Source organism: Streptomyces djakartensis, from assembly GCF_014651075.1.
Classification (GTDB): Bacteria; Actinomycetota; Actinomycetes; order Streptomycetales; family Streptomycetaceae; genus Streptomyces; species Streptomyces djakartensis.
The window spans coordinates 1-228,878 of record NZ_BMWE01000012.1; the positions used below are offsets into that span (position 1 = coordinate 1).

The 228,878-nt window shown below is 72.1% G+C and carries 209 protein-coding genes, 1 rRNA gene, 3 pseudogenes and 2 riboswitches (1 of these 215 running past the window's edge); of the genes and pseudogenes, 110 read left to right on the forward strand and 103 right to left on the reverse strand.

The window, feature by feature from the left end:
- The first annotated feature begins 10 nt into the window (after positions 1-10).
- From rrf to IE212_RS21145, 11 genes are all read left to right on the forward strand, one after another.
- Positions 11-127, forward strand: a 5S ribosomal RNA gene (gene rrf, locus IE212_RS21095).
- A 108-nt stretch (positions 128-235) separates the two neighbouring features.
- On the forward strand, positions 236-844 hold the full coding sequence (gene clsA / locus IE212_RS21100; RefSeq protein ID WP_190199446.1) for a cardiolipin synthase ClsA: 609 nt from the start codon (positions 236-238) through the stop codon (positions 842-844).
- Between the two features lie 116 nt (positions 845-960).
- Positions 961-3,456, forward strand: coding sequence for a mannose-1-phosphate guanyltransferase (locus tag IE212_RS21105; protein ID WP_190199447.1), 2,496 nt, complete (start codon positions 961-963; stop codon positions 3,454-3,456).
- 98 nt (positions 3,457-3,554) lie between these two features.
- The gene (locus IE212_RS21110) at positions 3,555-4,469 is read left to right on the forward strand and encodes a DUF881 domain-containing protein (protein WP_190199448.1); all 915 of its coding nucleotides are present in this window, start codon (positions 3,555-3,557) and stop codon (positions 4,467-4,469) included.
- A complete protein-coding gene (locus tag IE212_RS21115; protein WP_003988855.1) occupies positions 4,466-4,798 on the forward strand; it encodes a small basic family protein in 333 nt (110 codons plus the stop codon). The genes IE212_RS21110 and IE212_RS21115 overlap by 4 nt, the downstream gene beginning before the upstream one ends.
- Before the next feature lie 5 nt (positions 4,799-4,803).
- The gene (locus tag IE212_RS21120; protein WP_190199449.1) at positions 4,804-5,739 is read left to right on the forward strand and encodes a DUF881 domain-containing protein; all 936 of its coding nucleotides are present in this window, start codon (positions 4,804-4,806) and stop codon (positions 5,737-5,739) included.
- 61 nt (positions 5,740-5,800) lie between these two features.
- Positions 5,801-6,748 carry a zinc-ribbon and FHA domain-containing protein gene (locus tag IE212_RS21125; RefSeq protein ID WP_190199677.1) on the forward strand — a complete coding sequence of 316 codons (948 nt, stop codon included), beginning with the start codon at positions 5,801-5,803 and terminating at the stop codon, positions 6,746-6,748.
- A gap of 50 nt (positions 6,749-6,798) precedes the next feature.
- A complete protein-coding gene (gene ftsR / locus IE212_RS21130) occupies positions 6,799-7,536 on the forward strand; it encodes a transcriptional regulator FtsR (RefSeq protein ID WP_190199450.1) in 738 nt (245 codons plus the stop codon).
- An 84-nt stretch (positions 7,537-7,620) separates the two neighbouring features.
- Positions 7,621-8,094 carry a bifunctional nuclease family protein gene (locus tag IE212_RS21135; protein ID WP_003988851.1) on the forward strand — a complete coding sequence of 158 codons (474 nt, stop codon included), beginning with the start codon at positions 7,621-7,623 and terminating at the stop codon, positions 8,092-8,094.
- Positions 8,095-8,407: 313 nt separating this feature from the next.
- Positions 8,408-9,091, forward strand: a complete 684-nt coding sequence (locus IE212_RS21140; protein ID WP_190199451.1) for a MerR family transcriptional regulator — start codon at positions 8,408-8,410, stop codon at positions 9,089-9,091.
- Positions 9,092-9,211: 120 nt separating this feature from the next.
- Positions 9,212-10,633, forward strand: coding sequence for a DNA polymerase IV (locus IE212_RS21145; protein ID WP_190199452.1), 1,422 nt, complete (start codon positions 9,212-9,214; stop codon positions 10,631-10,633).
- A gap of 36 nt (positions 10,634-10,669) precedes the next feature.
- On the opposite strand, the gene IE212_RS21150 is transcribed toward IE212_RS21145, so the two are convergent.
- Positions 10,670-11,044 carry a PRC-barrel domain-containing protein gene (locus IE212_RS21150; RefSeq protein WP_190199453.1) on the reverse strand — a complete coding sequence of 125 codons (375 nt, stop codon included), beginning with the start codon at positions 11,042-11,044 and terminating at the stop codon, positions 10,670-10,672.
- 112 nt (positions 11,045-11,156) lie between these two features.
- Positions 11,157-11,252, forward strand: a riboswitch (glycine riboswitch).
- Positions 11,253-11,429: 177 nt separating this feature from the next.
- On the opposite strand from IE212_RS21150, the gene gcvP reads away from it, so the two are divergent.
- Positions 11,430-14,315 (forward strand): aminomethyl-transferring glycine dehydrogenase, encoded by a 2,886-nt coding sequence (gcvP, locus tag IE212_RS21155; protein WP_190199454.1) that lies wholly within the window; start codon positions 11,430-11,432, stop codon positions 14,313-14,315.
- 186 nt (positions 14,316-14,501) lie between these two features.
- On the opposite strand, the gene IE212_RS21160 is transcribed toward gcvP, so the two are convergent.
- The 5 genes from IE212_RS21160 to IE212_RS21180 all read right to left on the reverse strand — a co-directional run bounded on the left by IE212_RS21160 (position 14,502) and on the right by IE212_RS21180 (position 20,118).
- Positions 14,502-15,587, reverse strand: a complete 1,086-nt coding sequence (locus tag IE212_RS21160) for an ABC transporter ATP-binding protein (protein ID WP_190199455.1) — start codon at positions 15,585-15,587, stop codon at positions 14,502-14,504.
- Between the two features lie 245 nt (positions 15,588-15,832).
- Complete coding sequence (gene modB, locus IE212_RS21165; RefSeq protein ID WP_373301415.1) at positions 15,833-16,669, reverse strand: molybdate ABC transporter permease subunit; 837 nt, start codon at positions 16,667-16,669, stop codon at positions 15,833-15,835.
- Positions 16,666-17,481 (reverse strand): molybdate ABC transporter substrate-binding protein, encoded by an 816-nt coding sequence (modA, locus tag IE212_RS21170; protein ID WP_190199456.1) that lies wholly within the window; start codon positions 17,479-17,481, stop codon positions 16,666-16,668. Before modA ends, modB begins: the two co-directional genes overlap by 4 nt.
- Before the next feature lie 159 nt (positions 17,482-17,640).
- Positions 17,641-18,036, reverse strand: coding sequence for a TOBE domain-containing protein (locus IE212_RS21175; protein ID WP_190199457.1), 396 nt, complete (start codon positions 18,034-18,036; stop codon positions 17,641-17,643).
- Between the two features lie 102 nt (positions 18,037-18,138).
- Positions 18,139-20,118: an APC family permease gene (locus tag IE212_RS21180; protein WP_190199458.1), complete on the reverse strand. Its 1,980-nt coding sequence runs from the start codon at positions 20,116-20,118 to the stop codon at positions 18,139-18,141.
- Positions 20,119-20,566: 448 nt separating this feature from the next.
- Between IE212_RS21180 and IE212_RS21185 the strand changes: the two genes are divergently transcribed.
- From IE212_RS21185 to IE212_RS21200, 4 genes are all read left to right on the forward strand, one after another.
- Positions 20,567-21,859 (forward strand): extracellular solute-binding protein, encoded by a 1,293-nt coding sequence (locus tag IE212_RS21185; protein WP_190199459.1) that lies wholly within the window; start codon positions 20,567-20,569, stop codon positions 21,857-21,859.
- A gap of 6 nt (positions 21,860-21,865) precedes the next feature.
- Complete coding sequence (locus IE212_RS21190; protein ID WP_190199460.1) at positions 21,866-22,864, forward strand: carbohydrate ABC transporter permease; 999 nt, start codon at positions 21,866-21,868, stop codon at positions 22,862-22,864.
- Between the two features lie 71 nt (positions 22,865-22,935).
- A complete protein-coding gene (locus IE212_RS21195) occupies positions 22,936-23,700 on the forward strand; it encodes a carbohydrate ABC transporter permease (RefSeq protein WP_373301421.1) in 765 nt (254 codons plus the stop codon).
- A 56-nt stretch (positions 23,701-23,756) separates the two neighbouring features.
- The gene (locus tag IE212_RS21200; RefSeq protein ID WP_190199462.1) at positions 23,757-24,821 is read left to right on the forward strand and encodes an endo-1,4-beta-xylanase; all 1,065 of its coding nucleotides are present in this window, start codon (positions 23,757-23,759) and stop codon (positions 24,819-24,821) included.
- Between the two features lie 376 nt (positions 24,822-25,197).
- Here IE212_RS21200 and IE212_RS21205 read toward each other — a convergent pair whose 3' ends face one another.
- The 3 genes from IE212_RS21205 to IE212_RS21215 all read right to left on the reverse strand — a co-directional run bounded on the left by IE212_RS21205 (position 25,198) and on the right by IE212_RS21215 (position 27,633).
- Entirely contained in the window at positions 25,198-26,232 is a 1,035-nt protein-coding gene (locus tag IE212_RS21205; protein WP_190199463.1) for a LacI family DNA-binding transcriptional regulator, read from the reverse strand.
- A gap of 208 nt (positions 26,233-26,440) precedes the next feature.
- Complete coding sequence (locus IE212_RS21210; RefSeq protein WP_190199464.1) at positions 26,441-26,647, reverse strand: DUF5999 family protein; 207 nt, start codon at positions 26,645-26,647, stop codon at positions 26,441-26,443.
- 401 nt (positions 26,648-27,048) lie between these two features.
- A complete protein-coding gene (locus tag IE212_RS21215) occupies positions 27,049-27,633 on the reverse strand; it encodes a hypothetical protein (protein WP_190199465.1) in 585 nt (194 codons plus the stop codon).
- Between the two features lie 554 nt (positions 27,634-28,187).
- On the opposite strand from IE212_RS21215, the gene IE212_RS21220 reads away from it, so the two are divergent.
- Both IE212_RS21220 and IE212_RS21225 read left to right on the forward strand, forming a co-directional pair.
- Positions 28,188-29,705 (forward strand): glutamate-cysteine ligase family protein, encoded by a 1,518-nt coding sequence (locus IE212_RS21220; protein ID WP_190199466.1) that lies wholly within the window; start codon positions 28,188-28,190, stop codon positions 29,703-29,705.
- A gap of 64 nt (positions 29,706-29,769) precedes the next feature.
- The gene (locus IE212_RS21225) at positions 29,770-30,570 is read left to right on the forward strand and encodes a CPBP family intramembrane glutamic endopeptidase (RefSeq protein WP_190199467.1); all 801 of its coding nucleotides are present in this window, start codon (positions 29,770-29,772) and stop codon (positions 30,568-30,570) included.
- 52 nt (positions 30,571-30,622) lie between these two features.
- On the opposite strand, the gene IE212_RS21230 is transcribed toward IE212_RS21225, so the two are convergent.
- Positions 30,623-31,441: a PhzF family phenazine biosynthesis protein gene (locus tag IE212_RS21230; RefSeq protein ID WP_190199468.1), complete on the reverse strand. Its 819-nt coding sequence runs from the start codon at positions 31,439-31,441 to the stop codon at positions 30,623-30,625.
- Positions 31,442-31,573: 132 nt separating this feature from the next.
- On the opposite strand from IE212_RS21230, the gene IE212_RS21235 reads away from it, so the two are divergent.
- Both IE212_RS21235 and IE212_RS21240 read left to right on the forward strand, forming a co-directional pair.
- The gene (locus tag IE212_RS21235) at positions 31,574-32,200 is read left to right on the forward strand and encodes a PadR family transcriptional regulator (RefSeq protein ID WP_190199469.1); all 627 of its coding nucleotides are present in this window, start codon (positions 31,574-31,576) and stop codon (positions 32,198-32,200) included.
- Between the two features lie 43 nt (positions 32,201-32,243).
- Positions 32,244-32,876: pseudogene (locus IE212_RS21240) on the forward strand (EamA family transporter); the annotation flags it as partial.
- A 25-nt stretch (positions 32,877-32,901) separates the two neighbouring features.
- Here the strand turns inward: IE212_RS21240 and IE212_RS21245 are convergent.
- A complete protein-coding gene (locus tag IE212_RS21245; RefSeq protein ID WP_190199470.1) occupies positions 32,902-33,585 on the reverse strand; it encodes a pyridoxamine 5'-phosphate oxidase family protein in 684 nt (227 codons plus the stop codon).
- Between the two features lie 35 nt (positions 33,586-33,620).
- Here IE212_RS21245 and IE212_RS21250 point away from each other — a divergent pair, with 35 nt between their 5' ends.
- Positions 33,621-34,952, forward strand: a complete 1,332-nt coding sequence (locus tag IE212_RS21250) for an aminotransferase class I/II-fold pyridoxal phosphate-dependent enzyme (RefSeq protein WP_190199471.1) — start codon at positions 33,621-33,623, stop codon at positions 34,950-34,952.
- 342 nt (positions 34,953-35,294) lie between these two features.
- Here the strand turns inward: IE212_RS21250 and IE212_RS21255 are convergent, their stop codons facing one another.
- The gene (locus IE212_RS21255) at positions 35,295-36,230 is read right to left on the reverse strand and encodes a DMT family transporter (protein WP_190199472.1); all 936 of its coding nucleotides are present in this window, start codon (positions 36,228-36,230) and stop codon (positions 35,295-35,297) included.
- A gap of 75 nt (positions 36,231-36,305) precedes the next feature.
- On the opposite strand from IE212_RS21255, the gene IE212_RS21260 reads away from it, so the two are divergent.
- Positions 36,306-37,208 (forward strand): LysR family transcriptional regulator, encoded by a 903-nt coding sequence (locus IE212_RS21260; protein ID WP_190199473.1) that lies wholly within the window; start codon positions 36,306-36,308, stop codon positions 37,206-37,208.
- Between the two features lie 12 nt (positions 37,209-37,220).
- Here IE212_RS21260 and IE212_RS21265 read toward each other — a convergent pair whose 3' ends face one another.
- The gene (locus IE212_RS21265; RefSeq protein WP_190199474.1) at positions 37,221-37,691 is read right to left on the reverse strand and encodes a pyridoxamine 5'-phosphate oxidase family protein; all 471 of its coding nucleotides are present in this window, start codon (positions 37,689-37,691) and stop codon (positions 37,221-37,223) included.
- A gap of 138 nt (positions 37,692-37,829) precedes the next feature.
- Here IE212_RS21265 and IE212_RS21270 point away from each other — a divergent pair, with 138 nt between their 5' ends.
- Positions 37,830-38,483 carry a cysteine hydrolase family protein gene (locus IE212_RS21270; RefSeq protein WP_190199475.1) on the forward strand — a complete coding sequence of 218 codons (654 nt, stop codon included), beginning with the start codon at positions 37,830-37,832 and terminating at the stop codon, positions 38,481-38,483.
- Here the strand turns inward: IE212_RS21270 and IE212_RS21275 are convergent.
- The gene (locus IE212_RS21275; RefSeq protein ID WP_190199476.1) at positions 38,470-38,958 is read right to left on the reverse strand and encodes a Rieske (2Fe-2S) protein; all 489 of its coding nucleotides are present in this window, start codon (positions 38,956-38,958) and stop codon (positions 38,470-38,472) included. The two genes, IE212_RS21270 and IE212_RS21275, sit on opposite strands and share 14 nt — an antisense overlap.
- Before the next feature lie 203 nt (positions 38,959-39,161).
- Between IE212_RS21275 and IE212_RS21280 the strand changes: the two genes are divergently transcribed.
- The 7 genes from IE212_RS21280 to IE212_RS21310 all read left to right on the forward strand — a co-directional run bounded on the left by IE212_RS21280 (position 39,162) and on the right by IE212_RS21310 (position 45,263).
- On the forward strand, positions 39,162-39,917 hold the full coding sequence (locus IE212_RS21280) for a HipA family kinase (protein WP_190199477.1): 756 nt from the start codon (positions 39,162-39,164) through the stop codon (positions 39,915-39,917).
- On the forward strand, positions 39,914-40,327 hold the full coding sequence (locus IE212_RS21285) for a DUF3037 domain-containing protein (RefSeq protein ID WP_190199478.1): 414 nt from the start codon (positions 39,914-39,916) through the stop codon (positions 40,325-40,327). The genes IE212_RS21280 and IE212_RS21285 overlap by 4 nt, the downstream gene beginning before the upstream one ends.
- A 204-nt stretch (positions 40,328-40,531) precedes the next feature.
- Positions 40,532-41,293: a 3-oxoacyl-ACP reductase FabG gene (gene fabG, locus IE212_RS21290; RefSeq protein WP_190199479.1), complete on the forward strand. Its 762-nt coding sequence runs from the start codon at positions 40,532-40,534 to the stop codon at positions 41,291-41,293.
- 10 nt (positions 41,294-41,303) lie between these two features.
- A complete protein-coding gene (locus IE212_RS21295) occupies positions 41,304-42,062 on the forward strand; it encodes an SDR family oxidoreductase (RefSeq protein WP_190199480.1) in 759 nt (252 codons plus the stop codon).
- A 209-nt stretch (positions 42,063-42,271) separates the two neighbouring features.
- Positions 42,272-43,852, forward strand: coding sequence for an ABC transporter substrate-binding protein (locus IE212_RS21300; protein WP_190199481.1), 1,581 nt, complete (start codon positions 42,272-42,274; stop codon positions 43,850-43,852).
- 90 nt (positions 43,853-43,942) lie between these two features.
- The gene (locus IE212_RS21305) at positions 43,943-44,626 is read left to right on the forward strand and encodes a uracil-DNA glycosylase (RefSeq protein WP_190199482.1); all 684 of its coding nucleotides are present in this window, start codon (positions 43,943-43,945) and stop codon (positions 44,624-44,626) included.
- A 124-nt stretch (positions 44,627-44,750) separates the two neighbouring features.
- Positions 44,751-45,263: a hypothetical protein gene (locus tag IE212_RS21310; RefSeq protein WP_190199483.1), complete on the forward strand. Its 513-nt coding sequence runs from the start codon at positions 44,751-44,753 to the stop codon at positions 45,261-45,263.
- 9 nt (positions 45,264-45,272) lie between these two features.
- Here the strand turns inward: IE212_RS21310 and IE212_RS21315 are convergent, their stop codons facing one another.
- Positions 45,273-45,773: a hypothetical protein gene (locus IE212_RS21315; protein ID WP_190199484.1), complete on the reverse strand. Its 501-nt coding sequence runs from the start codon at positions 45,771-45,773 to the stop codon at positions 45,273-45,275.
- Between the two features lie 115 nt (positions 45,774-45,888).
- Positions 45,889-46,401, reverse strand: coding sequence for a DinB family protein (locus tag IE212_RS21320; RefSeq protein ID WP_190199485.1), 513 nt, complete (start codon positions 46,399-46,401; stop codon positions 45,889-45,891).
- 302 nt (positions 46,402-46,703) lie between these two features.
- Between IE212_RS21320 and IE212_RS21325 the strand changes: the two genes are divergently transcribed.
- Positions 46,704-47,609 carry a Gfo/Idh/MocA family protein gene (locus tag IE212_RS21325; RefSeq protein WP_190199486.1) on the forward strand — a complete coding sequence of 302 codons (906 nt, stop codon included), beginning with the start codon at positions 46,704-46,706 and terminating at the stop codon, positions 47,607-47,609.
- On the opposite strand, the gene lnt is transcribed toward IE212_RS21325, so the two are convergent.
- The 4 genes from lnt to IE212_RS21345 all read right to left on the reverse strand — a co-directional run bounded on the left by lnt (position 47,533) and on the right by IE212_RS21345 (position 51,036).
- Positions 47,533-49,098 carry an apolipoprotein N-acyltransferase gene (gene lnt, locus IE212_RS21330; RefSeq protein WP_190199487.1) on the reverse strand — a complete coding sequence of 522 codons (1,566 nt, stop codon included), beginning with the start codon at positions 49,096-49,098 and terminating at the stop codon, positions 47,533-47,535. The genes IE212_RS21325 and lnt overlap by 77 nt on opposite strands.
- A 150-nt stretch (positions 49,099-49,248) precedes the next feature.
- Complete coding sequence (locus IE212_RS21335) at positions 49,249-49,428, reverse strand: hypothetical protein (RefSeq protein WP_190199488.1); 180 nt, start codon at positions 49,426-49,428, stop codon at positions 49,249-49,251.
- 96 nt (positions 49,429-49,524) lie between these two features.
- Entirely contained in the window at positions 49,525-50,400 is an 876-nt protein-coding gene (locus IE212_RS21340; protein WP_190199489.1) for an undecaprenyl-diphosphate phosphatase, read from the reverse strand.
- 165 nt (positions 50,401-50,565) lie between these two features.
- Positions 50,566-51,036: a winged helix-turn-helix transcriptional regulator gene (locus tag IE212_RS21345; protein WP_190199490.1), complete on the reverse strand. Its 471-nt coding sequence runs from the start codon at positions 51,034-51,036 to the stop codon at positions 50,566-50,568.
- Between the two features lie 93 nt (positions 51,037-51,129).
- Between IE212_RS21345 and IE212_RS21350 the strand changes: the two genes are divergently transcribed.
- Positions 51,130-52,299, forward strand: coding sequence for a thiolase family protein (locus IE212_RS21350; protein WP_190199491.1), 1,170 nt, complete (start codon positions 51,130-51,132; stop codon positions 52,297-52,299).
- A 16-nt stretch (positions 52,300-52,315) separates the two neighbouring features.
- Here IE212_RS21350 and IE212_RS21355 read toward each other — a convergent pair whose 3' ends face one another.
- Positions 52,316-53,107, reverse strand: a complete 792-nt coding sequence (locus IE212_RS21355) for a TVP38/TMEM64 family protein (RefSeq protein WP_190199492.1) — start codon at positions 53,105-53,107, stop codon at positions 52,316-52,318.
- 330 nt (positions 53,108-53,437) lie between these two features.
- Between IE212_RS21355 and tuf the strand changes: the two genes are divergently transcribed.
- On the forward strand, positions 53,438-54,607 hold the full coding sequence (gene tuf, locus IE212_RS21360; protein WP_190199493.1) for an elongation factor Tu: 1,170 nt from the start codon (positions 53,438-53,440) through the stop codon (positions 54,605-54,607).
- A gap of 89 nt (positions 54,608-54,696) precedes the next feature.
- A complete protein-coding gene (locus IE212_RS21365; RefSeq protein WP_190199494.1) occupies positions 54,697-55,542 on the forward strand; it encodes a spermidine synthase in 846 nt (281 codons plus the stop codon).
- Here the strand turns inward: IE212_RS21365 and IE212_RS21370 are convergent.
- On the reverse strand, positions 55,504-56,844 hold the full coding sequence (locus IE212_RS21370; RefSeq protein ID WP_229864495.1) for an MFS transporter: 1,341 nt from the start codon (positions 56,842-56,844) through the stop codon (positions 55,504-55,506). The two genes, IE212_RS21365 and IE212_RS21370, sit on opposite strands and share 39 nt — an antisense overlap.
- A 161-nt stretch (positions 56,845-57,005) precedes the next feature.
- Here IE212_RS21370 and IE212_RS21375 point away from each other — a divergent pair, with 161 nt between their 5' ends.
- From IE212_RS21375 to IE212_RS21385, 3 genes are all read left to right on the forward strand, one after another.
- Positions 57,006-57,443, forward strand: coding sequence for a DUF4442 domain-containing protein (locus tag IE212_RS21375; RefSeq protein ID WP_190199679.1), 438 nt, complete (start codon positions 57,006-57,008; stop codon positions 57,441-57,443).
- A gap of 184 nt (positions 57,444-57,627) precedes the next feature.
- The gene (locus IE212_RS21380) at positions 57,628-60,015 is read left to right on the forward strand and encodes a phosphoketolase family protein (protein WP_190199496.1); all 2,388 of its coding nucleotides are present in this window, start codon (positions 57,628-57,630) and stop codon (positions 60,013-60,015) included.
- Between the two features lie 71 nt (positions 60,016-60,086).
- A complete protein-coding gene (locus IE212_RS21385; RefSeq protein ID WP_190199497.1) occupies positions 60,087-60,710 on the forward strand; it encodes a DedA family protein in 624 nt (207 codons plus the stop codon).
- A gap of 154 nt (positions 60,711-60,864) precedes the next feature.
- Here IE212_RS21385 and IE212_RS21390 read toward each other — a convergent pair whose 3' ends face one another.
- A complete protein-coding gene (locus tag IE212_RS21390; RefSeq protein ID WP_190199680.1) occupies positions 60,865-61,392 on the reverse strand; it encodes a gamma carbonic anhydrase family protein in 528 nt (175 codons plus the stop codon).
- Positions 61,393-61,503: 111 nt separating this feature from the next.
- On the opposite strand from IE212_RS21390, the gene IE212_RS21395 reads away from it, so the two are divergent.
- On the forward strand, positions 61,504-62,301 hold the full coding sequence (locus IE212_RS21395) for an acyltransferase (protein WP_190199498.1): 798 nt from the start codon (positions 61,504-61,506) through the stop codon (positions 62,299-62,301).
- Positions 62,302-62,315: 14 nt separating this feature from the next.
- Here the strand turns inward: IE212_RS21395 and IE212_RS21400 are convergent, their stop codons facing one another.
- Positions 62,316-63,173: a DMT family transporter gene (locus IE212_RS21400; protein ID WP_190199499.1), complete on the reverse strand. Its 858-nt coding sequence runs from the start codon at positions 63,171-63,173 to the stop codon at positions 62,316-62,318.
- 97 nt (positions 63,174-63,270) lie between these two features.
- Between IE212_RS21400 and IE212_RS21405 the strand changes: the two genes are divergently transcribed.
- Positions 63,271-63,843 carry a helix-turn-helix domain-containing protein gene (locus tag IE212_RS21405; protein WP_190199500.1) on the forward strand — a complete coding sequence of 191 codons (573 nt, stop codon included), beginning with the start codon at positions 63,271-63,273 and terminating at the stop codon, positions 63,841-63,843.
- A 113-nt stretch (positions 63,844-63,956) separates the two neighbouring features.
- Here IE212_RS21405 and IE212_RS21410 read toward each other — a convergent pair whose 3' ends face one another.
- Complete coding sequence (locus IE212_RS21410; protein ID WP_229864497.1) at positions 63,957-65,447, reverse strand: FAD-binding oxidoreductase; 1,491 nt, start codon at positions 65,445-65,447, stop codon at positions 63,957-63,959.
- Between the two features lie 377 nt (positions 65,448-65,824).
- Between IE212_RS21410 and IE212_RS21415 the strand changes: the two genes are divergently transcribed.
- Positions 65,825-66,682: a nuclease gene (locus tag IE212_RS21415; protein WP_190199501.1), complete on the forward strand. Its 858-nt coding sequence runs from the start codon at positions 65,825-65,827 to the stop codon at positions 66,680-66,682.
- 63 nt (positions 66,683-66,745) lie between these two features.
- Here the strand turns inward: IE212_RS21415 and IE212_RS21420 are convergent, their stop codons facing one another.
- The 3 genes from IE212_RS21420 to IE212_RS21430 all read right to left on the reverse strand — a co-directional run bounded on the left by IE212_RS21420 (position 66,746) and on the right by IE212_RS21430 (position 69,499).
- A complete protein-coding gene (locus IE212_RS21420; RefSeq protein WP_190199502.1) occupies positions 66,746-67,732 on the reverse strand; it encodes a tyrosinase family protein in 987 nt (328 codons plus the stop codon).
- Between the two features lies 1 nt (position 67,733).
- Positions 67,734-68,150 (reverse strand): hypothetical protein, encoded by a 417-nt coding sequence (locus IE212_RS21425; protein WP_190199503.1) that lies wholly within the window; start codon positions 68,148-68,150, stop codon positions 67,734-67,736.
- A gap of 245 nt (positions 68,151-68,395) precedes the next feature.
- Positions 68,396-69,499 carry a cation diffusion facilitator family transporter gene (locus IE212_RS21430; RefSeq protein ID WP_373301416.1) on the reverse strand — a complete coding sequence of 368 codons (1,104 nt, stop codon included), beginning with the start codon at positions 69,497-69,499 and terminating at the stop codon, positions 68,396-68,398.
- Between the two features lie 60 nt (positions 69,500-69,559).
- On the opposite strand from IE212_RS21430, the gene IE212_RS21435 reads away from it, so the two are divergent.
- The gene (locus tag IE212_RS21435; protein ID WP_190199505.1) at positions 69,560-69,919 is read left to right on the forward strand and encodes an ArsR/SmtB family transcription factor; all 360 of its coding nucleotides are present in this window, start codon (positions 69,560-69,562) and stop codon (positions 69,917-69,919) included.
- 33 nt (positions 69,920-69,952) lie between these two features.
- Here IE212_RS21435 and IE212_RS21440 read toward each other — a convergent pair.
- Positions 69,953-70,265, reverse strand: a pseudogene (locus tag IE212_RS21440) (4-hydroxybenzoate 3-monooxygenase); the annotation flags it as partial.
- Between the two features lie 90 nt (positions 70,266-70,355).
- Entirely contained in the window at positions 70,356-70,766 is a 411-nt protein-coding gene (locus tag IE212_RS21445) for a CoA-binding protein (protein WP_190199506.1), read from the reverse strand.
- 83 nt (positions 70,767-70,849) lie between these two features.
- Positions 70,850-71,039: riboswitch (cobalamin riboswitch) on the forward strand.
- A gap of 141 nt (positions 71,040-71,180) precedes the next feature.
- Between IE212_RS21445 and IE212_RS35435 the strand changes: the two are divergent.
- The 10 genes and pseudogenes from IE212_RS35435 (at position 71,181) to IE212_RS21495 (ending at position 80,923) form a co-directional block, all read left to right on the forward strand.
- Positions 71,181-71,992: pseudogene (locus tag IE212_RS35435) on the forward strand (ABC transporter ATP-binding protein).
- Positions 71,993-72,095: 103 nt separating this feature from the next.
- Positions 72,096-72,860: a hypothetical protein gene (locus tag IE212_RS21455; RefSeq protein WP_190199507.1), complete on the forward strand. Its 765-nt coding sequence runs from the start codon at positions 72,096-72,098 to the stop codon at positions 72,858-72,860.
- A complete protein-coding gene (locus IE212_RS21460) occupies positions 72,857-73,399 on the forward strand; it encodes a SixA phosphatase family protein (protein ID WP_190199508.1) in 543 nt (180 codons plus the stop codon). Before IE212_RS21455 ends, IE212_RS21460 begins: the two co-directional genes overlap by 4 nt.
- 119 nt (positions 73,400-73,518) lie before the next feature.
- Complete coding sequence (locus IE212_RS21465) at positions 73,519-73,803, forward strand: hypothetical protein (protein WP_190199509.1); 285 nt, start codon at positions 73,519-73,521, stop codon at positions 73,801-73,803.
- 61 nt (positions 73,804-73,864) lie between these two features.
- A complete protein-coding gene (locus IE212_RS21470; protein WP_190199510.1) occupies positions 73,865-74,491 on the forward strand; it encodes a YigZ family protein in 627 nt (208 codons plus the stop codon).
- 350 nt (positions 74,492-74,841) lie between these two features.
- A complete protein-coding gene (locus tag IE212_RS21475; RefSeq protein ID WP_190199690.1) occupies positions 74,842-75,009 on the forward strand; it encodes a hypothetical protein in 168 nt (55 codons plus the stop codon).
- Positions 75,010-75,194: 185 nt separating this feature from the next.
- Positions 75,195-76,358, forward strand: a complete 1,164-nt coding sequence (locus tag IE212_RS21480) for an exonuclease SbcCD subunit D (protein ID WP_190199511.1) — start codon at positions 75,195-75,197, stop codon at positions 76,356-76,358.
- A complete protein-coding gene (locus IE212_RS21485) occupies positions 76,355-79,369 on the forward strand; it encodes an AAA family ATPase (RefSeq protein ID WP_190199512.1) in 3,015 nt (1,004 codons plus the stop codon). Before IE212_RS21480 ends, IE212_RS21485 begins: the two co-directional genes overlap by 4 nt.
- 44 nt (positions 79,370-79,413) lie before the next feature.
- Positions 79,414-79,932 (forward strand): immunity 21 family protein, encoded by a 519-nt coding sequence (locus tag IE212_RS21490; RefSeq protein ID WP_190199513.1) that lies wholly within the window; start codon positions 79,414-79,416, stop codon positions 79,930-79,932.
- A 145-nt stretch (positions 79,933-80,077) separates the two neighbouring features.
- A complete protein-coding gene (locus IE212_RS21495) occupies positions 80,078-80,923 on the forward strand; it encodes an SDR family oxidoreductase (protein WP_190199514.1) in 846 nt (281 codons plus the stop codon).
- 6 nt (positions 80,924-80,929) lie between these two features.
- Here the strand turns inward: IE212_RS21495 and IE212_RS21500 are convergent, their stop codons facing one another.
- Both IE212_RS21500 and IE212_RS21505 read right to left on the reverse strand, forming a co-directional pair.
- Entirely contained in the window at positions 80,930-82,621 is a 1,692-nt protein-coding gene (locus tag IE212_RS21500) for a DUF885 domain-containing protein (protein WP_190199515.1), read from the reverse strand.
- Between the two features lie 31 nt (positions 82,622-82,652).
- Complete coding sequence (locus IE212_RS21505) at positions 82,653-83,144, reverse strand: Lrp/AsnC family transcriptional regulator (protein ID WP_190199516.1); 492 nt, start codon at positions 83,142-83,144, stop codon at positions 82,653-82,655.
- A 59-nt stretch (positions 83,145-83,203) separates the two neighbouring features.
- On the opposite strand from IE212_RS21505, the gene IE212_RS21510 reads away from it, so the two are divergent.
- A complete protein-coding gene (locus tag IE212_RS21510) occupies positions 83,204-84,427 on the forward strand; it encodes a trans-sulfuration enzyme family protein (protein ID WP_190199517.1) in 1,224 nt (407 codons plus the stop codon).
- Between the two features lie 9 nt (positions 84,428-84,436).
- On the opposite strand, the gene IE212_RS21515 is transcribed toward IE212_RS21510, so the two are convergent.
- The 4 genes from IE212_RS21515 to IE212_RS21530 all read right to left on the reverse strand — a co-directional run bounded on the left by IE212_RS21515 (position 84,437) and on the right by IE212_RS21530 (position 89,121).
- Positions 84,437-85,693, reverse strand: coding sequence for a GNAT family N-acetyltransferase (locus IE212_RS21515; RefSeq protein WP_190199518.1), 1,257 nt, complete (start codon positions 85,691-85,693; stop codon positions 84,437-84,439).
- Between the two features lie 122 nt (positions 85,694-85,815).
- On the reverse strand, positions 85,816-87,378 hold the full coding sequence (locus IE212_RS21520) for an alkaline phosphatase D family protein (protein WP_190199519.1): 1,563 nt from the start codon (positions 87,376-87,378) through the stop codon (positions 85,816-85,818).
- Positions 87,379-87,529: 151 nt separating this feature from the next.
- The gene (locus IE212_RS21525) at positions 87,530-88,360 is read right to left on the reverse strand and encodes an alpha/beta fold hydrolase (RefSeq protein ID WP_190199520.1); all 831 of its coding nucleotides are present in this window, start codon (positions 88,358-88,360) and stop codon (positions 87,530-87,532) included.
- A gap of 107 nt (positions 88,361-88,467) precedes the next feature.
- The gene (locus tag IE212_RS21530) at positions 88,468-89,121 is read right to left on the reverse strand and encodes an NADPH-dependent F420 reductase (protein ID WP_190199521.1); all 654 of its coding nucleotides are present in this window, start codon (positions 89,119-89,121) and stop codon (positions 88,468-88,470) included.
- Positions 89,122-89,232: 111 nt separating this feature from the next.
- Between IE212_RS21530 and sigJ the strand changes: the two genes are divergently transcribed.
- Positions 89,233-90,120 (forward strand): RNA polymerase sigma factor SigJ, encoded by an 888-nt coding sequence (sigJ, locus tag IE212_RS21535; RefSeq protein WP_190199522.1) that lies wholly within the window; start codon positions 89,233-89,235, stop codon positions 90,118-90,120.
- A gap of 167 nt (positions 90,121-90,287) precedes the next feature.
- Entirely contained in the window at positions 90,288-91,049 is a 762-nt protein-coding gene (locus IE212_RS21540) for a GntR family transcriptional regulator (protein WP_190199523.1), read from the forward strand.
- Positions 91,050-91,160: 111 nt separating this feature from the next.
- Here IE212_RS21540 and IE212_RS21545 read toward each other — a convergent pair whose 3' ends face one another.
- The 3 genes from IE212_RS21545 to IE212_RS21555 all read right to left on the reverse strand — a co-directional run bounded on the left by IE212_RS21545 (position 91,161) and on the right by IE212_RS21555 (position 94,255).
- Positions 91,161-92,318 carry an ROK family protein gene (locus IE212_RS21545; RefSeq protein ID WP_190199524.1) on the reverse strand — a complete coding sequence of 386 codons (1,158 nt, stop codon included), beginning with the start codon at positions 92,316-92,318 and terminating at the stop codon, positions 91,161-91,163.
- A gap of 87 nt (positions 92,319-92,405) precedes the next feature.
- Positions 92,406-93,068 carry a response regulator transcription factor gene (locus IE212_RS21550; protein ID WP_190199525.1) on the reverse strand — a complete coding sequence of 221 codons (663 nt, stop codon included), beginning with the start codon at positions 93,066-93,068 and terminating at the stop codon, positions 92,406-92,408.
- Between the two features lie 14 nt (positions 93,069-93,082).
- Positions 93,083-94,255: a sensor histidine kinase gene (locus IE212_RS21555; RefSeq protein ID WP_190199526.1), complete on the reverse strand. Its 1,173-nt coding sequence runs from the start codon at positions 94,253-94,255 to the stop codon at positions 93,083-93,085.
- A 108-nt stretch (positions 94,256-94,363) separates the two neighbouring features.
- Between IE212_RS21555 and IE212_RS21560 the strand changes: the two genes are divergently transcribed.
- The 3 genes from IE212_RS21560 to IE212_RS21570 are packed head-to-tail and all read left to right on the forward strand — an operon-like array spanning position 94,364 to position 96,503.
- On the forward strand, positions 94,364-95,284 hold the full coding sequence (locus tag IE212_RS21560) for an ABC transporter ATP-binding protein (protein WP_190199527.1): 921 nt from the start codon (positions 94,364-94,366) through the stop codon (positions 95,282-95,284).
- Between the two features lie 2 nt (positions 95,285-95,286).
- Positions 95,287-96,015, forward strand: coding sequence for an ABC transporter permease (locus IE212_RS21565; RefSeq protein ID WP_190199528.1), 729 nt, complete (start codon positions 95,287-95,289; stop codon positions 96,013-96,015).
- Positions 96,016-96,071: 56 nt separating this feature from the next.
- On the forward strand, positions 96,072-96,503 hold the full coding sequence (locus tag IE212_RS21570) for a hypothetical protein (RefSeq protein WP_190199529.1): 432 nt from the start codon (positions 96,072-96,074) through the stop codon (positions 96,501-96,503).
- Between the two features lie 4 nt (positions 96,504-96,507).
- Here the strand turns inward: IE212_RS21570 and mug are convergent, their stop codons facing one another.
- The 8 genes from mug to IE212_RS21610 all read right to left on the reverse strand — a co-directional run bounded on the left by mug (position 96,508) and on the right by IE212_RS21610 (position 106,072).
- On the reverse strand, positions 96,508-97,053 hold the full coding sequence (mug, locus tag IE212_RS21575) for a G/U mismatch-specific DNA glycosylase (protein WP_190199530.1): 546 nt from the start codon (positions 97,051-97,053) through the stop codon (positions 96,508-96,510).
- Positions 97,054-97,076: 23 nt separating this feature from the next.
- The gene (gene purB / locus IE212_RS21580; RefSeq protein WP_190199531.1) at positions 97,077-98,519 is read right to left on the reverse strand and encodes an adenylosuccinate lyase; all 1,443 of its coding nucleotides are present in this window, start codon (positions 98,517-98,519) and stop codon (positions 97,077-97,079) included.
- A 147-nt stretch (positions 98,520-98,666) separates the two neighbouring features.
- Entirely contained in the window at positions 98,667-99,446 is a 780-nt protein-coding gene (locus tag IE212_RS21585; protein WP_190199532.1) for an SGNH/GDSL hydrolase family protein, read from the reverse strand.
- An 88-nt stretch (positions 99,447-99,534) separates the two neighbouring features.
- Positions 99,535-100,548 carry a hemolysin family protein gene (locus IE212_RS21590; protein ID WP_190199533.1) on the reverse strand — a complete coding sequence of 338 codons (1,014 nt, stop codon included), beginning with the start codon at positions 100,546-100,548 and terminating at the stop codon, positions 99,535-99,537.
- Complete coding sequence (locus IE212_RS21595; RefSeq protein WP_190199534.1) at positions 100,545-101,903, reverse strand: hemolysin family protein; 1,359 nt, start codon at positions 101,901-101,903, stop codon at positions 100,545-100,547. Before IE212_RS21595 ends, IE212_RS21590 begins: the two co-directional genes overlap by 4 nt.
- Positions 101,904-102,126: 223 nt before the next feature.
- Positions 102,127-102,552, reverse strand: coding sequence for a GNAT family N-acetyltransferase (locus IE212_RS21600; RefSeq protein ID WP_190199535.1), 426 nt, complete (start codon positions 102,550-102,552; stop codon positions 102,127-102,129).
- A gap of 123 nt (positions 102,553-102,675) precedes the next feature.
- Positions 102,676-105,243 carry an ABC transporter permease gene (locus IE212_RS21605; RefSeq protein WP_190199536.1) on the reverse strand — a complete coding sequence of 856 codons (2,568 nt, stop codon included), beginning with the start codon at positions 105,241-105,243 and terminating at the stop codon, positions 102,676-102,678.
- Positions 105,244-105,247: 4 nt separating this feature from the next.
- Positions 105,248-106,072 carry an ABC transporter ATP-binding protein gene (locus IE212_RS21610; RefSeq protein WP_190199537.1) on the reverse strand — a complete coding sequence of 275 codons (825 nt, stop codon included), beginning with the start codon at positions 106,070-106,072 and terminating at the stop codon, positions 105,248-105,250.
- A gap of 137 nt (positions 106,073-106,209) precedes the next feature.
- Between IE212_RS21610 and IE212_RS21615 the strand changes: the two genes are divergently transcribed.
- Together IE212_RS21615 and IE212_RS21620 are read left to right on the forward strand one after the other, a co-directional pair.
- Entirely contained in the window at positions 106,210-106,449 is a 240-nt protein-coding gene (locus tag IE212_RS21615; protein WP_020270799.1) for a hypothetical protein, read from the forward strand.
- A 4-nt stretch (positions 106,450-106,453) separates the two neighbouring features.
- Positions 106,454-106,828, forward strand: coding sequence for a fic family toxin-antitoxin system, toxin component (locus tag IE212_RS21620; RefSeq protein ID WP_190199538.1), 375 nt, complete (start codon positions 106,454-106,456; stop codon positions 106,826-106,828).
- Here IE212_RS21620 and IE212_RS21625 read toward each other — a convergent pair whose 3' ends face one another.
- The 5 genes from IE212_RS21625 to bioB form a co-directional block, all read right to left on the reverse strand.
- Positions 106,829-107,515: a class I SAM-dependent methyltransferase gene (locus IE212_RS21625; protein ID WP_190199539.1), complete on the reverse strand. Its 687-nt coding sequence runs from the start codon at positions 107,513-107,515 to the stop codon at positions 106,829-106,831. It abuts the gene before it with no gap.
- 167 nt (positions 107,516-107,682) lie between these two features.
- Positions 107,683-108,576 (reverse strand): class A beta-lactamase, encoded by an 894-nt coding sequence (gene bla, locus IE212_RS21630; RefSeq protein WP_190199540.1) that lies wholly within the window; start codon positions 108,574-108,576, stop codon positions 107,683-107,685.
- 92 nt (positions 108,577-108,668) lie between these two features.
- On the reverse strand, positions 108,669-109,394 hold the full coding sequence (gene bioD, locus IE212_RS21635; protein WP_190199541.1) for a dethiobiotin synthase: 726 nt from the start codon (positions 109,392-109,394) through the stop codon (positions 108,669-108,671).
- A 1-nt stretch (position 109,395) separates the two neighbouring features.
- Positions 109,396-110,676: an adenosylmethionine--8-amino-7-oxononanoate transaminase gene (locus tag IE212_RS21640; protein ID WP_190199542.1), complete on the reverse strand. Its 1,281-nt coding sequence runs from the start codon at positions 110,674-110,676 to the stop codon at positions 109,396-109,398.
- Positions 110,669-111,844 (reverse strand): biotin synthase BioB, encoded by a 1,176-nt coding sequence (bioB, locus tag IE212_RS21645; RefSeq protein ID WP_190199543.1) that lies wholly within the window; start codon positions 111,842-111,844, stop codon positions 110,669-110,671. The genes IE212_RS21640 and bioB overlap by 8 nt, the downstream gene beginning before the upstream one ends.
- A 150-nt stretch (positions 111,845-111,994) precedes the next feature.
- On the opposite strand from bioB, the gene IE212_RS21650 reads away from it, so the two are divergent.
- On the forward strand, positions 111,995-113,122 hold the full coding sequence (locus tag IE212_RS21650) for an 8-amino-7-oxononanoate synthase (protein WP_190199544.1): 1,128 nt from the start codon (positions 111,995-111,997) through the stop codon (positions 113,120-113,122).
- 42 nt (positions 113,123-113,164) lie between these two features.
- Here the strand turns inward: IE212_RS21650 and IE212_RS21655 are convergent, their stop codons facing one another.
- Together IE212_RS21655 and IE212_RS21660 are read right to left on the reverse strand one after the other, a co-directional pair.
- Positions 113,165-113,395, reverse strand: coding sequence for a DUF397 domain-containing protein (locus IE212_RS21655; protein ID WP_190199545.1), 231 nt, complete (start codon positions 113,393-113,395; stop codon positions 113,165-113,167).
- A 9-nt stretch (positions 113,396-113,404) separates the two neighbouring features.
- Complete coding sequence (locus tag IE212_RS21660) at positions 113,405-114,265, reverse strand: helix-turn-helix domain-containing protein (RefSeq protein WP_190199546.1); 861 nt, start codon at positions 114,263-114,265, stop codon at positions 113,405-113,407.
- A 212-nt stretch (positions 114,266-114,477) separates the two neighbouring features.
- Here IE212_RS21660 and IE212_RS21665 point away from each other — a divergent pair, with 212 nt between their 5' ends.
- Positions 114,478-114,936: an ATP-binding protein gene (locus IE212_RS21665; protein WP_190199547.1), complete on the forward strand. Its 459-nt coding sequence runs from the start codon at positions 114,478-114,480 to the stop codon at positions 114,934-114,936.
- Here IE212_RS21665 and IE212_RS21670 read toward each other — a convergent pair.
- From IE212_RS21670 to IE212_RS21685, 4 genes are all read right to left on the reverse strand, one after another.
- Complete coding sequence (locus tag IE212_RS21670; protein ID WP_190199548.1) at positions 114,919-115,560, reverse strand: DUF6328 family protein; 642 nt, start codon at positions 115,558-115,560, stop codon at positions 114,919-114,921. The two genes, IE212_RS21665 and IE212_RS21670, sit on opposite strands and share 18 nt — an antisense overlap.
- An 81-nt stretch (positions 115,561-115,641) precedes the next feature.
- Positions 115,642-116,115 (reverse strand): C40 family peptidase, encoded by a 474-nt coding sequence (locus IE212_RS21675; protein WP_190199549.1) that lies wholly within the window; start codon positions 116,113-116,115, stop codon positions 115,642-115,644.
- A 549-nt stretch (positions 116,116-116,664) separates the two neighbouring features.
- On the reverse strand, positions 116,665-116,973 hold the full coding sequence (locus IE212_RS21680) for a hypothetical protein (RefSeq protein WP_190199550.1): 309 nt from the start codon (positions 116,971-116,973) through the stop codon (positions 116,665-116,667).
- 7 nt (positions 116,974-116,980) lie between these two features.
- Positions 116,981-117,616, reverse strand: coding sequence for an ATP-dependent Clp protease proteolytic subunit (locus IE212_RS21685; RefSeq protein ID WP_190199551.1), 636 nt, complete (start codon positions 117,614-117,616; stop codon positions 116,981-116,983).
- A 90-nt stretch (positions 117,617-117,706) separates the two neighbouring features.
- Here IE212_RS21685 and IE212_RS21690 point away from each other — a divergent pair, with 90 nt between their 5' ends.
- The 8 genes from IE212_RS21690 (at position 117,707) to IE212_RS21725 (ending at position 124,547) form a co-directional block, all read left to right on the forward strand.
- Entirely contained in the window at positions 117,707-117,994 is a 288-nt protein-coding gene (locus IE212_RS21690) for a type II toxin-antitoxin system Phd/YefM family antitoxin (RefSeq protein ID WP_190199552.1), read from the forward strand.
- A gap of 236 nt (positions 117,995-118,230) precedes the next feature.
- On the forward strand, positions 118,231-118,533 hold the full coding sequence (locus IE212_RS21695) for an urease subunit gamma (protein ID WP_190199553.1): 303 nt from the start codon (positions 118,231-118,233) through the stop codon (positions 118,531-118,533).
- Between the two features lie 11 nt (positions 118,534-118,544).
- Positions 118,545-118,856, forward strand: coding sequence for an urease subunit beta (locus tag IE212_RS21700; protein ID WP_190199554.1), 312 nt, complete (start codon positions 118,545-118,547; stop codon positions 118,854-118,856).
- A complete protein-coding gene (locus tag IE212_RS21705) occupies positions 118,849-120,570 on the forward strand; it encodes an urease subunit alpha (protein ID WP_190199555.1) in 1,722 nt (573 codons plus the stop codon). Before IE212_RS21700 ends, IE212_RS21705 begins: the two co-directional genes overlap by 8 nt.
- Before the next feature lie 9 nt (positions 120,571-120,579).
- The gene (locus IE212_RS21710; RefSeq protein WP_190199556.1) at positions 120,580-121,254 is read left to right on the forward strand and encodes an urease accessory protein UreF; all 675 of its coding nucleotides are present in this window, start codon (positions 120,580-120,582) and stop codon (positions 121,252-121,254) included.
- 116 nt (positions 121,255-121,370) lie between these two features.
- Complete coding sequence (gene ureG, locus IE212_RS21715; protein ID WP_190199557.1) at positions 121,371-122,054, forward strand: urease accessory protein UreG; 684 nt, start codon at positions 121,371-121,373, stop codon at positions 122,052-122,054.
- The gene (locus IE212_RS21720) at positions 122,036-122,815 is read left to right on the forward strand and encodes an urease accessory protein UreD (protein ID WP_190199558.1); all 780 of its coding nucleotides are present in this window, start codon (positions 122,036-122,038) and stop codon (positions 122,813-122,815) included. The genes ureG and IE212_RS21720 overlap by 19 nt, the downstream gene beginning before the upstream one ends.
- A gap of 130 nt (positions 122,816-122,945) precedes the next feature.
- Positions 122,946-124,547, forward strand: coding sequence for an alpha/beta hydrolase (locus IE212_RS21725; RefSeq protein WP_190199559.1), 1,602 nt, complete (start codon positions 122,946-122,948; stop codon positions 124,545-124,547).
- A 148-nt stretch (positions 124,548-124,695) separates the two neighbouring features.
- Here the strand turns inward: IE212_RS21725 and IE212_RS21730 are convergent, their stop codons facing one another.
- A complete protein-coding gene (locus IE212_RS21730; RefSeq protein ID WP_190199560.1) occupies positions 124,696-125,415 on the reverse strand; it encodes a lysophospholipid acyltransferase family protein in 720 nt (239 codons plus the stop codon).
- A 200-nt stretch (positions 125,416-125,615) separates the two neighbouring features.
- On the opposite strand from IE212_RS21730, the gene IE212_RS21735 reads away from it, so the two are divergent.
- Positions 125,616-126,071 (forward strand): RpiB/LacA/LacB family sugar-phosphate isomerase, encoded by a 456-nt coding sequence (locus tag IE212_RS21735; protein WP_190199561.1) that lies wholly within the window; start codon positions 125,616-125,618, stop codon positions 126,069-126,071.
- Between the two features lie 14 nt (positions 126,072-126,085).
- Here the strand turns inward: IE212_RS21735 and IE212_RS21740 are convergent, their stop codons facing one another.
- From IE212_RS21740 to IE212_RS21755, 4 genes are all read right to left on the reverse strand, one after another.
- Positions 126,086-127,336 (reverse strand): PP2C family protein-serine/threonine phosphatase, encoded by a 1,251-nt coding sequence (locus tag IE212_RS21740; RefSeq protein ID WP_190199562.1) that lies wholly within the window; start codon positions 127,334-127,336, stop codon positions 126,086-126,088.
- 119 nt (positions 127,337-127,455) lie between these two features.
- Positions 127,456-128,673 (reverse strand): ornithine--oxo-acid transaminase, encoded by a 1,218-nt coding sequence (gene rocD, locus IE212_RS21745; RefSeq protein ID WP_190199563.1) that lies wholly within the window; start codon positions 128,671-128,673, stop codon positions 127,456-127,458.
- Positions 128,670-129,491, reverse strand: coding sequence for a dimethylargininase (ddaH, locus tag IE212_RS21750; protein ID WP_190199564.1), 822 nt, complete (start codon positions 129,489-129,491; stop codon positions 128,670-128,672). The genes rocD and ddaH overlap by 4 nt, the downstream gene beginning before the upstream one ends.
- 158 nt (positions 129,492-129,649) lie before the next feature.
- The gene (locus tag IE212_RS21755; protein WP_190199565.1) at positions 129,650-130,135 is read right to left on the reverse strand and encodes an Lrp/AsnC family transcriptional regulator; all 486 of its coding nucleotides are present in this window, start codon (positions 130,133-130,135) and stop codon (positions 129,650-129,652) included.
- A gap of 54 nt (positions 130,136-130,189) precedes the next feature.
- Between IE212_RS21755 and IE212_RS21760 the strand changes: the two genes are divergently transcribed.
- From IE212_RS21760 to IE212_RS21775, 4 genes are read left to right on the forward strand one after another with little or no spacing between them, the layout of a single operon-like run.
- Positions 130,190-130,939 carry a LytR/AlgR family response regulator transcription factor gene (locus tag IE212_RS21760; protein WP_190199566.1) on the forward strand — a complete coding sequence of 250 codons (750 nt, stop codon included), beginning with the start codon at positions 130,190-130,192 and terminating at the stop codon, positions 130,937-130,939.
- 2 nt (positions 130,940-130,941) lie between these two features.
- Positions 130,942-131,301, forward strand: coding sequence for a hypothetical protein (locus IE212_RS21765; RefSeq protein WP_190199567.1), 360 nt, complete (start codon positions 130,942-130,944; stop codon positions 131,299-131,301).
- 9 nt (positions 131,302-131,310) lie between these two features.
- Entirely contained in the window at positions 131,311-133,029 is a 1,719-nt protein-coding gene (locus IE212_RS21770) for a sodium/solute symporter (protein WP_190199568.1), read from the forward strand.
- Positions 133,026-134,240 carry a sensor histidine kinase gene (locus tag IE212_RS21775; RefSeq protein ID WP_190199569.1) on the forward strand — a complete coding sequence of 405 codons (1,215 nt, stop codon included), beginning with the start codon at positions 133,026-133,028 and terminating at the stop codon, positions 134,238-134,240. Before IE212_RS21770 ends, IE212_RS21775 begins: the two co-directional genes overlap by 4 nt.
- Before the next feature lie 3 nt (positions 134,241-134,243).
- Here IE212_RS21775 and IE212_RS21780 read toward each other — a convergent pair whose 3' ends face one another.
- The 5 genes from IE212_RS21780 to IE212_RS21800 form a co-directional block, all read right to left on the reverse strand.
- Positions 134,244-134,423: a hypothetical protein gene (locus IE212_RS21780; protein WP_190199570.1), complete on the reverse strand. Its 180-nt coding sequence runs from the start codon at positions 134,421-134,423 to the stop codon at positions 134,244-134,246.
- A gap of 79 nt (positions 134,424-134,502) precedes the next feature.
- Positions 134,503-135,453: a cytochrome c oxidase assembly protein gene (locus tag IE212_RS21785; protein ID WP_190199571.1), complete on the reverse strand. Its 951-nt coding sequence runs from the start codon at positions 135,451-135,453 to the stop codon at positions 134,503-134,505.
- A gap of 155 nt (positions 135,454-135,608) precedes the next feature.
- On the reverse strand, positions 135,609-136,634 hold the full coding sequence (locus IE212_RS21790; RefSeq protein ID WP_190199572.1) for a 6-phosphofructokinase: 1,026 nt from the start codon (positions 136,632-136,634) through the stop codon (positions 135,609-135,611).
- A gap of 202 nt (positions 136,635-136,836) precedes the next feature.
- Positions 136,837-137,565, reverse strand: a complete 729-nt coding sequence (locus IE212_RS21795; RefSeq protein WP_003988687.1) for a type 1 glutamine amidotransferase — start codon at positions 137,563-137,565, stop codon at positions 136,837-136,839.
- A gap of 23 nt (positions 137,566-137,588) precedes the next feature.
- Complete coding sequence (locus IE212_RS21800) at positions 137,589-138,827, reverse strand: MurT ligase domain-containing protein (protein ID WP_190199573.1); 1,239 nt, start codon at positions 138,825-138,827, stop codon at positions 137,589-137,591.
- Between the two features lie 158 nt (positions 138,828-138,985).
- On the opposite strand from IE212_RS21800, the gene def reads away from it, so the two are divergent.
- Entirely contained in the window at positions 138,986-139,531 is a 546-nt protein-coding gene (def, locus tag IE212_RS21805) for a peptide deformylase (RefSeq protein ID WP_190199574.1), read from the forward strand.
- 86 nt (positions 139,532-139,617) lie between these two features.
- On the opposite strand, the gene IE212_RS21810 is transcribed toward def, so the two are convergent.
- Positions 139,618-140,262, reverse strand: coding sequence for a TetR/AcrR family transcriptional regulator (locus IE212_RS21810; protein WP_190199575.1), 645 nt, complete (start codon positions 140,260-140,262; stop codon positions 139,618-139,620).
- Positions 140,263-140,438: 176 nt separating this feature from the next.
- Between IE212_RS21810 and IE212_RS21815 the strand changes: the two genes are divergently transcribed.
- The gene (locus IE212_RS21815) at positions 140,439-141,662 is read left to right on the forward strand and encodes an acyl-CoA dehydrogenase family protein (protein WP_190199576.1); all 1,224 of its coding nucleotides are present in this window, start codon (positions 140,439-140,441) and stop codon (positions 141,660-141,662) included.
- Positions 141,663-141,734: 72 nt separating this feature from the next.
- On the opposite strand, the gene IE212_RS21820 is transcribed toward IE212_RS21815, so the two are convergent.
- The 5 genes from IE212_RS21820 to IE212_RS21840 all read right to left on the reverse strand — a co-directional run bounded on the left by IE212_RS21820 (position 141,735) and on the right by IE212_RS21840 (position 146,541).
- Complete coding sequence (locus tag IE212_RS21820; protein ID WP_190199577.1) at positions 141,735-141,971, reverse strand: DUF6213 family protein; 237 nt, start codon at positions 141,969-141,971, stop codon at positions 141,735-141,737.
- Between the two features lie 25 nt (positions 141,972-141,996).
- Positions 141,997-143,382 (reverse strand): NADP-dependent succinic semialdehyde dehydrogenase, encoded by a 1,386-nt coding sequence (locus IE212_RS21825; RefSeq protein ID WP_190199578.1) that lies wholly within the window; start codon positions 143,380-143,382, stop codon positions 141,997-141,999.
- 76 nt (positions 143,383-143,458) lie between these two features.
- A complete protein-coding gene (locus IE212_RS21830; RefSeq protein ID WP_190199579.1) occupies positions 143,459-143,917 on the reverse strand; it encodes an NUDIX hydrolase in 459 nt (152 codons plus the stop codon).
- Positions 143,914-145,452, reverse strand: coding sequence for an ATP-dependent DNA ligase (locus IE212_RS21835; protein ID WP_190199580.1), 1,539 nt, complete (start codon positions 145,450-145,452; stop codon positions 143,914-143,916). The genes IE212_RS21830 and IE212_RS21835 overlap by 4 nt, the downstream gene beginning before the upstream one ends.
- 159 nt (positions 145,453-145,611) lie before the next feature.
- A complete protein-coding gene (locus tag IE212_RS21840) occupies positions 145,612-146,541 on the reverse strand; it encodes an NAD(P)/FAD-dependent oxidoreductase (RefSeq protein WP_190199581.1) in 930 nt (309 codons plus the stop codon).
- 78 nt (positions 146,542-146,619) lie between these two features.
- Between IE212_RS21840 and IE212_RS21845 the strand changes: the two genes are divergently transcribed.
- From IE212_RS21845 to IE212_RS21870, 6 genes are all read left to right on the forward strand, one after another.
- On the forward strand, positions 146,620-147,192 hold the full coding sequence (locus IE212_RS21845; protein WP_190199582.1) for a helix-turn-helix domain-containing protein: 573 nt from the start codon (positions 146,620-146,622) through the stop codon (positions 147,190-147,192).
- A 96-nt stretch (positions 147,193-147,288) separates the two neighbouring features.
- Entirely contained in the window at positions 147,289-148,257 is a 969-nt protein-coding gene (locus IE212_RS21850) for an NADPH:quinone oxidoreductase family protein (RefSeq protein ID WP_190199583.1), read from the forward strand.
- The gene (locus IE212_RS21855; protein WP_190199584.1) at positions 148,254-149,435 is read left to right on the forward strand and encodes an acyl-CoA dehydrogenase family protein; all 1,182 of its coding nucleotides are present in this window, start codon (positions 148,254-148,256) and stop codon (positions 149,433-149,435) included. Before IE212_RS21850 ends, IE212_RS21855 begins: the two co-directional genes overlap by 4 nt.
- On the forward strand, positions 149,432-150,514 hold the full coding sequence (locus tag IE212_RS21860) for an acyl-CoA dehydrogenase family protein (RefSeq protein WP_190199585.1): 1,083 nt from the start codon (positions 149,432-149,434) through the stop codon (positions 150,512-150,514). Before IE212_RS21855 ends, IE212_RS21860 begins: the two co-directional genes overlap by 4 nt.
- Positions 150,515-150,709: 195 nt before the next feature.
- On the forward strand, positions 150,710-151,582 hold the full coding sequence (locus IE212_RS21865; protein WP_190199586.1) for a phosphatidylinositol-specific phospholipase C/glycerophosphodiester phosphodiesterase family protein: 873 nt from the start codon (positions 150,710-150,712) through the stop codon (positions 151,580-151,582).
- A gap of 121 nt (positions 151,583-151,703) precedes the next feature.
- Positions 151,704-151,898, forward strand: coding sequence for a hypothetical protein (locus IE212_RS21870; protein WP_190199587.1), 195 nt, complete (start codon positions 151,704-151,706; stop codon positions 151,896-151,898).
- Position 151,899: 1 nt separating this feature from the next.
- Here the strand turns inward: IE212_RS21870 and IE212_RS21875 are convergent, their stop codons facing one another.
- The 5 genes from IE212_RS21875 to xylB form a co-directional block, all read right to left on the reverse strand.
- Positions 151,900-153,138 (reverse strand): phosphodiester glycosidase family protein, encoded by a 1,239-nt coding sequence (locus IE212_RS21875; RefSeq protein WP_190199588.1) that lies wholly within the window; start codon positions 153,136-153,138, stop codon positions 151,900-151,902.
- Between the two features lie 127 nt (positions 153,139-153,265).
- The gene (locus IE212_RS21880) at positions 153,266-154,438 is read right to left on the reverse strand and encodes a bifunctional class I SAM-dependent methyltransferase/NUDIX hydrolase (RefSeq protein ID WP_190199589.1); all 1,173 of its coding nucleotides are present in this window, start codon (positions 154,436-154,438) and stop codon (positions 153,266-153,268) included.
- Between the two features lie 4 nt (positions 154,439-154,442).
- On the reverse strand, positions 154,443-154,838 hold the full coding sequence (locus IE212_RS21885) for a luciferase domain-containing protein (RefSeq protein WP_190199590.1): 396 nt from the start codon (positions 154,836-154,838) through the stop codon (positions 154,443-154,445).
- A 115-nt stretch (positions 154,839-154,953) separates the two neighbouring features.
- Positions 154,954-156,162, reverse strand: coding sequence for an ROK family transcriptional regulator (locus tag IE212_RS21890; protein ID WP_190199591.1), 1,209 nt, complete (start codon positions 156,160-156,162; stop codon positions 154,954-154,956).
- A gap of 15 nt (positions 156,163-156,177) precedes the next feature.
- Positions 156,178-157,623 carry a xylulokinase gene (xylB, locus tag IE212_RS21895; RefSeq protein ID WP_190199592.1) on the reverse strand — a complete coding sequence of 482 codons (1,446 nt, stop codon included), beginning with the start codon at positions 157,621-157,623 and terminating at the stop codon, positions 156,178-156,180.
- Between the two features lie 129 nt (positions 157,624-157,752).
- Here xylB and xylA point away from each other — a divergent pair, with 129 nt between their 5' ends.
- Together xylA and IE212_RS21905 are read left to right on the forward strand one after the other, a co-directional pair.
- On the forward strand, positions 157,753-158,919 hold the full coding sequence (gene xylA / locus IE212_RS21900) for a xylose isomerase (protein WP_190199593.1): 1,167 nt from the start codon (positions 157,753-157,755) through the stop codon (positions 158,917-158,919).
- A 127-nt stretch (positions 158,920-159,046) separates the two neighbouring features.
- Positions 159,047-159,388 carry a hypothetical protein gene (locus IE212_RS21905; RefSeq protein ID WP_190199594.1) on the forward strand — a complete coding sequence of 114 codons (342 nt, stop codon included), beginning with the start codon at positions 159,047-159,049 and terminating at the stop codon, positions 159,386-159,388.
- Positions 159,389-159,639: 251 nt separating this feature from the next.
- Here IE212_RS21905 and IE212_RS21910 read toward each other — a convergent pair whose 3' ends face one another.
- Together IE212_RS21910 and IE212_RS21915 are read right to left on the reverse strand one after the other, a co-directional pair.
- Positions 159,640-160,905, reverse strand: coding sequence for an SWF or SNF family helicase (locus tag IE212_RS21910; protein WP_190199595.1), 1,266 nt, complete (start codon positions 160,903-160,905; stop codon positions 159,640-159,642).
- On the reverse strand, positions 160,902-163,721 hold the full coding sequence (locus IE212_RS21915) for an SCO1167/SCO6262 family helicase (RefSeq protein ID WP_229864499.1): 2,820 nt from the start codon (positions 163,719-163,721) through the stop codon (positions 160,902-160,904). The genes IE212_RS21910 and IE212_RS21915 overlap by 4 nt, the downstream gene beginning before the upstream one ends.
- A gap of 311 nt (positions 163,722-164,032) precedes the next feature.
- On the opposite strand from IE212_RS21915, the gene IE212_RS21920 reads away from it, so the two are divergent.
- Positions 164,033-164,215 carry a tail-anchor membrane protein gene (locus IE212_RS21920; RefSeq protein ID WP_190199596.1) on the forward strand — a complete coding sequence of 61 codons (183 nt, stop codon included), beginning with the start codon at positions 164,033-164,035 and terminating at the stop codon, positions 164,213-164,215.
- Positions 164,216-164,228: 13 nt separating this feature from the next.
- On the opposite strand, the gene IE212_RS21925 is transcribed toward IE212_RS21920, so the two are convergent.
- The gene (locus IE212_RS21925; protein WP_190199597.1) at positions 164,229-165,101 is read right to left on the reverse strand and encodes a hypothetical protein; all 873 of its coding nucleotides are present in this window, start codon (positions 165,099-165,101) and stop codon (positions 164,229-164,231) included.
- Between the two features lie 146 nt (positions 165,102-165,247).
- Positions 165,248-165,544, reverse strand: coding sequence for a hypothetical protein (locus IE212_RS21930; RefSeq protein ID WP_190199598.1), 297 nt, complete (start codon positions 165,542-165,544; stop codon positions 165,248-165,250).
- Between the two features lie 99 nt (positions 165,545-165,643).
- Here IE212_RS21930 and IE212_RS21935 point away from each other — a divergent pair, with 99 nt between their 5' ends.
- Positions 165,644-166,522 carry an oxygenase MpaB family protein gene (locus IE212_RS21935; protein WP_190199599.1) on the forward strand — a complete coding sequence of 293 codons (879 nt, stop codon included), beginning with the start codon at positions 165,644-165,646 and terminating at the stop codon, positions 166,520-166,522.
- Positions 166,523-166,735: 213 nt separating this feature from the next.
- Here IE212_RS21935 and IE212_RS21940 read toward each other — a convergent pair whose 3' ends face one another.
- A complete protein-coding gene (locus IE212_RS21940) occupies positions 166,736-167,344 on the reverse strand; it encodes a class I SAM-dependent methyltransferase (protein WP_190199600.1) in 609 nt (202 codons plus the stop codon).
- A gap of 172 nt (positions 167,345-167,516) precedes the next feature.
- On the opposite strand from IE212_RS21940, the gene IE212_RS21945 reads away from it, so the two are divergent.
- The 5 genes from IE212_RS21945 to IE212_RS21965 all read left to right on the forward strand — a co-directional run bounded on the left by IE212_RS21945 (position 167,517) and on the right by IE212_RS21965 (position 172,415).
- Positions 167,517-168,293, forward strand: coding sequence for an MHYT domain-containing protein (locus tag IE212_RS21945; protein ID WP_190199601.1), 777 nt, complete (start codon positions 167,517-167,519; stop codon positions 168,291-168,293).
- A 45-nt stretch (positions 168,294-168,338) separates the two neighbouring features.
- A complete protein-coding gene (locus IE212_RS21950) occupies positions 168,339-170,852 on the forward strand; it encodes a sensor histidine kinase (RefSeq protein ID WP_190199602.1) in 2,514 nt (837 codons plus the stop codon).
- On the forward strand, positions 170,849-171,286 hold the full coding sequence (locus tag IE212_RS21955; protein WP_190199603.1) for a roadblock/LC7 domain-containing protein: 438 nt from the start codon (positions 170,849-170,851) through the stop codon (positions 171,284-171,286). Before IE212_RS21950 ends, IE212_RS21955 begins: the two co-directional genes overlap by 4 nt.
- A gap of 22 nt (positions 171,287-171,308) precedes the next feature.
- Entirely contained in the window at positions 171,309-171,719 is a 411-nt protein-coding gene (locus tag IE212_RS21960; protein ID WP_190199604.1) for a DUF742 domain-containing protein, read from the forward strand.
- Between the two features lie 90 nt (positions 171,720-171,809).
- A complete protein-coding gene (locus IE212_RS21965) occupies positions 171,810-172,415 on the forward strand; it encodes a GTP-binding protein (protein WP_190199605.1) in 606 nt (201 codons plus the stop codon).
- Positions 172,416-172,431: 16 nt separating this feature from the next.
- Here IE212_RS21965 and IE212_RS21970 read toward each other — a convergent pair whose 3' ends face one another.
- A complete protein-coding gene (locus tag IE212_RS21970) occupies positions 172,432-172,860 on the reverse strand; it encodes a PPOX class F420-dependent oxidoreductase (protein ID WP_190199606.1) in 429 nt (142 codons plus the stop codon).
- Positions 172,861-172,964: 104 nt separating this feature from the next.
- On the opposite strand from IE212_RS21970, the gene IE212_RS21975 reads away from it, so the two are divergent.
- Both IE212_RS21975 and IE212_RS21980 read left to right on the forward strand, forming a co-directional pair.
- Complete coding sequence (locus IE212_RS21975) at positions 172,965-173,378, forward strand: roadblock/LC7 domain-containing protein (protein ID WP_190199607.1); 414 nt, start codon at positions 172,965-172,967, stop codon at positions 173,376-173,378.
- Between the two features lie 42 nt (positions 173,379-173,420).
- Positions 173,421-174,206, forward strand: coding sequence for an Fpg/Nei family DNA glycosylase (locus IE212_RS21980; protein ID WP_190199608.1), 786 nt, complete (start codon positions 173,421-173,423; stop codon positions 174,204-174,206).
- A 335-nt stretch (positions 174,207-174,541) separates the two neighbouring features.
- Here the strand turns inward: IE212_RS21980 and IE212_RS21985 are convergent, their stop codons facing one another.
- The 3 genes from IE212_RS21985 to IE212_RS21995 form a co-directional block, all read right to left on the reverse strand.
- A complete protein-coding gene (locus IE212_RS21985) occupies positions 174,542-175,480 on the reverse strand; it encodes a DMT family transporter (protein ID WP_190199609.1) in 939 nt (312 codons plus the stop codon).
- 82 nt (positions 175,481-175,562) lie between these two features.
- Positions 175,563-176,816, reverse strand: a complete 1,254-nt coding sequence (locus tag IE212_RS21990; protein ID WP_373301417.1) for an SLC13 family permease — start codon at positions 176,814-176,816, stop codon at positions 175,563-175,565.
- Positions 176,817-176,920: 104 nt separating this feature from the next.
- A complete protein-coding gene (locus tag IE212_RS21995) occupies positions 176,921-178,054 on the reverse strand; it encodes a PrpF domain-containing protein (protein ID WP_190199610.1) in 1,134 nt (377 codons plus the stop codon).
- Between the two features lie 168 nt (positions 178,055-178,222).
- On the opposite strand from IE212_RS21995, the gene IE212_RS22000 reads away from it, so the two are divergent.
- The gene (locus tag IE212_RS22000; protein ID WP_190199611.1) at positions 178,223-179,176 is read left to right on the forward strand and encodes a LysR family transcriptional regulator; all 954 of its coding nucleotides are present in this window, start codon (positions 178,223-178,225) and stop codon (positions 179,174-179,176) included.
- A 27-nt stretch (positions 179,177-179,203) separates the two neighbouring features.
- On the opposite strand, the gene IE212_RS22005 is transcribed toward IE212_RS22000, so the two are convergent.
- Together IE212_RS22005 and IE212_RS22010 are read right to left on the reverse strand one after the other, a co-directional pair.
- Positions 179,204-180,076, reverse strand: a complete 873-nt coding sequence (locus IE212_RS22005) for an acyl-CoA thioesterase (RefSeq protein WP_190199612.1) — start codon at positions 180,074-180,076, stop codon at positions 179,204-179,206.
- 37 nt (positions 180,077-180,113) lie between these two features.
- Positions 180,114-182,627, reverse strand: coding sequence for a DEAD/DEAH box helicase (locus IE212_RS22010; RefSeq protein WP_190199613.1), 2,514 nt, complete (start codon positions 182,625-182,627; stop codon positions 180,114-180,116).
- Between the two features lie 146 nt (positions 182,628-182,773).
- Here IE212_RS22010 and IE212_RS22015 point away from each other — a divergent pair, with 146 nt between their 5' ends.
- A complete protein-coding gene (locus tag IE212_RS22015; protein WP_190199614.1) occupies positions 182,774-183,568 on the forward strand; it encodes a metal-dependent hydrolase in 795 nt (264 codons plus the stop codon).
- A 21-nt stretch (positions 183,569-183,589) separates the two neighbouring features.
- Here the strand turns inward: IE212_RS22015 and IE212_RS22020 are convergent, their stop codons facing one another.
- The 4 genes from IE212_RS22020 to IE212_RS22035 all read right to left on the reverse strand — a co-directional run bounded on the left by IE212_RS22020 (position 183,590) and on the right by IE212_RS22035 (position 188,148).
- Positions 183,590-183,835, reverse strand: a complete 246-nt coding sequence (locus IE212_RS22020; protein WP_190199615.1) for a type B 50S ribosomal protein L31 — start codon at positions 183,833-183,835, stop codon at positions 183,590-183,592.
- A gap of 35 nt (positions 183,836-183,870) precedes the next feature.
- Positions 183,871-184,341, reverse strand: a complete 471-nt coding sequence (locus IE212_RS22025) for a DUF5709 domain-containing protein (protein WP_190199616.1) — start codon at positions 184,339-184,341, stop codon at positions 183,871-183,873.
- A 205-nt stretch (positions 184,342-184,546) separates the two neighbouring features.
- On the reverse strand, positions 184,547-186,328 hold the full coding sequence (locus IE212_RS22030) for an ABC transporter ATP-binding protein (RefSeq protein ID WP_190199617.1): 1,782 nt from the start codon (positions 186,326-186,328) through the stop codon (positions 184,547-184,549).
- Positions 186,325-188,148, reverse strand: a complete 1,824-nt coding sequence (locus IE212_RS22035; protein ID WP_190199618.1) for an ABC transporter ATP-binding protein — start codon at positions 188,146-188,148, stop codon at positions 186,325-186,327. The genes IE212_RS22030 and IE212_RS22035 overlap by 4 nt, the downstream gene beginning before the upstream one ends.
- Positions 188,149-188,370: 222 nt before the next feature.
- Here IE212_RS22035 and IE212_RS22040 point away from each other — a divergent pair, with 222 nt between their 5' ends.
- Together IE212_RS22040 and IE212_RS22045 are read left to right on the forward strand one after the other, a co-directional pair.
- The gene (locus tag IE212_RS22040; protein ID WP_190199619.1) at positions 188,371-189,954 is read left to right on the forward strand and encodes a peptide-N4-asparagine amidase; all 1,584 of its coding nucleotides are present in this window, start codon (positions 188,371-188,373) and stop codon (positions 189,952-189,954) included.
- A 174-nt stretch (positions 189,955-190,128) separates the two neighbouring features.
- Entirely contained in the window at positions 190,129-191,550 is a 1,422-nt protein-coding gene (locus IE212_RS22045; protein ID WP_190199620.1) for a cation:dicarboxylate symporter family transporter, read from the forward strand.
- A 93-nt stretch (positions 191,551-191,643) separates the two neighbouring features.
- On the opposite strand, the gene IE212_RS22050 is transcribed toward IE212_RS22045, so the two are convergent.
- Positions 191,644-192,093 (reverse strand): MarR family winged helix-turn-helix transcriptional regulator, encoded by a 450-nt coding sequence (locus IE212_RS22050; protein ID WP_190199621.1) that lies wholly within the window; start codon positions 192,091-192,093, stop codon positions 191,644-191,646.
- 105 nt (positions 192,094-192,198) lie between these two features.
- Here IE212_RS22050 and IE212_RS22055 point away from each other — a divergent pair, with 105 nt between their 5' ends.
- Together IE212_RS22055 and mltG are read left to right on the forward strand one after the other, a co-directional pair.
- The gene (locus tag IE212_RS22055; protein WP_190199622.1) at positions 192,199-194,001 is read left to right on the forward strand and encodes an ABC transporter ATP-binding protein; all 1,803 of its coding nucleotides are present in this window, start codon (positions 192,199-192,201) and stop codon (positions 193,999-194,001) included.
- Between the two features lie 43 nt (positions 194,002-194,044).
- Complete coding sequence (mltG, locus tag IE212_RS22060) at positions 194,045-194,905, forward strand: endolytic transglycosylase MltG (protein ID WP_190199623.1); 861 nt, start codon at positions 194,045-194,047, stop codon at positions 194,903-194,905.
- A gap of 44 nt (positions 194,906-194,949) precedes the next feature.
- Here the strand turns inward: mltG and IE212_RS22065 are convergent, their stop codons facing one another.
- On the reverse strand, positions 194,950-196,026 hold the full coding sequence (locus IE212_RS22065) for an NAD(P)-binding domain-containing protein (protein WP_190199624.1): 1,077 nt from the start codon (positions 196,024-196,026) through the stop codon (positions 194,950-194,952).
- Between the two features lie 59 nt (positions 196,027-196,085).
- Here IE212_RS22065 and IE212_RS22070 point away from each other — a divergent pair, with 59 nt between their 5' ends.
- Together IE212_RS22070 and IE212_RS22075 are read left to right on the forward strand one after the other, a co-directional pair.
- Complete coding sequence (locus IE212_RS22070) at positions 196,086-196,508, forward strand: YjbQ family protein (RefSeq protein WP_190199625.1); 423 nt, start codon at positions 196,086-196,088, stop codon at positions 196,506-196,508.
- A gap of 248 nt (positions 196,509-196,756) precedes the next feature.
- Complete coding sequence (locus tag IE212_RS22075; protein WP_190199626.1) at positions 196,757-199,573, forward strand: SpoIIE family protein phosphatase; 2,817 nt, start codon at positions 196,757-196,759, stop codon at positions 199,571-199,573.
- Positions 199,574-199,669: 96 nt separating this feature from the next.
- Here IE212_RS22075 and IE212_RS22080 read toward each other — a convergent pair whose 3' ends face one another.
- Positions 199,670-202,243, reverse strand: coding sequence for a SpoIIE family protein phosphatase (locus tag IE212_RS22080; RefSeq protein ID WP_190199627.1), 2,574 nt, complete (start codon positions 202,241-202,243; stop codon positions 199,670-199,672).
- 359 nt (positions 202,244-202,602) lie between these two features.
- Here IE212_RS22080 and IE212_RS22085 point away from each other — a divergent pair, with 359 nt between their 5' ends.
- The 8 genes from IE212_RS22085 (at position 202,603) to IE212_RS22120 (ending at position 216,694) form a co-directional block, all read left to right on the forward strand.
- On the forward strand, positions 202,603-205,494 hold the full coding sequence (locus tag IE212_RS22085) for a SpoIIE family protein phosphatase (protein WP_190199628.1): 2,892 nt from the start codon (positions 202,603-202,605) through the stop codon (positions 205,492-205,494).
- A gap of 104 nt (positions 205,495-205,598) precedes the next feature.
- A complete protein-coding gene (locus tag IE212_RS22090; protein WP_190199629.1) occupies positions 205,599-207,131 on the forward strand; it encodes a sugar ABC transporter ATP-binding protein in 1,533 nt (510 codons plus the stop codon).
- Positions 207,128-208,210 (forward strand): ABC transporter permease, encoded by a 1,083-nt coding sequence (locus IE212_RS22095; protein ID WP_190199630.1) that lies wholly within the window; start codon positions 207,128-207,130, stop codon positions 208,208-208,210. Before IE212_RS22090 ends, IE212_RS22095 begins: the two co-directional genes overlap by 4 nt.
- A 94-nt stretch (positions 208,211-208,304) precedes the next feature.
- Positions 208,305-209,468 (forward strand): substrate-binding domain-containing protein, encoded by a 1,164-nt coding sequence (locus IE212_RS22100; RefSeq protein ID WP_190199631.1) that lies wholly within the window; start codon positions 208,305-208,307, stop codon positions 209,466-209,468.
- A 166-nt stretch (positions 209,469-209,634) separates the two neighbouring features.
- A complete protein-coding gene (locus IE212_RS22105; RefSeq protein ID WP_190199632.1) occupies positions 209,635-210,738 on the forward strand; it encodes an NAD(P)/FAD-dependent oxidoreductase in 1,104 nt (367 codons plus the stop codon).
- A gap of 142 nt (positions 210,739-210,880) precedes the next feature.
- Positions 210,881-212,281 carry a cytochrome P450 gene (locus tag IE212_RS22110; RefSeq protein ID WP_190199633.1) on the forward strand — a complete coding sequence of 467 codons (1,401 nt, stop codon included), beginning with the start codon at positions 210,881-210,883 and terminating at the stop codon, positions 212,279-212,281.
- Between the two features lie 117 nt (positions 212,282-212,398).
- Entirely contained in the window at positions 212,399-215,083 is a 2,685-nt protein-coding gene (locus IE212_RS22115) for a family 78 glycoside hydrolase catalytic domain (protein ID WP_190199634.1), read from the forward strand.
- Between the two features lie 129 nt (positions 215,084-215,212).
- A complete protein-coding gene (locus IE212_RS22120; protein ID WP_190199684.1) occupies positions 215,213-216,694 on the forward strand; it encodes an MFS transporter in 1,482 nt (493 codons plus the stop codon).
- A 13-nt stretch (positions 216,695-216,707) separates the two neighbouring features.
- Here IE212_RS22120 and IE212_RS22125 read toward each other — a convergent pair whose 3' ends face one another.
- The 5 genes from IE212_RS22125 to IE212_RS22145 all read right to left on the reverse strand — a co-directional run bounded on the left by IE212_RS22125 (position 216,708) and on the right by IE212_RS22145 (position 225,998).
- Entirely contained in the window at positions 216,708-219,617 is a 2,910-nt protein-coding gene (locus IE212_RS22125) for an ATP-binding protein (protein WP_190199635.1), read from the reverse strand.
- Positions 219,618-219,825: 208 nt separating this feature from the next.
- The gene (locus IE212_RS22130; RefSeq protein WP_190199636.1) at positions 219,826-220,833 is read right to left on the reverse strand and encodes a (-)-alpha-amorphene synthase; all 1,008 of its coding nucleotides are present in this window, start codon (positions 220,831-220,833) and stop codon (positions 219,826-219,828) included.
- On the reverse strand, positions 220,817-222,250 hold the full coding sequence (locus IE212_RS22135) for a cytochrome P450 (RefSeq protein WP_190199637.1): 1,434 nt from the start codon (positions 222,248-222,250) through the stop codon (positions 220,817-220,819). Before IE212_RS22135 ends, IE212_RS22130 begins: the two co-directional genes overlap by 17 nt.
- A 361-nt stretch (positions 222,251-222,611) precedes the next feature.
- Positions 222,612-224,654 (reverse strand): CocE/NonD family hydrolase, encoded by a 2,043-nt coding sequence (locus IE212_RS22140; protein WP_190199638.1) that lies wholly within the window; start codon positions 224,652-224,654, stop codon positions 222,612-222,614.
- Positions 224,655-224,702: 48 nt separating this feature from the next.
- Positions 224,703-225,998: an ATP-grasp domain-containing protein gene (locus IE212_RS22145; RefSeq protein ID WP_190199639.1), complete on the reverse strand. Its 1,296-nt coding sequence runs from the start codon at positions 225,996-225,998 to the stop codon at positions 224,703-224,705.
- A gap of 183 nt (positions 225,999-226,181) precedes the next feature.
- Here IE212_RS22145 and IE212_RS22150 point away from each other — a divergent pair, with 183 nt between their 5' ends.
- Positions 226,182-227,114, forward strand: a complete 933-nt coding sequence (locus tag IE212_RS22150) for an SDR family oxidoreductase (protein WP_229864504.1) — start codon at positions 226,182-226,184, stop codon at positions 227,112-227,114.
- A 6-nt stretch (positions 227,115-227,120) separates the two neighbouring features.
- On the opposite strand, the gene IE212_RS22155 is transcribed toward IE212_RS22150, so the two are convergent.
- Positions 227,121-228,878, reverse strand: partial view of a SpoIIE family protein phosphatase gene (locus tag IE212_RS22155; protein WP_190199640.1) — the 3' portion only. The gene runs 651 nt beyond the window's last position; the window shows 1,758 of its 2,409 coding nt (coding positions 652-2,409); its start codon lies beyond the right edge, outside the window — the gene reads right to left on this strand; the stop codon is at positions 227,121-227,123.

Sequence of the window (228,878 nt, forward strand, 5' to 3'; positions counted from 1 at the left end):
TTCATAGTGTTTCGGTGGTTATAGCGTAGGGGAAACGCCCGGTTACATTCCGAACCCGGAAGCTAAGCCTTACAGCGCCGATGGTACTGCAGGGGGGACCCTGTGGGAGAGTAGGACGCCGCCGAACTCCTTTTAGAGCTCTGGCTCTTGGGCACTCCACCCAAGAGCCAGAGCTTTTTGCGTTGAGGTAGGGTCAGGGGGCATCGTTGGCACGTTTCCCACAGGAGGCCCCCGGGTGGAGGTTCAGGAGACTCGCGTCCAGACGGACCGTGTGCTCACCATCCCGAACATCCTCAGCATGGCGCGACTCGTCGGCGTGCCGCTCTTCCTGTGGCTGATTCTGCGACCTGAGTTCGGCGGCCCCCAGAGTGACGGGTGGGCCCTTCTGGTACTGGCCCTCAGCGGTGTCAGTGACTACCTGGACGGCAAGCTGGCGCGGCGGTGGAATCAGATCAGCAGCCTCGGCCGGCTCCTCGATCCCGCAGCAGACCGGCTCTACATTCTCTCGACTTTGATCGGCCTCACCTGGCGCGAGATTCTGCCTCTCTGGTTGACCGCTGCACTTCTCGCGCGAGAGCTGGTTCTGCTGGTGATGGTGGGCATCCTCCGGCGGCACGGCTATCCGCCGCCCCAGGTGAACTTCCTGGGCAAGGCCGCCACCTTCAACTTGATGTATGCCTTCCCGCTGCTCCTGCTCAGTGACGGAAGCGGATGGATCTCGTCACTGGCTGCTATTTTCGGATGGGCGTTCGCCGGATGGGGTACAACGCTGTACTGGTGGGCAGGAGTCCTCTACGTAGTACAAGTCCGCCGTCTTGTCCGTGCGGACGCCATGGCCGATTGAGCTCGCGGATTGGTCCGGCCGTGTCGGCACCGATGGCCCGGGGCCGAAAAGTGCGGGACAATCCTCGCGGGTGAAGTCGGCTAGACCGTCGTCTCTTAGAGGAGGACGCTTCCGACATGAAGGCCGTCGTGATGGCCGGAGGCGAAGGCACGCGCCTTCGCCCCATGACCTCAAGCATGCCCAAGCCGCTCCTGCCCGTGGCCAACCGCCCGATCATGGAGCACGTTCTGCGGCTGCTCAAAAGGCATGGGCTCAATGAAACAGTCGTGACTGTCCAGTTCCTGGCCTCGCTCGTCAAGAACTACTTCGGTGACGGCGAAGAGCTCGGTATGGAACTCACCTATGCCAATGAGGAGAAGCCACTCGGTACTGCTGGAAGCGTCAAGAACGCCGAGGAGGCGTTGAAGGACGATGCCTTTCTCGTCATCTCCGGTGACGCTCTCACGGATTTCGACCTCACCGAGCTGATCAATTTCCACAAGGAAAAGGGCGCGCTGGTCACCGTCTGCCTGACGCGTGTGCCCAATCCGCTGGAGTTCGGCATCACCATTGTCGACGAGGAAGGCAAGGTGGAGCGCTTCCTCGAGAAGCCCACCTGGGGCCAGGTCTTCTCCGACACGGTGAACACCGGTATCTACGTGATGGAGCCCGAGGTCTTCGACTACGTCGAGCCCGACGTGCCCGTCGACTGGTCCGGTGACGTCTTCCCGCAGCTGATGAAGGAAGGCAAGCCCATCTACGGCTATGTGGCCGAGGGGTACTGGGAGGACGTCGGCACCCACGAGAGCTATGTCAAGGCGCAGGCCGACGTGCTCGAGGGCAAGGTCGACGTCGACATCGACGGATTCGAGATCTCGCCAGGGGTGTGGGTCGCGGAAGGGGCCGAGGTCCATCCCGACGCCGTGCTCCGCGGGCCGGTGTACATCGGTGACTATGCCAAGGTCGAGGCCGGTGCCGAAATCCGTGAGCACACCGTCGTGGGCTCCAACGTGGTCGTCAAGAGTGGCGCCTTTCTGCACAAGGCCGTCGTTCACGACAACGTCTACGTGGGGCCGCACAGCAATCTGCGTGGCTGCGTCGTCGGGAAGAACACCGACATCATGCGCGCGGCGCGGATCGAGGACGGGGCGGTCATCGGTGACGAATGCCTGATCGGTGAGGAATCGATCGTTCAGGGCAATGTGCGGGTTTACCCGTTCAAGACCATCGAGGCCGGCGCCTTCGTCAATACTTCGGTGATCTGGGAATCGCGGGGACAGGCGCACCTCTTTGGCGCCCGCGGAGTGTCCGGCATCCTGAACGTGGAGATCACGCCGGAGCTGGCCGTACGGCTGGCCGGTGCGTATGCGACGACCCTGAAGAAGGGCTCGACGGTCACCACGGCGCGTGACCACTCGCGTGGCGCTCGTGCGCTGAAACGGGCGGTGATCTCCGCGCTGCAGGCCAGCGCCATCGACGTGCGTGACCTGGAGAACGTGCCGCTGCCCGTGGCCAGGCAGCAGACCGCTCGAGGCAGCGCCGGCGGAATCATGATCCGGACCACGCCCGGCGTGACGGACTCCGTGGACATCATGTTCTTCGACGGGAACGGTGCCGACCTGTCGCAGGGCAGCCAGCGGAAGCTGGACAGGGTGTTCGCCCGGCAGGAGTACCGGCGGGCGTTCCCCGGTGAGATCGGGGACCTGCACTTCCCGGCCAGCGTCTTCGACTCGTACACCGGATCGCTGCTACGGAACGTCGACACCACCGGGATCGCGGACTCAGGGCTGAAGGTGGTCGTGGACGCCTCCAACGGCAGCGCGGGGCTCGTGCTGCCGAGCCTGCTGGGGAAGCTCGGTGTCGACTCGCTGACGATCAACCCGGGTCTCGACGAGTCCAGGCCGACGGAGACCGCCGAGATGCGGCGGTCGGGAATGGTGCGTCTCGGGGAGATCGTCGCGTCCTCGGGCGCGGCGTTCGGTGTGCGGTTCGACCCTGTCGGTGAGCGGCTGTCCCTGGTCGACGAGAAGGGTCGCATCATCGAGGACGACCGGGCGCTGCTCGTGATGCTGGACCTGGTCGCCGCCGAGCGGCGCAGCGGCAGGGTGGCGCTGCCGGTGACCACCACCCGGATCGCCGAGCAGGTGGCGGCGTACCACGGGACGCAGGTCGAGTGGACGACCACCTCTCCGGACGACCTCACACGCGTGGGCGGTGAGGAAGGGACGATCTTCGGCGGCGACGGCAAGGGCGGATTCATCGTTCCCGAGTTCAGCAGCGTGTACGACGCCACCGCGGCCTTCGTACGGCTCATCGGGCTCGTGGCGCGTACCCAGCTCACCCTCAGCCAGATCGACGCGCGCATCCCGCGGGCACACGTCCTGAAGCGGGATCTGGCGACCCCGTGGGCCGTCAAGGGTCTCGTGATGCGCCGGGTCGTCGAGGCGGCCGGAGACCGGTTCGTGGACACCACGGACGGCGTGCGTGTGGTGGAGACCGACGGCCGCTGGGTGATGGTGCTGCCCGACCCGGCCGAGGCCGTCACCCACCTGTGGGCCGAGGGGCCGGACGACGCCTCCGCGCAGGCCCTGCTGGACGAATGGTCGGCGGTCGTGGACAGCGCCGGCCGGTAGAACGGCCTGCACGCGTGCGTGCCGGACAAGTGTCCCCAACGGGGCCTGTCCGGCACGCCGGTGGGGCCGTTCGGAGGTAGCGCTCGCGACGTGCGACGATGTGCGGCATGCCGCAGCAACCCCCCATTCGGAGCACCCCGACGCGGCCCCGGCGCCCGGACGCGTCCATGTCGTTGATCACCAACGTCATGGACCACAGCCTCGACGACGGATATGCCGAGGCCGCCGCGCGGAAGAAGGCCGCGGGCGACGGTGGCATGCCGAAAACCCTGAGGGCGAAGCTCGGGCTCGCCGCGGGCCTGGTGCTCGCGGCCCTCATCGTGACCGTGGGAGCGGCACAGGCGCGGGTCGCCGCGCCGGTCGTCGCCAAGGAGCGGGAAGAGCTGGTCGACCGCATCGACCGGGAGAGCGAGACGGCGGACAAGCTGGAGGACTCCGTCGACCGGCTGCGCGAAGACGTGGGCGCGCGCCAGCGCGAGGCGCTGAGGCACAGCGGCGGCGGCCCCGACTCCGACCTGGTGGGCATCCTGTCGGGCGCGTCCGCAGTACACGGCCCTGGCGTGAAACTCGTGGTGAACGACGCCAAGGAGGCCGGTGGGGGCGGAGAGGGCGACCCGCGTGAGACCTCCGGGTTCTCCGACACCGGCCGGGTGCGCGACCGGGATATGCAGCGCGTGGTCAACGGGCTGTGGGAGTCGGGCGCCGAGGCCGTCTCCATCAACGGGCAGCGGCTGACGGCGCTGTCCGCGATCAGGGCCGCGGGTGACGCGATACTGGTCGACAACAAGCCGCTGGTGCCGCCGTACACGGTGCTCGCGGTAGGGGACGGGCAGCGGCTGAGCACGCGGTTCCAGAACAGCGCGGACGGGTTGTACCTGAACGCGCTCCAGGAGGGCTACGGCGTCCGTACGGCCATCTCGGTGGAGAACGACCTCCGGCTGCCCGCCGCACCGAGTGTGATCGTACGTACAGCACAGCCGAGCACTGAGAAGAGCGGGAAGGGCACATCGTGATCGCCGTACTGGGCCTCGTCGTGGGAGTCGTGGCCGGCCTGTTGGTCCGGCCTGAGGTTCCGGCGGTGGTCGAGCCTTATCTGCCGATCGCCGTCGTGGCGGCTCTGGACGCCGTCTTCGGAGGTCTGCGGGCCATGCTCGACGGCATCTTCGACGACAAGGTCTTCGTGGTGTCGTTCCTGTCGAACGTGGTCGTGGCCGCACTGATCGTGTTCCTGGGCGACAAGTTGGGCGTGGGCGCCCAGCTGTCCACCGGTGTGGTGGTCGTCCTGGGCATCCGGATCTTCTCCAACGCCGCCGCGATCCGCCGGCACGTCTTCCGGGCGTGAGGCCGATGAGCGACCACGAGGAGAAGCGGGCCGAGGAGCGCGCCGACACGCGCGCGGACCGGCATGACGACAGGAACGAGCCCGGGAACCGGCTGCGCGAGGAACTGCCGGAGGAAGTGACCTCGGCGGTGCCTGCCGCGCGGGCAGCACCCGAGTCGCGGCCGGAGCCGGAACCCGAGCCGGAGCCCGAGGCGGAGACGGGGGCGCCCGAGCCGCAGCTGACCGGCCGGCAGCGCCTGGTGGAGGGGCTGTGGCCGCCTCGGGTCAGCCGGGCCCAACTCATCGTCGCGGTGCTGCTGTTCGGCCTGGGGTTCGGGCTGGCCGTGCAGGTGGCCTCGAACAGCGAGACCGACAGCGCCCTGCGCGGAGCGCGTCAGGAAGATCTTGTCCGCATCCTCGATGAACTGGACGACCGCACACAGCGTCTTGAGGACGAGAAGCAGGGTCTGGAGAAGCAGCGCGACGAGCTGGAGAACAGCTCGGACCAGGCCGAGGAGGCCCGGAAGCAGACGATCGAGAAGGAGAGGCAACTGGGCATCCTGGCGGGCACGGTGGCCGCACAGGGGCCCGGCATCACGGTGACCATCGAGGACACGAAGGGGAGGGTCGAGGCGGACATGCTGCTGGACGCGATCCAGGAGCTGCGCGCGGCGGGCGCCGAGGCGATTCAGGTCAACGGCGTACGAGTCGTCGCGGGTACCTATCTGTCGGACTCCGGCAAGGGCGTGGCCGTCGACGGGAACAAGATCAACGCTCCGTTTCGTTTCAAGGTCATCGGCAAACCGCAGGACCTCGAGCCGGCGCTCAACATCCCCGGAGGTGTGGTGCAGACTCTCGAGAAGGAACAGGCCACGGTCACCATCGAGCGGTCGACCAAGATCGTTGTGGACGCCTTGCGAGCAGCGAAGCGGCCTGACTACGCTCGGTCGTCCTCCCGGTGAACGGGTGGTGCATGGGCGTCGTCCGGCGAGGGCATGAGGTTGCGGGGGGTCGGCGCACGGAATCAGTGGTGCGTGGTGGAAACTGTCTGGTGCAGACGGACGTTGTCAGGATGTCCGGGTCGGCCAGAGTGTTCAGTCAGGGTTCGTCCTGCCCCACGGGCGGGTCTGTTTCGGTCAAGGGGAATCGCCCGTGAAGTTGTTTGCGAAGTTGTTCGGCAAGAGCGCGCGAGAGGGCAGCGACAACGCGACCGCTCGTCATCGCGCACAGCCTGAGGAGGGCGGTCAGCGGCCGCTGTTCCGTGACCAGGTCGGGGCTCCCGGCGGTGACATCTCCGGAGGTCAGGGCGCGCCCTCGGTTGACCCTGCGCAGCCCGGAGGCATAGGTTTCGGACAACCCTCAAGTGCGGGTGGAGGGTTTTCCGACCCGTATGCGTCCAATGCTCCGGGTGGGCAGCCGCGGCAGGAGGATCCGATGTCGGCCCTGGTGTGTACGAGGTGCGGTAACCGCAACGCGGAGAACAGCCGCTTCTGCTCGAACTGTGGCGCGCCGCTGCGGGCCGGTGCCACGCCGGAGCGTCCCTCCGAGACGACCTCCACGATCTCCATCTCCGGTCTCGAGGCGTATGACAGCGAGGCAACCGGCCAGACGCCGATGCCGACGCTCTCTCCCGAGGCGCAGGCGGCCGTCGACGCGCTGCCGCTGGGTTCCGCGCTCCTGGTCGTGCGCCGTGGGCCGAACTCGGGCAGCCGCTTCCTGCTGGACGGCGATCTGACCACGGCCGGGCGGCACCCGCAGAGCGACATCTTCCTGGACGACGTGACGGTCTCCCGGCGCCATGTGGAGTTCCGCCGCGGTCAGGACGGTTCGTTCACGGTGGCCGACGTCGGCAGCCTGAACGGCACCTACGTGAACCGTGAGCGGATCGACCAGGTCGCCCTGAACAACGGCGACGAGGTGCAGATCGGCAAGTACCGGCTGGTCTTCTACGCCAGCCAGCGGGGCTACTGATCCGGACGTCGTCCGGGGATCCTGCGAGGCCCAGCCGTCAGGGAAGGTCCATGCCGCAAACACCGAGCGGCGGTGCCGGGCACGGTACCGCCGCCACGGACAGTGGGCTGATGAGCATCGGCACGGTGCTGAACGCGCTGCGCGACGAGTTTCCAGAAGTCACCATCTCCAAGATCCGTTTTCTGGAGTCGGAGGGGCTCATCGAGCCGCAGCGGACTCCTTCGGGGTATCGCAAGTTCAGCGCCCGTGACGTCGAGCGCCTCGGTCACGTCCTGCGGATGCAGCGGGATCACTACCTGCCCCTGAAGGTGATCCGCGAGCATCTGGAGGCCATGGAGCGCGGTGACGCGGTCCAGCTGCCGGCGCTGGGCCGTCAGCGTGACGGCCACCTCGCGCCCGAGTCCTCCGAGGTGCCCAGGGCCGCCAGGATCGGCCGGGAGGAGCTGCTCGCCGCCGCCGGTGTCGGGGAGCGGGAACTGCGGGAGTGGGAGTCCTACGGTCTCCTCACTCCACTGGAGGACGGCGCGTACGATGCGGAGGCGCTCACGGTGGCCGGGCTCGTCGCCGAGCTGGGGCGCTTCGGGATCGAGCCTCGTCACCTGCGGGTGATGAAGGCCGCGGCCGACCGCGAGGCGGGGCTCGTGGACCAGGTGGTGACCCCCCTGAAGCGGCACCGGAACCCGCAGACCAGGGCCCTTGCCGAGGCCCGTACCAAGGAGCTGGCGGGCCTCACGGTGAAGCTGCACGCCGCGCTGGTGCAGACGGCGCTCGGGGTGCGGCTGCCCTGAAGCGACCGGTCGGGCCCGGCCGGATCGGGCGCCCGATCCCGGCCCGACTACCCAAACATCCCGAGCACGGCCTAGGGTTGCTGTGTGAACGAGCTCGATGTCGTAGGTGTCCGGGTCGAAATGCCCTCCAACCAACCGATCGTGCTGCTGCGTGAAGTGGGAGGAGACCGTTACCTCCCCATCTGGATCGGACCGGGGGAGGCGACGGCGATCGCCTTCGCCCAGCAGGGCATGGCTCCCGCGCGGCCGCTGACCCACGACCTTTTCAAGGACGTGCTGGAGGCCGTCGGCCAGGAGCTCACGGAAGTGCGCATCACGGACCTGCGTGAGGGCGTCTTCTACGCCGAGCTGGTCTTCGCCAGCGGCGTCGAGGTGAGCGCCCGTCCGTCCGACGCCATAGCGCTCGCCCTGCGCACCGGGACGCCGATCTACGGCAGTGACACGGTGCTGGACGACGCGGGTATCGCGATTCCGGACGAGCAGGAGGACGAAGTGGAGAAGTTCCGCGAGTTCCTCGACCAGATCTCCCCGGAGGACTTCGGCAGCAGCAGCCAGTGAGCCCCGGCCGCCGGTGCGAGCCGGACGGCGGCGGGAGCGGTGGTCGGTGGGACGTGTGGGCGGCCCGGCGGACGACGAGGTCCGCGGCGGGGTCGCCCGCGGTATGTGGGGCGGAGTGGCCTCGCCTGTGCCGACGGCGCGCGCGAGCGCCATCCGGACCGTGCCGAAGGCATTCGGCTAGCCTTTCCCCGCGGCGGGGCACGGGAAACCACTCTTAGGGTGATTATCACTCGGCGTGGCGAGTGTGGCGATCGTTGACGCACCCCTGGTGACTGCCTACCGTCGAGAAGGCAGGTCAAGGACGGAGGTCGGCGTGAGAAGCAGCGGCGACGGTACGGCTGGGGGCGGCCCCGAGCGCAGTCTCAGGGTGAGCGGTCCGTACGCTCCCCCCGGTTCTCGGCTCCGCCCGAGCGGGGGATGCCCTCAGCCCGACGGCGTGACCGATCACGTTCCGCAGCGACCCACGGCCGTGCCGAGCAGCGGAGGGGCGACGTCCATGGTGTCCGAGGAGATCGGTTATCGCGGCCCCACGGCCTGTGCGGCCGCCGGTATCACGTACCGGCAGCTGGACTACTGGGCCCGCACCGGCCTGGTCGAGCCGAGCGTGCGCCCTGCCCACGGCTCCGGGACGCAGCGGCTCTACAGCTTCCGGGACGTCGTCGTCCTGAAGATCGTCAAGCGGTTCCTCGACACCGGGGTGTCGCTGCAGAACATCCGCACGGCCGTCCTGCACCTGAGGGAACGCGGTTTCCGCGATCTGGAGCGGATGACGCTGATGAGCGACGGCGCGACGGTCTACGAGTGCACGTCGCCGGACGAGGTCCACGCCCTGCTCCAGGGGGGCCAGGGGGTCTTCGGGATCGCCGTGGGTGTGGTGTGGCGGGACGTCGAGAGCGCGCTGTCCCAGCTGCACGGCGAGCGGATCGACACCGGGGAGACCCTGATCGGGCCCAATCCGGCGGACGAGCTGGCACGGCGGCGGAACCGGGCCGTCTGAGGCGTCCCGCGGTGCGGCTCTCGGTGGGCGGGCCCTTCCGCACCGGGTGGCAAACGGTTTCCCGCGGGCGTCCGGGCCGTTGCCCGGGCATTGTCAGTGGCGTAGGGCAGCATCGGAGTTGTGAGAACCGCGCCCACGATCCTGCACCTCGACATGGACGCCTTCTTCGCCTCGGTGGAGCAGGCGTCCAAGCCGAGCCTGCGGGGAAAGGCCGTGGTGGTGGGCGGGCTCGGTCCGCGGGGAGTGGTGGCCACGGCCTCGTACGAGGCGCGGGTCCTCGGCGTGCATTCGGCGATGCCGATGGGGCAGGCCCGGCGGCTCGCGCCCAACGCCGCCTATCTCGTGCCGCGCTTCGGGCTCTACAAGGCGATCAGCGATCAGGTCATGGAGCTGCTGCGGGCGCTGTCGCCGCTCGTGGAGCCGCTGAGCCTGGATGAGGCGTTCGTGGATCTGGAGGCCGGGGGAGTCGCCTGGGACGAGGCGTCGGCGCGCCTCGCCGGGGTGCGGCTGCGCGCGGACATACGGGCCGTCACGGGGCTCACGGGGTCGGTGGGGCTCGCCGCGTCCAAGATGCTCGCGAAGATCGCGTCGGAGCAGGCCAAGCCCGACGGGCTGGTGGTGATCCAGCCGGGCACCGAGCGGGCGATGCTCGCGCCCATGCCGGTGCGCACCCTGCCGGGGGTCGGACCGGCGACGGGTGACCATCTGCGACGGGCCGGGATCACGACGGTCGAGGACATCGTCGAGGCGGGCGAGGACGAACTGGTGCGGTTGCTGGGGAAGGCGCATGGGCACGGGCTCTACGCGATGGCGCTGGCACGGGACGACCGGCCCGTGACGGCGGAGCGGGAGGCGAAGTCCGTGTCGGTCGAGGACACGTATGACGTGGACATCCACGACCGGCTCCGTGTGGGTCTGGAGGTGCAGCGCCTCGCCGACCGGTGTGTGCGGCGGCTGCGCGGGGCGGGGCTGTCGGGGCGGACCATCGTGCTGAAGGTACGGCGGTTCGACTTCTCGACGCTGACCCGGTCCGAGACGCTGCGCGGGCCGACGGACGACCCCGGCGTCATCCGGGAGGCCGCGGCCAGACTGCTGGACTCGGTGGACACGACAGGTGGCGTGCGGCTGCTCGGGGTGGGGGTCACCGGGCTCGCCGACTACACGCAGGAGGACCTCTTCGCACAGGCGGCGGGAGCGCGGGTGAGCACCGAGAGGGCCGTCGAGGAGCACGCGATGGCCCCCGCCGAGGAGCAGCCGGTGTTCGCCGGGCGGCGCTGGCCCGCCGGGCACGACGTGCGGCACGCCGAGTTCGGGCACGGGTGGGTGCAGGGCAGCGGCCTGGGGCGGGTCACCGTACGGTTCGAGACGCCCGGCTCGGAGCCGGGGCGGGTGCGGACGTTCCGGACCGACGATCCGGATCTGGAGCCGGCGGACCCGTTGCCGCTGGTGTTACCCGGACAGGACAAGGGCCGCGGACCCAAGGATGAGACAGGGGCATCCCGGCTGCGCCCCGTCGCTCAGTACACGGACGCCGACGGATGAGATGGATCCGGATGGCCCAGACGGATCACGAGGGCATCAGGCCGTCTCGTCGGTGCCTGCCAGCTTGCCGAAGTCGTGGTCCGCGAGGGGAGGAGGGGCGGCGACGTCGAGGCCGTAGTGGTGATAGAGCTGGAGTTCCTGCTCAGGGGAGAGGTGGCGGCCCACGCCGAAGTCGGGGGCGTCCTTGATCAGGGCGCGGTCGAAGGGGACGTGGAGGGCGCCGTCGATGAGTTCGCTGGGCTCCAGGGGGACGAAAGCGTCCCTGCTGAACAGGCCCGTCCGTATCGCCGCCCACTCCGGCTCACCGGTGGCGTCGTCGAGGTAGACCTCGTCGATCGTGCCGATCCTGGTTCCATTGCGGTCGAACGCCTTGCGGCCGATCAGGTTGCGCGGATCGATATCGGTTCGCACGGGCCCTCCAATGGTCGCAACTCATCCGTAGACACAACAAAACGGCACAATGGGAAGTGCGGCCACTCGAAGGTTCGTGCCTGGAGCCCGCTGGTACGCTGGCAGCGGCTGCTGACCCCATGCGGGAGAGTCCTCCGGTCACCACCGGAGGCGCCGAAGGAGCAAATCCTCCCCGGAATCTCTCAGGCTCACGTACCGCATGGACGAGGTCACTCTGGAAAGCAGGGCGGGTGTCGACGGCTTCCGCTCTCACCGACGGTGAAAGCCGGAGACCCTCGGGTGATCCGGTGAAGCTCTCAGGTTGAGATGACAGAGGGGGAGGCCGTCCGGGTACCCGCGCCGTGGTGCCCCTCGAAGGTCGTGTCAGACCAGGAGGCCTCCGCAAATGACCGCCCATCGCATCCCGCTCTCCGAGCTCGAAGAGGCAGTTCCCTTCGAGCAGCGCCACATCGGCCCCGATCACGAGGCCCGCGCCAAGATGCTCGCGCAGGTCGGCTACGGCTCGCTGGACGAGCTCACGGCCGCCGCGGTCCCGGCCGTGATCAAGAGCGCCGAGGCACTCGACCTGCCGGGTGCGCGCAGTGAGGCCGAGGTGATCGCCGAGTTGCGCTCCCTCGCCGACCGCAACCAGGTCCTCAGCTCCATGATCGGGCTCGGCTACTACGGCACCTTCACGCCGCCGGTCATCATGCGCAACGTCATGGAGAACCCCGCCTGGTACACGGCCTACACGCCGTACCAGCCGGAGATCTCGCAGGGGCGTCTGGAAGCCCTGCTGAACTTCCAGACCACGGTCGCCGACCTCACCGGGCTGCCGACCTCCGGTGCCTCCCTGCTGGACGAGGGCACCGCGGCCGCCGAGGCCATGGCGCTGTCGCGGCGGCTGGGGAAGAACAAGAAGGGCCTGTTCCTGGTCGACGCGGACGCCCTGCCGCAGACCATCGCCGTGATCCAGACCCGGGCCGAACCGACCGGCGTCGAGGTCGTCGTCGCCGATCTCGGCGACGGCATCCCGGCCGAGGTCGCCCAGCGTGAGATCAACGGCGTGCTGATCCAGTACCCGGGCGCCTCGGGGGCCGTGCGGGACATCAAGCCGGTGATCGACCAGGCGCACGAGCTCGGGGCGATCGTCACCGTCGCCGCCGACCTGCTCGCGCTGACGCTGCTGAAGTCGCCCGGTGAGCTCGGCGCGGACATCGCGGTCGGGACGACACAGCGCTTCGGGGTACCCATGGGCTTCGGCGGACCGCACGCCGGCTACATGGCCGTGCGGGAGAAGATGGCGCGCAGCCTGCCGGGCCGGCTCGTCGGAGTGTCCGTGGACGCCGACGGGAACAAGGCATACCGCCTGGCGCTCCAGACGCGTGAGCAGCACATCCGCCGCGAGAAGGCCACCAGCAACATCTGCACCGCGCAGGTGCTGCTCGCCGTCATGGCCGGCATGTACGCCGTCTACCACGGGCCCGAGGGACTGAAGGGCATCGCGCGCCGCATCCACAGGTACGCCACCGTCCTCGCCGCCGGGCTCGCGAACGGCGGGGCCGAGATCGTGCACGGCGCCTACTTCGACACCGTGACGGTACGCGTGGACGGCCGGGCCGCGGCCATCGTGGCGGCCGCTCGGGAGAACGGGGTCAACCTCCGGCTCGTCGACGCCGACCACGTGTCGATCGCCTGTGACGAGACCACCACGCGGGCCCAGCTGCGTGCCGTCTGGGCCGCTTTCGGCGTCGAGGGAGTCGTCGAGGCGCTGGACGCCACCACCGAGGACGGGCTTCCCGACTCTCTGCTGCGGTCCGACGAGTACCTGACGCACCCCGTCTTCCACCAGCACCGCTCCGAGACCGCGATGCTGCGCTACCTGCGCCGGCTGGCCGACCGGGACTACGCGCTCGACCGGGGCATGATCCCGCTGGGCTCCTGCACCATGAAGCTCAACGCGACCACGGAGATGGAGCCGGTCACCTGGCCCGAGTTCGGTCAGCTGCACCCCTTCGCCCCCGCCGAGCAGGCCGCCGGCTACCTCACGCTCATCCACGAGCTGGAGGACCGTCTCGCCGAGGTCACCGGCTACGACAAGGTGTCCCTGCAGCCGAACGCCGGGTCGCAGGGCGAGCTGGCCGGTCTGCTCGCCGTCCGCGGTTACCACCGGGCACGCGGCGACGAGCAGCGCACCGTGTGCCTGATCCCGTCGTCCGCGCACGGTACCAACGCCGCGAGCGCCGTGATGGCGGGCATGAAGGTCGTCGTCGTGAAGACCGCCGAGGACGGTGAGATCGACGTCGAGGACCTGCGGGCGAAGATCGAGCAGCACCGGGACGAGCTGGCCGTGCTGATGATCACGTACCCGTCGACGCACGGTGTGTTCGAGGAGCACGTCTCCGAGATCTGCGCGCAGGTGCACGAGGCGGGCGGCCAGGTCTACGTCGACGGCGCCAACCTCAACGCGCTCGTGGGGCTCGCCAAGCCGGGGCACTTCGGTGGTGACGTCTCGCACCTGAACCTGCACAAGACCTTCTGCATCCCGCACGGCGGCGGCGGTCCCGGTGTCGGCCCGGTGGCGGTGCGCGAGCACCTCGCGCCTTACCTGCCGAACCACCCGCTGCAGCCCGAGGCGGGCCCCGAGACGGGTGTCGGTCCCATCTCCGCGGCGCCCTGGGGGTCCGCGGGCATCCTGCCGATCTCGTGGGCGTACGTCCGGCTCATGGGCGGCGAGGGGCTGAAGCGGGCCACGCAGGTCGCGGTGCTCAGCGCCAACTACGTCGCCAGGCGACTGGAACCGCACTACCCGGTGCTCTACACCGGGCCCGGCGGGCTCGTCGCGCACGAGTGCATCATCGACCTGCGGCCGCTCACCAAGGCGACCGGGGTGAGCGTCGACGACGTCGCCAAGCGGCTGATCGACTACGGCTTCCACGCGCCGACGATGTCGTTCCCGGTGGCCGGAACGCTGATGATCGAACCGACCGAGTCGGAGGATCTGGCCGAGCTGGACCGGTTCTGCGAGGCGATGATCGCGATCCGTGCGGAGATCGAGAAGGTCGGCTCCGGTGACTGGCCCGCGGACGACAACCCGCTGCGCGGCGCCCCGCACACCGCCGGCGCGCTCGCCGGGGACTGGGAGCACGCCTACAGCCGTGAGGAGGCCGTCTTCCCGGCCGGGGTGTCGGCGGCCGACAAGTACTGGCCGCCGGTGCGCCGCATCGACCAGGCCTTCGGCGACCGGAACCTGGTCTGCTCCTGCCCGCCGCTGGACGCTTACGAGGACTGATCGGCTGACCTGTCGGTCGGAAGGGGCCCCGTGCTGCGGGGCCCCTTCCGTCATGAGGGCGAGAGACACCTCGGTCCGTCGGCTCCACCCGCGTCCGCACGGTACTGAACCCGCGGTGAGACCGGGGTCGTCCGCGGTCAGTCGCGGACGCTCGGCCTCATGACCGCACGGCGCCCCGGTGCAGCCTCATGCCGGGTATGCATGTGTCTGCGTCGCCTTGACCGTCGCCCATGTCGCGGCGCCGGGGTGCAGATCGAGGTCGGCCGCGGCGACGGTGGTGAGGTCGGCGGTCAGAGAAAGCTCGCCGGTGAGGTCCGCGCGGATCTGGTCGCCGTGCGTCTCCAGGCCGGCCACCTCGCAGCGCCACAGGTTGCGGGCGCTGGAGCCGGTGGGGCGTTCCCGGTACAGCGTCACCGCGCTGGGCGGGAACGCCACGAAGACCGGGCCGTCGAGCTGTTCCGTGGTCGTGATGGCCGGTCCGGCGTCGAGCCGGACCGTGTGGCCCTCGGCCAGTCCCCGGTAGAGGTTGAGGCCGACGAGCCGGGCGACGTAGTCCGTGCGGGGGTGGCGGGCGATGCCGGAGGGCGTGCCCTCCTGGACGACGTGACCGTCCTCGAGGACGACCAGCCGGTCGGCCAGCACCATGGCGTCCAGCGGGTCGTGCGTGACGAGGACGGCCACGGCCTCGAAGTCGGCGAGGTGGTGGCGGAGCTGGGCGCGCACGTCCAGGCGGGTACGGGCGTCGAGGGCGGCGAGGGGCTCGTCCAGGAGCAGCAACCGGGGACGGGCGGCGAGGGCCCGGGCCAGCGCCACGCGTTGGGCCTGGCCGCCGGAGAGGTGGCGCGGCTTGGCGCCGGCGTGGTCGGCGAGGCTCATGCGGTCCAGCCACTCGGCGGCCTGGGCACGGGCCTCCGCCTTGCCGGCGCCCTGGCAGCGCGGCCCGAAGGCGACGTTGTCCAGGGCGGTCAGATGCGGGAAGAGCAGGTAGTCCTGGAAGACGACACCGATCGGGCGGGACTCGGGCGGCGTGCGGTCCAGTCGCACGCCGTCCAGTCCCAGATGGCCCGATGTGAGCGAGGACAGGCCCGCGAGGGCACGCAGGGCGGTGGTCTTGCCGGCGCCGTTGGGACCGAGAAGCGCGACGACGTCGCCGGGAGCGGCGGTGAGGGTGACATCGAGCCGGAAGGACCCGCGGTCGACGACGAGGTGGGCGTCGAGGCCCTGAGGGAGGAGGCCGGGCACCCTGTCGTCGCGGTCGGTTGTCTCGGTCATGGGGATCGGTTTCCAGGAGGTCGCAGGGGCGGAGCCCGTCGGCCGGGGGTGGTCTGGGCGATGTCGGCCGGTGGGTGGTCGCCGGCCGGTCGGGTCGGGGGGCGGTGGGCCGGCATCGAGCGGTCGGGCGGGGTGGTGTGGGCCGGCGGTCGTGCCGGTATCGGGCCGGACGGGTGTCGGTCGACTCTCGTCCAGCGGTCGGTTCGGGTGCCGGGAGGGCGTTGGCCGGCCGTTGCCGCGGGACGTCACGGCGGTGTCAGCCAGCGGTCCCGCAGGGCCGCCAGCACCGCGATGGACACGGCCAGCAGCACCAGGCTGAGGGCGATCGCAGCCGCCGGGTCGTTCTGCAGGGCGAGGTAGACCGCCAGCGGCATGGTCTGCGTGCGGCCCGGGAAGTTGCCCGCGAAGGTGATCGTCGCACCGAACTCTCCCAGCGCCCGCGCCCAGGCCAGCACGGCGCCGGCTGCGATGCCCGGCGCGATCAGCGGCAGGGTGACCCGCCGGAACGCGGTGAAGCGCGAGGCGCCCAGGGTCGTGGCCGCCTCCTCGTAGCGGGGGTCGGCGGCTTTGAGGGTGCCCTCCACACTGATGACGAGGAACGGCATCGCCACGAAGGTCTCGGCGAGGACGACACCCGTCGTGGTGAAGGGCAGGGTGATTCCGAACCAGGCGTCGAGCCACTGCCCGGCCACCCCGTTGCGTCCGAAGGCGAGCAGCAGGGCCACACCGCCCACCACCGGCGGCAGCACCAGCGGCAGCGTCACCAGGGCCCGTACGAAACCGCGCCCGGGGAAGCGGGTGCGGGCCAGCAGCCAGGCCAGCGGCACTCCCACGACCAGGCTCAGCCCCGTCGCGGACGTGGCGCAGACGAGCGACAGCCGGAGCGCCTCCCACACTCCGGGGCTCGTCAGCTGCTCGGGAAGGCTGCGCCAGGGGGCACGGACCAGCAGGGCGATCAGGGGAAGGAGCAGGAACGCCAGACCGATCAGGGCGGGGACCAGCAGGGGAACCGGCACCGTGCGGCTCCGTAGGCCGGGGCGGTCGCGGCGGGGCCGGGTCTCCACGGTGCCGGTGTCCGTCACGGCTCGAGGAACCCGGCCCCGGACAGCACCTTCTGGCCCTCGTCGGACCTGACCAGTGCCATGAAGGCCTTTGCCGTCTCGGGATTGGGGGCGTCCTTGAGCAGGACGATCGGATAGTCGTTGACGGCCTTGGCCGACTCGGGGAAGTCCACGCCCTCCACCTTGTCACCCGCGGCCCGCACGTCGGTCCGGTAGACGACGGCGGCGTCGGCCTCCTTCAGCTCGACTTTCGTGAGAGCGCTCTTGACGTCCTGCTCGTAGGAGACGGGGGTGAGCTTCAGGCCGCCGGCGTTCAGAGCCTTCCGGGCGGCGGCACCGCAGGGCACGGTCCTGTCACACAGGACGACCTTCAGGCCGGGCTTGGTGAGGTCCTTCAGGGAGGTGATCCGGTCCGGGTTGCCGGGCAGTGTGGCGATCTCCAGCTGGTTCCGGGCGAAGGTGGCGGGCGGGCCCGCCGCGGCCTTCCCGCCGGTGACGGTCGCCATGGTGCCGGTGCTGGCGGCGGCGAAGACGTCGGCCGGCGCACCGCCGGTGATGCCGGCCGCGAGTGCGTCGCTGCCTCCGAAGTTGAAGCTGATCTTGGTACCGGGGTGGTCCTTCTCGAACTCCTTGCCCAGCGTTGTGAAGCTCTCCTGCAAAGAGGCGGCGGCGAAGACGGTGACCGTGCCGGAGAGTTCCGGTGACGAGGACGCCGCGGACCCCTTTCCCGTGTCCGAGCCGGAGGGGGAGCAGGCACTCAGGGCCAGCAGCGTGGCGGCGGACACACCGGCGGCCTGGCGGATCCGGCGTGCCCGGGGCGCGGAACGGGTCATCTCGGGGCCACTCCATCTGTGTGCTGGACGAAGAGCCCGCCGGGCCCTTCCGATACGCCGATCATACTGGCGCACCTGCCAGGAAGAAGGCCCCGGTCTCTGCGCATGAGCGAGGCCCTGAGGGGGTGGAGGCTGGCATGTGCGGCCATGTGGGAGGGTTCAGACGCGATCGATGTGGACGTTCGTCGACTTCACGCGGGCCGTCGCCTCCATGCCGACCTCCAGGCCCAGTTCCTCGACCGCCTCGCGGGTGAGCAGGGAGACCAGCCGGTGCGGACCGGCCTGGATCTCCACCTGGGCGGCGACGTCGCCGAGTTTGATCGCGGTGACGATGCCGGGGAAGGCGTTGCGCGCCGATGTGTACGGGGTGCCCTCCTCGGTGGGGCCGGACCGGGCGAGTTCGACCGAGAAGGCGGCCAGGTCCCGTCCGTGGACGAGCCGCCGGCCGGCCTCGTCGCGATGGGTGGTGATACGTCCCGCGTCCGCCCAGCGCCGGGCGGTGTCGGGACTCACGCCGAGCAGCCGGGCTGCCTGGCCGATCGTGTAGGACTGCATGCCGGTCACGATAGAGGCGCGGGAGGGGGCGCCGATGCCGGCCGGCCGTTGGGCGTGACGCGATATGGCCGGGCGGGCCGCGCGGCCAGGGGGTGAGGCCGCTCAGCCGACGTGGACCCTGGGCCTGCGCCGCCGGTCCGGTTCCGCCTCGCGCAGGACTTCGCGGGTGACCGGGGCGACCTCGCCCTGGCCGAACAGGAAGAAGCGCAGGAAGTTGGCGAAGGGGCCCCCTTCCGTCCACTCGAAGTAGATGTGCGGGATGCGGCCGGTCGTGTCCCGGATGTGGAGCAGGAGCGCGGCCAGCGCGTTGGGAATGGAGGACGACTCCAGGGTCAGGACCCGGTAGCGGTTGTGGAGCACTTCGCCGCGTACGGTCAGGCCCGACTCGAACTCGGACGGGTCGGTGACCGTCACCTCGACGAAGGTGAAGTCCTCGGGTTCGGGCACGTCGTTGTCCTGCCGGATCTGCTCGATCTTGTCCCGGTATTCCGCGATGTCCCGCCGGTCGGGCTCGTTGGCGATGAACCGCGCCCGGCGGCTGGCCATGTCCCGGACGAAGCGTTCCGCCATGGGGTCCAGCGTCACGCTGGTCACCCGGAGTTCGAACGCGCGGGCCAGCCGGGACAGCAGGGAGATGAGGATGATGCCGGCGATGAAGCAGGCGCCGATCTTCACGCCGTCCGGGCGCTCGATGACGTTGGCGACGGTCGTGTAGAGGAACACCGCGGAGATGACCGCGAACGCGATCGTCCAGTTCCGCTGCCTCGCCCTGCGGGCGGCGATGGTCACCGCGATCGCGGCGGAGCTGATCAGGACCAGCACACCGGTGGCGTACGCGCCGCCCTGCGCGTCGACATCGGCGTCGAAGATCCAGGTGACCAGGAAGGCGATCAGCGTGAAGACGATGACCATGGGGCGGACGGCCCTGGCCCAGTGCGGGGCCATGCCGTAGCGGGGCAGGTAGCGCGGCATCAGGTTGAGCAGACCGGCCATCGCGGAGGCGCCGGCGAACCACAGGATGCTGATCGTCGAGACGTCGTAGACCGTGCCGAAGGCGTTGCCCAGGTAGTCGTGTGCCAGGTACGCGAGCGCTCGCCCGTTCGCCGCGCCGCCCGGCTCGAACTCCTTCTCGGGAATGAGGAGAGTGGTGATGAAGCTCGTGGTGATCAGGAAGCCGCTCATGATGAGAGCGGCTGTGGTGAGCAGCTTCTTCGTGTCGCGGATGCGGCCGACGGGTTCTTCCTCGGTGTCGCCCGGGTCGCCCTTGACGTGCGGCATCACGGCCACGCCGGTTTCGAAGCCGGACAGGCCGAGCGCCAGCTTCGGGAAGACGAGCAGGGCGACGCCGATCATGAGGAAGACGTTGCCGTGCTGTGTGGTGAGGGCGCTGGACCAGTCGGTGATCACGTGACCCGCGGTGACGATGTGATAGAGGCCGGCGACCACCACGACCGCGTTGAGTGCGAGGTAGGTGCCCACGAGGGCGACCGCGACACCGATCGCCTCCAGGAAGCCCTTGAGGAACACGGCGCCCAGCAGGGCCACCAGCACGAGGGTGATCAGCAGTTGCCTGTCGTGCAGGACGCCGGTCAGATGCGGGTTCTCGACGAGGTGGGTGGAGGCGTCGGCGGCCGACAGGGTGATGGTGATGAGAAAGTCGGTGGCGGCGAAGCCCAGCAGGGTCAGCACGAACAGCTTGCCCTGCCAGAAGGAGAGCAGCCGCTCCAGCATGGCGATGGAGCCCTCGCCGTGCGGGCTCTCCTCGGCCACCCGTCGATAGACCGGCAGCGCGCCGGCGAGCGTGACGACGACCAGGACGATGGTCGCGATCGGTGACAGCAGTCCGGCGGCGAGGGCCGCGATGCCCGGCTGGTAGCCGAGGGTGGAGAAGTAGTCCACGCCGGTCAGGCACATCACGCGCCACCAGGGCTGGCCCTTGTGCGGGGCCTCCGCCGTGGCGTGCGGCCCGGTGTGGCCGCCGCTCCTGCCCATCTCCGACAGGCCCTGCAGCATCCAGGCGCGCAGGCGGCCTGGGGCGGCGGGCCCCGTACCGCTCGGTGGCGCATGCTCGGTGGTGGGCATCGACGTGCTCCCGACGTACGGCTCAGCGTGGTTCCCGGCCATCCCCGGACGGCCCGGTTCAGCGTAAGCGGAGTGTGATGCCGGGGCCCCGGGAGGAGAGGGCTGAGCGCGTCAAGCTTCCGTTAAGACTGGGCCGGGTTCCTTTCGGCGGGGAGGGCCGGCGCCGTGAAAGGCGAGCTGAGGCCCTGTGAGGCGGTGGGCGAGCCGACCCGTCCGTGCGGTGGAGCGGTGTCCACGCCGGTCGGCAGGTGACAACTCTGTGTGATCGCCACGTGGCCGACTTCGTAACGTTCGCCTCTCCACTCGAATGTTTCGTCACTGGACCAAGTCCATGGTGCTGTCTGGAGAATACCTCGTACAAGGGGTTGTCACCCTTTGGCCACTGTCTCTAGGGTGCGGCATCGACGCAGCTTTCTGCATCTCATCCGAAACTTTCGAGGAGGGCATGATGGGCGACCCGGCACTGTCCCGCCGCGGCTTCCTGGCGGCCTCCGCCGCGGCCGGTCTGGGGATGACCACACTGACCGCTTGCGGTGGGGACTCGGACGGAGGGTCGTCGGGGACGACCACGATCGAGTGGTGGAACATCTCCACCACCGAACCGGCCAAGACTGTCTGGGCCGCCCTCGCCCGGAAGTTCGAGGCCCAGAACCCCAAGGTGAAGATAAAGATCGTTCAGATGGAGAACGACGCCTACAAGTCGAAGATGACAGCCCTGACCTCCTCTGGGAAGCTGCCGGACATCTTCCACACCTGGGGCGGCGGCGTACTGAAGCAGCAGGTCGACGCCGGACTCGTCGAGGACCTCACCGACAGCACCAAGCCATGGGGCGACGCCCTGCTGCCGGCCGCCAGGGAGCCGTACCTGATCGACGACAGGGCCTACGGGATCCCGTTCGACATCGGCATGATCGGCTTCTGGTACAACAAGGCGCTCTTCCGGAAGGCCGGCATCAGCGCACCCCCGACCACCTGGAGCGGTTTCCTCGACGCCGTACGCAAGCTGAAGTCCGCAGGTGTCACGCCCCTCGCCCTGGCCGGCAAGGAGAAGTGGCCCGGCATGTACTACTGGGCCTACCTGGCGATGCGGACCGCCGGCGCCGGGGCGCTCCAGAAGGCGTACGAGGACAAGGACTTCACCGGCACCCCCTTCGTCGAGGCGGGGGAGCACCTCGAGGAACTGGTCGGCCTCCAGCCGTTCCAGAGGGGTTTCCTCGGCGCCGCCTACTCCACCCCCACCGGCCAGGCCGCCGCCGTCGGCAACGGCAAGGCGGCCATGGAGCTCATGGGCCAGTGGGCGCCCGTCGTGCAGGCCGACGCGGGCAAGGGGCTGGGCAAGGACCTCGGCTTCTTCCCGTTCCCCGCGGTCGAGGGCGGCAAGGGCACCATCACCGAGGTGTTCGGCGGAGGCGGCGGGCACGCCCTGCGCCGGGGCGCCCCGCAGGCGGCCGTCGACTTCCTGAAGTTCTTCGCGTCCGAGGCCACCGACCTGGAACTGGTCAAGAAGACGGGCGTCCTGCCTGTCGTCCCGTCGGCCGAGAGAGCCATCGCCGACCCCAACATCAAGGCCGTACAGGAGCAGTTGAAGAAGTCCACCGGCTTCCAGCTCTACCTCGACCAGGCGTACGCACCCGCCGTCGGCCAGGAGGTCAACGACAGCGTCGCCGCCCTGATCTCCGGCTCCAAGTCGCCCGCGCAGGTCGCCCAGTCGGTCACCAGGACCGCCAGGGAAGAGCAGTAGCCGGCGATGACCTCCACGTTCCTGCCGGACAAACGGACCGGCCCCGGCGCCGTCCTGCCGCCACCGGCCGAGGGCCGGGCCCCGAGCCGGGCCCGGCGCCGCGCGCTCAACTGGCTGACGGCGGTCGGCTTCCAGCTCCCCGCCCTGGTGCTGTTCATCGGGCTCGTCCTGCTGCCCATGCTGTTCGCCCTGTACGCCGCGTTCTTCCGCTGGGGCGGCTTCGGCATGCCGTCCGACTACGTCGGCGGGGAGAACTTCACCCGGCTCTTCCAGGACGCGGTCTTCCTGGGCGACCTGTGGCGCTGTCTGGTGCTGGTGGTGCTGTCGCTCGCCGTCCAGTTGCCGTTCGCGCTCGCCATGGCCGTCCTGCTCAACCAGCGGATGCGCGGCCGGGCGGTTTACCGGATGCTGTTCTTCGCCCCGTACGTCCTGTCCGAGGCGATCACCGGAATCCTGTTCGGCATGATCTTCGCCCCGGACGACGGCTTCGCCGACCAGATCCTCGGCAAGGTCGGGCTCGAGGGGCTCGGCGGGCAGTGGTTCGCCGAGCCGTCCACGGTCATGGCGACCCTGTTCCTGGTCATGACCTGGAAGTACTTCGGCTTCCACATGATGCTGTACCTGGCCGGGCTCCAGGCGGTGCCCAGGGAGCTGACGGAGGCGGCGCTCATCGACGGGGCCGGCCCCTGGCAGCGCTTTTGCAGCGTGACGCTGCCGCTGCTCGCGCCCACTCTGCGGATCAGCGTCTTCCTCTCGGTCATCGGGGCCATCCAGCTCTTCGACCTGGTGTGGGTGACCACCGCGGGCGGCCCGGACCACCACTCCGAGACCATGGCCGTGACCATGTTCCAGTACGGCTTCAAGCGCTACCAGGTCGGTTACGCCAGCGCGATCAGCGTGGTCATGTTCGGCATCAGCCTCGTCTTCGCCCTCGCCTACCAGCGGTTCGTGCTCCGGCGCGACCTGGAAGGGGCCACCACGACCATGCGGGGTGACGGTAAGTGACCGCCAGTCAGAAGGCACGGAAGGCACGGAACCTTCCCCTGCACCTCGTCCTGATCGTCGTCGGCGCGGTCATGGCCGTCCCCCTGCTCTACGCCGCGCTCTCCGGCTTCAAGACCACCGACGAGCTGTCCCGCAACCCGGTCGGGCTGCCCGAGTCGTGGGTGACCTCCAACTACACCGGCATCCTCGGCTCGGGGGACTTCTGGCGGCTGATCGGCAACAGCACACTGATCGCGGTGGGCACGACCGTACTGGCCGTCGCGGTCTCCGCCCTGTCGGCCTTCTCCTTCGCGCGGTTCGCCTTCCGGGGCCGGGAGATGCTGTTCACGCTGTTCACGATGGGGTTGATGTTCCCGTTCGCGGTGGCCGCTCTGCCGCTGTTCCTGTTGTTGCGCTCGCTGGACCTGCTGGACAACCCCCTCGGTGTGATCCTCCCGCAGGCGGCCTTCGGGCTGCCGATGACCATCATCATCCTGCGCGGCTTCTTCCGGCAGATCCCCGGCGAGCTGGAGGAGGCGGCCACGCTCGACGGGTGCACGCCCTTCGGCTTCTTCTGGCGGGTGCTGCTGCCCATGGCGCGGCCCGCGCTCGGCACCGTCTCGGTGCTGGCCGTCGTCACCAGCTGGAACAACTTCTTCCTTCCGCTGCTGGTGTTCACCGACGCGCAGTGGTGGACCCTGCCGATCGGCGTCCAGCAGTTCCAGGGGCAGTACTCCGCCGAGTACGCCAAGGTCTTCGCCTATCTGGTGCTGGCCATGGTCCCCGCCCTCGCCTTCTACTCGGTCGCCGAGCGTCAGCTCGTCGGCGGCCTCACCGCGGGTGCCACGAAGGGCTGACACGCACCGCGGACGTACGGCTCACACACCCCCTCCCGATCGTGAGGAGTCGCACCATGCGCAAGTCCGCCACACGGCTCAGACTCGCCGGGGCGCTGGCCGCCGCGCTGATGCTCGCAGGCATCGCGAGCGGCACGGCGGCACAGGCCGGCGAGCGGCACGGCAAGGAACCCACCCTGGCCGACCTCGCCCAGCGGCACGGCCGCTACTTCGGCAGCGCCACCGACAACCCCGAGCTCACCGACGAACCGTACAAGGCGCTGCTCGGCAGCGAGTTCGATCAGATCACGCCCGGAAACGGCATGAAGTGGTACGCGACCGAGCCGCAACAGGGGGTGTTCGACTTCTCCAAGGGCGACGAGATCGTGAACCTCGCCCGCGCCAACCGGCAGAAGGTGCGTGGCCACACGCTCGTCTGGCACAGCCAGCTGCCGGATTGGCTCACGGGGCGGGAGTGGACGGCCCCGGAGCTCAGGGCTGTGCTGAAGAAGCACGTCCAGGCGGAGGTACGGCACTACCGGGGCAAGGTGTTCGCCTGGGACGTCGTCAACGAGGCGTTCAACGAGGACGGCACATACCGCGAGTCGGTGTTCTACAAGACGCTCGGGCCGGGGTACATCGCCGACGCGTTGCGCTGGGCGCACCAGGCCGATCCCCGCGTCAAGCTGTATCTCAACGACTACAACATCGAGGGGATCGGCCCGAAGAGCGACGCGTACCACCGGCTGGCCAAGGAGCTGAAGGCGAAGGGCGTCCCCCTGCACGGCATCGGCTTCCAGGCCCATCTGGCCCTCCAGTACGGCTATCCCACGACCGTGGAGGACAACCTCCGCCGCTTCTCGCGACTCGGCCTCGACACGGCCCTCACCGAGGTCGACGTACGGATGCAACTGCCCGCGACACAGGAGAAGCTGGCACAGCAGGCCAAGTGGTACCGGGACCTGACCGAGGCGTGCCTGGCGGTGCGCCGGTGCGTCGGTGTCACCGTCTGGGACTACACCGACAAGTACTCGTGGATCCCCGCGGTCTTCCCGGGCGAGGGCGCGGCCCTGCCGTGGGACGAGCAACTGCGGCCGAAGCCGGCGTACTTCGCCCTGCGTGAGGCGCTCGGGGGGAGGTGACGGGGGGCGGGTGGCGCCCCGCCGGCCCTGTGCCGCGGGGCGCCACCCGGCGCCGGATCGGTGGGCGCCTCTTTGAACGCCGAGTGTCGGGGGGGCTCCGGGCCGGGGCGGGCTGCTGCGGGGGGCGGATGCCGGTGCGTTCCCGAGCGGGTGGTGAGGGAGGCCCGGATCGGCGGGGCCGGGGGCCTCGGTCGTGAGGGCTGCGTGGTTCGACGGCGGGTGTCGCGGGGCGGCTCAGCGGGCGCCATCCGGTGTCTGTGACGAGTTCGGGTCCGTGGGCGTTGTCGGAGCCGACGCCGATGGCCGTGACGGGGGCGGCCGGATGCGGTGCCGGGTTCGGACGGGCGGTGCGCGACGGGGCCCGCCTGGTCGGCCGTCAGCCGGCCGTCGGCGCGGGAGCCGTGCTCGCCCTCACCACCAGGTCCGTTCCCAGTTCCACCCGAGGGGAGTCCGGGCGTTCGCCCCGTGCCAGGCGGAGCACCGTGCGGACGGCGAGTTTGCCCATGTCGGCCAGTGGCTGGCGGATCGTGGTCAGGGGCGGAGCCGACCACCGGACTTCCGGAAGGTCGTCGAAACCGACCACGCTCATGTCCTGCGGCACCCGCAGTCCGCGCCGGCGCAGTGCCTCGATCGCCCCGAGTGCCATCTGGTCGCTGGCCGCGAACACGGCGGTCGGCGGCTCGGGCAGGCCGAGGAGGAGGCCGCAGGCGGTGAAGCCGGACTCGGGGCGGAAGTCGCCGGGCACGACGAGGGAGTCGTCCGGCGCGATGCCGGCGCCTTCCAGCGCCGCGCGGTAGCCGTCCAGCCGGGCCCGCGAGCACAACAGCCGTGGCGGTCCCGCGATCAGGCCGATCCGGCGATGCCCCAGGGAGAGCAGGTGCTCGGTGGCCGCCATGCCACCGGACCAGTTCGCGGCACCGATGGTCGGCGCGTCGAGGGCGGGTGAACCCGCCGGGTCGACGACGACCAGGGGCACGCCGAGAATGCGCAACTCGTCGTGCAGTGTCGGCTCCAGAGCGGAGGTGACGAGGATGACACCGCCGGAGGCACGGGACCGCAGGTTGCGCATCCACTCGCGGGCGCCGCCCGACCGCCCGTGGATCGCGGACACCACCGTACCCACCCCTGCCGCGTGCGCGACCTCCTCCACCCCTCGGATGATCTCCACGGCCCAGGGGCTGTCCAGGGAGTTGAAGACCAGGTCGAGCAGTGCGGCACGGGTGCCCGGGGCCGCCGGGCGCTTGCGGTAGCCGTGCCGGCGCAGCAGGTCCTCCACCCTGGCCCGGGTCTGCGGCGCCACGTCCGACCGGCCATTGACGACCCGGGAAACGGTCGGCACGGACACGCCGGCCTGCCGGGCGATCTCCGTGATCGTGACCTTGCCGCCGGCGTCGGCCTCACGTGCTGCCACTTTCCCCACCTCCGTCGACGCGTGACCGCGAAACTTCCAGGAGTCTTCCGGAAAGCGGGCGCCCGGGGGAAGGCGCGCGTGGCCGTGAACGGTACGTCGCGAGAGGTGACGGGCAGTGACGCGGTCCGGACATGCGTCGGGGCCGGTTCGCGGTCCCGCGGCCGGCCCCTCTGTGTCTGCGGGCGGACGTCCCTCCGCCCGGCGGTTCTCAGGCCGCCGTCATCACCTGGCCGCCCGCCATCGGACGGTGAGGGTCGATGACCCGGCCGTCGGGCAGCAGCTCACCGGTGTCCTCGAAGAGCACCACGCCGTTGCACAGCAGGCTCCATCCCTGCTCCGGGTGGTGCGCCACGAGGCGGGCGGAGTCCCGGTCGGCGGAGTCTGCGGAGGGGCACGGTGTCTGGTGCTGGCACATGGGTGGGATCTTTCGCTCTGGCGTGATGGATGAGATGACCGAGCCGACCGAGTCGGCTGAGTCCGCTGTCGTGTTTGTTCCGCGGCTAGAAGTGTCGTTCATGGCCGCCCCCCGTTGAAGTCGTCGGAACCCAGTGTTGCCCCACGGGCGTCGATCCGCAGGGATTTCGCAGCACCGCTTCTCATAGGTTCATGACGCATCACCCGCGCGGACGGTTCAACCCAACTGGACTGTCACTTCGGGTGGTTCGTGGTGGCCGAATGGGGCTAGTCCGGAGGGGCCAGGGATCATTTCCGACTCGTACGAGCCATTGGGTGCTCGTACGAGCGAACCGGCGGAAAAAAAGGGCGGCCCCGCCGCCGGGAATTCGGCGACGGGGCGCGGAGGTGTCGGGAGAGACTTCAGGCGGGTGAGCCGAGCAGACGTGTCGGAGTCGCCCGATGGGTCAGCACCGGGAGCAGTTCGGCGACGCGGTGCGGACGATGGGCCGCGATGCCGGGAGGCGCCGGGGCCAGCGGGACGAGCAGGTCGGTGGCGGCGGGATGACCGACCGCGCCGTCCGCGGTGCAGTCCTCGTGCAGCCAGAGTGTCAGCATGTACAGGCTGGGTACCGACAGCAGGCGGGGCTGGTACGGCTGCGGCATCGTCTCGGCCTGCCGCAGGGCCCGCTCGGTGGAGGTGATGTACGGGCCTTCGAAGAAATGGGAGAAGGCCCAGCCGTCGGGGGTCAGCATGGTCTCTGCCGCGGCGACCGCACGGTCGCCGCAGCGGATCAGGAAACGCCAGCCGGCCAGCCGGGTGGCCGAGACGCCCTCGGCCGTGACCCGGTCGAGGACGTGCACGGGCAGGGGGAGCTCGGGCGAGGCGGGTCCCTGGGCGCGGAGCAGGGAGGGCGTTCTGGCCTCCTGGACCGCGGTGGGCGAGGAGAGCGCGGTCAGGACGGACCGGAGCGCGGGCACGGGAGCCGGAGGGACATGCAGCGGCATGGTGGGTCGCCTCTCATTCAAAGGCACGGTGGCGCGAGGGCGGGGGCGGACGGCGCTGTCTGCTCATGAGGGTGGACAGAGGCAGGGGCCGGGGGTCTCAAGAACGAGAGGGGGGTGGGGTCCGTGGAACACCGCCTCGGCGGCAGGACCCGTCGACCGAGGGCGCCAACCTACTGCCTTGTTCGCGGAGTTTATACGACACGGGTTCAGACTGTGTTTCATCTAGTCGTTTCCGGTGAGTAGAACAAGGGTACATTCGGTCGGCGATACGCGAGAATTATCCCGATTCCAGGTATGGGTGTGCGGCGATGACCTCGGCGAATGTCCGCGAGGTGGTCGGCCCATTCTCGTCGGCGTTTTTCACGAGTTCACCGATCCAAAACCCGGGCCCCTGTGGCATGCCGAGTGAATGTGCCACCGGTTACCCGTGGCCAGCGTAACGGTCAGCGGTCCCCTCCGGGACGTTATCGATCGCTTTCGCTGGGCATCCTCCACCTGACCGGGACCCCGGCGGCCGGATCTTCGGCCCGCATCATTCGAGGAGGGACGCATCGATGGGGGAGAAGGTCGTGGCAGGCCGGTTCGACCTGTCCGATCGCCAGCGCTACCGCGACAAGCTCCGTCGGTGCCTGACGGGCTTGGAGCGGCTCCTGGCGGAGAAGCGGTTCGACCGCCCCAAGAACCTCATGGGGCTGGAGATCGAGCTGAATCTCGCGGGCGCCGACGGCATGCCGAAAATGTTGAACGCGCAGGTTCTCGAACGGATCGCGAGCCGTGATTTCCAAACAGAACTCGCCATGTTCAACCTGGAAGTCAACATTCCTCCACACCGTCTGGGCGGCCGGGTATTCGACCGGCTCGCGGAGGAACTCCGCACGTCACTGGCATATGCCGACCGGAAAGCCGGCGAGGTCGACGCGGGAATCGTGATGACCGGCATTCTGCCAACCCTCGACCGCGACGACCTGGTGTCGTCGAACCTCTCCGACGTCGACCGCTACACCCTCCTCAACGACCAGATCGTGGCCGCCCGGGGCGAGGAGTTCACGCTCGACATCGCCGGTGTGGAGCACCTCACCTGCACGTCCAAGTCGATCGCGCCGGAAGCCGCCTGCACGTCCGTGCAGCTGCACCTCCAGGTCACCCCGGCCCGCTTCGCCGACGTGTGGAACGCGGCCCAGGCGGTCGCCGCCGCGCAGATCGCCGTCGGCGCCAACTCGCCGTTCCTGTTCGGTCACGAGCTGTGGCGTGAGTCGCGGCCTCCGCTGTTCCAGCAGTCCACCGACACCCGCCCGCCCGAACTCCAGGCGCAGGGCGTCCGGCCGCGTACCTGGTTCGGGGAACGCTGGGTCACCTCGGCGTACGACCTCTTCGAGGAGAACCTGCGCTACTACCCGGCGCTGCTGCCGATCTGCGACGACGAGGACCCGCTCGAGGTGCTCGACCAGGGGGGCGTTCCGACGCTCGCCGAACTCGTCCTGCACAACGGCACGATCTACCGGTGGAACCGCCCGGTCTACGGTGTGGCCGACGGCGTCCCGCATCTGCGAGTGGAGAACCGAGTCCTGCCCGCCGGGCCCACCGTCGTCGACGTCGTCGCCAACGCGGCGTTCTACTACGGCCTGGTCCGCGCCCTCGCCGAGGAATCCAAGCCGGTGTGGACCCGGCTGCCGTTCGAGGCCGCCGCCGCCAACTTCGACGCCGCGTGCAAGGACGGCATCGACGCCCGCTTCACCTGGCCCCGGCGAGGCCGGTACGGCGGCACCGCGCAGGTCGACGCGGTGAGCCTGGTGCGGGACGAGCTGCTGCCGCTCGCCGAGGCCGGGCTGGACGCGTGGGGCGTCGAGCCGGCCGACCGAGACCTGTACCTGGGCGTGATCGAGGAGCGGTGCCGGCGCAGGGTGAACGGGGCGAGCTGGCAGGCCGCCACCTTCCACAAGGCGCTGGACGCGGGCCATACGCGTCAGGCCGCGCTGGCCGCGACGACCCGTCGCTACCGCGAGCTGATGCACCAGGGGGCCCCCGTGCACAGCTGGCCCGTGGGGGTGCCGGAGCCGGTGTCACTGGGCTGACGCGCTGCCGGGGTGACATCTGCTGCCGCCATACTGATCCGACAGTCGGTGAAGTGGAGGCAGTGTGCAGGCGGAGGCGGGCCCGGTGGCCGATTCCATTCCCCAGCAGCGGCTCTCACGGCGGATGCTCCGCAACGAGACGCTGATCGTCCTCGCGCTGTCGCTGGGGGCGAGCGGCGTGTCCGCGCTGATCAGCTTCATCGGCTCGGTCACCAAGCCGGGCGGGCTCAAGGACCAGGCCGCCACGATGAACGCCTCGGCCGCGCCCGGCCGGCCCTGGCTCGACCTGGCCTGGCAGCTGTTCGGCATCACCACGGCGCTCGTGCCCGTCGCGCTCGTCGCGCACTTCCTGCTGCGCGAGGGCGCGGGGCTGCGCACGATCGGCTTCGACCGCAGCCGCCCCTGGCCCGACCTCGGCCACGGCGCGGCGATCGCGGCGGTCATCGGCAGCACCGGCATCGCCTTCTACCTGGCGGCCCGCGGTCTGGGCTTCAACCTCACCGTGGTGCCCGAGGCGCTGCCCGGGGTGTGGTGGAAGTACCCCGTGCTGGTCCTCTCGGCGATCCAGAACGCGCTGCTGGAGGAAGTGATCGTCGTCGGCTACCTGCTGCGCCGCCTCGGGCAGCTGGGCTGGACCCCTGCGGCCGCGCTGGTGGGCAGCTCCGTGCTGCGCGGCTCGTACCACCTCTACCAGGGCATCGGCGGCTTCATCGGCAACATGGTCATGGGCGTCGTCTTCGTCTTCCTCTACCGCCGCTGGGGCCGGGTCGGCCCGCTCGTGGTCGCCCACTCGCTGCTCGACATCGGGGCGTTCGTGGGGTACGCGCTGCTGGCGGGCAAGGTGGGCTGGCTGCCGACGGCGTGAAGGGCTGAGGGAGGGGGCGTACGAGGGGATGTCGTACGCCCTTGTGCCGGTTCTAGGCGAGCAGCTCGCCCTCGATGACGGTGACCGCCCGACCGGTCAGCAGGGTGCGGTCGCCACGCAGCTCCGTGCGGACCCGGCCTGAGCGGGGTGAGGCCTGCAGGCCGGTGAGGCCGGGGCGGCTCAGGCGTTCTGCCCAGAACGGGGCGAGCGCCGTGTGGGCGCTGCCCGTCACCGGGTCCTCGTCGATGCCGACGTTCGGGAAGAAGCAGCGCGAGACGAAGTCGTAGCCCCGAGCCGGGTCCTCCGCGCGGGCCGTCGCGATGACGCCGCGCGTGGAGTGGGCGGCGAGGGCCCTGAGGTCCGGGCGGAGGCCGTGCACCGTCTGCTCGTCGGCGACCTCGACGAGCAGGTCGCCGACGTTCGGGCCGGTGTCGAACGCCGTGAGCGGTTCGGCGCCCAGGGCCTGGGCGAGGCCGTCGGGCGCGTCGACCGGGGTGAGCGGAGCCGTCGGGAAGTCCAGCGTGACGCAGCCGTCGTCCGCCGGCGTGGCGACCAGGACGCCGCTGCGGGTGGCGAACCGTACCGGCCCCTCGTGGGCACCGCTGGTGTGCAGGACGTGGGCGGTGGCCAGGGTCGCGTGCCCGCACATCGCGACCTCGGCGGCCGGGGTGAACCAGCGCAGCGCCCAGTCGGCTCCGCCGCCCTCGGGCAGCGGGTGGGCGAAGGCCGTCTCGGCGTGGTTGACCTCGAGGGCGACGTTCTGGAGCCAGGTGTCGTCCGGGAAGGCATCCGCGTCGTTCAGCAGCAGCACTCCGGCCGGGTTGCCGGAGAAGGGGCGGTCGGTGAAGGCGTCGACGATTCGAATCCGCATGCCCCGACGTTAGGGGCCCAATGGATCCGCAGGACAAGGCCAATGCGAGGGTCCTGGCCTTGTCAGTGCCGCTTTTACGATATATCGTTGAAGCATCGCGACAGATCAACGATGGAATGGAGAGTGGTTGCGATGCGTACCCATGGTTTCGAGCATGGACATGCACACGGCGGACCGCGTCACGGCCGGGGCGGCTTCGAACAGCTGCGTGCGGCCTTCGGGCCCTTCGGGCCGGGCGGCCCCGGCTGGGGCGGTCCCGGGGGCCCGGGATTCGGTCCGGGCCCGTGGGGCGGCCGAGGACGCGGCGGGCCGAGGGGGAGAGCGCGGCGCGGTGACGTACGGGCCTCGATCCTCGCCCTGCTGAAGGACCGGCCGATGCACGGCTACGAGATGATCCAGGAGATCGCCGAGCGCAGTGGCGGGACGTGGAAGCCCAGCCCCGGCTCGGTGTATCCCACTCTTCAGCTGCTGGAGGACGAAGGACTGATCGTCAGCGAGTCCGAGGGCGGCAAGAAGCTGTTCTCGCTCACCGAGGCGGGTCGCGCCGCGGCCGACGAGGGACCCGAGGCTCCCTGGGAGGAGGCCTCCCGTGGGGTCGACTGGGAGGCCCTCGGCGAGATCCGTCAGGCAGGTTTCGGACTGATGGAGGCCTTCGGGCAGGTCTGGAAGACCGGCAGCAAGGAGCAGCGGGAGAAGGCGCTCGGCGTCATCAACGAAGCCCGCAAGAAGCTGTACCTGATCCTCGCCGACGAGGACTGACCTACGGCCTGCCGAATCCCGAAGGCAGGCGCCCCCGGAAGGCGTGCAGCGGCGGCCCGTGACGCGTGCCGCCGCCGTCGGTGTCGTCCTCGCGGTCGGCGGACTCGCGTGCGTCGTCGAGGTGTGGTCGGGCCTCGGCTTCGACGCCCCGGGGCTGCTGCTCGCGCTCGGCGCGGCCTGCTGCCAGGTCGGCTACTTCGTCCTGTCCGACCAGGGCGGCGACGCCGGGGACGAGGCGCCCGACCCGCTCGGCGTCATCGCCTACGGCCTGATCGTCGGCGCGGCCGTACTGACCGTCCTCGCCCGGCCCTGGAGCATGGACTGGTCCGTGCTCCAGGGCACCGCGCGCATGGACGGCACGCCCGTCGCCGCCATCGCCCTGCTGGCCTGGATCGTCCTGGTCGCCACGGTCGTCGCGTACGTCACCGGTGTGCTCTCGGTGCGCCGGCTCTCCCCGCAGGTCGCCGGCGTGGTGGCATGTCTCGAAGCGGTCATCGCCACCGTCCTGGCGTGGGTCCTGCTCGGCGAGCACCTGTCGGCGCCGCAGATCGCCGGTGGCGTGATCGTGCTCGTCGGCGCGTTCATCGCGCAGTCCTCGACACCCGCGAAGGGGTCCGAGCGGCCGGTGGCGAGCGGCGGCCCGGAAAGGGAGCTGTCCACGCCACCGGCCGCTTAGCGGCAGAGCCCCGCGCCCCTTCGGGTCAGTTCCCCTGGAGGTAGTCGGGAAGTTCCGTGCCGGCGGCGAGGCCGGGGTCGGGGATCGGGGTGCCGTAGCTCGTGTGCACCGGGACGACTCCGGCCCAGTGCGGGAGGGCGAGATCCTCCGGTTCGTCGTTCACGCCGCCGCTCTTGAGCTTGGCCGAGACCTCGTCGAGGTCCAGGCGGATCACGGCCGTGGCCGCCAGCTCCTTCCTGTTGGCCGGCCGCGAGTCGGCGGCGCGTCCCGGTACGACGTGGTCGACCAGCGCGTCCAGGGCCTGCCGCTTCTCCTCCGGGTCCGTCACGTCATGGGCGACGCCGTGCACCACCACGGAGCGGTAGTTGATCGAGTGGTGGAAGGCCGAGCGGGCCAGGACCAGGCCGTCGACGTGCGTGACGGTCAGGCATACCGGCAGACCCGAATCGGCCTGACCGGCCGCCCGCAGCGGGCGCGAGCCCGTCGAGCCGTGTACGTAGAGCCGCTCGCCGACCCGGGCGTACAGCGTCGGCAGCACCACCGGCGCACCGTCGCGGACGAAGCCGAGGTGGCAGACGTAGGCCTCGTCCAGTATCGAGTGCACCAGTTCCCGGTCGTACGACGCCCGGTCCGCCGAGCGTGTGGGGACGGTGCGGTCGGTCGGGGTGTAGGCGGCGGGCTGCGGCGGCGTCTGCGCGGTCCCCTGCATGGCGCTCTCCATTGTACTAGTGCATAATTGCTTTTGTGCTAGCAGAGTATCCGATCAGAGGGCGCCGCGCGGTGGACATCTCCGCGAGCGTCGAGCGGGCGGTGGGGGCCGGTGAGCTGCGTCCGGGGCAACTTCTTCCGCCCATGCGGGAGCTGGCGGAGCGGTTGGGGGTCAACCCCAACACGGTCGCGGCCGCGTACCGGATGCTGCGTGAACGCGGCGTCATCGAGACCGCCGGCCGGCGCGGCAGCCGGGTGCGCCCCGCGCCGGCCACGACCGGGCGGGACCACATCAGGGTGGACGTGCCGGAAGGCGTGCGCGACGTGGCGAGCGGCAATCCGGACCGGGCGCTGTTGCCGCCGCTCGCGGCGGCCTTCGCGGCGGCCGCCGCCACCGGTGACCAGGCGCCCGTGCTGTACGGCGATGACCCGCTGGAGCCGGAGCTGGCGCGGCTCGCACGCGCCGGACTCGACGCCGACGGCGTTCCGGACGGCCCGCTCGCCGTGGTGTCGGGTGCGCTGGACGGGGTCGAGCGGGTGCTCGTGGCGCACCTCAAGCCCGGCGACACCGTCGGGGTGGAGGACCCCGGCTGGGGGAGCGCTCTCGACCTCGTGCCCGCGCTCGGGCTGCGGACCGTCCCCGTCGGCCTCGACGACGAGGGGCCGCGTCCCGACGACGTACGACGGGCGCTGCGGGCCGGAGCGAGGGCGCTGATCGTCACGGGCCGCGCCCAGAACCCGACCGGCGCCGCGGTGAGCGCCACGCGAGCGCGTGCCCTCCGGGCCGTTCTCCGGGAGCACCCGGAAACCCTGCTGATCGAGGACGACCACGGTCACGGCATCGTGGACGTGCCCCTCCATCCCCTGGCCGGTGCCACCCGGAACTGGGCGTTCGTGCGCTCGGTCGCCAAGGCGTACGGGCCTGATCTGCGACTCGCCCTGCTCACCGGGGACGACGTCACCGTCGACCGGGTCCGTGGACGGCAACGGCTCGGGCCGGGCTGGGTGAGCCGGCTGACGCAGCGGGCCCTGGTGCGGCTGTGGGCCGACGGGGCGGTGGACACGCGCGCGGTGGCGGCGGCGTACGGGCGGCGCCGGGACGCGCTCATCGGGGGGCTCGACCGGCGAGGTGTCGCGGCGCACGGGCGCAGTGGCATGAACGTGTGGGTGCCCGTGCCGGACGAGACCGGTGCCGTCGCCCGGCTGCTGCACGCCGGCTGGGCCGTCGCCCCCGGCGCCCGCTTCCGGATGAGCTCGCCGCCCGGCGTCCGGGTCACCGTCTCGACGCTCGCCGAGGAGGAGACCGAGGCGCTGGCGGACGCGATCGCCTCCGCGCTCGGCCCGGCTCCGGTGCGCAGCTACGTCTGAGGCGCCCTGACGGTGGCGGCCCGGGCGGCTTCACGGCGGTGGCCCGGGCGGCCGCGTCCGAAGCCGTCGGTGTCCGGCCGCGTCATGACCTCGGCCCGCCGGCCAGTGCCGGGTCAGGCAACGTTCGCCCGTCGAGAGCATGTGCCGGGCGTCGTGACGGGGCGAACGTTGCCTGCCGCGGCACCAGGGGGTGTCCGCAAAGTCGCGTCGTCCGCCCGGAGGGCGGGGCTTGCGGCGTCATGGGGGTGCCCCCTGCTCGAGCGAAGCCGAGAGCTCGGGGAGCGTACTCCCGGCGTGCCCGGCGTGCCCGGCGTCGCGGGGCAGGCGGGACTTCGCGGATGTCTAGGCCCGCGGCTTCGGGCGGACCTGGGTGAGCGCGGCTCCCGTCAGGACGATCACCGCCCCGACCGGCGTCGACCACGTGAGCGACTCGCCGAGGAGTGCGACGCCCGCCGCTGTGGCGATGACCGGGATGAAGTACGTGACCATCTGGGCGGTCGTCGGGCCGACCTCGGCGACCAGGCCGTACTGGAGGAGAACGGCGAGGCCCGTGCCCAGCGCTCCCAGGGCGGCGATCGCGAGCAGCGGCGTCAGGGACAGGCGTGTGGGCAGGGTCGTGAACAGCGGGGTGGCGACGGCCAGTTGAGCGGTGGCCAGCAGCAACTGCGCGCCGGTCATCGACAGGTGCGAGTGGCCGGTGCCGGCCAGGGTGCGGCGGACGTGGATCCAGCCGACCGGGTAGCTGAGAGAGGCCAGCAGGGCCAGTGCCGTGCCGGTGGCGTCCAGGCCGTTGAATCCCTGCCAGGCGCCCAGCACCGTGAGCACCCCGAGGAAGCCGAGACCGAGCCCTGCGACCCGCACCCGGGTCGGGCGGTCCTCCGACAGGGCGACGAGCGACAGCGCCATGCCCCACAGCGGCGAGGTCGCGTTGCAGATGCCCGCCAGCGTGGACGGGATGGTCAGCTCGGCGTACGCGAACAGCGAGAACGGCAGGGCGTTGAGCAGGAACGCGGAGATCGTCAGATGCCCCCAGACCCGCGCCCCGCGCGGCAGCCGCTCACGTCGCACCGCCATGGCGATGGCCAGCACCGCCGTGCCGAACACCAGCCTGCCGAGCGTGACCTGGAACGGGGCGTATCCCTGGGTGCCCACCTTGATCAGGAGGAAGCTGAAGCCCCAGATCAGGGACAGGGCGGCGAAGCGGAGACGCCAGTCGAGGCGGCGGGGCAGGTGGCTCGACGTGGTCGTGACCCGGGCGGTAGGGGTGACGGTGCTCATGGCGGCCACGATGCTGGACGGCAACCTCGTAGCACAATCGAGATTTCGCACCGGATACCGCTTAGCATTGCTTACGTGTTGAATCTGGAGCGCCTGCGCACCCTCGACGCCCTCGCCCGGCACGGCTCGGTCAGTGGCGCGGCCGAGGCGCTGCACATCACGACATCCGCCGTCTCCCAGCAGATGTCGAAGCTGGAGCGGGAGGTCGGCCAGCAACTCCTCGCCAAGAACGGCCGGGGCGTGCGGCTCACCGACGCCGGCCGGCTGCTCGCCGAGCACGCCGCGCGCATCCTGTCCCAGGTCGAACTCGCCCAGTCCGACCTGGAGGCGCAGCGCGGGCAGGTCGTCGGCGAGCTCAGGCTGTCGGCGTTCCCGACCGCCGCGCGCGGACTGTTCCCGTTCGCGCTGTCCGCGCTGCGCGAGCGGCACCCGGCGCTGCGACTGCGCTCCTGCGAGCTGGAACCGGAGAACGGCATCGCCGGAGTGGTGCGCGGCGACCTCGACCTGGCCGTGGTGCTCGACTGGTACAACAAGCCGATGGCGCTGCCCGACGGCCTGGTCAAGGCGCCGATCCTGGACGACCCGGCCCATGTCGCCATGCCGGAGGACCACCGGCTGGCCGACCGGGACGAGGTGGACCTCGCCGAGTTCGCCGACGACGAGTGGATCACCTGGGGCGAGGGCGAGTTCTGCCACGAGTGGCTGATGTTCACGCTCCGCTCGAAGGGCATCGAGCCGATCGTCGGCCACCGCGCCGCCGAGAACCACACGCAGCTCGCACTGGTCGCCGCCGGCCTCGGCGTGTGCGTCGCCCCGCTGCTCGGCCGCCGCCCGGTGCCCGCCGGGGTCGTGACCGTCCCGGTGCGGCAGCGGGTCCGGCGGCACGTGTACGTCGTCTGGCGCGCGGACGCCGACCGCCGCCCGTCGATCCGGGCGGCGGTGAAGGCCCTGCAGGCGGCGGGGGAGCGCGTCGGCTGACCCGGCCCGGTGCTACCGCCCACCCAGCTTGCGGAAGTCCCAGGAGACGATCTTTTGCGGGGTCAGACGCAGCCAGGCGTGCCGGCCGTCGTGCGGCATCTCCTCCAGGCCGAAGTTCTTCCGCGCGAACAGCATCTCGGGCACGTCGAGTTCGGCGCGCAGCTCGCCGGTGCGCGGTATCTCCCCCACGAACTCGACGGTCCCGGACAACTCCGCGCCGCGCAGCTCGTCGTACTCCTCGCCGGTGTCGACCACGATGGCCACCCGCGGGTCGCGCCGCAGGTCGGTCCACCGCTTGCTGCGCACCACGGAGTACAGCCACATCGAGGTGCCGTCCCAGGCGAACCACAGCGTGCTCACGTGCGGGGCGCCGTCGGCCGAGACCGTGGCGACCCGGCAGGTGCGCTGCGTGGTGAGGAAATCGTCCAGCTCACCCGGCGTCATCATGATCTTCCGGCCCCGGCGCTGCTGCGTGACGGTCATGCTCCCCCTCTTTCGTTCTCTCACGTCGTGCCAGAGGAGATCCTCTGACATCACGTCAGAAAAGGATGGGTTCTCTTCCGTCCGCGCGCAACGGTGGCTACGCTCGCCCGACCCGCCGCCGGCGCCCAGGGGGAAACCGTGCCCTCGTACCAGGAGCTCAGCGAACTGCTCGATCCGCCGACCACCGTGCTGCTCACCGTCGAGTGCCAGGAAGGCGTCGTCGGAGCGGACAGCGCGCTGCCCGAACTCGCCGAGGCCGCCCGCTGCGGCGGGATGCTCGCCAACGTCGCCCGGCTGGTGGCGGCCGCCCACGCGGCCGGTGTCCAGGTCGTCCACGCCATCGCCGAACGCCGCCCGGACGGCCGGGGCGCCAGCCGCAACGCCCGCCTCTTCCGCGCCGCCGCACGCCTGCCCGTCCAGCAGCTCACCGGCACACCCGCGGTACGTGTCGCGGCCCCGATCGACATCGCCGCGGAGGACCTGGTCGTGCGGCGCCTGCACGGGCTGTCGCCGCTCCAGGGCACCGACGTCGACCCGCTGCTGCGCAACCTCGGCTGCCGCACGCTGATCGTCACCGGGGTCTCGGCCAACGTGGCGGTCCCCAACACCGTGTTCGACGCCGTGAACCGCGGCTACACCGCCGTCGTCCCGGCGGACGCCATCGCGGGAGTGCCGTCCGGCTACACTCCCGCGATGATCCGCCACACCCTCGCGTTGGTCGCCACGGTCGCGACCACGGACGAGGTCCTGGCGTGCCTCACGCGCCCGCGCGACGGGCTCAGGCGAGGGTGATCGAGTCCCCGTCGACAGTGATCTTCATCGCCGGCAGCGGTTTGGTCGCCGGGCCGCTCTTCACGCTGCCGTCGGTGATCGAGAAGTTGCTGTTGTGGCAGGGACAGTTGATGACGCCGTCGGCGATGCTCTTCACCGCGCAGCCCTGGTGGGTGCAGGTGGCCGAGAACGCCTTGAACTCGCCCGCGGTCGGCTGCGTCACGACCACCTTCTGGTCGGCGAAGACCTTCCCGCCGCCCTCCGGGATGTCCGCGGTCGACGCGAGCGCGTTACCGGCCGCCGCGCCGCCACCGCTCGACGGGGAGCCGCCCGCCCCCTGATCCCCCTGGGCCGTGCCGGAGGAGTCGACGGAGCCGGAGGAGTCGTCCGAGCCTCCGCACGCGGTCAGCGCGGCGGCGAGGCCCGCCGCTCCGGCCGCCGCCACGACGGTACGACGGGCCGGTCCCGATGCGGGCTGGAGCGATGCGCTGGTCATACTGGCGTTTCCCTTCGGGAGGCTTGCGATGATCTGCCGGGAGGTACGGTCCGGGCGGACCGCCTGTTCAGACGGTGTCGAAATCCTGACCCGGCCGGAAGCGGTTGTGGACAAAACCACTCTGTCGGCTGGCTGCCGGTTTCCCGCCACCCCGACCGCGAAGTCGGCGCCGCCGCCGGCCGCCGCGTCAGTAACCTGGGGCGATGCTCAAGGAAGTGATCGCGACCCGGTTCATCGCGCCCCTGCGGGAGGGCGGTTCGCTGCCGGGACTCGTCGAGGCCGACGACCTCAGGACGTACGTCCTGAAGTTCACCGGCGCGGGGCAGGGCCGCAAGACGCTCGTCGCCGAGGTGGTCTGCGGGGAACTCGCCCGCCGGCTGGGGCTGCGGGTGCCGCGCCTGGTCACGGTCGAGCTCGACCCGGAGCTGGGGCTCGCCGAACCCGACCAGGAGGTGCAGAACCTGCTCAGGTCCAGCGGCGGCACCAACCTCGGCATGGGGTTCCTCTCCGGTGCCCTCGGCTTCGACCCGCTCGCGTTCCCGGTGAGCCCCGGGGAAGCAGGGCGGATCGTCTGGTTCGACGCGCTGGTCAACAACGTGGACCGGTCCTGGCGCAACCCCAACCTGCTGATGTGGCGGGGCGAGTTGTGGCTCGTCGACCACGGCGCGACCATGATCTGGCACCACAACTGGCCCGGCGCCGAGGTCTCCGCGGCCCGGCCGTACGACGCCTCCGACCACGCCCTGGCGCCCTTCGCGCCCGATGTCGCCTCCGCGGCGGCCGAGTTGGCGCCGCTCGTCACCGAGGAACTGCTCGCCGACGTCACGGCCCGCGTACCGGACGCCTGGCTGACGGGCGAGCCCGGCTTCGGCGCACCGGACGACCTGAGGCGGGCCTACGCGCGCCCGCTGCTCGCACGGGCCGCCGTCATCCACGACCGCATCCAGGGGATCAAGTGAGCGACCGGCACATCATCAAGGGCGGGCCGCGGGCCCTTCAGGTCTACGAGTACGCCGTCCTGCGCGTCGTCCCGCGCGTCGAGCGCGGCGAGTGCATCAACGCCGGTGTGCTCGTCTACTGCCGTGCCGAGTCCTACGTCGGCGCCCGCACCCACCTCGACGAGGCACGCCTGCGGGCCCTCGACCCCCAGGCGGACGTGGCCGGCGTCCACGCCGCCCTGCGGGCCGTGGAGGGCGTCTGCGCGGGCGGCACCGCGGCAGGCCAGGCCTCGGGCGACGACCCCGGCCGCCGCTTCCGCTGGCTCGTCGCCCCCCGCTCGACCATCGTCCAGCCCGGTCCCGTGCACACCGGTCTCACCGCGGACCCGGCAGCGGAGACCGAGCGGCTGCTGGACCTGCTGGTGCGGTGAGCGGCCGGGCGCCGGGCCAGGGCCGATCGGGTGGCCGGGCGGGGGTCGCCGCAGCCGGGAGGGGGAAGGGCGGGGTGCACCGGGCATCGTGAGCCCGGGTGATGGATCACATGCCGCGCCCTGCCGTTGACACCGCGTGCCAGGGCTTCTAGCGTCACACCCACTGAAGGTACTAAGCGGTCGCTCACCTGAGGAGAAGCAGTCATGTCCACCACTGAGCAGCGGGTCGCCGTCGTCACCGGTGCCGCGCGCGGGATCGGCGCCGCCACCGCCGTACGCCTGGCCGCCGAGGGCCGTGCCGTCGCCGTGCTCGACCTCGACGAGGCGGCCTGCAAGGACACCGTCGAGAAGATCATCGCCGCCGGCGGCAGGGCCATCGCGGTCGGCTGTGACGTCTCCGACGAGGCGCAGGTCGAGGCAGCCGTCGCGCGCGTCGCCGCGGAGCTCGGCGCGCCCACGATTCTGGTCAACAACGCGGGCGTGCTCCGTGACAACCTGCTGTTCAAGATGAGCGTCTCCGACTGGGACACCGTCATGAACGTGCACCTGCGCGGCGCCTTCCTGATGTCCAAGGCCTGCCAGAAGCACATGGTGGACGCGGGATTCGGGCGGATCGTCAACCTGTCCTCGTCGTCCGCGCTCGGCAACCGCGGCCAGGTCAACTACTCCGCCGCCAAGGCGGGGCTCCAGGGCTTCACCAAGACCCTCGCCAAGGAGCTCGGCAAGTTCGGCGTCACCGCCAACGCCGTCGCCCCCGGTTTCATCGCCACCGAGATGACCAAGGCCACCGCCGAGCGCGTCGGCATGGGCTTCGAGGACTTCAAGGCCGCCGCCGCCACTCAGATCCCGGTCGCCCGGGTCGGCGAGCCGGACGACATCGCCAACGCCATCGCCTTCTTCACGGGCGAGGCGGCCGGGTTCGTCTCCGGCCAGGTGCTGTACGTGGCCGGCGGACCGCTCGACTAGGGGACGGGACATGACTTCCGTGGAACTCTCCGGCAAGGCCGCGCTCGTCACGGGCGCCAGCCGCGGCATCGGCTACGGCGTGGCCGAGGCCCTCGTCGCACGCGGCGACCGCGTGTGCATCACCGGCCGCAACGAGGACGCCCTCAAGGAGGCCGTCGAGCAGCTCGGCGCCGACCGCGCGATCTACGTCGTCGGCAAGGCGCACGACGAAGCCCACCAGGCGGTCGCCGTCGAGCGCACGATGGAGGCCTTCGGCCGCCTCGACTTCCTGGTCAACAACGCCGGCACCAACCCGGTCTTCGGGCCGATCGCCGACCTCGACCTGGACGTCGCGCGCAAGGTCTTCGAGACCAACGTGATCTCCGCGCTCGGCTTCGCCCAGAAGACCTGGCACGCCTGGCAGAAGGACAACGGCGGCGCCATCGTCAACATCGCCTCGGTCGCGGGCCTGTCACCCTCGCCGTTCATCGGCGCGTACGGCGTCAGCAAGGCGGCGATGATCAACCTGACGGTGCAGCTCGCGCACGAGTACGCGCCCAGGGTGCGGGTCAACGCCATAGCCCCGGCCGTCGTGAAGACCAAGTTCGCCCAGGCCCTGTACGAGGGCCGGGAGGAGGAGGCCGCAGCGGCCTACCCGCTGGGCCGGCTCGGTGTGCCCTCCGACATCGGCGGCGCGGCCGCGTTCCTCACCTCCGGGCAGTCCGACTGGGTCACCGGTCAGACGCTCGTGGTGGACGGCGGCATCTTCCTCAACGCCGGCACGGGCTGACGTGGACGCCGGCACGGACTGACGTACGCGGTTCGGCATGGGCGCCCTGCTCGAGGGGCGCCCATGCCGGGGCAAAGGTGACGCAAAGGGCGATGACAACGTCGTCAAAAATTTCGTGATCAAGGAGTCATCACCCGGGGAGAGCCAGCCGGCTCGGCACTGCGGTATGGTCTGCCGACCCTTGGTATGGCAGATCGAGGAGCGTGCGCGTGTTCAACCGGAACCGATGCCTGCGGCGGGTGGCGGCCATCGCGTCCATATCGTCCCTGGTCACCGGGTGCGGCGTCCTGTCGTCCGACACCCCGGAGGAGGAAGGGCCGATCGTCGTGGGCACCACCAGTACGCCCAGCACGCTGGACCCTGCCGCCTCCTGGGACAGTTCCTGGGAGCTGTTCCGCAACATCTACCAGACGCTCCTGAGCTATCCGACCGGTTCGAGCGAACCGCAGCCCGACGCCGCGGAGCAGTGCGGCTTCAGCGACTCCTCGAACCAGGTGTACCGCTGCGAGCTGCGCGAGGGCCTGAAGTTCTCCAACGGTGACGCGCTGGACGCCCAGGCCGTGAAGTACTCCTTCGATCGGATCCGCAAGATCAACGTCAATGGCGGCCCCGCCGGTCTGCTGGGCAGCCTCGAGCGGGTGCAGGCACCGAACGAGCGTGAGGTGATCTTCCACCTCAACAAGCCCGACGCCACCTTCCCGTTCGTACTGGCCACCCCCGCCATGTCGATCGTCTCCCCAAAGGCCTACCCGGCGGGTTCCCTGCACAAGGGCAGCGACGTCGTCGGTTCCGGGCCGTACAGCCTCGACTCGTACGACGAGGGCAAGGAGGCCGTCCTCGTCCGCAACAAGACCTACAACGGCTTCGCGAAGCGCCAGAACGACGCGGTCACCATCCGCTACTTCCAGGACTCCGGCGCCATGGTCAAGGCCCTGCGGGGCAAGCAGATCGACGTGACCTACCGCGGTCTGGCCGCCGGGGACGTGGTCGAGATCCAGGGTTCCAAGGACGAGGAGATCCAGCTGGTCGAGGGCACCGGCACGGACATCAACTACCTGGTGTTCAACCCGAAGGACCCCTGGGCCAAACAGAAGGCCGTGCGCCAGGCCGTCGCGCAGGTCGTCGACCGGGCGGCGATCGCGCACAAGGTCTACCAGGACACCGTCGACCCGCTGTACTCCATGGTCCCCAAGGGCCTCACCGGCCACACCACGGGCTTCTTCGACGACTACGGCGACCCGGATGTCGGCAAGGCCCGTCAGATCCTCACCCGCGCGGACATCACCCGGCGGGTCCCGCTCACCCTGTGGTACACCAGCGACCGCTACGGCTCCGAGACCGCCGCGGAGTTCAAGGAGCTGGAGCGTCAGCTCGAGGATTCCGGCCTGTTCACGATCACTCTCAAGAGCCGCCCCTGGAAGACGTACGTCGAGGGATACCAGAAGGGCGAGTACCCGGTGTTCGGGCGGGGCTGGTTCCCCGACTTCCCGGACGCCGAGAACTTCATCGCGCCCTTCGTCGGCGAGCAGAACGCCCTCGGCACGCCTTACCCGGCGCCCGAGATCACCGGAGACCTGCTGCCCCGGTCGCGCCGTGAGAGCGACCGCGCGAACGTGGAGAAGGAGTTCGAGGAGGCCCAGCGGATCCTCGTCGACGACGCGCGGCTGCTGCCGCTGTGGCAGGGCAGGCAGTACGTGGCGGCGAGCCGGGACGTCTCGGGCGCGGAGCGGGCCCTGGACCCGTCGACGATCATGATGGTGTGGGAGCTGCACCGCAAGACCGCCTGGTAGCGGGCGGACCCGGGCTCCCCCGGCACGTTGTCAGTGGTCGCCGGTAGGTTCTGAGACCTGCAAGTGACCACACATCGTGAGGACGTTGACGTGACCGACATCGCCATGCTGCCCGAGTCCTGGCGCGGGGTTCTGGGTGACGAGCTGCAGCAGCCCTACTTCAAGGAGCTGACGGAGTTCGTCGAGGAGGAGCGAGCCAGGGGTCCCGTCCATCCGCCGCGCGAGGAGGTCTTCGCCGCGCTGGACGCCACGCCGTACGAGAAGGTGAAGGTCCTGATCCTCGGTCAGGACCCCTACCACGGCGAGGGTCAGGGGCACGGGCTCTGCTTCTCGGTCCGGCCCGGTGTGCGGATCCCGCCGTCCCTGCGGAACATCTACAAGGAGATGCACGAGGAGCTGGGCACGCCGATCCCGGACAACGGCTACCTGATGCCGTGGGCGCGGCAGGGCGTGCTGTTGCTCAACGCGGTGCTCACGGTCCGCGGTGGCGAGGCCAACTCGCACAAGGGCCGTGGCTGGGAGAAGTTCACCGACGCCGTGATCCGGGCCGTGGCCGGTCGTCCCGACCCCGCGGTGTTCGTCCTGTGGGGCAACTACGCGCAGAAGAAGCTCCCGCTGATCGACTCCTCGCGGCACGCGGTGGTCAAGGGCGCGCACCCCTCGCCCCTGTCGGCGAAGAAGTTCTTCGGCTCCCGGCCGTTCACGCAGATCAACGCGGCGGTGGCGGCCCAGGGGCATGAGCCGATCGACTGGACGATTCCCAACCTGGCCTGACGGCTGACGGGTGACGGGTGGCGGCCGATCCGTGGCCGGTGACGCACGGAGCTGCCTGAGCCGGATCCTCCTGTTCTGCGGCTAGCGTCGGGAGGGGACAGCGGGCGAGCGTGCGGAGGGCGTGGTGGCGGAGCGGCAGGGGCAGACCGCGGCGGATGCCGTGCTGACGCGGATCGGGCAGGTGGTGATCCTGCACCACGCGGGAGACCGGGAGGAGGCCCGGCGGCGCCTGCTGGACCTGTGGGCAGAGGTCGGAGAGCACGGCGACCCGCTGTACCGCTGCACGCTCGCCCACTACCTCGCCGACACGCAGGACGACCCCGCGGACGAACTGGCCTGGGACCTCCGCGCGTTGACGGCGGCGGAGGAGATCGGCGAGAACGGTCCCGCCGTGCGGGAAGGGGCGCTCGCGGTCCGCGCGTTCTACCCCTCCCTGCACCTGAGCCTGGCCGCCGACTACGCCGGGCTCGGTCAGCGCGACGCCGCCCGCACCCACCTGCGCCGGGCCAGGAGAGCCGCGGCCGGCCTCGCCGACGACCGATACGGGGAGGGCGTCCGGGCCGCCATCCGGCGGTTGGAGAGCCGGCTCGGAGAGGACGGCGGCGGGACATGGGGGCCGCCGCGGCAGCGGCCCTGACTCACGAGGTCAACGCCCGTAGGTCTCGCGGCAGATGGTCGCCTGCGGGCTGTCCGCGGGCCACCCCCCGTACCGCCTGCCCAGCGCACAGACGTCCGCGTTGTCCGGAACGTGTGTGCGGACGTCCCGCCGTACCGTGCCCGAGACGTCGGGGACGTCGACGCGCGGCCGGTGCGTGTTCCGCGGGCGCGGCTCCGGCCGGACGGGGCGCGGTTGACGGGCTGCGCCGGAGGGCACCGTCCGCTCCGGTGGCGCGGCCGCCGGGGCGGACGGACGGGACTGGGATGCGGCCGGCTCCGGGCGGCGGGAGACCTCGATCAGTTCCAGGGCCTCCCGGGCCGGTGCCTGCACGGCCTGGGTCTCCGCCAGCCCTTCCGGCTGCCGCGCCGACGGTCCGGAGGGTGTCGTCGGCGGACCGGGAGCAGGGGGACGGTGGACCGTCATGCAGCCGGACAGGGCCGAGACAGCCACGGTCACCAGGAGCGTCGCGGTGGTCGTCGTTCGATGCACCCGGGCAACTCTGCTCTGCCGGGCCGGGGAAGGGACAGCGGACGGGCGGAGGATGCCCCGCACGGGTGATCTCCCGCCCCGTACGGAGGCCGCCGGCGTGACACGGGTGACGTCGTCAGTCGCCGGTCGCGCCGTCGATGCGCTCGCGGATCAGATCGGCGTGGCCGTTGTGCCGCGCGTACTCCTCGATCATGTGGGTGTAGATCCACCGCAGGTTGAACCGCTCGCCGGTGCGCCGGTGCTTGCCCTCGGAGACGTCGTCCAGGCCGAAGCGGGCCGCGTTGCGGCGGGCGGTCTCGATCTCCGTCTGCCAGACGGCGTGCGCCTCCTGGTAGGTGTCCGTCCCGGCCAGATGGAAATCGCCGTCCGGATCCTCGTCGCTCCAGTACAGGGGCGCCACGTCCTCGTTCGTCAGCACCCTGCGGAACCAGCTCCGCTCCACGTCCGCCATGTGTCGCACCAGCCCCATCAGGGACAGTGGGGAGGGCTCCGCCGAGGCGAACCGGAGCTGCTCGTCGCCGAGGCCCTCGCACTTGCGGGCGAGGGTCTGCCGGTGGAACTCCAACCAGCCTTCCAGCATGGTGCGTTCGTCGGCGGTGGTCGAGGGCATGCGGCGTTCGTTCGTCATGCACGCATCCTCTCGGAGCGGCTCCCACCCGCACCACATGTTTTCATCGGCCCGTCCGCCCAGGCGATCAGCGACAGTGTGTGCCGGGCTCGACCGCCCGGTGCGTGAGACCGCGCCTCCCGCGCTCGGTGAGCAGGGCGAGGGGGTGTCGGCGACGAGGTCGGAGCGGACGGGACCGGCGGCGCTCACGGACATGTGCTGCGCGGCTTCGACGGCATCGCCGACCGGCGGCCTCCCCAGCCGTACGCCCCGCCGTATGCTTCCGGGCAGAGCACAGCAGGAAACCGGCAGAGGAGAACGCGGTGAAGGTCGGCTGCATCGGACTCGGTGACATCGCGCAGAAGGCCTACCTTCCGGTCCTCGCCTTCCAGCCCGGGGTGGAACTTCACCTGCAGACCCGTACCCCGGCCACGCTCGCCCGGGTCGCCGACGGCCTGCACGTCCCGGGGGAGCGGCGGCACACCACGCTCGACTCCCTGCTGGCGGCGGACCTCGACGCCGCCTTCGTGCACGCGCCCACCATCACGCACCCGGAGATCGTGACGCGGCTGCTGGAGGCGGGCGTACCGACGTACATCGACAAGCCGCTCGCCTACGCGCTCGAGCACTCCGTACGGCTGGTGGAGCTCGCGGAGGAGCGGGACGTGAGCCTCGCCGTCGGCTTCAACCGGCGGCACGCACCCGGCTACGCCCAGTGCGCGGACCATCCCCGCGAGCTGATCCTGATGCAGAAGAACCGCGTCGGGCTGCCGGAGGAGCCGCGCACGATGATCCTCGACGACTTCATCCACGTCGTCGACACGCTGCGGTTCCTGGCGCCCGGCCCGGTCGACGACGTGAGCGTGCACGCCCGCGTCCGGGACGGTCTGCTGCACCACCTGGTGCTCCAGCTCGCCGGTGACGGCTTCACCGCGCTGGGTGTGATGAACCGGCTCAGTGGTTCGGCCGAGGAGATCCTGGAGGTGTCAGGTCAGGACACCAAACGTCAGGTGATCAACCTCGCCGAGGTCGTCGACCACAAGGGTCAGCCGACCGTGCGGCGGCGCGGGGACTGGGTGCCGGTGGCCCGGCAGCGCGGGATCGAGCAGGCGGTACTGGTGTTCCTGGACGCGGTGCGGGCGGGGAAGGTGCTCAGCGCCCGGGACGCGCTGGAGACCCATGAACTGTGCGAGCGGGTGGTGTACGCGGTTCAGGAGCGGACCGCCTGAGACGCAGGGTCCGTACGCCCTGGCCGACGGCCCAGGCGGCCAGGATCAGGACCGACGCGTGCACGGTCCGGTCGCCCAGGCGTATATAGGGCGTGGTGCCGTGGGCGAGGGGGACCTCGTAGATCTGTGAGGCGGAGGCGTCCGTGCCCAGCCACGAACCGACGCGCTGCCCGCTCGGGCCGTAGACGGCGGAGACACCCGTGAGCGTCGCGTGCACCATGGGGCGCCCGGTCTCGGCGGCCCGCAGGGCGGCCAGCGACGCGTGCTGCTCAGGGGCCCAGCTGTGCTGGAACGTGGAGGTCGACGACTGGCCGACCAGCACGTCGACGCCCTCCTTGGTGAGGTGGCGGGTCATGTCGGGGAAGGCGGTCTCGAAGCACACCATCGGACCGATGCGCAGCCGGTCGCCCAGGTTCATCACGACCGGCTGGGAGCCGCGCCTGCGGTCCTCGCCCGCGGCCTTGCCGACGGAGGTGGCCCAGCCGAGCAGGGAACGGGCGGGGATGTACTCGCCGAAGGGGACGAGCCGCATCTTGTCGTAGCGCTGGCCGGTCAGGCCGTCCGGGCCGACCAGGATCGAACTCTTGTAGATGCCGGGCTGGTCGGAGCGCCGGGCGTCCACGTTGACCAGGATGTCGGCGCCCGTCGCGCGGGACAGGCCGGCGAGCCGCCGGGCGAGTTGGGGGCGGTCGCCGAGGTCGAAGCCGACGCTGCTCTCGCCCCAGACGACCAGGTCCACGTCCTGGCCGGCGAGGCGGCGGGTGAGCTGTTCCTCGAGGGCGAACCGGCGGTCCGGGCCGTCGACGACGCCCGGCTGGACGACGGCGATCCTGATGTGGCCGTCGACGGCGGGTCGGGGCGCGAGGGTCCAGGCGGTCGAGGTGGCGGCGGCCGTGGCGACCAGACCGGCCACCGCGGGCAGGCGGGACTGCCGGACCGCCACGAGCACGGTCACCGCGACGTTGACGGCGACGACCAGGAAACTGAGCAGCCACACCCCGCCGACCGAGGCCAGCCGCAGTGCCGGTTCGACCTGCCACTGACTGGAGCCGAGCATGCCCCACGGCCCGCCGAGGCCCTGCCAGGAGCGGATCAGCTCCACGCCCAGCCAGCCCGACGGCACCACGAGCAGCGCGGCAGCGACCCCGGCCCGGGACGGGATGCCCGAGAGCAGACGGCGCACCAGCCAGCCCCACGGGGCCCAGAGCGCGCCGAGCAGCGCGGCGATGACGAACGTGAACACGTTCAGGCTCGGCAGCAGCCAGTGGTGCATGGCCAGCATGAAGCCGAAGCCACCGCACCAGCCGTCGTACACCGCCCGCTTTCCGGTCGGCGCGGTGCGCAGCAGCAGCAGCCAGGGGACCAGGGCGACGTAGGCGCACCACCACAGGGACGGGGAGGGGAAGGCAAGGACGGGCAGGGCGCCCGCGGCCGCCGCGGCGGCCGAGCGCTGCCAGGGGGAGGCGAGCCAGTGGCCGAGCGTCTTCATAGGCGCCTCCTACCCCGTGGGTGCCTCCAGTGTGCGCCCTGCGGACGATCTAGGAAAGAGGACCCAGGGCCAGCCGCTGTGGCTGCGGGCGCCGCGCGACCTCGGCCGCTCTTGCGTGGCCGAGCACAGGAAGAAGGGGGGCAGGGGTGGTCAGGCTGCCGCGACGACGCCACCGCGGATCGCGGCAGCCCACTCGACGACCAGCAGCTCGTACTCCGCGCGATCCTCGGCGGACAGGGTGCCGCCCGTGCGCCGCCACAGGGCACGGATCTCCTCATTGACCTCGTCAGCGGACCGCACGGAACCAGGGGTCACGGAATCGGGGGACATGCGGACAAGCCTAGGGGCAGCCACTGACACCCCGCTACCGGACGGCTACGCGATCGGTATGCGGTTGGTCACGAGACCTCGGTCACACGGGCCGTGTCAGTGCGCCGGCTCGCCGGCGTGCGGGCTCAGCTCGCCCATGGTGACCAGGGCGATGATGACGATGCCGAGCGCGATGCGGTAGTACACGAACGGCATGAAGCTCTTGGTCGAGATGAACTTCATGAACCATGCGATCACGGCGTACCCGACCCCGAAGGCGATGACCGTCGCGAAGATCGTCGGTCCCCAGGAGACATGGCCGCCCTCGGTCGCGTCCTTGAGCTCGAACAGGCCGGAGGCCAGCACCGCGGGGATAGCGAGCAGGAAGGAGTAGCGAGCCGCGGCCTCCCGCTTGTAGCCCATGAACAGGCCGCCGCTGATGGTGGCGCCGGAGCGGGAGACGCCCGGGATGAGCGCCATGGCCTGGCAGACGCCGTAGATCAGACCGTCCCGGACGCCCAGGTCCTCCAGGGCCTTGCGCTGCTTCGGCGCGCGGTGCCGGCCGCCGTTCTCGTCCCGGGCCGCGAGCCGGTCGGCGACGCCCAGGACGATGCCCATGCCGATCAGCATCGTCGCGGTGATCCGGAGGTCGCGGAACGGTCCCTCGATCTGGTCCTTGAGTGTCACGCCGAGCACACCGATCGGGATCGAGCCGACGATGACGAGCCAGCCCATCCGGGCGTCGGGGTCACTGCGCCGTGTCTTGTCCGTGAGCGAGCGCGTCCACGCCGAGAGGATCCTCCCGATGTCCTTGCGGAAGTAGATCAGCACGGCGGCCTCGGTGCCGATCTGCGTGATCGCCGTGAAGGCCGCGCCCGGGTCCTCCCAGCCGGAGAAGGCCGCGGTCAGCCGCAGGTGCGCGCTGGAGGAGACGGGGAGGAACTCGGTCAGCCCCTGGACGAGTCCGAGGATGAGTGATTCGAACCAAGACATGAGGTAGCGGAGTCCAAGTGCCGATCGTGGAACGGACGACGGGCACACCGGGCCGCCGTGTGTGATGACCGGGTGATCAGGTGTGCCGAGGGGGAAGCGTAGCGCCCCCGGATGACTGCTGGGACACAGGGGTTTGCCGGCTCCTGAGGAGCCGGCGGATCGGGATCAGGCCGCGGTCGGTCCGGTCACCGTCCAGCCGGGCGCCTGGGGGCGGGCCGTGAGGTCCTCGTGGCGCACCTCGTCACCGCAGGCCCGGCAGGTGACGACCGGTGCCAGCGCCTGACCGCAGGAGTGTTCGATGATCATCGGGCGGTCGCCGTCCGTCCGCAGATGGCGATCGCCCCACGCCATCAGGGTCATCAGCACCGGCTCCAGCTCCAGTCCGGCCCGGGTGGGCCGGTACTCGAAGCGCTGCGGGCGCTCGCAGTAGGGCTGCCTGGCGAGGAGCCCGGCGTCGACGAGCCGGCGCAGCCGCGTGGCGAGGATGTCGCGCGGGGCGCCGATGTTGCGCACCAGCTGGTCGAAACGGCCGTTGCCCAGACACACCTCCCGCAGCACGAGCAGGGAGTACTTCTCGCCGACGAGCGCCAGGGTGTCGGCGATGGAGCAGGGGCGCGGGTCCTTCGGAGCGGCCATGGCCCCAGTCTAGGAGAGGGTTGGATTTTCCAACGTATCGGGCTACGGTGAGTTTGAATTTCCTACTCACCGGTAGCCGTGGAGGCTCGCACCATGCGTGACGCAGTGATCGTCGAAGCCGTACGCACCCCGATCGGCAAGGGCAAGCCGAACGGCGCCCTGGCGCACGTCCACCCCGTGGAGCTCCTCGCCCACACCCTGCGCACCCTCGTCGAGCGCTCCGGCGTCGACCCGGCGCTGATCGACGACGTCATCGGCGGCACCGTCGACCAGGTCGGCGAGCAGGCCATGAACACCATACGCTACGCCGTGCTGTCGGCGGGCCTCCCGGAGTCGGTGCCCGCGACCACCGTGGACCGCCAGTGCGGCTCCTCCCAGCAGGCCGTGCACTTCGCCGCCCAGGGCGTCATCGCGGGCGCCTACGACCTCGTCGTGGCGTGCGGGGTCGAGTCGATGAGCCGGGTGCCGATGTGGTCCAACGTGCCCGCCGGGAAAGACCCCTTCGGCCCGGTAGTCGCCGGGCGTTTCCCGGAGGGGCTCGTCCCGCAGGGCGTCAGCGCCGAGCTGATCGCCGCCAAGTGGTCGATCGGGCGCGAGCAGATGGACGACTTCGCCGTCTCCTCGCACCGGAAGGCCGCCGCCGCCTGGGCGGGCGGGCTGTTCGACGCCGAGGTCGCGCCGCTGGAGGGCGTCACGCGGGACGAGTGCGTACGGCCGGACAGCACCACGGAGGTCCTCGCCGGGCTCAAGCCCGCCTACGAGGACCCCGGCTTCGCCGAGCGGTTCCCGCAGATCGAGTGGAACATCACGGCCGGCAACGCCAGCCCGGTCAACGACGGAGCCTCGGCGGTGCTCATCACGTCGAGCGAGGCGGCGGCCCGGCTCGGGCTGCGTCCGCTCGCCCGGCTGCACAGCTTCGCCGTCACCGGGTCCGACCCGCTGCTGATGCTCACGGGTGTCGTACCGGCGACCGAGAAGGTGCTGCGCAGGGCGTCGCTGACCCTCGACGACATCGACCTGTTCGAGGTCAACGAGGCGTTCGCCAGTGTCGTCCTGGCATGGCAGCAGGAGACCGGCGCCGACCTCGCCCGCGTCAACGTGCACGGCGGCGCCATCGCGCTCGGTCACCCCCTCGGCGCGAGCGGCACCCGTCTGACGACGACGCTGGTGCACGCGATGCGGGAACGGGGCGCGCGCTACGCGCTGCAGACGATGTGCGAGGCCGGCGGGCTCGCCAACGCCATGGTGCTCGAGAGGGTGTGAGCGGTGTAACGGTTCGTCAGAGCTGGCGCAGGCGGTGCCGCTTGCGCCAGGCCAGCACCACACCCACCAGTGCCGGCAGGGCGATGCAGGCCAGGGCGATCAGGAAGGCGGGGGACGTCGGCGTCGAGGCGCGGGCGCCGGCGACCGCGTAGGCGGCGGTGTTCGGGATCGAGCCGAGACCCGTCGCCAGCAGGAACGGCAGCAGGCCCATGCGGGAGAAAGAGGCGCAGTAGTTCGCGGCCCAGAACGGCACGCCGGGAAAGAGCCGCAGGGCCAGCATCGAGCGGAATCCGTGCCGGCTGAGCTGTCCGTCCACGGCCTTGAGCCAGCGCCCGCGCAGCAGCGGCCGCAGGGCGTCCTGGCCCAGCGCCCGGCCGAGACAGAAGGCGATTCCCGCACCGAGCACCGTGCCCGCCAGGGCCACGCCGAGCCCCGACTGCGAACCGAACAGCGCTCCCGCGGCGAGGTTCAGCAGCGGCCTCGGCACGAACGCCACGGTGCACAGGCCGTACGCCGCCGTGAACACCACCGCCGCCGCGGCTCCGCCCAGCTGCGGCGGCCAGCCCTGCGTCAGCAGCCGCTGCGGCTCGAGCAGCAGCACCGTGCAGGCCCCCGCGGCGAGCAGGGCCACGAGCAGGGACAGCCGCGACCAGGGGGAGAACAGAATTCTGGTGCAGCGGGCGGCGAAACCGGTGGGTGTGGCGGGCGAGGCGGTCGTGGCCGGGGGAACGGCGACGGCGAGCTCCGCGGCGGTGGCCCGGGGAGAGGCCGTGGCGGTGCCCCCAGAGCGGGTGGTGGCATCGAGCATCCGGTGACACTAACCGACAAATGTGTGTGATCGCCGTATGGTTCGTCTCACCAGCGTCACACGATGCCGTGAGCGGCCCCGCCGACGGGCAACCGAAAACCATTCGACGTGCGGTAAGGCGTCGGCGATGATCGGCGTCATGTTCCGGCACGCCTTCGCCCTCGCAGCATCCGTGGTCACGGATGCCCCGAAGGCTGCCGTCGATCTCACCGCTTTCGCCGACGGCGCCCGAAGCTGACCCTCTCCGGTTCGTCCGGCGGACCCCGCAAGGGGAGGGTCGGGCAAGTCCTCGGGGTCCCACTTCATGACTAGACGCTTCGAGGTACAGCCATGTCCAAGACGGCCTACGTTCGTACGAAACCGCATCTCAACATCGGCACGATGGGTCACGTCGACCACGGCAAGACCACCTTGACGGCCGCCATCACCAAGGTCCTCGCCGACCGCGGAACCGGCGCTTTCGTGCCGTTCGACCGGATCGACCGGGCCCCCGAGGAGGCGGCGCGCGGCATCACCATCAACATCGCGCACGTCGAGTACGAGACCGACACCCGGCACTACGCGCACGTCGACATGCCGGGCCATGCCGACTACGTCAAGAACATGGTCACCGGTGCCGCGCAGCTCGACGGGGCGATCCTGGTCGTCTCCGCGCTCGACGGGATCATGCCGCAGACGGCGGAACACGTGCTGCTCGCCCGGCAGGTGGGCGTCGACCACATCGTCGTCGCCCTCAACAAGGCCGACGCGGGGGACGAGGAGCTGACCGACCTGGTCGAGCTGGAGGTCCGCGACCTGCTCACCGCGCACGGTTACGGCGGTGACGCCGTGCCCGTGGTACGCGTCTCGGGTCTGAAGGCGCTGGAGGGGGACCCGCGCTGGACGGCGTCGATCGAGGCGCTGCTCGACGCGGTGGACACCTATGTGCCGATGCCGGAGCGGTATCTGGACGCGCCGTTCCTGCTGTCCGTCGAGAACGTGCTCACCATCACCGGGCGGGGGACCGTGGTGACCGGGGCGGTGGAGCGGGGTGTGGTGCGGGTCGGTGACCGGGTGGACGTGCTCGGGGCGGGTGTCGAGACCGTGGTGACCGGGCTGGAGACCTTCGGCAAGCCGATGGAGGAGGCTCAGGCCGGGGACAACGTGGCGTTGCTGTTGCGGGGGGTCCCGCGGGACGCCGTCCGGCGGGGGCATGTGGTGGCCGCGCCGGGGAGTGTTGTGCCGAGTCGTCGCTTCACCGCGCGGGTGTATGTGCTTTCCGCACGTGAGGGTGGGCGTTCGACACCCGTTTCCAGTGGGTATCGGCCGCAGTTCTACCTCCGTACGGCGGATGTCGTGGGGGATGTCGACCTGGGTGACGTCGCCGTGGCCCGGCCCGGTGACACGGTCGTCATGACCGTGGAGCTGGGGCGGGACATGCCGTTGGAGCCGGGGCTCGGGTTCGCCATCCGTGAGGGTGGCAGGACGGTGGGGGCCGGGACCGTGACCGTGGTGGGTTGAGGTGGTGGGGAGCTGCGGGGCAGTCGTGGCTGGTCGCGCAGTTCCCCGCGCCCCTGAAGAGGGCGTTGGCGGACAGGCACAATGAGAAGGTGAACGAGTCCGTACCCGTCGCCCGGTCCGTCGATCACGGGTTTGCCAAGCTGATGCCCGACATCGACCGGGAGCGCGCCTGGCTGCTGACCGTCGACGGGGCGCCGCAGTCGTACGTCGATCTGGATGATCCGACGCATCTGGAGTTCGAGTACGCGCGGCGGCTCGGGCATGTGCTGGACGTCGTGGCGGAGCCGGGGGCCGCGCTCGACGTGTTGCATCTCGGTGGGGGCGCGCTGACCTTGCCCCGGTACGTGGCCGTGACCCGGCCGGGGTCCAGGCAGGACGTCGTCGAAGCCGACCGGGGCCTGCTGGACCTGGTGGCCGAGCAGCTGCCGCTGCCGGCGGGGGCCCGCATCGTGCCGCATGCGGCGGACGCCCGCGAGTGGCTGGAAAGGGGACTCCCGGACTCGGCGGACGTGATCGTGGCCGATGTGTTCGGCGGGTCAAGGGTGCCGGCGCATCTGACGTCGCTCGCGTACGTCCACGAGGCCGCGCGTGTCCTGCGGGACGACGGGGTCTATCTCGCGAACCTGCCCGATGCCGCGCCGTTCACCTTCCTGCGCTCCCAACTGGCCACGCTGGGCTCGGTGTTCGAGGAGCTCCTGCTGATCGCCGAGCCAGGGGTGCTGCGGGGGCGCCGGTTCGGCAACGCGGTGCTCGTGGCCGGACACCGGCCGGTCGACATCCCCGCCCTGGCCCGGCTCACCGCCGCGGACGCCTTTCCCGCCCGGGTGGCACACGGCGCGGCACTGCGGGAGTTCATCGGTGACGCGCGGGCCGTGCGGGACGAGGACGCCGTGCCGTCACCCGAGCCCCCCGACGGGGCTTTCGGCATCGGCTGACTCCTTGCCGCCGGCCCCGCCGCGCGTGACATGCGTGGTCCTGCGACGCAGGTCACGTACCTCCGGTACGCACAGCGCGGCCGCCGTGACCAGGACGACCAGGCCGGCACAGCCCCACAGCGCGGCCGTACGGCCGAAGGCCTCCTCCGCGGGGCCGGCCGCGGCCGTGGCGAGCGGCACCAGCGCCACGGAGCCGAACCAGTCGTACGCGGAGACGCGCGAGAGCTTGTCCTCGGGGATCTCCTGGTGCAGGGCCGTCATCCAGGAGACACCGAACACCTCCACCGTCGCGCCGGCGACGAACATCACCACGTACAGAGCGCCGATCGGCACCGGGACGGCCAGTGCGGCCGAGGGCAGCGCCAGGGGGAACACGCAGAGCGTGCCGGCGAACAGCAGGCGACGGGGCTTCCAGCGGGTCATCAGTACCGCCCCGGCGACCGTGCCCGCCCCGAACGCACCCAGGGCCAGGCCCCAGGGGCCCGCGCCGCCGAGGTGGTCGCGGGCGACGAGCGGGCCGTAGACCGCGTCGGCGGCGGCGACGACCGCGTTGGCGATGGAGAACTGGACGACGACGGCCCACAGCCAGGGCCGTCCGGAGAACTCCCGCCAGCCGTCGCGCAGATCGGCGAGCATCCCGCCGCCCGGGACGCGCGGCGGGATGTGACCGACATCGAGGAAGGCACGCAGCACCCCGGCGACCGCGAAGGCCGCCGCGTCCGCCGCGAGCACCCAGCCGGGCCCGATCGCGGCGACCATGGCGCCGCCCAGCGCCGCACCGCCCAGGGCGGCCCCCTGCATCGCCATCCGGAACACCGCGAACGCGCGGCCCGCCTGCTCGCCCTCGACCGAGGACATCAGCATCCCCTCGGCGGCCGGGCCGAAGAAGGCCTGACCGGTGCCGCCGAGGGCGGCGAGCAGCATCATCTGCCACAGCCGGGGGTCCCCGGTCAGCACCAGTGCGGCGAAGACGGCCTGCGAAAGGCAGTTCAGGGCGTTGGCCGCGACCATCACACGGTGCCGGGGCAGCCGGTCCGCGACGGCACCGCCGATCAGCAGGAACAGCACCAGCGGGAGCGTCCGCGCCATCGCGACCAGGCCGACGTCACCGCCGTCACCGCCCGTTTCGAGGACGGCGAAGGCGGCCGCTACCAGGGCGCCCTGACTGCCCAGGCCGGTGACGACCGCGGCCGCGGTCAGCAGGGAGTGGTTGCGGCCCGCCCAGGCGGGTCGGCGGGGGCTTCGCGGGGAAGGGGAGGTCGTCACCGGGCGACTATCGCCGGGGGTGGGCCGACTTGCCAAACGCGTTTCCGGCTTCGTGCTTCTCACCGTCATTCCGCTCCCACTCGCCCCTGAAAGCGCCGGAGACACGAGATGCGGCGAGGGTCCGTGCGGCGGTCGTCACACAGGCCTGGCCAGCCGTCTCTACTCGTGAGTAACATTCGGTCATGAGCGCAGACCAGATGTCCATCGGCGAGATGCTCGCCGCCACGGTGCCCATGGCCAGGACCCTGAACCTCGAGTTCCTCGAGACCTCGCCCGAGCGGGCCGTGGTGTCCCTGCCCGACCAGAGCGAGTACCACAACCACGTGGGCGGGCCGCACGCCGGCGCGATGTTCACGCTGGGGGAGTCCGCGAGCGGGGCGATCGTGCTGGCCGCGTTCGGGGACCAGCTCTCGCGGGCCGTACCGCTCGCCGTCAGCGCCGAGATCGCCTACCGGAAGCTGGCGATGGGCCCTGTCACCGCCACCGCCACGCTCGGCCGTCCCGCCACCGAGGTCGTCGCCGAACTGGACGCCGGTGAGCGCCCGGAGTTCCCGGTGTCCATCGCCATCCAGCGGGCCGACGGCGCCGTGACCGGCGAGATGACCGTGGTGTGGACGCTGCGTCCCAACGGCTGACACGGCCGCCGCGTCTGCGTCCGGTGCCGCTGCGAACCCCGTAGCGCCGGCCCTGGCCGGCCGGGTTCGCCTCGGTGGGTGGCCCGCGGCTGGAAAGGGCACGCGTGACTGAGAGGCGCCTCGCATCGAACCGGAGCAAACTGGTACTCCTCCTGAGGTCGCCGCAGAACCGAGGGAGTCACTCATGCCCCAGGCCCCGCGCCAGGACAGCAACACCGCACCGACCGACGAGGAACTGCGCACGCTCGACGCCCACTGGCGGGCCGCCAACTACCTGGCGGCCGGTCAGATCTACCTGCTGGCGAACCCGCTGCTCACAGAGCCGCTGCGGGCCGAGCACATCAAGCCGCGGCTGCTGGGCCACTGGGGCACCTCACCCGGCCTCAACCTCGTCCACACCCACCTCAACCGGGTGATCAGGAACCGCGGGCTGGACGCCCTGTGCATCTGGGGCCCGGGCCACGGCGGGCCATCCGTTCTGGCCAACTCCTGGCTGGAGGGCAGTTACACCGAGAAGTACCCGGATGTGACACGGGACGCGCAGGGCATGGAACTGCTGATGCGGCAGTTCTCGTTCCCCGGCGGCGTGCCCAGCCACGTCGCCCCGGAGGTGCCCGGCTCGATCCACGAGGGCGGCGAACTCGGCTACTCCCTCGCCCACGCCTACGGCGCCGCTCTCGACAACCCCGGCCTGCTGGTCACCTGCGTGATCGGCGACGGCGAGGCGGAGACCGGCCCGCTCGCGGGCTCCTGGCACGCCAACAAGTTCCTCGACCCCGTCCACGACGGTGCCGTCCTGCCGATCCTCCACCTCAACGGTTACAAGATCGCCAACCCCACCGTGCTGTCCCGCCTGCCCGAGGACGAGCTCGACGCGCTCCTGCGCGGCTACGGCCACGAGCCCCTCCACGTCACCGGCGACGACCCGGCCGAGGTCCACCGCGCCATGGCCCGGGCGATGGACACCGCCCTGGACCGCATCACCGAGGCACAGCGCGCCGCGCGCGAGGGGGGCGCGACCGAGCGCCCGCGCTGGCCGGTGATCGTGCTGCGCACCCCGAAGGGCTGGACCGGCCCGGCCGAGGTCGACGGGGCGCCCGTCGAGGGCACCTGGCGTTCCCACCAGGTGCCGCTGTCCGGCGTCCGGGACAACCCGGAACACCTGCGGCAGCTGGAGGCCTGGCTGCGTTCGTACCGGCCCGAGGAGCTGTTCGACGCCGAGGGCCGCCCGGTCGCCGACGTCCTCGCCTGCGTCCCCGAGGGCACCAGGCGGCTGGGGGCCACTCCCCACGCAAACGGCGGACTGCTCGTGCGCGATCTGCCGATCCCGTCCCTGAACGACTTCGCCGTCCCGGTCGACAAGCCGGGCACCACGACGCACGAGCCCACCCGCGTCCTCGGCGACCTGCTCGCACGGGTCATGCGGGACACCCACACGCGCCGCGACTTCCGCCTGGTGGGCCCCGACGAGACCGCCTCCAACCGGCTGCAGGCCGTCTTCGACGCCAGCGGCAAGACCTGGCAGGCCGGCACGCTGCCCGTGGACGAGCACCTGGACCGGCACGGCCGGGTGATGGAGATCCTCTCCGAACACCTCTGCCAGGGCTGGCTGGAGGGTTACCTGCTCACCGGCCGGCACGGGTTGTTCTCCTGCTACGAGGCCTTCGTCCACATCGTCGACTCGATGGTCAACCAGCACATCAAGTGGCTGCGCACCTCCCGGCGACTGCCGTGGCGCGCCCCCATCGCCTCCCTCAACTACCTGCTGACCTCCCATGTGTGGCGGCAGGACCACAACGGCTTCTCCCACCAGGACCCCGGCTTCGTCGACCACGTCCTCAACAAGAGCCCCGAGGTCGTCCGCGTCTACCTCCCGCCGGACGCCAACACCCTGCTCTCCGTCGCGGACCACGCCCTGCGCAGCCGCGACTACGTCAACGTGATCGTCGCCGGGAAGCAGCCGTGCTTCGACTGGCTGTCGATGGACGAGGCTCGGGTGCACTGCGCCCGCGGCGCCGGCATCTGGGACTGGGCCGGCACCGAGGACGGCCTGAGCGAGCCCGACGTGGTGCTCGCCTGTGCCGGTGACGTCCCCACCCAGGAGGTCCTGGCCGCCGCGCACCTGCTGCGCCGGCACCTGCCGGAGCTGGCGGTCCGCGTGGTGAACGTCGTCGACCTGGCCCGCCTGCTGCCGCGGGAGGAGCACCCGCACGGCATGAACGACTTCGAGTACGACGGCCTCTTCACCACCGACAAGCCGGTGATCTTCGCCTATCACGGCTACCCGTGGCTCATCCACCGCCTCGCCTACCGCCGCACCGGCCACCGGAACCTGCACGTGCGCGGTTACAAGGAGGCCGGCACCACGACCACGCCCTTCGACATGGTCGTCCGCAACGACCTCGACCGCTACCGCCTCGTCATGGACGTCATCGACCGCGTCCCGGGCCTCGCGGTGCGGGCCACGGCCGTACGCCAGCGGATGGCCGACGCCCGCACCCGCCACCACGCCTGGATCCGCGAGCACGGCACCGACCTGCCCGAGGTCGCCGAGTGGAGCTGGAACGCCTGAGGCGCGAACGACGTCCTATGAGCCGGTAGGCTTCCCGGGCTGGCAGGGAAGCACAGGGAAAGGAACCGGCGTTGCACGTCCAGGAGTGGCTCGAAACCGTACCAGCGGTCGCCGTCTACGCCCTGGTGGGCGTGGTCATCGGCCTGGAGAGCCTGGGCATCCCGCTGCCGGGCGAGATCATCCTGGTCTCGTCCGCGCTGCTCGCCTCCCAGCACGGCGACATCGACCCCGTCGTCCTCGGGGCCAGCGCCACGGCCGGCGCGATCATCGGCGACTCGATCGGCTACGCCATCGGCCGCAAGGGGGGACGTCCCCTGCTGGCCTGGCTGGGCAGGAAATTCCCCAGGCACTTCAGCGAGGGCCACATCGCCACCGCCGAGCGCTCCTTCGAGAAGTGGGGCATGTGGGCCGTCTTCTTCGGCCGTTTCGTCGCCCTCCTCCGCATCTTCGCGGGGCCGCTGGCCGGTGTGCTCCGCATGCCGTACTGGAAGTTCCTCATCGCCAACGTCCTCGGCGGGATCGTCTGGGCGGGCGGCACGACCGCGGTCATCTACTACGTCGGCATCGTCGCGGAGTCCTGGCTGAAGCGCTTCTCGTGGCTGGGACTGGTCGCCGCGGTCCTGGTCGGCCTGACGTCCATGCTGGTGATCAAGCGCAAGGCCAAGAAGGCGCAGCCCGTCCCCGCTGGGGAATAGCACGCCTCAAGGGGCGCGCGGCTCTGTCGGTATGTTCTCGGCCACGACGGCCGGGGCCCCGACCGTCGTGGCCATGCCCCCCGGCCGTCCTGGCCGTGCATCTCCGCCGCGTGGGCGCGAGCGACCCACACACGACCCGCGCCCGTCACACGGCCTACGCGTGCACGTCGCGATGCGCCTTCGCCAACTCCGCGTACATCGTGCCGTTGAGGGTGACGCCCTGCCGTTCCTCCTCCGTCAGCGGCCGCTTGACCTTGGCCGGCACACCCGCGACGAGAGACCCCGGCGGCACCACCATGCCCTGCGGCACCAGCGCCTGCGCGGCGACCAGCGACCCCGCCCCGATCACCGCGCCGTTCAGGACGGTCGCGCCCATACCGATCAGACAGTCGTCCTCGACAGCCGCCCCGTGCACCACCGCGTTGTGCCCGATGGACACCCGCTCACCCACCGTCACGGGAAACGCGGGGTCGGCATGGAGCGTGCAGTTGTCCTGGACATTGCTGCTCGCCCCGACGGCGATCGACTCGACATCGCCGCGCAGCACGGCCCCGTACCAGACACTCGCTCCGGCACCCAGCGTCACGCTCCCGATCACCGTAGCCGTCGGCGCCACGAACGCCGTGTCGTCGATCTGCGGCTCCCGGCCGCCGATTCCCGTGATGATCGCCCGCTGTCCCATGCCGGCCTCCAGAACGTCGTAGACAACGCGCACACCGTACGCCACCCGGTGGGGTGAAGATCACAGGCCGTCAGGGCCGCAGGGTGAGCTACCGCTGAGTACCGTGACCACGTGCCGAAGCGCAAGAACACGTTCTCATCCTGGCGGCGGGGCCTCGCGCAGCGCGCCGTCCACGCGGGCTGGGCCTGGGCGCAGCGCACCGGCTCCGTCACCGCCGAGCATCCCGGGCGCTATCGATTCGGCGCGATGGGGGCCGGCACCAGGCTCGCCTTCCCGCTCGGCACGGTCTTCGGCGAACCCTGGATCCACGTCGGCGCGCACTGCATCATCGGCGAACAGGTCACCCTCACCGCCGGTCTGATGCCCGACCTCGACCTCGGCCCGGACCCGATCCTGCGCTTGGGCGACGGTGTCGTCCTGGGCCGCGGCAGCCACGTCATCGCCGACACGACGGTCACCATAGGCAGCGACTGCTACTTCGGCCCGTACGTCTACGTGACGTCGACGAACCACTCCTACGACGACCCGCACGAGCCGATCGGCAGGCAGTGGCCGCGGATGGAGCCGGTGGAGATCGGGCCCGGCTGCTGGATCGGCACGGGGGCGGTGATCCTTCCCGGGGCCCGGATCGGCAGGAACGTGGTGGTGGCCGCGGGCGCGGTCGTGCGCGGCACGGTGCCGGACCACGCCGTGGTGGCGGGCGCGCCGGCCCGGGTCGTACGGCGCTGGACGCCCGCCGACGGCTGGCAGCCGCCGCTGCGCACCCCGCCTCCGGTGCCGATACCGGACGGCGTCACGCCCGAGCAGCTGCGCGCCCTGTCGGAGCTGGACGAGGAGACCGCGGCGAGACTGGCCGAACTGGACGAGAAGACGCCCGGCGGCATGGCCGAGCCGGCGCCGGGTTCCTGACGCCCTGGCCGGGGTCAGCCAGACGCCAGCAGGACCGTCCCCACCAGGGCGAGCCCCGCGCCCGCCGCCTGCACCGCCCGCAGCCGTTCGCGCAGCACGCCACGCGCCGCCACCGCGGTCACCACCGGGTACAGGGAGGCGAGCACGGCGGCGACGGTGACCGGGCCGTGCTGCGCGGCGATCGAGTACGTGCCGTTCGCGGCGACGTCCGCGAGGCCGACGAAGGCGAGTGCCGGCAGGGAGCGCCACGGGAAGCCGTCCGCCGGAAGGGCGGGCGCCCCGCGCCGCACCGACGCGTACAGCGCCAGTCCGCCGGCGGCGACGTTCGTCACCCGCTGCACGAACAGGGCGAGGAACAGGCCCGTGAGCGTGGCGGACGCCTCGGCGATCAGTGCCATCACCGCGCCGAAGCCGAACGCCGCGAGCAGCGTGAGGGCGATGGCCTGGCGCTGTACGGGGGCGCCGCGGAACTGCGGGCCGCCCGCGAGGCAGACACCGGCCACGGCGACCAGGATGCCGGCGAACTGCAGCATGCCGGGGCGCTCACCGAGCACCAGGCCCACACCGACCGGCACGGCCACACCGAGCGAGCCCAGCGGCGACACCACACCCATCGGGCCCAGCGCCAGCGCCTTGTAGAAGGCGAGCATCGCCACCGGCCCGACCAGACCGGCGGCCACGGCGAACCACAGCTGTGGTCCCGCCTCGCTCCAGCCGCCGGTCGCCACCACGACCGCGCCGAGTACGACCACGGCGATCGACTGCGACACCACGACCACCGTGAGCGCGGGAGTGCGCCGCGTGAGCAGTCCGCCGCCGAAGTCGGCCAGCCCCCACAGCAGGCTGGTGGCCAGGGCGAAGAGCGCTGTCATGGTCCGGATGCCTCGCAGTACAGTTCAGTGAACGATCAGGTCAACCACACCATAGTGCACCCTGCTGTACTGTGTCATACAAAATATTGGACGGAATGTGTCGGACCTCGACCTGCTGACCCAGTCCCTGGCGCGCAGCGTCAAGCACTGGCGCGCGGTGCGCGGCTTCACCCTCGACGTGCTCGCCGCCCGGGCGGGCGTCAGCCGCGGCATGCTCATCCAGATCGAGCAGGCCCGCACCAACCCCAGCCTCGGCACCGTCGTCAAGATCGGCGACGCGCTCGGCGTGAGCATCACCACCCTCCTGGACTACGAGCAGGGCCCGAAGGTCCGGATCGTTCCGGCCGGGCAGGCGGTGCGGCTGTGGCACACCGACGCCGGCAGCTACAACCGGCTGCTCGCCGGCACCGAGGCGCCGGGGCCGCTGGAGATGTGGGACTGGCGGCTCATGCCCGGCGAGAGCAGCCCCTCGGACCCGCACCCCGCGGGCACCGTCGAACTGCTCCATGTGACGGCAGGGGAGCTGACCCTCACCGTCGACGGCGTGGAGCACCGCGTCCCCGCGGGCGCGAGCGTCTCCTTCGAGGCCAACACCCCGCACACGTACGGCAACACCGGCGAAGTGCCGATGGAGATGATGATGGCCGTCTCCGTGCCGCCCGTGTCCTGACCCGGTGTCACGAGGAGGCGAACGTCGCCTGCCGCGGCACTGGGTGTGCTGTCCCGGGGAGACGACGGTCGGCCACGGGACGAAGCTGCCCGGGATCGAAGCGCCCGAAGCGGTTACGCCCTGGTCAGTGCCTGCGGGAAGTCGAACACCCCGTCGGGGTCGTAGTCGTGGGCAACGGAACGCAGGCGTTCCAGGTTCGGACCGTAGTAAGCCCGCGCCCAGTCCGGCAGGGCCGGGTCGATGTAGTTGACGTAACCGCCCCCCATGCCCAGGGAGGCCAGCCCTGCCACGACCTCGCGGACCCTGCGCGTCACTTCGGCCTCGGTTGCCACTGTGGCGCTTGCGTAGATCTGTGCCGTGGCGAACGCCTTGCGGTGCGCAAACGCGGTCTGTTCGGCGCCGACGTCCGCTACCGCGCCACCGAGCGGGTCGAGGATGATCGATACGCCTGGGCGGCCGACGAGCAGGCCGGCCAGGGCGTCCGGTGAGGAGGCCTGGTCGCTCAGGACTCGTGACGAGGCGACGAACGACTCCCGCTCGGGTCTCCCGGAGAAGAAGCGCATGGCACTGAAGTACTCCCGGTCCTGGACCGTCCGACGGTTGGGCAGGACACCGGAACGTGAGATCAGGTCGTCCAGCAGGGGGTTGCAGGAGCTGCTGGGCCCGACGAAGCAGCCGGCCACCCGGCAACTCGGCACGTCTCCACCCGTCATGTTGCAGTTCGCCCACAGCTCACGGGGTGCGGCCGAGATCCATGGTTGCCACGCGCTCAGCACCTCGGGCACCGTCCCCGGCGGGAAGCCGACCACGAACACCGTCAGTACCGGAGCCGGATCGGTGGCGAACGTGAACTGCGTGACGATTCCGAAGTTGCCGCCGCCTCCGCCGCGCAGGGCCCAGAAGAGGTCCGGGGTTCGTGTGGCGGAAGCCGTAAGGGTTCTCCCGTCGGCGGTGACCATCTCAGCGGCCACGAGGTGATCACAGGTGAGCCCGAACCTGCGCTGCAGCACACCTATTCCACCGCCCAAGGTCACTCCCGCGATGCCGACGGTGAAGCAGGACCCCGCGGGCAGGCAGCGGTTCGCCTGAGCGACACCGCTGTAGACATCCCGCAACGGCGCACCCGGGCCGATGGTCGCGAAGCCGTCCGACCGGACCTCAACCGCCGACATGCGCCGCAGGTCCAGGGCGAGACCACCGTGCGGTGCCGAGTAACCGACGTAGGAGTGGCCGCCGCTGCGAGCGGCCAGCGGCACGCGGTTCGCGGCGGCCCGCACCGCCTCGCTGACGTCGGACGTCGACTCGCACTGTGCCACAGCGATGGGTATGTGGTCGTCGTTGAGCGGGTTGAACAGCTTCCGGGCGTCCTCGAACCCCGCATCTCCCGGCCGCAGCAGCGCTCCGCGCATCCGCTGCCGCAGGCGGTCCCAGTCCACCTTCGTCCTGCCATGGCCGCTGGCCCGATGGGCTGCGGTGGCGCTGGAGGCGGCCTGCGCCGTCCTGCCTCCCGCACCGACGGTGGGCGCATGGAACAACCGGTTCCGCGCCATGGTCACCATCTCCTCCGCCACACTTCCAGGAAAGTGGTTGGGCGCATGATTCATGGCGATACGGTCACGCTAACACGAGGTGAATGCCCGCTCCAGTTGAAGGCGAAGGGGAGTTGTGCTTTCAGACGCCCCGGCCCGGCATCAAGCAGGCGATTGAACAGCCAACCGTTACGCAGCGGTGGCGTTCACCACCATGGTGGAAGACACTGAACTCAGTGCTCATTTCGGGGGAGACCACGCTCACTCCTTCCGAGTTCCGGTCCACGTGTCAAGACCGTGACGGGCGGGACGAGATGGTCATGGGGGGCGGGCGTCCAATTCGTCTTCATCAAGGCTGACGCAGCCGGTCGTTGGAAACAAGAAGCAGTTTTCATGGTGCGGGAGCTTTGTACGAATCGACATGCACAGTCAATTGAGACAGGAACAAGGCCATGGTCGATCTCGGCTTCGTGGGCCCCAGCCGGCCCGCCAAAGATTACCGATTCCTGAGTGTTACCGACGGCGACACTCCAAACATCGCAATGGCGATCCGCATGGTGTCCATAGACACCCCGGAAAGCGAATTCGGCGGCGCCCCCGCCACCGCCCAGGCGGCTCTGGACCGCACCAGGACGCGACTGCTGGACGGCACCTATGACGCGCTGCCGCAGGACCTGCGCGACTATCTCGTCTCCCGGATCACTCCCGACGCGGCGCAGCGACACCAGGCCGCGGGCAAGGCGGCGGCCGAGGCGCACGCGGACATGGTGGCCACTCGCCTGGTTCGCCCCGACGGCTCCCAGCGCAAGCTGGCCGTGATCGCCACCGGTGAGCTCGTCGAGAACAACGGACGTCTGCTGGCCTACACCGCGCCCTGGTTCAGTGGTGGTTCATCCGATCCGCTGCCGCCGCGTGACGACCCGCGTCGGCGCACGTTCAACCTGGACATGGTGGCTCTCGGCTGGGCGGCCACCTTCCTCATCTACCCCTCCATCCCGCCCGCCGCCGACTTGAACCTGCTGTTGGACGAGGCGGAGGCGGCATGGACCCAGCAGCTCGGTGTCTGGGCCCGGTTCGGACAGGATCTGCTGCTGGGATACGAGTACCGGGCCTGCATCAAGCTCGGTGCCCGAGAGGTGAACGATCCAGCGAAGACAATCGGGCAGGCCTACCAGAGGGTGTGCGTGGACCTGCGGACGCTGACCGAGCTGGGCCTGTACGGATACCACCAGGTGCCGCCCCAGCACCGGTTGTGGATATGGGAGGACGACCTCGAGCAGGCGCGCAAGGACCTGCCGATCACCTTCTGAACCCAGGGACCGCCCCGAGCCTGCCACGGATCCGTGGCAGGCTCGAAGGGCCGGGAGGTCACCTCAGGACAGCTGGTCGTACGTGTAGAGAGAGGTGGGGTCGAGGACTGTCTCGGGTGTCGCGGCAGAGCCGAGCGGGGAGACGATCGGGTCCTTGAGCCTGTGGCCGCGCAGGATTGCCGGCGCGGACTGGTCAGGCAGGTAGTTCCGGCCGTTGTGGTCCATCCACCTCTCCCAGATCCGGTCGACGTTGCAGTGGTGCAGGTAGAACACCGGGTCGTTCGGTGATGAGGCCAGGCCCATGTCGCGGCCGACGAAGACGTGCACCAGGTTGTGCAGGCCGAACGGGATGAACCCTTCCAGCCGGTTGCGGAAGCCGATCGAGCTCCCGTCCCACGGCTCGAAGTCGTAGGTGGCGAGCGCCGGGTCACCGCTCGGGGAGCGGACGTCGAAGAGCGCGTCCACATCCGCCTTGCTGGGAACGGTGGACACGTCGACGCCGAGGGCGCGGCGCAGCCCGCGTGAGGTCCGGATCATGTTCAGCGTCGAGTTGGCGGTGATCCGGACCCGGAAGGTGCCGGGGTCGGCCTCGTCGAAGGCGAAGGGTCCGTCGGTGACCGTGCCGCCGAAGGGAGCGGGGCCGCTGCCGCCCATGCGGGACGGCTTCCAGAGATCGCTGTCCGTCGGGTCGCCGTGCCCCGTGTCGTCCGTCCAGTCCCAGTAGGGCAGGCCGAAGGCCGGATCGCCCAGTACGCGCTGGAGGTTGGCCTCCATCAGGCTGAGCATCATCCGGTGCCAGGGAAGGAAGATGGGCCCGAGGTGGGCGGCGTTGCGGATGTCGGGGTCGCCGCCCGGCGGGACGGCGGTCCGCATGGCCAGGATGTGCCAGATCACGAACAGGTCGTAGGTGCGCACCTTGGCGGGCGGGCCGGCGATACCGAAGTCGGTGGTGGAGAAGGTGGAGTCCTCGGCCTTGAGCAGTTTGACGCCGGAGATGAAGGCCTGGCAAGCCGCGGTGTCCTTCAGGACGTTCTTCCGAACGACGGCCATCTCAGTCACCTCCGTGCTCGTGTCGGCCACCACCGTGGCCGTCGCCATGGACCTGGCCGCCATCGTGGCCTCCGCCATGGCCTCCACCGCCGGGCCCGGCCAGGTCGGCGGGAAACTCCTCCGGGTAGTTGTCGATCAGCGCGCGCACCGCGGCGAGCGCCGAGAGGAACTGGTAGGCGGGCAGCGCATGGCAATGCACCTGGCCGTTCGGGTGCACGCCGAGGTGGGCCCCGATCGGCAAGCCGTCCACAGTGATCTCGTAACGGGTGCTGACGACGATCCGGTGACCGTCGTGCACCGTCGTGCGGACCGTCGTCGCGGGCCCGGCATGGTGGGTCGCAGGCAGCTTCGGCAGGCTGCTCAAGTAGTCGCCGAGCTTGCCCGGGGTGGCGACGTCGGCCAGACGTCGTGGGTCCATGAGAACCTCCCGGGTTTGCAGTCGTCCCGGGGAATGCCCCAGGACGCGAACTCCCCCTGCTTTCACCCTCCCGCAGATACGGCGGCCATGCGCGTCGAGGCGCTGCTCACCGGAGCGTGGCGACCGCGGCCGAACTGCCCTGACCGCTGCCGGACGCCGACGCGGCGAACTCGATCTCCGCGTGTGTCCTCATGCCGTGCAAGGTGGACGAGTCGATGTGCGCCAAGGAACCTGTGGCAGCACACCTAGGCCATCGTGTGGTGGGCCAGCGTCAGATGCGGGTCGGCCTCGCCCAGGGCCGGTTCCGGGTCGGCGTGGACCAGTGCCGCGGTCAGGCGGGGGACGGCGTGCAGCAGCGCGTGTTCCGCGTCGACGGCGATGCGATGTGCCTCACGGACCGACACGTCGCCGTCCACCACGACCGCCACCTCGGCGCGCAGCCGGTGGCCGATCCAGCGCAGCCGCAGCTCGCCCACGCCCCGCACGCCCGCGACCTCGGCCAGCGCCCGCTCCGCCCGGTCCACCAGGGCCGGGTCGACCGCGTCCATCACGCGCCGGAACACCTCCCGCGCCGCGTCCCGCAGCACCAGCGCGATCGCCGCCGTGATCACCAACCCGACGACCGGGTCCGCCAGTTGCCAGCCCAGGGCCGACCCTCCGGCGCCCAGCAGTACGGCCAGTGACGTGAACCCGTCCGTACGGGCGTGCAGTCCGTCGGCGACCAGGGCGGCCGAGCCGATCGCGCGGCCGACGCGGATGCGGTAGCGGGCAACCCACTCGTTGCCCGCGAAGCCGGCGAGCGCGGCCAGGGCGACCGCTGGGACGTGCGCGACGGGGCGCGGGTTGAGGAGGCGGTCGATCGCCGTCCATCCCGCGAAGGCCGCGGACGCTGCGATGGTCAGCACGATCATGAGGCCCGCCAGGTCCTCGGCCCGCCCGTAGCCGTAGGTGAAGCGGCGCGTGGCCGCGCGCCGGCCCAGCACGAAGGCGATGCCCAGCGGTACGGCGGTCAGCGCGTCCGCCGCGTTGTGGACGGTGTCCCCGAGCAGTGCCACCGAGCCGGACGCGGCCACCACGACCGCCTGGGCGAGGGCGGTGAGGCCGAGCACCGCGAGTGAGACCCAGAGTGCCCGGATGCCGCGCGTCGAGGACTCCAGCGCGGAGTCCACCTTGTCGGCGGTCTCGTGGGAGTGCGGGGTGAGGAGGTGGGAGAGGCGATGGGAGAGGCGGTGACGGAGGCCGGCGGGGGAGTGCGCGTGCCCGTGGCCCTCGTGTCCATGGCGCTCGCGTCCATGGTCGTTGTGCCCGTGGCCCTCGTGTCCGTGCCTGTGCGGGTGGTCGTGACTCACGTGGGTCCCCTTCCGGTGCGCGAGTGGACGTACACACGCCCATGGCGCCATTATGTGCGTATGAGCGCACGCATGCACCTGTCACCTGCCGACGATGCGCACCCGCGCACCCCGGGCGAGGAACAGTTCGCGCTCGCCGCCGAACTCCTCGCCCTGCTCGGCGACCGCACCCGCATCACTCTGCTGCATGCTCTGACCGGGGGAGAAGCCGACGTCACGACGCTCACGGAGGCGTGCGGGGCAGCGCGGCCGGCCGTCAGCCAGCACCTGGCGCGACTACGCCTCGCGGGCCTGGTGAACACGCGCAAGGAGGGCCGCCGGGTGATCTACTCACTCCGCGACGGTCATCTGCGCCGGCTCGTCGACGAGGCGCTGAACGTGGCCGACCACCGGCTCAACGACCGGCCCGTGCACGACTGAGTCAGCGGCCCGCGGTCGCCGAGGGCGATGAGAGCGCGCCCCATCGCATCCCGCCATAACTCGCAGTGCGCCAACCGCTGTTCACCCGTCTCGGGGCAGAGGTAGGACACCGGCGGGCGGTCGGTGGTGATGTCGTGCACGCGCACGTCCCGGGGCCCGAAGCGGATCTGCCCGCCGCGTACGTCGGCGTACCACCCACCAGGTCCTTCACCAGCAAAGGCTGGGGGCGGACAAAGTGGTGACTGCCCGTCAGCTCGCCTTGGGGAAAACGGTACCGCTCGCCGTCGAAGCGGAACTAGCACGCGGCGCGCGGCTCCGCCCGGTCCAGCAGGTTGCGGGCGAGGCCGACGACCGGGAAACGGTGCGGGGCGCCGGAGCCGGGAGAGGGGCAGGCGTGCGGCACCCGCTCATCATGGAGGCACCGGCCACGGTCCGGTCACTGCCCGAGCCGGGGGATCTCGATCGCGGGGCAGCGGTCCATCACCATCTCCAGGCCCGCCGCGTGGGTCCGGCCGTACGCCGCCGCGTCGACGACGCCGAGCTGGAACCACACGGCCTTCGCCCCCTTGGCGACCGCCTCGTCCGCGACGGCTCCGGCAAGGTCACTGTTCACGAACACGTCCACGACGTCCACGTCGAAGGGGATGTCCGCCAGGCTCGCGTACCCCTGTTCCCCGTGCACCGTCTCCGCCTTGGGATGCACGGGCACGACGCGCTTGCCGAAGCGCTGCAGCACGGCGGCGACGCCGTACGCCGCGCGCCCCCGGTTCGACGACAGGCCCACCACGGCCCAGGTGTCGCCGAGCTCGGTGAGGATCCTGCGGACCGTTGCGTCGTCGCCGTACACCGGCGGCCTCCTCGGGAAGTCGTGAACGAGCTGTAACCGATACAACGAGGCGGGGCGTGCGGTGATTCCCCGGGCGGCCACCGTGATAGCTTGCCGACGCCAGTCGAACCCATGTACGTGGGTCAGGGAATCCGGTGCGAATCCGGAACTGAGGCGCAGCGGTGAGGGGGACGGGCGGGGCCTCGGCCACTGGACGGCGTGCGAGCCGTCCGGGAAGGCGTCCCGTACCGGGTGAACCCGAGTCCGAAGACCTGCTGGCGGCCTCCGCGGCCGTGCGCGGCGGGGGAGCACCGTACGACCGGGCTCCGCGTTCGGGCCCTCGACGACTGAGGACTGGTTTTCCGTGCCTCTCTCCCGCCCCTTCCGTGCCGCCGTCCTGCTGGCGGTGGTGCTCTACCGGACGAGGAGGGTGCGGTGGCCAGGACGCGAACAAGTACCGAGGAGCCGGCGGAGGTCGCCGGGCTCCGGGCCGACCGGGTCAGCCGCCGCGCCGACGGGCGCCTCGTCCTCGACGGCGTCGTCCTCGCGCCCCGGACCGGCTCCACGGTCGGTGTCCTCGGCCCCAACGGCTCCGGGAAGTCCACGCTGCTGCGGCTGCTGGCCGGGCTGCTCACGCCGACCGCCGGGGTCGTCACCCTCGACGGCACACCACTGGGCGACCTGCCCCGCCGCACCGTCGCCCGCCGCCTCGCCGTGGTCGATCAACGGCCGACACCCAGATCGAGTTGACGGTCGTGGATGTCGTACGGCTGGGCCGGGTACCGCACCGCCGAGCCTGGACGCCCGCATCGGCGGACGACGAACGGGCGGTGCGCGCCGCCCTCGAGCGCACCGGCCTCGCCGACCGCGCCGGACAGGCCTGGCACACCCTCTCGGGCGGCGAACGGCAGCGGGTGCAGATCGCCCGCGCGCTCGCCCAGGAGCCGCGCGAACTCCTCCTGGACGAGCCCACCAACCACCTCGACATCCACCACCAGCTCGACCTACTGGCCCTGGTCAGCGGGCTGCCGGTCACCACCGTCGTCGCACTGCACGACCTGAACCTCGCGGCCATGTACTGCGACCAGGTCGTCGTCCTGAGCGGCGGGCGGGTGGTGACCTGCGGCACCCCGGGTGACGTGGTCACGGAGGAGCTCATTGCCGAGGTGTACGGCGTGCGGGCGGCCGTCAGCAGGGAAGGGCCGCGGCGGCGGCCCCACGTGCGGTTCCTGGGCACGCTGGGCTGAGCGGTGGGCGTGCCGCCGGACCGGTCACCGGCAGGGAGATGTGAGCGCGCGGGCGTGCCATTGGTGGGGCGAATCCCGCCACAGTGGCCGGAAACCGCCGCACATGCCTGCAAGTGCGCGTCCACCCGCCTACGCTCGCCTCGTGCTGCGCATCATCGACGCCCGTACCGGCGAGCCGGTCGACGCCGCCCCGGCCCGCCGGGGCCTGACCCGTGTCGAGGTGCACGCGTCCGGCTTCGACACGACGAACCTGAGGGTGCTGCTCGTCGCGGACGTGCTCGTCCGGGCCCTGGAAATGGACAGCACGCCGGTGTACGCCCTGCTGGCCGGGGGGCGGCATCGGGCGGAGCTGCGAGCGGGCGCCGCGGCGCTCGGCGTCCGGCCCCTCGAGGACGGCCCGGAGACGGGTGCCGGGCTGAGCGCGGCCCAGGTCATTCACGTGGCCGTCCAGGGCGGGGCGGCAACCGACGGTGTCCGCATCGGTGTCGCCCCGGCACACCCCGAGGACCCGGGGCCGCTGGACGACACCGACCCGGCCGTCCTGCGCCTGGCCCTGCTCACCCGGCGCCACGACGACCCCGTCCGGGTGGAGGAGGCCGTCCTCGACGAGGCCCGCGCCACTCTCGCCCGCTGGCGCGGCGCGGTCGCAGGCTGGGCGCGGCGGCCCTCACGGCCCGTTCCCGACGAGGTGCGCGGCCGGTTGCGGGACGCCTGGCAGGACGATCTGGACGTCCCCGGGGTGCTGGAGGTGCTGCGCCAGGTGGAGACGGAGCCGGACCTGCCGGACGGCGCCCGGTTCGAGACGTACGCCTATGCCGACCGGCTCCTCGGCCTCGACCTCACCCGCGACCTGGGAGCATCGTCGTGATCGACCGCACCGGGGCGCTCCCGCTGCGCCGCCTGGTCGTGCTGCGGCACGCCAAGTCCGCCTGGCCCGTGGACGTCGCCGACCACGAGCGGCCGCTGGGCCCGCGCGGACGCCGGGACGCCCCCGCTGCCGGGCGGGCCCTCGCCGAGGCCGACTGCCTGCCGGACCTCGCGCTGTGCTCCACCGCCGTACGCGCCCGCCAGACCTGGGACCTGGCCGCCGCCCAGTGGGGGACACCGCCACCGGTCCGCACCGACCGGCGCCTGTACGCCGCGGGCACCTCCGGTCTGCTGGCCGTCGTGCGCGAGGTGCCCGCCGAGGTGGGGACGCTGCTGCTGATCGGCCACAACCCCGGTCTGGAGGAACTGGTCCTGGCGCTCGCCGGGGACGGTCTCGACGACACGGTGGAGCGGGTCCGTACGAAGTTCCCCACCGCGGCCATCGCCGTCCTGTCCTGGCACGGCACGACCTGGCGGGACCTCGGCCCCGGCGACGCGCTGCTCACCTCCGTGATGGTGCCCCGGGGCGCGAAGAAGTAGCCCGGACCACCCGGGCATGGGCTTTTCCGGTGATTTGGCCCCGGCCGGCGCCGGCGCACCGGCCGCTGCGGGTACGCCGTCTGCGAGGAACGGCCGCGCGACCCATGAGGAGACCAGCCATGTACGCAGTGATCCGGCGGTACGAAGGGGTGACCGACCCGGCCGAGGTGGGGCGCCGGGTGGACGAGGGCTTCGTGCCGCTCCTCCGCCAGGTACCGGGTTTCGTCGCCTATCACTTCGTCGACGCCGGTGACGGGGTGATGGTGTCGACCGGTCTCTTCCAGGACCGGGCGGGTGCCGAGGAGTCGACCGGGAGGGCGGCCGACTTCGTACGGGACCGCCTCGCCGAGTTGCTGCCGAATCCGCCCCAGGTCACGGCCGGGGAGGTCGTGGCTCAGTCGTAGCGGAGGTCTCGCCGGATCCGGCTGCCCCGAGGCGTCGCGGGCCCGGGACTAGGCTGACCGGATGCAGGACGAATACCGCACGGTCGCCCGCCCGGGCGTGCACGAGACCGAGGTCAACCGCTCCCGCTTCCTGTGTGCCCTCGCCCCGGCGGCCACCGAGCAGGAGGCCCAGGACTTCATCGCAACGGTCCGCAAGGAGCACGCGGACGCGAACCACAACTGCTGGGCCTACGTCATCGGCGCCGACGCCTCGGTCCAGAAGGCGAGCGACGACGGCGAACCCGGCGGTACCGCGGGCGTCCCCATGCTCCAGATGCTGCTCCGCCGCGACATGCGGTACGTCGTCGCCGTCGTCACCCGCTACTTCGGCGGAGTCAAACTCGGTGCCGGCGGGCTCATCCGGGCGTACGGGGGAGCGGTCGGCGAGGCGCTCGACACCCTCGGCACACGCACCCGCCGCCGGTTCCGCCTGGCCACGGTCACCGTCGGCCATCAGCGGGCCGGCAAGCTCGAGAACGACCTGCGCACCACCGGGCGCGAGGTGCGGGACGTGCGCTACGGGGAGGCGGTCACGATGGAGATCGCGCTCCCGGACGCCGACGTGGACGCCTTCCGCGCCTGGCTCGCCGACACGACCGCCGGCACGGCCGTGTTCGAACCGGGCGGAGAGGCGTACGGCGACGCCTGACGAGCGGTCAGCGTCGCCGCTGGGACGTCCGAGCGCCGGCTCGCCGGGCCTCCGGGCCCGCCGGGTCCGGAGCCCGGCCCGGTGGAGAGACGCCGCGCGACGCGCTGCCGGGGCTGTGGCGCACCGTTGGGCCGGACGTGCCTCGGGGCCCTCGGGTGTGCCGGGTTGTCGCGCGGCGCGGACCGTGCTCAGCGGTCCGTTCCGGCACCCGTGGGCCGTTCCCGGCGTGCGGCGGGGCCGTCGCAGGGGAGGCCTCCGGAACCGTCCGCCCGACCACCCACCGCAGGCCCCGCGCCCGCGGGCACCCCCCAGCCGGCACGTCGGTGCCCGGACCAGGGCCCTGGGGATCGGTGCCCGGTAGACGACACCTGATCTTCGACGTGGTCGACGTCACCGAGCCGAGCCGGCTGCTCGACCTCCCGCAGGGCCACTTCCACACCCGACTGCACCGCAACGGCCTGGAGACCGCCCTGTACCTCGACCGCTGGATGCGGCTGTACGACATCGCCCCGGAGTGACCCGGTCCACGGCACGGACGCGGACATTTCCGGTGATTCGGCGCCGGTCGTGGGTGGTGTGCCGAGGTTCGTGGTGGACGAGGTGCCCGTACCGGTTAGCGTGGTGGGTGCTGACAGCGAGCCGTCCCGGCTCGCGCGGGTAGTGGAGCGGTGACAGGGGGAGACATGCGGGCCGGAGCGGCGTCTTGAGGCTGCTGCACACCTCCGACTGGCACCTCGGCCGCTCGTTCCACCGGGTGAACATGCTGGGCGCCCAGGCCGACTTCATCTCGCACCTCGTCACGACCGTGCGGGAACGCGCCGTCGACGCGGTGGTCGTGTCGGGCGACGTCTACGACCGGGCCGTGCCGCCGCTGGCCGCGGTCGAGCTGTTCGACGACGCCCTGCACCGCCTCGCCGGCCTCGGCGTGCCGACGGTGATGATCTCCGGGAACCACGACTCGGCCCGCCGGCTGGGTGTCGGCGCCGGGCTGATCGGGAGGGCCGGGATCCATCTGCGCACCGAGCCGTCCGCGGCCGGCACCCCGGTGGTGCTGGCCGACGCCCACGGCGACGTCGCCTTCTACGGCCTGCCGTACCTCGAACCGGCGCTCGTCAAGGACGAGTTCGGCGTGGAGAAGGCCGGGCACGAGGCCGTGCTCGCCGCCGCCATGGGCCGCGTCCGGGCGGACCTCGCGACCCGCGCGCCCGGCACCCGCTCCGTCGTCCTCGCACACGCCTTCGTCACCGGCGGCGAACCCAGCGACAGCGAACGCGACATCACCGTCGGCGGCGTGGCCGCGGTCCCAGCCGGCGTCTTCGACGGCGTCGACTACGTGGCGCTCGGGCATCTGCACGGCTGCCAGACCATCGGCGACCGCGTCCGCTACTCCGGCTCCCCGCTGCCCTACTCCTTCTCGGAGGCCGCCCACCGCAAGAGCATGTGGCTCGTCGACCTGGCCGCCGACGGTTCCGTCGCCGCCGAGCGCGTCGACTGCCCGGTGCCGCGCCCCCTGGCCCGGATCCGCGGCACGCTGGAGGAGCTGCTCGCCGACCCGGAGCTGGCGGCCCACGAGCAGGCCTGGGTCGAGGCGACGCTCACCGACCCGGTCCGCCCGGCCGACCCGATGGCCCGCCTCACCGAGCGCTTCCCGCACACACTCAGCCTCGCCTTCGACCCCGACCGGGCCGAGGACCAGCCGGAGGTGTCGTACGCCCGCCGCCTGGCCGGACGCAGCGACCAGCAGATCGCCGAGGACTTCGTCGCGCATGTGCGCGGCACGGGACCCGACACGCGCGAACAGGCGGTGCTGCGGGACGCGTTCGACGCGGTGCGGGCCGACGAGACCGTACGGGAGGTGGCCCGGTGAGACTCCACCGGCTCACGCTCACCGCCTTCGGGCCCTTCGCGGACACCCAGACCGTCGACTTCGACGACCTGTCCGCGGCCGGGCTGTTCCTGCTGCACGGACCGACCGGCGCGGGGAAGACGTCCGTCCTCGACGCCGTGTGCTTCGCCCTGTACGGCTCGGTGCCGGGCGCCCGGCAGGGCAGCGGACCGGGCCTGACCCTGCGCAGCGACCACGCCGCCCCGGCCACCCGCACCGAGGTGGCCCTCGAACTGACCGTCGCCGGCCGCCGCCTGCGGATCACCCGCCAGCCGCCCTGGGAACGCCCCAAGAAGCGCGGGACCGGCACGACGGTGGACAAGGCCCAGACCTGGCTGCGCGAGTACGAGAGCACGGCCGGGACCTGGAAGGACCTCAGCCGCTCCCACCAGGAGATCGGCGAGGAGATCACCCAGCTGCTCGGCATGAGCCGGGAGCAGTTCTGCCAGGTCGTCCTGCTGCCCCAGGGCGACTTCGCGCGGTTCCTGCGCGCCGACGCCGAGGCCCGCGGCAGGCTGCTGGGCCGGCTCTTCGACACCCGCCGCTTCGCCGACGTCGAGAAGCGCCTCGCCGAACGCCGCCGGGCCACCGAGACCCAGGTGCGCGACGGTGACGCCGAGCTGCTGGCCTACGGCCACCGCATGCAGCAGGCCGCGGGCGACGCCATGGAGCTCCCGGAGCTGGCACCGGGTGAACCCGGGCTCGCCGAGGCCGTGCTGGGCGCGGCCGCCGTCGCCCGCAGCACCGCCCGGGAGCAGCTCACCGTCGCCGAATGCGCTCTCGCCGCCGCCGAGTCCGCTCAGGCCGCCGCCGGCCGCGCGCTGGACGACGTACGCGAACTCGCCCGGCTGCAGCGGAGGTACGGCGAGGCGCGGGAACGCGCGGCGCGTCTGGAGCAGGGAGCCGGGGCGTACCGGGAGGCGCAGGCCCTCATGGAGCGGGCCCGCAAGGCCGAAGCGGTCGCGCCCGCCCTGGAACTGCGGGACTCGGCCGACGCCGAGCACCGGCAGGCAGCGGCTGCCGAGGCCCGCGCGCGTGCCCTGTTGCCCGAGAGCTTCGCCGACGCGGGGGCGGCCGGACTCGCCACCGCGGCCCGCCGCGCCGCCGAGGAACTGGGCGGCCTGGACTCGGCTCGCCGCGCCGAGCGCCGGCTGGCCGAACTCCTCGACGAACGCGCCGGCCTGGACCGCCAGGAACGTGCCGACGCGGACGTCCTCCAGGAGGCGGAGGCCTGGCTCGACGACTGGGAGGAGACCCGCACCGGCCTCCAGGCCCGGGTCGACTCCGCGCAGCAGGCCGCCGCCCTGGCCGAACAACTCGCCGTACGGCGTGAGCCCGCGCGGCGGCGGCTGACGGCGGCCCGGCAGCGTGACCGGCTCGCCGAGGACACGAACCGGGCCGTGGACCGGGTCCGCCGCGCGCGGGAGGACACCCTGCGCGCCAAGCAGCACTGGCTCGAACTCAAGGAACAGCGGCTGACCGGCATCGCCGCCGAACTCGCCGCCAACCTCACCGACGGCACGCCCTGCGCGGTCTGCGGCGCCACCGAGCATCCCGCCCCCGCCCGCAAGGTCGCCGGGCACGTCGGCCGCGAGGCGGAGGAGAACGCCCTGGCCGCGTACCAGCGTGCCGACGAACAGCGTGCCGAGGAGGAGCGGCGGCTCGGCGTCGCACGGGAGGCGCTGGCCGCCGCCACCGCCGAGGCCGGCGACACCCCGGCCGACCTGCTCGCAGCGGAGACGGACGAGCTGGAGAAGCAGTACGCGCGGGCCCGCCGGGGGGCCGCCGAACTGCACTCCGCGCAGGAAGCGCTGCGGCAGGCCGGGCACGAGCACGAACGGCGCCTCGCCGCCCGGCAGGAGGCCGCCGTACGGACCGCCGCCCGGGTCGGCCGCCGGGAGCGGCTGGAGCGTGAACGCGCCGCCCTCGAGGAGGAGCTGGACCGGGCACGGGGCGACCTGGACAGTGTCGCCGCCCGGGCCGCGCAGCTGGAGCGGCGCACCGCGCTGCTCACCGAGGCCGCCGACGCGGCCCGCGTCGCCGAGGACACCGCCCAGCGGCTCAAGGACGCCGACGCCCGGCTCGCCGACGCCGCCTTCCGCGCCGGCTTCGAAACCCCGCAGGCCGCCGCCGAGTCCCTCCTCGACAACGCCGCCCACCGCGAACTGCAACACCGCCTGGACGCCTGGCAGCACGAGGAGGCCGCCGTCCGGGCCGTCCTCGCCGAGTCCGGCACCGCCGCGGCCGCCGCACAGCGGCCCGCCGACGTCGCCTCGGCGCAGCAGGCCGCCGACGAGGCGACCCGCCGCCTGCGCGACGCCGCCTCCGCACACGACGCCGCCGCACGGCGCTGCGCCGAACTCGACCGGCTCGCCGCCCGCGCGACCGCCTCGGTACGCCGGCTGGCACCGCTGCGCGAGGAGTACGACCGGGTCGCCCGCATGGCCGGCCTCACCGCCGGCACCTCCGCCGACAACGAACGCCGGATGCGCCTGGAGTCGTATGTACTCGCGGCCCGGCTGGAACAGGTCGCCGCCGCCGCGACCGTGCGGCTGCGGCGCATGTCGTCCGGCCGCTACACCCTCGTCCACTCCGACGACCGCGCCGGACGCGGCCGCAGCGGGCTCGGGCTGCACGTCGTCGACGCCTGGACCGGCCGCGAACGCGACACCGCGACGCTGTCGGGCGGCGAGACCTTCTTCGTCTCCCTCGCTCTCGCCCTCGGCCTCGCCGACGTCGTCACGGACGAGGCGGGCGGGGTGCGGCTGGACACCCTCTTCATCGACGAGGGCTTCGGCAGCCTCGACGACCAGACCCTCGACGAGGTCCTCGACGTCCTCGACTCCCTGCGCGAACGCGACCGCAGCGTCGGCATCGTCAGCCATGTGCCCGACCTGCGGCGGCGGATCCACGCGCAACTGGAGGTCGTCAAGGGCCGGTCCGGGTCGGTGCTGCGGCAGCGCGGCGGCCAGGGGGGCGCCGGGACCCCTTGACCCGCGACAGTGACCGGCGAGTCGGCGCTGTAGGTTCTTCCACCATGGTGCGATACGCGGAGCCGGGCACGGTGGAGTGGGTGGAGTCGGGTGGCGGGCCGCTCATAGCGGTACCCGAGACCGTCCTGCCGTTCTGGGCGGGCGCCGACGGCGAGGAGACGGCGTCGGACTACGACCGGGCCTGCGAAATCGACGGACACGTCGGGCTGTTGCCGGTCGGCGACTGTACGGCGCTGGTGCTGGGGGACGAGCCCGCCTCGACCGCGTATCTGCCCGAGCACGGGGTGTTCGTGCGGTGGTGTGCGGCCGACTCCGAGAACGAGTTGCTGGCGAGTGTGCCGGCGGCCGTCGATGCGGCGGAGTGGGAGCCGGAGGTGTGCTGGGACGTGCCCGGGGCGGTGCTTCTGTTCGACGCGGCCTGGCCGGGGAGCGCGCCGTCCGGGGACGACCGTGTACGGGTGGTTCTGGAGCCGGGCAGGTATGCGGTGCGGGCGGCTCGGGTGCAGCCGGGGCCGGAGACGTGGGTGGGGCTGGTGCAGGTTCGGTTGGTCGCCCCCAGGTGATTGGGGGGCCTTGACCAGTCGGCGTGTGCGGGGCCGTCTGTGGCCGGTGGCGCCCACGCGGCGGGGCGGCATGTCAGCACAGCCCCGCGCCTCCGAAGACCGGAATTCGCGTGCGGCGCTCGTGCGGCCCGGCCACGATGATCGTATGCCTCGACTTCCCCACCCCACTCCGGAAGAACTGCGACGCGACCCCCTGCCCCTGCGCGGGCGCACCGCCCTGGTGACGGGTGCCAGCCGGCGCGGCGGCATCGGGCATGCCGTGGCCCGGCGGCTCGCCGCCTACGGGGCGAGTGTCTACCTGCATCACCACGTGCCGCACGACGCGGAGCAACCCTGGGGTGCGGACCGTCCCGAGGACGTCGCCGAGTCCGTGCGCGGTGCGCTAGGGGATCCCGGAGCCCGGGTCGTCGCCGGGCCCGGTGACCTGGCCGGCCCGGACGTGCCCGGCGAACTCGTCGGCAGGGCCGCGGAGGCCCTCGGCGGGCGGCTCGACATCCTCGTCGCCAACCACGCGCAGAGCGGATTCGACGGTGCTCTGGACGACATCGATCCGGAGATGCTCGACCGCCACTGGGCGGTCGACACCCGCTCCGTGATCCTGCTCGTCCAGGCGTACGCGCGACGGCGCGCCGCACTGCCGCCCCGCACCCCCGGTGGGCGCGTGGTGATGATGACCTCCGGCCAGGACATGGGTGGCGGCATGCCCCGGGAACTCGCCTACGCCCTGCAGAAGGGCGCCCTCGCCTCCGTCACCCGCTCCCTGGCGACCACGCTCGCCGAGCACGCGGTCACCGTGAACACCGTCAACCCGGGCCCGGTCGACACGGATTACCTGACCGGGGACGACTACGACGCCGTCGCCGCCCTCTTCCCCGCCGGACGCTGGGGCATGCCCGACGACCCGGCCCGCCTCATCGCGTGGCTCGCCACGGACGAGGCGGAGTGGGTCACCGGTCAGGTCATCGACTCCGAGGGCGGCTTCCGGCGCTGACCGCCGCTACAGCGCGGACAGTTCGTCGAGCAGGTCGTCCAGGCCCAGCGACCCCTGGGACAGGGCCGCCATGTGCCAGGCCTTGAGGTCGAAGGAGTCACCGTGCCGCTTGCGCGCGTTCTCCCGGCCCAGCAGCCAGGCGCGCTCGCCCAGCTTGTAGCCGATGGCCTGGCCCGGCATGGACAGGTAGCGGGTCAGCTCGCTCTCCACGAACTCCGCGGGACGGCTGCTGTGCGAGCCGAAGAACTCCTGTGCCAGCTCCGGCGTCCAGCGCTCGCCGGGGTGGAAGGGCGAGTCGTCCGGGATCATCAGCTCCAGGTGCATGCCGATGTCGACGATCACCCGGACGGCACGCATCATCTGCGCGTCCAGATACCCCAGCCGGCGCTCCGCGTCCGTCAGGAAGCCCAGCTCGTCCATGAGCCGCTCCGCGTACAGGGCCCAGCCCTCGGCGTTGGCGCTCACCATGCCGACGCCGGCCTGGTAGCGGGAGAGGTTCTCCGCCACGTGCTTCCACTGGGCCAGCTGGAGATGGTGGCCGGGGACGCCCTCGTGGTACCAGGTCGACACCAGGTCGTAGACCGGGAAACGCGTCTTGCCCATGGTCGGCAGCCAGGTGCATCCCGGGCGCGAGAAGTCGTCCGAGGGCTCGGTGTAGTACGGGGCCGCGGCGCTGCCCGGCGGGGCGATCCGCGACTCCACCCGGCGGACGCGCTCGGCCAGGTCGAAGTGGGTGCCGTCGAGCGCGTCGATCGCCTCGTCCATCAGGGACTGGAGCCACTGCCGCACCTCGTCGACGCCCTCGATGTGCCTCCCGTGCTCGTCCAGGTGGGCCAGCGCCACCCACGGGGTGGCCGCGCCCGGCAGGATCTTCTCGGCCTCCGTCCTCATCTCGCCGAGGAGCCGGTGGTACTCGGACCAGCCGTACGCGTACGCCTCGTCCAGGTCGAGGTCCGTGCCGTTGAAGTAGCGCACCCAGCGCGCGTACCGCTCCCGGCCCACCACGTCCGGAGCGCCCTCGACCGCCGGGGCGTACACGTCCCGCATCCAGTCGCGCAGCCGCACGACGGCCTCGGTGGCCGAACGGGCCGCCGTGTCCAGCTCGGACCGCAGGGCGTCGGGGCCGGTGGCCGCGAAGGTCTCGAACCAGCCGAGGCCCTGGCCGTCGGTGTCCGCCCACTCGCCGAGCTGCCGCACGAACGTGGCCGTGGCGCGCGGCCCGCCGTGGAGCTTCCGCTCCAGGCCGAGCGCGAGGGACTCCCGGTAGCCCTCCAGCGCCGCCGGGACCGCGCGCAGCCGTTCGGTGATCGCCGCCCAGTCGTCCTCCGACTGCGCGGGCGTCACCGTGAACACCTGCCGGACCGCATGGGCGACCGAGCTCAGGTTGCTGACGGAACGCAGGCTCTCGTCGGCTTCGTGCACGGCGAGTTCGGCGGTGAGCCGCTCGCGCAGCAGCCGCGCGCAACGGCGCTCGACGTCGCTGTCGGCGCCGGGCCGCCGCTCCGCCTCGTCCAGCCGCGCCAGTGTCCTGCGCGCCAGCTCCGCGAGCGCCTCCTGGCCCGCCGGTGAGGTGTCGGGGAGCCTGCTGGAACTCTCGCGCACGCCGAGGAAGGTGCCGGTGATCGGGTCGAGGGCTACGAGCTCGTCGACGTAGGAGTCGGCGAGCTCACGGGGCAGCGGGCTCTTGATCTCAGACATGCGGCCATCCTCGTACGGCGGACCGCGCACGTCATCCGGATTGAGCCGAGGGCGTAGGGGGCAGCAGCGGACCGCACTCCCACTGCTGGAAGATCAGCCGGGTCTCCACGCGCGCGACCTCCCGCCGCGCGGTGAACTCGTCCAGCACCAGTCGCTGGAGGTCGGCCATGTCGGCGACCGCGACATGGACCAGGTAGTCGTCCGGGCCGGTGAGATGGAAGACGGTCCGTGATTCCGGCAGGGCCCGGATCCGCTCCACGAACGGCCCGACCAGCTCCCGCCGGTGCGGCCGGACCTGCACCGAAAGCAGCGCCTCCAGCCCACGCCCCAGCTTGGCCGGATCCAGCTCGAGCCGGTGCCCCAGGATCACCCCTGAGCGGCGCAGCCGGGCCACCCGGTCAAGACAGGTCGACGGCGCCACCCCCACCTGTGCGGCGAGATCCCGGTACGTCGCCCGGGCGTCGTTCTGCAGCAGCCGCAACAGATGGAGATCCACCGGGTCCAGTACGACGGATTCGGCCATGCGCCGAACGTAACACGGGATCCTGCGCCTGGAACCCGTCCACTGTTCACTCTTCCGTCATGGACACAGCGAGCATGGGCGCCGCCGACGACATACGCACCGCACCGCGGGCACTGGCCACCGAGGCCGTGCACGCCGGCCGGGACGACCTCGCCCGGCAGGGGCTGCACGCCCCGCCGATCGACCTGTCCACCACCTACCCCTCGTACGACAGCCGGGCCGAGGCGGCCCGTATCGACGCGTTCGCCGCCACCGGCACGGAGCCGGACGGCCCGCCCGTGTACGGGCGGCTCGGCAACCCGACCGTCGCCCGCTTCGAGACCGCGCTGGCCCGCCTGGAGGGCACCGAGGCGGCGGTCGCCTTCGCCAGTGGCATGGCGGCCCTGAGCGCGGTTCTCCTCGTCCGGGCCTCGATGGGACTGCGCCACGTCGTCGCCGTACGCCCCCTCTACGGCTGCAGCGACCACCTGCTCACCGCCGGGCTGCTGGGCTCGGAGGTGACCTGGACCGACCCGGCCGGGATCACGGAGGCGCTGCGCCCGGACACCGGCCTGGTGATGGTGGAGTCCCCGGCGAACCCGACCCTCGCCGAGGTCGACCTGCGGGCGGTGGCCCACGCCTGCGGCTCCGTCCCGCTACTGGTCGACAACACCTTCGCCACACCGGTCCTGCAGCGCCCCGCCGAACAGGGCGCCCGGCTGGTGCTGCACAGCGCGACCAAGTACCTCGGCGGTCACGGGGACGTGCTGGCGGGTGTCGTCGCCTGCGACGAGGAGCTCGCGGGACGGCTGCGGCAGGTGCGGTTCGCCACCGGCGGCGTGCTGCATCCGCTGGCCGGCTACCTCCTGCTGCGGGGGCTGTCCACCCTCCCCGTCCGGGTCCGGGCCGCCTCCGCGGGCGCGGCGGAACTCGCCCGCCGCCTCGCCGCCGATCCGCGGATCGCGCGCGTGCACTATCCCCGCATCGGCGGCGCGATGGTCTCCTTCGAGGTGCACGGCGATCCGCACGAGGTCATCGCCGGCGTCCGCCTGATCACGCCGGCGGTCAGCCTCGGCAGCGTCGACACCCTCATCCAGCACCCGGCGTCCATCAGCCACCGCGTCGTGGACGCGGACGACCGCAGGGACGCCGGGGTGAGTGACCGGCTGCTGCGCATGTCGGTGGGCCTGGAGGACGTGGAGGACCTGTGGTCGGATCTCGACATGGCTCTGGGACAACGCCCCTCTTTCAGGGGCGCGGAGAACTGCGCGAGCGGCCACAACGAGCCCGTACCCGCGCGCTGACCAGCACCCCTACGGTGCTGACGCGTTTCCCAACTCGCTCGTCAGCCGCTCCGCCACGGGCTCGTCCAACCGAGCCGTGATCACCAGGGTCCCCTCCTCGACCTGATAGTCGAGGGGGAGGCCCAGTCCCCGCATCGCGGCGACCATCGCCGTGTTGGACGCCTGCGTCACGGCATACACACTCGAGCAGCCCGCCTCGGCCGCCATCCCCACCAGCCTGCGCAGCAACTCCCCACCGATCCCGCGCCGCTGCCACGCGTCCTCGATGACCAGCGCGACCTCGGTCTCGTCACCGTCCCACAGCAGATGACCGAGCCCCACCACGCGCCCGGACGCGGTCTGTACCGCCAGGGTGCGGCCGAACCGCGGGCTGAGCAGGTGGTTGAGATACCGGTCGGCGTCACCGACCGGCCCGTGATAGCGCAGTTTCAGCGTGCCGTCCGAGCACCGATCGTGCATCGCCCGCGCGGCTTCCAGGTCACGCGTGTCGGCCCGGCGCACCGTGATGTCACGGCCCTCGGCGAGCGTGAGCACGTCCCGGCCGTGCGGGACCCGCGGGCCGAGCCGCGCGTCCAGGTCCACCAGGGCCCTGGCCCGGGCGAACTCGGTGGGTGTGAACGGCAGGTACGGCCGCTCCACGGTGATCACTCCGCCTTCCGGGGCGCGCAGGCGCATCACCGTGTGGTCGAGGGCGCCCTCCACCGGCACGCCGTCGGGCGCCCGGTTGCCGCCGGCCGGAGCGGGCAGGGAACGGATGGTGCACCGGCCCAGCAACTGGCGCAGCGCCAGGGGGAGTTCCGCTGCGTCCAGGGCGGTGCGGGCGGCCAGCCCCAACACCCGGGTGGGTGCGTCCACCAGGTCGTGGGCGTCGGCCCGCTCGATCCAGGTTTCGGTGCCCCCGGCCGTCCGTACCGCCGTGCCGATCCCGGAGGCCGGGAGCTCGCCCGGGGCGCGCAGCAGGAACTCGTCGACCGTGCCCTCGGCCAGCGGGTGCGTCTGAAGGCTGAGGATGTCGACCCGCAGTTCGGCGAGGGCGGTGCACAGGGCCGCCAGGGATCCCGGCTCGTCCTTCACGGTCGTCCGCATCCGCCACAGCGTGTTCGCCCCCGGCACCGGCTCCGGTGCCGGGGACCCGGTATCACCCGTCGGCGGCGCGTGTTCGTGCCGTCGTGTTCGCCAGGCGTGGATCGCCGCCGTGACCCGCTGCCACGGGCTGGCGGGGCGGCAGTCGTTCAGGTTCTTCGCATCAGTCACTTGTCGCGTCATGCACCCACTGTGACCGAACCGTGTTGCGTGATCACGAACGCATTGTGACTGGCGGGTAAAAGGGAGCACTTGCCCTCATTGTCGACCCTTCAAACTCTGTGCTCCGCACCGTACTTCATGCCTCACTGGCCGACCAGGCCCGGCTGGAGCACCTTGGTGAACAGCACGGTGCCGTCCTGCTCCCGCAGCCGGACGGTCAGTTCGCCGCTGTCCCCGTCGATGTCCACCTCGCCGAAGAACTGGTAGCCGCCCGCGGGCGAGACGTTCGCGGTGGCCGGCGCCTTCACGAACACCCGTTCCGGACCGAAGGTGCCGTCGAGCGCGTTCGCCGGGAAGGCCCCGGCGTTCAGCGGGCCCGACACGAACTCCCAGAACGGCTCGAAGTCGGTGAAGGCGGCCCGCGTCGGCTGGTAGTGCTGCGCCGAGGTGTGGTGCACGTCGGCCGTCAGCCACACCGTGCCGGTGATCCGGCGGTGCTTCACGAACCGCAGCAGCTCGGCGATCTGCAGTTCACGCCCCAGGGGCTTGCCGGGGTCGCCCTGCGCGACGGCCTCGATGTTCTGGCCGTCCGGCACGACCAGGCCGATCGGCATGTCGGAGGCGATCACCTTCCACACCGCCCGGGAACGGGACAGCTCGCGCTTGAGCCACTCCAGTTGCTCGCGCCCCAGGATGCCCTGCGCGTCGGTGGGCTGGTCGCCCGGCGAGTTCGCGTCGCGGTAGGTGCGCATGTCCAGGACGAAGACGTCCAGCAGCGGGCCGTGGCGCTGTACGCGGTAGACCCGGCCGTCGGGGCGGCGCAGCGTGGAGATCGGGAAGTACTCCGAGAAGGCCTGGCGGGCGCGGGACGCCAGCACGTCGACGCGCTTCTCGGTGTACCGGGTGTCGGTGAGGATCTCGCCGGGATACCAGTTGTTGGTGACCTCGTGGTCGTCCCACTGGACGATGGAGGGGACCCGGGCGTTGAAGGCGCGCAGGTTCTCGTCCAGCAGGTTGTAGCGGAAGTTGCCGCGGAACTCCGCCAGGGTCTCGGCGACCTTCGCCTTCTCCTCGGTGGTGATGTTCCGCCAGGTGCGCCCGTCGGGCAGCGCCACGGTCCCGGTGATGGGCCCGTCGGCGTAGATGTTGTCTCCGCTGCACAGGAAGAAGTCCGGATCCAGGGCGGCCATCGCGTCGTAGATCCGGTAGCCGCCGAGTTCCGGGTTGATGCCCCAGCCCTGCCCGGCCAGGTCGCCGGACCAGACGAACCGCACGCCGCCCTGGCGCCTGACGGACGCCGTGCGGAAGGTGCCGGTGACCGGCTCGCCGGTGCGGCGCGGGTCGTCCGGGTCGGCGAGCAGCACCCGGTAGTGGATCTGCTCGCCGGGCGGCAGACCGCGCAGCAGGGTCGTGCCGGTGAAGTCCGTGCCGGACCCCAGCAGGGGGCCGGGCCATCTGCGCGGGTCGCGGAACGACTCGGTCGCCGACGTCTCGACGATCATCCGGGCCGGCCGGTCGGACCGCACCCACACCAGCCCGGAGTCGTGGGTCACGTCACCCGTCTGCACACCCCATCGCGCGTTCGGACGCCCCGACCGGGCGAAGGCCGGTGCCGCGCCGAGCGCGGTGGGCAGGGACAGGGCCGCCGAAGCGGCGAGGGAGCCGCGCAGGACGCTACGGCGCCCGGGAAACGGACGGTGTGACATGGATGCGCCTCCAGGGACGGGATCCGGCCAGTGTGCACAGCCAGAACTACTGGGACGCCGCAGCGCGCACACGAACCCCAAGTGAACAACTGACCGCACGATCCCTCCTGGACGGCAACCGTGCGCCCGGTGAGGGCCGCGGGGTGTGTGATCAGCGGCTGCCGTCGAGGAGGACCCGGGCGACCAGGGCTGGGTCGTCGTTCATCGGGACGTGGCCGCAGCCGGGCAGCCGGACCAGCCGGGCGCCCGGGATGACGCCCTTGGCCCGCACGCCCTGGCGGGGGATGAGCAGCCGGTCCCGGTTGCCCCACGCCACGGTGACCGGCATGCCCACGATGTCGTCGGAGAACTGCACGGTCCTGCCCGAGCGGAGGGTCTCGAAGAATCCCTGCGCGTTCGCCAGCGCCAGCGTCTCGGCGACCACGGCCTCGGGCGAACGGCGGCCCGGGCGGGCGTAGACGGTGCTCGTCATCAGGGTCCGGCCGATCGCGGGGCGGGCCAGCCGTTCGACCACGGGCCGTGGCATCCGCTGGGCGATCTGCCGCATGGTCATCAGCACGGCGAAGGCGTAGCGCCGCTCGGCCGCGTTCCAGAACCCTCCGGGGGACAGGGCGGTGACGGAACGGACGAGCCGCGCCCGGGCCAGGTCGAGGGCCAGCAGGCCGCCCAGCGAGTTGCCCGCCACGTGTGGCCGTTCGAGGTCCAGCGCCTCGAAGAGCGCCGCCAGGACGGTGTTCATGGTGGGCAGGTCGTGCGCCATGCCCTCGGGGAGCGCCAGCGACTCGCCGCACCCCGGCAGGTCCACGGCGATGACGTCCCGCTCGGCCGCCAGCGCGGGGATCACCGGGTCCCACACCTGCCGGTGGTGTCCGATGCCGTGCAGCAGGACCAGCGGTGCGCCGGTGCCCTTGCGCGTATAGGACAGGGTGACGGTCTGCTCGCCTTGCGCGCAGGCGACTTCGAAGGAGACGGTGGCGGACATGGGGTGCTCCTCGGCTGGACTCGCTGACGGACGCCGTAGACAGCTTGTCAGCAATTGCTACCGACGGGTAGCCCCGAGTTGCCGCCGCCCTCGCGACCGCGGACCCTTCAACGGGCCCGGCGCAGCTCCAGGTTGAACTCCGCGTGCCCGAAGTTCCGCATCAGGCCGATCCACAACGGCAGCCACATCTCCACGGCGCGTGCCTCCCGGATGCCGCCGAGATCGAGCACCCGCCGCGCCGGCCAGCCGAACTCCCCGAGCAGGGCCACCACCTGCTCCTTGGCGCCCGCCTCCTCACCGCAGACGAAGACCTGGTGCTCGCCCGGCACCAGCGCGGGATCGACCATCACCCGGCAGTTGACGGTGTTGAGCGTCTTCACCACGCGGGCCTGCGGAAAGGCCCGCTGGATCTGCTCGCCCACGCTGTCCGACCCGACGGGGGACAGCCGCAGCTCGCCTTCCTCGATCGCCAGCGGGTTGGAGACGTCCACGAGTACCTTCCCGTCGAGGTTCTCGGCCCCTGCCGCCTCCAGCGCGGCGAGCGCCACCCGTCCGCCGACCGCGTTCACGACGACCTCGCCGAACGCCGCCGCCTGCGCGAACGTGCCGGCCTGCGCCCCGGCGCCCGCGGCGGCCGCCCACTGAGCGGCGGCCGGATTGTCGGGGGTGCGCGAGCCGAGCCGCACCTCATGTCCCAGCTCCACCAGCCGGCCGCCGAGAGTGCGTCCGACCTCGCCCGTGCCCAGAACCGCGTACCGCATCGCCACCTCCGGGTGCCGTTTCGCCGATCACCGGCTTCCTGTCGGCCATTCTGTCCGGCACCGGGCGATTCCGCCTGGACAGAGGCGCACCGGTGGACTGGGATGGAGGCCGTGACCGCCGAGACCGCGACCGACGTCTTCGAAACGCACCGGCCCGTCCTGCTGGGGGTCGCCTACCGCATGCTGGGCCGAGTGGCCGACGCGGAGGACGTGGTCCAGGAGGCCTGGCTGCGTTGGTCGGGCGCGGACCGGGGCGACGTGCGCGAACCGCGTGGCTACCTCGTCCGGATCACGACCCGTCTCGCCGTCGAACGGCTGCGCCGGATCAAGGCCCGCGGGGAGACCTACGTGGGGCCCTGGCTGCCCGAGCCGTACGTCACCGACTTCTGCGACACCGAGCCGGACGGCGCGGAGCGGGCCGTGCTGGCGGACACCGTCTCGCTCGCCGTTCTCGTGCTGCTGGAAACGCTGTCGCCGCTGGAGCGGGCGGTGTTCGTGCTGCGCGAGGCCTTCGGCTTCCCGTACGCCGACATCGCCGCCGTGCTCGACCGCGGCGAAGCCGCGGTGCGCCGGCTGGCCGGGCGGGCCCGGAGGCACGTCGAGGAGGGGCGGCCCCGCTACGAGGCCGACCCCGCCGAGCGCCGTGACCTCACCGAACGGTTCCTCGCCGCCGCGACGGACGGAGACCTCGAAGGGCTGATGGCGCTGCTCGCCCCCGATGTCCGTCTGGTCGGCGACAGCGGCGGCAAGTCGCGGGCGCCGCTGCGGGTCCTGCGGACCGCGGACAAGGTGGGCCGGTTCCTGGCCGGCGCCGCGCGCAAGGGCGTCCCGGACTTCTCGGTGCGTTTCCTGGAGCTCAACGGCGGCCCGGCCGTCGTGCTGGTCCTGCCCGGCGGCAAGCCCGACACCGTCCTCCAGATCGATGTCGCCGACGGCCGCGTCCAGGCGGTCTACGTGATCCGCAACCCGGACAAACTGCGGTCGCTGGCCGTCGGGTAGCCGACGCCACCGAGCCGCGCACGTCTTCGATGAACGCCCCGTGAACGTTCCCGGGCATTGGTATTGACCAGCCGTCAGGCCCGACCTATGGTCGCAGAGAAGTGAAACAACCTTTAAAAAACAAGGGCGTCAAAACGCCGCCCTCCAGGGCGATCGCGGAGGACAGGGTGGGGACCACGCAGCTGGAACCGGTGCCGGAACCGAAGTACTGGCAACTCAAGACCGTGCTCAGCGAGGCGCTCGACTCGGAGTTCGAGGTGGGGGAGATCCTCCCCAACGAGCGTGACCTCGCGGCCCGCTTCGGTGTCGCCCGCGCCACCCTCCGCCAGGCCCTGGAGCAACTGGAGCTGGAAGGCAGGCTGCAGCGCCGCCGCGGTGTCGGCACGACCGTCGCCCCACCCCGGGTGGGCGTCTCCCTCGGCACCGGCCCGCACATCTGGCCGGGCGGTCCCGACGACGTCTGGCAGCCCGTCGACTGCACAACGGCCGTGCCGTCCGCGGCCGTCGCCGAGGCCCTGGGGACCGGCCGCGACGAGTCCGTGCACATCGTGCGCCGCTCCCGGGTCTCGCACGGCCGCCCGGTGGCCGCCGAACTGCTCCACGTCCCGCACTCCTCGGTGCCCGGCCTCTCCGCGATCGACGCGTCCTCGGGACCGGCACGCGCCCGTGCGGTGCTGCGGGACCTGCGGCGGCTGGAGCTGGAGCGGCAGGAGAACGCGGTGGAGCTCGGCTCCGCCGGGACCGCTGACGCGAAGGAGCTGGACCGCTTGCCCGGGGCGCCCGTGCTGGTGGTGACGACACGATTCGTCGCGGCGGGCGGTACCGCTGCGCTTTCCGTGGCCACGTATCGTGCTGACACGTGTCGACTGACCTTCGGTGATTCGGGTGGGGTGGAGATTCACGACGGGGTGCAGCGGAAGGCTTCCTGACCCCGGCGCCGTACGGAGCGGGGCGAGCGGGGGACCGCGGGTGGGTCGTGGCTGGTCGCGCTCACGCGGCGGAGCCGCATGCGGACACAGCCCCGCGCTGCTTCGGGGGTGTCACCGACGGGGCGTTGCGGCATCCTCCACGCTGAACAGTTCTTCCTCCACATGGTCCAGGGCGAGGCGGAGAGCTCCCGTCGCCACTGCCGCGTCGCCGAGGCGGGACAAGGTCACCTGCGGGGGGCTGAGGCAGTAGCGGGACAGTTCCCGGCGGAGCGGGTCCAGGACGCCGTCCAGGCCCGCTGCCCAGCCGCCGATGACGACCAACTCGGGGTCGAGGGCCAGGGCGAGGGCCGCCACGTCGTGGACCAGGCGCTGGATGAAGCGGTCGACGGCGGCGCGGGCCGGCCGGTCGCCCTCGCGGGCCCGGGCGAAGACCTGGGCGACCGCCTGTTCGTCGAGGGGGTGCAGGGGTTCGTCCGTGGTGGACAGAAGCGTCTCGGGCGTCATCTCCCGGCCCAGCAGATGCAGTGCGCCGATCTCGCCGGCCGCCCCGCCGTGGCCGCGGTGCAGGCGGCCGCCGATCAGCGCGCCCGCGCCGGGACTGAGCCCGGCCAGGACGAACACCACGTCGTCCGACTCGGTCGCCGCGCCCTTCCAGTGCTCGGCTACGGCCGCCGCGTTCGCGTCGTTCTCGACCAGCACCGGGCACTTGAAGGACCGGCTCAGCCGCTCGCCCAGCCGCAGCCCAGTCCACCCGGGCAGCGCGGTGCCCAGCCGCACCGTGCCGTCCGAGGTGACGATCCCCGGCGTCGCCACGCCCACGGCCCGCAGCGAGCCGCGGGCGACACCGGCCCGGCGCAGCAGTTCGGCGACGGCCCCGCGCAGCCGCTCCAGACGTTCGTCGGCCGCCGCCGTCCCGCTCACGTCCCTGGCCTGAGAGCCGATCACCCGCCCGTCCAGGTCGGCCAGCAGTGCCGCCACCCGGTGCGCCCCGACCTCCAGGCCCAGCAGGTGCCCGGCCTCCGCACGGAAGCGGAACCGCCGCGCCGGTCGCCCCTGCCGCCGGGCGGCCCCCTCCTCGGCCGCCTTCTCCACGACCAGACCGGCCTCGATGAGTCCTTCGACGACCCCCTCGACGGTCGGCCGGGACAGTCCCGTGAGCCCGGTGATCTCCGTCAGCGTCGCGACGTCCGTGGCACGCAGCGCGTGCAGCACCACCACGGAATTGATCCTGCGCAGCAGCGAGGGATCCCCGCCGGTCAGCCGCCCCACCGTCCGTCCTCCCAGCTCGTGCGCGTGTTGGCCGGATCGTACTCGGCACACCGCGCCCCGGCGACAGACGGGCCCGGGCCCGGTCGGTCACCCCGGCGCCACGAACCCGGACTCGTACGCCGCGATCACCGCCTGCGTGCGATCCCGCGCTCCCAGCTTCGCCAGTACGGCGCTCACATGCGACTTGACCGTCTCCGTCCCGACGACCAGCCGGGCGGCGATCTCCGCGTTCGACAGCCCGCGCGCCATGAGCCGCAGCACCTCGGCCTCCCGCTCGGTCAAGCGGGCCCGGTCCATCGCCGCCCGCGCGGCGCGGTTCCCGCCGCTCTCCCCGTACTCGGCGGCGAGCTGCCGCACCGACGCCGGGAACAGCAGCGACTCGCCCTCGGCGATCAGCCGCACCGCGTGCACGATCTCGGCCGGCCGGGCCCGCTTCAGCAGGAACCCGTCGGCACCCGCGCGCAGCGCCTCGTACACGTACTCGTCGTTCTCGAACGTCGTCACCACGAGGATCCGCGGCGGCTCCTCGACCGTCCGCAGCAGCGCCCGAGTGGCCTCGATGCCGTCGAGCAGCGGCATCCTTACGTCCATGGCGACCACGTCCGGCCGCAGCTGCCGCACCAGCGGGATCACCGCCGCCCCGTCCGCGGCCTCCCCGACGACCTCGATGTCGGGCTGCGCCTCCAGCACCGCGCGCAGGCCCGCGCGTACCAGCGGTTCGTCGTCGACGAGAAGAACGGTGACCGGCATCGGATCAGACTAGATCAACTCACCGGCAGCTCGACATGGACCTGCCAGTCGCCCTCGTGCGGGCCGGTCCGGGCCCGCCCGCCGAGCAGGGCCGCGCGCTCGCGTATGCCGCGCAGGCCGCTGCCGCGCCCGGACCCCGGCGGTATCGGTGCCGTCAGGGCGTTGCGTATGGAGAGAACGAGAGTGCCCTCGGCGACCTTGATGCGTACGTCTGCCGGGACCTCTCCCGCGTGCCGCAACACGTTGGTCAGGGCTTCCTGAAGGATCCGGTAGCCCTCCCGGGACACCGGCCCCGGCACGGTGTCCACGGGCCCCGTCACCTCGGCGTCGACCTTCGCCCCGGAGGCCCGCGCGGACTCCAGCAACCGGTCGGCGTCCGCCAGGGTCGGCCTGCCGCTCACCGGTTTCCCCGACTCGCGCAGGACGCCCAGCACGCGCTCCAGGTCCTCCAGGGCGGCCCGGCCGGTCTCCTCGATGGCGCTCAGCGCCCGGTCCGTGAACTCCGCGTCACCGGCCGCCCGGGCCGCCCCGGCCTGCACCACGGCGACGGTGAGCGCGTGGCCGATGGAGTCGTGCAATTCGCGCGCGATCCGGGTGCGTTCGAGCAGCTGGTCGGTGCGTTCCTCCAGCGCTGCCATCCGCTCGGCGGCGGACGGCCCGAGGAGCCGCTCGGCCAGCGCGGTGACGAAGTTGCCCGACCACACCACGACCACCAGGGACAGCACCAGCGGCACGGGTGCCAGCACCACGTGCCACCAGTGGTTCCCCTCGACGGTCACGAATCCGTCAGCGACGGGCCCGTGACCGAGGCCCGTCGACAGCAGGTCGATCGCCAAGAGGGGCAACTGGAGGGAGAGGTGGGCCACGGTCCACCCGAGGATCAGCCGTGCCTGCAGCCACACCACGGTTCGCCCGCGATCGGCCCACGTGACCGACGGTGTGGTCACGATCTCCGCGCTCTCACCGTCCTGTCGATGGTCGGTCAGCAGCAGCCTGGCCTGAAACCCCTCCACGACCCGTGTGATCGGCACGAGCCCCGCGAGCCCGAGCAGCACGGCGGCCGTGATCTGTGTCCACCACGCCTCCTCGATGAACAGCCACAGCGACGGCCACACGATGGCCACCACGATGTGCAGCCACCGCTTGTACGTCACAGCCCGCGTGAGCGGGCGCAGCATGCGGACCATTGCGCCATCGTGACAGCCGCCACTGACAACGGGCCTCCCCCGCACGGGGGAAGGGACCTCCCTGGCCGGGGGAGGCCCGCGCCACCCGCGATGAGCCACGCTGACGCCATGACCAGCATCGAAGTCCACGACCTCACCAAGGAGTACGGCGGCAGACGAGCCGTGCACGGCCTCACCTTCCGGGTACTGCCCGGCCGTGTCACCGGTTTCCTCGGCCCCAACGGCGCCGGCAAGTCCACCACCATGCGACTGGTGCTGGGCCTCGACCGGCCGACCGCCGGTTCAGCCACGATCGGCGGCCGCGCCTACCCGGCCCTGCGCGAGCCCCTGCGCCACGTCGGCGCGCTGCTCGACGCACAGGCCGCGCACGGCTCCCGCACGGGCCGCGACCACCTCCGCGTCCTGGCGGCGAGCAACCGCATCCCGGACCGCCGGGCCGACGAGGTGCTGGAGGAGACGGGCCTGGCGTCGGTGGCCCGGCGCCGGGTGCGGACGTACTCCCTGGGCATGCGCCAGCGCCTGGGTATCGCCGCCGCCCTGCTGGGCGACCCCGAGGTGGTCATGCTGGACGAGCCGTCCAACGGCCTCGACCCCGAAGGGATCGTGTGGGTCCGGCAGTTGCTGCGCCGGCTCGCGAAGGAAGGGCGCACGGTCCTGGTCTCCAGCCACCTGATGAACGAGACCGCGTCCTTCGCGGACCACCTCGTCGTCCTCGGCCGGGGCCGGCTGCTGGCCGACACCCCCATGCGGGAGTTCGTCCACGCACGCGTACGGCCCCGGGTACGTGTCCGCACGAGCGACCCCGTGGCGCTCAGGAGGGCGCTCGCGGAGCACGGCCACGAAGCCGTGGAACACGTGGACGGGCACTGGACCGTGGACCACGCGCGGGTCGACGACATCGGCCGCCTCGCCGCCGCCGCGGGCGTTGCGGTCCTGGAACTCGCCGCTGAGGAGGCCACGTTGGAACAGGCCTACTTCGATCTCACCTCGGCCGAAGCCGAGTTCACCGCGCAGCCGCAGGAGGCCTGACCGTGGAACTCGCGCCCGTCGTCCGCTCCGAATGGCTGAAGATCCGCACCCTGCGGTCGCTCCCGGGGACGCTGCTGGCCCTGTTCGCCGCGACCACGGCGTTCTCGGCGATCGCCGGTGCCTCCGATACGTCGGATCCGGGATTCGACCCGCTGTTCACGGCGCTGTCCGGCGTCATCCCGGGCCAGATCGCGGCCGTCTCCTTCGGGGCCATGGCAGTGTCGTCCGAGTTCCGTTCGGGCGCGCTGCGGCTTTCGCTGGCCGCGGTGCCGCGACGCGGCCGGTGGTTCGCGGCGAAGGCTGCCGTCATCGCCGTGCCCGCCCTCCTGGTGGGGTGGGTGACCGCCCTCGCCGCGCTGCTGGTCGCCCGGTCGGGGCTCGGGCCTGCGGCCGACGGGCTCGGCACCGCTGAGCAGGTGCGCGCTGTCGTGGGCTGCGGCGTCTACCTCATGCTGATGGCCCTGCTCGCCGCGGGGCTCGCCGCCCTGCTGCGCAGCGGCACGGCCACACTGTCCCTGCTGATCCCGTTCATCCTGGTCGTGTCGTTCGTCATCGGCGACGCCACCGGCACGGTCGCCGACTTCCTGCCCGACAAGGCGGGGCAGTCGGTGCTGAGGCAGACGCACGACGGAGCGTCCCTCGGCCCGTGGCCGGGGCTCGCGGTGACCGCGCTCTGGGCGGCGGCCGCCCTGCTGGCGGGAGCGTGGAGCCTGCGACGCCGGGACGCCTGACCGGCGACCGGGGTGATGCCCCGCCAAGTGTCAGTGGGGGCGGGTTTACTGGACACATGCACATCGCGCAGCACATCGCCCTCGTCGACGAGCTGTGCTTCCGCCCCTTTCCCGCGGAGCACGGCCCGTCGGACGTCGGCGCCTCGGGCCCCGGCTACCACGTCGCGGTGTTAGAGAGCGCGGCGGACAGCGATCCCGCTGCCCGGGCGGTGACGACCGACCAGTTCGAGAAGGGCCGGGACGCCGTCTACGAGCTCCTCGCCTCCCGGTGGGGCGACACGGACCCCTACAACCTGCATACCGTCCAGCTGCGCGCCGAGCGGGAGGAGGTGCCCCGGCCCTGGGCCGAGTTGAGCGCGTGGGCCGCTGTGGCGTACGTGTGGCGGGTGGGAGGCACCGGCCGCTGGGTCGCCTTGGCGGTCGCGGACCGGGACCCGGCGGACGACGTCCGGCTCCTTGCGGTGATCACGGAGACGGACCCGCCGTGACCGGTCAGCCGTCCGCGGCTTCGCGCAGACGGCGGAACTCCTCGGCCATGGTCTCGGCCGTCCAGTGCGCGTTCAGCCCGCTCGGGTTGGGCAGCACCCACACGCGCGTGTCCCCGATCAGCCGTGGCTGCGGCCCGACCTGAGCCTTCCGGTCGTCGAACGCCGCGCGGTACGCGGTCACCCCCACCACGGCCAGCCAGCGCGGCCGCAGCCGGCTCACCTTCAGCGCGAGCAGCCGCCCGCCCTCCCGGTACTCCTCGGCGCTCAGCTCGTCGGCCCGCGCGCTCGGCCGCGCCACGACGTTGGTGATGCCCAGCCCGTACGACAGCAGTTCCTGTTGCTCCGACGGCTTCAGCAGCCTGGGGGTGAACCCGGACCGGTGCAGCACGGGCCAGAAGCGGTTGCCGGGGCGGGCGAAGTGATGGCCCGTCGCGGCCGTCATCAGACCGGGGTTTATCCCGCAGAACAGCACCCGCAGACCGTCCGCGACCACATCGGGCACGACGCGGTCGCGGGCGGCCTGAAGCTCCTCGGGTGTGAAACGCGGCACCGTGGGCTTCCCGACCGGGCGCGTCAGAGAATCGCCCCGGGCGTGTAGCCCGCGGCCTGGGGGTGCTGCTTCACGATCTCCTCGACCCGGGCGACGACGGCGGCGACCTGGTCGCCCGCGGCGCCGGTGAAGGACAGCTTGTCCGCCATCAGCGCTTCCAGCTCGGTCCGGTCCAGCGGAATGCGCTCGTCGGCGGCGAGCTTGTCGAGGAGTTCGTTGCGCTCGGCGCCCTGCTCACGCATCGCGAGGGCGGAGGCGACGGCGTTCTCCTTGATCGCCTCGTGCGCCAGTTCCCGGCCCACGCCGGCGCGCACGGCGCCCATGAGCACCTTGGTGGTGGCGAGGAACGGCAGGTACCGGTCCAGTTCACGCGCCACGACCGCCGGGAACGCGCCGAACTCGTCGAGCACGGTCAGGAACGTCTCCAGCAGCCCGTCCAGCGCGAAGAACGCGTCAGGCAGCGCGACCCGGCGCACCACCGAGCAGGACACGTCGCCCTCGTTCCACTGGTCGCCCGCCAGCTCACCGGTCATCGAGGCGTAGCCGCGCAGGATCACCATCAGGCCGTTGACGCGCTCGCAGGAGCGGGTGTTCATCTTGTGCGGCATGGCGGAGGAGCCGACCTGGCCGGGCTTGAAGCCCTCGGTGACCAGCTCGTGCCCGGCCATCAGCCGGATCGTCTTCGCCAGCGACGACGGCGCCGCCGCCAGCTGCACCAGCGCCGTGACGACCTCGTAGTCCAGCGAGCGCGGGTAGACCTGGCCGACCGACGTGAACGCCTGCGAGAAGCCCAGGTGTCCGGCGATCCGCTGCTCCAGCTCGGCCAGCTTCGCGGCGTCCCCGCCGAGCAGGTCCAGCATGTCCTGCGCGGTGCCGACCGGGCCCTTGATGCCGCGCAGCGGGTAGCGGCCCAGCAGCTCCTCGACGCGGCCGTAGGCCACGAGCAGTTCGTCGGCGGCCGTGGCGAAACGCTTGCCGAGGGTGGTGGCCTGTGCGGCGACGTTGTGCGAGCGGCCTGCCATGACCAGCTCGCCGTACTCACCGGCCAGCTTGCCGAGGCGGGCCAGGACCGCCACCGTGCGGTCGCGCATCAGCTCCAGGGAGAGCCGGATCTGCAGCTGCTCGACGTTCTCGGTGAGGTCGCGGGAGGTCATGCCCTTGTGCACCTGCTCGTGCCCGGCGAGGTCGTTGAACTCCTCGATCCGCGCCTTCACGTCGTGCCGGGTGACCTTCTCCCGCTCGGCGATGGAGGCCAGGTCGACGGTGTCGAGCACGCGCTCGTAGTCGGCGAGCGCCGCGTCCGGAACCTCGATCCCGAGGTCCTTCTGGGCGCGCAGCACGGCGAGCCAGAGCTGCCGCTCCAGCTTCACCTTCTGCTCGGGCGACCAGAGCGTGGCGAGCTCGGTGGAGGCGTACCGTCCGGCGAGGACGTTCGGGATGCGGGGCTTGGCGGGAGCGGAAGTCACGTGCACGGATTCTACTGGCGATTCGTGCAGGCCAGCGCAACGGGTGTGTTCGTCGGAACCTACAAGAGCCCGTCGGGCGGCCACCGGCGGCGCAGCCGCCGGTGCGGACCGGCAGGCCGGAGCCCTGCCGTCCGGGCCGGCAAGCGCCTACGCCTGCCCCTCGTACGGCAGCAGTTCCGGCCGCTTCGGCGGCAGTCCGTCGCCGGAGGAGCGGCCCGTCAGGCGACGGGCTATCCACGGCAGCAGGTGCTGCCGGGCGAACCGCGCGTCGGCCACGCGCCGCATGACCCAGCCGGGCGGCAGCGTCGCCGGCATCGGGGTGTGCCAGTCGGCGTCCTCGGGCTCGTGGCCGAGCGCCTGCCAGACCGCTTCCGCGACCCGGCGGTGGCCCTCGGCCGTCAGGTGCAGCCGGTCCACGTCCCACAGCCGCGGGTCCGAAAGCGAGGGCGCGCCGTACAGGTCGACGACGAGCGCGCCGTGCCGGGCGGCCAGGTCGTCGACGCAGGCGAACAGCTCCTCCATGCGCGGCCGGAACCGCTCCTGGACGGGGCCCTGCCGGGCCGGGCTGCGCATCAGCACCAGCTGCTTGCACGAGGGGGCCAGCTTCTCCACGGCCTCCTCCAGCAGACCGCGCACCCGGCCCATGTCGCACTTGGGCCGCAACGTGTCGTTCAGCCCGCCGACCAGGGTGACCACGTCGGCCTGCATGGCCGCCGCCACGTCCACCTGCTCGTCGACGATCTGTTTGATCAGCTTGCCGCGTACCGCGAGGTTGGCGTAGCGGAAACCGGGCGTGCGGGCCGCCATCCGCGCGGCGAGCAGATCGGCCCAGCCGCGGTAGGTGCCGTCGGGAAGCAGGTCCGACATGCCCTCGGTGAAGGAGTCGCCGAGGGCGACGAGGCTGCTGTAGGTGGGGTTCGTGTGCATGGCGACGGAAATGATATCCCGTGCACATACCCAGCGGTCGGTCAGCCCCCTCGGTTCCGCCCCGGCGGCCTCCGCCCCGCCCGGGTCCTCACGCCCGCTGCCCGAACAGCTCCCGCAGCACGTCCTCCATGGTCACCAGACCGGCCAGCCGCCCGTCCGCCCCGAGAACGGCCGCGAGGTGGGTACGGCTGCCCCGCATCGCGGTGAGGACGTCGTCCAGCGGCGTGTGCTCCCGCACGCGCGCGATGGGCCGCATGTCGCGCAGCCGGAACGGCACATCGCGCCCGACGGCCTCCAGGGCGTCCTTCACGTGCAGGTATCCCACGATCCGGCGCCCCTCGTCCACCACCGGGAAGCGGGAGAACCCGGAGTCCGCCGACAGCCGCTCCAGCTCCTCCGGGGTGACGCCCACGCGCGCGTACACGACGCGTTCCAGCGGCAGTACCACGTCACGCACCGGACGGCGGCCCAGCTCCAGCGCGTCGTGCAGCCGCTCCTGGGCGCGGTCGTCGATGAGGCCGGCCTCGCTGGAGTCCTTCACGATCTGCGCTATCTCGGCGTCCGAGTAGGAGGCGGCGACCTCCTCCCGGGCCTCCACCCGCAACAGCTTCAGCAGGGCGTTGGCGAAGGCGTTGACCGTGAAGATCACCGGCCGCAGCGCCCGGGAGAGCGCCACCAGGGGCGGACCCAGCGCCAGGGCACTGCGCACCGGCTCGGCGAGCGCGATGTTCTTCGGCACCATCTCGCCGAGCAGCATGTGCAGATAGGTCGCCAGGCTCAGCGCGATCACGAAGGACACCGCGTGCCCCGCGCCCTCGGGCACGCCCACCGCGTGGAACACCGGCTCCAGCAGGTGCGCGATGGCCGGCTCGGCGACCACACCCAGCACCAGCGTGCACAGCGTGATGCCGAGCTGCGCGGCCGCCATCAGCGCCGACACGTGCTCCAGGCCCCACAGGACGCTCTTGGCCCGCCGGTCGCCCTGGTCGGCGTAGGGCTCGATCTGGCTGCGGCGCACCGAGATCAGCGCGAACTCCGCGCCGACGAAGAAGGCGTTGACGACGAGTGTCGCCAGGCCGATCAGCAGCTGGACGGCGGTCACAGCTCCGCCCCCTTCTCGTCCTTCTCGTCCTTCTCGTGAGGCTTCTCGTCATCGAGGGGCGCGCGCAGCCGCACGCGGGCCGCGCGGCGGCCCGTGGCGTCCAGGACCTCCATCCGCCAGCCGGCGACCTCGAGGGTGTCACCCGTGGCCGGTATCCGGCCGAGCACCGTCGCCACCAGCCCGGCGAGCGTCTCGTACGGCCCCTCGGGCGCGCGCAGCCCGATGCGCTCGAGGTGGTCCACGCGGGCGGAGCCGTCGGCCGAGTACAGGGCGTGGCCGGACTCGTCCGTGCCGGCCGGGGCGAGGTCCGGCAGCTCGTGCGGATCGTGCTCGTCGCGCACTTCGCCGACCACCTCCTCGACGATGTCCTCCAGGGTGGCCACGCCGGCCGTGCCGCCGTACTCGTCGATCACGACGGCCATGGTGCGCTTGCCGGAGAGCCGGTCGAGGAGCCGGTCGACCGTGAGCGTCTCGGGGACCATCAGCGGCTCGCGCATCAGCTCGGAGACGAAGATCCGGGTCCGGCGCTCGGCCGGCACCGCCAGCACGTCCTTCACATGCGCGGTCCCGACGACCGAGTCGAGGGTCCCCCGGTAGACGGGGAACCGGGACAGGCCGGTCGCCCGGGTCGCGTTCGCCACGTCCTCCAGGGTCGCCTGCACCTCCAGGGCGACGACCTGGACCCGGGGCGTCATCACGTTCTCGGCGGTCAGGTCGGCGAGGTTCAGGGTCCGCACGAACAGCTCGGCGGTGTCGGCCTCCAGGGCGCCCTCCTTGGCGGAGTGCCGGGCGAGCGCGGCGAGCTCCTGGGGCCCGCGCGCCGAGGCCAGCTCCTCGGCGGGCTCCACGCCGATCCGTCGCACGACCCGGTTGGCCGTGTTGTTGAGGTGCGTGATGAAGGGCCGGAACGCGGCGCTGAACCAGCGCTGCGCGTTGCCCACGGTCTTGGCGACGGTCAGTGGCGAGGAGATCGCCCAGTTCTTCGGCACGAGTTCACCGACGACCATCAGGAAGACCGTCGACAGGGCCGTGCCCAGCACCAGCGCCAGGCTGTGCGAGGCCGAGCGTGAGACGCCGAGGTCCTCCAGCGGGCCGGCGATGAGCGCGGCGATCGACGGTTCGGCGAGCATGCCGACGACCAGGTTCGTCACGGTGATGCCGAGCTGTGCCCCGGAGAGCTGGAACGTCAGGTTCCGTACGGCTTTCAGCGCACCCTGCGCGCCCCGCTCCCCGCGCTCCGCCGCCCGCTCGAGCTCGGCGCGCTCCACCGTGGTGAGGGAGAACTCGGCCGCCACGAAGGCGCCGCAGGCGAGCGAGAGCAGGATCGCCGCCAGGAGGAGGAGCACTTCGGTCATCGGTTCACCCCCGTTCCAGGGTTCTCCAGGACAGGGTGGAACGCGCGGAGTCGGGTACCGGGAGGCTCGCCCATGGGCGGACGCTCACAACCTTTCATGCATAACCGAGTGGCCATCCAAGGGTAAAGGATGGGCAAAGTCCTTTGTCGGGCCGCTCGGGCGGTGTGAAGTGCGTACCCCGCGGGAGCGTATGCGTACCACCCGGCGCAGCGAGGAGCGGGCCTCAGCCGGTGAGGGGTTTCACCCAGCGGCGCCACCGCTCCTCGGGCGCGTAACCTGCGGCGGCCCACGCGTGGTGCGCGGTCTCGTTCCGCGTGAGCACCATCGCGTCCGCGCGCCGCCCGCCGAGCCGGACGAACCGTTCCTCGGCCGCGGCGAGCAGGGCGGAGGCGATGCCCCGGCGGCGGTGGTCCGGACGCACGGCCAGCCGGTACAGGTGGCATCGCCAGCCGTCGAAGCCCGCGATCACCGTGCCGACCGGCTCGCCACCGAGCTCGGCGAGGATCAGCGCCCCGGGGTCGCGTGCGACCAGCCGCTCCACGCCGCTCCGGTCGTCACTGATGCTCGTACCCTCGGCGGCCACCTTCCAGAAGGCCAGCACGGTGTCGAGGTCCTCGGGCGTCGCGGCCCGGACGCGCAGTTCAGTCATGCCATGACCACATCACGCGCCGCGAGCGGTGGCGCGGCATTTCACGATGCGGACATCACGGGCCGCGCACCCGGTCCCGCCGACGAGGCAGAGGGGTTCCAGCGCGGGATCGTCGCGATTCCGTCACTCGTGCGCGATGGCCGCCAGTACGTTCATGCGGGACGCGCGCAACGCCGGGAGCAGTGCCGCCACGACCCCCACCGCCGCCGAGCCGATGACCACCGCGACGATCGTCCCCCACGGGATCGCGAGGGCCCCCATGTCCTGCAGCGCCAGCACCTGCTGTGTGCACACGCCCCACACCAGCCCCAGCCCGAGCCCCAGAACCGCGCCGAACACGGCGATCACCACCGACTCCAGCCGGATCATCCGCCGCAGCTGACGACGCGCCAGCCCGATCGCCCGCAGCAGCCCGATCTCCCGGGTGCGCTCGACGACCGACAGCGCGAGGGTGTTGACCACCCCGAGCACCGCGATGATGATCGCCAGCCCCAGCAGCGCGTACACGAGGTAGAGCAGGACGGCGATCTGGTCGTGGACCAGCTGCTTGTAGTCGGCCAGGTCGCGTACCTGGACCTGCGGATACGGGTCCAGGGTCTCCTCCAGGTCCGCGCGCAGGTCGTCGTCGCCCGTGCCGGGGGCGGCGTTGACGTACAGCGCGGAGTCCTGCCCGCCCGGTGCGTACCGTTCGAGCGTGGCCAGCCCGAAGTAGAGCCCGCCCTGGGTGCCGAAGCCCTCGGCGGAGTCCTGGTCGGTGAGGGCGCCGACCGTCAGCTCGGCCCGGCGTCCGCCCTGGAACTCCACCGGGATGGCGCCGCCGACCCGCACGTCGTGGTCGCGGGCGAAGTCCCGGTCCATGGCGAGCCGCCCGTCCGCCAGGGCGGCCGCGGTGTCCCCCTGCGTGTACGTGATGTCGGCGACCTCGTCCAGGCGCGGATCGTAGCCCCCGGCGGTCGTCTCCACGCGGTCGCCGTCCGGGAGCCGCACCGCGACCGGCGCGAACCGCCCGCGCACGACCAGGCCCACGCCCTCGGTGCCGCGCACCTCGTCGGTGACCTCCCGCGGGAACGGCAGGAAGTTGCCGTTCTGGATCACGAAGTCGGCGCCCAGCGTCTTGTCGATCTGCCGGTCGAACGACCTGTTCATCGAGGCGCTCGCCACCGACATCCCGCCGACCAGGGCGATCCCCACCATCAGGGCCGCCGCCGTGGCCCCGGTACGGCGGGGGTTGCGCAGGGCGTTGCGCTGGCTCATCCGGCCGACCGGCCCGAACAGCGCGGGGAAGGCCGAGCCGAGTACCCGGATCACGGGGCGCACCAGCAGCGGCCCGGCGATCACGGTCGCGATCAGGGTGAGCACGACACCGAGCCCCAGCAGGGACGCCGCCGACGACGTCCGCTCGGACACCGCGCAGCCCGCGAGCGCCGCCGCACCGGCCGCTGCGACGACCGCACCCGCCACCGCGCGCGTCCGCAGCGGCCGGCCGGCCCCGGCGACCTCGGCGTCCGAGAGCGCGGCCATCGGTGACACGCCCGCGGCCCGCCGCGCGGGCAGGTAGGCGGCGACGAAGGTGACACCGAGACCGACCGCATACGCGGCGACCGGTGTCTGCCGGCCGATGGCCATCTCGTCCGCGTCGATGTTCATGCCGACCAGGCCCATCAGCTCGATGAGCCCGGCCGCGAGCCCGATGCCCGCGGCGAGCCCCAGCGTGGAGCCGATCAGGCCGAGCAGGAGCGCCTCGGTGAGCACCGAGCGGCGGATCTGCCGCCGGTCGGCGCCCAGCGCGCGCAGCAGGCCCAGCTCCCGGGTGCGCTGGGCGATGAGCATGGAGAAGGTGTTGACGATCAGGAACACGCCCACCAGGACGGCGATCCCGGCGAAGCCGACCATGACGTACTTGATGACGTCGAGGAATCCGCCCAGTCGCTCGACGTCCGACTCGGCCTGCTCGTCGGCTGTCCGGAAGTCGTAGCTGTGCGGGCCGAGCGCGGCCGCCACGCGCTGTTTGACCTGCTGGTCGCTGACCCCCTCGGCGGCGTCGGCCGCGATGCCGGTCGCCGCCCGCGGGTCGCCCAGCAGTTTCGTCCGCGCGGTGGGGCCGTCGAAGAAGACCCGGGCGGAGCCGGGGTTGGTGGTGGTGAAGGTGACGATGCCGACGACCCGGACCCGGAACGACCCGGGCGGCGCGATCACGGTGAGGACGTCACCGAGGCGCACGTCCTTGCGGCCGGCGGTCTCCGAGTCGAGCAGCGCCTGGCCCGGCCCGCGCGGGGCGTGTCCGGAGGTCAGCTCCACGGGGCTGCGTTCGCCCGGGTTCCAGGCGGTGCCGAGCGTGGGAGCGCCGGTCGTCGGGCCGACCGGCTCGTTGTCCTCGTCCACGACGGTGAGGCCGTCCACGTCCACCTCGGCGCGTGCCGCCGCCACCCCGTCGACCCGCCGCACCCGCCCGGCCAGCGCGGCGGGCAGGGTCGCCGTCCGTCCGGAGGGCACCGCCTCGTCGAGGCCCTCCTTGGGGCTGACGGTGACGTCGGCCGCGGTGGAGGCGAACAGCCGGTCGAAGGTGCGGCTGACGGTGTCCGAGAAGATCAGGCTGCCCGCGACGAACGCGACGGACAGCAGGACGGCGAGCGCCGAGAGCAGCAGCCGCCCCTTGTGCGCCAGGAAGGTCCTCAGCGTCGCCTTGAGCACGGGCTCAGCTCTCCCCGGGCGGCCCGGGCGACCCGGGCGGGTCCTCTGACCGGCCGCGGATCACGTCGAAGCGCTTCATGCGCTCCAGCACGGTCTCCGCCGTCGGCTGCCGCATCTCGTCGACGATCCGGCCGTCCCCGAGGAAGAGCACCAGGTCCGAGTGGGCCGCGGCGCCCGGGTCATGGGTGACCATCACGACGGTCTGGCCGAGCCGGTCCACGGCCTCGCGCAGGAAGCCGAGTACTTCCAGACCCGCGCGCGAGTCGAGATTGCCGGTCGGCTCGTCCGCGAAGATCAGCTCGGGCCGGGAGGCCAGCGCCCGCGCGCAGGCGACCCGCTGCTGCTGTCCGCCGGACAGCTGCGACGGCCGGTGCCGGAGCCGGTCCCGCAGGCCCAGCGTGTCGATGACCCGGTCCAGCCACTTCCCGTCCGGCTTGTGGCCCGCGATGTCCATGGGCAGGGTGATGTTCTCCAGCGCGTTCAGGGTCGGGATGAGGTTGAAGGACTGGAACATGAACCCGATCCGGTCGCGGCGCAGCCGCGTCAGCTCGCGGTCCTTCAGCCCCGTGATCTCGGTGTCGCCGAGCCACACCTGACCGGCCGAGACGGTGTCGAGCCCCGCCAGGCAGTGCATCAGCGTGGACTTCCCGGACCCCGACGGCCCCATCACCGCGGTGAACCGGCCGCGGACGACGTCCACGTCCACCGAGTCCAGCGCCAGCACGGTCGTCTCGCCCGAGCCGTACGCCTTGGTCAGCCCGCGCGCGCGGGCCGCGACCCCGTCGGCCGGCGCGAGGCCGGGGGCGTGCTGCGCGGCAGGTGTGGACAAGGCCGCCTCCTCCGGGTGGACGTCAGGACTTCCTCGTCTCGCCCGAGGGTAATGTGACCCGCCCCACACTCGGTATCCTCCGCGGGTCGGAGCCGCGCGCCTTGCTGGTGCTAGCGGCTCTGCGCTAGCTTCTGGGTATGGCGAAGACCCAGCTGAACGTGCGAGTCGACGAGGGCACCGCCCGAGCCGCCCGCGAACGCGCCCTGGCCCGCGGCATGAGCGTCAACCGCTACATCGAGGAGCTGGTCAGACAGGACACCGGCGAGGTGGGCCACACCTTCGTGGAGGCCGCCGCCGACTTCATGAAGCAGTACGAGTCCGTCTTCGCCGAAGAATTCGGCGCCGACCGCGAAGGCACCCGCGAAGGTCGCCACTGATCCCTTGGACAACCTCGAAATCGACCTCGCCTGGCTGCTGATGCTCGCCGAGCAGAAGACCCCCGGGGACCCCCAGGTCACCGACTGGGGAGCCCTCGTCGCCGCCGTGGCGCGCCACCGGGCCGAGATATTCGGCGTCCCCGTCTACGACGGTCCGCACGCCCGCGCCGCCGCGCTGCTCCAGCTCCTGATCCACGTTCCCGCGCTGGAACGCTCCAACGCCCTGTTCGCCTCCGCCGTCGCCTACGCGTACCTCGTCGCCGGCGGCGTCAAGGTCGTCACCTCACCCGAGCAGGTCCGCGACCTCGCCCGGCTGGTCAAGAGCGGCGAGGCGTCGGTGCGGGACATCGAGCAGGAGCTGCGCCGGTGGAGCCTGTGATCACGCGCTGGCCTCCGGCCGCCACGCGGTGCCCAGCACGCAGTACGAGGCCGGCAGCACCGGCCCCTGTTCCGGCATCAGCAGCCGCCGGTAGGGGCCGAGTTCGAAACCGGCGTCCCGCAGCGCCCGCACCGGCTCCCGCGACAGGTGGCAGCCGCCGCTCAGGGCCGGCCACAGCGTCCGGTCCAGCGCGCGCTGGCTGAAGGTCATCACCCGGCCGCCGCCCCGGCCGTGCTCGAAGAACCGCACCTCACCGCCCGGCCGCAGCACCCGCCGCAGCTCGCCGAGGGCCCGTGGCACGTCCCGCACACTGCACAGCACCAGGGACACCACCGCCGCGTCGAAGCCCTCGCTCTTGACCGGCAGCGCCTCGGCCGCACCCGGCACCACGTCCACCGGCACCTCGGCCCGCAGGGCCGCCTCCACGGCCAGCCGGCGCAGCCGCCGTTCCGGTTCGATGGCCACCACCTCCGAGACGTCGCCCGGGTAGTGCCCGAAGTTCAGCCCGTTGCCCGCGCCGATCTCGATCACCCGCCCGGACAGCCCGCGCAGCAGCCTCTCGCGCACCTGCCCCATGCCCAGCCGGGTCTCGGCACGCACACTGACCCGCGCGTAACAGCGGGCGAACAGCGGATGGTGGACGGCGTCCCGCGGCACCTTGCCGGAACGGGCGGGCAGGAGCGGCATGGCGACCTCCCTGACGAGGCGGGCCCTACCGGGATTGTCCCCAGGAAGGGCCCGGCGCACCCCTGCCTCAGAGGCACGCGTACCAGCACCGGCAGTTGGTCACTCCCCGTCGCGCCCGGCGCCGGCATCCGCGTCACACGCCGTCGCCCGGGGGCGGGCGGCCATGCCTACCCGAGTTCCGCCGCCAGCACCTCGGCCGTGCGGGCGACCAGCACGTTGTCGGTCGGGGCGTCCTCCTCCGGCTGGGTCGTCAGGACCGACAGCACGATGGGGGCGCCGTCCGGCGGCCAGGTGATGCCCACGTCGTTGGCGCCGCCGTGCCGGCCCCCACCGGTCTTGTCGGCGAGCAGCCAGTCGGCGGGCAGACCCTTGCGGAACTTCTCGGCGCTCGTCGTGTTGCGCAGCAGCCAGTCCGTGAGGCGTGCCCGGTCCCGCGATTCCAGCGCGTCGCCCAGCACGAGACGGGCGTAGGACCGTCCGATCGCGCGGGGAGACGTCGTGTCGGTCACGCGCCACGGTTCCGCGCTGTTGAGTTCGGGCTCCCACCGGTCGAGCCGGGTGACACCGTCACCGATCGAGCGGGCGAAGCGGGTGATGGCGGTCGGTCCGCCGAGCTCCTCGAGCAGCAGGTTGCCCGCGGCGTTGTCGCTGAAGCGTATGGTCGCGTCGCACAGTTCACCGACGGTCATGCCGGTCGCGACACGTTTCTCGGTGATCGGCGAGTAGCCCGAGCGGGTGACGAACTCCTGGGTGAAGCGGACGCGCCGGGCCAGGAACTCGCCGTCGCGGTCGAGGTCCCGCAGGACGGCCGCGGCGGCGAGCGTCTTGAACAGCGAGGCCATCGGGAAGCGTTCGTCGGCCCGGTACGCCACGGTCCGGCCGGTGCGCAGGTTCCGGGCGTAGACGCCCAGCCGGGCGGTGTGCTCCCGCTCGAGCTCCCCCAGCCGCGCGGTGATGCCGCCGGTGCCGGACAAGGCGTGGGCCGGTGCGGCCGCCAGGGCGAGCACCGTGCCCGCGCCCAGCGCGAGTGCCGTACGGCGGGACGGGTGTGGTCCGTTCATGTGCAAGGTGTTCCCTTCCGAGCGGTGATCGCGTACGTGGTTCAACACGTGATCACGCCACCGCCGGTTTCACCGCAAGCCCATCGGAACCCTCAGGACACCCTGGGCGCCTCCCGCACCTGGAACGCCACCGCGTCCCACGTGCCGTCCAGGCCGGGCGCCAGCCAGTCGGGGGCCGACGCCCGGAAACCGGCGGGGGACAGGGCCCCCGACCCGGCCGGGACCGCACCGAGCAGAGGCGCTCCGGCCACGTCCGGCAGGTCCGCCAGATTGCAGCGCGCGGCGAGATCCGGCACGGCGGGCCAGCTCCCGATCACGATCCCCGCCGGGGCCAGCCCCCGGGAGCGCAGCTCACGCGCCGTCAGCTCCGTCGTGTTGAGGGTGCCGAGCCCCGCCTGCGTCACGACCAGTACCGGCGCCGACAGCAGCCCGGCCGCATCGGCCAGGGTGCCGCCGGCCGCGTCGAACCGCACGAGCAGCCCGCCCGCGCCCTCGACCAGCACCAGGTCGTGCTCGGTGGCGAGCTTGGCGGCGGCCTCCGCGATCTCGTGCGGGTGCACCGGGGCGCGACCCGCCCGGCGGGCGGCCGTGGCCGGCGCCAACGGCTCCGGGTACCGGGCGAGTTCGGCCGTCGTCACGGCGCCAGCGAGCCGCGCGACCTCGGCGGCGTCCCCCGGCTCGTCCGGCCGTACGCCCGTCTGCGCGGCCTTCAGCACGGCCACCGAACGGCCTGCCGCCAGGGCCGTCGCCGCGACGGCGGCGGTCACGACCGTCTTGCCGACCTCCGTGCCCGTGCCCGTGATCACCAGTACCGGCATGTCATCCCTCCCGCGCCGCCGCGCACACCGCGCGCGCGATCCGGGCCACGTCCGCGTCGCCCGTCACGTACGGCGGCATCGTGTACACCAGATCCCGGAACGGCCGCAGCCATACGCCCTCCCGTACGGCCGCCCGAGTGGCCGCCTTCATGTCCACCGCGTGGTCCAGCTGGACGACCCCGATGGCCCCGAGGACCCGTACGTCCCTGACGCCCGGGAGGCCGGCGGCCGCAGCGAGCCCGTCCCGCAGCCCCGCCTCGATCCGCTTGACCTCCGCGAGCCAGTCCTGGCCGAGCAGCAGCTCGACGGAGGCACAGGCCACCGCCGCCGCCAGTGGATTGCCCATGAAGGTCGGCCCGTGCGCGAGCACCGGCACCTCGCCGCGCGAGATGCCGTCCGCCACCCGCGCGGTGCACAGCGTCGCGGCCATCGTCAGGTAGCCGCCGGTCAGCGCCTTGCCGACGCACATCACGTCCGGCGTCACGGCCGCGTGCTCCGCCGCGAACAGCGCGCCCGTCCGGCCGAAGCCGGTCGCGATCTCGTCGAACACCAGCAGTACGTCGTGCGCGTCGCACGCCTCGCGCAGCACCCGCAGATACGCGGGGGAGTGGAAGCGCATCCCGCCCGCGCCCTGCACCACCGGCTCCACGATCACCGCGGCCAGCTCATCGGCGTGCCGCGCGACCAGGGCGCGCAGGTGGCCGGCGTACGTCTCGTCGTATTCGGCCGGCGGCGGGTCCGCGAACAGCTGACGCGGCAGCAGCCCGCTCCACAGCTCATGCATCCCGCCCTCGGGATCGCACACCGACATCGGCTGCCAGGTGTCGCCGTGGTAGCCGCCGCGCCAGGTCAGCAGCCGCCGCTTGCCGGGACGGCCCAGTGAGCGCCAGTACTGCAGGCACATCTTGACCGCGACCTCCACCGACACCGACCCGGAGTCGGCGAGGAACACGTGCTCGAGACCCTCGGGTGACATGTCGACAAGGAGCTTCGCCAGTCGGACGGCGGGCTCGTGGGTGAGCCCGCCGAACATCACATGGCTCATCCGGCCCAGCTGCCCCCGCGCGGCCTCGTTCAGCACCGGGTGGTTGTAGCCGTGAATCGCCGACCACCAGGACGACATGCCGTCGACCAGCTCACCCGAGCCGTCGGCGAGCTTCAGCCGCACCCCGCTCGCCGACTCCACCACGAGCGGTTCCTGCCGGCCGGGCATCGGCCCGTACGGGTGCCACACATGCCTCCGGTCGAGCTCCAGCAGCTCGGGAACCGAGAACTCAGGCATTGGGCGCGATATCCGTCCCGGCCCCCCGGCGCCGGACGGCGACCAGGTCGGTACGCGGCTCGGCGGCCTCACGAGGCTCGGCAGGCTTCGCCCCGGCGCCGGAACCGCACACGCCGCCACCCTCGGAACCGCACCCTCCGCCACCGTCGTGGCAGCCACCGGCGGCGCGGTGCTCCGGCAGCGTCACCTGGTCGGCGCCCTCCACCTCGAACCCGGCGTCCGCGATCATCTCAAGGTCGGCCTTGCCCGCCTGGCCCTCACTGGTGAGGTAGTCGCCGAGGAAGATCGAGTTGGCCAGGTGCAGGGCGAGCGGCTGCAGGGTGCGCAGATGCACCTCGCGCCCGCCCGCGATGCGCACCTCGACGTCCGGGCAGACGAACCGGGTCATCGCGAGGATCCTGAGGCACCGCTGCGGGGTCAGGTTCCACTCCTTGGCGAGCGGGGTGCCCTCGAACGGGATCAGGAAGTTGACCGGAACGGAGTCCGGGTCCAGCTCGCGCAGCGAGAAGACGACGTCCACCAGGTCCTCGTCCGTCTCGCCCATGCCGGCGATCAGCCCGGAGCAGGCGGACAGGCCGGCCGCGTGCGCCTTGTTGACCGTGTCGACGCGGTCGGCGTACGTGTGCGTGGTGGTGATCTCGCCGTACGTCGCCTCAGACGTGTTGAGGTTGTGGTTGTAGGCGTCGGCGCCCGCCTCGCGCAGCCGCTCGGCCTGACCGTCGGAGAGCAGCCCGAGGCAGGCGCACACCTCGACGCCCTCGTTCTTCTCCTTGATCGTCCTGATCGTGTCGGAGACCCGGTCCACGTCCCGGTCGGTCGGGCCGCGCCCGCTGGCCACCAGGCACACCCGCTTGGCGCCCCCGGCCACCCCGGCCGCCGCGGCCTCGGAGGCCTGGTCGGGTTTGAGCCAGGTGTACTTCAGGATCCCGGCCTCGGAGCCCAGCCGCTGGGAACAGTAGGAACAGTCCTCCGGGCACAGGCCCGACTTGAGGTTGACGAGATAGTTGAGTTTCACCCGTCGGCCGAACCAGTGCCGGCGCACCTTCCCGGCCGCGGCCACCACATCGAGCAGGTCGTCGTCGGACGTCGCCAGGACGGCGAGTGCCTCTTCACGGGTCGGCAGCTCGCGCCGAAGCCCCTTGTCCACCAGCGTGTTCAGCAGGTCCATGAGAGCCGATCCTGTCCTACTCAGGCGCTCGGGGCCAAGGAGAGTTCGCACAACAGAGTCGCTTCGAGGTGTGGGTATTGCCACACACTGACCTGCTGGTGGTCCCGCTAGTGTCTGTGCACTGCCTACAAATTCCCCGGAGGAACACCCATGGCGTTCGGCTGGATCGACGAGCAGGCGGAGCTGCGCCGCCGCGCCGGGCTCGTACGGACTCTGCGCCCCCGTCCGGCCGCATCGCCGCTCCTCGACCTGGCGAGCAACGACTACCTGGGCCTGGCCCGCCACCCCGAGGTCATCGAGGGGGCGGCCCGTGCCGCCCGTGAGTGGGGCGGCGGCTCGACCGGCTCCCGGCTCGTCACCGGCAGCACCGAACTGCACGCCGAACTGGAACGGGAGCTGGCCGATTTCTGTGGTTTCGAGGCTGCCCTCGTCTTCTCCTCCGGCTACGCGGCCAACCTCGCCGCGGTCACCGCGCTGGCCCCGCACGGCTCGCTGATCGTCTCCGACGCGGGCAACCACGCCTCGCTCATCGACGGCTGCCGGCTGGCGCGTGGTACGACCCAGGTCGTGACGCACGCCGAACCGGAGGCCGTGCGCAAGGCGCTGCGGACGCACGAGGGCACGGCGATCACGGTGTCCGACACGGTCTTCTCGGTGGACGGCGACGCGGCCCCGCTGACCGCACTCGCCGAGGCCTGCCGGGAACACGGCGCCGGACTGGTGGTCGACGACGCCCATGGTCTGGGCGTGCTCGGTGACGGCGGGCGCGGCGCCCCGCACGCGGCGGGGCTCGCGGGCGCCGACGACGTCGTCGCGACCCTCACGCTGTCCAAGTCCCTCGGCAGCCAGGGCGGGGCGGTCCTCGGCCCCGCCCGGGTCGTCGGCCACCTGGTCAACGCGGCCCGGACGTTCATCTTCGACACGGGACTCGCCCCCGCCGCGGCGGGAGCGGCCCTGACGGCACTGCGCGTGCTGCGCCGCGAGCCGGAACGCGCGGCCCGGGCCCGCGCGGTGGCGGGCGATTTGTACACGCGCCTGACCGCCGCGGGTCTGGAGGCGGTACGTCCGGACGCCGCGGTGGTCTCGGTACGGGCGCCTTCCCCCGAGGACGCCGTGCGCTGGGCGGCCGAGTGCCGCGCGGCGGGCCTGGCCGTGGGCTGTTTCCGTCCTCCTTCCGTGCCCGACGGCATCTCACGGCTCAGGCTGACCGCCCGCGCGGACCTGACCGGTCAGCAGATCGAACGCGCTGTACGGCTGATCGGCGAGACGCGGCCATGAGTCGGCGTGGCACGGCCGTGCGTCGCGCGATGACGGACCTGATCAGATGCGGTCGACCGCGGCCGTGAACCTGGCCCAGCTCTCCGGCGAGAAGAGCAGTGCGGGCCCGGCCGGGTCCTTGGAGTCGCGCACGGCGAGGAGTCCGGCCCAGCGCGGGATGTCCGGACGCGCGGTCTCGACGCAGTTGTTCGCGCCGGTGCTGTAGCTGCTGCGCAACCACCGCACACCGTGCAGTTCGCTGCTCGATGGGACATGACGAGGCAGTGCACGCATGGTGCCTCCTTAGGCGCCGGTGGCTGTCCCGGCGATGAAATCCAACGAGTCCTCGGGCGAAAGGGCGTGGATCTGCAGGGCGTTGAAGGCCTCTGTGTAGACCCGGAGGTCTTCTTTCCGCTCGAGGTAGAGGCTACTCGTCAAGTGGTCGAGAACAACCACATCCAGATCAGAGGCGCTCGAAAATGAGAAGATAACAAAAGGACCGGTGACGCCGATATGCGCCCCGGCCGCGAACGGCAGCACCTGGAGCCGCACTTGGGGCAGCCGCGCCGCCTCGACCAGCCTTTCCAGCTGTCGCGCCATCACCCCGGGGCCGCCCACCTCCCGCCGCAGCACCGCCTCGTCCAAGACCGCGCTCAGCTGCAGCGGCGGATCCGCGCGCAACACGTCCTGCCGGGCCAGCCGCACCTCGACCAGCGTGTCCAGCCGCTCCTCGGACAGGCCCTCCACCGCCGCCTGCGTCACCGCGCGCGCGTACTCGGGGGTCTGGAGCAGCCCCGGGACGACCGTGGTCTCCAGGGTGCGCATCGCACTGGCTTGGGACTCCAGGCTGATGAAGTCCCGGTAGGTCGGCGGCAGTACGCCCCGGTAGGCGTGCCACCAGTGGTGCCGTCCGCCACCGTCGTCGGACCCCGCCAACACCATCAGCAGCTCGCGGAGTTGGGAGTCCGCCACCCCGTAGGCGTCGAGCAGCGACCGCACATCGGCCGGTTTCGCCCCGCTGGTGCCCGTCTCGATCCGGCTGACCTTCGACTGGTGCCAGCCCACCAGCCGGGCCGCCTCACCACTGGTGAGCCCCGCCGAGGTGCGCAGCGTCCGCAGTTCGGCGCCCAGTTTCCGGCGGCGCACCGCGGGACCGTTCTGCATGGGATTCTCCTTACTCCTCCCGAGCCACCCGAATACGGTCTCGCGTCGCAGAGTTCACCGCTTTGAGCGACAGATATATGCATATCTTGGTGGATCGCGGCCCTTCACAGGGGTTCGGTGGCAGTCTGACGGCGAAGCACCAGTCCGGGACCGTACTCGAACCATCCGCTCCGTGTCGGCCTGCGGTCCCGTCGGAAAGGGACGACCTCGCCATGGCAGACCATCTGGAAGCATCCGTCACTCTGCCGAGCGATCCCGCCTCGGTCTCCGCGGCACGCGCCCATGTGGTGGGCACGCTCGCGGAGTGGGGCCTGCCGGCGGACACGGACCTGTCCGACACCGTCCGGCTCATCATCTCGGAACTGGCCACCAACGCCGTCCAGCACACCTTCGGCCAGTCGCCCACCTTCCGGGTGGACATCGCGCTCGACCGCGACGAACACCTGCACCTCGGCGTCACGGACAGCCACCCGCGATTCCCCAGACGTCTTCCCGCCGCCGTCCAGCAGGACAACGGACGCGGCCTGGTCATCATCCGCTGGCTGACCGCGGAGTGCGGCGGAAAGCTCAGGATCCGCCCCACCCGTGAGGGCGGCAAGACCATCCTCGTGGAACTCCCGTGGACGGTTCCGGGGGGAGTTCCCCGCCGCACGTCACCGGTGCCGCGCTGACGCTTCCCGGTGTGCCGCTGCTCCCCGAGGTGCTGGCGGCCGCCCGACGGTGTCGCGCAGCGGTGCGGGGAGCCTGGCCGCGTCCTGGGGCGCCGGCCCGTCGGCAAGAGCCCCGGGTGTCCCGGCGGTGCCGTTCGCCCCGTCCCGCAGCCCCGCCCGCCGCACCAGCCGGGGGAGCAGCCCCCACAGGCCGGCACAGACCAGGAAGGTCCCCCCGCCCGCGGCGAACCCACCGGTCCGGCCGGTCGTCACATCCACCACCAGCAGCACGGAACCACTGAACGCGAACACCAGTACGATCAGGCCGGTGGTGGCCAGGCGTGCGGAGACCTGGACTATGCGCGGCTTGGCGCCCTGCTGGAAGAGCGAGCGGTGCAGGGCGGCCGGCGCGGTGAACAGCGCGGCTGCCAGGACCGCCAGCAGCAGCGTGACGACGTAGAGGACGCGCTGGAAGGAGTCGAGGGACCCGAAACGCGAGGTGAAGGCCAGCGACAGCAGGAAGGCGAAGAGGATCTGCACCCCGGTCTGGGTGACCCGGAGTTCCTGGAGCAGCTCGACGAAGTTCCGGTCGGCGCGCTGCAGCGGCGTCTCGCCGCGGGCGGTGCAGGGACGGTGCTCGGCCATGCCTTCACGGGTATCCACATGGGCCCGTGTCACGCTCCGGCGTGCGGCGGCGCGTCAGGGCACCGCCGCACGCCGGGCGCGTCACTTCACGCGCCCGTACCAGACGCTCTTGGTCCAGATCTTCTGCAGCCGCACCACGTCCCCGCTCTTCGGGGAGTGCCAGAGCTTGTTCTTACCCGCGTAGATGCCGACGTGGTACACGTTGCGGCCCGAGTGGAAGAACACCAGGTCCCCCGCCTTGCGGCTCTTGGCGGAGATGTGGCGCGTCTTGTTGTACTGCTGGGCGGCCGTGCGGGGCAGTTTCTTGCCCGCCTTCTTGAACGAGTACAGCGTGAGGCCGGAGCAGTCGAACCTGTGCGGCCCGGTGGCGCCGTATTTGTACGGCGAACCCTTCTTGGAGGCCGCGATCTGGAGTGCCTTCGTCGCTGGCGTGGCTGCCGCCGCCTCCGGGGAGAGGCCGGGCGCCACTATCGAGCCACCCATGGCGGCGATGGTGAGGGCCGAGGCCGTACCGGCCCGGACCATGAGCGACGGGACACGATTGAGCGCAGTCATGCGCAACCCTTCGTCAGCCGCCTGTGAAGGATGACCTGTCGGATTCGGGCTGGCGAAGTTGCCCGGCCGCTGACGCGGCTTCACCCCAAGGGCTGCTCGGATCCGGTCATGGCGTGACCGTCCCGGCGACCCGTCGTGCTTGGGTCCTCCACTCCTGCCGATCCACTCCTGTCGACCGGTCATCCGGGCGGCGGCAGGACTCGGCGTCCGCCCGGATCGCCCCGCCGCTGTGGCGGGGGCTTGTCGTCAGTCAGGGATCTTGACTCATGGATGTCCGGAAAACCCAACGGAACCTGGGATTTGTGTTGTTACTCACCACTCGCCCGTTCGGGTGGACACGTCTGTGTTCGAACCGCCGTCCACGGACCTACAGGCCGTCGGACCAGCGGTGGAATGTCCCGTTCCGCCCCTCGGCTACGCGCGTTGCGCAACCGGGGTGGTCCAAAAATTGGCGTCCCGTCTACTCCGAACAGGGGTACGTCGTTTGGTCCGTTTCGACTCAAGCCGGATGCCCGCCGACGGGGCGGGCATCCGGGCGGCGGTTCCGCGTCAGCCGACGGACTCGGGGGGCAGCGCGACGCGGGCCGTGCGCCGCTCGCCGTCCAGCACCCGCAGGGCCCTGGCCAGGGTGGCGGCGTGCAGTTCCGTCTCGCCTCGCTCGTGCATCAGGGTGAGTGCGTCACGCAGCGCGATCGCCTTGCCCACCAGGGCCTGGGCTGCATGCAGGCCACGGTAGGTGTCGCCGTCCAGGGCCGGGTTGATCCTGCCGAGCAGGTCGACGGCCTCCAGGTACCGGTCGATCAGCTCCGCTTCGGCGCGTGTCAGGGCGGGCAGTGGCGGCAGTTCGGGCGGAAGCACCTGCGGCTCACCTTCCGGTCGGCGGGGCCAGGGTGGCCTCGCGGGTGGGCACGATCCGGTCCACCAGGCCGTACTCCACCGCCTCCTGGGCGGTGAGGATCTTGTCGCGGTCGATGTCGGCGCTCACCTGCTCCCGGGTGCGGCCCGTGTGCCGTGCGAGCATCTCCTCCATGCGGGTCCGGATCCGCGTCAACTCGTCCGCCTGGATCGCCAGATCGCTGGCCTGCCCGTGGACCGGCTCGGGCAGCGCGGGCTGGTGGATCACCAGACGCGCGTCCGGCAGCACGGAGCGCTTGCCGGGCGTGCCCGCCGCCAGCAGTACCGAGGCGGCCGCCCCGGCCTGGCCCAGGCAGATGGTCTCCACGTCGCAGTTGACGTACTGCATCGTGTCGTAGACGGCCGTCATGGCGTGGAAGGCGCCGCCCGGGGAGTTGATGTAGAGCGAGATGTCCCGGTCCGGAGCGTGGTGCTCGAGGTACATGAACTGAGCCATCACGTCGTTCGCCGAGGTCTCGTCCACCGGCGTTCCGAGGAAGACGATCCGCTCCTCCAGGAGCTTCGAGTACGGGTCCATCGTCCGTTGGCCGGACCCGGTGCGTTCGGTGAACTCGGGCAGCACGTGACGGGCGGAAGGTCGGGTCATGGTGAACCCCTCCTCGCGGGCGGAGCCGTCTCCGGCGACGGCCGTCTCTGTAAAAAATGTACAGGACGTACGTGACGTTATGATGGGTCCATGGCCTACGAGATTCCGGTGACACAAGCGCGGGCTGAGCTCGCCGATCTGATCAACCGCGTGGTGTACGCCGGCGAGCGCGTCGTGGTCACCCGGCACGGCAAGCCCCTCGTCGCCCTCGTCTCCGCCGATGACCTGCGGCATCTCGAAGAGGCCCACGAGCTCGCGGAGCCCGCGGACGAACACGTGATCAGCGCGGTCTCCACGGTCCGCGAGGTCCCGTCCGCTCCCGGCGAACGGCAGCGGTTCGGCATCGCCGCGGAGCACCGGGGGCCCGCCCCGGCCTAGGGGATGTCCGCGAGGTCCCGCCTGCCCCGCGACGCCTGCCGCGGCACTCGCCCGGAGGCGGACGGTGCCGTGAGCCGCTGTCCGCGCCCCTCAGCCGTCCGTCACGGATCGCACCTCGGTTAACGTGCCCGAAACGCGGTCCCATTAGCCTGCCGCTCCACGCCACCTGGCACTTTGCCCCGTGGCCGCGGCATCCGGGCCCCGCACGGTCCGGAGCGAGGACTGTGAGGTGGGACGTGCAGCTGACCCCGCACGAGCAAGAGCGACTTCTGATCCACGTGGCGGCCGACGTGGCCGGGAAGCGCAGGGCCCGGGGCCTCAGACTCAACCACCCCGAGGCGGTCGCCCTCATCACGTCGCACATCCTCGAAGGCGCCCGCGACGGCCGGACCGTCGCCGAACTCATGTCCTCCGGACGCAAGCTCCTCACCAGGGACGACGTCATGCAGGGCGTCCCGGAGATGATCCACGACGTCCAGGTCGAGGCCACCTTCCCGGACGGCACCAAGCTCGTCACCGTCCACGAGCCGATCGTCTGAGGGAGGGTCCCATGATTCCCGGAGAAGTCCTCTTCGCGGACGAACCGATTGCCTACAACGAGGGCCGCGAGGTAACCCGGATCACCGTCCTCAACACCGCCGACCGCCCCGTCCAGGTCGGCTCCCACTATCACTTCGCCGAGGCCAATCCCGGTCTGGACCTCGACCGCGCCGCCGCGCGCGGCAAGCGGCTGAACGTCGCCGCGGGCACGGCCGTGCGCTTCGAACCCGGGATCCCGGTCGAGGTCGAACTCGTCCCGCTCACCGGCGCCCGTGTCGTGCCGGGTCTGCGCGGGGAGACCGGAGGTGCCCTGGATGCCTGAGATCTCGCGTGCCGCGTACGCCGACCTGTTCGGCCCGACGACGGGCGACCGGATCCGGCTCGCCGACACGGACCTGCTGGTCGAGATCGAGGAGGACCGTTCCGGCGGTCCGGGGCGCGCCGGTGACGAGGCCGTCTTCGGCGGCGGCAAGGTCATCCGCGAATCCATGGGCCAGTCGCGGGCCACCCGCGCGGAGGGCACCCCCGACACCGTCATCACCGGCGTGGTGATCATCGACCACTGGGGCATCGTCAAGGCCGACGTCGGCATCCGGGACGGCCGGATCACCGGCATCGGCAAAGCAGGCAACCCCGACACCATGGACGGCGTCCACCCCGACCTGGTCATCGGCCCGGAGACCGAGATCATCGCGGGCAACGGGCGGATCCTCACGGCGGGCGCGATCGACGCGCACGTCCACTTCATCTGCCCGCAGATCGCCGACGAGGCGCTGGCCTCCGGCATCACCACGCTCGTCGGCGGCGGCACGGGTCCCGCCGAGGGCTCCAAGGCCACCACCGTCACTCCCGGCCCCTGGCATCTCGCGCGGATGCTGGAGTCGATGGAGGCCCACCCGCTCAACATCGGCCTGCTGGGCAAGGGCAACACCGTCTCCCACGAGGCGATGCTGTCGCAGATCCGGGGCGGCGCGCTCGGCCTGAAACTGCACGAGGACTGGGGCTCCACCCCGGCCGTCATCGACGCCTCGCTGACCGTCGCCGGGCAAACCGGCATCCAGGTCGCCATCCACACGGACACCCTCAACGAGGCCGGGTTCGTCGGCGACACCCTCGCCGCCATCGCCGGACGGGGCATCCACGCGTACCACACCGAGGGGGCGGGCGGCGGGCACGCACCGGACATCATGACCGTGGTCTCCGAGTCGTACGTGCTGCCGAGCTCCACCAACCCGACCCGGCCGTTCACCGTCAACACCGCCGAGGAACACCTCGACATGCTGATGGTGTGCCATCACCTCAACCCGGCCGTGCCGGAGGACCTGGCGTTCGCCGAGTCCCGGATCAGGCCGTCCACCATCGGCGCGGAGGACGTTCTGCACGACCTGGGTGCCATCTCGATCATCTCCTCCGACTCCCAGGCGATGGGGCGCGTGGGCGAGGTCGTCATGCGGACCTGGCAGACCGCGCACGTGATGAAGCGGCGCCGGGGTGCGCTGCCCGGGGACGGGCGGGCCGACAACCACCGCGTACGCCGCTATGTCGCCAAGTACACGATCAACCCGGCGCTCGCCCAGGGCCTGGCCCGGGAGATCGGGTCGGTGGAGAGCGGCAAACTGGCCGACCTGGTGCTGTGGGAGCCCGCGTTCTTCGGCGTCAAGCCGCAGCTGGTCATCAAGGGCGGGCAGATCGCGTACGCGCAGATGGGCGACGCGAACGCCTCGATCCCCACCCCGCAGCCGATCCTGCCGCGCCCGATGTACGGGGCGATCGGGCGGGCGCCGGCCGCCAACTCCCTGAACTTCGTCGCGCCCCTGGCCGTCGAGGACGGGCTGCCGGAGCGGCTGGGCCTCGGCAAGCGGTTCGTGGCGATCGAGTCGACGCGCGGGGTGACCAAGGCCGACATGCGGGAGAACGACGCGCGGCCCGAGGTGCGGGTCGATCCCGACAGCTTCGCCGTGCACATCGACGGAGAGCTGGTCGAGGCCGCCCCGGCGGCCGAACTGCCCATGGCCCAGCGGTACTTCCTGTTCTGAGGCGGCCTGATGTCACGTGCTGCGCTTCTCGTGCTGGCCGACGGCCGGTTCCCCGCCGGTGGCCACGCCCACTCCGGCGGGGCCGAGGCGGCCGTCAAGGCGGGGCGGATCAGCGGGGCGGCGAGCCTGGCGGACTTCTGCCGCGGGCGGTTGCACACCGCGGGGCTGGTCGCGGCCGGTCTCGCGGCGGCCGCCGCCCTCGGGATCGACCCCGTCACGCTCGACCGTGCCGCGGACGCACGTACGCCGTCACCCGCCCTGCGGGTCGCCGCGCGCAAACTGGGGCGGCAGCTGCTGCGCGCCGCACGTGCGACCTGGCCGTCCGCCGAACTCGACGCCCTGGGGCGGGAGTTCCCCAAGGGCGCCCATCAGCCGGTGGTGCTCGGGCTGGCGGCGCGGGCGGCGGGGCTCGGACCGGTCGACGCGGCGTACTGCGCGGCGTACGAGAACGTGAGCGGGCCGGCGACGGCGACCGTGCGGTTGCTCAGCCTGGACCCCTTCGACGCCACGGCGGTGCTGGCCCGGCTGGCGCCGGAGGTGGACCGCGTGGTGGACCGTGCGGTGGAGGCGGCGCGAGGGGTGGTCGACGACGGGGTCGACGCGTTGCCCGCGGCGTCGGCGCCGCTGCTGGAGATCGGGGCGGAGGCGCATGCGGCCTGGGCGGTGCGGCTGTTCGCGTCGTAGACAGGCACCAGGGGCTCCGCCCCCTGGCCCCCCGGCCTGTGCCCACCCGCCGCCCGGCTCTGTCGGACAGGAAGCCCGCCGTCACCCATCGCCCGCAGCCAGAAAGCAGGAACCTCATGCATCTCGACCACACCCCCGACGGCCCCACCGCCGTAAGCGCCGACGCCCGCCGGCCCGACGGCTCCCGCCGTGCCCTGCGGATCGGGCTCGGGGGACCCGTCGGGTCCGGGAAGACCGCGACCGTCGCCGCGCTCTGCCGGGCCCTGCGCGACGAGCTGTCCCTCGCGGTCGTCACCAACGACATCTACACCCGGGAGGACGCCGAGTTCCTGCTCCGGGAGGCCGTGCTGCCGCCCGAGCGGATCACCGCCGTCGAGACCGGGGCATGCCCGCACACCGCCATCCGTGACGACATCTCCGCGAACCTGGAAGCGGTGGAGGACCTGGAGGACGCCGTCGGGCCGCTGGACCTGGTCCTCGTGGAGTCCGGTGGCGACAACCTCACCGCGACCTTCTCCAAGGGACTGGTCGACGCGCAGATCTTCGTGATCGACGTGGCCGGCGGTGACGACATCCCGCGCAAGGGCGGACCGGGCGTGACCACCGCCGACCTGCTCGTCGTCAACAAGACCGACCTCGCACCGTACGTCGGCTCCGACCTCGCGCGGATGGCGGCCGACGCCAAGGCCCAGCGGGCCGAACTGCCCGTGGTCTTCCAGTCGTTGCGGTCCGAGGCCGGGGTGCACGACGTCGCCGCGTGGGTGCGTGCCCGGCTGGCCGCGTGGGCGGCACGGGCGTGAGCGGCGCGGGGGTGCGGTCCGTCGCGAGGATCGTCGCCCGGGACGACGGCCGGGGCGGGACCGCTCTGCCCGTGCTGGAGAGCGACGGGCCCCTGGCCCTGCGGCGCACCCGGGGCAGTGGCGGCCGGGCGCGGGTCATGCTGGTCGGTGCGATGAGCGGGCCGCTCGGCGGTGACCACTTCACGGTGGAGGGCCGGGTGGAGGAGGGCGCGCGACTGTCCGTCGGGTCGGCCGCGGCCACCATCGCACTGCCCGGACAGGCCAAGGGCGAGGCCCGGTACGACGTCCGGCTCGCTGTCGCCGGTCACGGCGAACTGCACTGGCTGCCAGAGCAGTTGATCTCCGCTCAGGGCAGCGATCTGTCTGTCACCACCCGCGTCGATCTCGCCGCCACGGCTCGGCTGGTGCTGCGCGAGGAGCAGGTGCTCGGGCGCGTCGGTGAGGAACCCGGGAGGCTCACCAGCCGTCTTACCGTGCGGGTCGCCGGGCAGGTCGTACTCGACCAGGAGCTGGCCTGCGGGCCCGGCGCGCCGGGCGGCTGGGACGGGCCCGCCGTGCTGTCCGGATACCGTGCGGTCGGGCAACTGGTCGTCGTGCGGCCGGAGTTCGGCACCGATCCGGTGACGGCCGCAGTGCTGGGGGAGGGGGCCTCGCTGGTGCCGCTCGCCGGGCCGGCCGCGCTGGTGACCGCGGTGGCGCCGGACGCCCTCCGGCTGCGCCGGCTGCTCGACGAGGCCCTCGCGTCACTCCCGAGGGCGTAGGCGTCCGCAGAGCAGAACGAACTCTCCGTTTATCGGATTGGCAAAGAAGGCCACCCGACCCTGTTGTCAGGGACCCCACAACAGGGAGGATCACCCGGACTGATCTCGACGAGGTACGGGGAGGTCCCCCTTGAGGGGTTCGAGACCGAAGAGGCGGGTGACGGCGCTCGGTTCGGCTGGGGCGCTCGTCACGGCCACACTGATGGCCGGTGCCGTCGCGGCGCCCACCGCGAACGCGAGCGCGGGCAGCGGCCACGGCAAGGACCGGGAGGCCCGGGGCGTCGCGGTCGCCGCCGCCCGGGCCGCGAAGGCCGGCATCGACTGGCAGGACTGTCCCGCCGACTGGAACCTGGCCAAGCCGATCCAGTGCGGGTACGTCACCGTGCCGCTCGACTACGCCAAGCCCCACGGCAAGCAGATCAAGCTCGCCGTCGACCGCATCGGCAACACGGGCACGAAGGCCGAGCGGCAGGGCGCGCTCATCTACAACCCCGGCGGCCCCGGTGGCTCCGGGCTGCGCTTCCCGGCCCGCGTCACCAACAAGAACGCCGTCTGGGCCAACGTGGCCAAGGCCTATGACTTCGTGGGCTTCGACCCGCGCGGTGTAGGAAAGTCCACGCCCGTCTCCTGCGTCGACCCGCAGGAGTTCGTCAAGGCGCCCAAGGCCGATCCGGTGCCCGACTCCGAGGCCGACAAGCTCGCCCAGCGCAAGCTGGCCCGCGAGTACGCCGAGGGCTGCCAGGAGCGCAGCGGCGCCATGCTGCCGCACATGACCACGCCGAACACCGCGCGCGACCTCGACGTCATCCGCGCCGCCCTCGGCGAGAAGAAGCTCAACTTCCTCGGCGTCTCCTACGGCACCTACCTGGGCGCCGTCTACGGCACCCTCTTCCCGGGCCACGTGCGCCGCATGGTCGTCGACAGCGTGGTCGACCCCTCGCGGGACAAGATCTGGTACCAGGCCAACCTGGACCAGGACGTCGCCTTCGAGGACCGCTGGAAGGACTGGCAGGACTGGGTCGCCGCGAACGACGCCACCTACCACCTCGGCACCACCCGTGCCGACGTCCAGGCGAAGTGGCTTCAGCTGCGCGCCACCGCGAAGAAGCGCCCCCTCGGCGGGGTCGTCGGCCCGGCCGAGCTCATCTCCTTCTTCCAGAGCGCCCCGTACTACGACTCCGCCTGGGCGCCGACCGCCTCGGTCTTCAGCAAGTACGTGGCCGGCGACACCCAGGCGCTCGTCGACGCCGCAGCCCCCGACCTGTCCGACACGGCGGGCAACGCGGCCTCGGAGAACAGCAACGCCGTCTACACGGCCGTGGAGTGCGCCGACGCCAAGTGGCCCACCGACTGGCGCACGTGGGACCGGGACAACACGCGGCTCCACAAGGACCACCCGTTCATGACCTGGGCCAACGCCTGGATGAACCTGCCGTGCGCCACCTGGCCGGCCAAGCAGCGGACGCCGCTGAACGTCAGGACCGGCAAGGGCCTGCCCGGGGTGCTCATCGTCCAGTCCGAGCGGGACGCGGCCACCCCGTACGAGGGGGCCGTGGAACTGCACAAGCGGTTCAAGGGCTCCCGCCTGATCACGGAGAAGGACGCGGGCTCCCACGGCGTCACCAGCCTGGTGAACCCCTGCATCAACCCCAGGGTGGACAGTTACCTGCTCACCGGCAAGCTGGACGGCGCCGACGTCACCTGCGCGCCGCACGCCACGCCGAAGCCGTAGCCGTACACCCGTACGGGCCGTACATCCGTACGGGGTGAGGGGCGGCCGGGACACCGGCCGCCCCTTCCCCTTCCTCAGGCCTGCCGGGCCGCGAAACAGGCGTCCTTCGCCGCGTGACCGAAGCCCCCGATCGCCACAGTGGCGGAGCTCAACTGAGGGGCATGCGGCGCAACTTCCGCTCCTTCGGGGCGGCGGCCTCCTCGGCCTTCACCACGGCCGCGTACCGGTCGACGTACTCCTGCCCGGAGAGCGAGAGGATCGCGTACATGATCTCGTCGGTGACGGCGCGCAGGACGGCCTTCTCGTTCTCCATGCCCTCGTAGCGGGAGAAGTCGAGGGGCTCGCCGAAGCGGATCACCACGGGGTGGATGTTGGGGATGACCTTGCCGGGCGGCTGGGCCTCGAAGGTGCCGATCATCGCGCAGGGGACGACCGGGACCCCGGCCTTGAGGGCCATCACCGCGACACCCACCTTGCCCTTGTAGAGCCGGCCGTCGTGCGAGCGGGTGCCCTCGGGGTAGATGCCGAGCAACTCGCCCTTGCGCAGCACGCCGAGGCCCTCCCGGATCGCGGCCTGTCCCGCGTCCTTGCCGGAGCGGTCGACCGGGATCTGCCCCGCGCTGCGGAAGAAGAAGGCCGTCAGCCGGCCCCGGACGCCCGGGCCCGTGAAGTACTCGGCCTTCGCGAGGAAGGTGATGCGCCGCTTGAGGATCGCGGGCATCAGGAAGTGGTCCGAGAACGACAGGTGGTTCCCGGCGATGACGGCCGCGCCCTCCGACGGCACGTGCTTCAGGCCTTCTATGCGCGGCCGGAAGACCAGCTTCAGCAGTGGGCCCAGCAGCACGTATTTCAGCAGGTGGTAGAACAAAGCGGGCGCTCCTCGACTCTCGCGGTGGACTCGCCGCCGCGTTCCAGCAGGTCAACCGGCTTGTCGTGGGGTGCCAGTCTAGGTGCAAGCGCGGCCGCCGGGCACCTGGTGGGGCGAGGCCGCGTCGATCCTTCACCGTTTGACTGACGGTCACTCAGGTGGGTGCGTCCGGTGGTGCTCATGGGAGTACTCTGCGAAGCATGCGGATCGCTGTTTCCTCGGACATGGACGAGCCCGTCGCCCGCTTCCTGATGGCCGCGCTGCGCGACCGGGGACACGAGGTGCGCCCGCACGGCGCGCTGCGTCCCGGGGACGACGCGCAGTGGGCGGTGTGCTCCGAGGCGGCGGCACGCGAGGTCGCCGACCAGACGGCCGACCAGGCCGTGGTGTGCTGCTGGACCGGCACGGGCGCCTCCATCGCCGCGAACAAGGTGCCGGGCGTCCGGGCCGCGCTGTGCACGGACGCCTACACGGCCGAAGGGGCGCGTCGCTGGAACGACGCCAACGTGCTCGCGCTCAGCCTGCGGCTGACGTCCGAGCCGCTGCTGACGGAGATCCTCGACGCCTGGTTCGCCGGCCGGCCCAGCGGGGACGCCGAGGACCGGCAGAACGTGGACCGCGTCAGGCTGCTCGATCACGCAAAGGCCCGTCGGTAGCCCACCCGCGCGGGTCACAGCCGTACGACAATGAGCGCCGTGTCGTCGGTCGCGCCGCCCGGCGGCAGCAGTTCCAGCAGGACGCTGTCGGCGAGGGCCTCGGGATCCTCGTCCCGGTGCCGGTACAGCGAGTCGGCGAGGCGCGCCAGACCGGTGTCGATGTCCTCGTCGCGCCGCTCGACCAGGCCGTCGGTGTACAGCACGAGTGTGGCGCCCGGCGCGAAGGTCGCTTCGGCCTGGGGTCTGGGGATGGGATCGGGGCGGGCGTCGAGCGGCGTGTCCGTGGCCCCGTCGAGGAACTCCGCACGGCCGTCCGGATGGACCAGCACGGGCGGGAGATGGCCGGCGCTGCTGTAGGCGATGCAGTGCCGGCGGAAGTCGATGAAGGTCGTCACCGCGGTCGCCGACTCGGCGCCGTCGACCACGTTGGCGTAGCGCCCCAGTACGTCCAGCGCCTGCGCCGGGCCGTCCGCGACCCGGGAAGCCGCGCTGAGCGCGCTGCGCAGCTGGCCCATGACACCGGCGGCCGCCAGCCCGTGCCCGACCACGTCGCCCACGGACACGCCGACCCGGTGGCCGTCGACCAGCTCGACCAGGTCGTACCAGTCCCCGCACACGTTGAGCGCGCCCACGGCGGGCCGGTACCGCACGGCGGCCCGGTGGTGGTGGCTCACCTGCCGGCGGTCGGGCAGCATCGCCTCCTGCAGGGCCAGCGCCACCTCCCGCTCCCGGGAGTGCGCCCGCCGCAGCCGTTCGTTGAGCTCCTGGAGCTCTCGGGCGCGGGTGTACAGCTCGGCTTCCAGGACCCGGGCCCGGCTGCCCGTGCCGCTTCCGTCCCCTCCCGAGCGGCCCCGGGCCCGGATCAGCTCCGTGACCTCCTCGACACGGTGCAGGACCAGCACCACCTTGCCGTCGGGGCCGAGCAGCGGCGCGTTCACCGGGCTCCAGTAGCGCTCCTCCCAGTGCCCGGGCCGCTCGGGGTCCTCCACGTCGTAGCGCTGGAGCGCCATGGCGTCGCGCTCGCCGCTCGCCATGACCCGGTACAGCGAGGCCTCCAGGTTGCGCATCCCCGTCGCGGCCGGGTCATTGGGGTTGTCGGGGAAGACGTCGAACAGGTACTGGCCGATCAACTGCTCTCGTGAGCGGCCCGAGCCCCGGACGAACTCCTCGTTGACGTCCGCGTAGACGAGTTCGGGCGTCAGCAGCGCCACCATGCCGGGCAGGGCCTGGAACACAGCCGCGTAGTCGATCGCCGTATCCGTCATGGCCGTCGCCTCACCAGTGCCGGGGGTCAGACCATTTTCCCACGGTATGACCGAAACCGGCTCTAGTTCACTCCAGCAGGTCCGTCAGGGGCAGCCCGGCCCGGATGATCTTCCCCTCCTCAGTCCAGGACCTTCTCCAGCGAGCCCAGCGCCGCCACGAGCTCGTCATCGGTGATGGTGAGCGGTGGGGCCAGGCGGATGGTCGAACCGTGGGTGTCCTTGACGAGGACTCCCTCCCGCATGAGGCGTTCGCTGATCTCGCGGCCCGTGCCGATCGCCGGATCGATGTCGACGCCCGCCCACAGGCCCCGCGAGCGGAAGCCCACGACGCCCTTGCCGACCAGCCGGGTCAGTCCTTCCCGGAGTGTCACGCCCAGTTCGGTCGCACGCCGCTGGAACTCACCCGTCTCCAGCAGTGCGACGACCGCCGTGCCGACCGCCGCCGCCAGCGGATTGCCGCCGAAGGTCGAGCCGTGCTCCCCGGGGTGCAGCACCCCGAGCACCTCCCGGCGCCCGACCACCGCGGACACCGGCACGATCCCGCCGCCCAGCGCCTTGCCCAGCAGCAGCACGTCCGGCACGACCGACTCGTGCTCGACCGCCAGCGTGCGGCCCGTACGGCCGAGCCCGGACTGGATCTCGTCCGCGACGAACAGGCACCCCTCGCGCCGGGTCAGCTCACGCACCCCGGCCAGGTAGCCGTCGTCCGGGACGATCACGCCCGCCTCGCCCTGGACCGGCTCGATCAGCACGGCCGCCGTGGTCTCGTCGACCGCCGCCTCCAGCGCCGCCAGATCGTTGTACGGCACGATCCGGAAGCCGGGTGTGAAGGGGCCGAACCCCGCTCGCGCCGTCTCGTCCGTGGAGAAGCTGACGATCGTCGTCGTACGGCCGTGGAAGTTGTCCGCCGCGACCACGATCGTCGCCCGGTCGGCCGGGACGCCCTTGACGTCGTAGGCCCACTTGCGGGCCACCTTCACCCCGCTCTCCACCGCCTCGGCGCCGGTGTTCATGGGCAGCACCATCTCCGTGCCGGTCAGCGCCGCCAGCCGCTCGGCGAACTCGGCGAGCCGGTCGTTGTGGAAGGCGCGTGAGGTGAGGGTCAGCCGGTCGAGCTGGCGGTGGGCCGCCTCGATCAGCGCCGGATGCCGGTGGCCGAAGTTCAGGGCCGAGTAGCCGGCCAGCATGTCGAGGTAGCGCCGCCCCTCCACGTCCTCCACCCAGGTGCCCTCGGCACGGGCGACGACCACCGGCAGCGGGTGGTAGGTGTGCGCGAGGATCGGCTCCTCCGCGCGGATGAGTTCCTCGGAGCCACGGGTACGGGCAGGTGCGGTCATGAGCGGATCTCCCGGATCTCCTGGGTGCAGCACTTGATGCCGCCACCCGCCTTGTGGAACTCGGACAGGTCGACGGGGACGGGGACGTAGCCACGGTCGGCGAGTTGCCCGGCCAGGCCCGTCGCCCCCGGCGAGATGAACACATGGCGTCCGTCGGAGACGGAGTTGAGCCCGAACGCCATCGCGTCCTCGTGGGTGGCGATCACCGCGTCCGGGTACAGCCGGGCCAGTACCTCGCGGCTGCCCGGCGAGAACGCCCCGGGGTAGTAGGCGACATTCTCCTCGTCGAGGACGAACAGCGCCGTGTCCAGATGGTAGAAGTACGGATCCACCAGCGTCAGCCCGATCACCGGCACCCCGAAGTACTCCTGCACCTCAGTGTGGGCCTCCCGGGTGGTGCGGAAGCCCGTCCCGGCGAGGATCCAGCGGCTGGCCGGCACCAGGTCTCCCTCGCCCTCGCACACCGCCCCGGGATGGTGGACCTCGTAGCCCTCCGACTTGAACCAGGCCTCGTACGGCACGGACTCGGGACGCCGTTCGGGCGCGAGGAAGAGCGAGCCGAAGACGCGGCCGCCGACGACGACCGCCGCGTTCGCGGCGAAGACCATGTCGGGCAGGCCGGGAACGGGACGCACGGTGTCCACGGTATGGCCATGGGCCCGGTAGGTGTCGACCAGCGCCTGCCACTGGTCCAGGGCGCGGATGACGTCGACGGGTTCGTCGGGATGCATCCACGGGTTGATCGCGTACTGCACGGCGAAGTGCCTGGGTTCGCAGACGAGGTAGCGCCGCCGGCGCGGCACACGGGAGTCGGGCACAGAGGGGTCCCTCCGCTTCCTCACGGTGTGTGACGGGGTGTTGACACCAAGGTAGGAAGTGCCGGTGGCGGCCGACAAGAATCATCAGTTGCGCGTCGGCGCAGGAACGCTGCGTCTTCGGGTCGCTCGACGCACGTCTGCTGCGCGCCGGCGTGGGGCTACTCCGGCGCGGGCTGGCTGGCACCCGCCTCCGGACTCTCCGGAAGCAGATGGGACAGCACCATCACACTGATCGTCTTCCGGATGAACGGTTCCTGGCGGATCCGCTCCAGCACCTCCTCGAAGTGCTCCACGTCTCGCGCCCGCACGTGCAGCAGCGCGTCCGCGCCGCCGGTCACGGTCATCGCGGCGGTGATCTCCGGGTAGTCGCGCACGACCTCCGCCAGCCGCCGCGGCGGGGCCGCGCCCTCGCAGTACACCTCGACGTAGGCCTCCGTGCGCCAGCCCAGCGCGGACGGCTTCACCGTCGCGGTGAAACCGGTGATCACACCCGTCTCCCGCAGCCGGTCGACCCGGCGCTTCACCGCCGTGGCCGACAGCCCGACCGCCGTGCCGATCTCGGCGAACGACGTCCTGGCGTTCGCCATCAACGCGGTGATGATCTTCCGGTCGAGATCGTCGAACGGCGTGGACCTGCTGTTCATGCGGGCACTGTAACCAGTGCCCGAACGCACTGATCGCCCCTTACACTCCGGGGCATGCTGCGCGCCCTGGCTGTCGACGACGAACGCCCCTCGCTCGAGGAGCTGCTCTACCTGCTGCAGGCCGACCCCCGCATCGGGAGCGCGGAGGGCGCCGGCGACGCCACCGAGGCGCTGCGCCGCATCAACCGCGCCCTGGAGTCGGGCCCGGGCGGGCCCGAGGCGATCGACGTCGTCTTCCTCGACATCCAGATGCCCGGCCTCGACGGCCTGGATCTGGCCCGGCTGCTCACCGGGTTCGCCCGGCCGCCGCTCGTCGTGTTCGTCACCGCGCACGAGGACTTCGCCGTGCAGGCCTTCGATCTCAAGGCCGTGGACTACGTGCTCAAGCCGGTCCGCAAGGAGCGCCTGGCCGAGGCCGTCCGGCGGGCCGCCGAGCTGCGCGGTACCGCGACCCGCATACCCGTGAGCGAACCCGATCCCGACCACATACCCGTCGAGCTCGGCGGCGTGACCCGTTTCGTCGCCGTCGAGGACATCACCCACGTCGAGGCCCAGGGCGACTACGCCCGTCTGCACACCGACAGGGGCAGCCACCTGGTCCGGATCCCGCTGTCCACCCTCGAGGAGCGCTGGCGCTCCCGCGGCTTCGTCCGCATCCACCGCCGCCATCTGGTGGCCCTGCGCCACATCGGCGAACTCCGCCTCGACGCGGGCACCGTCAGCGTCCTCGTCGGCGCCGAGGAACTCCAGGTCAGCCGACGCCACACGCGCGAACTGCGCGACCTGCTCATGAGGAGAGGGTGACGGTGCCCCAGGACCCCGCCGAACGCCGCGTCGTCGTCACCGGCCCGCCCCGCCGAAGCAGCCGTGCCACCGGGTACTACCGTCCGCGCACCGAGATCGACGAACAGACCACCCTCGGCCACACCTACGTCCGCTCCCTGATGCGCACCCAATTGCGCGCCGCCCTCGTCGTATCCGCGGTCCTCGGCCTCCTCGTGGGCCCGCTGCCCCTGCTGTTCGCGGTGCTGCCGGCCGCCGGACGCCTGGAATGGGCCGTCCTCGGCTTCGGCCTGTACGCCCCCCTGGTCCTGCTCGCCCGCTGGTACGTCCGTCGCGCCGAACGCAACGAACGCGACTTCGTACGCCTCGTCGAAGACCGCTGAGACACGCCGATGAACTCCGGCTACGCCGTACCCGCCGTCGCCCTGGTCGTCGTCGCGACGGTCCTGGTCGGCGCCTTCGGCCTGCGCATCTCCCGCACCACCTCCGACTTCTACGTCGCCTCCCGCACGGTCGGCCCCCGCCTCAACGCGGCGGCCATCAGCGGCGAGTACCTCTCCGCCGCCTCCTTCCTGGGCATCGCGGGCCTGGTCCTGGTGCAGGGCCCCGACATGCTCTGGTACCCGGTCGGCTACACCGCCGGCTACCTGGTCCTGCTGCTCTTCGTCGCCGCCCCGCTGCGCCGCTCCGGCGCCTACACACTGCCCGACTTCGCCGAGGCCCGGCTCGGCTCGCAGGCCGTACGGCGGCTCGCCGGTGCCTTCGTCGTCGGCGTCGGCTGGCTGTACCTGCTGCCCCAGCTCCAGGGTGCCGGACTGACCCTGACCGTGCTGACCGGGGCGCCCGACTGGCTCGGGGGAGTGATCGTCGCCGTCGTCGTCACCGCCACCGTCGCCGCCGGCGGCATGCGCAGCATCACGTTCGTGCAAGCCTTCCAGTACTGGCTGAAGCTCACCGCCCTGCTCGTCCCCGCCCTCTTCCTGGTCCTCGCCTGGCAGAGCGACGGGGCGCCCCGCGACCCCTTCGGCGAACCGGCGGGCTTCCGCGAGCAACGCGTCGTGCGCGTCGGCGACAGCGTCGACCTGAAGCTGGACCGGCCGCTGACCGTCACGGTGGACGGCACCGTGGACGGCCGCGCGCACACCGGCACCCGCCTCGAACTCCCCGCCGGCACCCACCACGTCGAACGCGGCACCCGGCTCACCTTCGCCGCGGGCGCGACCGTTCCGCGGGCCGAGCGAAGCGGCGGCGGCGACCTGTCGCCCTCGCAGGCCGAGAGCCGCGAGGAACGCCCGCTGTACGCCACGTACGGACTGATCCTCGCCACGTTCCTCGGCACCATGGGCCTGCCGCACGTCGTGGTCCGCTTCTACACCAGCCCGCACGGCGTCGCCGCCCGCCGCACCACCGTCGCGGTCCTCGGCCTGGTCGGTGCCTTCTACCTGCTGCCGCCCGTCTACGGCGCACTCGGCCGTCTCTACGCCCCCGAGCTCACCCTCACCGGCGACACGGACGCCGCCGTACTCCTGCTGCCCGGCCGCATGATCGGGGGAGTGGGCGGTGACCTGCTGGGCGCGCTGGTGGCGGGCGGCGCCTTCGCAGCGTTCCTGTCCACGGCCTCGGGGCTGACCATGGCGGTCGCGGGCGTCCTCACCCAGGACGTCTTGCCCTCGCGCGGCGTACGGCACTTCCGGCTCGGGACCGTTCTCGCCATGTCCATGCCTCTCGCGGCGAGCGTCCTGGTCGGCGGGCTCCCGGTGGCCGACGCCGTCGGGCTCGCCTTCGCGGTGTCCGCCTCCTCGTTCTGCCCGCTGCTCGTGCTCGGCATCTGGTGGCGCCGGCTCACCCCGCCCGGCGCGGCCGCCGGGATGCTGGTCGGCGGCGGCTCGGCGCTGCTCGCCGTCGCCGCCACCATGGCGGGCTACCCGGGCAAGGGCGCCGCCCTGCACGCCCTGCTCGCCTGGCCCGCGCTCTGGTCGGTGCCGCTGGGCTTCCTCACCATGATCCTGGTCTCCCTGGCCACACCCGGCCGGGTACCGCCCGGGACGGCGGCGGTCCTGGCCCGGTTCCATCTGCCCGAGGAACTGCGCACGGAGGTGACGACGGCATGAGCGGATTCCTGGCGGGCCTGTGCGTCGCCGTGCTCCCGGTGCTGGCCGTGGGCATCTGGCTCGGCCGGCGCACGGCACGCCCCAAGAGCCTCGGCGGCCTCGGCACCCCCGTCGAACACGCCACCTTCGAGACCCTGCACACCGCCTCACTCGCCGCGCCCCCGCTGCGGGCCGGGCTGACGGAGGAGACCGCCCGCAAGTCCGCCCGCAAACTCCGCTCCCTGCTCGGCACCGACGCCCTCTGCCTCACCGACCGCGAACAGGTCCTCGTCTGGGACGGCGACGGCGCCCACCACCGCGCCGAGATCATGGAACGCCTGGCCGGCGCCCTGGAGACCGGCCGCGGCGAGGCCTTCCGCCTCACCTGCGACATCCTCGACTGCTCGGTGCGCTGGGCGGTCGTGGCCCCGCTCACCGTCGACGACCGCGTGCACGGCGCCCTCGTCGCCTGTGCTCCCCGGGAATCGGCCGTGCTCGTCCGGGCCGCCGGGGAGGTCGCCCGCTGGGTCTCGGTCCAGCTGGAACTGGCGGATCTCGACCAGTCCCGCACCCGCCTCATCGAGGCGGAGATCAAGGCGCTACGAGCCCAGATATCGCCCCACTTCATCTTCAACTCGCTCGCGGTGATCGCCTCGTTCGTCCGCACCGACCCCGAGCGTGCCCGCGAACTGCTCCTGGAGTTCGCCGACTTCACCCGCTACTCGTTCCGCCGGCACGGCGACTTCACCACCCTCGCCGACGAGCTGCACGCCATCGACCACTACCTGGCTCTCGTGCGGGCGCGCTTCGGCGACCGCCTCTCGGTCACCCTCCAGATCGCCCCGGAGGTGCTGCCGGTGGCCCTGCCCTTCCTCTGCCTCCAGCCGCTCGTCGAGAACGCCGTCAAGCACGGTCTGGAGGGCAAGGCCGTGTCCTCGGGGAAGTGCCACATCCGGATCACCGCACAGGACGCGGGCGCCGAGGCCCTCGTCGTCATCGAGGACGACGGCGCCGGAATGGACCCCGCCCTGCTGCGCCGCATCCTCGCCCGCGAGGCCAGCCCGTCGGGCGGCATCGGCCTCTCCAACGTCGACGACCGGCTCCGCCAGGTCTACGGCGACGACCACGGCCTGGTCATCGAGACCGCCAAGGGCGCCGGAATGAAGATCACCGTACGGATTCCCAAGTACCGGCCGGGTGTGCACTCGGCGGCCCGGCTCACCCGGGAGTAGCCCTCAGGTGCTCTTCGAGGTCACCACCATCCCGAGCGTGATCAGGCCCAGGACGACCCAGCCGAACCACAGCCATCCGTTGCTCCCGAGCGCCACCGTGTAGGCCGTCACCATGACGAGGCCGCCGACGGTGAGCACTCCCATGGTCTTCGTCGAGTTCGAACCGTTCGTGGAACCGGGCATCGCAACACGCTCCTCGGGTTCTGTCCCTCCATGGTGCCTGCCGGACACCCCGCGCGCACGGCCCGTGCGGATGAGGTCTTCAGCGCCCCTGCGCGTTCAGCGAGGCCAGATAGGCGTTGTACGCCTCGAGTTCCTTGTCCCCGTCCCGCTCGGCGGCCCGGTCCTTCCGCCTGGCCTGCCGCTGGTCCGAGGCGTACCACTGGAACAGCAGCGCGATCAGCACCAGCACGGACGGGATCTCGCTGAACCCCCAGGCGATACCGCCCGCGGCGTTCTGGTCGGAGAGCGCCTCGACGCCGAGCGAGGCGGGCGGGTTCCTGAACGTCTCGACCATCGGCTCGGACGCCATCATCAGCGCGATCCCGAAGAACGCGTGGAACGGCATGCCCGCGAACAGCTCCAGCATCCGCATCAGGTAGCCCGGCCGGTGCGGTCCCGGGTCCACGCCCATGATCGGCCAGAAGAACACCAGGCCGACGGCGAGGAAGTGCACCATCATCGCGATGTGCCCCACCCTGGAACCCATCAGGGTGTCGAAGAGCGGCGTGAAGTACAGCCCGTACAGGCTCGCGATGAACAGCGGGATCGTGAACGCCGGGTGCGTGACGATCCGCATGTACCGGCTGTGCAGGAACATCAGCAGCAGCTCACGGGGGCCCTTGCGGCCGCGGCCCGCTGTCGGCAGCGCCCGCAGCGCCAGTGTGATCGGCGCGCCGAGCAGGAGCAGGATCGGGGACACCATGCTGATCACCATGTGCTGCACCATGTGCACGCTGAACATGACCATGCCGTAGTCGTTCAGCCGCGTGCACATCATGAGCATGATGCTGAGCACACCGACGACGTAGGCGACGGTCCGCCCGACGGGCCACTTGTCCCCGCGCCGCACCAGCCGCACGACGCCCCACCCGTACAGCGCCAGCCCGGTCAGGCAGGCGACGAGGAAGAACGGGTCCGCCGACCACTCCAGCCCTCGTCCCAGCGTGAACGGCGGCAGGTCCATGGTCATGCCGTGCCCGCTGTGATCCATTCCGCCGGCTCCTGTTTCGTGGGGGTGTGCAGCCATCTGTCCGCCCCAAGAGTAGAACCGCCCCCGGCCACACAAGTGACCGGGGGCAAGGTTTCAGGAGCGCGGGGAGCTGCGCGATCAACCACACACCAGCCGCACCCGACGAACGACGCAACCTAGAGAACGGTCTCCGCCTCGTCGTACCGTTCCTCAGGCACGGTCTTCAGCGTCTCCACGGCCTCGGCCAACGGCACCATCACTATGTCCGTGCCCCGCAACGCGGTCATCTGCCCGAACTCACCCCGGTGCACGGCCTCCACAGCGTGCCACCCGAACCGCGTCGCGAGCACCCGGTCGTAGGCGGTCGGCGTACCGCCGCGTTGCACATGCCCGAGAATGACAGGCCGGGCTTCCTTCCCCAGCCGCCGCTCCAGCTCCACCGACAGCTGACGGGCGATCCCGGCGAACCGCTCGTGCCCGTAGATGTCCTTGCCGCCCTCGTCGAACTCCATGGTCCCGGGCCTCGGCTTGGCCCCCTCCGCCGCGACGACGATCGCGAAGCGCTTGCCCGCCTCGAACCGCTCGCCGACCCGCTTGGCCAGTTCCTCTATGTCGAAGGGCCGCTCGGGAACGACGATGGCGTGCGCGCCGGCCGCCATGCCGGAGTGCAGCGCGATCCAGCCGGTGTGCCGGCCCATGACCTCGACCACCAGGACCCGCTGGTGGGACTCGGCGGTGGTCTTCAGCCGGTCCAGGGCCTCGGTCGCCACTCCCACCGCCGTGTCGAAGCCGAACGTGAGGTCGGTGACGGCGATGTCGTTGTCGATGGTCTTCGGCACACCCACGACGGGCAGACCGCTGTCCGACATCAGCCGGGCCGCCTTGAGGGTGCCCTCGCCGCCGATGGGAATGATGGCGTCGAGGCCGAGCTCCTCGACGTGGCCCTTGGCCCGCTCCACACCGTCCCGCAGATGGGAGGGCTGGACCCGGGAGGACCCGAGGATCGTGCCGCCGCGGGCGAGGATGCCACCGACCGCGTCGAGGTCGAGCTTGAGGTAGTCGCACTCCAGGAGGCCCTTCCAGCCGTCCCGGAAGCCGATGACCTCGTCGCCGTGGTCGACGACGGCGCGGTGCACGACGGACCGGATGACGGCGTTCAGGCCGGGGCAGTCGCCGCCGGACGTGAGGACACCAATGCGCATAGCCCGAAAAACCTTCTTCGCGTGGGCCGGGACCGGACCACGTTGTCCGGCTCGAATCCCCGCCACCCTAGCGGCATCGAGGGGCCGGACCGAAGCACGCGTCCGCCTGCTGGACGAAGCCGCTCACCTGTGCGGATATGCCGTCAGACGGGCTGTTGACCAGCGGGTTGACGCGTGCCCCGGACGGGCTGCGGATCAGCCTCTAAGCAGGCTGCTGAGCAGCCGCGATGCGCTCGTCCCGCAGTGCCTCGTACCAGCGGTCGTCGGTCGGCGGCAGCGCGTTGACGTCGAGGGCCAGCTTCAGCAGCAGGTCCGCGATCAGCGGGTTGCGCGCGAGCACCGGACCGTGCATGTACGTGCCGAAGACGGTGTCGTTGTAGGCGCCCTCCGTGCCGTCGCCCGTGCCGTTGCCGTTGCCGAACTGCACCCGGGCGAGCGGGCGGGCGGTGGGACCGAGGTGGGTGACGCCCTGGTGGTTCTCGAAGCCGGTCAGCGGGGGCAGGCCGAGCCGCGGGTCGATGTCGCCCAGTACGTCACCGACGCACCGCGCCCCCTCGCCGCGCACGGAGACGACGTCCAGCAGGCCGAGACCGGGCTCGCGCTGCCCGAGGTCGTTGATGAACTCGTGGCCGAGGATCTGGTAGCCGGCGCACACGGAGAACACGATCGCGCCGTTCTCCACGGCCCGCTGCAGACCGCCGTCCCGGCGCAGCCGCTCGGCGGCGAGCCGCTGCGGCCGGTCCTCGCCGCCGCCGATCAGGTAGATGTCGCCGGAGGTCGGGATCGGCTGGTCGCTGCGTACGTCCAGCCGGGCCACGTCCAGACCGCGCTGCTGGGCCCGGCGTTCGACGACGAGGACGTTGCCCTGGTCGCCGTAGGTGCTGAGCAGGTCGGGATAGATCCAGACGACCCGCAGTTGGTTGTCACTCACAAAAGTCCCCTGACGTCTCGTGCTCAGTTGCCGACCCGGCGGCGCAGGTCCTGGAACGCCGTGTAGTTGGCGATGACCTCGATCCGGCCCGGCGGGCACGCCGCCACCGCCTGGTCGAGGTTCTCGTAGACCTGGAAGTGCTGGTTCGCGACCTCCAGGCGCACCGCGAGGTCCAGCCTCCGGTCACCGATGACGCAGATCGGGTGACCCGTCAGGCGCGAGTAGTCGACGTCCCAGAGCCAGGAGGTGTCGGTGCCGTCGGCGGAGCGCGCGTTCACCGACAGGATGACCGGGGTGGGCGGCGGGTCGATCAGGGAGAACGTCTCCAGCCAGCCGGCCGGGTTCTTCGCGAGCAGCAGCCGCAGGTCGCGGCCCTGGAACTGGACGACGTCGTACCGCCCGGCCACCGCCTGCACCTGGTACATGCGCTCCAGGGCGACCTGCGGCGGCACCCCGAACACGGCGGCGACGGCGGCCGAGGAGGCGGCGTTGGCCTTGTTGGCACGGCCGGGCAGCTGGAGGTGGATCGGCCAGGCCGAACCGTGCGGGTCGAGGACGTGGTCGCCGGAGAGCGCCCAGCTCGGCGTCGGACGGCGGAAGCCGCACTCGCCGCAGAACCAGTCGTCGCCCGGGCGCTGCATCACACCGCCGCACGACGGGCAGGACCAGGCGTCGTCCTTCCACATCTGGCCCGCGGCGACCCAGATCACGTTGGGGGAGGAGGACGCCGCCCACACCACCAGCGGGTCGTCGCAGTTGGCCACGACCACGGCCTTGGAACCGGCGAGTCCTTCCCGCCAGTTCTCGGCGAGCATGCGGGTCTCGGCGGCCCGGTCGAGCTGGTCGCGGGAGAGGTTGAGCAGTGCGATGCACTTCGGGGCGGTGTCCCGGGCGACGCCGGCGAGGTACTTCTCGTCGACCTCGATGACGCCGTACCGGGCGTCCGAGCTGCCCGCGAGCGCCGAGGTGATGCCGGCCGGCATGTTGGCGCCGAGCGCGTTGGAGACGACCGGCCCCGCCGCGCGCAGGGCCTCGGCGATCAGCCGGGTGGTGGTGGTCTTGCCGTTGGTCGCCGAGACCAAGGTCACGTCCAGGTTCTGGGCGAGCCGGGCCAGGAGGTCGGGATCGAGCTTGAGCGCCACCCGGCCGCCGATCACCGAACCGCTGCCGCGCCCTGCGGCACGGGATGCCGCCGCGACCGCCTTGCCGGCGGTCACGGCCAGCTTGGCCCGCGGCGAGAGCGGGTCCGAGTTGCCTGCCATCAGTTCTCGATCCTCCTTGCGTACGCGCCGCGCCTTGAAGCCTGACGGCCACGTGGTGTGGACCTCAGCCTATCGAGATCCACTAGCACTCCCGAACCGTGGCTCTGTGGTGAACTCGTGTGGAAGGCGCGGACCGACAGGACCTTACTCTTGCCGCCATGCGACAGACCCCCATCCCCGGTACCCACGGCCGCGTGAGACCCCTCACCCTGCACGGCGACCCCGTCCTGCACGCGCCCTGCGCGGAGGTCACCGACTTCGGCCCCGAACTGGCGCGGCTCGTCGAGGACTTGTTCGCCAGCATGTACGCCGCCCGGGGCGTCGGCCTCGCCGCCAACCAGATCGGCGAGCCGCTGCGGGTCTTCGTCTACGACTGCCCCGACGACGAGGACGTCCGGCACCTGGGGCACGTCGTCAACCCGCGCCTGGTCGAGACGGACGGAGTGGTGATCCGCGGTCCCGAGGGCTGCCTGTCCCTCCCGGGCCTGGAAGCGGGCACGGAGCGGTACGACCACGCGGTGGTCGAGGGCTTCACGGTGACCGGCGACCCCATCACCGTCCACGGCACGGGCTTCTTCGCCCGTTGCCTGCAACACGAGTGCGACCACTTGGAGGGCCGCGTCTACGCCGACCACCTGACCGGCTGGCGCCACCGCAAGCTGATGAGACAGGTGGCCCGGGCGTCTTGGCGCCGAGGTGAGTAGTTCAGGGGCGCGGGGCTGTGTCCGATATGCGGCTCCGCCGCGTGGGCGCGACCAGCCCCCACCGGCCCGCACACGACGAACGACGGTCAGAACCCCGGACCGCCCACCCGATCCCCCGCAGCGGCGAGGCGTCCCCACAGCAGGTCGGCAAGGCTCCGCACCAACTCCGCACGAGAACAAGGCCGTTCTCCCAGCCACCAGTCCCCGGCCGCATGCATCATGCCGACGATCCCGTGCCCCCACACCCGCGCCAGCCGCTGCCCGCCCGGCCCGAGATCCAGCCGCTCCTCGATGACCTGGGCGAGTTCCTCACCCATCCGCCGCAACAGGGGCGCACTGTGCTTGCCGACGTCGAACCCCTGATCTCCCGGCTGGCCCCCCTCCGCCGGATGCATCAGGAACCGGTACACCTGAGGCCGGGCCTCGATGGCCGTCAGGTACGTGTCCAGCGTCGCCTCGACCCGCTCCCGTCGGTCCGCCGGCGCGTCCAGCGCCGCCCGCAGCGAGTCAAGGAGCGCGTCCGTGTGCCGTTTGGCGAGGGCCGCGTAAAGTCCGCCCTTGTCGCCGAAGTGGCGGTACAGGATCGGCTTGGTGATGCCGGCCTCCGCCGCGATCGCGTTCATCGAGGCCTGCGGGCCGTCGCGCAGCACCACTCGGTCGGCGGCCTCCAGCAGCTCACGCCGTCGGCGGTCGGCGGACCGTTGCTGATCGGTCCGCTGCGTGGTGTCCATGTGCTCTCCCCACCCGTGCTGTTTCGATGACGCCAGCGCAAACTAACACCCATGCGTGCGCTGGACACCGAAAGGGTGCCGACCGGTCGGTAGGAGTTGACGTGGCCTACCCACCGGTAACAGACTGGTGTTACCGCAAGTAACATGCGCGACGCGCCGCCGCTGGAGGGGACGACATGGCCGAGTTCACCATGGAGCTCAACGACGAACAGAAGGAGGTCCGGGACTGGCTGCACGGCTTCGCGGCCGACGTGATCCGCCCCGCGGCCGCCGAATGGGACGAGCGTGAGGAGACTCCCTGGCCGGTCATCCAGGAGGCGGCCAAGGTCGGCATCTACTCCCTGGACTTCTACGCCCAGCAGTACTTCGACCCCACCGGCCTCGGCATCCCGATGGCGATGGAGGAGCTGTTCTGGGGTGACGCGGGCATCGCCCTGTCCATCGTCGGCACCGGCCTCGCCGCCGTCGGCGTCCTCGCCAACGGCACCGAGGAGCAGATCGGCACCTGGATCCCGCAGATGTACGGCGACGCGAACGACGTCAAGGTCGCCGCGTTCTGCTCCTCCGAGCCCGACGCCGGCTCCGACGTGGCCTCCATGCGCACCCGGGCCGTGTACGACGAGGCCAAGGACGAGTGGGTGCTCAACGGCACCAAGACCTGGGCGACCAACGGCGGCATCGCGGGCGTGCACGTCGTGGTCGCGGTGGTCGACCCGGAGCTCGGCTCCAAGGGGCACGCCTCCTTCATCGTCCCGCCGGGCACCGCGGGCCTGTCCCAGGGGCAGAAGTTCAAGAAGCACGGCATCCGCGCCTCGCACACCGCCGAGGTGGTCCTGGAGGACGTGCGCGTCCCCGGCTCCTGCCTGCTCGGCGGCAAGGAGAAGCTGGACGAGCGGCTGGCCCGCGCCCGGGAGAGGGCGAAGCAGGGCGAGCGCGTCAAGAACGCGGCGATGGCCACCTTCGAGGCGAGCCGCCCCGCGGTCGGGGCCATGGCGGTCGGTACGGCCCGCGCCGCGTACGAGGTCGCCCTCGACTACGCCAGGACACGTGAGCAGTTCGGACGGCCGATCATCGACAACCAGGGAGTCGCCTTCCAGCTCGCGGACATGCGGACGTCCATCGACGCGGCGCGGCTGCTGGTGTGGCGGGCGTCGTGGATGGCGGTCAACGGCAAGCCGTTCACGGCGGCGGAGGGCTCGATGTCCAAGCTGTTCGCGAGCGAGACGGCGAAGAAGGTCACGTCCCAGGCGATCCAGATCCTGGGCGGCAACGGCTACACGCGGGAGTACCCGGTCGAGCGGATGCACCGCGACGCGGCCATCTACACGATCTTCGAGGGCACGAGCGAGATCCAGCGGCTGGTGATCGCGCGCACGCTGGCGGGGGTGCCGATCCGCTAGCGCCGCGGCGGGGTGCTGTGCGATCCGGTCCGCGGGCCGTCCGTGGCTGATCGCGCAGTTCCCCGCGCCCCTTCAGGGCGCGCCACCGCTGCTGTGCGCGATGCACGCCACGTCGATCCGGTCGGCCAGCTTCGCGAGCTCGATCGTCAGCGCGGCGACCGTGTCCTCGTCCAGCCCCTCTTCCCCGGCCTCCACCAGACGCAGCCACCGCCCACCCATCGTCCGAAGCAGCTTGCTCACATCGGCCGCGGCCACCTGCAAGGTCCCGCGGTCGTCGACGATCAACGGCAGAGTCACTTCGCGGTTCACAGACGGGATCGTAGCCTCGCAATACTCACGCACCGTGCCAAACGGTCGTGATGTTGCAGAACTCGCGGATTCCGTGCCCGGACAGCTCACGCCCGTACCCGGACCGCTTCACACCGCCGAACGGGAACGCCGGATGGGACGCCGTCATGCCGTTGACGTACACCCCGCCGGCCTCCAGGTCCCTGACGAACCGGTCCACCTCGGCCTCGTCCCGCGTCCACACGTTCGAACTCAGGCCGAACGGCGAGTCGTTCGCGATGAGTACGGCCTCGTCCAGGTCCGCCGCCCGGTACAGCGTCGCGACCGGCCCGAACGCCTCCTCCCGGTGGATCCGCATCTCCCGCGTGATGCCCGCGAGGATCGTCGGCCGGAAGTACCAGCCGGGCCCGTCCGGCCGTTCACCACCGCACAGCACCTCGGCCCCGCCGCGCACCGCGTCGTCGACCAGTTCCTCCAGGTCGCGCAGCCCCTGCTCGCTGGAGAGCGGCCCGACCTCGGTCTCGTCGGACAGCGGGTCGCCCACCTTCAGCGCCCTCATGCCCTCGGCGAAGCGCTCGGCGAAGGCGTCGTAGACGTCCGTGTGCACGATGAACCGCTTCGCGGCGATGCAGGACTGCCCGGTGTTCTGCACCCGTGCGGTCACCGCGACCTTGGCGGCCCGGTCGATGTCGGCGGACGGCATGACGACGAACGGGTCGCTGCCGCCCAGCTCCAGCACCGTCTTCTTGACCATGTCCCCGGCGGTGGAGGCGACCGCACGCCCGGCCGGTTCGCTGCCGGTGAGCGTCGCCGCCCTGACCCGCTCGTCGCGCAGGATGTCGTCGACCGCGGCGGAGCCGATCAGCAGGGTCTGGAAACAGCCCTCGGTGAAGCCCGCCCGGTGGAACAGGTCCTCCAGGTACAGGGCGGTCTGCGGGACGTTCGAAGCGTGCTTGAGCAGTCCCACGTTCCCCGCCATCAGCGCGGGCGCGGCGAAGCGGACCACCTGCCAGAGCGGGAAGTTCCACGGCATCACCGCCAGCACCGGGCCGAGCGGCCGGTAGCGCACCCGCACCCGTGCGGCGCCGGAGTCCTTGACGTCGGCCTCGGCGGGTTCCTCGTCGGCGAGCAGCTCCTCGGCGTGGTCCGCGTACCAGCGCATCGCCTTGGCGCACTTCGCGGCCTCGGCCCGGGCCTGCCGGATCGGCTTGCCCATCTCGGTGGTCATCACCCGGGCGATGTCCTGCTGGTCCTCTTCGAGGAGGTCGGCGGCCTTGTGCAGCAGCCGGGCGCGCTCGTCGAACGTCGTCGTCCGGTAGGTGCGGAAGGTGGCCTCCGCGAGCTGGAGCCGGCGCTCGATCTCCTCCTCGCCCATGGCCTCGTACGTCTTGAGCGTCTCGCCGTTCGCCGGGTTCACCGTTGCGATGGGCATGGCCGACCTCCCTCGGTGCGGGCTGTGTCTCGACCTTCCCGCGCGGCGGAGGGGATCGCAACGCGGGAGCGTCTCCTCAGAGCGAGTGCTCCGCCAGGCGGTCGAGAAACGCGGCCTGCGCCTTGACGATCACCTCGCGGCCCCGGTCCAGGCCGAACCACGCCACCCGGTCCAGCTCGGGGAAGTCCTGGAGCCGCCCGGAGCGCGGCGGCCACTCCATCCGGAAGGTGCCGGGCGCGATCGCCGCCGGGTCGAGGTCGGCCTCGACCGCCCAGGCGGTGACGGTCTTGCCGCCGGTCTGCCGGACCTCGCCCAGGGCGATGGCCTCGCCGTCGGGCGGCGGCAGCCCCAGCTCCTCCTCGAACTCGCGGCGGGCCGCGGCGAGCGGGGACTCGTCGGGCTCGTACTCGCCCTTGGGGATGGTCCACGCCCCCTCCTCGCGCCGGGCGAAGAAGGGGCCGCCCATGTGGCCGAGCAGCACTTCGGGGCCGTCCTGCGCGGGGCGGAAGAGCAGCAGACCGGCACTGTGCTTCACGGCTTCACCTCAGGGTGTGCCGCCAGCAGCGTCTCGACCGTGTCGGCGTCCTCCGGGTGCTTGTCCTCCCGGTAGCGGATGACGCGGGCGAAGCGGAGGGTGACGCCGGCCGGGTAGCGGGTGGAGCGCTGCAGCCCGTCGTAGGCGATCTCGACGACGAGTTCGGGGCGCACGGTCACGACGTGGCCGTCGTCGTCGACGGCGAGCCGCTTGAGCCGTTCGGTCTGCCAGGTGAGCATCGCGTCGGTCATGCCCTTGAAGGTCTTGCCCAGCATGGCGAGGCCGCCGTCGGCCGTGCGGGCGCCGAGGTGGAGGTTGGAGAGCCTGCCGGTGCGACGGCCGTGACCCCACTCGGCGGCCAGGACGACCAGGTCCAGAGTGTGGACGGGCTTGACCTTCAGCCAGGCCGCGCCGCGCCGGCCCGCACTGTAGGGGGCGTCCAGGGCCTTGGCGACGACGCCCTCGTGGCCGCGCTTCAGCGTCGCGGCGAGGAACTCCTCGGCCGGGTCCACGTCGCCGGGGCCGGACACCAGCGTGCGCCGTACGCGCATCGGCTCGGGGACGAGCCGGGCCAGCTCGGCGTGCCGCTCGGCGAACGGCAGGTCGAGCAGGTCGTGGCCGTCGACGGACAGCGCGTCGAAGAAGACGGGGGAGACGGGGACCGCGCGGGCGGCCGTCGTCACGTCCGTGCGGGAGCCGACGCGCCCGGCGATCTCCTGGAACGAGCGGGGGCGCCCGCCTTCGTCGAAGGAGATCACCTCGCCGTCCAGGATGAACCGCTCGCCCCGCAACTCCAGCGCGGCGGCCGTCACTTCGGGCAGGCGGTCGGTGATGTCGTCGAGTGTGCGGGTGTACAGCCGCACCGCGTCGCCGTCCCGGTGCACCTGGACGCGGATACCGTCCAGTTTCTCCTCGACCGCGCAGGCGCCGAGCTTGTCCACCGCCTCGGCGACCGAGGAGGCGCTGTGCGCCAGCATCGGCCAGACCGGGCGGCCGACGGTGAGGCGGAAGCGGTCCAGGGCGGCGGGGCCGTCCGCGAGCAGCGCCTCGGCCACCGTCTGCAGGGAGCCCGCGAGCATCACCGCCCGCCGCACATCCGCCGGGGGCGCCCCGGTCGCCTGGGCCAGACCTTCGACCGCGACCGCGTCCAGTGCCCCCTGCCGCACCTCGCCGGTGAGCAGACCGACCAGGAACCGCTGCTCCTCCTCGGTGGCCGCGCCCATCAACTCAGCGACCAGCCGGGCCCGTTCCGTCTGGGAACCGGGGCCGGACACCTCGGCGAGCACCGACAGCCGGGCGTCCACGTCCCGTACGGTCAGGCCCGGCTCGGCGGCCGGGGCGACCGGGCGGCTCAGCACCTTCCAGCCGACGCCGATCCGGCCCTGCGGCAGCCGTCCCGCCAGGTAGGGGATGACGATCGGCACGTCCCGCGCCTCGGCGTCCCGGAACAGCTCCGCGAGCAGGGCGGTCTTCCGGGACCGCGCCGAGGTGGCGGCGACCTCCTGGGACACTCGGGCCAGCCGGTGCAGCAGCATGCAGTCATGGTGCACCGGAGGCGATGCCTCTACACCTGGGGCGGCCGTCGTCGGGATCGGTCATCGGCGGCTCCGGTGATCGCGGAGTCGGCGCGGTTGCCCTCGCTCGGCCGCGTCGGGGGTCGGTCATCGCCGTGGCCCGTGATCACGTGTGTGGCCTCACACCCGCAGGGCGGCGTCGAGGTCCGCCATCAGCAGGTCCCCGACGATCGCGGCCGCCGCCCGGTACCCGCCGCTCGCCGCGTGCACGACCTGCTCGCCGAAGCCGATCGCGTTGCCCGCCGCCCACACGCCCGGCACCGTCGTCAGGCCCGTCGCGTCGACCACCGGGTACGCGCCGAAGGGCGTCTCGTGCAGCTCGGCGCCGAGCCGTTCCAGCAGCCCGGTGCGCGGGACCGCGTGCGGGGCGACGAACAGCACGGAGCGGGTGTGCGTCGTACCGTCCGCCAGCCGGACGCCGGTCAGCCGGTCGTCCTCGGTCACGAGCCCCGCGACCTCGCCCGGCACCACGTCCACCCCGGCCGCCGCGAGCCGGCGCAGATCCTCGTCGGACAGCTCCTCCTCGGCGACCGCGTGCAGGAAGAACCGCACGTCCTTCGACCACCGGGACACCATCAGCGCCTGTTGCACGCTGTTGGGGCTCGTCCCGAGCACCCCGAACGGCTGGTCGCGCACCTCCCAGCCGTGGCAGAACGGGCAGTGCAGCACGTCCCGGCCGAACCGCTCGGCGACTCCGGGGACGGCCGGAAGCTCGTCCTGCAGTCCGGTCGCGACGACCAGCCGCCGGGCCCGCACGGTCCGCCCGCCGGCAAGCACCACGGCGAAGTCACCGCCCTTCGCCACCTCCACCACCCGGTCCCGGACGAGCTCCACGCCGTAGCGCGCGATCTCCTCCCGGCCGACGGCCAGGAACTCGGCGGGCGGCATCCCGTCCCGCGACAGATAGCCCTGCATGTGCGCGGCGGGCGCGTTGCGCGGCTCGCCCGCGTCGACGACCAGCGTGCGCTGCCGGGCCCGGCCCAGCACCAGAGCCGCGGACAGGCCCGCTGCACCGCCGCCGACGACCACGACGGCGTACCTCTCGGTCATGGTGACCACCTCCGCGAGCGAGCGTCGCTCCAGTGCCACGGGATTGACAAACGCCTTTGCCGAATCTGCAATACGACCATGACGACGGACGAGGTACTCGCGGGTGTCGGCCCCCGGCTGCGGCAGATGCGCAAGGAGCGCGAGGTGACCCTCGCGGCGCTCTCCGAGACCACCGGCATCTCCGTCAGCACCCTGTCGCGGCTGGAATCCGGCCTCCGTAAACCCAGTCTGGAACTGCTGCTGCCCATCGCGCGCGCTCACCGGGTGGCCCTCGATGAGCTGGTCGGGGCCCCGCCCACGGGTGATCCGCGGGTGCGGTCCAAGCCGATCGTGATGGGCGGGCGCACCCACTGGCCGCTCACCCGCCAGCCCGGCGGCCTCCAGGCCTACAAGGTGCTGGAGCCGCAGCGGAGGCTGGAGCCGGACCCGCGCACGCACGAGGGCTACGAGTGGCTGTACGTGCTGTCCGGGAAGCTCCGCCTCGTGCTGGGCGAGCACGACGTGGTGCTCACGGCCGGGGAGGCCGCCGAGTTCGACACCCGGGTGCCGCACTGGTTCGGGTCGACGGGGGAGGGCCCGGTGGAGTTCCTCAGTCTGTTCGGGCCGCAGGGGGAGCGGATGCATGTGCGGGCGCGGCCCAGGCGGACGTGACGCGTCCGACTGTTCCCAGAACGGCAAGCGACCGCTTAGTATGCGAACCGACCCCGGTCAGACGACGCAGTCGACGCAGTCCCGTGGAGGCCCCGCATGCAGGCATGGCACGTGCACGAGAACGGCGAGCCGAGCGAGGTGATGCGGCTCGAGGACACCGAGCCGCCCACGCCCGGTGACGGGCAGGTCCTGCTGAGGGTGCGCGCCGCGAACGTCAACTTCCCGGACGCCCTGCTGTGCCGGGGCCAGTACCAGGTCAGGCCGCCGCTGCCGTTCACCCCGGGCGTGGAGATCTGCGGTGAGACGGAGGACGGCCGCCGGGTGATCGCCAACCCGGCACTGCCGTACGGCGGCTTCGCCGAGTACGCCGTCGCGGACTCGGCCGCCCTGCTGCCCGCGCCGGACGCCCTGGACGACGCGGAGGCCGCCGCCCTGCACATCGGCTACCAGACGGGCTGGTTCGGTCTGCACCGCCGCGCCGGTCTGGAAGCCGGGGAGACGCTGCTCGTCCACGCTGCCGCAGGAGGGGTCGGCAGCGCGGCCGTGCAGCTGGGGAAGGCCGCCGGCGCCACCGTCATCGGTGTCGTCGGCGGCCCCGGGAAGGCAAAGGCCGCCCGCGAGCTGGGCTGCGACGTCGTGATCGACCGGCGCTCCCAGGACGTCGTGTCGGCCGTCAAGGAGGCCACCGGCGGCCGGGGCGCCGACGTGATCTACGACCCGGTCGGCGGTGAGGCCTACGCCCAGTCCGCGAAGGCCGTCGCCTTCGAGGGGCGCATCGTGGTCGTCGGCTTCGCCAGCGGAACCATCCCCAGCCCGGGCCTGAACCACGCCCTGGTGAAGAACTACTCGATCCTCGGCCTGCACTGGGGCCTGTACAACACCAAGAACCCGAAGCTGGTCCAGCACTGCCACGAGCAGCTCACCGAGCTGGCCGCCCGGGGCGCGATCAAGCCGCTGGTGAGCGAGCGCGTGCCGCTCGCCGGGGCCGCCGCCGCCGTGCAGAAGGTCGCGGACGGCCTCACCACAGGCCGGATCGCCGTCGTCATGGAGGAGGCAGCAGCATGAGCAGCGCCGAGGAACTGCGCCGTCGTACGCGGGAACTGCTGGCCGCGCATCCGCCGGCCTCGACGGACCGCCTGGAGTTCCTCCGGGCCCGCTTCGACGCCGGGCTGGCGTGGGTGCACTACCCGGAGGGCCTCGGCGGACTCGGCGCACCGCGCTCCCTCCAGGCCGTCGTGGACGCCGAGCTGGAGGCCGCGGGCGCCCCCGACAACGACCCTCGGCGCATCGGCATCGGGCTCGGCATGGCGGCGCCGACCATCCTCAAGTACGGCACCGAGGAGCAGAAGCAGCGCTTCCTCAGGCCCCTCTGGGTGGGCGAGGAGGTCTGGTGCCAGCTGTTCAGCGAGCCGGGCGCCGGGTCCGACCTCGCCGCGCTGCGCACGCGGGCCGTACGGGAAGGCGACGAGTGGGTCGTCACCGGGCAGAAGGTCTGGACGTCCAGCGCCCATGTGGCCCGCTGGGCGATCCTCATCGCCCGCACCGACCCGGACGTGCCCAAGCACCGGGGCATCACCTACTTCGTCTGCGACATGACCGACCCGGGCGTCGAGGTCCGGCCGCTGCGGCAGATCACCGGCGAGGCCGAGTTCAACGAGGTGTTCCTCACCGACGTCCGCATCCCGGACTCCCGCCGCCTGGGCGAGGTGGGGGACGGCTGGAAGGTCGCGCAGACCACGCTGAACAACGAACGCGTCGCCATCGGCGGCATGCGGCTGCCCCGTGAGGGCGGCATGATCGGCCCGGTCTCGAAGACCTGGCGCGAGCGGCCCGAGCTGCGCACCCACGACCTGCACCAGCGGCTGCTGAAGCTGTGGGTGGAGTCCGAGGTCTCCCGCCTCACCGCGGAGCGGCTGCGCCAGCAGCTCGTCGCGGGCCAGCCCGGCCCCGAGGGCGCCGGCATGAAGCTGGCCTTCGCCCGCCTCAACCAGGAGATCAGCGGTCTGGAGGTCGAACTCCTCGGCGAGGAAGGCCTGTTGTACGACGACTGGACCATGCGCCGCCCCGAGCTCGTCGACTTCACCGGCCGTGAGGCCGGCTACCGCTACCTGCGCTCCAAGGGCAACAGCATCGAGGGCGGGACCACCGAGGTCCTGCTGAACATCGTCGCCGAGCGGGTCCTCGGCCTGCCCGCCGAGCCGCGCACCGACAAGGACGTCGCATGGAAGGACCTGGCCCGATGAGCGCACAGCCGGACCTGCTGTACTCGGAGGAGGAAGAGGCGCTGCGCGCCGCCGTCCGCGACCTGCTCGCCGACCACTGCGACGCGCCCGGAGTGATCGCCCGCACGGAGTCCGGCGCCCCGCACGACCGCGAGGCGTGGAAGGCGCTGGCCGACGGCATGGGGCTCGCCGGCCTCCTCGTCCCCGAGGCCCTGGGCGGCCAGGGCGCCACCCACCGCGAAGTAGCCGTGGTCCTGGAGGAGCTGGGACGGGCCGTCGCGCCCGTGCCCTACCTGACGAGCGCCGTCGTCGCGACCGAGGCCCTGCTGTCCTGCGAGGCCGGCGAACTCCTCGGCGAACTGGCCTCGGGGCGCCGGATCGGAGCCCTCGCGGTCGCGCTGAACGTCGCGCCGGGCGGCGCGTACAAGGTCGTGCGGCACGAGGGCGGGGCGCTGCACGGTGAGTTGACCGGCATCGCGGACGCCGCCGCCGCCGACGTGCTCCTCGTGCCCGCGGACGACGGCGGGCTGTACGCGGTCGACGCCACCGCCGCGACCGTCACGCCACAGGTCTCCCTGGACCTGACCAGGCCGCTCGCCGTCATCACCCTCGACGGCGCCCCCGGCCGCCTGCTGGGGGACGCCGAACCCGCCGTACGCCGGGCCCTGCGCGCCGGAGCCGGACTGCTCGCCTCCGAACAGCTCGGTCTCGCCGAGTGGACGCTGACCGAGACCGTCCGCTACCTCAAGGAGCGCAAGCAGTTCAACCGGCCCGTCGGCGGCTTCCAGGCGCTCAAGCACCGGCTGGCCCAGCTGTGGCTGGAGGTCGTCAACCTGCGCGCGGCCGCCCGCAACGCCGCCGACGCACTGGCCACGGGTGACGACGCCGACGTGGCCGTCACCGTCGCCCAGGCCTTCGCCGCGCCGGTGGCCGTCCACGCCGCCGAGGAGGCGGTGCAGCTGCACGGTGGCATCGGGATGACCTGGGAGCACCCGGCGCACCTGTATCTGAAGCGGGCCAAGGCCGACTCGATCGCGTACGGCACCGCGGGCGCCCACCGGGAGGCGCTTGCCGGGCTGGTCGACCTCCAAGCCCCCTGACGTACACCTGACCGACGGCCGGGAGAAGCCCGGGAGAAGCCCGCCCCACCAGGGGCGGGCTTTGTCGTGTGCGCTCCCGGGCGGAAGTGAACGCGACGCGGCGGTCCGGCCAACTCCCCGCGTGGCCCTGCCCCTTGGAGCCAAAGGGACCCATACTCGCAAGGTTCCCGTACGGCACTCCCAGGGAGGCAGAGCATGGCCCTCACCACTCGTCGCAGAGCCCTCAGCACCCTCGGCGCCGCCCTCGTGGGCCCGGTCGCCCTCCCCGCCGCCGGCGCACTGGCCGGCGAACGCGGCTGCGGGCCCCGCCCGTTGTGGCGCGCCCACGCACACAACGACTACGAGCACCCGCGCCCGCTGCTGGACGCCCTGGACCACCGGTTCGGCAGTGTCGAAGCCGACATATACCTTGTCGGTGACCGGCTCCTCGTCGCCCACGACCCGGAGGACCTCGACCCGGCTCGCACGCTCGAGTCCCTCTACCTCGACCCGCTCGCCGCACGCGTGCGGGCCAACCACGGTTCCGTGTACCGGGGGTACCACGGATCGCTGCAGCTGCTCGTCGACATCAAGACCGAGGGCGCGTCGACCTACCTGGAACTCGACCGTCATCTCAGGCGCTGCCCTCACCTGTTCACGACGTACTCCCACGGCCGTGTCCGGCGCGGCCCGGTCACCGTGGTCGTCTCAGGTGACCGCGCGGCCCGTGCGCCGATGGCGGCCCAGACCGTCCGGCGCGCCTTCTACGACGGCCGCCTCGCCGACCTCGGCAGTCAGGCGCCGGCCTCCTTCATGCCGTTGATCAGCGACAACTGGACGCTGAACTTCACCTGGCAGGGCGTGGGCGCGTTCCCGGACACCGAACGGGAGAAGTTGCGGGGCCTCGTCCGCTCCGCGCACCGGCGGGGGCAGAAGGTGCGGTTCTGGGCGACCCCGGACCTGCCCGGACCCGCCCGGGACGCACTGTGGGCCGAACTGCTCGCCGCGGACGCCGACTTCCTCAACACCGACGATCTCGCCGGCCTGGAGGCGTTCCTGAACGGCCGTCAGGCGGCGCGGCACAGCTAGACATCACCCAGACATCACCCGTTCGGCGGACAGGTCAGCCGCCCGGACGAACCCTCCGCTACGCCACACTTGCGGCCGAACGCCGTGTACCGGACGTGGCGGCGTGGCGGAGGAGACGACGATGGCCATTTCCATCTCTGTGGTGCTGCTGCTCTTGATCCTGACAGTGATCTTCCTGCGCAGCGGCGGGCTGAAGGTCTCCCATGCCCTGGTCTGCCTGATGCTCGGCTTCTACCTGGCTGGCTCCAGCATCGCTCCGTCCATCCAGAGCGGTCTCACGGCCACGGCGGACATCGTCAGCAGTCTGCGGCCCTGAGTCACGCTCCCGAGAACACGCCGATGCCGTTCGGAACGGCGCGTTCGGCGCCCCCGCTGGGGTGGTTGCGCACGGAGACGGTGCTCGCACCCGGCTTCCGCGCCACCAGCGTCGACGAGCCGCCGCCGTCCAGGCTGAGGGCGGCTTCCGAGCCCAGCCGGCGCATGGCGGCGGCCACCTCGGCGATCGTCAGGCCACTGCGGTGGGCCGGCTCGCCGTCCAGCGCCAGCAGCAGCATGCGCCGCCCGCCGTCGGCGATCCCCACGGCCGTACGGACGGCCGAGGCCGTGTCGTCCAGGCCCGGCAGCGGCCGGCCGCCCTCGAGGACCGGGTAGCCGCCGAGCGCGAGCCGGTACGGGACGCCGCTCCCGGCCGCGACGAGACGGTGCTCGACCTCGACCGGCTCACCGGCCGACAGCTTCCGCAGCTGCTGGGCGCCCGCCTCCCGGCCGACCAGTACGGTCGTCCCCTCGGCGATCGGGCCGCTCCCGGGTGTGCCGGCGGCCGAGACGACCCGGCCGTCCCGGACCGTCACCTCGTAGGTGTCCGTGCTGCACGGAGCGGCCCGGTCGGTGTCCGTGCCGCAGGTGGCGCGCACCCGGGAGACGCTGCCCCACTCGGCGGTGAAGGCGCCGACCGACCCCACCGGCAGGGCGTACTGGTTGAGCCCGCCGAGCGGCAACAGCGCCTCCGTGGTGCGGATCGAGCCGTCGAGGGCCAGCCGGTCCAGTCGCGCCCGCCGGTCGGTGCCGACGCCGAACACGTCCTCGGTGGTCGTGCCGGGCGGCAGTGCCGGCCCGAAACGCTGGCCGGCGGGCACGGCCGCCTTGAGCGTCCGCCCGGCCGCGATCGCCGGCCCCACACTCGCGCCGGTCGCCTCGACGCCCGGGTGCTGGACCTCGGAGATGTTGAAGAAGTCCCCGTTGACACCGGCGACGGCCCCCTGGCCGTCGGCCATCCACGAGACCGCCGCGCGCGAGGCCACCGCCCCGGGGTACAGCAGATCGACGCGGACGCGCGGGTCGCCCAGGTCGACGCGCAGCACATGCGCGTGCGCCGTCCCGTTCGCCGCCGGAATGTCGAAGTGCTCGTACGTCACGCCCGGCGCGACCCTGACAACCTTCTGGACGGCGCCGGCCGGTGCCGCCCCCGCCAGGGCCGCACCGGCCAGCGCGCCGAACGCCGTGAGGAACGCCAGTACCGATCTGCCTGCTCCGCGCCGTTTCCGACGACCTGTCACCGTACCCCCTGATGCGTGATCAGATGTTCCTACTGTCAGAGGAAGTGCAGCAGACCGCGGGCGCCGTTGGGATGACCCGGCGCCGACTCCACGGGAACGGAGGGGAAAACGCACCCCTCCGGGTGCCTCAGCTGTCGTCCGTTCCGGTGGCGTACGGCGTGAAATGAGCGGGCGCGTGGTCGATCGGCAGACCGGGCCGCCAGGCGGTGAGCGCCTGCGCGCTGCACACGAACAGCTCCTCCGGCAGCCGGTCAAGGCTGAACCAGCGCCAGCGGCCCACGCTCTCCCCGGGCTGGTCCGACGGCTCGCCGCGCCAGGCGGTGACCCGGGCCGCCACGGTCACGCGGACCACACCGCCCGCGTCGTCGAGGAGCGTCCCGAGCAGCCGGACGTCCTCCGGCCGGGCCTGAAGCCCCGTCTCCTCGGCGAGTTCACGCACGACCGCCTCCCGCAGGGACTCGCCGGGTTCCACCGTCCCGCCGGGTAGCTCCCAGGTGCCGTGCCGGTGCCGGCCGAGGAGCAGTCCGCGGGGCCCGTGCAGGATGGCGCCGACCCCGAGCGCGGCATGGGCCACCGGCGGTTTCCCGGTGCGCGGCCGGGAGGAGACGCGGACCGGCCGTGTCACCTGGAAGAGGCGGTACGAGGCGTGGTTGCCTGGCTGCGGCGTGTCCAGGACGTCGACGCGCTCCACCCGCAGCCCGTGCTCGGTGAGCAGGGCCGTCCAGAGCTCCGGGCCGAGCACCCACATCCGGACGGTCACCTCCCCGGCCTCGGCCAGCCGCAGGATCTCCGGCCGGGCGACGACCTCGTCCGACGGCCCGTCCCCCCGCGAGTTGGTGTGCAGCACCGTGAAGATGAACCTGCCGCCGGACTTGATCGCCCCGGCGAGGGCGGGCAGCAGCCGGTGCGGGTCGATGTAGGGGACGGCGTTGACCGAGTAGACGACGTCGTACGGCTCCGCCGTGCGCAGGTGTTCCACCGCGTCGGCCAGGACCAGCCGCAGCCCCGGCAGCGCGCCGTAACGGGCACGGGCGCGTTCGAACTGTCCCGCCGAGGCGTCGACCGCGTCCACCAGCGCGCCATGGGCACGGACCAGATGGGCGGCGTGCCGGGCCGTGCCGCACCCGAGGTCCAGCACACGCCGGCCGGTCAGCTCCCCGAGCACCTCGGTCCCCGGCCCCGCGCCCTCGAAGCCCCAGTCGATCCGCGCCACTTCGGGCAGCACCGTGCCGCGCCGCAGATGATGGTCCCCGTACACGCGCCAGGCCTCGGCGTTGACCTCTTCCCCTCGTGCCGCCAAGGTCTCAGCCGCCCGTCGCCGCGTCGCGTGGAAGCACCCTGACCCGGTGGAAGTTGCAGCCGGCGACCCGCGGTTCACCGGCCGCGGGACGGGACTGGTGGGCCTTGAGGGCGATGCTGACCAGGCTCAGCAGCAGTTCGACGTCCGCCTCGCAGTCGAGGTGGACCGTCACCCAGCAGGAGCCGGGGACCAGGTGGATCGCGCTCGAACCGGCGAGGTCGTAGTGAAAGCGCTGGATGGAACGGCTGGTGAGGTGGAGGTCCACGTCCCGAGCGGAGTGGAAGTGGACGATCTCGTCACGGACGGAACGCAGTGCCCGTCCGGTACCGCAACTCGCCGGGCCCGCCGTCAGGTCGGGCCAGGCCTGCAGGCGCTCCAGGGCGCGCTGGGCCAGACTCATGGTCTTAATCGTCGCCTGATTTACCGTGCCGCAACCAGAGGTTGAGCGATTTGTAACCGGGCTGTGAGGGGCGGAGCCCCGATCCGGTCGGCATCAGACGTAGTTGCCGGCGGTCTCAGGCTCGCCCCGCGACGGCGGCGGGGTCGTCCAGCACCGCCCGCACCACCGAGTGCGCGGCCCCGAGCAGTGGCCCCTGCGGACCCAGCCGGGACACGGACACGGGGCAGGCCGGACCCGCCGTACGCCGCGCCAGCTCGTCCCGCAGCGAGGGCAGCAGCCATGGCGCCAGTGCGGACAGCTCCCCGCCCAGCACGACGCTCTCCGGGTCGAGCAGGTTGACCGCACCGGTCAGGGCGACTCCGAGCGCCGTGCCGGCGTCGCGCAGCGCACGGCGCACGTCCTCGTCGCCCGCCGCGGCGCGCCCCGCGAGCAGCCCGACCCGGTCCTCGTCCGGCTCCAGCCCGGCCGCACGCAGCACCGCCTCTTCACCGGCGTACTGCTCCAGGCACCCACGCCCGCCGCACGCGCACTCGGGACCGTCCGGCCGGACCGGCACGTGCCCCAGCTCGCCCGCGAAACCGCGGGTTCCGCGCAGCAGCCCGCCGTCCACGACGACCGCCGCCCCGATGCCGATCTCCGCCGACACGTGCAGGAAGTCGCGCGGTGTGCCCTCACCGAGCCAGAGTTCGGCGAGCGCCCCGAAGTTGGCCTCGTTGTCCACGGTCAGCGGGAAGCCGGACGGCAGCAGGCCGCCGAGGTCGGTGTCCCGCCAGTCGAGGTTCGGGGCGCGCACGACGGTCCGGGCGTCACGCGCCACCAGCCCCGGTACGGCCACGGCGAGCCCCGCCGGCCGCAGTCCCTCGCCCTCCGCCCCGGCGACGACCAGGCGTATCAGCTCGTTGAGTTCCTCGATGACGGTCCGCGGGGAGCGGCCCCGGTTCAGGCCGTGCCGCTCGGCCCGCGACCGGGTCCGTCCGCTCAGGTCGACCGCGCAGACCGCGAGGTGGTCGACACCGATCTCCGCGCCGATCCCGGCGGGTCCGCGCCCGCTGACGGCGAGTGCCGAACCGGGGCGGCCGACCCGCCCCGGCCGCTGCGGACCCAGTTCCTCCAGCAGCCCGGAGCGGATGAGTTCGTCGACGAGCGTCGACACCGCCGCCCGGGTCAGACCGATCCGCGAGGCGACGGCGGCCCGGGACAGCGGTCCCTCGGCGCTGACGGCGTGCATCACCCGGGCGAGGTTGCGGCGGCGCATGCCCTGCTGGGTGTCCGGCAGCGAGCGTCCCGGCCCGGCCGGGTGAGCCTCGTGCGGTGGTGCAGTCATGCCTGACGCCAGTCCTCAGTGGGTGTCCGTGGGCCGCTGGAGCAGCCCGGCCGCGTCGGAGAGTACCCCGGCGATCCTGGTGAGCGTCTCCTCGTCCCGCTCGACGGCGTCGAGGACCGGCCCGGCCGCCGTGTTCCAGCGCCGTGCGACCGCCGCCGCGTCCTCCCCGGTCAGCAGCCCGGCCGCCTGCGCGGCGGCGCCGAGCGCCACCAGCTCCCTGGCCTCGGGCACCTGCACGGGACGCCCCGAAAGCCGCCGCACGGTCTGCTGCCAGGCCGCGCCCCGGGCGCCGCCGCCGATCAGCAGCAGGGGCGCGGCCGGGTCGGAGTCCTGGTCCAGGACCAGGTCGAGCGCGCCCAGCAGCGAGTGCACGGCGCCGTCGTAGGCGGCCTGGAGCAGCTGGCCGGCGGTCGTGTCGTGGCGCAGGCCGTGCAGCACGCCGGAGGCGTTCGGCAGGTTCGGGGTGCGTTCGCCGTCCAGGTAGGGCAGCAGCGTCACCGCCGCGCCGGGCTCGACGGCCTCCCGGTCCAGGCCCAGCAGCGTCGCCACGCGGTCGACGGCGAGCGTGCAGTTCAGGGTGCAGGCCAGCGGCAGCCAGTCGCCGCGGGCGTCGGCGAACCCCGCGACCGTGCCGGTCGGGTCGGCGGGCCTGCGCCGCGACACCGCGTACACCGTGCCCGAGGTGCCGAGGCTCATCACCGGTACGCCCGGGAGCAGGCCGAGGCCGAGCGCCGCGGCGGCGTTGTCGCCGGTGCCGGGTGCGACCAGCGTGCCCTTGGAGAACGGCAGGTCGTGGCTGTCGCGTACGGTGCCCGCCACTTCGCCGGGCCGGACCACCCGGGGCAGCAGGGCGGGGTCGAGCCCCACATGCGTCAGGATCTCCTCGTCGTACGCCTCCGTCCCGGACGCCCACCAGCCGGTCCCGGAGGCGTCGCCGCGGTCGGTCGTGCCCTGCCCGGTGAGCCGCTCGGTGAGGTAGTCGTGGGGGAGGCGCACGGCCTTGGTGGCGCGGGCCGCCTCCGGCTCGTGCTCGGCCAGCCAGGCCCACTTGGTGACCGTGAAGGAGGCGGCGGGGACCGACCCGGCGCGCTCGGCCCAGAACTTCGCTCCGCCCAGCTCCTCGGTGAGACGGCGGGCCTGCGGCGCCGAGCGCACGTCGTTCCACAGCAGGGCCGGACGCACCGGTTCGCCCCGCTCGTCCAGGGTGACCAGGCCGTGCTGCTGCCCGCCGACCGACACCGCGGCGGCCTCGTGCGCCGCGTCACCGCACTGGTGCAGCGCCTCGCACAGCGCCTGCCACCACTGGCGGGGATCGCTCTCGCGCCCGGCCCCCGAGGAGACGGTGTGCGGTGCCTGGCCGCTCGCGACCACCCGGCCGGTGGCCGCGTCGACGACCAGCGCCTTGGTGGACTGGGTGGACGAGTCCACGCCGACGACGAGCGGACCCTCGGCTGCTGACATCGGGCTTCTCCCTCTTCTCGCGTCCCGCCTCTCTCGTCCCGGGACATCGTGTCCCTTCCCAGAGAGGTGTCCGCATACTAATTTGTAAATCGGCATGACGAATAGCCCCAGCGAGCGAGGAGCCGCGGCATGAGCTTCCAGCCCACCCCCGAGGACAGGTTCACCTTCGGCCTGTGGACCGTCGGCTGGCAGGGACGGGATCCCTTCGGCGACGCCACGCGGCGCGCCCTCGACCCGGTCGAGACGGTCCAGCGTCTGGCCGAGCTCGGCGCCCACGGCGTCACCTTCCACGACGACGACCTGATCCCGTTCGGCTCGAGCGACACCGAGCGCGAGGCCCACATCAAGCGCTTCCGGCAGGCGCTGGACGCCACGGGCATGAAGGTCCCGATGGCCACCACCAACCTGTTCACGCACCCGGTCTTCAAGGACGGCGCGTTCACCGCCAACGACCGCGACGTGCGCCGCTACGCGCTGCGCAAGACCATCCGCAACATCGACCTCGCCGTCGAACTCGGCGCCCAGGTGTACGTGGCCTGGGGCGGCCGTGAGGGTGCCGAGTCCGGCGCCGCCAAGGACGTCCGCGCGGCCCTGGACCGCATGAAGGAGGCCTTCGACCTGCTCGGCGAGTACGTCACCTCCCAGGGCTACGACCTGAGGTTCGCCATCGAGCCCAAGCCGAACGAGCCGCGCGGCGACATCCTGCTGCCGACCGTCGGCCACGCCCTGGCGTTCATCGAGCGCCTGGAGCGCCCTGAGCTGTACGGCGTGAACCCGGAGGTGGGCCACGAGCAGATGGCCGGGCTGAACTTCCCGCACGGCATCGCGCAGGCACTGTGGGCGGGCAAGCTGTTCCACATCGACCTCAACGGCCAGTCCGGCATCAAGTACGACCAGGACCTGCGCTTCGGCGCCGGTGATCTGCGTGCCGCGTTCTGGCTGGTCGACCTGCTGGAGTCGGCCGGCTACAGCGGTCCCCGGCACTTCGACTTCAAGCCGCCGCGGACCGAGGACCTCGACGGGGTGTGGGCCTCGGCGGCCGGCTGCATGCGCAACTACCTCATCCTCAAGGAGCGCGCCGCCGCCTTCCGCGCCGACCCGGAGGTCCAGGAGGCCCTGCGCGCGGCCCGCCTGGACGAGCTGGCCCGGCCCACCGCCGCGGACGGCCTCCAGGCCCTGCTCGCCGACCGGTCGGCCTTCGAGGCGTTCGACGTCGAGGCGGCAGCCGCCCGCGGCATGGCCTTCGAGCGCCTGGACCAGCTGGCGATGGACCACCTGCTGGGCGCGCGCGGCTGACGCCTCGCGCGCGTGCGTCGGCCATACCGGACGGAATGCTCCGGAACCATGCGATCCACGCCATGAGTCCGTATCAACTCCCGTGCGCCGCTCGCCTCCTGAGCGGTGCACGGCGACCCTCGTCCGTATGGCCATGCCGCCCGCACCGCCTCACCGGCGGAATCCGTTGCTCATCCTGCTCACCGTTCTCGTGGCCGCCGCGGCCGTGTCCGCCGTGGTGCTGATGGCCCGGGGAAACGATGACCCGCCGGACCGGGAGCCGCCCGCCGAGAGCTCGGGCGGTACCGCCGCTCCGTCCTACGGCATTCCCACGAAGCCGCCCACCCGGCTTCCCAGTGAGCTGCCGACCTGGTTGCCGTCGGGCTTTCCGAGCCGGCTGCCGAGCGGACTGCCGAGCGACCTCGAATCGCTGCTCCCGTCCCTGGACGCCGGCGAGCCGGTGCCGCGGCAGGCGGCGTTCGCCCGTTGAGGAGCGGCGTCCGGTGCGGCGAGAGCGCGGCGGGGCGCCGCGACTCGGCGAACGTCGCCTGCGCGGCACCAGGGCCCGTCGTTCGGATCACGGCGCAGGGAATCGGCAGCGCTTGCCAGTGCCGGTGGACGGGGCCTGGTGTGTGCGGCTGCAAGGGCGGAGGAGGGCGCCGGCGACCGGCGACAACACGGCAGATGCGCGTGCCAGGCCCCGCGTCTGCGGCGTGATCCGAACGGCGGGCCCTGGTGCCCTCAGCCCGGAACGGCTCCGTCGTCGGCGGTGGGCCGCGCCGACGTCAGGGCCGTCGCCGGATCCTGTGCGGCGCCGCCCGCGGGCAGCCAGCGACCGCGTTCCCTGCGGTACGGCCACCACCGGCCGTCCCGGCCGAGTCGCAGCTGGATCGGTGCCCCGACGACCGTCCACCGGTTGCGCCGCGCCCGCAACTCCGGCCGCTCGTCCGCCTCCCAGGCCGAGTCCAGGGCGGCACGCGCGCGTGCCAGCGCTTCGCCCTCCACCCGCCACTCCTCGTCGAGCACGCTCAGCGCGGCCGCTCCACCGTGGCGCCAGGCGAGAACCGCCGCTGCCAGGCCCTCCCGGCCACGCCCCGATCCCTCGGCGAGACGGTCCGCCACCACCCGCGAGGGGGTCCCCGCTGCCAGCCGCACCGCGTCCTGCGCGACCGTCGACTCCCGGTCGGTGGCGGGCTGCTCCGTGAGCGCCTCAGCGAGCCGGCGATGGGCCTCCACGGCGGTCCGGGCGGCCAGGAACTCCAGTGCGCCCGGGTCGATGCCGGGGGCGGGCGGCGTCTCGGTGTCCAGGGACGGCGGGACCCCGGGCTCGTCGGGGAGTCCGGGCAGGCCCGGCAGCGGGGGCAGGATGCCACCGGCCGCGTACGCCTCGGCCGCGTCCACCCCCTCCGGCCCGGACCGGTCCGCGGCAAGAGCCCCGCCGCGCGCCTGGAGAGCGTCCAGCACGGCCGCCTCGTCGCGCCCGCGCATCAGCAGCAGGAGGAACGGGTCCTGGTCCAGCAGCCGGGCCGCCTGGTAGCAGAGGGCCGCCGTGTGCCCGCAGTGGTCCCAGGTTCCGCAGTCGCACTCCGGCTCCAGATCGCCCAGGCCGGGCAGCAGTTCGACGCCCGCGGCCGCCGCGTCCTCCACCAGGTGCGGTGGCATCTCCCGGTCCAGCAGCGCCGCCACATGGCCGGCCCGTTCCACCGCCATGCCCAGGAAGCTGTCCCACTGTCCGGGCGTGAGGGTCTCCAGCAGGACGTCGGCCCGGTGCGCCGTGCCGTCACGCCCCTGGACGACGGCCGTGAGCCGGCCCGGGCGCACCGACACCGCGCCGACCGCTGCGGCCCGGGCGAGCCGGCGGCCCGTCTTGAGCTGCGCCGAGTCCAGCGCCGTGTCCTCCAGCGCCCGCAGCCAGGCCCTGCCCCACCAGGTCTGCGCGAATTCCCGCCCGCGCGCGGGCGCCAGTGCGGCGAACGTGCGCTCCGCGTCACCGTCGTACCGAGTCATCGCACGTCCCCTCGCAGCTCGACCAGATGCGCCAGTTCCGCGTCCGTCAGTTCCGTGAGAGCGGTCTCACCGGACCCCAGGACCGCGTCCGCCAGGGCCCGTTTACGGGTGAGCAGTTCGGCGATGCGGTCCTCGATGGTTCCCTCGGCGACGATCCGGTGCACCTGCACCGGCCGGGTCTGGCCGATGCGGTACGCGCGGTCGGTCGCCTGGGCCTCGACGGCCGGGTTCCACCAGCGGTCGTAGTGCACGACGTGCTCGGCCCGGGTCAGGTTCAGCCCGGTGCCCGCCGCCTTCAGCGACAGCAGGAACACGGGCACCTCGCCGTCCTGGAAGCGCCGCACCATGGCCTCCCGCTCCGCGACGGGCGTCCCGCCGTGCAGGAACTGGCAGGGCGTGCCGCGGGCGGCCAGATGCCGTTCGAGGAGGCGGGCCATCCGCACGTACTGCGTGAAGACGAGCACGCCGGCCCGCTCCGCCAGCATGGTGTCGAGCAGTTCGTCGAGCAGCTCCAGTTTCCCGGACCGTCCGGCGATCACCGGCCGCTCCTCCTTGAGGTACTGGGCCGGGTGGTTGCAGATCTGCTTGAGGCCGGTCAGCAGTTTCACGATCAGTCCGCGCCGCGCCATGCTGCCGGCACCGGAGATCTCCGCCAGCGCCTCCCGGACCACGGCCTCGTACAGGCCCGCCTGCTCCTGGGTGAGGGAGACGGCGTGATCGGTCTCCGTCTTCGGCGGCAGCTCGGGCGCGATCCCGGGGTCCGACTTGCGGCGGCGCAGCAGGAACGGCCGCACGAGCCGGGCCAGCCGGTCCGCGGCGCCCGGGTCCTGCCCGCCCTCGACGGCGTCCGCGTACCGCCTGCGGAACGTCCCGAGCCCGCCCAGCAGGCCCGGCGTGGCCCAGTCGAGGATCGCCCACAGCTCCGACAGGTTGTTCTCCACCGGGGTGCCGGTGAGCGCGACCCGTGCGCGGGCGCCGATGGACCGCAGCTCCCGCGCGGTCGAGGAGTGCGGGTTCTTCACGTGCTGGGCCTCGTCCGCCACCAGCATGCCCCACGGCACCTCGCCGAGCCGGGGCGCGTCCAGGCGCATCGTGCCGTACGTGGTGAGGACGAACTCCCCGGCGGCCAGGCCGTCGAGGCCGCGCCGCGGGCCGTGGAAGCGCCGCACGGGTGTGCCCGGCGCGAACCGCTCGATCTCCCGCTGCCAGTTGCCCATCAGGGACGTCGGGCAGACCACCAGGGTGGGTCCGGCCGACTCCGCGTCGGCCTGCCGGTGCAGGTGCAGCGCGATCAGCGTGATCGTCTTTCCGAGTCCCATGTCGTCGGCGAGGCAGCAGCCAAGGCCCAGTGAGGTCATGCCCGCCAGCCAGTTCAGGCCTCGCCGCTGGTAGTCGCGCAGAGTGGCGGCCAGGGCGGCCGGCTGATCGACGGGCCGCTGTGCCTCGGGGTCCGCGAGCCGCTCCCGCAGGGCCGCCACCCACCCGGTGGGCCGTACCTCGATCCGACGGCCGTCCACCTCGGTCCAGCCCGTCAGGGCCGCGCCCAGCGCGTCCACCGGCGTGACCTTGCGGTCCTGCCGGGAGCGGGCCAGGCGTACCTCCCGCGGGTCGACCAGGATCCACTGGTCGCGCAGCCGCACCACCGGGCGGTTCGCCTCGGCGAGCCGGTCCAGCTCCTCGCGGCTCAGCCGCCTGTCGCCCAGCGCGAACGACCAGCTGAAGGTCAGCAGCGCGTCGGCGGACAGGAACGACGGCACGGCGGGGGAGCCCTCGCCGGATGCCGGTTCCTCGCCGGAAGGCCCCACCTCCGCCCGCGTGGTCATCTCGCGGGTCAGTCCCTTCGGCCAGTGCACGTCCACTCCGGCGGCGGCCAGCGCGCGGGTCCCCGCTCCGAGCAGCTCGGTGACCTCGTCGTCGGCCAGCGCGACCGCGTCCGGCACGGTCGCCGACAGCAGAGGTTTGAGCGGGGCCCAGGCCTGGGCCGCACGGCGCAGTGCGAGCAGGACGTCCATCGTCGCGCGCGGGCCGAACGCGTCACCGCCGGCGCCGGCCCAGACGTCCGCCGCGTCCGCGACGAGAGCCGCGTCGCTCACGCTGTGCACCTGGAGCACGGCCCGGAACGTCACGCCCGCGTCGCCGGCCGCCGCGTCCATGAGGCCGTGCGCACCGTCCGTCAGGCCGTCCGCCTCGATCCGCAGGGACAGCCGCACGCCCGCGTCATGGCCCGCGGCCACCTCGGCGGCCCACCCGCGCTGCTCCGGCAGGTGCACCGGGTCGGCCGAGGCGTAGGCGGGGCCGTCCGTGACCAGCGCGGCGGCGGGGGAGCGGGGCAGGGTGTCGGCGACCGCGTCGAGGAACGCCCGCAGGAGCTGCTCCGGGTCGGGCAGCCGCAGCGGCTCCGTGCCGGGCAGCGGGACGGCGTGCGCCTCTGGCGGCATCGCGGCGGCGAGGCGGCGTACGGCCTCGAGGTCCTCGGCGCGCAGCGGACCGGCGCGCCAGGCGTCGTGGTCACCCGGGGCGAGGCCGGGCAGCAGCAGTCCGCGCGCCACCAGGTGCAGGGCGTGCAGGGCGGCCGCTCCCCAGAACCGGGCGGACCGGTGCCCATGCCCGCCGGTGCGCGCGCGGGTGAGGACCGGCAGCGCCGCACGGACCGGCAGCGAGGCGGCCGGCACGCTCCGGGACTCGATCCCGTCGTCGCCGGGGACCACGACCGTCACGGACGTGACGGTCGCCGAGGGCAGGGCCGCAGGGGCTGCGCCGTCGGGCCGCCAGAAGGCGACGCTGCCGGTGCGGGCGGGGTTGCCGGGCAGGAACACGGCGCAGCAGTGGGCCGGTTCCGGGATGTGCGAGGGCTCGGAGAGTTCGGAGTCAGAGGGGTCAGGGGGAGTCGGATGCTCGGCTATGACTGATTCCTCAAACTTGACTAGTGAAGCCGGAATCGCCGAGGGTACCCCACTTCCAGTGCTCTACAAGCATGGGCTGGCTGTGAGGTGAGTCACTATGGAGTTCTCAGGGGTGTCCAGGGGTGTGCCTCAGGGATGTCTCAGGGTCGCGGTCCGGAACCGCCGCGAGCGCGGGTCCGTTTTCGGGACAGAGAGCGGCACTGGCCGCGAAGGAGGCGACAGACATGTCCAATAACGCCAAGATCGCCGCAGGGGGTGTGGCGGTCGGGCTCATCCTGTTGATCTGGCTGCCCTGGTGGGCCTCGCTCCTGATCATCCTGGGGGTCCCGGCCGCCGCCTACCTGATGCTGGATCCCTCGCAGCGGCGCAGGCTGCGGCGCGTGTCCCGCAAGGAAATCGGACGCTGACCGGCCGTACCGGTCAGTTCGGCCTCACGGCCATCTTGTCGAGGGCGGCGAGAAGGCCCGGCAGCTCCGGCCCCCGGCCGACCGGCAGCACCTCGCCGGGTTCGTCGTCGAGCAGCACGAACGCGATGTCGTCGGTCCTGGCCACGAGCGACCAGCCGGGACCGTCGGCTCGCAACGTCCGCGCGTCACCGGGCGCGAACGACGAACGCACCCGCCCCAGGGGCGGCGGCGAGTCGATGTAGGTTCGGGCCTCCGCGAGGGCGCGCTGGATGCCGCTGTGCCTCGGCTGCCTCTTCCCCGCGCGTCGCTCCGGACCGGCGGCCGCCTCGTCGCCCCCGTCCCCGCCCTCGGGGGGCTCGGGTGCTGATGATTCCGGCGCCGGAAACGCCGAGTCGTCGACCTGGTCCCGCCACATCGCCCACTGCCGGGCGATCTCGTCCGCGCCCAGGCGCCGCTGGGCCGGCCCCCAGACGGTGGTGTCGGGCGGAGTCAGAGGGGGCCTGTCCTCGCCGTCCGGGCCTGGGTCGTGCGGGGCGGGTACCCCGGGCGCCGCGACGGCCACCGCGAGGGGCCAGCCGGGCAGGGCCGCGACGACCGTGCGCTCGTCGGGCGACAGCTCGTACTCCATGCCGCAGTCCCAGGACGCGATCGCCACGGCCACCAGGGAGACGTCGTCTATGACCACGGTCCACCGGGCACCGGCGCCGTCCTGGCCGAGCACCAGCCCGTACCCGTCGGCGAGCGGCGCCAGGCCGAGCGCCGCGCACGCCTCCGGATAGTCGTCCCCCAGCACGCTGGGGAAGTTCGCCGGCGTCAGCAGCACCGCCGTGAGCACATAGAGCGCATCGTCCGCGGCGGCGACGGCGCCCTCGTCCGTCCCGGCCATCCCGACCTCCCCGTCTCCGTCCCCGTTTTCGTCCGACGGCGCGCACCCTAGTGTGCGCGGAAGCCGCTTGTCACGGCCTCGTGAGCACACTCGGAGCCGCAGCTCTCCGGCGGACGGGGCGAATCGGCCGTCCCTGCCGCGGCACGTCACGCCGCCGGCAGCCCCAGCAGCTCACGGGCCACGGCCCGCGGTGACTCACCGCGCTCCCGGGCGAGCGCGATGACGGCCCGGCAGGCCAGCTCGTTCACCCCGAACGACAGTGCCTCCGGCGACACCCACGCGGCCGCCTCGTCGGCCCCTTCCTGGTCGTTCTCGGCGCCCGCCCCGACATAGGCCGCGGCGGCCTCGAAAAGGTTGTGCGGACGCCTGCCGCCGCCGGCCCTCGTCTCCGTGCGCATGGCGCCGGCGACCCTGACCCCCGCCTTCCGGACCCTGCCCCACATGCTGACCACCTTCCCCCTGTACGGATGTGCCCGCTCGCCGGTCTTCTTCCCGTCACCAACGTAGAGTTGATGTTCCGGTGACAGAAGGGGGAGGGCCCTGTGAAGCGCTTCGCACGGCTGGAACAGCTGCGGCGGATGGACCCGCACCGGGACGCCACCGAGATCTACCGCCTCAGCGTGGCCTACGAGTTCCCCTGGGACTACACCCGGGCCCTGGAGCTCGCCCTGTACCGCACCTACGCCGTCCCCAGCATCGGCCGGCTGCTCGCCGAGACGGCGGAACTCACGGAGCGCACGCAGAAGCGCTACGACGACACCGCGCTGCTCCTCGACGCCGTCGTCGAGCACGGCTTCGGCAGCGACGAGGCGAAGACCGCGATCCGCCGCATCAACCAGATGCACCGCGGCTACGACATCAGCGACGAGGACATGCGCTACGTGCTGTGCACGTTCGTCGTGACGCCCAAACGATGGATCGACGCCTACGGGTGGCGCAGGATGTCGCGCCACGAGATCGTCGCGAGCGTCGTCCACTACCGCACGCTGGGCCGGCACATGGGCATCAAGGACATCCCCGAGACCTACGAGGAGTTCGAGAGCTGCCTCGACGCCTACGAGGCGGCCCACTTCGCCTGGGACGAGGACGCCCGGCGGGTCGCGGACGCCACGCTCGACCTGATGACCTCCTGGTACCCGCGCCCGCTCGCCTCCGTCCTGCGCACCTCGATCCTCGCGCTGCTCGACGACTCGTTGCTGAGCGCCTTCCGCTACACCCCGCCGAGCGCCGCCACCCGCGCGTGGGTGCGGCGCGCGGTCCGGCTCCGGGGACGCGGTGTCCGTCTGCTCCCGCCCCGGCGGGCCCCGCACTTCGCGCGCCAGAACTGGGAGATCAAGGGCTACCCGTACGGCTACCGCCTCGCCGACCTCGGCACACGCCCGGTCCCGGGAGTCCGGGGCTGCCCGGTGCGGCAGCCTTAGGGGTCCTTTCACCGAGCGCCCTCGACGGGGGTGCACCTGCTGGAGCGGAGCCGAGAGCTCGGGGGAGGAGCCAGGGGCATAGTGAGAGGACCCCTTATGGGGGTGTCCGTGATCTCGCGTCGTCAGCCCGGAGGGAGGGCGGGCACCGCGGCGCCCGGTGCGGCGGGAGCGGGTGCCGGGCGTCGCGTGGCAGGCGGGATTCGCGGACCCTCCCTAAAGGGTCCGGTCCTCGCGGACGGCCAGTGCCAGGAAGCGGGTGTCCTCGTCGGCGTACGACGCCATGCGCCACCCCGAACGGGCCAGCAGCGGCCGGAGGTTGGGCTCGGCGCGCAGGTCGTCCGGGGTGAGCGGACGGCCGTGGCGCGCGGCCAGTGCCGCCCTGCCGATCGGGTGGAACAGGGCCAGCAGGCCACCGGGGCGCACCACCCGGGCCAGCTCCCGCAGGTTCTCGGCGGGACTCGGCAGGTGCGAGATGAGGCCCGCCCCGAACACGGCGTCCAGTGAGCCCGGGCGCAGGGGCAGCGCGGCGACATCCGTGAGCAGCAGAGCACCGTCACGGTCCCGTCCGGCCCGTACGGCCTCCCGCAGCATGGCCGGCGTCAGATCGGCCCCGATGACGACCCCCGAGGGCCCCACGGCGGCTCGCAGCGGCGGCAGGGCGCGTCCCGTGCCGCATCCCGCGTCCAGGACCCGGTCGCCCGCACGCAGCCCGAGCTCCGAGACCGCGGCCGCGTAGGCCGGACCGTCGTCCGGGAACCGGCTGTCCCAGTCGGCGGCGCGGGCTGTGAAGAACTCCTGGACACGCGTCGGGTCGTCGCTCATGTACGGCATGATTCCTCACCGGTACGGATGGCGCCTCACCGGCACGGATGACATCCCAGCGCACATGTTCGAGCGTGACCCGATCATTCCGGTGCATCCTTGCGCCATATTCCAACACCTTTCGAAATGCTCCCCTTTCGCGCTCCCGTACCGGGTCTAGCGTCCCGGGGCCATGGGACACCTGGACCACGCCGCCCTGGGGTGGCTGACCCCCGCGCTCTCCTACGTGATGGCCTGCATAGGCGCCGCCCTCGGGCTGCGCTGCACCGTCCGCGCGCTCGCCGCCGCCACCGGGCGCTCGCGCCGCAACTGGCTGATCACCGCTGCCTCGGCGATCGGCACCGGCATCTGGACCATGCACTTCGTGGCCATGCTCGGCTTCAGCGTCGCCGGTACCGACATCCGCTACGACGTGCCCCTCACGCTCCTGAGCCTGCTCGTCGCCGTGGTCGTCGTCTGTGCCGGCGTCTTCGCCGTCGGCTACGGCCGCGACCGCGGCCGGGCCCTGTTCCTCGGCGGACTCACCACCGGGCTCGGCGTCGCGAGCATGCACTACCTGGGCATGGCGGCCGTCCGCCTGCACGGTGACGTGACCTACGACCCGGCGCTGGTGGGGCTCTCCGTCCTGATCGCCGTCGTCGCCGCGACGGCGGCCCTGTGGGCGGCGCTCAACATCAAGTCACCCGTCGCGGTCACGATCGCCTCCCTGATCATGGGCGCGGCCGTCAGCAGCATGCACTACACCGGCATGTTCGCGGTGAGCGCGCGCGTGACGCCCTCCGGGGAGGCCCTGCCCGGGGCCACGGCGATGCAGTTCATCTTCCCCCTCGCCGTCGGCCTCGGGTCCTACCTCTTCCTGACCTCGGCCTTCGTCGCGCTGTCCCCGACGGCGGGGGAGCGCGAGGCATCGGCCTCGGCGCAGCGCCCGGTCGAGAGTGCCGCCCCGTAGAAGCCGGAGCGACACGCCCCCGAACCATTCCCGAGCGAGGAGTCCATGAGTACACCCCATAGGACCCCCACAGCGGGCGCCGAGGCGCCGCCCCCGCCCGTGCGCGGTCGCCGCGCGCATGCCGGACCACCGGCCGACGAGGGCCCCGAAGCGCCCACTGGCGCGGCGCCCGAGGGGGCGGCCGGGCACGGGGAGCGCTGGCACATACGCCCCCGCACCGTGCGCGCCAAGATCGTCTGCCTGCTGATGGTGCCCGTCGTCTCCCTCCTGGCCCTGTGGGCGTACGCCACCGTCACCACCGCCCAGGACGTCGCGCGGCTGCGGCAGGTCCAGCGCGTGGACGCAGTGGTCCGAGCACCCGTCTCCGCCGCGGTCGCGGCCCTGCAGGCCGAACGCGCCGCCGCCGTACGCCACGCCACCGACCCCTCCGCCGTACGGGCCGGTGAACTGGACGAACTCGCGCGGCGTACGGACCGGGCCGTCGCGAGACTGCGGCTCGGCGAGGACAACACCGTCGCCGACGGCGAGGAACTGCCCCCCGGCGTCGCCCGCAGGCTGGAGGAGTTCGTCACCGGCGCCGAGCGGCTGAGGCCGCTGCGGGAGGCGGTGCTCGACCGCCGCGCGGACTGGGACGAGACGTACGAGCGGTACACGGACACCATCGCGAGGGCCTTCGGCGCGGTCGGATCCCTCACCGGCATCCAGGACGCCGCCCTCGGCTCCGACGCGCGCGTGCTGCTCGAGTTCTCCCGTGCGGGCGAGGCGCTCGCCCAGGAGGACGCGGTACTGGCCGGCGCCCGCCTGACCGGAACACTCACCGGTGAGCGGCTCCGGTTGTTCACCGGCGCCGTCGACCTGCGCCGCACGCTCACCGAGTCGGCCGTCGCGGACCTGCGCGGCTCCGAACGCACGGCCTGGGACAGCCTCGCCGGCAGCGGTGCCCACGACACCCTGAATGCCGTCGAGGACAAGGTCCTCACCGCCGGCCCGGGCGCCCGCGCGGTGGACGCCGTTCCCGAGGACACCTGGAACACGGCACACGCACGGATGCGCAGCGGCATGCGCGCCATCGAGGACGACGCGGCACGCGGTGTCGCGGACCGGGCCGACCCCTACACCCGGGGGCTGCTCACCCCGGCCGGCGCGGCCGTCCTGCTGGGCCTCGCCGCCGTGGCCGCCTCGCTCGTCATCTCCGTACGCATCGGACGCGGTCTCGTGGTGGAACTGGTGAGCCTGCGCAACAGCGCACTGGAGATCGCCCGGCGCAAACTCCCCGAGGCCATGCGGCGACTGCGCGCGGGCGAGGAGATCGACGTCCGCGCCGAGGCGCCGCCGGGACCGCGCGCGGACGACGAGACCGGACAGGTCGCCGAGGCCCTCGCCATCGTCCACCGCGCCGCGCTGCGGGCCGCCGTGGAACGCGCCGAGCTCGCCAGCGGCATCTCCGGGGTCTTCGTCAACCTCGCCCGCCGCAGCCAGATCCTCGTCCACCGGCAGCTCAGCCTCCTGGACAGCATGGAACGCCGCTCCGACGACCCGAACGAGCTCAGTGACCTCTTCCGGCTCGACCACCTCACCACCCGCATGCGGCGCCACGCGGAGAGCCTGATCATCCTCTCCGGAGCCGCCCCGGGCCGGGCCTGGCGCATGCCGGTCTCCCTGACCGACGTGGTCCGCGCGGCCGTCTCCGAGGTCGAGGACTACGCGCGCGTGGAGGTACGGCAACTTCCCGAGGCGGCCGTCGCCGGCGCCGCCGTCGCCGACCTGACCCACCTCCTGGCCGAGATCATCGAGAACGCCGCCCAGTTCTCCCCGCCCCACACGCGTGTGCGCGTCACCGGCGAACCCGTCGGCAACGGCTACGCCGTCGAGGTCGAGGACCGCGGCCTCGGCATGGGCAAGGAGACCCTCGCCGAGGCCAACCGCCGCATCGCACAGTCCGAGGCGCTCGACCTGTTCGACAGCGACCGGCTCGGCCTGTTCGTGGTCAGCAGGCTCGCCGCCCGGCACGACGTCAAGGTCCACCTGAAGACCTCGCCGTACGGGGGCACCACCGCGGTCGTCCTGCTGCCGACCGCCCTGCTGGACACCGGCGCGGCCAAGGCGCCCCCTGTAACGGAGGCACCGGAGCGGCAGCCCGGGGACCACGTCCACGCGCGCGTGCCCGACGCCGCTGAGCACCGGGACACCGCCCCCGGCGCCGTTCCCGCACCGGCCGACCGGCGCGCCCTCGTCGCGCCGGCCGTGGAGACCACGAGCCGTACCCCACCCGCAGGAGTCGCCACCTTGCGACTGCACCGCCCCCAGGAGCAGCCCGAGGGCTCGGAGGACCTCCCGCGTCGTGTACGGCAGGCCAGTCTCGCCCCCCAGCTGCGCGACGCCCGCCCCGAGAAGCCGGCACCCACGCTCCGGGACGACGAACGCACCCCCGAGCTCGTCCGCGACCGCATGGCCGCGTACCGCGAGGGCTGGGCACGCGGCGGTGGCAGCCGACCCGGCCGCGGCACCACTCCCGGCCCCACGACGGACAGCGACAGCAGCGAAGGAGACCCCTCATGATCCAGGACCCGAGCACCCACTCCGCCCGGCGCTCCGGCGAACTCGACTGGCTGCTGGACGACTTGGTGCTCCGCGTGAGCGAGATACGGCACGCCGTGGTGCTGTCCAACGACGGCCTGGCCGTGGGTGCCTCCTCCGACCTGCGCCGCGAGGACGCCGAACACCTCGCCGCCGTCGCCTCGGGCTTCCACAGCCTCGCCAAGGGCGCGGGGCGGCACTTCGGTGCCGGCGGGGTCCGCCAGACCATGGTGGAGATGGACGAGGGCTTCCTCTTCGTGGCCGCCGCGGGCGACGGTTCCTGCATCGCCCTCCTGACGGCAGTGACCGCCGACATCGGCCTCGTGGCCTACGAGATGGCGCGCATGGTCAAGCGCGTCGGCGAGCACTTCGGCACCGCACCCCGCCTCGCCGCGCGGCCACCGGCCGCCGGATGAACCGGGAGGGCGGTCGGCGCAGATGACCGAGGACATGACGGGCGCCCCGCACGAGCTGGGCAGTCAGTGGTACGACAACGAGGCCGGTCCACTCGTCCGCCCCTACGCCATGACGGGCGGACGCACCCGGCCCGGCCCCACCGGCGTGCGGTTCGACCTGATCGCCCTGGTCACGCTGGACCCGGGCGCACCCGGCGTCGACGACGCCCCGCTCGGCCCGGAACACCGCAACCTGATCGGCCTGTGCCGCACGGAGACGCAGTCGGTCGCCGAACTCGCCGCCGGCGCGGACCTGCCCGTGGGCGTGGTCAGGGTCCTCATCGGCGACCTCCTGGAACTCGGCTTCGTCACCGTCAGCCGCCCCGTACCGCCGGCACGACTGCCCGACGAACGCATCCTGCGCGAGGTGATCGAAGGACTGAGAGCGCTGTAGGCGCGGGCCCGAGAGCGCCGCGGATGAACGCACACCCCCCACCCACCTGCTCACGCCGGCCGGAGCCGGTACTCCCGAGAGAAGTGATCAATGGCCTCCGAGCACCCCGACGCCGCCGACGCCGACAGCGCCGCACTGGCGCTCAAGATACTGGTCGCCGGCGGATTCGGCGTGGGCAAGACCACCCTGGTGGGCGCCGTCAGCGAGATCCGGCCGCTGCGCACCGAGGAACTGCTCAGCGAAGCCGGCCAGTCGGTGGACGACACCGACGGCGTGGAGCAGAAGACCACCACGACCGTCGCCATGGACTTCGGGCGCATCACCATCCGGTCCGGCCTTTCCCTGTACCTGTTCGGTACGCCCGGTCAGGACCGGTTCTGGTTCCTCTGGGACGAGTTGGCGCAGGGGGCGCTCGGTGCGGTGGTTCTCGCGGACACGCGCCGCCTGGAGGACTGCTTCCCCGCCGTCGACTACTTCGAGCACCGGCGCATCCCGTTCGTGGTGGCCGTCAACTGCTTCCCGGGGGCAAGGCGGCACGGCGCCCCCGATGTCGCACGTGCCCTCGACCTCGACCAGGGCACGCCCGTGGTGCTCTGTGACGCCCGTGACCGCGACTCGGGGAAGGAGGTGCTCATCAGACTGGTCGAGTACGCCGGGCGGATGCACACCGCCCGGCTCCTCGACTCGGTCGGATGACCGCCGTACCGCGCGGTCAGTCCGCGACGCCGAGCTCCGCCAGCACCCTGTCGACCGTGACCCGGACGAGAAGCTCGCCCGGGACACCGTTGCGGGCCCCGAACTCCTCGGCGCGTTCCTCGCCCATGTACCGGGCGCCGATTCGGGTTGCCCAGTGCCGTACCTCGTCTAGGTCCTCCACGAGGCGGGCGCGGCCCCGCACCACCACGAACGAGTACGGCGGCCGGTCGTCGTCCACACACAGGGCCACGCGGCCGTCACGGGCGAGATTGCGCCCCTTCACGCTGTCCTTTCCGGTGTTGAACACCACCTCGTCCCCGTCCAGCAGAAACCACACGGGGACCACATGCGGGCTCCCGTCTGCCCGGACCGTCGAGAGCTTTCCGGTGCGGGTGCCGTACGAGACGAACTTCCGCCATTGCGCGTCGGTCATCTTCGCTGCCATGGCTCCCATCCTCCTTGCCCCGGCAGCGGTCGTGGGGAAGGCTGGCATGGAGATCCTCCGGCCAGGAGGGGAATCGCACGGGGAGAAAACGGGGAGACCGGAACATGGCGCAGAACCAGGGACTGGACTGGCTGCTGGACGACCTGACCGAGCGCGTCCACCAGGTGCGGCACGCACTGATCCTGTCCAACGACGGCCTGGTGACAGGGGCGAGCACGGGACTGCGCCGCGAGGACGCCGAGCACCTCGCGGCCGTGTCGTCCGGACTGCACAGTCTGGCCAAGGGCTCGGGACGGCACTTCGGCGCGGGCAACGTGCGCCAGACGATGATCGAGTTCGATGACGCGGTGCTGTTCGTCACCGCGGCCGGCTCGGGCAGTTGCCTGTGCGTCCTCAGCGGCGCGGAGGCCGACATCGGCCAGATCGCGTACGAGATGACCCTTCTGGTCAACCGGGTCGGCGAGCACCTCGACGTGGACGCGCGCCGGCCCGAGCGGAAACCGGCCAAGGAGAACTGATGCCCGTGTTCTTTGTGGTCCCGCACGCCTGAGGCACCGGTCATGCCCGAGCTGCCCGACGTCGAGGGATTCCGGGAGGTGCTCGCGTCCTGCGCCCAGGGCCGCGTGATCCGGCGGGTCGACGTGCGTGACGCGGGTGTCCTGCACGGGGTCGGGCCGCGTGGCCTGCGCGACGCGCTGGAGGGGCGACGGTTCGGTGCGCCGGAGCGGCACGGCAAGTGGCTGCTCGCCCGGACCGGCGGGCCCACCCTGGTCCTGCACTTCGGCATGACCGGCCGGCTGGTCTGCGGCAGTCCGGACGATGCCGTCGAGCCGCACGACCGGGTGCTGTTCACCCTGAGCGGCGGCCGTCAGCTGCGCTTCCGAGACCAGCGCAAACTCCAGGGACTCTGGCTGGCCCACGACGACTTCGGCGTCGACCGGCTCCTGGAGCGCCAGGGCCCCGACGCGCTGGCGGTGGACCGCGCGGAGTTCGGGGCCCGGCTCTCCGCGCGCCGCGGGCACCTCAAGACCGCGCTCACCGACCAGTCGGTGGTCGCCGGCCTCGGCAACCTGCTCGCGGACGAGATCCTCTGGCGTGCCCGGCTGAGCCCCGAACGCCGGGCGCGGGATCTCACCGAGGCCGACCTGCGTCGCCTGTACGGCCGGATGCGCGGAACGCTGAGATCCGCGGTCCCCGCCGGCTGTGTGCCGCCGCGCGACTCCTGGCTCACCGGCCATCGTGACGACCCCGACCCGAGGTGCCCGCGCTGCGGCGCGGGCCTGCGCCGGACCCGGATGGCGGGTCGCGGCACGGTGTGGTGCCCGCGGTGCCAGCCGGAGGGGTGATCCGGCAGGTCACCTCTGACCGGGCGCGGCGACGGCGCTGTCACCGCGCGTGCCGGGCACTGGCCCGATGTGAAGTGGAACCGGCCGCCGACGTCGGCCGCCCGCTCCGTCCTCTCCGGGTCCCGCATGCCGGCGACCCCCACCGAGGCGCCTCGGCCGTCGGCGCGGCCGCCTGGCCGGGATCAGGGTGGGGCCCCCGCGCCGTGTACTGCCCCTGCGCTCTGGCCCGGGGCCTGGGACGGGCCGGGAACGTGCCCTGGCGCCCTGAGGAACCCTGCTTCTCCCGTGACCACCGCCATCCGCTCGCCGGTGCGATCCGTGGTGGCCTCCGTCGCTCAGGGCGCTTCCGCCGTCTGGCGCTCCTCGTCCGGCGCCACGAGCGAGCGCGTGAGCGGAGTCCGCGCCAGGGCGAAGACCCCGGCGGCGATCAGCGCGACCCCGAACAGCTGGGGCAGCAGCCACCACCCGGAGCGGACCGTCTCCTCGTACAGGAGGATGCCGAGGGCGAGACTGACCATCGCGTCGCCGAGCGTGAGCGCGGGCTGTGAGGCCACCAGCGGACCGGCCTGCATCGCGTTCTCGAGCAGGAACAGCGCGCACACGCCCGTCAGGGCGAACGCGTACGTCTGCCAGGCGGTGAAGAAGCCGACGAGCCCCTGCTCGTCGAGGATGTGCATGGCCGCCTTCATCAGTGCCGCCGTCACCGCGTAGCTGATCGCCGTCGCGGCCCCCAGGCATGCCGCCCGGGCGCGCCCCTCCGGACGCCGGAGGGCGGTGACGGCGAGGCCGGCGACCGCACCCGCGCACACGGCGAGGGCAGGGATCCAGCGGTCAAGCGCCACATGCGTGCGATTGCCGGCGGGGGACGCGGCGGCCAGCGCCACCGCCAGCCCCGCCACCACCACCGTCACGGCCAGCCAGCCCGTGCCCGGCAGTCGCCGGTGCATCAGCAGCGACGCGACGACGAGGGTGAGCGGCAGCTCCAGCACGAACAGGGGCTGCACGATCGTCAGCGGCCCGGTCGCCAGCGCCAGCGCCTGGCAGACGGCGGCGCCGATCACCGCGAGGATGCCGGCCAGCCAGACGGGCCGGCGCAGCAGATCGAGCATCAGCCCGGCCCGCAACCCCTGGGAGCGCGGCACGGTCAGCGCCGCCTTGCGCTGCAGCACCGTCGCGACGGCGTTGCTGAGGGCCGCGCAGACCGCGAAGACCACGGGGAGCACGGTATGCAGCGTGGCCACCTCCCGGATCGGCCGGCCTGCCTGTCCTGCCATGGTCACCGCAACCGGGCACGAGCGCGATCGGGGCCCCGGAGAGCGGCCCCGATCGGCGGAGTGTCCCGTCGCCGTCCCTGCGCTATGACCAGGGCAGGACCAGGGCACCCCAGGCGACCACGGGGCCCAGGGCCACGATGCCGCCGGTGTAGCCGATGATCTGGCGGTAGAAGCGGCGGGCGTCGACTCCGCGGGCATTGCTCAGGACCAGTGCGCCGTTGGTGGAGAAGGGGGAGGTGTCGACGATCGTCGTGGAGACGGCGAGAGCGGCGATCAGCCCGGCGGCGCTGAGCTGGCTGGAGAGCAGCAGCGGCACGGCGATGGGGATGATCGCGGTGAGGATCGCGGTGGAGGACGCGAAGGCAGAGGTGATGGCCACGGTGAAGCACAGCAGGAGGGCGACGACGAGCGGGGCGCCCAGGTGGGCGGCGTGTTCGGAGATCTCCTCGATGACGCCGGCCTTCTCCAGCATCGCGATGTACGTCATCATGCCCGCGACCAGCAGCAGGGTGGACCAGCTGACACCGTCCACCGCCCGCTCCTGCCGCTTCATGTCCACCAGCGCCAGCAGAGCGCCGGCCGCCAGGGCCAGGAAGCCGATCTCCAGATGGAAGCCGAGCGCGCCGGCCACGAGGGCGAACAGACAGGCGAGGGTGAGCCACTGGCGCCAGTCGGGCCTGCCGGAGACGGTGACGTCGTCCTCGGCGGTCCCGTCGACTTCCTCGGCCAGCGGGACGGGGCGCCTGGCGAGCAGCGCGTATGTGAGGGCCGACAGCACCAGGTTGATCACGAAGCTGGCACTGAACAGCGCCACGGCGGAGACCTGCAAGTCGGTCTCGTCGACCAGGCCCAGCACCAGGGCACCGGAGACGGCGAGCGGGGAGAACGCGCCCGCGTGTCCGCCGCTGATCACCATCATGCCGACCACCAGCGGGTTGAGCTTGTAGCGGTAGGCGAAGTTCATGCCGATCGGGGCGAGGATCGCGACCGCCGCCGGGGTGAAGGTGCCGAACGCCGTCAGGAGCGCGGCGACCAGGAACAGCACCCAGGGGATCAGCGCCGTCTTGCCGCGCACCAGCCGAACCCCGGCCGCGACGAGCCAGTCGATGGTGCCGTTGCGGCGGGCCACGGAGAACAGGTAGGTGACGCCGACGATGGTGACGAAGAGCTCCGCCGGGAACCCCTCGAAGATCTCGTCCTCGGTGAGGCCGAGCGAGGCGGTGCCGACCGCGAAGGTGGCGACGAAGGCGAGGATGCCCAGGTTGATCGGCAGTACGGTGCCGACCACGAACATCACCAGCAGAGCGCCTATGGATATCACTTCAGCAGACATCATTGTCCTTGGGGCGGTGGGGACGGGGTGGCGCGCCCCGGGGGCGCGAGGGTATCCCGGTGCGGACGGCTGGGGGACCGGCTGCCCGAGGTGATATTCGTCCCGGTTCAGGCGGCCTGCGTGCCGCCTGTCTCCGGTACGTAGATACGGGCGTCGGCGAGAAGCCGCGCCGCCCGCTGCACGGTGACGCGGCGCGGCAGGCCGTCCGCCACGTCCGTGCAGCGGACCGCGACCACGCCGGCGGGGGTGCCCAGGCGCAGCCACTCGGTGGTGGGTCCGCCTGCGGCACGGGAGACCACGGAGTCCGCCAGCAGCCCCGCCGCCGCGACGGCGACGGCGGAGGTCAGACCGACCGCCGGGTGAGGGGAGTTCATGGTGAGCATGCGCACCGAGATGTCGTAGTCCTCGGCCGCGACGTGTTCGCCCAGGGTGGTGGTGTACGGCACCGGGGGACCGACGAGCCCCACCTTGGGTACGGCATCGCCGGGTTCCTCACCCCGAGGGAGCCCCGGTTCGAGCAGACCCATCAGCGGCGCGGCGGTGTGCCGCACGGTGCGCAGCCAAGGGACCTCCGCGTGCATCCGCTCCAGCGTCTCGGCACCGGTTCGATCGGCGCTGCCGGCGTCGACGAGGACGACCGGGGCCCCGGCGTCCACCATGCTCACCCGCAGCGGGCCGACGGTGCCCGCCCGCAGTTCCTGTGCGGCCTGCCCGGTGGGAAGCAGTGAGCCGGTCGTGCCGCCCGCCGGTTCACGGAAGGTGAGGCCGACGGCGACACCGCCGGCCCGGGTGCCGGGTACGGTCTGGCGGCCGAAGTGGTGCACCACGCCTCCGGTGGTGTCCACGGTCCCCTCGAGGACCGCTCCGGTGTTGGTGTTGCGCATCACCACAGGCGTCCGGTCGCCGGTGATCGGCACCATGCCCTTCGCCACCGCGTACAGGGCGACGCCGGTGGCGCAGTTGCCGCAGTTGCTCGTCCACTCCACCGAGCCCGTGCCGATGCCGACCTGGGCGAAGAGATAGTCGACGTCCACCCCGGGCTCGGGCGAGGCGCTGACGATCGCCGCCTTGGAGGTGGTGGGTGTGGCCCCGCCCACCCCGTCCAGTTCCACCGGGTCGCCGGCGCCGTACGCGGCGACCAGCATCTTCTCCAACTCGTCGCGGTCGGCGGGGACATGGACCTGGTTGAACAGCCAGCACTTGCTGGTGCCGCCACGCACCAGGGTCGCGGGAGTGTGCACGTCTGAGGCTCTTCCTTGATCAACGGGGGGGAGAGGCCGGGAGGGCGGTTACGGGCGGGTTTCGCTCCGGTGAACCGCTCCGGCGATGGCGAAGACCTTCGCAGAGCCATGACTTGCGAACAATCGCAGTTCGCTTCACCAGGGTTTAGCTGAGCTAAAGTCGGCGCCATGCTGAACGTGCGCCGTCTGCTGCTGCTCACCGAGGCCGCCGAACGGGGATCGCTCACCGCCGCGGCGGAGGCCCTGAGCATGACCACCTCCGCCGCCTCGCAGCAGATGTCCCTGCTGGAGCAGGAGGCCGGGCAGCCGTTGATCGAGCGGCTGCCGCGCGGTATCCGGCCCACCCCGGCAGGCGCCGCACTGGCCGGACGCGGGCGGGCGATCCGCCGCGAACTGCGTGCGGCTCAGGCCGACCTGGACTCCTTCGCCGCCCTCGACCAGGGCACGCTGCGGCTCGGTTCCTTCCCCACGGCGAGCGCCTCCCTGCTGCCGCTCGCGCTCACCCGCTTCCGCCGCCGCCACGCCGGTATCCGTATCGAGGTGCGCGCCGGAGTCCTCGCCGGACTCCGCGAGATGCTGCACACCGGCGAGGTGGAGCAGGCCCTGCTCTGGGACTACGAATGGAACCGCATCGACGATCCGGCGCTCATGCTGACCCACCTCCTCGACGACCCCACGGTGCTGGTCGTCCCCGCCGACTCACCGTTGCGCGCACACCCCACCGTGCGCCTCGGCGACCTCGCCGACCAGGAGTGGATTATTCGCGCCGACAACCACCCCGTCGCCGACGTCCTGCGCCGCAGCTGCCGTCAGGCGGGATTCGAGCCGCGCATCGCCTACTCCTCGCACGACTACCAGGAGGCACAGGCCATGGTCGCAGCCGGGCTCGGCATCGCTCTCGCGCCCCGCCTCGCCCTCACCAGCCGCCGCAGCGACGTCCGCCTCCTGCCCTTCGCCTCCGACGTGCCGGCCCCGACCCGCCGCATCCTCCTCGCCCGAGCCCGGGCCCGCTCCGCCACCCCACCCGCGCAGGCCATGTCCCGCGTCCTGCGCACGGTGGCGCAGCGGTTCGCCGCCTCCGACCTGCACCGGGCCCAGCTCGGCGCGGTCCGGCGGGGCTGACGGCGGGCGGAGCGCTGGGAGACTCGGTCAGCCCAGCTTGCGGAAGAGCCCCTCCTGAACGACGGAAACGACCAGTTGTCCCTCGCGGTCGTAGATGCGGCCACGCGCCAGGCCCCTGCCGCCGACCGCGATCGGCGACTCCTGGTCGTACAACAGCCACTCGTCGGCCCGGAACGGCCGGTGGAACCACATGGCATGGTCCAGTGACGCCATGTCGAAGCCCCGGGGGCCCCATAGCGGCTCGACCGGGATGCGCACGGCGTCCAGGAGGGTCATGTCGCTGGCGTACGTGAGGGCGCAGGTGTGCACGAGCGGGTCGTCACCGAGCGGCCCGACCGCGCGCATCCACACGGCGCTGCGCGGCTCGGCGTCCTCGACCTCCTCGGTCTCCCAGCGCAGCCGGTCCACGTAGCGGATGTCGAAGGGCTGGCGGCGGGCCATCCGCTCCAACTGCTCGGGCAGCGCGCCCAGATGGGCCCGGATCTCGTCCGTGACATTCGGGAGCGACTCCGGGTCCGGAACCTCGCGGGCGGGCGGCAGCTGGTGCTCGAAGCTGCCCTCCTCCGGCTTGTGGAAGGAGGCGGTGAGATTGAAGATCGTGCGGCCCTGCTGGACGGCCGTGACCCGGCGGGTGGTGAACGACCGCCCGTCGCGCACCCGCTCCACCTGGTAGACGATCGGCACGCCGGGGATGCCCGGGCGCAGGAAGTACGCGTGCAGCGAGTGCACGGGGCGGTCGCCTTCCGTGGTGCGGCCGGCGGCTACCAGGGCCTGGCCGGCCACCTGCCCGCCGAAGACCCGCTGCAGGGACTCCTGCGGGCTGCGGCCGCGGAAGATGTTGACCTCGATCTGCTCCAGGTCGAGCAGGTCGACCAGTCTCTCGGCCGGGTTCGTCGTCATGCGTGGGATTCTCCTGTGTTCGCTGCTGCCCGGCCGTTCACAGCTGGCCGACGTCGGTGACACGGACCACCGCGCGGCCCTCCGCGTCGGAAGCGGTGAGGTCGACCTCCGCGCTGATGCCCCAGTCGTGGTCGCCGTTCGGGTCGTGGAAGATCTGCCGGACGCGCCACAGGGCGTTCTCGGGCTCCTCCTCGATGAGCAGCAGCTTGGGGCCGCGCGCGTCCGGGCCGGTCCCGAGGTCCTCGTACTCGTCCCAGTACTTGTCCATCGCCTCGCCCCACGCGTCCGCGTCCCAGCCGGACTCCGCGTCCATCTCGCCCAGCTCCTCGACCTGGTCCAGCGCGGCCAGCTCGACCCGGCGGAACATGGCGTTGCGGACCAGGACCCGGAAGGCCCGCGCGTTGGCGGTGACGGGCTTGACCTCGTCGGCCTTCTCCTGGGCCTCCTCTGCGGTCATCTCCGCCGGGTTGGCCAGCTGCTCCCACTCGTCCAGCAGGCTGGAGTCGACCTGGCGCACCATCTCGCCCAGCCAGGCGATCAGGTCTTCCAGGTCCTCGGACTTGAGGTCGTCCGGGACGGTGTGGTCGAGGGCCTTGTAGGCGCTGGCGAGGTAGCGCAGCACGATGCCCTCGGTGCGGGCCAGCTCGTAGTGGGACACCAGCTCCGTGAAGGACAGCGCCCGTTCGTACATGTCCCGGATGACCGACTTCGGCGACAGCGGATGGTCGCCGACCCAGGGGTGGCTCTTGCGGTACGTGTCGTACGCGTGGAAGAGCAGCTCCTCCAGCGGCTTCGGGTACGTGATGTCCTGGAGGCGCTCCATGCGCTCCTCGTACTCGACGCCGTCGGCCTTCATCTGGGCCACGGCCTCGCCGCGCGCCTTGTTCTGCTGGGCGGCGAGGATCTGCCGCGGGTCGTCCAGCGTCGACTCCACCACGGACACCATGTCGAGGGCGTACGACGGCGACTCCGGGTCGAGCAGCTCGAACGCGGCGAGCGCGAACGTGGACAGCGGCTGGTTGAGCGCGAAGTCCTGCTGGAGGTCGACCGTGAGGCGGACGATCCGGCCGGTGGCGTCCGGCTCGTCGAGCTTCTCGACGATGCCGCCGTCGAGCAGCGAGCGGTAGATGGCGATGGCCCGGCGGATGTGCCGCAGCTGCTGCTTGCGGGGCTCGTGGTTGTCCTCCAGCAGCCGCCGCATCGCCTCGAAGGCGTTGCCGGGGCGGGCGATCACCGACAGCAGCATCGTGTGCGTCACCCGGAACCGGGAGGTCAGCGGCTCCGGTTCGGAGGCGATGAGCTTCTCGAAGGTCTGCTCCGACCAGGCGACGAAACCCTCGGGCGCCTTCTTGCGGACGACCTTGCGCCGCTTCTTCGGGTCGTCGCCCGCCTTGGCGAGCGCCTTCTCGTTCTCGACGACGTGCTCGGGCGCCTGCGCGACGACGAACCCCTCCGTGTCGAACCCGGCCCGCCCCGCCCGGCCCGCGATCTGGTGGAACTCCCGGGCGCGCAGGGTGCGGACGCGGTTGCCGTCGTACTTGGTGAGGGCCGTGAACAGCACGGTACGGATGGGGACGTTGACGCCCACGCCGAGCGTGTCCGTACCGCAGATGACCTTCAGCAGACCGGCCTGCGCCAGCTTCTCCACCAGGCGCCGGTACTTGGGCAGCATCCCGGCGTGGTGGACGCCGATGCCGTGCCGGACGTAGCGGGAGAGGTTGCGGCCGAACTTCGTGGTGAAGCGGAAGTTGCCGATCAGCTCGGCGATCTGTTCCTTCTCCTCGCGCGAGCACATGTTGATGCTCATCAGCGCCTGCGCCCGCTCCACGGCCTGCGCCTGGGTGAAGTGCACGATGTAGACGGGCGCCTGCCGGGCCTGGAGCAGGTCGGTCAGCGTCTCCGTGAGCGGCGTGTAGCGGTACTCGTAGGACAGCGGTACCGGCCGGGTCGCCGAGCGGACCACCGCCGTCGGGCGGCCGGTGCGGCGGGTGAGGTCCTTCTCGAAGAAGGAGACGTCACCGAGCGTGGCCGACATCAGCACGAACTGCGCCTGCGGCAGCTCCAGGATCGGGATCTGCCAGGCCCAGCCGCGGTCGCCCTCCGCGTAGAAGTGGAACTCGTCCATCACGACCTGGCCGACGTCCGCGTCCTTGCCGTCGCGCAGCGCGATCGACGCGAGGACCTCGGCGGTGCAGCAGATCACCGGGGCGTCGGCGTTGACGGAGGCGTCACCGGTCAGCATGCCGACGTTCTCGGTGCCGAAGATCTTGCACAGCTCGAAGAACTTCTCCGACACCAGCGCCTTGATCGGCGCCGTGTAGAAGGTGACCTCGTCCCGGGCCAGCGCCGCGAAGTGCGCACCCGCCGCGATCATGCTCTTGCCGGACCCGGTGGGCGTCGACACGATCACGTTGGCGCCGGAGACCACCTCGATCAGCGCCTCCTCCTGGTGGGGATAGAGGGTGAGACCCCGCTCACCGGCCCACGACTCGAAGGCTTCGTACAGGGCGTCGGGGTCGGCGGTCCGCGGCAGCTGATCGATGAGGGTCACGCACCCATCTTGCCTGGCCCGGTGCCCGATGCGGGAATCGGCTGCGGGCCCGAAGATCACGAACGCTACGCTGGGGCGCCGACGGAGCGTCAACGCACCCGGTCAACTGGACAGCGGCACACGAGGAATGGGGCGGGGCAACCGCGATGATGGGACCAGCACACTCACTGTCGGGCGCCGCGGCCTGGCTCGGCGTCGGTGCCGCGGCGGCCGCCGCCGGGTACCCGATGCCCTGGCCGGTCCTGCTCGTCGGCGCCCTGATATGCGCCGGTGCCGCGCTCGCCCCGGACCTCGACCACAAGGCGGCCACCATCTCCCGGTCCTTCGGACCGCTGTCGCGCTGGGTGTGCGAGATCGTCGACAAACTGTCGTACGCCGTCTACAAGGCCACCAGGAAGCAGGGCGATCCGCGCCGCTCCGGCGGGCACCGCACCCTCACCCACACCTGGCTGTGGGCGGTCCTGATCGGCGCGGGCACCTCCGCCGTGGCGATCAGCAGCGACCGGTGGGGGGTGCTGGCGATCCTCTTCGTGCACCTGGTGCTGGCCATCGAGGGCCTGCTGTGGCGGGCGACGCGCGGCTCCAGCAGCGAAGTGCTGGTGTGGCTGCTGGCCGCGACCACCTCGTGGATCCTCGCGGGAATACTGGACAAACCGGGCAACGGTGCGGACTGGCTGTTCACGGCGCCCGGCCAGGAGTACCTGTGGCTGGGCCTGCCGGTCGTGCTGGGCGCGATCGTGCACGACATCGGGGACGCGCTGACCGTCTCGGGCTGCCCGATCCTGTGGCCGATCCCGGTGGGCCGCAAGCGCTGGTACCCGGTCGGCCCGCCGAAGCCGATGCGGTTCCGGGCGGGCAGCTGGGTCGAGGTGAGGGTGCTGATGCCGGTGTTCATGCTGCTCGGCGGGGTGGGCTGCGCGGCGGCGCTCAACGTGATCTGAGCGCGGGGCGGGGAAACGCGCTCAGCCGCCGCCGTACCGGCGTTCGAACGCGGCGACCCGGCCCTCCGAGTCCACCGTGCGGGCCTTGCCCGTGTAGAAGGGGTGGCTCTCCGAGGAGATCTCCACGTCCACGACCGGGTAGGTCTCGCCGTCGTCCCACTCGATGGTCTGGTCGCTGTCCGCGGTGGACCGGGTCAGGAAGGCGTATCCGGCGGCACGGTCGCGGAAGACGACGGGATGGTAGTCGGGGTGCTTGTCCTGCTGCATGGATACTCCTCGGACGGCTCGGGGCGGCCACGGGGTCAACCGGACAGGGGCTCCTCGTCGACGACGTGCACGGCCGCCTCCTCGGCGGAAGCGGCCGCCCCGTCGATGCCCACGTCCGTGGCGACCAGCGCGCTCTCCTCGTCCTCGTGCGCGCCCTCGTCGGGTGCGACGAGCCGGCCGGAGCGGGCGGCCCCGACCTCGTTGTCGATGAGTTCCCCGTCGGTGCCCTCGCAGTCCCCGAGGCCGTCACCGTCCTGGGCGGCGGACTCCGGCAGCTCCTCCGCCAGCCGCTGGTCCAGCGTCTCGCCCCGCTGCCGCTCGGCCGCCGTCACTCCGGTGTGCTCGACGGCCCAGGGCCGCTCCGGAGGCGACCAGCCGCGGTCCAGGGGATCGTCGACACCGTCGTACTCCAGGGTGTCCTCGGAGTCGAGCAGCCCCGTGTCCTCTCGCTGCTCGTCCTGGTCCGGCTGGTAGACCTCGTCTCCCCAGCCGTCGGAGCTGTTCACGGGTACCTCCAGGGGGTGGGGACGGACCCGTTCTCACCGGGTCCGCGCCGGGCCGCCGCCGCGCGGAGCACCGGCGCCGCCGGCACCGGCGGCTGCCGCGGCTCCCCGGCGTTCCCCGAGCCGGTGCCTGGTTCCAGCCTTCCACCGAGCCTCGGCACCGCGCAACGCCAAGGGACCGACGGCCCTCGAGGCCGGCCCCGGCACCTCATCCGTGCCAGGACCGCCACAGCGCCGCATACGCCCCGTCCGCCGCGACCAGCTCCTCGTGGCTGCCCAGCTCACTGATCCTGCCGTCCTCCACGACGGCGATGACGTCCGCGTCGTGGGCGGTGTGCAGCCGGTGGGCGATGGCGACGACGGTGCGGCCGTCGAGGACCCTGGCCAGGGAGCGTTCCAGGTGACGGGCGGCGCGCGGGTCGAGCAGGGACGTCGCCTCGTCCAGGACCAGGGTGTGCGGGTCGGCCAGCACCAGGCGGGCCAGCGCGATCTGCTGGGCCTGCGCGGGAGTGAGCGCCAGGCCGCCCGAGCCGACCTCCGTGTCCAGCCCGTCGTCGAGGGCACGGGCCCAGCCGTCCGCGTCGACCGCGCCCAGCGCCGCCCACAGCTCGGCGTCGAGCGCGCCGGTCCTCGCGAGCCGGAGGTTGTCGCGCAGGGAGCCGACGAAGACGTGGTGTTCCTGGTTGACCAGGGCCACGTGCTCGCGGACCCGCTCCGCGGGCATCCGGGACAGCTCGGCGCCGCCCAGAGTGACCCGGCCCTCCCCGGGCGCGTAGATCCCGGCGAGCAGCCGGCCCAGCGTCGACTTGCCCGCACCCGAGGGGCCGACCAGCGCCACCCGGGTGCCGGGGGCGACCTCCAGGGACACCCCGCGCAGGACGTCCACGCCCTCCAGGTAGCCGAAGCGCACCCGGTCGGCGTGCACGCGGCGCCCCTCGGGGGACACCGAGGAGTCACCGGCGTCGGGCTCGATGTCCCGGACACCGACCAGCCGGCCGAGCGACACCTGGGCGACCTGCAGTTCGTCGTACCAGCGCAGGATCATGCCGACCGGGTCGACGAGCATCTGGGCGATCAGCGCGCCCGTGGTGAGCTCGCCGACGCCGATCCACCCCTGGAGGGCGAAGGCGCCGCCGATCAGCAGGACCGAGGCCAGCACGGTCACGTGGGTCACGTTGACGACCGGGAAGAGCACCGACCGCAGCCAGAGCGTGTACCGCTCCCACGCGGTCCACTCCCGGATCCTGCGCTCCGACAGCGAGACGCGGCGGTCGCCGAGACGGTGGGCCTCGACGGTGTGCCCGGCGTCCACCGTCTCGGCGAGAGCGGCCGCCACGGCGGCGTACCCGGCCGCCTCCGAGCGGTACGCGGCGGGCGCCCGCCGGAAGTACCAGCGGCAGCCGGCGATCAGCAGCGGCAGGGCGAGCAGCACGGCGAGCGCCAGCGGCGGCGCCGTGACGACCAGCCCGCCCATCAGCAGGACCACCCACACCACGCCGATCGACAGCTGGGGCACGGCCTCGCGCATCGCGTTGCCCAGCCGGTCGATGTCCGTCGTGATCCGCGACAGCAGGTCCCCGGTCCCGGCCCGCTCCAGCACGCCGGGCGGCAGCCCGACCGACCGGACGAGGAAGTCCTCGCGCAGGTCGGCCAGCATCCGCTCGCCCAGCATCGCACCCCGCAGCCGCACCTGACGGACGAACAGGGCCTGGACGGCCAGCGCGGCCACGAAGAGCCCCGCGGTGAGCTCCAGCCGCAGGTCCCGCGCCCCGTCGGACACCCGTTCCACGAGACCGCCCAGCAGCCACGGACCGGCCATCGAGGCGACGACCGCGACCGTGTTGACGGCGACGAGCAGCGCGAACGCCCGGCGGTGCCGGCGCAGCAGTTCGGCCACGTAGGCACGGACGGTCGAAGGAGCGCCGACCGGCAGGGTGTTCGCCGTGGTCGGGGCCGCCGGGTCGTAGGCCGGTGGCGCTACGCCGATCATGCCTTCTCCTCCATCTCTTCCAGTTCCTGAAGTGCGTCCGCCTCGGGAAGTACGTCCGTCAGGGCGACGGAACCGCTCAGCGCGGCCTCGTCGTCCGTCTCACGCGTGACCACCGCCCGGTAGCGGGGCTCGGAGTGCAGCAGCTCACGATGGGCCCCGGCCGCCACCACCTCACCGTCGTGCAGGAACACCACCCGGTCGGCGCGGTCCAGCAGCAGCGGGGAGGACGTGAACACCACGGTCGTGCGCCCCGCGCGCAGCTCTCGCACCCCCTGGGCGATCCGTGCCTCGGTGTGCGAGTCGACGGCCGAGGTCGGCTCGTCCAGGACGAGCACCTCGGGGTCCGTGATCAGCGACCGGGCCAGCGCCAGCCGCTGGCGCTGGCCGCCGGAAAGCGACCGGCCGCGTTCGGTGATCCGGGCGTCCATGGGGTCGGCGGCGTCCAGCGAGCCCTGCACCAGCGCCGCCAGCACGTCGTCGCACCGCGCGGCGGCCAGCGCCGACCGCGGCTCGACAGCACCCGACGCGGGTACGTCGAGCAGTTCGCGCAACGTCCCGGAGAGCAGCACCGGGTCCTTGTCCTGGACCAGGACGGCCGTACGGGCGATGTCCAGCGGGAGTTCGTCGAGCGGCACCCCGCCCAGCAGCACCGAGGTGCCCTCGCGTGACGGGTGCCCGCCCAGCCGTTCCGCCAGCAGGCCCGCCGCGTCCGGGTCCCCGCACACCACCGCGGTCAGCCGGCCGGCGTTCGCGAGCATTCCGGTCTCCGGGTCGTACAGGTCTCCGCAGGGGGCGTCGGCCGCGCGCGACCCGGCGGTGTCCGTGGCCCGCTCCAGCGACAGCACGCGGGCGGCCCGTCTCGCCGAAGGCCGGGAGAAGGAGTACGCCATCGCGATCTCCTCGAAGTGCCGCAGCGGATAGGTCAGGACCATCACCGAGCTGTAGACGGTGACCAGTTCGCCGACGGTGATGCGGCCCTGGCGCGCCAGATGCACCCCGTACCAGACGACGGCGATGAGGAGCAGTCCCGGCAGCAGGACCTGGATCGCCGAGATCAGGGACCACATCCGGGCGCTGCGCACGGCCGCGTGGCGGACCTCCTGGGAGGCGTTGCGGTAGCGCTCCAGGAACAGTTGCTCACCGCCGATGCCGCGCAGCACGCGCAGCCCGGCGACGGTGTCCGAGGCGAGTTCGGTGGCGCGTCCGGCCTTCTCCCGCTGGATGTCGGCGCGCCGGGTGGCGCGGGGCAGCAGCGGCAGCACGGCGAGCGCCAGCACGGGCAGGCCCACGGCCACGACCACGCCGAGCGCCGGCTGGTAGACCAGCAGAGCGGCGCAGACCAGCACGATGGTGACCAGGGCGGCCGTGAACCGGGACAAGGCCTCCACGAACCAGCCGATCTTCTCGACGTCGCCCGTGGAGACGGACACGACCTCCCCGGCCGCGACGCGCCGGGTCAGCGCCGAGCCCAACTGGGCGGCCTTGCGGGCGAGGAGCTGCTGGACGCGGGCGGCGGCGGTGATCCAGTTGGTGATGGCGGTCCGGTGCAGGAAGGTGTCGCCGACCGCGTTGCCGGCGCAGGCCAGTGCGAGCAGCCCGCCCGCCAGGGCGAGCCGGGAGCCGGACCGGTCGACGACGGCCTGCACGGCGACACCGACGCAGAACGGCAGCGCCGCGACGGAGGCGAAGTGCAGCAGCCCCCAGGCCAGCGACTTGAGCTGTCCGGCCAGCTGGTTCCGGAAGAGCCACCACAGGAGTCGGGGACCCGAACGCGCGTCCGGCACGCCCGGGTCGGGGTAGGGAAGGTCCTGAATCTGCATGACGTCCCAAGTGGCTCGTGTCAACGGGATGGAGGTCCGGCCGAGGGCGGACGGAGGTGCGGCCGGGGGCAGCAAACCGTGACAGGTTCGCGTCGGTACCTGGTCGGAGGCAACCGGTTTTCCGCCCACCGAACGGAACCGGCCGACCGGGGCGCGAACAGGCGCGCCTCGACGGGCTGGTGCTCATTGCGGAGGTGGCCGGGTCCCCGTAGAACACCGCCCATGAAGAGACGGATCGTCATGTCCATGCTTGCCGGAGCCACCCTCCTGGCGGGCACCCTCATGGGAACCGGTCCGGCCCGTGCGGCCGACGTCCCCGCAGAGTTCGGCACCGACTGGCATGACCCGGTCACGGCCGCCCCGCCCGTGGAGAGGCCGCACGGGAAGTCCTGTGAAGTCACCGTCGCCCGGGCGCAGTTCCGCGACTTCACCCCCTATCGGGGCAGGTACGCCCCGCCCGACGGCTGCGGCGGCCGCTGGAGCAAGGTGGTGCTGCGGCTCGACGGCGAGGTCAAGGGCCGGCAGTACGACCGGCTCGGCTACCTCCACGTCGGCGGCGTCGAGATCTTCCGCACGTCGACGCCGCAGCCCTCGCCCGAGGGCATCGAGTGGTCCGTGGAGAAGGACGTCACGCGTTACAGCGACACCTTTCGCGGCCCAGGGGACGTCGAGATGCTCATCGGGAACGTCGTGGACGACACCTACACGGGCGTCCTCGACGTCAAGGTGACGCTGACGTTCTATCAGGGCCGGACCGACGGAGAGGCCCCCGACCGGGTCCTCACCCTCGACGAAGACTCGAACCTCACCACCCCGCGCAACAGCGAGCGCGTCCTGGCCGAGGTGTACGCCACGGGCTCCGGCGGCGGCTGCGAGGAGTACTGGTACCTGACGGTGCCCGAACCGGCGCCCTACTCCTGCAAGGCGGGCCAGGGCCCCTACCGCGAGGTGCGGATCAGCGTGGACGGCCGCCTCGCGGGCATCGCCGCGCCGTTCCCGGCGGTGTGGACGGGGGGCTGGTCCAACCCGTTCCTCTGGTATGTGGTCCCGGGCCCGCGGGCCTTCGACATCAAGCCGATCACCTACGACCTCACACCCTTCGCCGGGCTCCTCAACGACGGCCGGCCGCACCGCGTCGAGGTGTCGGTCGCCGGCGTTCCCCAGGGGCAGGCCGGCTGGAGCACGCCGGTGAACGTCCTCGTCTGGCAGGACGGGCGGCGCGAGCGGGTCACCGGGAAGCTCACGGTGCACCGGGCGGGCGATCTCACCAACTCCTCGACGTACACCCCCGGTCCGCAGCACCGGGTGGACACCGAGGGGGCCCACCGGCTGACCGTCGCCGGGTACGTCGACACCTCGCACGGCCGGGTCACGACCACCGTCAGCCGTTCGCTCGCCCACACCTCCGCCCACCGGTGGACCGACGGCGAGACGAGCGACGCGCTGGAAGCGGCCTGGAGCGACGACGAGTCGGTGACCGCCGGCGGCCGCACCGCCCGTACGCACCGGACCTTCACGATGGACGGCACGACCACCCTCGGGGCGGGCGACCGGCTGCGTACCGTACTGACCCTCGGTGACCGGGCCACGACCGTCGAGTGGCGCGGCCGGCGGCGCATCGCGTGGTCCCGGCTCGACGACACCTACACGGGTGACGCCACGTACACGGCGAACGTTCCCCGGGACCAGCGGCACGCGGTCGGCACGACGAGCGAGCGCTACCGGGCTCACGGCAGCCGGGGCTGCTACGACCGCACGGTGACCACCGAGCAGGGGGTGCTCACCCGGGTACGCGACCGGTGCTGAGGTGAGCGGTTGGGTCAGCGTGACATGCGTCACCTGGAGCACTTTTACCTGGCTGAAACGCTGCGGTCTTGTGCGCGATCAAGACGGCCTCCAGAGTGACGGATGCGGAATCCGCTTTCCGTATCGCAGAAGACCCCTCCGGCTTCTGTGTGCTCCGTCCCCTGAGGAGGCCCCGTGCCACCGCCCGCACCGTCCCTGCCGCGACGTGTCGCACGCACCCTTCGTACCTCACTGTTCGCGCAGGTCTGCTGCGCACTCGTCCTCGGAATCGTCGTGGGGAGGCTGTGGCCGGAGACGGCCACGGCTCTCCAGCCGCTCGGCGACGGGTTCACCCGGCTCATCAAGACGGTGATCTCGCCCCTGGTGTTCTGCGTGGTCGTCGTCGGCATCGCCAAGGCCGGTGATCTGAAGGCCTTCGGCCGGATCGGGGTGAAGGCCCTCATCTGGTTCGAGGTCGCCTCCACCGCCGCCCTGGTCATCGGTCTCGTCGCCGCCAACGTCGTCGGGCCCGGCAGGGGTATGGACGTCGACCCGTCGTCGCTGGACGCGGCCGCGGTGGACCAGACCACGGGCGGCGGCCGGCTGCCCTCCACGACGGAGTTCGTCCTGGGCGCGCTGCCCGAGAGTTTCCTCGGCGCCTTCGCCGAGAACGAGCTGCTCCAGGTCCTCGTCCTGGCCTGCCTGGTGGGGGCCGCCCTGCTGCACCTCGGTCACACCAGGGTGCCGAAGGTCCTCCCCGCCATCGACCAGGCCCAGGAAGTGATCTTCACGGTCGTCGGGTTCATCATGCGGCTGGCCCCGCTCGCCGTGTTCGGCGCGATGGCCCATCTGGTCGGCAACTACGGCCTGGGTGTGATCAAGACCTACGCCAAGCTGATCGTGCTCTGCTACGTGGCCGCCGCGTTGTTCGTCGTGCTGCTCGCCGTCGCCCTGCGGATCGTGACCGGGCTCAGCCTCTGGAAGTTCCTGCGCTACATCCGCGAGGAGATGCTGCTCGCGCTCGGCACCGCGTCCACCGAGTCCGTCATGCCGCGGGTGATGCAGAAGCTGCGCCGGGCCGGTGCCCGCGAGGACGCCGTGGGCCTGGTGCTGCCCACCGGCTACTCCTTCAACCTCGACGGCGCCTCGCTCTACCTCTCCATCGGCACGCTGTTCATCGCCCAGGCCGTGGGCGTGGACCTGAGCCTGGGTCAGCAGATCACCGTGGTCCTGGTGCTGATGCTGACCAGCAAGGGCATGGCCGGCATACCCGGTTCGGCGTTCCTCGCCCTGTCCGCGACCGTCTCGTCCCTGGGCGCCATTCCGGCGGGAGCCGTCGCCCTGCTGCTCGGCGTGGACCGCATCATGGACTCGATGCGCGTCGTCACCAACCTGCTCGGCAACTGCGTCGCGGTCTTCGCGGTGTCCCGCTGGGAGGGCGCGCTGGACCGGGAACGGGCGAAGAAGGCGCTCGACGGGGAGGGAACCGCTCCGCCGGACGACGGTGAGGACGGCGGCGACGCCCGCGGCCCCGCGGCGCGGCCCAGCACGGTGGACACCCCGGCGCCGGGCATCCCCGCGCAGAAACCCAAGCAGCCCGCCTCCGAGCTCGGCTGACCGAAGGCCGGACGGGCCCGCGCCACCGCTTCAGCAGGACGAGCGGTGGCGCGGGCCCGTTTCGTGCCCCGGTCCGTCGCGGGCGGCAGGGCCTCAGCAGCCCCGCACCGGCGCCCCGTCGATCAGCGTGTCCAGCAACCCCCCGAGCGCCGCGCGCTGATCGTCCGTCAGTGGCGCCAGGATCTCCTCCGCGGCCGACCTGCGCGCCGCACGCAGCTCGCGCAGCGCACCCCGGCCGTCCTCGGTGAGCTCGATACGGATCACCCGCCGGTTCGCCGGGTCCGGGACCCGCCGCACCTTGCCGCTCGCCTCCAGCCCGTCGACCAGTGTCGTGACGGCCCGCGGCACCACCTCCAGGCGCTGGGCCAGATCGGCCATGCGCGGCGGCGAACCCCAGTGCGCGAGGGTGCGCAGCAGCCGGGACTGGGCCGGTGTGATGCCGAGGTCGCGATGCTCCAGATGGCGCTTCTGGATGCGGTGCACCCGGCGGGTGAGCCGCAGCAACTGCTCGGCGAGCAGACCGTCGGGATCGGGCGTGGTCATGCGGGAACAATATCAGGATGCCGTTCATTGTGAGTATAGGTAACAATGAGCTACGATCCGATCCGCGCCGGCCCCCGCGGCGCCGCACCGCTCTCGAAGGAGCCCATGCATCCCGATCACGAAGCCTCCTGGACCCCGCTCGCCGGCTCGGAGGAACAGCCCCGGCAGGTCCGCCGCATCCTCCGGCTCTTCCGCCCCTACCGGGGCCGCCTCGCGATCGTCGGCCTGCTCGTCGGCGCCTCGTCGCTGGTCTCCGTCGCCACGCCCTTCCTGCTGAAGGAGATCCTCGACGTCGCGATCCCCCAGGGGCGCACCGGCCTGCTCAGCCTGCTCGCCCTCGGCATGATCCTCAGCGCCGTCCTCACCAGCGTCTTCGGTGTGCTGCAGACCCTGATCTCCACGACTGTCGGCCAGCGTGTCATGCACGACCTGCGCACCGCCGTCTACGGCCGGCTCCAGCGGATGTCCCTCGCGTTCTTCACCCGCACCCGCACCGGCGAGGTGCAGTCCCGCATCGCCAACGACATCGGCGGCATGCAGGCGACCGTCACCTCCACCGCGACCTCCCTGGTCTCCAACCTCACCAGCGTGGTCGCCACGATCGTCGCGATGATCGCCCTCGACTGGCGCCTGACCGCCGTCTCGCTGCTGCTGCTTCCGGTGTTCGTGTGGATCAGCCGCCGTGTCGGCAACGAGCGGCGGAAGATCACCACCCAGCGCCAGAAGCAGATGGCCGCCATGGCCGCCACGGTCACCGAGTCCCTCTCCGTCAGCGGCATCCTGCTCGGCCGCACCATGGGCCGCTCCGACTCGCTGACGAAGTCCTTCGCCGAGGAGTCCGAGGAGCTCGTCGGCCTCGAGGTGCGCTCGAACATGGCCGGCCGGTGGCGCATGGCCGTCATCACCATCGTGATGGCCGCCCTGCCCGCCGTCATCTACTGGACCGCCGGAATGGCCCTCCGGCTGGGCGGCCCCGAGGTCTCCATCGGCACGATCGTCGCCTTCGTCTCGCTCCAGCAGGGCCTGTTCCGCCCGGCCGTGGGCCTGCTGTCGACCGGTGTGCAGATCCAGACGTCGCTCGCCCTCTTCCAGCGCATCTTCGAGTACCTCGACCTGCCCGTCGACATCACCGAGCGCCCGGACCCGGTCCGTCTCGACCGCGTCCGGGGCGAGGTCCGTTTCGACGGCGTCTCCTTCGGCTACGACGGCAAGGGCGGACCGGTGCTCGACGGCATCGACCTCACCGTCCCGGCCGGCGGCAGCCTCGCCGTCGTCGGCCCCACCGGCGCCGGCAAGTCCACCCTCGGCTACCTGGTGCCCCGCCTCTACGACGTGACCGGCGGCCGCGTCACGCTCGACGGGGTCGACGTCCGCGACCTCGACTTCGACACCCTGGCGCGAGCGGTCGGCGTCGTCTCCCAGGAGACGTACCTCTTCCACGCCTCGGTCGCCGACAACCTGCGCTTCGCCAAGCCCGACGCCACCGACGAGGAGCTGTACCAGGCGGCCCGGGCGGCGCAGATCCACGACCACATCATGTCCCTGCCCGACGGCTACGACACCGTCGTCGGCGAGCGGGGCCACCGCTTCTCCGGCGGGGAGAAGCAGCGCCTGGCCATCGCCCGCACCATCCTGCGCGACCCGCCGGTGCTCATCCTCGACGAGGCCACCAGCGCCCTTGACACCCGGACCGAGGCCGCCGTCCAGGACGCCATCGACGCCCTGTCCGCCGACCGCACCACGCTCACCATCGCCCACCGGCTCTCCACCGTCCGGGGCGCCGACCAGATCGTGGTCCTCGACTCCGGGCGCGCGGTCGAACTGGGTACGCACGAGGAACTGCTGGAGCGGGACGGCCGGTACGCGGCACTGGTACGCCGGGACGCCCAACTGGAACCGACAAGATGAAAATATGCCAGGTTTATGACGATATGGGCGTTACCGTGCCCGCATGCAGAAGAACACTCCGCCACGGAGCACGATCCGACTGACCCGTCGGGGCCGTATCGCCCTCGTCGTGACCGCAGCCGTCGTCGTCGGCACCGCTGTGGCGGTGCCGCTGCTGATCCTGGGGGGCGAGAAGGATGACGCCCCTCCCGCGACCCTGGTCATTCCGGAGGGGCGGCGTGCGAGCGAGGTCTACGCCGCCGTCGACAAGGCCCTCGCGCTGCCGGCGGGCAGCACGAAGAAGTCGCTGGCCAAGGCGGCGCTGAGACTGCCGGGTGACGCCAAGGGCAACCCGGAGGGTTACCTCTTCCCGGCGACCTATCCGCTCCCGGAGAAGACCACGCCTCAGAAGCTGCTGGCGCTGATGGTCGACACCGCGAACGAGAAGTTCAACGGCGCCCCCATCGCCGCGGGGGCCCAGCGCAACGCCATAAACGTCTACCAGGCCGTCACCATCGCCAGCATCGTCCAGGCGGAAGCGGCCACCAGAGCCGACATGGGCAAGGTCGCCCGGGTCGTCTTCAACCGACTCGAACGCGGAATGCCGCTCCAGATGGACTCCACCCTCAACTACGCCCTCGGCCGCCCCACTCTCCGGACCACGGAGGGCGACACCCGGATCGACAGCCCCTACAACACGTACCAGCGCATGGGCCTGCCGCCCACACCCATCGCCAACCCGGGCGTGGAGGCCGTGCGCGCGGCGGTCAACCCACCGCCGGGCGACTGGCTGTACTTCGTCACGGTCCGGCCGGGCGACACCCGCTTCACCGCGGACCTGGCCGAACACCAGCGCAACGTCGCGGAGTTCAACGCCCTGCGGAAGAGCGCGGCTGGGGCTCCCGCAGCCGGCCCCGCGGCGTGAGCCCGCCCCGGGCCGTGCTTCCCCGTTGCCGTCGCGCCTGATCGTCACGCCGCGGCCGGCTCCCGTGCCAGCAGGCGCCTGATGTCCCGGACGGCCGCGCGGCCGGCCCGGTTGGCCCCGATGGTGCTGGCCGACGGGCCGTAGCCGACGAGGTGGATCCGGGGGTCGGCGGCGGCGTGCGTCCCCTCCATGCGGATGCCGCCGCCGGGCTCCCGCAGCCGCAGGGGGGCGAGGTGGTCGATGGCCGCCCGGAAGCCGGTGGCCCACAGGATGACATCGGCGTCGACGTGCCGGCCGTCCTTCCAGTCCACCCCGGCCGGCGTGATGTGGTCGAACATCGGCTGCCGGTCGAGCACCCCGTCCTCGATGCCCCGCCGGACCGCGTCGCCCAGCGGCAGCCCGGTGACCGAGACGACACTCCCGGGCGGCAGCCCCCGCCGCACCCGTTCCTCGACCAGCGCGACGGCCGCCCGGCCCGCGTTCTCGTCGAAGGGCCCCTCACGGAAGACGGGCGGGCGGCGGGTCACCCACGTGGTGGCCGCCGCGTACGGGGCGATCTCCAGCAGATGCTGCGTGCCCGAGGCCCCACCGCCCACCACGACGACCCGCAGCCCGGCGAACGCCTCCGGCCCGGGGTACTGGGCGGTGTGCAACTGCCGTCCCCGGAAGGTCTCCTGGCCCGGATAGCGCGGCCAGAACGGCCGGTCCCACGTGCCGGTCGCGTTGATCAGCGCCCGCGCCGTCCACACCCCCTCCGAGGTCTCCACCAGCAGCCGCCCGCCGGACCCCTCGCGTACCGCCCGCACGTCGACGGGACGCCGCACGCGCAGGTCGAAGGCCCGCTCGTACCGGTCGAAGTAGTCGCTGATCACCTCCGCGGACGACCGCGCCGGATCCGCGTCCGTCAGCTCCAAGCCCGGCAGCGCGTGCATCCCGTGCACCCTGCCGTACGTCAGCGACGGCCAGCGGAACTGCCAGGCGCCACCGGGCCCGGGGGAGTGGTCCAGCACCACGAAGCCGCGGTCCGGCTCGAAACCGGAGCGCCGCAGGTGATAGGCGCCGGCCAGACCGGCCTGACCGGCGCCTATGACGACCACCTCGACCTCGTGTGTCTTGTCCACACCTTCGCCAACCGTGCCAGGGGCGTGGATCTTCCCCACCCGTACGTCACGATGGAGGCATGGCAGATGTCTTCACCACCCGAGTCCTGAACGTCACCACCGGTTCCACGGAGCGGGTCGCCGACATCACCGGCGACTGCGAGTCCTTCCTGCGTGAGGCGGCCGCAGGCCGGGACGGCCTGCTCAACGTCTTCGTCCCGCACGCGACCGCGGGGATCGCCGTTCTGGAGACCGGTGCCGGCAGCGACGACGACCTCCTGGCCGCACTGCACACCCTGCTGCCCGCCGACGACCGCTGGCAGCACCGGCACGGCAGTCCGGGCCACGGCCGCGACCACGTCCTGCCGGCCCTCGTCCCGCCCCACGCCACCCTGCCGGTGCTGGGCGGCCGGCTGGAGCTCGGGACATGGCAGTCGGTGTGCCTGGTGGACACGAACAAGGACAATCCTCGTCGCCAGGTGCGGTTGTCGTTCCTCGCGTGACGAGGGTGCCGACAGCAGGTCCGAAGCCCGGCCGTACCCGACGTCGCGCCAGTGGCCGTGGTGGCGGCCGATGCGCTCGCGGGTGCCGACGACGCGGAAACGGCGCGCTTGTGCAGGGCGAGGCCGGCGGTGTTCCCGGGGAAGATCCCGGAGCACGGCAGTGGCGGCGACCCATTCCAGCACCGTAGCGACGGGCGTGCCAACGCGCGCATACGCTGGTGATGTCTCGCCGAACCGGAGCGGACGCCATGAATGCAATCGCGAAGGGACCTTCCTGGCTACATCGGAAGCTGTCGAGCCATCCGTTTGCCGGGCAGCCACGTGATCGTCGCGAGTCCCTGCTGAACCCGCGCAGCATCGCCGGGCGGGTGTTCCTCGTCGAGATCCTGATCGTCGTGCTGCTGGTCGCGGCCGCGGTGACCTCTGTTGTGCTTCAGGCGGCCCGAGACGCGCTGCAGCAGGGGCGGCGGGAATCGGTCGTCGCGGCCCAGGCGTTTGCGCAGGCCCCAGGCGTGGCCGAGGCGCTGAGCAGCCCTGACCCGACGATGGTGCTGCAGCCGCGTGCGGAAGCGGCTCGTAAGAGGGCGGGTGTGGACTTCATCGTCGTCATGGATACCGACGGGATTCGCTATACGTACCCGTACCCGGAGGAGATCGGGAAGAAGTTCGTCGGCACCATTCAACCGTCGCTGGAAGGCCGCACCACCATCGAGGAGGCGGGCGGGCCGCCCCTGCCGGCGGGTCGGGGAACGGCCGTCCAGGCAGTGGTCCCCGTGACCGATGCCGGCGGCGAGGTCGTCGGTCTGGTGTCCGCCGGGATCACGGTCAGGAACGTGGCGAGACTGTGGATGCCGCAGCTGCCGATCACCCTGGGTGCCGGTGGGGCCGCGCTGGCTCTGGCTGCCGGCGGGACAGTTCTGACAACCCGGCGGCTGCAGCGGGAAACCCATGGCCTGGGCCCGGCCGAGATCACGCGCATGTACGAGCACCACGACGCGGTCCTGCACGCGGTGCGGGAAGGCGTGCTGATCACCGACGCCGACGGACGGTTGCTGCTGGCCAACGATGAGGGGAAGCGGCTGCTGAGTCTGTCGGTGGGCGCGGAGGGACGGCATGTGCGGGAGCTGGGTCTTCCGGTGGAGATCACGCGCATGCTGGCGTCGGGGGAGGCGGTCACGGACGAGGTGCACGTGGTGGAGGGTCGGTTGCTGGCGGTGAACAAGCGGCCCACGTTCCCGCACCAGGCCGGAGGGGGCAGCGTGGTGACATTGCGGGACACCACGGAACTGACGGTGGTGTCGGGGCGGGCAAAGGCGGCCCGGTGGCGGCTGGACCTGCTCTATGAGTCGGGACTGCGGATCGGGACGAAGCTGGATGTGGTGAGTACGGCTCAGGACCTGGCTCAGGTGGCGGTACCGCGGTTTGCCGACGTCGTCACGGTCGATCTGCTGGATGCGGTGCTGGAAGGCCGTGAGCCAACGGCGGAGAAATGGCGACAGCTGCGGCGTGCGGCAATCAGCGGCGAGCAGCAGGCTTTGCCGCTGTACCCCGTGGACGAAAAGATCCCGCTTTCCCCGGCGACGCCGCAGATGCGGGCGCTGGAGCGGGGCCTGGCGGTGCTGGAGGCGGACCTGCAACAGGCGCGGGGGTGGCAGGAGCAGAACCCGGATCGCGCGCGGGGGGCGCTGGAGCTGGGGGTGCATTCGCTGGTGACCGTGCCCTTGCAGGCGCGAGGTGTTCCGCTGGGCGTGGCGAACTTCTACCGGATGGGGGATTCGCCGGCGTTCGAGCAGGAGGACCTGTCCTTCTCGGAGGAATTGGCCGCGCGGGCGGCGGTGGCTATCGACAACGCGCGACGGTTCACCCGCGAGCACACGATGGCGGTGACGTTGCAGCGGAGTCTGCTGCCGCGGGGGCAGCCGGAGCAGGACGCACTGGCGGTGGCCTGGCGGTATCTGCCGGCGGAGGCAGGGGTGGGCGGGGACTGGTTCGATCTCATCGCGCTGCCGGGCGGGCGAGTGGCGCTGGTGATGGGTGACGTCGTCGGTCACGGATTGCACGCCGCGGCGACGATGGGGCGGCTGCGCACCGCCGTACAGAACCTCTCCGCGCTGGACCTCCCCGTGGACGAGGCGCTCGGGTACTTGGACGACCTGGTCGTGCGTATGGACAACGAGGAGAGCACCGGCGAGGCCACGGAAGCGCACGAGGGACAGGGGGTTGCGGGAGCGACGTGTCTGTACGCGATCTACGACCCGATAGCAGGAGCGTGCACGGCGGCCCGTGCCGGACACCCCGACCTGGTGGTGGTGCACCCCGACGGGACAGTCACCTGTGCCGACGTGCCGGCATCTCCTCCACTCGGACTGGGCGGCCACCCCTTCGAAACCCGTGAACTGCACCTGCCCGAGGACTCACGACTGGTGCTGTACACCGACGGGCTGGTGCAGGACCGCACCCGCGACATCGACGTCGGGCTGACCGGGCTGCGTCGGACGCTGGAACGAGCCGGGGCGCGATGCACGCCCGAGGAGACCTGTCAGGCGGTGGTCGACGCGATGGTGCCGAGACACCCCTCCGATGACATCGCACTGCTGATCGCGCGTACCCGGTTGTTCCCGCCGCCGGGCGTGGCGGAGTGGGACGTGCAGCCGGACCCCGCGGCGGTCGCCTCGGTTCGGGCGCACTGCAGGGAGAAGTTGCGTGAGTGGAGGGAGGAGGAGATCGGGTTCGACACGGAACTGATCATCAGCGAGTTGGTCACGAACGCCATCCGGTACGGATCACCACCGATCAGGGTACGACTCCTGCACGGGCGCTCTCTGACCTGCGAGGTGTCGGACGGCAGCAGTGTCTCGCCGCGTCTTCGCCGGGCGGCCACCACGGACGAGGGTGGGCGGGGGCTGTTCCTTGTGGCCCAGCACGCTCAGCGATGGGGAACGCGGTACACATCCGGTGGCAAGGTCATCTGGGCCGAACAACCTCTTGGCAGCGGCACCTCCATCGCCCAGGTCAGCACACCGGCCGAGGTTCTCCTTGAGCAGTTCGATGATCCCACCCTCTGAGTTCAGACGGTGCTGCACGCCCGTTCCGCGCTGGAGGCGCGCTCGCCCGTACCACATCCCGGGCAACCGGACGGCGGTGCCGGAGAGCCTGCTGCCTCACGGCGACCGGCCGGAGCCGGCGTGTGCGGAAGCCGGCTTTTCCGCCGTCTGCGGTGGCGGGGCGTACCCGGTGAGCAGGAGGGCGATGTCGTCCGCCCTGTCGGCGGACCGGCGGGCGTCCCGCAGCAGCGCGTCGGCCAGATCCTCCAGGCGGTCCCCGCCCATGCGAGCCAGTGACGCCCGGAGCCGGTCGACGTCGGAATCGATGTCCGAGTCACGCCTCTCGATCAGTCCGTCCGTGTACAGGGCCAGGATCGACCCGGGTGCGAGGCGCAGCTCCGACTCCGGAAAGTGTGCCGCTGTGTCGATGCCGAGCAGCGGGCCGCCGGACACATCCAGGACTTCGGCCCGCCCGTCGGGCAGGCGCAGCAAGGGTGGGGGGTGGCCGGCACGGACGATGCGCACGACCCCCGAGCGAGGATGGAGGCGGGCGTAGCAGCAGCTTGCGAGGAGCGCCGGGTCGAGGTCCATGTGGAGCCGGTTGGTGTTGGCGACGACAGCGCCCGGCGGGTGGCCGGCGGTGGCGAAGGCCCGCACCGCGCTGCGCAGCTGGCCCATGGCGGCCGCGGCGGCGACGTTGTGCCCCTCGACGTCCCCGACGATCAGCGCGACCTCGTCGCCGGTGGGGATGACGTCGTACCAGTCGCCGCCGATGTCCATCCCCCTGGTGCCCGGAAGATAGCGCCCGGTGACATCAAGGCCCGGCAGTGCGGGCAGCCGGTGCGGCAGCAGCGCGTCCTGCAGGCCGCGGGCGAGGGCGAATTCGGCGTCGTAGAGCCTGGCGCGTTCCAGGGCCTGGGCGATCAGGCCGCCCAGCGCGGTGAGGACTCCGCGCTCCTCGTCGGGAAATCGGTGGACGTCGTCGAAGCCGAGCAGGCACACGCCGACCGGGCGGTTCGAGGCGATCAAGGGCAGGAACGCCCAGGAGTTGGTCTGACTGACCATGATCCCGGGGTAGGTCTCGACAAGCTCCTCACGGGACTCGACGAACAGCGGGGTCCCGGAGGTCAGCGCGTCCGTCACGGGCAGCCGGGCATGCAGCGGTGTGCCCTCGAACCGCGCGAGAAAGCGCTTCGAGTAGCCGCGCTGATCCAGCAGGCGCAGGCGCCGCTCCTCCACCACGGTGATCGCCAGCTTCTGACCGCCGAAAGCGGGCAGCAGCTGCTCGGCGACGGCCTCGAACACCTCGCGCGCGGTGACCGCCTCGGTGAGCGCGCTGCCGAGCGTGAGCACCCGGTAGAGGGAACCCACGCGCGGGGCCGCGGGCGGAGGCGACCAGGAGACGGGCGGCCCCCCTTCCGCGAGGGCTGCCCTGGGTCCGGTGTCGGCCGGTACGGGCTGTCGCACGGGTGCCGCCCACCCCGTCATGCCCTGGGCGCCCGGGTGGAGGGAGAAGACCAGCCATGTGGCCGGTGGGCGGCGGACCAGGAAGGAGACCGGTTGCTGGGAGACCAGGGCGGCCCGGTAGCGGTCCTCGTACACGGGATCGGCCAGCCAGGGCAGGACGTCCCAGGGGCGTCGTCCGAGCAGCTCGTCCTGGCGGACGCCCAGCAGATTCTCCAGGCTGTGGTTGGCGTAGGCGAGACGTCCGTCGGGCGAGAGCGCGAAGAAGCCGTCCGCGAGCCGCTCGATCGCCGCCACGGCGGCCATGCGGCTCCCGGAGTCGAGTACGGCGCCGACCAGATGGGCCGATGCCGCCAGGTCGTCAGGGCTCTCGGGCACCCGGCCCCACAGCTCGACGGTGTGGTGGCCTCCGCGGCGGTCCCGGATGCGCAGGCAGTGTGCCAGTACGTGGTGTTCCCGGACCGCGGCACGGGCGGAGGACCGGAAACCGGGCAGATCCGCGGGCTCGATCATGGCCGCCAGGGTGGCCGCCCGTCCGTCGAACTCGCGGGGCGGCATTCCGAAGATCGCGCACAGCTCGTCGTCGGCCGTGAGGGCTCCGGTGTCGAGATCCCAGTCGAACAGACCCACCCGGATCACCGGAGCGGATGGCAGCGGGACCACTACCGGAGCCGTCCGCTCGTCGTACTCACCGAGCGCGCCGCGGGCCCGCAGTCCGGCTAGGGTGGCGCCCAGCCGGTCGGCGGCGGAGCGCAGCTTCCGGCGCTGCGCCCTCGACAACCCCGTCCCGTCCGGCCTGGCCGTCCACACCACGGCCATGGTGCCGAAGGTCCGCTCGCCCGCCCGTACGGGGACCGATGCGGAGCCGAACGGGTAGGGCAGCGCGACCGAGAGCTGCGGGAAGCGCCGCATCGTCTCCTCCGCGCCGGCCAGATGGACCATGCTCCCGGAGCGGTACGCCTCCGCCACTGGCAGACGGCTGTTCACCGGGATCCGTCGCCACCCGCTGAGCAGGGAGGGCGGTGACCCGCACGACGCGGCCACTATGAGCGAGCGGTGGTCGCCGGAGAGCAGAAACACGCTTCCGGTGTGCGCTCCGGTCAGCTCCACGGCACCGACCACGGCGCTGACCAGCGCGTCGTCGCGCTCGGGCGCTTCGCCGACACTTGCGGCGCCCAACGGGAAGTCCGATGCCACACCGTCGGCCGACACGTTGCCCTCGATCATCCCTGGATGATTTGTTCCATTTTAAGACCGAGCGGCAGGTGCCTGCGTTTCCGCTTGGCCGACCGCTCCTGTGCCATGCGGCGTGATGCCGATGGCGTATCCGGTGGAGACTCCGCGCTCGGGTACCTGGCGGTTGTCCTGACGGAGTTTGGCGGACACGAACAGGGGCAAACCAGAGCAAAAGGTGCCGAGTTTCCTGGGGTGAACGCGGTCGCCCGGGAGCCGGGTGGTGCGACCTCGCCCCGGGCCCCTCCCGAACGGGCCGGGCGGGCCGTGACGCGTGCCCGTAATGCCCGTATCCTCAACAATGCCAGACTCTTACGAGCGGCGGTTGATCCCGGGCGCAAGCGAGGCGAAGCGTGGTTCGGTCCGGCGAGGAACCCAAGCCGACGGGGCGTGCGACGGACGGCACGGGGCCCGCGAGTCTGCGCGAGCGCTTCCTGCAGGGCGAGCCGGTCGACCGGGGCGTGCGGGCGTCCATCCTGAACTCCTGGCAGCGCTGCCGTTCCCTGGGTCTGTCACCGGACCGGTCCGACCTTCCCCACACCGACGACTTCGATCCGGCCGGCCGTATCGTCCGCGCGGCCGTGCCGGTGCTCGACCGGCTGCAGGCCACGTTCTCCGGCAGTCAGGTCAACATCTCGCTGGCCGACGCGAACGGCACGGTCCTGGCGCGCCGTTTCGGGGACGCGTCGATGACCGGCAGTCTCCCGGCGATCCAGGTGGTCCCGGGCTTCGTGTTCGCCGAACGGGTCGCCGGCACGAACGGCATCGGACTGGCCCTGGCGGAGCGGCAGCTCATCCGTGTGCACGGCGCCGAGCACTTCGCGGAACGCGCCCAGGGCAACGCCTGTGTCGCGCTGCCCGTCCGTGATCCGCTCAGCGGGCGCATCGAGGGCGTCCTCTGCTTCGGCTATCCGCGCGCCTTCGAGCGCCCGGGCCTGAGCGTGGCGATCCGCCGGGCCGCCGAGAGCATCGAGCGGCGGCTGCTGGGGCAGAGTTCGGCGCACGAGCGTGCCCTGCTGCGGGCGTACCTGACCTCCGGGGCCGGATCGGGCGCCGGTGTCCCCCTGGACGCGCTGGTCGACGCGTTCCACCCCCGTGACCGGGCGACTCTGATGGAGAAGGCCGCCGAGCTGATCTCTCGCGCGCAGCGTGCCGCCGTCGACGTGGCCCTGTCCGGCGGCCGGTGCGTGACCCTGGTGAGCCGCCCCATGGCGAGCGCCTCGGGGGTGCGGGGCTTCGTCGTCGAGGCCGTGCTGCCCGGCTTCCGGGCGGGGGGCCACCTCGTCCTCCCGCGCGGGGCGGACGAGGTGCCGGACCTCGCCGCGCCGGCGGCGGTCACACGCCCCGCACGGCCGTGGCCCACCGGGCCGTCCGGCCGGTTCGCCGCCGTCCCGGGCGGGGCGGTCCGGTCCGCCGGTAACGGCGTCGCGGCGGCGCCCGGCGACACGGCCCCGGCCGACGGCGGCCACGCCGCCACGGTGCCCGCCGGCATGGCCGACGGCGGCGCGGACGCCCCGGGCGGCCGCCCCGAATCACCGTTCCCGGCCCGGGGGCTCGTGATGGTGGGCGAGCCACACGTCGGGGCCTACGCCCTGGCCGCCCGCCGGCGCCTGGAACTGCTGTCCGAGGCCAGCGCCCGGATCGGCACCACGCTGGACGTGCACCGCACCGCCGAGGAGCTGGCCGAGACGGCGGTCCCGCGCCTGGCCGACCACGTCACCATCGACCTGCCCGACGCCGTCCTGCGCGGCGACGAGTCCGCCGACCCCGTCGCCGACCTGCGCCGCGCGGTGGTCCACGGCATCCAGGAGGGTCTGCCCTTCACCCCGCCCGGCAAGCGCGTCGACTTCGGCCCGACCACGCCCCAGCTGCGCAGCCTGACCAGCGGCGAGGCGGTGCTGGAACCGGACCTGGGGGCGGCCGCGGGCTGGCTCGCCCAGGACCCCGAGTACACCGGGCGCCTGCTGGCCCACGTCCACTCCCTCATCGCGGTGCCGCTGGTCGCCCGCGGCGTCGTCCTGGGCATCGCCAGCTTCTACCGCACCGGGAGCCCCTTCGGGGACGACGACCGCTCACTGGCCCAGGAACTCGCCACCCGTGCCGCCCTGTCCATCGACAACGCCCGGCGCTACACGCACGAGCGCAGTATGGTCCTGGCCCTCCAGCGCAGACTCCTCCCGCACGGACTGCCCGACCAGGACGCCGTCGAGGTGGCCCATCGCTACCTCCCCGCCGAGTCCGACGTGGGCGGCGACTGGTACGACGTCATCCCGCTCTCCGGTGCCCGTGTCGGGCTGCTGGTCGGCGACGTCGTCGGACACGGCATGCTCTCCGCCGCCACCATGGGCCGGCTGCGCACCGCCTCACGCAGCTTCGCCGAGCTCGATTTCCCGCCGGACGAGGTCCTCACCCACCTGGACAATCTGGTGGGCCGTCTGGACCGGGAGGACCCCGACGGCCAGGGCGCCGGCGTCATCGGCGCGACCTGCCTGTACGCCATCTACGACCCGGCCGCGCAGCGATGCCTCTTGGCCCGCGCCGGGCACCCGCCGCCCGCGCTCGTCCACCCCGACGGCACCGTGTCCTATCCCGACCTGCCGGCCGGGCCTCCGCTGGGCCTCGGGGGGCTGCCCTTCGACGCGGCCGAGATCGACCTCCCCGAGGGAAGTCAGCTGGTCCTCTACACCGACGGGCTCATCGAGGACCGGCAGCGCGACGTCGACGTGGTGCTGGAGCAGTTGCGCGTGGCCCTGGCACATCCGGAGCGCGCGCCCGAGGAGACCTGCCAGGCGGTGCTGGAGACCGTGGCGCCCGCGCACCCGAACGACGACATCGCCCTGCTCGTCGCCCGCGTCCACGCCCTGGATCCCGGCCGGATCGCCTCCTGGGAGCTGCCCGCCGACCCGGCGCTCGTCGCCGAGGTCCGGGCGTCCGCCATGCGGCGGCTGGCCGACTGGGGGCTCGACGAGACGGCCTTCGCCGCCGAACTCATCCTCAGCGAGCTCATCACCAACGCCATCCGGCACGGTTCCGGCCCGGTCCGGGTGCGGCTGCTGTACGGGCGCACCCTGATATGCGAAGTCTCCGACGCCAGCAACACCGCCCCCCACCTGCGCCGGGCGGCCGGCACCGACGAGGGCGGGCGCGGGCTGTTCCTGGTCGCGCAGCTCTCGCAGAGCTGGGGCACGCGCTACCTCCCGGAAGGCAAGGTCATCTGGGCGGAGTGCGGGCTCGACGCGGCGTGAGCGTCTCCCGGCCCCGGAGGGCGCGTCCGGGGTCGCATTGGCGTCACGGCGACCGAAGGATGCCCGAAATGCTGTAATTTGATCGGGTGTGCGATGCTCCCGACATGCCGGCGAAGGCGCCTTCGCCATCCGGGCCCGAACCCCTGGTCCGCATCCGCGGGCTCGGCAAGCGGTTCGGCGGGACCGTCGCGCTGGCCGGGGTCGACCTCGATGTCCCCGCCGGCAGCGTGCTCGCCCTCCTCGGACCCAACGGTGCCGGGAAGTCCACGCTCATCAAGGTGCTCGCCGGCGTCCACCAGGCCGACGCGGGACAGGTCACCGTGGACGGGCAGCCCCTCGGCAGCCCCGGCGCGTCCCGGAGCATGTCGTTCATCCACCAGGACCTCGGCCTTGTGGAGTGGATGACGGTCGCCGAGAACATCGCCCTGACCACCGGGTACGCACGCCGCGCCGGGCTGATCTCCTGGCGGCGCACCCGTGAGGCCTGCGTCGAGGCGCTGCGGGTCGTCGCCGCGCACCTCGACCCCGACGCGCCGGTCTCCGGGCTCGCACCGGCCGACCGCTCGCTGGTCGCCATCGCCAGGGCGCTCGCGGCCCGGGCCAGGATCGTCGTCCTCGACGAGCCGACCGCCCGCCTCCCCGCCGCGGACAGCGCCCGGCTCTTCCACGTCCTGCACGAGCTGCGCCGGCGCGGGCACGCCGTCCTCTACGTCAGTCACCGTCTGGACGAGGTGTACCAGGTCGCCGACACCTTCGCCGTCCTGCGCGACGGCCGGCTCGTCAGCCACGGCCGGCTCGCCGGCCGCAGCCCCGCCCGCCTGGTCCACGACATCGTCGGCGAGGAGGAGGAACCGGCCGCCCACCGCCCCGGCGGGAGACCGGCGGGCACACCGGCCGTCCTCACCCTCGACGGCGTACGGACCGCGCAGGCCGGACCGATCAGCCTGGAACTCGCCGGGGGAGAGGTCCTCGGGCTGGTCGGCCTCTCCGACGCCGGCCACACCGACCTGGGCCGCGCCCTCGCCGGAGCCCGGCCCCTGCGCGGCGGGCGCGTTCTGCTCGACGGGCGGCCCTACCACCCCCGCACGGTCGCCGAAGCCGTCCGCCTCGGCGTCGGCTTCGTCCCGGGTGACCGGCTGCGGGAGGGCTGCCTCGCCGAGCTGACCGTACGGGAGAACCTCCTGGCCAACCCCCGGGCGGGGGAGCGGCGGGCACCGCGCTGGATCGGCCCCCGCCGGGAACGCGTCCGGGCCGTCGCCCTGCTCGACCGGTTCTCGGTGCGTCCCCGCGACAGCGAGGTCCCCATCACCACGCTCTCCGGCGGCAACCAGCAGAAAGTCATGATCGGCCGCTGGCTGCGGACGCGGCTGCGGCTGCTGATCCTCGAGGAGCCGACCGCGAGCGTGGACGTCGGCGCCAAGGCCGCCATCCACCGCCTCCTCGACGAAGCGCTGGCCGCCGGCCTCGCGGTCCTGCTGCTGTCCACCGACTTCGAGGAGGTCGCGGGCGTATGCCGGCGCACCCTGGTCTTCGTGCGCGGGTCCGTCGTGACCGAGCTGAGCGGCACCGCCCTCACCGTCGCAGGGCTCACCCGGGCGGCCTCGGCCATGCCCCCGTCCGCCGCCGTGAACCCATGACGGCGCGGCCCTCACCCCCCTCGACCCGGCCCCGGCGCCTGCCCCGCCCCGGGCACCACATCGGCGCCTACGGGCTGCTGGCCCTCACCGCCCTGCTCTACCTGACCTTCTCCCTCGCCCTGCCGAGCACCTTCCCCACGCTGAACACCCTCGACTCGATCCTCTCCAACCAGTCGATCCCGGCCGTCCTCGCGCTGGCCGCCACGGTGCCCATCGTGACCGGCGCGTTCGACCTCTCCATCGGCTACGCCCTGGGCCTGGCGCACGTGATGGTGCTGCAACTCATCGTCCACGAGGACTGGCCCTGGCCGCTGGCCTGCCTCACCGTGATCGCGGGCGGGCTGGTCGTGGGCGTCCTCAACGGCGTCATCGTGGAGTTCGGCCGGATCGACTCCTTCATCGCCACCCTCGGCACCGGCAGCATGATGTACGCCGTGACCGGCTGGGTCACCGACGGCAGCCGGATCGTCCCCGGCCCGCAGGGCCTGCCGCCCGGCTTCACCGACCTCTACGACTCGACGTTCCTCGGCCTGCCGGTCCCCGCCTTCTACGTGCTCGCCCTCGCGGGCCTGCTCTGGGTGGTGCTGGAGCGGCTGCCGCTCGGCCGGTACCTGTACGTCGTCGGCTCGAACCCACGCGCCGCGGACCTCGTCGGCGTCCCGACCCGCACCTACACCGTCTGCGCCTTCGCCGCCTCGGGTCTGATCGTCGGCTTCGCCGGTGTGCTGCTCGCGGCCCAGCAGCAGATCGGCAACCCGAGCGTCGGCCTCGACTACCTGCTCCCCGCCTTCGTCGGCGCCCTGCTCGGCTCCACGGCGATCAAGCCCGGCCGGCCCAACGCCCTCGGCACGGTCGTCGCCGTCGCCGTCCTCGCGGTGGGCCTCACCGGCATCGCGCAGCTGGGTGCCGAATTCTGGACGGTCCCGCTGTTCCACGGCGCCACCCTGCTCATCGCCGTCGGCCTGGCCGGATACGCCGCCCGCCGCCGGCTGCGCGGCGGTGCCGCCCGGGACTCGCCCGCCGCCCCGCCCCCCTCCTCCCCGGCGCCGGAGGGCGGCACACCGGACACGCCCCCCTGAGGGGTCCTTGCGCCAGGCCCGCCCCTGGGGGCGCGGACCAGTGTCAGGTCCTGACCCCTCCGGCCCCACCGCGTCACCCCTCACAGGAGATCTCGTGCACCGCACCCGCAACGCCGTCCCCAGGACTCACACCGTACGGCTCGCCGCCTGCGCCCTGCTGGCCACGGCGACCGCCCTCCTCGGCTGCGAACGCGGCTCGTCGGGCGGCCCGGACGAGACCGAGACGGGTTCGGGCGGATGCCCCGCCGTACAGAACAGGGCCCTGGAGACCGTCGCCGTGGCGGAGCGCCGCGACATCCCTTGGGGCGGCCCCACCCGCGGCCCGGAGGCGGTCTCCGGCAAGACCATCGTCTACGTCGCCCAGACCATGACCAATCCCGGCGTCGCGGGTGCCGCTGAGGGGGTGCGGGAAGCCGCGCGCGCCATCGGATGGGACGTCCGGGTGATCGACGGCGGTGGCACCCCGGCCGGTATCCAGGCGGCCATGAGCGAGGCCGTGTCCCTGAAACCCTCGGGCATCGTCATCGGAGGGTTCGATCCCGACTCGACGGCGCAGCAGGCCGCCCGGGCCAACGCCCAGCGCATCCCGCTCATCGGCTGGCACGCCGTCCCCGACCCGGGCCCCAGCCGCCGGCCCGACCTGTTCACCAACGTCACCACCCGGGTCCAGGACGTGGCCCGCATCAGCGCGCAGTGGATCATCTCCCACTCGGACGGCCGCGCGGGGGTCGTGGTCATCACCGACGCCTCGATCCCCTTCGCCAAGTACAAGTCCGACCTCATCAGGGAGGAACTGGCGCGTTGCGAGGGCGTGCGGCTGCTCTCGGTGGAGAACATCCCGATCCCGGACGCCAGCAGCCGCACCCCGCGGGCCATCTCCTCGCTCCTCTCCCGGTTCCAGGACCGGTGGACGCACTCCGTCGCCATCAACGACCTGTACTTCGCCGACGCCGCCCCGGCCTTCCGCGCAGCCGGTGAGAAGGGGTCCGGCCCGCCCTTCAACATCGGCGCCGGGGACGGCGACCCGTCCGCCTTCCAGCGCATCAACAGCAGGCAGTACCAGGCCGCCACCGTGCCCGAGCCGCTGACCCTGCAGGGCTGGCAGATCGTCGACGAGTTCAACCGCGCCTTCTCCGGCCGGCCGGCCAGCGGGTACACGGCCCCCGTCCACATCGCCACGGCCGGCAACAGCGAGGGCACCGAGTCCTGGGACCCTACGGGCTACCGGGAGGCCTACCGCCGGATCTGGGGGAGGTGACGGACCGTCAGTGCCGATCTCTTCACGGAACACCCACGGAACCTCGAAATCCCTTTAGGTTTCAAGCGCTAGTGTCGCCGTCAGTCGAGTGGCCGCCGGGGGTCGATCCGAGCGGGGCCCGTCCACGGCGGCACTCGCACCCCCCACCAGGCACAGGAGATTCGGTGTGTACGGCGACGTAGTGGTGATCGGCGGCGGCTACGCCGGCGTCCGGCTGGCGAAGCGGCTGGACGGGACGGCCAGGGTCACGCTGGTGGACCGCAAAGAGGTCTTCTTCCACCGCGTCGCCTCCCTGCGCGCCGGGGTCCGCCCCGAGTGGACCCACACCCCCTTCATCCCGTACGACCGGCTGCTGCGCCACGGCCGGGTGATCGCGGGCAAGGTCCTGCGGATCGACACCGCCGAGCGGCAGGTCGTCCTCGCCACGGGCGAGCGGCTCCCGTACGACGTCGCCGTGATCGCCACCGGCGCCGACTACCCCGAACCGGCCCGCTTCTCCGGCACCACCGCCGAGGAGGCGGCCAAGACCTTCGCCGCACACCAGCGCAACGTCGCCACCGCCGAGCACATCCTCGTGGTCGGCGGCGGCCCCTCCGGCGTCGAACTCAGCGCCGAGCTCCGCCTCGCCCGGCCCGACGCCCGCGTCACGCTCGCCCACTCCGGGTCCGCGCTGCTCGACCTCACGGGCAGCGAGCGGCCGGGACGCAAGGCCCTCGCCTGGCTCGAGTCCCACGACGTCGAGGTGCGGCTCGGCTCGTTCATGGCCCCCGGCACCGACTTCGGCACCTACCGCGACGCCCGCGGCGCCGTCGTCGAGGCCGACCTGTCCTTCTGGGCGACCGGCACCACGCCCAACACGCTCTGGCTCCGTCTGTCCGGACACGGCGACTGGCTCAACGGGTCCGGGCACGTGAAGGTCGACCGGGCCCTGCGGGTCGAAGGCAAGCCGGACGTGTTCGCCGTCGGCGACGTGAACGACGTGGCCGAACTCAAGGTCACCCCCGCAGCCCTCGCCCAGGCGGACATCGCCGCCCACAACATCCGTTCCTACCTCCAGAGTTCGGGCAGGCACCGGAAGGAGCCGCGCTTCTACCGGCCCGTCCAGCGCAACCCGCTCATCGTGCCGTTCGGCCCCGCCGACGGAGTGACCGTGCTGCCGGTGCCGGGCGGTGAGTCCGCGGTCCTCGGCAGCCGCACCACCACCATGGCCAAGGCGAAGACCCTCCTGACGCCCTACATGCGGCGCCAGCTCGGCTATACCGCGGCCTGACCGGCATCGCACCAGCCCCGGGTCACTTCAGCCACCCCACCCCCTCGTTACCCATGAGTCGCCTCTGGGGTAGGGTCCCCACCGTTTCCGGCTACCGGCTGAGGGTGTGCCGGTACGGTGCGTGTCGGAGGGCGGCAAGACGATGGAGACCCAGCAGGGTGACGGCGGATCCGTGGACCTGGACGGCGCACGGCTCGAGGCGCTGGATCCCCAGCCGCTGCTGACCCGGGACTACGAGACGCGTCCAGCGCTCGTGTACGAGCGGCTGCGGCAGCGGCACGGCCCGGTCGCGCCCGTCGATCTGCTCGGCGTACCCGCCTGGCTGGTCCTCGGCTACCGCGAGTCGCTCCAGGTGCTCCAGGACGACGACGCCTGGCCCAAGGGCCTGGAGAACTGGCGGGCCCGCTCCGAGGGCAGGGTCCCGGCCGACTGGCCGCTCGGACCGTCCCTGGAGGTCAACCACATCCTGATCCAGGGCGGCCCCGGGTACCGGCCGCTGCGGACGGCGTGGGACGCGGCGCTCAAGCCGTTCCAGGATCCGCGTCACCCCCAGGCCAAGCGTCTGAAGGCCGCCGTCACCGCCTACGCCGACGAGCTGATCACCCTGGTCGGGCAGGGCGGCCCGACGGGCCACGCAGACCTGTCCGCGCAGTTCTCCCGGCCGCTGCCGCTGATGGTGGCCAGCCATCTCCTCGGCTTCCCGGGATCGCAGGGCGACGACGCGCTGATGGACATGTGGCGCGTGCTGGACGCGGGCCCGGACGCCGAGGCCGCGCTGGAGCGCCTGCTCGCGACCCTGGCGGAACTGGCCGCGCTGAAGCTTCAGAAGCCGGGCGACGACTTCCCCTCGTACCTGCTCGCCGCGCACCCGGACCTCTCGCTCGACCACCTGGCCCGCGAGCTGTTCATGCTGCTGGGCATGACCTCCGACCACGTAGGCATCCTCATCTCCAACACCGTGGTGGAGGTCATCTCGGGCGAGGGCAGCGTGCGTGCCAGCCTCTCCGCGGGGATGGTCAGGGAGTCCATGAACCGGGTGGTCATGCGCAAGCCGCCGCTGGTGAACTTCGTGCCGCGCTTCGCCGCCCGGGACACCCCGCTCGGCGCCTACACGATCCGGGCGGGCGACCCGGTGTGGGTCTCCCCGGGCGCCGCGCACGCCGACCCGCTCTTCGCCGACCACGTCGCCGCCGGGACCACCATCAGCACCCGGGCACACCTGTCCTGGGGGGCCGGTCCGCGCCAGTGCCCGGCGCGGGAGCTCGCCTCCACGGTCGCCGCGGTCGGCGTGGGGCGCCTGTTCGAGCGGTTCGACCATCTCGATCTCGCCCTGCCCGCCGACCAACTGCCCTGGCGTTCCTCCCCGTTCATGCGCGGTCTGCGCTCGCTGCCCGTGCGGTACGAACTCGCCGCGGTGCCCGAGGGCCGGCCGGCGGACGGCCCCGCGCCCGAGGTGGCAGAGGAGGTCCTGCCGGACTCCTCCGCCCGCCAGCGGTCCTCGCTGTGGCGCTATCTGACGGGCCTGATCCGCGGCGGCCGCTGACGGGAAGGCGGACCGGGACCGGATTATCACCGCCCACACCGGGAATCCCGGTTCGGGCCGCACTCGCGCCCGGCCTGTCGATGCGTTTCACCGTGGCGCGTGGTGAGGAGCGTCTCCATGCTCATGCAGGCCAAGGTCACCGCCCCCGTCTTCGAACACCACCGTGAGCCCCTCGGGATCGGCGAGCCCCGGCCCCGGCTGAGCTGGCGCACCGAGACCGACACCCCCGGCTGGCGGCAGTCCGCGTACGAGATCGAGCTGGTCGACGCCGCCGGCGCGGTGGCCGGCGGCACGGCCGGCCGCGTCGTGTCGGACGCGTCGGTGCTCGTGCCGTGGCCCGGCCCGGACCTGCCGTCGCGGACCCGGGCCGGAGCGCGGGTACGGGTGTGGGACGCCGAGGGACGGGTCTCCGCCTGGTCACCGGTCGCGTACGCGGAGACCGGGCTGCTGGAGCGGGGGGACTGGACGGCCCGCCCGATCGCCCCGCACCCCGACCTGGGCATCGATCCGGGCCGGCCACAGCCGGTCGTCCTGCTGCGGCGCCCCTTCCGGCCGCGCGGCACCGTCGACGCGGCCCGCCTCTACGTCACCGCCCTCGGCGTCTGCCGGCCGGAGCTCAACGGGCGGCCGGTCGGCGCCGACGTCCTCACCCCGGGCTGGACCTCCTACCACCACCGCCTGCGCTACTTCACCTACGACGTGACCGAGCACCTGGTCGAGGGCGAGAACGTGCTCGGCGCGCAGCTCGGCGAGGGCTGGTACAGCGGCCGGCTCGGCTTCCACGGCGGCCGCCGGGGCGTCTACGGCGACCGGCCCGCCCTGCTGGCCCAGCTGGAGGTACGGTACGCCGACGGCAGCCGCGAGACCGTCCCCACCGACGGGCGGTGGCGGGCGGCGACCGGCCCGGCGCTCCGCTCCGAGCTGTACGACGGCGAGGAGTACGACGCCCGCCGGGAACGCCCGGGCTGGTGCGCGCCCGGCCCGGCCGGCGACGGCTGGGGAGCGGTCACCGAACTGGACATGCCCCGAGGGGAGCTGGTGGCACCCACCGGCCCGCCCGTGCGCCGCACCCAGACCCTGGAGCCGGTGCGGGTCCTCACCACCCCGTCCGGACGCACCGTGCTGGACTTCGGGCAGAACCTCGTCGGACGCCTGCGCATCACAGTCCGGGGCGAGTCGGGACGGACCGTCACACTGCGCCACGCCGAGGTGCTGGAACACGGCGAACTCGCCCTGCGCCCGCTGCGGCAGGCGGAGGCCACCGACCGCTACACCCTCAAGGGCGACCCGGCGGGTGAGACCTACGAGCCCCTCTTCACCTTCCACGGCTTCCGCTACGCCCAAGTCGACGGCTGGCCGGACCAGCTGAATCCCGACCACGTCGAAGCGGTCGTCCTGCACACCGACATGGAGCGCACCGGCTGGTTCGAGTGCTCCGACCCCCTGGTCGACCGGCTGCACGCGAACATCGTGTGGGGCATGCGCGGCAACTTCCTGGACCTGCCGACCGACTGCCCGCAGCGCGACGAACGCCTCGGCTGGACCGGCGACATCGCCGTCTTCGCCCCCACGGCCACCTTCCTCCACGACTGCTCCGGCCTGCTCGCCTCCTGGCTGCGCGACCTCGCCGCCGAGCAGCTCGCCCGCCCCGACGGGGCGATCCCGCCGCTGGTCGTGCCGGACGCCCTGCCCCACGGCTTCCCGGACGCGCCCCACGCGATCTGGGCCGACAGCGCGGTCCTCGTGCCGTGGGCGCTGTACCGGGCCTACGGCGACTTGGGACTGCTGCGCGCCCAGTGGGAGTCGATGTCCGGCTGGGCGGACCAGCTGGAGCGGTACGTGAGGGACGGCGGCGGCCTGTGGCGTGCCGGGTTCCAGCTGGGCGACTGGCTGGACCCGGCCGCCCCGCCGGACCGGCCCGGTGACGCCCGTACCGACGGCGACCTGGTCGCGGGCGCCTACGCGGCCCGGGTCGCCGACATCATGGCAGAAGCGGCCGCCCTCCTGGACGAGCCGGAGCACGCCGAGCGGTACGCGCGGCTCGCCGAACGGGTCCGTGCCGCCTTCGCCGACGAGTTCGTCACCCCTGGCGGACTGCTCGCCTCGGACGCGCAGACCGCGTACGCCCTGGCCCTGCGCTTCGGGCTGCTGCCCACCGGACGGCAACGCGAGCGGGCCGGCCGGCGCCTGGTCGAGATCGTCCGCCGGGCCGGTTTCCGGATCGCGACCGGGTTCGCCGGCACGCCACTGATCTGCGACGCGCTCACCGAGGCCGGCGCGCCCGAGATCGCGTACCGGATGCTGCTGGAGACCGGCTGCCCGTCCTGGCTGTACCCGGTGACCATGGGCGCCACCACCGTCTGGGAGCGCTGGGACTCGCTGCTGCCCGACGGCACCGTCAACCCGGGCGAGATGACCTCCTTCAACCACTACGCCCTCGGCGCGGTCGCCGACTGGCTGCACCGTACCGTCGCGGGGCTCGGGGAAGCCGCGCCCGGCTGGAAGCGGCTGCGGATCGCGCCGGTGCCCGGCGGCACCCTGAGCCGCGCGCACGCCGCACACCTCACTCCGTACGGGCGTGCCGAGGCGGGCTGGGAGCGGCACGGTGACACCCTCACCGTCACGGCGGTCGTTCCGCCCAACACCACCGCCGTGGTGGAACTCCCCGGCGGCAGGCCTTTGTTCGAGGTCGGCTCGGGCCGGCACACCTTCACCGTGGAGGCCTTCGCCACGCCCGCCTGGCCGCCGCGGCCGCTGCGTCACCCGTTCTCCTCGCCGCAGGAGGACCCGGTGACAGGGTGAGTCGGTGATCCAGTGGTGAGGCCCGGGGGGCGGGCGTACCGTCGAACGGTGGACACCGCAGGCAGCAGCCCGCAGCCGGCCTCACCACAGGGGACCACCACCAGGGAATCCGGTGGTGGTGGAAGTGCGATGGCGCTGCTGGTCATCGCCTCGTGCCAGCTGATGGTGGTCCTCGACATCACCATCGTGAACATCGCCCTGCCGCACATCCAGAGCGCCCTGGACTTCTCCACCACCAGCCTGTCCTGGGTGGTCAACGCCTACACCCTCACCTTCGGCGGCCTGCTGCTGCTCGGCGGCCGGACGGGCGACATCCTGGGCCGGCGGCGCGTGTTCATCTTCGGCGTCCTGCTCTTCGCGCTGGCCTCCCTGCTCGGCGGGCTCGCCCAGAACGCCGGCCAACTCCTCGGCGCACGCGCCCTCCAGGGCGTCGGCGGCGCCATCGCCTCCCCGACGGCCCTCGCCCTGATCAGCACGACCTTCCGCGAGGGCCCGGAACGCAACCGCGCCTTCGGCGTGTTCGCCGCGGTCTCGGCCGGCGGCGGCGCGATCGGCCTGCTCGCCGGCGGGATCCTGGTGGAGTGGCTGAACTGGCGGTGGGTGCTGTTCGTCAACGTGCCCATCGGCCTGCTCATCGCGCTCGCCACACCGCGCTTCATCAAGGAGTCCGAACGCCACCCCGGGCGCTTCGACATCGCCGGCGCGCTCACTTCCACCGCGGGCATGGTGCTGCTCGTCTACGGATTCATCAGGGCCGCGCAGGACGGCTGGCGGGACGCGCTCACCCTCGCCTCGTTCGCGGGGGCGGCCGTCGTCCTGGCGTGCTTCATCCTGATCGAACGGCGCTCCAGACAGCCCATCACACCGCTGCACATGTTCGCCGACCGCAACCGCGCGGGCACCTACGGCATCATGCTCTGCCTGGCCGCCGCGATCTTCGGCATGTTCTTCTTCCTCACGCTGTTCGTGCAGAACGTGCTCGACTTCAGCCCGCTCGAGGCCGGCCTCGCCTTCCTGCCGGTCAGCGCGGTGATCGCCATCGGCGCCGGACTCGCCTCGCGGTTCCTGCCCGTCCACGGACCCAAACCGTTCATGGTCGTGGGCGCGATCCTGGCGGCGGCCGGCCTCGCCTGGCTCACCCTGACCGACGTGCACTCCACCTACGCGGGCAGCGTCCTCGGCCCGATGCTCGTCTTCAGCCTCGGCATGGGCATGGAGTTCGTGTCGCTGACCCTCATGGCGCTGTCGGACGTGCCCACCCCGGAGACCGGCGCGGCCTCCGGACTGCTCAACGCCACCCAGCAGGTCGGCGGCTCCCTCGGCCTGTCCATCCTGGTCACCATGTACGGCACGGCCAGCACCAACGAGGCGGAGAAGCAGGTGCCGGACTTCCTCCGGCAGGCGACCCCGGCCGAGCGCCTGCGATTCCAGCAGACCGGCCAGCTGCCGAAACCATGGTCGGACGAGGTCCTCACCGCCGGCGTCTCGGCCGCCTTCGTCATGGCGGCGATCTTCACCGCCGTCGCCGCGCTGATCGCCCTGCTGGTCATCCAGGTCCGCCCCTCCGACCTGGAACGCCTCAAGGGAGGAACGGGCCCCGGCCCGATGTGAGCCCCGGCCACGGCTACGGCTCGTGCCGGGTGCCCTTCGACAGGGCGTCGGGGAGACCGGACGCGTCCGTGCCGAGCTTGCGGTACACGGAGGACAGCAGATGCCGCACGCCCTGCTCGGTGAGCCGCAGGTCCTCCACGACCACCGACGCCGGGTGCCCCAGGGCCGTCATCTCGGCGGCCCTGCGCTCCTGCTCGGTCAGCATGTCGGTCGGCGCGTAGCGAAGGGGCAGCGGGCGCAGCCCCGCGGCGGACAGCTCACGCCGGGCCCGGGCGGCCAGACCCTCGGCCCCGCAGTGCACCGCCCCCTCCAGCCCCTGGTAGAGACGGTCGGCGGCGTCGTGCAGACGGCCACCGCGCACCAGCGCGGCGCCATGGCCCACCAGGGCACGGGCCAGTTCGAACGCGGCGGGCGACCGCTCCAGATGGTCGACGGCCTGCGTGTGCAGATCGAGCGCCGCCTGCCCGCCCGTCACCTCCGCCTGGACCCGCAGCGCCTGACCGATCGCGGACGCCGCCCCGAAGTCCCGGGCCCGCTTGACGGCTTCCTGGGCGTGCCGGACCGCCTGGCCGGGATCGGAGCGGGCGAGTGCCGACGCCAGTCCCAGCTGCCAGGGGCACCAGGCCGGATTGTGCCAGTCCCGCCCCTCCAGCCAGTCGCCGACCTCGGACAGCAGACGCGCCGCCTGAGCGAGTCGCCCCTCGGCCAGGAGCAGTTCGGCGTACACGGTGCGCGGATCGGGGAAGATGACGGCGTTGGGGACCACGTCGCCGTAGTGGTGGGTGTCGGCGAGCCGGCGCGCCTCGGCGGTCTGTCCCCGGGCCAGCAGGATCTGGATGAGGATGCCGATGGCGAACCACTGGGCGGGCACCGCTCCTTCGACGCGCTCGGCGGTGGCCAGCCCCGCCCGGACGAGTTCCTCCGCCTCCGGGAGGCAGCCCCGGCGGTAGCGGATGTAGCCCAGGAGCGTCCGGCCCTGCGCCAGATGGGAACCGCGCCAACCCCTGTGCTCACACTCGGCCATCCCCTCGGCGAACAGTTCCTCGGCGCGCCGCGGCTGGTCGCAGTACATGAACAGCAGGGCGACGGCGACGGGCACCTCGAAGCCGCGGTTCTCGTCGGTCCAGCTCATCCCGCCGCGCAGGGCCTCCCCGGCGTACCCGAGCGCGGTCCGCCGTGGCTCGCCGCGCACGAGGGCGTCCCACGCCCGCAGACCGAGGATGTAGCGCTCCTCCAGGCCGCGCCCGGTCAGTCTCGCGGCCAGCCGCGCCAGCCGGCGCGAGCGGGCGGACGAGTCGGGTTCGTCGGCGCGGAACGCGCTCCACACGAAGTGATCCGCCTGCATGCGCAGTCTGACGCGCGGGTTGGTGGCGCGCCGCGCCTCGTCGGCGGCCACGGTCGCGGCCTCGGTCAGCCGGTCGGTGTGGGCCAGCGCCTGGGTCAGCCGGTAGACCATGGAGGCGCGCAGGTCGGGGTCGAGCCCGCGTTCCTTCAGCGCCTCCCGGAGATGGCTGACCGTCGCCGTGGGCTCGATCAGGAAGGTCGAGCAGGCCAGCTCGTGGAGCAGGGCGGCACGGTCCTCGGGGGGAGGCGGCTCCCGCAACGCGCGGGTCAGTACGCGGCGGGCGGCCTCCGGGGCCCCGGCGCGCAGATACTCACGGGCGGCGGAGCGCAGGCAGGCGACCGTCTCGGCCCGGCCGTCGCAGGGCACCTCCAGCAGGTGCCGGGCGGCCGCGGTGGGGTCGGAGCCGAGCTCCTGGACGGCATGGGCGGCGGCGTCGTGCATGCCGACGCGCAGACCCGAGGGGATGTCGTGGTAGATCGTCGTGGCGATCAGCGGATGGACGAACTCCAGGCCGTCCGCGGGCTCGCCGGCGCGCGCGAGGATGCGGCAGGCGCGCAGCTTCTCGGTCGCCTCGGCGGCCTCCGCGCTGCCGACCACCGCGAGATCGGCGGCCGCCTCCATGGAGAAGGGCTCGCCCAGGACCGCGCCGGCCCACGCGAAGCGGACCGTGCTCGGTCCGAGCCGTTTGAGACGCTCGATCAGGCCCGGGCCCTTCACCGCCGCGGCGAGGTCCCGCATCACCGGCAGCTCGTCCTGGGTGCCCCGCACCTGCTGCTCGCGGAGTCCGATGGCCAGTTCGACGGTCTCGAAGGGGCTCCCGCCGGTGACCGTCCAGCACTCGCCGCAGAACTCGTCCTCGGCTTCCTCACCCACCTCGTCCCTGATGATCCGCGCCACAGCGGCCTCTCCGAGCGGGGACAGCCTGTGGGGGCGCTGCTCATGGCGTTCGACGAGCGTGCGGAAGGAGGTCGCGGCGGGCGGGAGTTCGTCCGGCCGGTAGCCGACGACGGTCAGGAGCGGGAGGTCGGCGACCCGGGGCGCGAAGGAGGCGAGCCAGTCGAGGGACTCGGTATCGGCCCAGTGCAGGTCGTCCAGGAGCAGAACGACCGGCGCGTTCATCATCGTCAGGCGCGTCATGACCCAGTCGAGGCCGTCGCGCACTCCGGTCGGGTCCGGCATCCGGGCGGTGTCCGTCGCCTCGAGACCGAGCGCGGCACCGACGATGTCGTACCAGCTGCCCAGGAAGTCCCGGCGCTCCGTCTCGCCCATCGCGGCGAGGACGGGCTGCATGATCTGGCGGACGACGCGGAACGCCAGGCCCCGCTCGTTTTCACCTCCCCTGCCCGAGAACACCGTGAACCCCATCGCGGCGGCGCGGGCGCGCGCCGCCGCGATGAGTGTCGTCTTGCCCATCCCGGCCTCACCCGTGAAGGCGAGCAGCCCACCGCGCGGCGCCCGCCGCGCTCCGTCGGCGGCGTCACGCAGCCCCGCCATCGCGCGGTCGATGGCCCGCAGTTCCACGTCCCGTTCGAGCAGAGGCCGGTGCTCGGTGCTCGGTTGCCGCAGCCCATGGGTCATGTGGTCTACCGCTTCCTGTCGTTGCTCCCCGCCGGACGGGGCGAGCGTACGCCCTCGTGTGCGCCCCTTGGCCGGGTCGGAACAGCAGGTCGACAGGGAGGGTGAATTTCCCGCGGGAGCGCTTCAGGCCTCAACCTTTCGGGTAGCCTGCTCTGTTTCCACCCGATTCGGGAAGCCTGCGGTGAAGGCGACCGGTCGGGGCACACGATCAGAACCCCGCGGATGCCGCCATCGTCTCCGCGTAGCGCGGCACGGTACGGGACCAGAAGTAGCATCCGCGTATCCAGCCGGCCATGCCCTCCACGTAGCCGGCGCCGGACGGGCTCAACTCCGGCCTGATCCCGGCGTACAGCTCCTCGAACTCGCGGATCGTGCCGTTGATGCGCCGTATGGCCAGCGTGACGGCCAGCCGCAGGGAGCACCGGTGCGTCCGCTGGTAGGCGAGGGCCAGGTTGATCGTGCCGCCTTCCCGCTGCTCCTTCACCGCAGAGTAGAGGTCGGGGATCCAGACCGCCGCGTCGGCCGACAGACGGGTCAGGCGTCGCATCACGGGATGATGGAGTTCGTCCGGGGGCAGTTCGCACGGCTGGGCGGCCTCGCACAGGGGGTAGAACGGCTCGACGCCCGCGATGAGGGAGCGTATGGACCGGCACAGTCCGCTTCCCACCGGGACGGGACGGGCCTGGGCCACCGCTTCGTAGAGCAGCCCGTGCACGTACTCACGGCTGTTCCAGGCCCATCGCGCCGCCTGGGCTGGTGTGCACCGCTCCCGGACCTGTCGATGGAGGTCGGTCAGGGCGGCCCCGAGCGGGGTGGTGGGCGGCCCGCCGTCCCGCAGGATCGCGACGCTCTCGCACAGCATGGGCAGCAGCCGGCCGGGCGAGCGCCGGCCGAGGTCCTCCGCCCGGTCGTCGAAGACGAACTGGTAGGCGATCTGGTTGGCGGCGATCTGGAGGAGCCCGGAATCCATGTCCGGACCGTTGTACGCCGCGAGTTCGGCGGGGCGCGTGCGCGAGATCATGGCGGCGACCGCCGGGTCATCGGTCAGTCCCCAGGTGTGCAGCCATTTCTCGACGCCTGCCGCGGCTTCGGCCGCGTGGGGGTTCCGCTCGAACGGGAACGGCATGTAGAGGTTCGCGTCGATCAGTTCCCCAAGGCCCGCTGCCGGAATTCCGTCCTGCGTGACGAGCGCGATTTCCTCATGCGTCGTGGACATCGCTGCCACCTGCCGTTCGGGAGTTGTGGAGGACGGGTACGACAGTCGTTCGCGGTTCGCAGGTCATCACCAGGTCCCTCGGCCCCAAAGAGGCTGCGGGGCGCAGCCGTTCCCGGTGGCCGGGCAGGTGGCGCAGTCGCCAGTGGCGGGCGATGAACGCCAGCGCCACCGTGGCCTCCGCCGTGGCGAGTGTCTCTCCCATGCACTTCCGGCGGCCGGCGCCGAACGGGATCATCGCTCCCGGGCGCACGGCGACGGCCTGCCCGGGCAGCCAGCGGTCGGGAAGGAAGCGGCCGGGGTCGGGGAACAGGGCGGGGTCATGGTGGAGGAGGTACGGACTGAACATGACGGTGGCGCCCCGCGGGAGCCGGTGCCCGGCGAGCCGCGTCTCCTTCGTGGTGGCACGGGTGAACAGCCATCCCGGCGGGCGGTGGCGAAGGGTTTCGGTGAGGACGCGCCGGGTGTGGGCGAGGTGCGGCAGCTCGTCGGGGCCGGGGGGCCGCCCGGAAGCGAGCACGGCGTCGACCTCTGAGTGCAGGCGCCGCTCCTCCTCGGGGTGCCGCCCCACGAGCTCCAGGGCGGAGGAGAGGCACAGGGCGGTGCTCTCGGTGCCGGCGAACATCAACGTGATCACCTGGCCGTGGACCTCCCTGTCGGTGATCGCCGTCTCCCCGTCGTCGCCCCGCGCGGCCGCCAGCAGCGTCCCCAGCAGGTCGTCGCGGTCGGAGGAGCCGGTGCTCCGCCGGCGCTCGGCGACCACCGCGCCGACGATCGCGCGCAGGCGGTCGGAAGCGTGCCGGTAGCGCCGGTTCGCCGGCGTGGGCAGCCGGAACAGGCTGTCGACCGGCATCACCGTCCGGACGAACATGCCGCGCATCACGGTGGCCAGGCACGCGCGCATCTCGGCGGCGGTCGCGGCGTCGAGCGAGTCGGAGAAGAGGACGCGGCAGAGCACGCGGGTCGACAGGTCCAGCATGGCCGCGCTGACGTCGACCGCCTGCCCGGCCCGCCACTGCCGGCACACCGACTCCACTTCCTCGCCCATCACCCGCACCTGGTCGGCGACGCGGGCCTTGCGGAAGCCGGGCTGGAGCATTCTGCGCTGGCGCCGGTGATCCTGATGGCGGCAGGTGCCGACGCCGTCGCCCAGCAGGAGCCGCAGCCTGTCGTAGAGGGGGCCGCCCTTGTCGAAGGTGTCCGGGTCGCCGAGCACCTGGTGGACCAGATCCGGGTGGCAGGCCATCCAGGCACGCTGCGGACCCAGGCGTATTTCGACCAGGTCCCCGTGCGCGGGCAGGGATTGAAGAAATGCCAGCGGACGACGGACCAAGTCGATACCGTGGCCGAGGAATGGGAATATGCCTGGAGCAGTGCCCACTGTCCAATCTCGGGCCGGGCCGGGAACGGAGCCGCTCATCGAATACCACCTGCTTCGGTTGGTACACGGGATATCGGGGTGCGGTCGCACCGAGTTGACGCTCGGTCTCAGTCCTGCCCAATGGAATCCGCTGACGGCTTGCGGAATCCTTTCTCCATAGGGGCGCATGGATGCACGCAGGGGCGTCGAGTGAATCGCGATTCCCGCATGCACGCGGTTTCTCATCGCTTTCCTGTGCCCGGAGAAATCCGTGTTCCGTCTGCGCCCCCGGGTGCCACGGCAGTCGCGTGGCGTATCTGGCATGAGCATGAAAGAAGGGCCACGTCGCCGCCTGGGCCCGGCGATGGCCCCGGCGGCGAGGTGGCCCCGGCGAACCGCGGCGGCCCGCCCCGCGCACGTCCTACAGCAGGTCGCGCGGTACCTTCTCGTTCCAGGTGCGGGAGAACACCCGGCGGCCCGCCTCATAGGCGTCGAGCGTCGCGTCCACGAAGAAGTCCGTCTCGTCGCAGCTCAGCCGGGTGCCCGTCACCACCCGCACGTCCCAGTCGTCCCGCTGGAACGTCATGGTCCAGGTGGACTCGCCGCTCGCCGAGGTGAAGTCGTCGGCGACCGCCGTGTAGCGCTCCTCGGCGCGGAGCCCGGCCTCGATGCCGATGTCCTCGAAGCGGACCCTGCCCCGGTCCTTCACGATGTCCAGTTCCGAGCGATAGCCGACCAGGTCCCGCTTGACCTCCCAGCGCGCCTCGGGGGGCGTCACCTGGCTCGTGGCGATCGGGGGAGTGCCCTCGGGTTCGCCGAAGGGCGACGACGGCACCTCGTCGGGTTCCTCGACCGGCCGCACCGGCAGGGTGAGCGTGCTGGAGTGCTCGTGCACGCTCAGCAGGGCGGGCCTCGGCGGGGGCCAGGCCAGCGGCCAGTAGGACGTGGAGAGGGAGAGCCGGATGCGGTGGCCCGGCGGGAACGCCTGCGCCACTCCGTTCAGCGGGATGGTGGCCCGGTAGCGGCGGCCCGGCTCCAGCGGCTCGGGGGACTCCGTGCTGTCGCGGCGGGTGAGGTTGAGGATGCCGTAGGAGACACGCGTCGCGGCGCCGTCGGGGCTCACGTCGGACAGCCGCGCGGCCACCATGGCGACCGGTTCGCTGACCGACAGGTCGAGTTCCACGGTCGGTGAGCCGAGGATCTCCACCTGCTCGGTCAGGGGCCCGGTGTCGAAGACGAGGGAACCGCCGTCCTCCTCGCGCTGGTCGTACGGCAGGTCCGGGGGAGCGTTGTAGGACGCCCACTTGCCCGCGAACTGGCCCACGGAGAGCGGGGACTGCACGGTCAGCGCGTCACCGCCTGCTGTCTCCCCCTCCTCCGGAGCCTCCCGCGGAGGCTCGATGGTGTGCCGGGTGAGCGGGTGCACGACCTGCCGGATGTGCGGGGAGGGCCAGTCCGGCTCGCCGACCCAGCGTCCCGGCCGCTCCTCGTACGCGGTGGAGGGCGGGACGCTGTCCTGCATCCACGTGAGCAGCATGGGGCCGTCCATGACGCCGTTGTCGACGCCCTTGAGCCAGTGGTCCCACCACCGTACGAGCTCCTGGAGGTAGCCGATGGCGGGCCCGGGCTGCCCGAGGTGGGGGAACTTGTGCGACCAGGGACCGATCAAGCCCTTGCGCGGCACATCCAGGTTGCCGAGCAGCCGGGTCACGGCGTTGGAGTAGCCGTCCGCCCAGCCGCTGGAGGCCAGCACCGGGCAGCGGACGCCGGCGTAGTCCTCGCACACCGAGGCGTGCCGCCAGTAGTCGTCGCGGCGCTGGTGCCGCAGCCACTCGAGCACCCACGGCTCGGTGTTCTCCAGCCGCTCGTGCCACATCTCACGCCAGCGGTCGCCGACCACGGCAGGGTCGGGCGGGCAGGTGGCGTAGGCGAACATGGTGCCCGCCTCGGCCAGGTTGTCCGACAGCATGGCGCCGCCCATGTAGTGCATGTCGTCGGCGTGCCGGTCGTCGGTGAAGGACGCGATGGCGACGGCCTTCAGGCTCGGCGGCCGGCGGGCCGCCACCTGGAGCGCCGCGAAGGCACCCCAGGAGATGCCCATCATGCCCGTACCGCCGTCGCACCAGGGCTGTTCGGCCAGCCAGGCCAGCACCTCCTCGGCGTCGGCCTGCTCCCGTTCCAGGTACTCGTCCCGCAGCACGCCCTCCGAGTCGCCGGTGCCGCGCAGGTCGACGCGGACACACGCGTAGCCGTGCCCCGCGAGGTACGGGTGGTGGATCGAGTCGCGAACGGCCGTCAGGTCGCGCTTGCGGTACGGGATGTACTCCAGCACCGCGGGCACCGGCTCCTGGTCCGAGGAGGTCGGCCGCCAGACGTGCGCGGAGAGCCGGACCCCGTCGGACATCGGGATCGTGACGTGCTCCTCTTCCTTCGTCTCGTACGGCAGGTTGGTCACGTAACGCATGGAACCCACGTGCTCCTTACTCTCGTGGGGCTTCACCGCGGCGGGCTGTCACTCTTGCGGGGCATCGTCGAAGGTGAGCCCCAGGGCGGCCACGCAGTGGTCGAACTTCTCCCGCAGTTCCTGCTCGTCGGCCCCACCGGTGTAGATGTGTGCCAGCTCGTAGCTGTAGCTGTCCTGTCCGGGAAGTTCCGAGAGCCTGTCGCCCTCCTCGGGGACCACCTCGATACGCACCCCCGGGGTCTCCCGCTCGATACGGGCGATCTCCTCCGGCCCGGGCACCCGGCGCACCACGCCGTCCGTGAACCAGCGGTGGTACCACTTCGCGGCCATCGCGTACGGACCCTCGCGGTGCGGCATGCGCGGGTCCTCTCCGAGGGCGAGACTCAGCATGCAGTGGTGGTTCGGGACACCGTCGACGTACTGGAACAGCTCCGCGTGCGACTGGGAGTGCCGGGGGTTGATCTCCAGCAGGTTGATCTCCTGCGTCCGCGGGTCGTAGAAGTACTCGATGCTGAAGGTGGCCGAGTCCATGCCGATCTGCCGCATCACGCGCTCGCTGACGTCGTGCAACTGGGCGATGACGGCGGGCGGCAGCGTCGAGGGGTACTGGTGGCGCAGGAAACAGGGCGAGTCCGGGTACTGGATGGAGTCCAGGACTCCGTAGACCGTCACCTCGCCCTGGTGGACGTAGCCCTCCACGGCGACCTGGACGCCGGACATCGCCTCCTCCGCCAGGCAGACCCGGCCGCCCACGCCGTCCATCTCCGGCGGCAGGTCGATGCGTTCGAGGATGTGCTCGAAGGGGCGCCCGATGCGGGAGATACCGTCGCGGATCTGAGTGACGGCCTTGCGGAACTCCTCTTCGTCATCGACTCCGAAGGCCAGTTCGGACGAGTAGGAGAGCGCGGGCTTGACCCACATCGGGAAGGTCACGCCCTCCGGCGGGCGCGGCGGCTCGGCCGACAGGTCGACCCGGCCGAAGCCCGGGTGCCGGTCGGTGGCCTTCTGCTGCTCCAGCCGGCTCCAGTACTTGTGCTCGCACTTGACCACCGACTCCAGACTGGTGCTGCGGGTGCCGTACCGCTCGCTCAGCATCGGGACCAGGGTGCTGACCGGGAAGTCCCAGTAGCCGACGATCGCGTCGATGCTGCCGTCGAACGCGTCCAGCACGCTTTGGGCCTTGTCGATGAGCGTGGGCAGATGCACCTCGCCCAGCTGGAGTTCCTCGATGGTCAGCAAAGGGTGGAAGCGCAGCCGATCGGCCCCGGGCACCTGCCGGAGCGTCGGCAGATTGGCCTCGTCGAGCCCGATCACGAAAATGTTCTTCACCGTATCCTGAGGCACGGCTCTCCTTCCGGCTACAGCGGCTCGAAGGCCGGGATTGCAAGATCGTTGGAGTACCCCTCGCGGCTGCCGGCATTCCCGGTCCGGTCGCTCGCCCTTTGTCAGGGACGGGAAACATGGCCACCGCTGTTGTGGGAACGCGAAGCGGCGTAAGAACGGCGGGTCCGTGCCCAGCGGCCCGTCGTGGACGACACCGGCGAAGGGAAAGCCGTGCAGCCCGAGCAGGAAAAGTCCGCACCACAGGTCGTGTCCGAGCCGGACCCGCCCTACGACTCCGACAAGCAGCGGCGCCCCGGCCTCGAGGCCGACATGCGCACCGCGCCGCGCTACCGGGCGAGCCGCTACCGGGCCAGCGGGAAGCTGGAGGGGAAGACCGCGCTGATCACCGGCGGCGACTCCGGGATCGGACGGGCCGTGGCGCTGCTCTACGCGCGGGAAGGCGCAGACGTCGCCATCGTCCACCTGCCGGAGGAGCAGGTGGACGCCGAGCGGGTGCGCGGCGACGTGGAGGAGCAGGGCCGGCGCTGCCTGCTGCTGCCCGGCGACCTCACCGACCCGGCGTTCTGCCGCGAGGCCGTCGAGCGGACGGTGGCGGAGCTCGGCGGGCTGAACATCCTGGTGAGCAACGCGGCGTACCTCAACAGCAAGCTGGAACTCGAGCAGTTGACCGCGGAGGACTTCGACCTCACGTTCAAGACGAACGTCTACGCGTACTTCCACCTGCTCATGGCGGCCCTGCCCCACCTGGAGCCCGGCGACGCCGTCATCGCCACCGCGACCGAGGAAGCCCTCAAGGGCAGCACGACGATGATCGACTACGCGGCGTCCAAGGCCGCGCTGATCACCCTGACCAAGTCGGTCGCCGTGCACCTGGCCAAGCGGGGCGTCCGCGCCAACGTGGTCGCGCCCGGCCCGACCTGGACGCCGCTCAACGAGGCGGACCAGCACATGCCCCCGGACGGGCTGGCCCATATCGGCAGCGAGGCCCCGCTGGAGCGCGCCGCCCAGCCGGAGGAGATCGCGCCGACGTATGTGTATCTCGCCTCCGACGCCGACTCCAGCTACACGGTGGGCGAGGTCATCGCCGTGACGGGCGGCATCGTCGACACGCGGTAGCCCGGCTCAGCCGGACGTCTCGGCGGGCAGTCGCTGTTCCGCCCAGATGGTCTTGCCCGTGGGCGTCTGGCGGCTGCCCCACCGCTCGGAGAGCTGGGCGACGAGCAGCAGTCCGCGTCCGCCCTCGTCGAAGACGCGGGCCCGGCGCAGGTGGGGCGCGGTGCTGCTGCCGTCGGACACCTCGCAGATGAGGGCCGAGTCGCGGATCAGCCGCAGCTCGATGGGCGCACCGCCGTACCGCAGCGCGTTGGTGACCAGCTCGCTGACGATGAGTTCGGTGGTGAACGCCGCCTCCGTGAGCCCCCAGGCGGCCAGCTGTTCACCCGCCATCTTGCGGGCCCCCGCCACGGCCGCGGGATCCGGCGGCAGCTGCCAGGTACGGACCTGAGCGGCGCCGAGCCCGGCGGTACGGGCCAGCATCAGCACGATGTCGTCGGCGGGGCGGTCGGCCAGCACCGTTCGCAGCACCTGGTCACAGGTGTCCTCCAGCGCGTCGGCCGGTCTGCTCAGGGCCTGTCGCAACAGGCCGATGCCGACCTCGATGTCGTGGTCGGCGGCCTCGATCAGCCCGTCGGTGTAGAGGGCGAGCAGGCTGTTCTCCTCCAGCTCCACCTCGGCGGCCTCGAACGGCAGACCACCCAGGCCCAACGGCGGCCCCGCCGGCAGATCCACGAACCGGACGTCGCCGCCGGGCGTGACCAGCGCGGGCGGCGGATGCCCGGCGCGGGCCATGCTGCAGCGCCGGGACACCGGGTCGTACACGGCGTACAGGCAGGTGGCGCCGACCTGCCCCGACGGCTGCGTCGTTCGCTCGCGCACCTCGGGGCCCTCTTCCCGGTCCAGCCGGATGACGAGGTCGTCGAGCTGGGTGAGCAGTTCGTCGGGGGCGAGGTCGACGTCCGCGAGCGTCCGTACGGCGGTCCGCAGCCGGCCCATCGTGGCCGTCGCGTGGATGCCGTGACCCACCACGTCGCCCACGACCAGCGCCACCCGGCAGCCGGACAGCGGGATCACGTCGAACCAGTCGCCTCCGATGTCCGCTCCCGAACCGGTCGGCAGGTAACGGTAGGCGACGTCCATCGCCGCGAGGCGCGGCGGCCGTTCGGGGAGGAGACTGCGCTGGAGCGCCAGCGCCGTCCGCAGTTCACGGGTGTAGCGGCGGGCGTTGTCCACGCTGACCGCCGCCCTGGCGACCATCTCCTCGGCGAGCAGCAGGTCGTCCTCGCTGAAGGGCTCCGGCGTCCGGTGCCGCAGGATGTGCACCAGGCCCAGGGTCACCCCCCGGGCGCGCAGCGGCACCATCATCACCGAGTGGATCCCGTACCGGGCCACGGACTCGGCACGCCCCGGTGAGGACCTGATCCAGTCCCGCAGCCCCGGGTCCCCAGGCCGGTGCCCGGCGCCGCGGCCGGCGGCCAGCGTCCGGGCCGGCAGTGTGCCCACGGGGTAGAGCGTGGTGTCGCCCGTGGCGACCACCGATTCGGGGCAGCCCCTCAGCACGGACCGCTGGGCCGTGCGGCGCACGGTGATCGGCGCGTCCCGCGGCAGCGGTTCCGGTTCGTCGCCCAGCGCGACGGACTCCAGCAGGTCCACCGTGACGAAGTCGGCGAAGCCGCTCACGGCCACCTCGGCAAGCTCGTCGGCCGTCCGGGCCACGTCCAGTGTGCTCCCGATGCGCAGGCTGGCCTCGTTGAGCACGGCCAGCCGCCGGCGGGCCCAGTACTGCTCGGTGGTGTCGAAGACGGTCGCGGACATCCCCTGGAC

Coding starts and splice junctions, on each gene's coding strand:
- IE212_RS21105 (WP_190199447.1), top strand. CDS start 961: ATGAAGGCCGTCGTGATGGCCGGAGGCGAAGGCACGCGCCTTCGCCCC.
- IE212_RS21110 (WP_190199448.1), top strand. CDS start 3,555: ATGTGCGGCATGCCGCAGCAACCCCCCATTCGGAGCACCCCGACGCGG.
- IE212_RS21120 (WP_190199449.1), top strand. CDS start 4,804: ATGAGCGACCACGAGGAGAAGCGGGCCGAGGAGCGCGCCGACACGCGC.
- ftsR (WP_190199450.1), top strand. CDS start 6,799: ATGCCGCAAACACCGAGCGGCGGTGCCGGGCACGGTACCGCCGCCACG.
- gcvP (WP_190199454.1), top strand. CDS start 11,430: ATGACCGCCCATCGCATCCCGCTCTCCGAGCTCGAAGAGGCAGTTCCC.
- IE212_RS21160 (WP_190199455.1), bottom strand. CDS start 15,587: ATGACCGAGACAACCGACCGCGACGACAGGGTGCCCGGCCTCCTCCCT.
- modA (WP_190199456.1), bottom strand. CDS start 17,481: ATGACCCGTTCCGCGCCCCGGGCACGCCGGATCCGCCAGGCCGCCGGT.
- IE212_RS21175 (WP_190199457.1), bottom strand. CDS start 18,036: ATGCAGTCCTACACGATCGGCCAGGCAGCCCGGCTGCTCGGCGTGAGT.
- IE212_RS21180 (WP_190199458.1), bottom strand. CDS start 20,118: ATGCCCACCACCGAGCATGCGCCACCGAGCGGTACGGGGCCCGCCGCC.
- IE212_RS21185 (WP_190199459.1), top strand. CDS start 20,567: ATGGGCGACCCGGCACTGTCCCGCCGCGGCTTCCTGGCGGCCTCCGCC.
- IE212_RS21190 (WP_190199460.1), top strand. CDS start 21,866: ATGACCTCCACGTTCCTGCCGGACAAACGGACCGGCCCCGGCGCCGTC.
- IE212_RS21195 (WP_373301421.1), top strand. CDS start 22,936: ATGGCCGTCCCCCTGCTCTACGCCGCGCTCTCCGGCTTCAAGACCACC.
- IE212_RS21200 (WP_190199462.1), top strand. CDS start 23,757: ATGCGCAAGTCCGCCACACGGCTCAGACTCGCCGGGGCGCTGGCCGCC.
- IE212_RS21210 (WP_190199464.1), bottom strand. CDS start 26,647: ATGTGCCAGCACCAGACACCGTGCCCCTCCGCAGACTCCGCCGACCGG.
- IE212_RS21215 (WP_190199465.1), bottom strand. CDS start 27,633: ATGCCGCTGCATGTCCCTCCGGCTCCCGTGCCCGCGCTCCGGTCCGTC.
- IE212_RS21220 (WP_190199466.1), top strand. CDS start 28,188: ATGGGGGAGAAGGTCGTGGCAGGCCGGTTCGACCTGTCCGATCGCCAG.
- IE212_RS21230 (WP_190199468.1), bottom strand. CDS start 31,441: ATGCGGATTCGAATCGTCGACGCCTTCACCGACCGCCCCTTCTCCGGC.
- IE212_RS21235 (WP_190199469.1), top strand. CDS start 31,574: ATGCGTACCCATGGTTTCGAGCATGGACATGCACACGGCGGACCGCGT.
- IE212_RS21245 (WP_190199470.1), bottom strand. CDS start 33,585: ATGCAGGGGACCGCGCAGACGCCGCCGCAGCCCGCCGCCTACACCCCG.
- IE212_RS21255 (WP_190199472.1), bottom strand. CDS start 36,230: ATGAGCACCGTCACCCCTACCGCCCGGGTCACGACCACGTCGAGCCAC.
- IE212_RS21265 (WP_190199474.1), bottom strand. CDS start 37,691: ATGACCGTCACGCAGCAGCGCCGGGGCCGGAAGATCATGATGACGCCG.
- IE212_RS21275 (WP_190199476.1), bottom strand. CDS start 38,958: ATGACCAGCGCATCGCTCCAGCCCGCATCGGGACCGGCCCGTCGTACC.
- IE212_RS21280 (WP_190199477.1), top strand. CDS start 39,162: ATGCTCAAGGAAGTGATCGCGACCCGGTTCATCGCGCCCCTGCGGGAG.
- fabG (WP_190199479.1), top strand. CDS start 40,532: ATGTCCACCACTGAGCAGCGGGTCGCCGTCGTCACCGGTGCCGCGCGC.
- IE212_RS21295 (WP_190199480.1), top strand. CDS start 41,304: ATGACTTCCGTGGAACTCTCCGGCAAGGCCGCGCTCGTCACGGGCGCC.
- IE212_RS21320 (WP_190199485.1), bottom strand. CDS start 46,401: ATGACGAACGAACGCCGCATGCCCTCGACCACCGCCGACGAACGCACC.
- lnt (WP_190199487.1), bottom strand. CDS start 49,098: ATGAAGACGCTCGGCCACTGGCTCGCCTCCCCCTGGCAGCGCTCGGCC.
- IE212_RS21335 (WP_190199488.1), bottom strand. CDS start 49,428: ATGTCCCCCGATTCCGTGACCCCTGGTTCCGTGCGGTCCGCTGACGAG.
- IE212_RS21340 (WP_190199489.1), bottom strand. CDS start 50,400: ATGTCTTGGTTCGAATCACTCATCCTCGGACTCGTCCAGGGGCTGACC.
- IE212_RS21345 (WP_190199490.1), bottom strand. CDS start 51,036: ATGGCCGCTCCGAAGGACCCGCGCCCCTGCTCCATCGCCGACACCCTG.
- IE212_RS21350 (WP_190199491.1), top strand. CDS start 51,130: ATGCGTGACGCAGTGATCGTCGAAGCCGTACGCACCCCGATCGGCAAG.
- IE212_RS21355 (WP_190199492.1), bottom strand. CDS start 53,107: ATGCTCGATGCCACCACCCGCTCTGGGGGCACCGCCACGGCCTCTCCC.
- tuf (WP_190199493.1), top strand. CDS start 53,438: ATGTCCAAGACGGCCTACGTTCGTACGAAACCGCATCTCAACATCGGC.
- IE212_RS21375 (WP_190199679.1), top strand. CDS start 57,006: ATGTCCATCGGCGAGATGCTCGCCGCCACGGTGCCCATGGCCAGGACC.
- IE212_RS21380 (WP_190199496.1), top strand. CDS start 57,628: ATGCCCCAGGCCCCGCGCCAGGACAGCAACACCGCACCGACCGACGAG.
- IE212_RS21390 (WP_190199680.1), bottom strand. CDS start 61,392: ATGGGACAGCGGGCGATCATCACGGGAATCGGCGGCCGGGAGCCGCAG.
- IE212_RS21400 (WP_190199499.1), bottom strand. CDS start 63,173: ATGACAGCGCTCTTCGCCCTGGCCACCAGCCTGCTGTGGGGGCTGGCC.
- IE212_RS21410 (WP_229864497.1), bottom strand. CDS start 65,447: ATGAATCATGCGCCCAACCACTTTCCTGGAAGTGTGGCGGAGGAGATG.
- IE212_RS21415 (WP_190199501.1), top strand. CDS start 65,825: ATGGTCGATCTCGGCTTCGTGGGCCCCAGCCGGCCCGCCAAAGATTAC.
- IE212_RS21420 (WP_190199502.1), bottom strand. CDS start 67,732: ATGGCCGTCGTTCGGAAGAACGTCCTGAAGGACACCGCGGCTTGCCAG.
- IE212_RS21425 (WP_190199503.1), bottom strand. CDS start 68,150: ATGGACCCACGACGTCTGGCCGACGTCGCCACCCCGGGCAAGCTCGGC.
- IE212_RS21435 (WP_190199505.1), top strand. CDS start 69,560: ATGAGCGCACGCATGCACCTGTCACCTGCCGACGATGCGCACCCGCGC.
- IE212_RS21455 (WP_190199507.1), top strand. CDS start 72,096: ATGCCTGCAAGTGCGCGTCCACCCGCCTACGCTCGCCTCGTGCTGCGC.
- IE212_RS21465 (WP_190199509.1), top strand. CDS start 73,519: ATGTACGCAGTGATCCGGCGGTACGAAGGGGTGACCGACCCGGCCGAG.
- IE212_RS21470 (WP_190199510.1), top strand. CDS start 73,865: ATGCAGGACGAATACCGCACGGTCGCCCGCCCGGGCGTGCACGAGACC.
- IE212_RS21490 (WP_190199513.1), top strand. CDS start 79,414: ATGGTGCGATACGCGGAGCCGGGCACGGTGGAGTGGGTGGAGTCGGGT.
- IE212_RS21495 (WP_190199514.1), top strand. CDS start 80,078: ATGCCTCGACTTCCCCACCCCACTCCGGAAGAACTGCGACGCGACCCC.
- IE212_RS21500 (WP_190199515.1), bottom strand. CDS start 82,621: ATGTCTGAGATCAAGAGCCCGCTGCCCCGTGAGCTCGCCGACTCCTAC.
- IE212_RS21505 (WP_190199516.1), bottom strand. CDS start 83,144: ATGGCCGAATCCGTCGTACTGGACCCGGTGGATCTCCATCTGTTGCGG.
- IE212_RS21510 (WP_190199517.1), top strand. CDS start 83,204: ATGGACACAGCGAGCATGGGCGCCGCCGACGACATACGCACCGCACCG.
- IE212_RS21515 (WP_190199518.1), bottom strand. CDS start 85,693: ATGACGCGACAAGTGACTGATGCGAAGAACCTGAACGACTGCCGCCCC.
- IE212_RS21520 (WP_190199519.1), bottom strand. CDS start 87,378: ATGTCACACCGTCCGTTTCCCGGGCGCCGTAGCGTCCTGCGCGGCTCC.
- IE212_RS21525 (WP_190199520.1), bottom strand. CDS start 88,360: ATGTCCGCCACCGTCTCCTTCGAAGTCGCCTGCGCGCAAGGCGAGCAG.
- IE212_RS21530 (WP_190199521.1), bottom strand. CDS start 89,121: ATGCGGTACGCGGTTCTGGGCACGGGCGAGGTCGGACGCACTCTCGGC.
- IE212_RS21550 (WP_190199525.1), bottom strand. CDS start 93,068: ATGCCGGTCACCGTTCTTCTCGTCGACGACGAACCGCTGGTACGCGCG.
- IE212_RS21555 (WP_190199526.1), bottom strand. CDS start 94,255: ATGGTCCGCATGCTGCGCCCGCTCACGCGGGCTGTGACGTACAAGCGG.
- IE212_RS21560 (WP_190199527.1), top strand. CDS start 94,364: ATGACCAGCATCGAAGTCCACGACCTCACCAAGGAGTACGGCGGCAGA.
- IE212_RS21570 (WP_190199529.1), top strand. CDS start 96,072: ATGCACATCGCGCAGCACATCGCCCTCGTCGACGAGCTGTGCTTCCGC.
- IE212_RS21585 (WP_190199532.1), bottom strand. CDS start 99,446: ATGCACACGAACCCCACCTACAGCAGCCTCGTCGCCCTCGGCGACTCC.
- IE212_RS21595 (WP_190199534.1), bottom strand. CDS start 101,903: ATGACCGAAGTGCTCCTCCTCCTGGCGGCGATCCTGCTCTCGCTCGCC.
- IE212_RS21600 (WP_190199535.1), bottom strand. CDS start 102,552: ATGACTGAACTGCGCGTCCGGGCCGCGACGCCCGAGGACCTCGACACC.
- IE212_RS21615 (WP_020270799.1), top strand. CDS start 106,210: ATGGCGAAGACCCAGCTGAACGTGCGAGTCGACGAGGGCACCGCCCGA.
- IE212_RS21625 (WP_190199539.1), bottom strand. CDS start 107,515: ATGCCGCTCCTGCCCGCCCGTTCCGGCAAGGTGCCGCGGGACGCCGTC.
- bla (WP_190199540.1), bottom strand. CDS start 108,576: ATGAACGGACCACACCCGTCCCGCCGTACGGCACTCGCGCTGGGCGCG.
- bioD (WP_190199541.1), bottom strand. CDS start 109,394: ATGCCGGTACTGGTGATCACGGGCACGGGCACGGAGGTCGGCAAGACG.
- IE212_RS21640 (WP_190199542.1), bottom strand. CDS start 110,676: ATGCCTGAGTTCTCGGTTCCCGAGCTGCTGGAGCTCGACCGGAGGCAT.
- bioB (WP_190199543.1), bottom strand. CDS start 111,844: ATGGACCTGCTGAACACGCTGGTGGACAAGGGGCTTCGGCGCGAGCTG.
- IE212_RS21650 (WP_190199544.1), top strand. CDS start 111,995: ATGGCGTTCGGCTGGATCGACGAGCAGGCGGAGCTGCGCCGCCGCGCC.
- IE212_RS21655 (WP_190199545.1), bottom strand. CDS start 113,395: ATGCGTGCACTGCCTCGTCATGTCCCATCGAGCAGCGAACTGCACGGT.
- IE212_RS21660 (WP_190199546.1), bottom strand. CDS start 114,265: ATGCAGAACGGTCCCGCGGTGCGCCGCCGGAAACTGGGCGCCGAACTG.
- IE212_RS21665 (WP_190199547.1), top strand. CDS start 114,478: ATGGCAGACCATCTGGAAGCATCCGTCACTCTGCCGAGCGATCCCGCC.
- IE212_RS21670 (WP_190199548.1), bottom strand. CDS start 115,560: ATGGCCGAGCACCGTCCCTGCACCGCCCGCGGCGAGACGCCGCTGCAG.
- IE212_RS21675 (WP_190199549.1), bottom strand. CDS start 116,115: ATGACTGCGCTCAATCGTGTCCCGTCGCTCATGGTCCGGGCCGGTACG.
- IE212_RS21685 (WP_190199551.1), bottom strand. CDS start 117,616: ATGACCCGACCTTCCGCCCGTCACGTGCTGCCCGAGTTCACCGAACGC.
- IE212_RS21690 (WP_190199552.1), top strand. CDS start 117,707: ATGGCCTACGAGATTCCGGTGACACAAGCGCGGGCTGAGCTCGCCGAT.
- IE212_RS21700 (WP_190199554.1), top strand. CDS start 118,545: ATGATTCCCGGAGAAGTCCTCTTCGCGGACGAACCGATTGCCTACAAC.
- IE212_RS21705 (WP_190199555.1), top strand. CDS start 118,849: ATGCCTGAGATCTCGCGTGCCGCGTACGCCGACCTGTTCGGCCCGACG.
- IE212_RS21710 (WP_190199556.1), top strand. CDS start 120,580: ATGTCACGTGCTGCGCTTCTCGTGCTGGCCGACGGCCGGTTCCCCGCC.
- ureG (WP_190199557.1), top strand. CDS start 121,371: ATGCATCTCGACCACACCCCCGACGGCCCCACCGCCGTAAGCGCCGAC.
- IE212_RS21735 (WP_190199561.1), top strand. CDS start 125,616: ATGCGGATCGCTGTTTCCTCGGACATGGACGAGCCCGTCGCCCGCTTC.
- IE212_RS21740 (WP_190199562.1), bottom strand. CDS start 127,336: ATGACGGATACGGCGATCGACTACGCGGCTGTGTTCCAGGCCCTGCCC.
- rocD (WP_190199563.1), bottom strand. CDS start 128,673: ATGACCGCACCTGCCCGTACCCGTGGCTCCGAGGAACTCATCCGCGCG.
- IE212_RS21755 (WP_190199565.1), bottom strand. CDS start 130,135: ATGAACAGCAGGTCCACGCCGTTCGACGATCTCGACCGGAAGATCATC.
- IE212_RS21760 (WP_190199566.1), top strand. CDS start 130,190: ATGCTGCGCGCCCTGGCTGTCGACGACGAACGCCCCTCGCTCGAGGAG.
- IE212_RS21770 (WP_190199568.1), top strand. CDS start 131,311: ATGAACTCCGGCTACGCCGTACCCGCCGTCGCCCTGGTCGTCGTCGCG.
- IE212_RS21775 (WP_190199569.1), top strand. CDS start 133,026: ATGAGCGGATTCCTGGCGGGCCTGTGCGTCGCCGTGCTCCCGGTGCTG.
- IE212_RS21780 (WP_190199570.1), bottom strand. CDS start 134,423: ATGCCCGGTTCCACGAACGGTTCGAACTCGACGAAGACCATGGGAGTG.
- IE212_RS21785 (WP_190199571.1), bottom strand. CDS start 135,453: ATGGATCACAGCGGGCACGGCATGACCATGGACCTGCCGCCGTTCACG.
- IE212_RS21790 (WP_190199572.1), bottom strand. CDS start 136,634: ATGCGCATTGGTGTCCTCACGTCCGGCGGCGACTGCCCCGGCCTGAAC.
- IE212_RS21800 (WP_190199573.1), bottom strand. CDS start 138,827: ATGGCAGGCAACTCGGACCCGCTCTCGCCGCGGGCCAAGCTGGCCGTG.
- def (WP_190199574.1), top strand. CDS start 138,986: ATGCGACAGACCCCCATCCCCGGTACCCACGGCCGCGTGAGACCCCTC.
- IE212_RS21810 (WP_190199575.1), bottom strand. CDS start 140,262: ATGGACACCACGCAGCGGACCGATCAGCAACGGTCCGCCGACCGCCGA.
- IE212_RS21815 (WP_190199576.1), top strand. CDS start 140,439: ATGGCCGAGTTCACCATGGAGCTCAACGACGAACAGAAGGAGGTCCGG.
- IE212_RS21825 (WP_190199578.1), bottom strand. CDS start 143,382: ATGCCCATCGCAACGGTGAACCCGGCGAACGGCGAGACGCTCAAGACG.
- IE212_RS21835 (WP_190199580.1), bottom strand. CDS start 145,452: ATGCTGCTGCACCGGCTGGCCCGAGTGTCCCAGGAGGTCGCCGCCACC.
- IE212_RS21840 (WP_190199581.1), bottom strand. CDS start 146,541: ATGACCGAGAGGTACGCCGTCGTGGTCGTCGGCGGCGGTGCAGCGGGC.
- IE212_RS21845 (WP_190199582.1), top strand. CDS start 146,620: ATGACGACGGACGAGGTACTCGCGGGTGTCGGCCCCCGGCTGCGGCAG.
- IE212_RS21850 (WP_190199583.1), top strand. CDS start 147,289: ATGCAGGCATGGCACGTGCACGAGAACGGCGAGCCGAGCGAGGTGATG.
- IE212_RS21855 (WP_190199584.1), top strand. CDS start 148,254: ATGAGCAGCGCCGAGGAACTGCGCCGTCGTACGCGGGAACTGCTGGCC.
- IE212_RS21860 (WP_190199585.1), top strand. CDS start 149,432: ATGAGCGCACAGCCGGACCTGCTGTACTCGGAGGAGGAAGAGGCGCTG.
- IE212_RS21865 (WP_190199586.1), top strand. CDS start 150,710: ATGGCCCTCACCACTCGTCGCAGAGCCCTCAGCACCCTCGGCGCCGCC.
- IE212_RS21870 (WP_190199587.1), top strand. CDS start 151,704: ATGGCCATTTCCATCTCTGTGGTGCTGCTGCTCTTGATCCTGACAGTG.
- IE212_RS21885 (WP_190199590.1), bottom strand. CDS start 154,838: ATGAGTCTGGCCCAGCGCGCCCTGGAGCGCCTGCAGGCCTGGCCCGAC.
- IE212_RS21890 (WP_190199591.1), bottom strand. CDS start 156,162: ATGACTGCACCACCGCACGAGGCTCACCCGGCCGGGCCGGGACGCTCG.
- xylB (WP_190199592.1), bottom strand. CDS start 157,623: ATGTCAGCAGCCGAGGGTCCGCTCGTCGTCGGCGTGGACTCGTCCACC.
- xylA (WP_190199593.1), top strand. CDS start 157,753: ATGAGCTTCCAGCCCACCCCCGAGGACAGGTTCACCTTCGGCCTGTGG.
- IE212_RS21905 (WP_190199594.1), top strand. CDS start 159,047: ATGGCCATGCCGCCCGCACCGCCTCACCGGCGGAATCCGTTGCTCATC.
- IE212_RS21910 (WP_190199595.1), bottom strand. CDS start 160,905: ATGACTCGGTACGACGGTGACGCGGAGCGCACGTTCGCCGCACTGGCG.
- IE212_RS21920 (WP_190199596.1), top strand. CDS start 164,033: ATGTCCAATAACGCCAAGATCGCCGCAGGGGGTGTGGCGGTCGGGCTC.
- IE212_RS21925 (WP_190199597.1), bottom strand. CDS start 165,101: ATGGCCGGGACGGACGAGGGCGCCGTCGCCGCCGCGGACGATGCGCTC.
- IE212_RS21930 (WP_190199598.1), bottom strand. CDS start 165,544: ATGTGGGGCAGGGTCCGGAAGGCGGGGGTCAGGGTCGCCGGCGCCATG.
- IE212_RS21940 (WP_190199600.1), bottom strand. CDS start 167,344: ATGAGCGACGACCCGACGCGTGTCCAGGAGTTCTTCACAGCCCGCGCC.
- IE212_RS21945 (WP_190199601.1), top strand. CDS start 167,517: ATGGGACACCTGGACCACGCCGCCCTGGGGTGGCTGACCCCCGCGCTC.
- IE212_RS21950 (WP_190199602.1), top strand. CDS start 168,339: ATGAGTACACCCCATAGGACCCCCACAGCGGGCGCCGAGGCGCCGCCC.
- IE212_RS21955 (WP_190199603.1), top strand. CDS start 170,849: ATGATCCAGGACCCGAGCACCCACTCCGCCCGGCGCTCCGGCGAACTC.
- IE212_RS21960 (WP_190199604.1), top strand. CDS start 171,309: ATGACCGAGGACATGACGGGCGCCCCGCACGAGCTGGGCAGTCAGTGG.
- IE212_RS21965 (WP_190199605.1), top strand. CDS start 171,810: ATGGCCTCCGAGCACCCCGACGCCGCCGACGCCGACAGCGCCGCACTG.
- IE212_RS21970 (WP_190199606.1), bottom strand. CDS start 172,860: ATGGCAGCGAAGATGACCGACGCGCAATGGCGGAAGTTCGTCTCGTAC.
- IE212_RS21975 (WP_190199607.1), top strand. CDS start 172,965: ATGGCGCAGAACCAGGGACTGGACTGGCTGCTGGACGACCTGACCGAG.
- IE212_RS21980 (WP_190199608.1), top strand. CDS start 173,421: ATGCCCGAGCTGCCCGACGTCGAGGGATTCCGGGAGGTGCTCGCGTCC.
- IE212_RS21985 (WP_190199609.1), bottom strand. CDS start 175,480: ATGGCAGGACAGGCAGGCCGGCCGATCCGGGAGGTGGCCACGCTGCAT.
- IE212_RS21990 (WP_373301417.1), bottom strand. CDS start 176,816: ATGATGTCTGCTGAAGTGATATCCATAGGCGCTCTGCTGGTGATGTTC.
- IE212_RS22000 (WP_190199611.1), top strand. CDS start 178,223: ATGCTGAACGTGCGCCGTCTGCTGCTGCTCACCGAGGCCGCCGAACGG.
- IE212_RS22005 (WP_190199612.1), bottom strand. CDS start 180,076: ATGACGACGAACCCGGCCGAGAGACTGGTCGACCTGCTCGACCTGGAG.
- IE212_RS22015 (WP_190199614.1), top strand. CDS start 182,774: ATGATGGGACCAGCACACTCACTGTCGGGCGCCGCGGCCTGGCTCGGC.
- IE212_RS22020 (WP_190199615.1), bottom strand. CDS start 183,835: ATGCAGCAGGACAAGCACCCCGACTACCATCCCGTCGTCTTCCGCGAC.
- IE212_RS22030 (WP_190199617.1), bottom strand. CDS start 186,328: ATGATCGGCGTAGCGCCACCGGCCTACGACCCGGCGGCCCCGACCACG.
- IE212_RS22035 (WP_190199618.1), bottom strand. CDS start 188,148: ATGCAGATTCAGGACCTTCCCTACCCCGACCCGGGCGTGCCGGACGCG.
- IE212_RS22040 (WP_190199619.1), top strand. CDS start 188,371: ATGAAGAGACGGATCGTCATGTCCATGCTTGCCGGAGCCACCCTCCTG.
- IE212_RS22050 (WP_190199621.1), bottom strand. CDS start 192,093: ATGACCACGCCCGATCCCGACGGTCTGCTCGCCGAGCAGTTGCTGCGG.
- IE212_RS22055 (WP_190199622.1), top strand. CDS start 192,199: ATGCATCCCGATCACGAAGCCTCCTGGACCCCGCTCGCCGGCTCGGAG.
- mltG (WP_190199623.1), top strand. CDS start 194,045: ATGCAGAAGAACACTCCGCCACGGAGCACGATCCGACTGACCCGTCGG.
- IE212_RS22070 (WP_190199625.1), top strand. CDS start 196,086: ATGGCAGATGTCTTCACCACCCGAGTCCTGAACGTCACCACCGGTTCC.
- IE212_RS22075 (WP_190199626.1), top strand. CDS start 196,757: ATGAATGCAATCGCGAAGGGACCTTCCTGGCTACATCGGAAGCTGTCG.
- IE212_RS22080 (WP_190199627.1), bottom strand. CDS start 202,243: ATGATCGAGGGCAACGTGTCGGCCGACGGTGTGGCATCGGACTTCCCG.
- IE212_RS22090 (WP_190199629.1), top strand. CDS start 205,599: ATGCCGGCGAAGGCGCCTTCGCCATCCGGGCCCGAACCCCTGGTCCGC.
- IE212_RS22095 (WP_190199630.1), top strand. CDS start 207,128: ATGACGGCGCGGCCCTCACCCCCCTCGACCCGGCCCCGGCGCCTGCCC.
- IE212_RS22110 (WP_190199633.1), top strand. CDS start 210,881: ATGGAGACCCAGCAGGGTGACGGCGGATCCGTGGACCTGGACGGCGCA.
- IE212_RS22115 (WP_190199634.1), top strand. CDS start 212,399: ATGCTCATGCAGGCCAAGGTCACCGCCCCCGTCTTCGAACACCACCGT.
- IE212_RS22120 (WP_190199684.1), top strand. CDS start 215,213: ATGGCGCTGCTGGTCATCGCCTCGTGCCAGCTGATGGTGGTCCTCGAC.
- IE212_RS22125 (WP_190199635.1), bottom strand. CDS start 219,617: ATGACCCATGGGCTGCGGCAACCGAGCACCGAGCACCGGCCTCTGCTC.
- IE212_RS22130 (WP_190199636.1), bottom strand. CDS start 220,833: ATGTCCACGACGCATGAGGAAATCGCGCTCGTCACGCAGGACGGAATT.
- IE212_RS22135 (WP_190199637.1), bottom strand. CDS start 222,250: ATGAGCGGCTCCGTTCCCGGCCCGGCCCGAGATTGGACAGTGGGCACT.
- IE212_RS22140 (WP_190199638.1), bottom strand. CDS start 224,654: ATGCGTTACGTGACCAACCTGCCGTACGAGACGAAGGAAGAGGAGCAC.